Genomic DNA, 191,715 nt, shown 5'->3' with positions numbered 1-191,715 from the left:
CCTGGCTCGTGGGGGAAGCGCGTGAAGGCCCCCTTCCCTCGGCTCAGCCGAGGGAAGGGGGCCTTCACGCGCAGCCGTTGTGACCGGTGCTGCTGGTGAGGCTCGTGACGGCCTTCACGGCTCAGCCGCTGCCGGACCCACCGCGCGCCTAGGAGCTGCGGCACTCCGCGACCGGCGGAGTCCCGCCCTCGCCGTCGATGGTCGCGATGAAGCCGAAGGTGGTCGTCCCGCCGGCGGGCAGGACCGCGTTCCAGTCCAATTCGGACACTCGCACGCGATCGCCCTCCTGTGTCAGGGAACCGTTCCACAGATTGGCGATGCGGGTTCCGGGAGGCAGGGTCCAGCTGACCTCCCAGCCGGTGAGCCGGGTGTCCTTCGCGTTCCGCACGGAGACCCGGATCTCCGAACCGCCGGGCCAGCGATTGGTCACCTCGTAGTGCGCCTCGCACACCGGCCGCTCGACGGTGGTGCTCTGCCCCGGCACGGGCGGCGCCGCCGGGGTGTCTGGTGAGTCGCCGTCGAACAGCAGGATCCCGCCCAGTACGGCACTCGCCACCACCACACCGCCCGCGATGGCCAACGGCAGCCGTGACCGGCGGGCGGGCGCGGGAAGTCGTTTCGTACCCGACAGGATCGCCGGACGGCCGTCCGCGACCGCGCTGAGCAGGCGCTCGGCCTCGGCCATGTCCGGCCGCTCGCCGGGATCGCGCCGGAGCAGCCGCAGCAGGACGTCGGTGAGCGGACCGGAGTTCCGCGGCGCGGTGATCTCGCCGCGGGCGACCCGTTTGAGGAGCGCGATCTGGTTGCCGTCGGTGCCGAACGGCGGCGCGCCCTCCAGCGCGGTGTAGAGCGTGGAACCGAGGGAGAACACGTCCGACGGATAGCCGGGTTCCTCGCCGTCTGCGACCTCGGGGGAGAGGAACGCCGGAGTGCCGACGACGAGCCCGTCGCCGGTCATGGTCCCTTCGCCCGTGGCGTGGGAGAGCCCGAAGTCGGCGATCTTCGCGCCGCCGTCCTCGGCGATCAGGATGTTGTTGGGCGTGACGTCGCGGTGCAGGATCCCGTCCGCGTGGGCGGCGGCCAGCGCCGAGGCGACCTGCGCGCCGAGTTCCGCCACTCGCCCCGCCGGGAGCGGGCCGTCGTCCGCGAGGAGGTCCGTCAGCGGCCGCGACGGCAGGAACTCCATGACCAGGAACGGGGTTCCGTCCTGCTCGGCGACGTCGTACACGGTGACGGCGTGCGGATGCTTGAGCCGGGCGGCGACCCGCGCCTCCCGCATCGCGCGCACGATCGAGCGGAACGGCGCGTCGTCCGGCACGGTGCCCGGCAGCAGTTGCTTGACCGCGACCGTCCGGCCGAGCCGTTCGTCCCGCGCCTGCCACACCACGCCCATCGCGCCCCGGCCGACCTTGCGCTCCAGCCGGTACCGGCCGGCGACGAGCTCGCCTTCACGTGTCACGCCGCCCCCTGATCTCCTGTGAGCACACGGATCCGTTGGCGCTCCGGTTCACCCGGGGACAACTCTATCGGCTAGGGCCGCTGTACCTCCTCGATCGGAGCACCGGCCGTCGCCAGCCAGGCCTCGGCGAGCAGCCGGTGACCGAGCGGACTCGGGTGGACGCCGTCCGGCGCGAGGGTCGCCGCGCCGTGCTCTTCCGCCGCCCGCGGCATGAACAGGTCCGCGCGCACCAGCCGCGCGCCGAACTCGGTGGCGACCTCCAGCGCGACCTCGATCCGGGGAGCCAGATCGTCGAGCCACTCGTGCTGCTCCGGTTCGACCGGCAGCAGGAACGGCGTGATGACGTACAACTCCGCCGGGAGATTCCGCCGCGCACCGGCCAGCAGACGGCGGTAGGCGGCGCGGAACTCGTCGATCGGGCTCGGCAGGCCGCGGTCGAAGGTCCGCCACGTGTCGTTGATCCCGATCTTCACGGTCAGCACCGTGGGCCGCTCCGCGAGGACGTCGGTGGTCCACCGGGCTTCCAGGTCGTAGACGCGGTTTCCGTTGAGGCCCTTGTTGAGCACCACCGGCCCGCCTGGCAAGCGGTCCGCGATCTGCCGGACGTACCCCTTGCCCAGCGACGCGGGATCCTCGCGGTCGCGGCTGGAGTCGGTGATCGAGTCGCCCGCGAACAGCAGACGGTCGGCGTCGGTGAATCTCACGCGCCCGCCTCGATCAGCTTGCGGAGGGAGTCGGCCTCACCGGGGATCAGGGCCGGATCGTTGTCCGGAACGAACTCCAGCAGCGCGTCGAGCGGGCGTCCGGTCTTCGCGAGCAGCGCGAACGCCCGCGTCCACAACTCCGTCCTCGCGGTCAGCGGATGCCGTTCGTTGCTGGGCCACCACGAGAAGACGTGCACCGCGCGGACCCGGTCGAGGACGTGTTCGAGTCCTGCCAGCGCCGGTTCGTCCGGCAGGTCCTGAGGCGGTTGCCAGTAGGTGCCGAGGTTGTCGCGGCCGACCTCTTCCAGCAGCCGGACGGTCGATGCGGCGGTGTCGGTCAGTGTCCCGCCGTGGAACTCCAGCGCGACTTCGAGACCGTGCGCCTCCGCGACGTCGGCGGCCTCGCGGAGACCGGCGACCACCTGCTCCCGCTCCTCGGGGTCGACGTCCGCCGAGCCCGCTTTGCCCGCCCACACCCGGATCCTGGTGGCGCCGAGCCGGACCGCGGTCGCGGCGATGTCGCCGAACTTCCCGGTTTCCACCGGGGTGGCGCGGAAGTAGGAACCATAGGAGCCGCAGGTCAACCCGTGCCGTGCCATGGCTTCGAGCGCGCGGTCGGCCGCCCAGTCGTCACCTGGGCGCACGTGGACGTCGGCGCCCCACTCGATCACCCGCAGTCCCGCTTCCGCGGTACGGCGGGCGACCTCGTCGGCGTCCAGCCGCCGCAGCGTCACCGAACACAGTCCCGGGCGGATCATCGTTCCTCCAACAGTCGAGTACTTTCCCGCAGCACGACCTCGCCGGTGACCGGCCGGACGCGAGGGCTGGCCGCGCGGTCGGCGAGGACGAAGTCGAGTGCCTGTTCACCCATCGTCTCGATCGGGACGCGCACGGTGGACAGCGAAGGCCTGATGTCGCGCAAGGTGATGATGTCGTCGAACCCCGCGACCGCGATGGGCGACGGCACCTCCAGCCCGCGGTCACGGCACGCGGCCATCGCGCCGACGGCCATCACGTCGTTGACCGCGAAGACGCAGCCGCGGCGGAACCCGCCTTCGAGCGCCCGCACCATCGCCGCGTACCCGCCGTCGCGGGTGAACTCCGCGTGCAGGACGTGGTGCCCGGGCAGGGAGGCGCCGTGGCAGGCGAGCCCGTCGCGGAAGCCCAGCACGCGATCGCGCGAGGTCAGCAGTCCCGGCGGCCCGGCGAGCACGCGGAAGTCACGGTGCCCGAGCCCGGCGAGCCGCTCACCGAGTGCCGCCGCACCCGGCCGGTTCTCCAGCATGACGGTGTCGAACGGCAGTTTCCGCTGCCCGATCACCACGACCCGGCCGTCGGCGGCCTCGAAGGCCTTGAGTTCCTTGGTCAGATTCCGTTGCAGGGCGCTGTCCTCGTTGCGCGAACCGGCCAGGATGACCGCGCGTGCCCGTTGCCCGCGCAACGTCGTGACGTATTCGAGTTCCTTCTCCGGCCGGTTTTCCGTACTCGCGATGGTGACCGTCAGCCCGTGCCGGGCGGCCACGCGCATCACGCCGGACGCGATCGAGGAGAAGTACGGGTCGACGATGTCGTGCACCAGCAGTCCCACGACGTTGCCTCGGCCGCGGGCCATCGCCTGGGCAGGCACGTTCGTGGTGTACCGCAGCCGTTCCGCTGCCCGCAGCACCGATTCCCGCAGGCCCCCGCTGACCTGTCTGGTGCCACCGTTGAGCGCCCTCGACGCCGTCGCGAGCGACACTCCCGCCTCACGGGCGACATCGGCCAAGGTGACCGAACCCGCGGCGCGCTGCGGCATGGTTCCTCCTCGGTGGTGCGGTGGGCTCACGCCGGCGAGGACGGACGCCGGCGTGAGCCCGGCTCTGATGTTGACCGCCTGGCTACGGAGCGCCGGGTCCGACGTCCGCGGTGGTGAGCGGGCGGTTGGCGATGGCGGCCGTCGAGTACTCGTCCGCCCCGACGTCGCGCAGGCTGCCGCGGGCCTGACCGTCGAGGTCCAAAGTGGTCGGTGCGGTGGTCAGCGTGGCCGCGTCGATCGCCGGGCTGCCCGCGGCGAGCCGCGAGATCCCGTCGCTGCCCTGCACCAGCTTCGGGTCGATCCGGCGGAAGGTGCCCGCCGGGATGTTGCCGTCCCCGCCCGAACCCCACAGGATGTTGCCCGACCAGGTGAAGTTGCCCGTGGTGCTCATCGCGACCAGATCGCCGCTGCCGCCGACGAAGATGTTGTCCGAGATCGTGCAGTCGCGCGGTTCGATCGTCCGCTTGGTCTCGCCGGCGAGCGTGCCGCCGTTGTTCAGCAGCGTGTTGTGCGCGATGAGCACGCGGTCCGCCGCGTCGTTGCCGCGCCGGGATTCCTTGGACTCACCCGGGAAGTGGTCCCGGACGGAGCCGCTGCCCACGACCAGCGCGCTGCCGGACAGGCCGGCGACGTAGTTGTTGACGATCTTGTGGTCGTTCCCGTAGATCCGGATGCCTTCCTTGCCGCTGAGGATGAAGTTGGAGTCGACCAAGGTGTTGTTCCCGTGCCGCAGCACGATGCCGCCCTTGCTGTTCCGGATGGTGTTGTTGCGGATGAAGTTGCCCGACGACTTGATCGAGATCGCCTCCGGGTCGCCGTTCGCCCGTTCGAAGAGGTTGAACTCGACCTTGGCGCCGGCGGTGCTGAGCGCACGCGGGCTGAGGCCGAGCCGGATCGGCTCGCCGCCGTTGTCACCGGGGAAGGTGTGGTCGGAGAAGTAGTTCCGGAAGACTTCGACGTCCACGGCCATCTTGTCCTCGTCCGCACCCTCGATGCAGAGCATGACGCCGAGTGTCGTCTTGTGGTGGAAGTGGTTGCGGTCGATCTTGCTGTTGTCGGCGCGGACCATCACCCAGTCCAGGTCGGTGAGGTCGGCGAACTGGAGATCGTTGCGGGTCAGCCGGATCCGCGAGCAGTTCGGCGGGATCTCCAGCGTGGTGCTCTGGCGGAACTTGAACCCACTGATCGTGACACCGGTGGAGTCGTCGAAGACGAAGCTCTGCTCACCGTTGAGGGTTACCCCGCCCCGGGACTGCGCGACGATCGTGATCGGCTGATCCTTGGTGCCGCGCCTGCCCTTGACGCTGATCGGGCTGCCCGTCGGCACGGTGTAGGTGCCGTTGGTGACGGTGATGACCGTGCCGGGGCCCGCCTGGTCGATCGCGTTCTGCAGTTCGGTCAGCGAACCGACGCTCAGCGCGCACAACCCCTTCGGCTTGGCCGACGCCGTGCCCGCGGTGACCCAGGGGACGGTGATCAGCGCGGCGCCGAGGGTGGCGCCGCTGAGGAACCTTCTGCGATCCATGATGCCTCCGTGCTCAATCGGTGGGGAGGGTTTCGGCGGCGGGGCTTTCTGTGCTCAGGAACAGCTCGATCACCGGAACCGGGGTGTCCGGTTTCCGGATGGGGAGTTTGAGGGTGAGCGTGCCTTCCGGCTGCCCGCCCATCTGGGTGTTCTGCGCGGTCTGGCCGGGATCGGTGTGCACCTGCCGGATTTCCGAGGCGTCGTCGAGCAACTGGGCGTAGCGCACCCGCCCGGCCATCCCGGGCAGGTGGACGTGGTTCATCGGCCAGCTGAAGAGATGCAGATAGAGCCGGTCTCCCCGCTGGGTGTATCGGCAGTCCGCGGGCGCGGTGAACGCCGACGGGCCACAGCCGCGGATGGAGCGTTCGTGCCGGTCCATCCAGCGGCCGAGTTCCGCGAGCACTTCGAGCGCTCGTGGGTCGATCTCGCCCCGGCCGTTCGGCCCGACGTTGAGCAGCAGGTTGCCGTCCTTGGACACGCCGTCGACCAGCATCCGGATGAGCAGTTCGGGGCTCTTGTAGTCGAGGTTGTCGCGGTCGTAACCCCAGCTGCCGTTGAGGGTCTGGCAGGCTTCCCACACCACCGGGACGCCGTCGCGGGTCATCGGACCGGACGGCTGGTACTGCTCCGGGGTGATGAAGTCGCCGGGGATGCCGGTGCGGTCGTTGACGAGAATGCCGGGCTGCAGTTCGCGGACCAGCGCGAGCAGGCCGGGGGAGTCCCAGTCGTCCGGTCCCTTGCCGCCCCACCATTCCTTGCGGCCCTGGTACGAGAAGTCGAAGAACAGGTAGTCGATCGTGCCGAAGCGGGTGAGCAGCTCACGGACCTGGCCGTGCAGAAAGAGCTGGTATTCGGCGATGTCGGCGTACTGGTGCGCGGCGATGTACTCCGCGTCGTCACGGCGGGGATGGGTGCCGTCGACGGGGAAAGCCGGGTGGTGCCAGTCGATCAGCGAGTGATAGAAGCCGACCTTGAGGCCTTCCTCGCGGCAGGCGTCGACGAACGGACCGAGAAGATCCTTGCCGTAGGGGGTGTTCGTGACCTTGAAGTCGGTGAGATCGCTGTCCCACAGGCAGAAACCGTCGTGGTGCTTGGTGGTCAGCACGACGTAGGTCATGCCCGCGGCCTTCGCGGCCCGCGCCCAGGAACGCGGGTCGTACTTGTCCGGCTCGAAGTGGTCGAAGTAGACGCGGTACTGCTCGTCGGTCAGTTTTTCGCGGTTCTGCACCCATTCGTGCCGGGCGGCCAGCGAATACAGTCCCCAGTGGACGAACATCCCGAACCGGTCGTGGGTGAACCAGGCGGTGGAACTCACTACAGGATCGCTCCTTGATTGTCTCGGTCAGCCCTTGAGCGCGCCCGAGGCGAGCCCGCGGACGAACGAACGCTGGAAGAACAGGAACGCGGCGACCGAGGGGAGCAGCGCCAGCAGCGACGCGGCCATGATCACGCCCGGGGTGACGTTCGTGTCGATCCGCAGTGTCCGCAGGGCCAGCGGCAGGGTGTAGGTCGACGCGTCGGTCGACACCAGCAGCGGCAGCAGGTACTGGTCCCAGATCATGGTGAAGCCGAAGACGCCGATCACGCCGAGCGCGGGTTTGCACATCGGCAGGATGATCTGCGCGAAGATCCGCAGATCTCCGGCGCCGTCGATCCGGGCGGCCTCTTCGAGTTCGCGCGGGACGTCCTTCATGAACTCGGTCATCACCAGGATCGAGAAGGCCCACGCGCCCAGCGGCACGATCATCCCGGCGAGGCTGCCGATCAGGTTGAAGTGCACCACCGGAAGGTCCGACAGGATCAGCGACAGCGGGATCGCGAGGATCTCCTCCGGCAGCATCAGCGTCGCCAGGATCGCGACCAGCACGAAGGTCATGAACCGGAACTTCTTGCGCGCCAACGCGTATCCGGCCAGCACCGAGACGATGACCTGCAGCAGCAGGCCGAAGCCGACCACCAGGAACGAGTTGAGCAGGTACTTCCCGACACCGAGGTCGAAGGCGATGCCGAAGTTGCCCAGGGTGGGGCTCGACGGGACGACGCTCAGCGCCGTCGGATCGGAGACGTCGTTGAACGCGCTGACCAGCAGGGCCAGCAGCGGTCCGGCGAAGATCAGGAGCAGCAGGGCGTACAGGACGAACTTCAGGATCCGTCCGCCCGGCGACTTGACGGCGTCGAGGCCGAGTGCCGAATCGTTGGCCGCGGTCATGCGTCTCGCCTCCGTCGGAGCACCTGGACGAACAGGGTCAGCACGAGCGTCGCGAGGAACAGCAGGACCGCTCCCGCCGCGCCGACGCCCAGCCGGTTCTGTTCCAGGCCGAGTTTGTAGATCAGGGTCATCGCGACCTCCGTCGAGCCGTTCGGCCCGCCGTTGGTCAGCAGGAACACCTCGGTGAACACGCGCAGGCCGCGGATCGCCGCGAGGACGAACAGGATCGAGAACACCGACCGCAGACCCGGCAGTGTCACGTGGAGGATCTTGCGCCAGCGGGAGGCACCGTCCACAGTGGCCGCTTCGTAGAGACCGCGGTCGATCCCGGCAAGGCCCGCCAGGAAGATCATCATGTCGTACGGCGCACCGCGCCAGATGCCGGTGATGATGACCGAGATCATCGAGGTATCGGGATCGTTGATGAAGCCCGACGGTCCCAGCCCGACCAGGCCGAGGATGGAGTTCAGCATCCCGTCCTCGGTCGGGTGGTACATGATCCGCCAGAGTTCGGCGACCACCGCGATCGGCACCACCACCGGCAGGAACGCCGCCGAGCGCAGGAACTTCAGCCGCTTGCTCTGGCCCTCCATCAGCAGCGCGAGGGCGAGGCCGATGACCATCGACCCGGCCGTCTGCCCGACCGCGATGATCACGGTGTGCCAGATGGCGGAGTGGAACGCCTCGTCACCGAGGACGGTGCCGTAGTTCTGCCCGCCGACCCACTGGTTGCCCAGATACGGCTGGACGTCCTGGAAGGACATCGTCACCGCGGTGATCATCGGGATGAACTTGAAGTACACGAACAGGATCAGGGCGGGGGCCAGGAACAGCCACGGCGTCCACCACTTCCCGTCGCGGTCGCTGCGCCCGCGGGCCTTCGGCGCGGGCGCCCGCCGGGTGGCGGGACGGTCCGCGCCGACGGCCGCCGGCTTGGCGTGATCTACCGTCATGACGCGCTGATCCCCTGTTGCTGCAAGGTCGCGGTGAGCTTGGTGTCGAGTTTGGCCAGTTCCGCCTTGGTGTCGAGCTTGCAGTCGGCGACGAGCGCGCTGACCGTGTCGGCGGTGTCCTGGCGGACGGGCGTCCAGTTCGGGATGGACGGCGCGTAGTGGCCGGACTTGGCGTAGATCTCGGCGTAGGTCTTCCAGCGCGGGTCCGGGCGGACCTGGGTGATGTCGACGTTCTTGTTCACCGGGAGCTGGACGATGAAGGCGGTGTCGCCCTCCATGCCGATCTTCTGGCCGTCGGCCGAGATCGCGAAGTCACCGAAGGCGTCCTGCCCGGCCTGGTTCGGCGAACCGGCCATCATGTAGATCGACAGTCCTTCGGCGAGCACGTCCGCGTTCTTGGCGCCCTTCGGCATCGGGACGACCTCGTACTTGTCCTTGCCGAGCGCCTTGTCGAACCGCGGCAGCAGGTACGGGCCGACGACGTACATCCCGGCCTTGCCCGCTTCGAACGTCTCGTTGGTGGCGGGGGTCGGCATGGTGACCGAACCGGGCTGGATCACGTTGTCCTTGCAGCCGAGGTCGCGGAACCACTGCACCGCGGCCAGCGATTCGGGGGTGCTCATCGACGGCTTGTACTTGCCGCCTCCGGTCTCGGTGATGAAGTCGCCGCCCGCGGCCCACAGGAAGTTGGAGAAGTACCAGGAGGCGTAGCCACGCTTGGTCGACAGCGTCGCGTTCAGGCCCGCGGTGTCGTTCTTGCCGTTGCCGTCGGGGTCGCCGGTGGTGAAGGCCTTGGCGAGGTCGACCAGCTCGGGCCAGCTCTGCGGGACGCTCTTGCCGAGCTTCTCCCGCCAGTCCTTGCGGATCAGCAGCGCCGAAGCCTGCGCGCTGTAGGGCAGGCCGTACAGCTTGCCGTCCGGGGTCTGGTTGGACTTCAGCGCCTGCTCGGTCAGCTCCGAGGCGTGCTTGATCTTGCCCTGTTCGATCTCACGCACGAGACCCTGGCTCTTCAGGGTGCCGACCTGCGTGACGTCGTTCATCACGATGTCCGGCAGGTCGCGCTGGGCGGCGCGCTGGGCCAGCTTCGTCTCGAAGTCGTCGAAGATCGCGGTGACCTGCACCTTGAAGCCGGTGGCCTTCTCGAACGCTTCCGCGAGCCGCTTCGTGGCCTGCTCACCGGCGCCGCCGGGGGTCGTCCGGGTCCACAGTTCCAGTGGGGCCTTGGTGTCCTGCGCGACGTTCGTGCCTGCGGGGCCTGCCGAGCAGCCCGAAAGAACCAGCGCTGAGACAGTGAGTCCCACGCCGATCCACCGCGATTTCCGCATCGCTTCTCCTGTTCACTGTGGACCACGCCGTCTACTCCGCAGGGACGGTAAGCGCTTTCCCGGTCCGGGGTCAATGGTCCGATGATTACGAATTTCAATCGGCCGACCTTGCCTCCGGGTGGGGCTCACCGCCCTTGGGGCGGGTTAAGCATCCGATGTATGGTGCCCTCGGAGGTAGGGATGACGGAGCTGAAACACCGGCCGGCGGCGATCCTCGTGATGGAGGAACGCCGCCGTGACGACGTTTACCCCGAGGCCGTACGCGACGAAATCGGGGCGCTTGTGGACCTGCGTGAGCCGCTCACCCGCGAGCGGCTGGCGGAGCGTCCGGAGGCCCTCGACGGGATCGAGATCCTGCTCTCGGGCTGGGGGGCGCCGGTCCTCGACGCCACGCTGCTGCGGGCGGCACCGGACCTGCGCGCGGTGCTCGTCGCCGCCGGATCGGTCCGCCCGCTGACCACCCCCGAGTTCTGGGCGCGCGAGATCCCGATCGTGTCCGCGGCGGCCGCGAACGCCGTCCCGGTCGCCGAGTTCACCCTGGCCCAGATCCTCTTGGGACTGAAGCAGGTGCACCGGATCTCCCGCGAGATCCGGGAGCGGCGGGCCTACCCGGCCGACCCGAGGGTCGCCGGGGCCTACCGCTCCAAGGTCGGGCTGCTCGGCCTCGGCGAGATCGGTGCTCTCGTCGCGTCTCACCTGCGAAGCTTCGACGTCGAGGTGCTGGCGAGCGACCCCGTCGTCGACGCCGCGGCCGCCGCGGAACTCGGCGTGCGGCTGGTGGACCTCGACGAACTGTTCGGCACCTGTGCGGTCGTCAGCCTGCACGCCCCGCTGCTGCCGGAGACCGAAGGGCTTGTGAACGGGCGGCTCGTGGCCGGAATGGGCATCGGCGCGACCCTGATCAACACCGCCCGCGGCGCCGTGGTCGACGAGTCGTCGGTCGTCCCGGTGCTGAGCGAGCGGCCGGACCTCACGGCGATCCTCGACGTCACCTGGCCCGAACCGCCCGAACCGGACTCGCCGCTGTACGCGCTGCCGAACGTGGTCCTCACCCCGCATCTGGCCGGGGCACTGGGCGCCGAGCGCGCGCGGATGGGGGAACTCGTCGCGCGGGAACTGCGCCGGTTCGTCCTCGGGCAGCCGCTGCAGCACGCCGTCGCGCCGGAACGGGCCCACTTGCGGGCGTGAGGTCGTATAACGTCCTATACCGCGTGCCGGCTGGCGGCCAGCACTGCCGCGAGCCCCTCTTGTAGATCTTTGACGAAGTAGCCGGGCATCTCCAGTGACGGGAAATGACCCCCGGCTTCGGGTGCCCTCCATCGGACGATCTGCCGGTACCGCTGCTGCGCCCACGGGCGCGGATACTTCTCGATGTCGCGGGGATAGGTGGTGATCGCCGCCGGGACGTCGACCCGGAGGTCGGGATCGAGCGAGTTGTGGCTTTCGTAGTAGATGCGAGCAGACGACGCGCCTGTCCGGGTCAGCCAGTACAGGGTGACGTCGTCGAGGACGCGGTCTCGGGAGATCGTCTCGAACGGGCTGTCTTCGGTGTCGGACCACTCGGCGAACTTGTCGAGAATCCAGGCGAGAAGCCCGACCGGTGAGTCGACGAGCGAGTAGCCGATGGTCTGCGGCCGGGTCGCCTGTTGCTTCGCGTACGCCGCGCGGTGGTGCCAGAAATCGTGGGTTTCCTCGGTCCAAGCGCGTTCGGCCGCTGTAAGCCCGTCCGTGGTCAGCCCGGGTGGTCCCGCCGCGAACGTCGTGTGGATGCCGAGGACGTGCGCCGGGAACCGGCCGCCGAGAACCGTGGTGATATTGCCTCCCCAGTCGCCGCCGTGCGCGGTGAACCTGTCGTAGCCGAGCCTGCCCATCAGTTCCACCCACGCGGCCGCGATCTTTTCGGTGCCCCAGCCGGTGGTGGACGGCTTGTCGCTGTACCCGAAGCCCGGTAGCGAGGGGACCACGACGTGGAATGCCGGCGCGTCCGCGTCCTTCGGATCCGCCAGCTCGTCCACCACATCGACGAACTCGGCGACGCTGCCCGGCCAGCCGTGCGTCAAGACCAGGGGAACGGCATCCGCACGCGCGGACCGGCGGTGGAGGAAGTGGATTCCCAGGCCGTCGATGGTCGTGCGGAACTGGCCGATCCGGTCGAGGCGCTTCTCGAAGGACCGCCAGTCGTATCCGGTGCGCCAGTACTCCACGACATCGACGAGGTCGGCGAGAGGAACACCCTGGCCCCATCGGCGATCGACCGTCTCGGTTTCGGGTAGCCGCGCCGAGGCCAAGCGTGCACGCAGATCCTCGAGGTCGGCGTCGGATGCGTGGGCTTCGAAGGGGTGTACGTCGCTGGACATGAGACCTCCTGTCATCGAAGAACCGGCTAAGACGGTTCTAGCAGGACCGCATGTCGGGGTGCAACCGGCTAAGGTGGTTCCATGCCTGCTGGGTTCCCTGACTTCCGCCTCGGCAACGTGCTGGCGACCAGCTTCACCGCGACCCTGACGGAGCGTCGTGGTGACGCTGTGGAACGCATTCCCACGCCGCACCGGCTCGTCGACTGGCTGGCGGTGAGCGGTCTCGCCGTGGACTCGTGCACCACTGGCCAGCTCGAACTCGCTCGGGAACTGAGGGAGTCGATTCACGCCGCTGCGACCGCGGCCGCGCTCCGGGACGCGCTCCCCGCTTCCGCCGTCCAAGTCATCAACGAGCGCAGCACCCAGGGCCGGGCCGCGGCCGTTCTGACGTCCGAAGGCAAGCGACGATGGCAGCTCGGCCCGGCTTCCCGCGTGGAAGACGCCCTTAGCGTGATCGCCGCCGACGCGGTCAGCATCATCTCCGGCGAACGCGACGGAAAGCTGGCCTTGTGCGCTTCGCCGACCTGCCAAGCCGCCTTCTTCGACACCAGCCAAAGCCGCTCCCGTAAATGGTGCGACATGAACACGTGCGGGAACCGGCAGAAGAAGGCGCGGTTCAAGGCGAATCAGCGGAAGAAATCTCTCTGAGCGCAAGGGGGGGTGCGTACGGTTGCGACGGTTGTTGCCGTTGTGGGGTCGGCTTCGGGACGTGGGCACTGGGGTCGTTGCCGCGAAACGGCAACGTGGTGGTGCGATGCCGGTCTGGTGATGTGACCGCCGGGCCGTTGCCGTTGCCGTTGCCGTTGAACGGCGACGGGCTTGGGCAGCGGGGGCTTTTCGCGCTTTGCCGCTCTGGAACGTTGCCGAGGAATGGCGACGGGTTCGGGCGGTGGTGGTGTGCGGTTGGCTTTGTGCCGTGATCGGCTGGTTTGTCGCCGCGAAACGGTGACAAGTCGAGACGGTGCCGGCTTCGGGACCTTGCCGTTTCGGTCCATCGCCGCTATACGGCGACGGACTCGGGCAGGAGTGGTGGCTTTTCGTGCCTTGCCGCTCTGGGGCGTTGACGGGGATGGCGACGGGCCGGGGTTGTCGGGTTGCCGAAGAACGGCAACCGATCCGGACGGTTGTGTTGCCGAAGAACGGCAACCGATCCGGACGGTTGTGTTGCCGAGGAGCGGCAACCGGCCAGGGACGGCGCTGTTGCCGAAGAACAACAACCGATCCGGACGGCGGCGGTCACGTGAGCTGGCCGCGACGGGACCTACCCGATCACCAGTTCCGCACCACCGGCGCATACCCCACGGGCTTGTCCCCGACCTTCACCCCAGGACTGATCACCCAGTTCTGGTACTCGGGCGTGAACATCCGGTACACCGACTCCGGCGGCACGGCGCTGGCCTCATTGAGGATCGTCCGCAGCTCCGGTGGCAGTTCGAAGTCGAGCGCGGCCATGCTCGTGCGCAGCTGGGTGGCGCTGCTCGCCCCGACGATCGCGGACGCGACGCCCGGCTGGGTGGCGACCCAGTTGATCGCGACCTGCGCCATCGTGACGCCGAGTTGGGCCGCGACCTCCTCCAGTGGCTTGAGCAGTGCCCAATCGCGTTCGGTCCACGCCTTCCCGGCGTTGCCCGGATCGCTCAGCCTGCCCTCACCGGCGGGGGTCTCGGTGGTCTGGCGGTACTTTCCGGTGAGGAAGCCGCCTGCCAAAGGGCTCCACGCGGTGATGCCGAGTCCGAGGTGCTGTCCCATCGGGACGTGTTCGGTCTCGATCGTCCGCTCCACGAGCGAGTAGGGCAGCTGGAGGTTGACCGCCGGGGTCAGCGCGTGCGCGTCCGCGAAGGACTGGGCCCGCGCGGCGTACCAGGCGGGCACGTCCGAAAGTCCGGCGTAGCGGATCTTTCCCGCGCGCACCAGGTCGTCGAAGGTGCGCATCACCTCTTCCGGCGGGGTGATGCGATCCCAGGTGTGGAGCAGGAACAGGTCGAGGTGGTCGGTGCCGAGCCGTCGCAGTGACGCCTCCAGCGCCCTGATCAGGTGCTTGCGCCCGTTGCCGCCCGCGTTCGGGTCGCCGGGGTCGACGCTGTTGGTGTACTTGGTGGTGAGCACGACCCGGTCGCGCACCTTCGCCTCGGCGATGAGGCGGCCGAGGATGGTCTCGCTTTCGCCGGCGGTGTAGAAGTCGGCGGTGTCGATGAAGTTCCCGCCCGCGTCGAGGTATTCGCGGAAGACCGGGCGGACCTCGTCCTCGGTTTTCCCGTAGGCGGCGTGGAAACCGCCGGTGCCGAAGTTCATCGTGCCGAGGGCGATCCTGCTCACGCGCAGGCCGGACCGGCCGAGCGAATAGTACTGATCCAGTGGCATCGCGGTGGCTCCGGGGTTTCAGTGGTGTCCACTGTGGACAGGGATGACGAAGCTGACGGTCTTCTCGTCGAGGATCTTGTGCGTCGGGTCGGCGAGGCCGATCCACACCTTGTGCGGTCCCGCCGGCAGCGACTGGATGATGAGCGGCTCTCCGCTGCCGTCCGCCCAGTGCCACTGCGCGTCGTCGACCGTCACGTGGATGTGGCCGATCCGGGGCGAGACATCGAGCGCGGCCGGGCCGTAGACCGGGACGATCCGGAGGTTCTCCGCGCGGTACCGCAGGACGACCAGGCCCATCGCGAGCTGTTCGGGCAGTGGCTGGTCCACGACCAGCGAGGGTGGTGGCTGCGACGGCAGCGGCACGACGGGTGCGGGTGACCAGTCGGCGGCGGCGACGGCGGCAGGGGGAGCGGATGCCGTCGGCGGCGGTGAGGCGGCACTGCAGGCGGCGGTGGCGAGGACGAGGGCGGCGGCGAGGGCGAGCTTCCCAAGAACGGGCATGAGATCACGCTAGGACGGCCGCGAGCACCTCGGCGCCCGTCGGATGACGTCATCGGTGTAGGTCACCCGTGACACTTTCCGGTGATCACCAGGTAGCGGCACCCCAGGCGGGGAATACCGAGGACATCAGGCTGGGGGCGGAAAAGAAGGAGAGAACGATGAGGACTCGGATCGCCGCCTTGGCGGCCAGCGTGACGCTCATGATTTCCGCGGGTGCCTTCGCGGCCTCGCCCGCCTCCGCGGACCCGGTGCCCGGCAGCCCGAACCAGTTTTACGCGTCGTGCGCCGTCGACCTGCTGGGTGTCCCGGTGGGATGCCTCGAAACCGACGAAGTGCACGCGACGCACATCTGCCAGTACGTGCTCACGGCTTTCGGGCTCGGGCTGGACTGCATCCAGCGCTGATCACAGGTCGTCCTCGCCGATGATCGTGCGGAGTTTGTGCAGGGCGCGGTGCTGGGCGACCCGGACCAACCCGGGGCTCACCCGCAGGACGGCGCCGGTTTCGGGAGCCGACATACCGACGGTGACGCGCAGCCGGATGATCTCCCGCTGAATACCGGGCAGGGTGCTCATCAGACGGGTCAACCGGTCGTGCCCGTCGGCGGCGAGGGCCTGCCGTTCGGGTTCGTTGGGCTCGGGCGTCGCGCGATCGGGCAGATCGGCCGTGGGTTCGGACCTGTCGCGGGCCCGCCACCGGAAGGCAGCGGCGACCTTCCGGGAGGCGATCCCGAGAACGGCGGTGAGAAAGGAGCGGCCGGTGGTTCTGGCGGTGGGAAGGGCGGTGAGCACGGCGAGACAGGTCTCCTGTGCGACGTCCTCCGCGGCGATGATCCGCGTGTCGATCCCGTCCATCCGGCTGCGGCAATAGCTCGCGACGACCGGTTGCACGATCTCCATCAGTTCCTCGGTCGCGGTGGGATCACCGCCGCGGGCGCGAGGAACGAGGGATTCGAGATCCTCCGTCAACGCACCGTCGTCCGGAAAAGGAGCCGCCCCCGGCGAGGCGCGTTCGCCGGGGGCGGTCCAGGTCAGGCGAGTTCCCAAAGCGCGGGCACGTTCGGCGGTTCCCAGCCGGGCATGGAGGTGTGCGGCTGGATCACGCGGTAGTTGCTGCCGCCGTAGGTGGCGGTCGCACCGGAGCCGTAGTAGGTGTACGGCGCCCAGGTGCCGCCCGGCGGGTTCGAGGTCGTCGGGCCGGTCGGGGTGGTGGTCGGCGTCGTGGTGGTGCTGGACGGCGGGTTGCCGGTGACCATCAGTCGCAGGTTGTAGGCGCTCAGGATCTCCGTGACCGGCTGGAAGTAGATGGTGCCGCCGGAGGTGCAGTCGCCGGAGCCACCGGAGGTGACGCCCTGCGCCTGGTCACCGGTGATCCACGAACCGCCGGAGTCGCCGGGTTCGGCGCAGACGTTGGTCCTGGTCAGGCCGGTGATGGTTCCTTCGGGGTAGGTGACCGAGGTGTTCTTCTGCAGGATCGTGCCGCAGTGCCAGCCCGTCGTGGAGCCGGACCGGCAGACCGAGGAGTTGACCGCGGCCTCGGTCGAACCGGCCACCGGCACGGTGCCGGGGTAGCGGTTGACCAGTGCTCGCGGGGTGTTGCCCGCGTCGGCACGGACCCAGGCGTAGTCGTTGCCGGGGAAGCTGGAGCCCGCGACGGTCCCGCTCGGGTTCGAGGTGCGGGTGCCTGTGGTGCCGCAGTGCCCGGCGGTCACGAAGCCGCCCTCGACCGGGAAACCGATGGAACAGCGGCCCGAACCGAAGGTGTAGGCGTTGCCGCCGATGATGTCGATCAGCGCTCGCGGTTTCTCGGTGCTGGCCTCGACGCGGACCGAATCGGCCTGCACGCCGGCCTCGGCCGCCCACGACTTCGCGGCGGCCTCACCGCCGGCGTTGGCCAGTACGACGATCGAGTTGGTGACGACGTCGGTGTACCAGCCGGGCACGGTCTTCGGTGCCTTGGTGGACTTGGCGTCCAGCGCCAGCTTGGCGGCGTCGAGCTGGGTGGCGCTCCGGGCGACGGTCTTCGGGGTCGCGCCGGCGGCGCGCACCAGGTCGGCCTGCGCCGCGTCGGTGACGGCCACGGTCAGCGAAGTCCCGGTGGTGTCCAGCCAGGATCCGGCGTACGCCGTGCCGAGCTGCTTCTTCAGCGTGTTGTCGATGACCGCGGCCCGTTGCTCGCTCGCGAGCCGGAGCTTGGCCTGTTCGGGGCTGATCTTGAGGTCTCGCGACATGGCCGCGAGCATTTCCGACTGGGCCTGGTCGGCGGCCGTTGCCGGTTGCCCGGCACTCGCGCTCGGGGTGAGGGCGATGGCCGTGACCAAGCCCGCGCCGGTGATGGCCGCGGCTGTGGCGGCGAGGATCTTTCTGTTCATGTCGACGCTTTCCTCGAAACGGGCGGGGGAGGAGAGGGAACGTTCCCGACCGTACGAGGCGCATCACGGAATTGGTACATACCATTTGGGTCATACCCACGGGCTTGAGCGCCGGGTGATATGACACTCGAGCGGGCGGTTCCGCTCGGTGAATCCGTTGCCGGGCAAGAGCTTCCACTGCCCGGAGACCAGAGTGGACGCCGCCGCCGCTGTCGGCTCGTGGTGCCGTCCTTGTCGTCAATACCGTACTTTTGAGGGGTAAGGCAAAGGGAACGCCGGAACTTCTCACGGAGTGAGGATCGCAAGTGCAGCTTTTCGGGCGGGAAGCCGAACTGAAGGGCCTTGACGAGCTCGTCGACGGTCCTGCCGAGGGCTGTGGCGGTGTCCTCATCCAGGGCGAACCGGGTGTCGGCAAGTCCGCCGTCGTGGCGGAAGCGGTCGCCGCGGCGACGGTCGGCGGCCTGCGGGTACTGCGCACGACCGGCGTCGAGGCCGAACGGAACTTCGCCTACGCCGGTCTGCACCAGCTACTCTTCCCGGTTCGAGCGGGTGCGGACACCCTGCCCGCGCCGCAGCGTTCCGCGCTCTGGGCGGCGCTGGGCCTCGCCGAGGGGGCGGAGCCCAACGCGTACCTCGTCGGGCTCGCCGCGCTGACGCTGCTTTCGGAGGAGGCGGCGGCCAAACCGCTGCTGATCGTCGCCGAGGACGTCCACTGGCTGGACCGGGAGAGCGCCGACGTCCTTGCGTTCGTGGCCAGGCGGATCGAGTCGGAGCCGATCGTCCTGATCGCGACCCTGCGGGACGGGGAACCGTCGCCGTTGCGCGACGCGGGATTGCCCGCGATGGGCCTGGAGCGGCTGCCCGACGCGGTCGCGGCCGAACTGCTCGACTCAGTCGCCCCCCGGCTCACGACTCCCGTCCGGACCCGGCTGCTCGCCGAGGCCGCCGGGAACCCGCTGGCATTGACCGAGTTGCCGTCGGCCATGACCGAGGCGGCCGATCCCGTGCTGCCACTGACCGATCGGCTCGAGCGGACGTTCGGTGACCGGTTCGTCGCCCTGCCGGAACCCGTGCGCACGACCCTGCTGGTCGCGGCGCTCAACGAGACCGGGTCGATCACCGAGACGCTGGCGGCGGCCGGTGCGCTGCTGGGCGAAACCGTCGAGCCGGAAGCGCTGACGCCCGCCGCGGAGGCCCGGTTGATCGACCTCGAGCCACGGACGGTGTCGTTCCGGCATCCGCTGATGCGTTCGGCCATCCCGGCATCGGCGTCGGCCGAGGAACGGCGGCACGCCCACCTCGCCCTCGCCGACGTCCTGCGCGAGGAGCCGGATCGCCGGGCGTGGCATCGGGCCGCCGCGGCGATCGGTGCCGACGAAGCCGTGGCCGGCGAGCTGGAGAACGCCGCCGACCGTGCCCGGCACCGTGGTGGACCGGCGGCCGCGGTCGCGGCGCTGGAGCAGGCCGCCCGGTTGAGCGCCGATCCGGCTCGGCGGGCGGACCGGTTGCTGCGGGCGGCCGAGCTGGCCGTCGAATCCGGCGGACGCGAGAAGGCGGAACGGCTCGTCGAGGACGCCCGCGCCGGCGAGCTCACGCCAAGGCAACGAGCGACCGCGAGCTGGTTGCTCAGCGGGTTCGAGGACGGCGTGCGCGAGGACCTGTCCCGGGTCGCGGAACTGGCGCGGCTGGCCGAGGCGGTGGCGAAGGACGGGATGCCGGATCCGGCGATGCGCATCCTGTGGGGTGCCGCCATGCGCTGCTTCTGGACCGAGCCCGGCCCGGAGGCGCGGCGAACGCTGCTGGCCGTCGCGGACCGGCTCCCGGTCGAGAACTCCGACCCGCGCCTCGTCGCCGTCACCGCCTACGTCGCGCCGTTCGAACGGGCCGAAGCCGTACTCGGTGACCTGCGCGGACTCGCCGCCACCGGCGGAACCGATCCCGAGGTCGACCGCTTTCTCGGCAGTGCGTCCCTCCAGGTCGGCGCGGTCGATCTGGCCGCCCGGTTCTCGGCGGCCGCGGCCCCCGGGCTTCGTGCGCAGGGCAGGCTCGGCCTGCTGCCGAGGGCGTTGGCGGTCCAGGCGTGGAGCCAGGTCCGGCTCGGTGATCTCGCCGCGGCGGTCCCGGTCGCGGCGGAAGCGGCCAAATTCGCCAAGGAGACCGGTCAGCCGTTCATGTACGGGTTCGCCACCGCGGTCCAGGCCGAGATCGCCGCGTTGCGGGGCGAGCACAAACAGGCCAAGGCGCTGGCCGACGAGGCCGAACGGGTCGGGCTCGCCGCCGGTGCCCGGCCGGTCCTGGCGACCGTCCAGCTCGCCCGGGGTATCGCCGCCTCGAGTGAGGGCCGCTTCGACGACGCTTTCGACGATCTGCGGCGGCTGTTCGATCCCGCCGATCCCGCCTTCCAGCTGGCCCTGCGCGTCTACTTCGTCGCGGACCTGGCCGAGGTCGCGCTCCGGGCGGGGCAGGCCGAGGCCCTGCGGGAGATCGTCGCGGAAATGGAGCGGCTGGCCTTGTCGACGGCGGCACCGGCCCTGCACATCGGCCTGCGGTACGCCCGCGCCGTCCTCGATCCCGGCGACGACCTGTTCGAGACCGCGTTGCGGGCGGAGCTGGACGGATGGCCCGCCGAACGCGGGCGACTGCGGCTGGCCTACGGCGAATGGTTGCGGCGTCAGCGGCGTGCCGTCGATTCGCGCGCGCATCTGCGTGCCGCGCGGGAGACCTTCGACGCGCTCGGCATGACGGCGTGGGCCGAACGCGCGCGCCGTGAACTGCGGAGCGCGGGGGAGTCCAGCCCCAACCGCGGCCCGGACGCGCGGGAGAAGCTGACCCCGCACGAGCTGAGCATCGTGCAACTGGCCGCCGAAGGCCTGACCAACCGGGAGATCGGGCAGCGGCTCTATCTCTCGCACCGGACGGTCGGCACGCATCTGCACCGGATCTTCCCGAAACTGGGCGTGACTTCGCGGGCGGAACTCAAGAAATTCTCGTGACTGGTGCTGAGGGTTATTGGGGGTAAGGCAAACGTGTCGTGTCTCGGGCGAGGCGGCGGGCTGGGTGACGCGGCACCGCACTGGCCTTGCCGAAGTACATGAAGGCCCCCTTCCTTGCGTCTAGCGCCAATGTCAGGAACTTAGGCGGTTCAAGGGTGGGCTCCCCAGACTCGCCAACCATCCACAGTGGACACAAATCGAGGAGAAATGTCCTCTTGAATCCAGTTTGACCGTGTCCTTAAGTGCGTGAAGGCCTCCTTCACTGCGCTAGACGCAGTGAAGGAGGCCTTCACGCACTTCACGACCGGTCGCCGAGGTCACAGCCGCCCCACCGTCACCAGAGATCACATCTGACGGTAGCGAAAGCCTCCTTCACTACCGTCAGGGTAGGCAAGGAGGCCTTCACTACCAGAAGAACGCGTACACGGGAGCGACACCGGCCCCATGCCACGACACGTTTGCCTTTCCCCTCAAGAGAACGACCCAAATCACTCACGACGTCTCACGAGGCCGCGATCAAGTGCGCAGCCACACCGCCGTATCCGTCGGCAGTTCACCGTCGACCGGGCCACTGGTCAGGAGGACTTCGCGATGCGGAGGGAGCGGCACCGGCGTGTCCGAGAAGTTCAGCACGAAGGTGAACCCCGGCTCCCGCGTGAACGCGAGCACGCCGTCGCCTAGCGGCAGCCATTCCAGGCCCCCGGCCCCGAGTGCGGGAAGCTCGTCCCGCATCCGGAGCCCGGCGCGGTACAGCCGCAGCATCGACGCCGGATCGGCCGCCTGCTCTTCCGCCGTACCGGAGCGCCATTCCGCGGGCTGGGGCAGCCACGTCCCGCCGGTGCCGAAGCCGAACGGCGGCGCGTCACCGGACCAGGGGAGCGGGACGCGGCAGCCGTCGCGGCCGGGGTCGGCGCCGTTCGTCCTGGCATAGACCGGATCCTGCCGGAGCTCGTCCGGGACGTCCTCGACCTCCCACAAACCGAGCTCCTCCCCTTGGTAGACATACAGCCCACCGGGTAGCGCCAAGGTCAGCAGCGCCGCCGCGCGCGCCCGGCGGGTCCCGAGTCCGAGGTCGACCGGAGTGCCGTGCAACCGGTCGGCGAACGCGAACCCGGTGTCACCCTCGCGTCCGTACCGGGTCACGTGCCGGGTGACGTCGTGGTTCGACAGCACCCAGGCCGCGGGCGCGTCGACCTCTTGGTGCGCCAGCAGCGTCCGCTCGATGACGTCCCGGAACCTCGTGGAATCCCAGGGGCACACCAGGAAGTCGAAGTTGAACGCGGCGTGCAGTTCGTCGCGCCGGAGATACCGCGCGGCACGCGACATGTCCGGCAGCCACATCTCGCCGACGAGGACCCGGTCACCCGGATAGCTGTCGGCGATCTTGCGCCACGACCGGTAGATCTCGTGCAGTCCTTCCTGATCGGAGAACGGCGTCTCGTCACCAGGGTCGACGTCGGGCAGCCGCGGGTCCTTGACCAGCCCATCGGCGACGTCGATGCGGAAACCGTCGACCCCCCGGTCGAACCAGAACCGCAGGACATCCTCGAAATCCGCGCGGATGTCCTGGTTGTCCCAGTTGAAGTCCGGCTGCCGCGAGCTGTAGAGGTGCAGGTACCACTCGCCGTCGGGGACCCGCGTCCACGCGGAGCCGCCGAAGCGCGACTTCCAGTTGTTCGGCGGTTCCGAACCGTCCGGGCCCCGGCCAGGACGGAACCAGAACCGTTGCCGCTCGGGCGATCCGGGTGCCGCCGCGAGGGCGTCTTGGAACCAGCGGTGCTCGTCGGAGCAATGATTCGGCACGATGTCGATGATCACCCGGATCCCCTTGGCGTGTGCCGCGGCGATCAGGTCCTCCGCCTCGGCCAGGGTGCCGAAGAGCGGGTCGATCTCCCGGAAGTCGGCGACGTCGTAGCCGCCGTCGTCCATCGGCGAGGGATACCACGGGGTGAACCAGATCGCGTCGATCCCCAGCTCGGCCAGGTAGTCCAGCCGCGCGCGGACCCCGGCGAGGTCGCCGACGCCGTCGCCGTTCCCGTCGGCGAAACTGCGGATGTAGACCTGGTAGATCGCCGCGCTCCGCCACCATCCGGCGGCGGACTGCCCCAATGCGGTCACGGAAGTGTCCTCCTCGATAGTTTGTGGATACCCCGGATGCGGCGAAAATCAGCCTTTGACGCTGCCGGCGGTGAGCCCGGCGAGAATGTGCCGCTGGAACGCCAGGAACAGCGCCACCATCGGCACACTGGCCAGCACCATGCCCGCGACCAGCACGTTCAACGGCATGTCGATGGCCACCCGCTGCAACATCACCGACAGTGTCTGCTTCTCGGTGTCCGGGAACACCAGCAGCGGCCAGATGAAGTCCTTCCACGCGGCCACCACCGCGAGGATCGAGACCACGGCGAGAATCGGCCGCGAGATGGGCAGGATGATGCGCCACAGCGTGCGCACCGGTCCGGCGCCGTCGAGCAGCGCGGCTTCGAGCAGCTCGTCCGGGATCTGGTCGAAGAACCGTTTCAGCAGATAGATGTTGAAGGCGTTGGCGGCGGCGGGCAGCCAGATCGCCGCCGGTGAGTTGATCAGGTTGAGGTGCAGCAGCGGGAGATCGGTGATCGTCACGTACGTCGGCACCAGCAGCGCCGCCGCGGGCAGCATCAGCGTCGCGAGCATGAGTGCCAGCACGACATTGCCGAACTTCGGGCGCAGCTTCGACAACGCGAAGGCCGCCGGGACGTCGATGGCCAGCTGGACGAGCCAGGCGCCTCCGGCGACGATGATCGTGTTGAGGAAGTACTTGCCGAGGCTGAGCTGGTTCCAGGCGTCGGCGAAGGTCTCCGGATGCCACTCGTTCGGAATGAACGTCGCCGGCGTCTGGGCCAGTTCCTGCGGCGACTTCATCGCACCCGTCACCACCCAGTACAGCGGGAACAGGAACGCGAGAACGAACAGCAGCAGCGTGCAGGTGAAGACGACGGCGTAACCGATCTTGCCGCCGGGGCTGCGGAGCGTGCTGGGGGAGACGAGCGTCCTCATGATTGATCCGCCTTCCGGGTCAGGCGCACATACAGCGCGGAGAACACCCCGAGCGCGACGAACAGCAACAGGCTCAACGCGCTGGCCGAGCCGAAGTCGTTGTAGACGAAGGCATAGCGATACAGCAGCAGGAGCACGGTCACCGTCGAATCGTCCGGTCCGCCACCGGTCATCACGTACGGCTCGGTGAACACCTGCATGGTCGCGACGATCTGCAGCAGCAGGAGCACCAGCAGCACGAACCGGGTCTGCGGCAGGGTCACGTGGATCAGGCGTTTCCACAGTCCGGCGCCGTCGAGTTCCGCGGCTTCGTAGAGCTCGCCGGGGATCGTGCCGAGCGCGGCGAGGTAGATCAGCGTGGTGCTGCCCATGTTCGCCCACGTGGACACGAACACCAGCGACAGCATCGAAGTGTCGCTGGAGTCGAGCCATTGCCCGCTGGGCAGGCCGACTGCGCCGAGCGCGGAGTTGAACAGACCGGCACCCGGGTCGTAGAACCATTTCCACATCAGCGCGGTGACCACCGGCGGGAGCATCACCGGCAGGTAGACCGCCAGCCGGAAGAACGCCTTGGCGTGCCGCAGTTCGTTGAGCAGCACCGCGGTCAGGAACGGCACGAGGAACCCGAACACCAGGGCGAGCCCGGTGAACAGCAGGGTGTTGCGCCAGGCCACGCCGAACAGCGGGTCTTCGAACAGGCGGGTGAAGTTGTCGAAGCCGACCCACGTGGCCGGATTGACGAAGTCGACCTGCTGGAAGCTCATCAGTACCCCGCGCACGATCGGGTACCACGAGAACAGCGCGAACACCACGAGCGCGGCGCAGAGCAGGCCGTACGCGGTGAGGTTATTTGACCTGTGCGAGGACACCGTTGACCTTCGACTCGGCCGACGACAGCTGCTGATCGATATTCGCGTTGCGATCGGTGAGCACCGCCTGCATCACACTGTCGAGAATGGCGTAGACCTGCTGCGCGTTCGGCGGTTCGATGCGGCCCTTGACCCGGGAACCGGCGTCCACATAGGACTGGTAGTTCTCGGCGGGGACGTTGGCGTGCTTGGCTTTGATCGCGAGCTGCTGGTCACGCACGGCGCCTTGCCAGACGTCCGGGGTCGGCTCGGCGGGCAGCCCGACCGGCTGCTTGCCGTCGACGTACTGCTGGACGTGCTTCTCGAACCGCTCCGGGTTGAGGTACTTCCAGCGGACCCATTCCAGGCCCGCCTTGACCTTCTCCGGCGAGGCCTTGGGGTTGATCATGTAGCCCTCGCCGCCGAGCAGCGTGCCCTGCCCGCCCGGCATCCCGGCGACGCCGTAGTCCTCGTACTTGCCGTTGAACTGCTTCACCAGCACCGGGACGTTGTCCGGGGCGGCCATGTACATGCCGAGCCGGCCGGCGCCCATCATGCGCTGGACGTCCTGGGCTTCGAGCAACTGCTTGCCGCCCATGGTGTCGTCGTCCCAGCGCATGGCGCGCAGCTGGTTCAGCGCGGCCTTGGCCTTGTCGTTGTTGAAGGCGGCGACCCAGTTGTCGCCGTCCTTGCGGGCGACCTCGCTGCCCATGGAGTAGAGCCAGCCGGTCAGGTGCCAGCCACCCTGGTTGTTCTTGCTGTAGTCGGCGTATCCGACGGTTCCGTCGCCCAGCGCGGCGATCTTCTTCGCGGCTTCGCGGACCTCGTCCCAGGTTCGCGGCGGTTTGTTCGGGTCGAGCCCGGCCTTCTGGAACAGCGGGCGGCTGTAGAGCAGGCCCATGCTGTAGTTCATCGTCGGCAGGCCGTAGAGCTTGCCGCTGGAGTCGCGGAAGTTGTCCAGCAGCTCCGGCTTGATGTCGTTGATGTTCTTCAGGTCCTTCGCCGCTTCGGTGATGTCGGCGGCCTGACGGCGCGCGATGATCTGCGCCGGGTCGGTGAAGTAGACGTAGTAGACGTCTTCGAGCTGACCGCCGGCGAGTTTGGCGGAGAAGGTCTTCGGGTCCATGAACCCTTCGTGCGGCTCGATGTCGATGTCGGGGTGGCTCTCCTCGAACTCCTTGACGTCGGCGTCGAACACGCCGCGTTCGAACGGCTGGCTGGTCGGCGGCTGACCGGTGACGGTGATCTTGACCTTGCCCGCGGTTCCGGCGCCTTCACCGGAACCGGAACCGCAGGCGGCCGCCCCCAGGGCGAGCCCGCCCGCCAGGAGCAGGCAGAACATCCGGCGGCGCACTGTCGGGGACCAGGTGCTGCTCATCTCAAGCCTCATCTCGCCGATCGCGACGGCTGTCACGTGATTGCGGTCACTCTAAAGTGAAGAAGCAGATTTCCGCAATAACTGGATGAGAACTTGCAACTTATCGACAGTCGCGACCGAGGCTGCAAGCGCGTGAAGGCCCCCTTCACTCGGCTCAGCCGAGTGAAGGGGGCCTTCACGCGATGCGGTGCGGTTACCGGCGGGCGGTGGAGCCCCGGACGACGAGTTCGGGGGCGAACAACAGTTCCTCGGCGGCGACTTCTCCGCCGTTTATGCGTTTGACCAGCAGTTCGACCACAGCGCGGCCCATCGCCTCGATCGGCTGGCGGGTCGTGGTCAGTGGCGGATCGGTGCAGTTCATCAGCGCGGAATCGTCGTAGCCGACCACCGAGACGTCTTCGGGTACCGACAGTCCCTGCCGCCGGGCCGCGCGGATGGCGCCCAGTGCCAGCAGGTCGCTCGCGCACAGGACGGCGGTGGCGCCGCGTGGGTACAGCCGGGCCGCGGCCGCGTGGCCGCCTTCGATGGAGAACATGCCGTGCTCGACGAGTTCGTCCAGGACCGGAAGGCCGAGTTTCCCTGCGTAGGCGCGGAAAGCTTCGAGTTTGCGCTGGGACGGCACGTGGTCGGTGGGGCCGAGGACCAAGCCGATCTTCTCGTGCCCGAGCGAGCTCAGATGCCCGACGGCCTGCTCGACGGCGACCGCGTCGTCGCACGAGATCTGGGGCAGCCCGAGGTGCTCCACGGCGGCGTTGATCAGCACCGTCGGCAGGCGGCGTTCGGCGAGATGGTGGTAATGGGAGTGCACCGCGTCGGACTGGGCGTACAGCCCGCCGGCGAACACCACGCCGGAAACCTGCTGCTGCAGCAACAGGTCGACGTACTCCGCTTCGGACACCCCGCCCGCGGTGCGGGTGCACAGCACCGGGGTGAAACCCTGCTGGGCGAGGGCGTTGCCCATGATCTCGGCCAGCGCGGGGAAGATGGGGTTCTGGAGTTCGGGAAGGACCAGCCCGACCAGCCGGGCACGATCCCCGCGCAACTGGGTTGGCCGTTCGTAACCCATCACGTCCAGCGCGGTGAGGACGGCGGCCCGGGTGTTCGCGGAGACCCCGGACCGGCCGTTGAGCACCCGGCTGACCGTGGCTTCGCTGACCCCGACCTTGCGGGCTACTTCGGCAAGACGACGCGTCATGAGTGAAACTTTACCGCAAGTAAGCGCAAAAACTAGACATTCTTGATCGGTGCGGTGCTGGGTTCTTTCCCGACGCGGAAGTCACGCGAAGACGGGACGAACGCGGCGACCGCAGGCGCGGCGAAGCAGATGACGGCGCAGGCCGCCAGCACCGGCCCCGCGCCGAACTCATCGATCGCGGGCGCGATGAACGCCAGCCCGGCAGGCGCCAGGCCGTAGGAGAACAAGAAGTCCAAAGAGGACACGCGGGCGAGCTTGCCCGGCTCGACCTCCCGCTGGGTCGCGGTGAACCACGGGACGTTGAACAGTTCGATGCCCAGCCCGGCGACGGCGTACGCGGCGATGACGAAGGCCGGATGCACCGGGAACAGCAGGCTCAGCGGCGCGAAGCCGTAGCAGCCGAGTCCGATCAGCGCGGCCCAGCCTTGGCGTCGCGGCCGCCAGCGCGCGATGACGACGGCGCCCACGAGCGCGCCGAGGGTGTACGCGGTCAGTCCGCCCGCCAGGACGGCTTCGCTGTCGTAGCGGTCACGGCTGACCAAGGGCAGTACGACGCCGGTGGCGGAGTAGCCGGTGGCGATCACGGCGGTCAACGCGCCGAGTCCGGCGAGGAACCACGGGTGACGGCGAGCTTCGCGGAGCCCGTCGGCGAAATCGCCGAAGAAGCGGGTTTTGGTGGCGGCCGGGGCCGGGGTGAAGGTGCCGCGGGGCGGGATCAGTGCCACGCCCAGCCACAGCACGCCGGTGCCGATGACGAGGACCGGCGTCGAGGCGACGACGGCGAGCAGCGCGGTGAGGCCGGGCGCGACCAGCGTCGTGACCCGCACCGCCAGTGTCATCGCGGCGTTGGCCTGCTGACGCCGGTCCTCGGCGATCACTTCGGCGGTCAGCGCCTGGAACGCCGGACGGCACGCGCCCTGGCCGATCCCGACGAGGGCGGCCGCGACGGCCATCAGCGGGACGGACCTGCCCATGCCGATCGTGATCAGGGGAGTGGCGAGAGCCGCGAGGAGGCCCGCCCACAGGACGACCTGACGGCGGGAGTGCCGGTCGGCGAGGACGCCTGCCACCGGTACGGCCACGAGGAATCCCACGGTACGGGCGGCCAGCACGATGCCGAGGTCGACGGCGGAAAGCGAGCGTTCGAGCACCGCCAGCCCGAGGATGAACGGCAGTGCCCAGGTCGCCAGCCCGGATGCGGTGTTGCCGGTCCAGAGCCGGGCGAAGGACAGGGTGCGGAGCATGCCGGAAGAATGGCCCCGGCGTCTTCGATAGGCGACAGCGGGCCGGGTCACGCTCTACTCTCCCTTCCGTGCGCATGCTGACCCCGACCCCAGGCCCGGCACGGCGCCTCCGGGGCGGGGCCGTGGGCGTGCTGACCGGCACTCTCGCGACCGCTGCCCACCTGAGCGCCAACGGGCGCGTCCCCGACCTGGGCGTGGTCGTGCTGCTCGTCGCCCTGCTGAGCTGGGTGGCGTACGCGTTCGCGGGGCGGCGGCGCGGTCCGCTCGCCATCCTCTGCCTGGTGGCCGGCGGGCAACTGGCGATGCACGCCTCCCTCACCTTCCTGGCGTGGGAATCGCACTCCCGGCATACCGGAACCCCCGACAGCGGTCTTCTCATGACGGCCGGGCACGCCGTCGCGACCCTCGTGGTGGTCACGGTGCTGGCCGGTGCCGAGCGCGCGCTGTTCGCGCTCACCGCGCTGATCGCTTCGGTCCTTCCGCGCCGCTTGGCGCCGCGGCCCGCGACGGCGCCGCTGCGGCTCCACGTCCCGGTCGCGGTGCAATACCCCGCGACCGAGGCGCTCCTGCGAGACGTGCTTTCGCGGCGCGGCCCGCCGGTGTCGTTCGCCTGATCCCCGAAACCCTGCCGAGACCCGTGTCCCGGCAGGGCTCAGCACGCGCGCCGTGACCACTCCGGCGCGTGGTGCGGGCGCATGCCACCCCACCGACGCCTCAGGAGTTCCCCCATGGCAACACAGACCGAACCGACCACCAGTCCACCGCGCGTATCCGCCTGGCGCGGGCTGTTCCTCCGGCTCCACTTCTACGCCGGCGTCCTCGTCGGACCGTTCGTGCTCATCGCAGCGCTCACCGGTGTCCTGTACGCCGCGACTCCCCAGATGGAGTCCTGGATCTACGCCGACCAGCTGCGGGCACCCGTCGGGCTGAACCAGGCCTCGCTCGCCGACCAGGTCAAGGCGGCGCAGGCGGCCCACCCCGGCGGTGACCTGGTCGCCGTCCGTCCCGCGCCCGAGCCGGGCGACACGACCCGGGTGCTGTTCGCCGAGGAGGGGCTCGGCGAGTCCGAACGGCGAGCGGTCTTCGTCGACCCCGCCACCGCTCAGGTTCGCGGCGATCTCGTCGCATACGGCACGAGTGGCGCCCTGCCGTTCAGGACCGTCCTCGACCAGCTGCACCGCAACCTGCTGCTCGGCGAACCGGGACGGCTCTACAGCGAACTCGCGGCGTCTTGGCTGTGGGTGGTCGCCTTGGGCGGCCTCGTGTTGTGGGTGAGCCGTCGCCGCGCCCGCCGGAACGAGAAGGCGGAGAAGGCCGCGAAGACCGAGTCCGCCCGGGGGAAGTCGGTACGCAGGCACGGGACGATCGGACTGTGGGTTCTGCTGGGCGCGGTGTTCCTGTCCGCGACGGGCCTGACGTGGTCGGCGTACGCGGGCGAGAACGTCTCGGCCCTGCGTGAATCCCTCGGCTGGGCCACCCCCGCCTTGAAGGTGACGGGTACCGACGAGCACGCCGGGCACGCGGGTCACGGCGACGCTCCGGCCGCGCCGTCACCCGCCCGTCCCGAAAGCGTGGACGCGGTGCTGGCCTCGGCCCGGGCCGCCGGGATCGACGCGGCCTCCGTGGAGATCGGGCTGCCCGCCAAACCCGGATCTCCTTGGCAGGTGGCGGAAATCGAGCGCAGCTGGCCGACACAGGTCGACGCCGTCGCGGTCGACGGGACCACCGGGCAGGTCCTTGGCGAGGTCCGGTTCGACGACTACCCGCTGATGGCGAAGTTCGCCCGCTGGGGGATCGACGCGCATATGGGCGTGCTTTTCGGCTGGCCCAACCAGCTCGCGCTGCTCCTGCTCGGCGCCGGTCTGGTCACGCTGGTCGTGCTCGGCTACCGGATGTGGTGGCACCGCAGGCCGACCCGCGCCACCGGCCTGGCGTTCGGGCGCCCCATCCCGCGCGGGCAGTGGCGCAAGGCGCCGCCCGTCCTCGTGGTGGGACTCGTCGTCCTCGCCGCGGCGATCGGCTGGTTCGTGCCGCTGTTCGGGATCAGCCTGCTGGTGTTCCTGGTGGTCGATCTGCTGCTGGGCCTGCGATCCCGGGCGAAACCGGAGTCCGCCGACGTCACCGTGTGACCTCGGCGCCGGTGAGGCCGACGCTCGCCGCCCACAACCGGGCGGCGAGCTCGGTGTCGGCCAGCCGCCCGCGAACCGGTTCCCGCCGGGGCTCACCACGCAGGCCGAACACGCGGGGACCGAACATCTCGCCGCCGCGCACGTCCGGGTCGAGCACGGCGCGGACAGCAGGCCAAGCACCGGCTTCCTTACCCTGCAGGAGAAGCCCGGCGGGGAACTTCCGGCCGTCCGGCGTCGGGTGCACCGGCCTCGGCGGGGTCAGGGAGTCGAGCGCGCCGCCCGGGTGGTCGACGACGCTCAGCACCGTGCTCCCGGCCGCGCGCAGCCGCCGGTCGAGTTCGAAGGCGAACAGCATCTGCGCCTGTTTGGAGCGCGCGTAGGTGCGCTTGGGCTGGTAGTCCCGTTCGCTCTGGAGATCGTCCAGGTCGAGTTCCGCGGACTTGCCCACGAAGCTGCCCGTGGTGACGACGCGACCGGCCCGCGCCGCTTCGAGCAACGGCATCAGCCGGTGCACCAGCACGAAATGGCCGAGATGATTGGTCGCGAACGTCAGTTCGTGACCCTCGGCCGTCTCGTGCCTCGGCTGGTTCTCCAGCAGCACGCCCGCGTTGCAGACGACGGCGTCGAGCCGGTCGAGGCCCAGAGTGTCCACAGCGGACTCGATGGACGCGAGGTCGGAAAGATCGAGCCGCAGGTGCCCGAGCTTCGCGTCCGGGACGCGGGACCGGATCGACGCCATCGCGGCGTCGGCCTTGGCGGCGTCCCGGCTGCCGAGGAGCACGGTGGCGCCGGTCCCGGCCAGTTGTTCGGCGACGAAGTAGCCGATACCCGCGTTGCCGCCGGTGACCAGGAAGGTCTTGCCTTCGGCGCGAGGCGGGCGGTGGACGTCCCAGTGCTGCATGATGGCTCCCGGTTCAAAGTCGAAGTCACTTCGAATATACACACGTTCCGTTTTCGGAGTTACTTCGATGTCAGGTATCGTGATCACATGGGACGGACCGAGCCGGGCAGACGTGAGCGCAAGAAGGCGGCCACCCGCCAGGCCCTGTCGGGGGCGGCGCGCGAGCTGTTCCTGGAGCGGGGCTTCGACAACGTCACCGTCGCGGAGATCGCGGACGCCGCGGACACGGCGGTGTCCACGCTGTTCGCGCACTTTCCCGGTGGCAAGGAAGCGCTGATCCTCGGCCACGGGCAAGAACGCGAGGAGGCGCTGGCCGCCGCGGTGCGAAACCGCGCCGAGGGCGTGTCGATCCTGCAGGCGCTGCGGGACTTCCTCGCGACTCGAGGTCCCTTCGATCCGGCTCCCGATCCGCTGTCGCGCCGGGTCGCGGAGCTGGTGATCGCCACCCCGGCGCTGCGCGCCTACGCCAGGACGCTCTGGACGGGCTGCGAGGACGCGCTCACGAGAGTCATCGCCGAGCAGACCGGCGAGGACGACTTTTCCGTGCGGCTGCTGGCCCGCTATGTCCTGGAGATCCCGGATCTGGCGGGTACGGAACCCGATCCCGCCGCCGCGCTGGACGCCGCTTTCACCTTCCTGCGCCGGGGCTGGCCGGGGTTCTGAGCGGCTAGCCTGGGGAAATGAAGGGTCTGCTGCTGCGGTTGTCCGCGGTCGACGCCGACGCGGAAGCCGCGGTCCGGGTCATCGCCTATTTCGACGAACTCGTGGCGCGGCAGGCCCGCCTCACCGATCTGGTGCGCGCCACCGCGGCACTCGCGGACTGTGTGGCCGGGATGAGCCGGGACGGCCTGCCCGCACCGCTGCGGTTCACGCCGGACGGCGAGCCCTCACCCGACGAGGTGACCGAGTCGGCGACGGCCGATCTCGGTGAGCCGTCGGGAAAGGTCTGGCTGGAGCGAACTGGAGCGCCGGGACCGCTCGACGACCTCGTGCTGGAGCGGTTCGCGATGGCCGCCCGCGTCCTCGGTCGTGCCGAACCCGGTGGGACCACCCCGCATCTGGCGGATCCCGCGCTGGTCGAGTTGCTGTTGGGGGAGCGGGCCGGTGAAGAGGACCGCGCCCGAGCGCTGCGGCTGCTCGGCCTGTCCCCCGACCGGCCGGTGCGGGTGCTGGCCGTGGGAACCGAGGACGGCCGCGATCCCGGCGCGGCGGCGGTCGGTCTCCTGGCACGCGGCGGGTCGCTGCCGAGGTTGCCCGTCTCGACGGTGGGGGAGGTGGCCGCGGTGCTGCTGCAACCACGCGACGACTCGCTCGTCGGCTCACTGCGGTCCGCGCTCGCGGATCGGGCGAAGGAACGCGACACCACCGGCGGGGTGCGGGTCGGCGTCGGCGACGCCGTGCCGGGGCTCGAAGCGCGCCGCTCCTGGCTGCAGGCACGGCTGGCGGAACGGTTCGCCGTCCCCGCGGTGGAGCCGGTCGTGGTGCACGGCGAGCTGGGTTCGCTCACCCTGTTCGCCGAGGTGCCGCCGGCGCGGTTGCGGGCACAGGACGACGTCCTGGCGCTGGACGCGCTCGCCGCGACACCGACCGGGGCCGCCGACGTCGAGGCGCTGGAAGCCTTCTGCCGCACCGGATCGCTGCGGCAGGCGGCGGTCGCGCTGCACCGGCACCACAGTTCGGTGGCGGCGCGGCTCGCCCACGTCGAGGACGCGCTGGGCTGGCGGCTGGACGAACCGGGCGATCGCTTCCGCGCGCGTCTCGCCCTGCTCGCCCGCCGCCTCGCGCAGCGCGGCTAGACCTCTAGACCTCGAGAGCGCGACCGAGCACGGTGATCGCTTCGGTCACCTCGCGTTTGCTCACGGCGGCGTACTCCACCACCGACGAACCGTGGAAGGTGCCCGGGAACAGGTGGAGTTCGGTGGTGACACCGGAGGCGAGAAGGGCCTGGGCGTAGGCGATTCCTTCGTCGCGCAGCGGATCGAACTCCATCACCGAGACGTACGCGGGCGGAAGGCGGCTCAGGTCCACCGCCCTGGCGGGTGCCGCGTAAACGGGTACGTCCGGGCCGCCGCGCACCCCTTCGCCGAGGTAGGCGTCCCAGCTGAGCTCCGCCCTCGGCCGGTTCCACAGTGGAGTGTCGACGAACGCCCGCATACTCGGCGTCTCCAGCCGGTCGTCGATCTCCGGCACCCCGAGGTACTGGAACTTGATCGCCGGGCCGCCCCGGTCGCGGGCCAAGAGCGCGAGCGCCGCGCACAGTCCGCCGCCGGCGCTGATGCCGTGGATCGCGATCCGAGCGGGGTCGGCGCCGAGCTCCGCCGCGTTCTTCGCGACCCAGGTGAGCGCCGCGTAGCAGTCTTCGAGTGCCGCCGGGTACGGCGCTTCCGGAGCGAGCCGGTAGTCGACCGACACCACGATGACGCCGAGTTCGCGGGCGAAGCGGACGTTGCTCGCGTGGTCGATCTCGAGGTCACCGACGACGAACCCGCCACCGTGGACGTCGAAGATCGCGGCAGGGACGGTGATCCGGTCCGGCGTGTAGATCCGCACCTTGACCTCAGGCGCGCCTTCGGGGCCGGGCACCCATTCCTCGCGGACGGTGACACCGGTTTCGTCCACGTCGCCCTGTCGCTCCGCGAGCACGGCTTTCATCTGTTGGCGGGTGGCGGGCAGGTCGGTGAGGTCCAGGTGGGGCAACATCGGGACGGCCGGGGCGATCTCCGGGTCGTACGCGTAGGTCATCGGTGGCACTCCTGACGTGGCATGGCGGGACTGCCACCGATTGTGGCCAGCGTGCCCCGGCGGTTTCATCCGCCACGCGTCGCGGAGGCGGGTTCTTTCACCCGCCGAACGTGCGCCGCGCCGAGATCCTCCGTCGGGACGCCGTGGGTCTCTCGTGCGGTGAGCGCGGCCGTCGCGCTGAGCAGGCAGACCGCGGCGGTGAAGACGGCGACGCCGAGCCAGTCGTCTTTCCCGGAGCCGATCGCGGCCACCACACTCGGGGCGAATCCGGCGATGGCGAACCCGATCTGGGTGCCGATCGCCATTCCCGAAAGGCGGACCTTGGCGCTGAACATCTCGCCGTAGAACGACGGCCACACGCCGTTGACGGCACTGTAGGCCACCCCGAACAGCAGGACGCCGAGAGCGAAGATCACCGGATACGAACCACCCGAGATCGACCACAGATACGGGAAGATCAGGACGGCGCAGGCGAGACAGCCCGCGATGAACACCGGTTTGCGGCCGATCCGGTCGGAAAGCCCGGCGAGCAGAGGGATCGCGAGCAACGCGACGACGTTGGCCAGCACGCCGACCCAGAGGATCGGCCCGCGGGCCAGCCCGATCGTGTTGACCGCGTAGCTCAGCGCGTAGACGGTGAAGATCGTGCTGACGGAGGCGATCGTGGCCGCGGCGATGACGCGGAGCACGTCCTTCCAGTGTGTGCGGAACAGCACGGCGACCGGCAGTTTGACGACCTCGGCCCGGTTCTGCTCGAACACCGGGGTTTCGTCGATCTTGCGGCGGATCACGAAGCCGACGACCACCACGACGGCACTGCACCAGAAGGGGATCCGCCAGCCCCAGGTGAGCAACTGGTCCTGGGGGAGCGCGGCGATCGGCAGGAAGACGGCGGTGGCGAGGATCTGGCCCGCCTGCGTGCCGCTGAGGGTGAAGCTCGTGTAGTAGCCACGCCGGTGCGGCGGCGCGTGCTCCAACGACATCGAGTTGGCGCCCGCCTGCTCGCCCGCGGCCGAAAGTCCTTGCAGCAGACGGAGAACCACGAGCAGGATCGGTGCGAGCACGCCGATGGAGGCATACGTCGGCAGGCACCCGACGAGGAACGTCGTGGCGCCCATCAGCAACAGCGTGAAGACGAGAACCTTCTTGCGGCCGAGGCGGTCGCCGACGTGCCCGAGCACGAACGCGCCGACCGGGCGGGCGAGGTACCCGACGCCGAAGGTCGCCAATGCGAGCAGCGTTCCGGTGGCGGGGGAGGAGGCCGGGAAGAAGACCTTGTTGAACACCAGCGCCGCCGCTGTGCCGTAGATGAAGAAGTCGTAGTACTCCAGCGCGCTGCCGATCCAGGCGGCTGACGCTGCCTTGCGGGGCATGCCTTGCGTGACAGGGGAAGGAGGGGCCACGTCGACGCTCCAAGGTGCGATCCAGCAATGTACGATCTAGTTAGTTAATGCAGCCTGCGAGACAGTGCCCCGGTTGTCAAGAGCCGGTTTTTCAGGCCGTCAGGTACTCGATCACCAGGTCGCCCAGCATCAGGCGATAGTGGGCGCGGCGTTTCGGATCGAGCATGTCGCGGCCGAAGATCGCGGAGAAGGTGTGCCGGTTCGCGAGGCGGAAGACGCAGAACGAGCTGATCACCATGTGCACGTCGAGCGCGTCGACGTCGTCGCGGAACCGGCCTGCCTCACGGCCGCGGCCGAGGATGCGGGTGAGCACGTCGAGCGCGGGATTCGCCATGCCCGACAAGGCTTCCGACCGAGCGATGTGCTCGCCGTGGTGGATGTTCTCGATGCTCACGAGCCGGATGAAATCCGGGTTCGCCTCGTGGTGGTCGAAGGTGAGCTCGGCCAGCTGGCGGATCGCGTCCTCGGGTTCGAGATGCTCGACGTCCAGGTCCTGTTCGAGGGCGCGGATGGTGGCGTACGCCCGTTCGAGCGCGGCGACGTAGAGCTGCTCCTTGCCGCCGAAGTAGTAGTAGATCATCCGCTTCGTGGTGCTCGTGCGGGCGGCGATCTCGTCCACCCTCGCGCCGGCGTAACCCTTGTCGGCGAACTCCCTGGTGGCCACCGCGAGGATTTCGGCGCGGGTGCGTTCCTTGTCGCGCTGACGCTCGACCTCGGACGACGGTGCGGCCACCTGACTCCCTCCGAACCGCTGGTGGAGGCCTCACTCTAGCGCAGCCCTTCTCGTGCGGGCCGGTTCGAGCTACAGTGAACTCACTAGTTCGTACATTAATTTTCGGAGGTGGTGGTGACCGGTTACCTCATCGGCCTGGTCGGTACCGGCATCGGGCCGTCGCTGAGCCCGGCGCTGCACGAGCGGGAAGCCGACGAACTCGGGCTGCGTTATCTCTACCGGCGGCTCGACCTCGACGTGCTGGGAACGCCGATCGGCGAGGTGCTGGCCGCCGTGCGGACCGCGGGTTTCGACGGGCTCAACATCACGCATCCGGTGAAGCAGCGGGTGTTGCCGTATCTCGACGAAATCGCGCCCGACGCCGCCGCGCTCGGCGCGGTGAACACGGTGGTGTTCCGCGAAGGGCTGGCGACCGGGCACAACACCGACTCGACCGGCTTCGCCCGCAATCTCACCCGGGGCCTGCCCGACGCCGACCTGGACACGGTCGTCCTGCTGGGCGCGGGCGGGGCCGGAGCCGCCGTCGCCCACGCACTGCTTTCCCTCGGGACCGGACGGCTCATCGTCCACGACGTCGACGCCGGCCGAGCGGACATCCTCGTGGCCGGGCTGCGGAGGCGCTTCGGCGAGGACCGGGCCCGTACCGGTTCGCTGGACGACCTCCGGACGGCCGACGGGCTCGTCCACGCCACGCCGACCGGGATGGCCGCGTATCCGGGGTCGCCCGTTCCCGCCGAGTCGCTGCGGCAGGGGATGTGGGTGGCCGACATCGTGTACCGCCCGCTGGAGACCGCGCTGCTGAAGCAGGCGCGGGAGCGCGGCTGCCGGATCCTGCACGGCGGCGGGATGGTGGTCTTTCAAGCGGCCGATTCGTTCCGGTTGTTCACCGGCGCGGAGCCGGACGCCGACCGGATGCTCCGGCATTTCGAAGCGCTGGAAGGGGTGACCGCGCATGCCCGGTGACACCGCCATCGCGACCGTGTGCCTGTCCGGGACGCTCGAGGACAAGCTGGCGGCGGCCGCCGCGGCCGGGTTCGGCGGCGTCGAGATCTTCGAGAACGACCTGATCGCCTCACGGCGGTCACCGTCGGAGATCCGCCGGCTCTGCGCCGATCTCGGTCTCACGATCGACCTCTACCAGCCGTTCCGCGATTTCGAGGCCGTACCGCCGGACGTGCTCCAGTTGAATCTCCGCCGCGCGCGACGGAAGTTCGACCTCATGGCCGAACTCGGGACGGACACCGTCCTGGTCTGCTCGTCGGTCTCGCCGGACGCCGTCGACGACGACGACCTCGCCGCTGCGCAACTGCATGAGCTGGCGGCGATGGCCGGAGAACGCGGAATCCGGGTCGCCTACGAAGCCCTCGCCTGGGGCCGGTTCGTGAACACCTACGAGCACGCGTGGCGCGTCGTCCGGCGGGCCGATCATGCGGCTCTGGGTGTCTGCCTCGACAGTTTCCATATCCTGTCTCGGCGCAGTGATCCCCGGGCGATCCGGACGATCCCGGGGGAGAAGATCTTCTTCCTGCAGTTGGCCGACGCGCCGCTTCTGGACATGGACGTGCTGCACTGGAGCAGGCATCACCGGCTCTTCCCGGGGCAGGGTGCGTTCGACCTGACCGCGTTCACCGCTCACGTGCTGGCCGCGGGGTATCGGGGACCGCTGTCGCTGGAGGTCTTCAACGACGTCTTCCGCCAGGCGGACCCGCGTCCGGCCGCCGTCGACGCCATGCGCTCGCTGGTGGCGTTACGTGAATCCGTCGGCGCACTGGAGGTTCCTCCGGCACCGAGGCTCGACGGCCACGCTTTCGCGGAGCTCTCCGTGCCCGCCGATTCGGGGGAGGTGCTGGCGGCGCTCGGTTTCGTCCACGCCGGAACGCATCGCTCGAAGCCGGTCCAGCTGTGGCAGCAGGGTTCCGCGAGGGTGCTGGTGAACGAGACCACCGTGGACGGCGCGATCAGCGCTCTCGGGCTGACGAGCAGCGATCCCGCCGCCTCGGCGCGGCGTGCCGAGACGTTGCTCGCGCCCGTGCTGCCGCGGGAGCAAGGGCCGGACGAGGCGGACCTGTCCGCCGTCGCCGCGCCGGACGGGACCGAGATCTTCTTCTGTGGCAACAATGACTGGCTTCACGATTTCGTTCTTTCCGGAGCGACCTCGGCGGGGATGGGGATCACCGGCATCGACCACGTCGCCTTGACCCAACCCTTCGATCACTTCGACGAGGCGACGCTGTTCTACCGTTCGGTGCTGGGTTTGCGGCCCGAACCCGGCTCGGAGTTCGCGGCGCCGTTCGGACTGGTGCGCAGCCGTGCGGTCGGCGATCAAGACGTCCGCCTGACACTGGACAGTGCTTTGGTGCGGCGAGGAGAGTGGGCGCCGGGAGTACCTTCGCCGCAGCACATCGCCTTCGCGTGCGAAGACGCCTTCGCGGCCGCGCGTGCCATGCGCGAAGCCGGTGCGCCGCTGCTTTCGATTCCCGGGAACTACTACGACGATCTCGACGCGCGGTTCGAGCTGCCGTTCGCTTCGGAACTGCGGGAGAACTCGGTGCTGTACGACCGTGACGAGCACGGTGAGTACCTGCACTTCTTCACCGAACTCGTCGGGACCCGGGTGTTCTTCGAGGTGGCGCAACGGGTCGGCGGGTATCGGGGGTACGGCGTGGTGAACACGCCGGTGTACATGACCGCGCATCGGGAGCGACGGCTGAGCCTGGCCCGGTGAGCCATCGCCGTGTTCGCCGGGTTTCCGTTTTTGTCGGTGCTCGGTTGTAGCGTCTTTCACGTGCCTGATTTCAAAGCCGCCGTTGTCGCGGCAGTACGGGAAATGACCGATCCGAATCTTCTGGAGGAGATCAATACCGCGATAAGTTCCTTGGGCGACAAGGATTCCCTGCGTGTCGCGCAGGAGGTCGGTGTCGCGCTCGCACGTCTGGAAGCCGTGCGGTACCGGGCGCTGTCGCGATTGAGCGAGTTGCGTGGTGGCGCGCGGAGCGTCGTGCAGGAGGTGGCGCTGGAATTGTCCCTTGTGGACGGTTTCGCGGGATCGCTTGTCGCGACGGGGGTGGCGTTGACGTCACGGTTGCCGCGGACATTGTCGTTGATGGACCGCGGGAAAGTGAGCGGCTTCAATGCGCAGAAGGTCGCCGAAGCGACGGCCTGGCTGTCCGATGAGGACGCTTTGATCGCGGACGCGGTTCTGGAGAAACGGATACCGGACAAGGACAGTACGCAGGTCCGCAAAGCCGCGGGCTACGCGGCGACGAAGGCTGATCGATCCGGTGCCGACAGGCAGGCTGCCGCACGCCGCAAAGGACGTCGCCTGTCCGTGGCGCACGGTGAGGCCGGAGTCGCCTCGATCGAAGTCGTGCACGGCCCGGTGGAGAAGGTCACCGCCGCCTACCAGCGGATCAACCAGGAAGCCCGGGCGCTGCGGAAGCAGGGCGACACGAGGACGTTGGACCAGCTTCGCGCGGATGTCGCCCTGGATCTGCTCCTCGGCGGGAACGGCGGCGCCTCCGAGCGGACGGAAGTGTTCCTGTACATGGACCTCAACACGTATCTGGGTTTGAACAACGACCCGGTGAAGATGGCCGGGCACGGTTACCTTCCGGCCGAACTGGGTCGTCACATCGCCACCGGACCGAACACCGTGCTGCGGCGCATCATCACCGACCCGCTCAGCGGACAGGTCCAAGACCTCGGCCGGACCCGGTATCGCCCGGACGCGGCGACAGCGGAGTTCGTCCGGGTGCGGGATCGCGAATGCCGAAGACCCGGCTGCGATCGGGCCGCGCACACCTGCGAACTCGACCACGCGATCCCGTGGCAGTTCCAGGGCGAAACGAACGTGGCCGATCTGGTCACCTACTGTCGTCGGGATCACCGGCTCAAGGACGAACCCGGCTGGATCTACCAGCTCGAGCCCGACGGGACCTTGAAGATCACCACCCCGACCGGAGGGGTCCACGTCAGCGAACCGCCGCCGTTGCACGATCCACGGCCGGAGCCGCCGCCAGTTTGAGGTGCTGCCGGGGTGTTGCCGCTGAACGGCGACGGCGCGTGCATTCCAGTAACCCGAGCCGCTCAGAACCCGATGGGCAGCCCCGCGTAGTTCTCCGCCAGCCCCGCCCTGCCCGCCTCGCTCCGCGCGAGCCATCGCAACTGCGAAAGCTGCAGCTGCCGGTCGAACGGATCCCCTGACTGGTGCAGCATCGTCGTCATCCACCACGAGAAGTGCGTACACCGCCAAACCCGGCGCAGCGCGGTTTCGGAGTAGGCGTCGGCGAGCGCGGAATCCTTGTCCCGCACCAAAGCGGCAAGTGCGGGGGCGAGGAGGGCGACGTCGGCGACGGCGAGGTTGAGGCCCTTGGCGCCGGTCGGCGGCACGATATGGGCGGCGTCCCCGGCGAGGAAGAGCCTGCCGCGGCGCATCGGTTGCTGCACGAAACTGCGCATGGGCAGCACGCTCTTGTCGGTGATCGGCCCGGACGTGAGCGTCCAGCCGTGCTGGCCGTGGCCGAGCCGGGTCGCGAGCGCGTCCCAGATCCGGTCGTCGGACCAGGTGCCGATGTCGGTTCCGTTGGGCACCTGCAGATACAGCCGGCTGACGGTGGCCGAACGCATCGAATGCATGGCGAAACCGTCCGGATGCCAGGCGTAGATGAGCTCATCGGTCGAGGGGGCGACGTCGGCGAGGACGCCGAGCCACGAGTAGGGGTAGGTGCGTTCCCAGGTCTGCTTCGCGGCGTCGGGGATCGCGGCGCGGCAGGGGCCGAAGGAGCCGTCGCAGCCGACGACGACGTCGGCGTCCAGCCGCTGCGAAGTTCCGTCCGGGGCGGTGAAGGTGACGTAGGGGCTGTCGGTCTCGATGTCGTGTACGGCGGTGTCGCTGACCTCGTAGTGGATCCGCTGTCCGGCCGCCGCACGCGCCTTGCCGAGATCCTTGGTCACCTCGGTCTGCCCGTACACCGTCACGCTGCGCCCGACCAGGTCCACGAAGTCGAGGTGGTGCCGCTCTTCCGGCCATTGCAGGTAGATGCCGCGATGCTCGTCGCCTTCGCGGTCGAGCCGTTCGGCGAGCCCGGCCTGGCGAAGAAGATCCACCGTGGACTGTTCGAGGATGCCTGCCCGGATCCGCGCCTCGACGTACTCGCGCGAGCGGGTCTCCACGATCACCGATTCGACTCCCGCCAGATCGAGCAGATGCGACAGGAGGAGTCCGGCGGGGCCGGCGCCGACGATGGCGACTGGGATTCGCATGACAGGAGTTTGGTCGCACGGTGGGCGAAGTTCTAGTGATCAATTCCACTCAGTGAAAGGCTCCGGCCGATGCCGGCGGCCGCCACCTGGAGTGCGGAGATCAGCCGCGCCCGGCCACGGCTCAGATCCGGGACGACCAGGCCGAGCGCCGCGACGACCTCGCCCGTCGCGGAGGGCCGGATCGGGACGGCGACCGAACAGGCACCTTGGCTCATCTCTTCGACGGTTTGGGCGTAGCCCTCGCGACGGACGCGCCGTAACTGTTCGCGCAACCGGCCGGGCTGCGTGATGGTGGACGGCGTGACGCGGGTCAGTGCTTCGAGCACCTGGCGCTGGACGTCTTCCGGGGCCCAGGCCAGCAGCACTTTCCCGACGCCGGTGGCGTGCAGCGGCAAGCGGCCGCCGATCCGGCTGACCACCGGGACGGACGCGTTCCCGGAAAGCCGGTCGAGGTAGAGCACCTGGCCGCCGTCGCGTTCGGCGAGGTGCACGGTGGCGCCGGTCGCGCCGTAGAGATCCTGCAGGAACGGGGCGGCGACCTGCCGCAGTTCGAAGTGGACGGGGGCGAGCAGGCCGAGATCCCAGATCCGCCTGCCGACGGCGTAGCGGTCTTCGCGTCGCTCCAGCGCGCCCAAACCCACGAGTTCGCGGGCGAGGCGGTGTGCCGTGGGCAGTGGCAGGGCGGCGCGCCTCGCGAGTTCGGTCAGCGACAGCGCGCGATGGTCGACGTCGAAGGCGCCGAGCAGGGCGAACACCCGTGACGTGACGCTCGCTCCCGGCGAGGAAAGGTTCCCGGACACCTCGTCATCTTCTCACTGAGTGGAATCACGGCATCAGGATCAGCCCAGCCCAGAGCCCGGCGACGGCGAGCACGATGGACGCCGGAACGGTGAGCAGCCCGAGCCGGGTGAACTCGCCCAGTTGGGGCCGGGCGTCGTGCCGGTGCAGGATCCGCCGCCACAGCAACGTGGCCAGCGAGCCCACGTAGGTGAGGTTCGGCCCGAGGTTGACCCCGATCAGCACCGCGAGCACCACCGGTGTCCCGCCCGCCGCGGCGAGCGGGAGCAGCACGAGCACGGCGGGGAGATTGTTGATCAGGTTGGCGAGTACGGCCGCCACCGCGGCGGCGCCGAGCAGGGCGGGAAACGTGCCGGAAGTCGGCACGACGTGGCCGAGCGCCTCGGCCAGTCCGTTGTCGACGACGGCGCGGACCACGATCGCCAACGCGAGCACGAAAGCCAGGAACGGGATGTTCGCCGATCGCACGATCGCCGCCGGCGAGGTCCGCCGCTGAGCGAAAGCACGGCAGGCCAGCACGGCGGCACCGGCGAACGCGGCCCACGCGGGACTCACGTCCAGCAGCGACGTGACCACGAACCCGGCCAGCGTCAGGCCGAGGACCACCAGGACGAACACCGGGACCTTGCGAGCGGGGACGGCGTTCCCGCCACGCGGCCGGGCCGCCAGGTCGGCGGCGAAGAACCGGCGGAACACGAGGTATTCCGTGAGCACCGCCGCGAGCCAGGGCAAGGTCATCAGCGCGGTGAACCGGAGGAACGAGATCCCGGTCGCGGCGACGGCGAGCAGATTGGTCAAATTGGACACCGGCAGCAGCAACGAAGCAGAGTTCGCCAGATGCGTGCAGGCGTAGGCGTGCGGTTTGGCCCGCGCGCCCATCCGCGCGGCCGTGGCGAACACGACCGGGGTCAGCAGTACGACGGTGGCGTCCAGGCTGAGCACCACGGTGACCGCCGCGGCGACGGCGAACACCGCGGTCAGCAACCGGCGTGGCTGTCCGCGGCCGAACCGGGCCATCACCGTCCCGGCCGCCTGGAACAGTCCTTCGTCGTCACACAGCTTGGCCAGTACGAGCACCGCGGCGAGGAATCCGACGACGGGCGCCAGCCTGGCCACCTCGTCGACGGCGTCGGGGAACGAGATCACTCCGGCCAGCAGGACGATCCCCGCGGCGGGGACGGCGGCCACGGCCTCGGGCAGGCCACGAGGCCGGATCACCGCGAAGGCCAGGACGACCAGCAAGAGCACAATGGACACCGTCTCGCCGGTGATGCCGGTCAGGGCGAACCTCCTCCACGTGAAGCGCTACCCCGGCAATCTAGCCTGGGTAGGCTGGGCGTCCGGACGGCGTAAGGAAAAGGGGCTGGGTGCGCGAGACGAACTGGGCGGGGAATCAGACCTTCACCGCGGAACGGATCCTTCGCCCTCGGACCGTCGAACAGGTCCAGGAGGCGGTCGCCGCGGCGACCGCGGTCAAGGCACTGGGCAGCAGGCATTGCTTCAACGACATCGCGGACTCCCCGGGTGGCGTCCAGCTCGATCTGGCCGGGCTCGACCCGGTGACCGAACTCGACAGTGACGCGGCGACGATCACGGTTCCGGCGGCGGCGCGCTACGGCGACATCGCCGAACGGGTGCACGCGGCCGGATTCGCGCTGGCCAACCTCGCGTCACTGCCGCACTGCACGGTGGCCGGCACCGTCGCGACGGCGACGCACGGTTCGGGGTGGCGGAACCAGAGCCTCGCGTCGGCCGTGTCCGGTTTGGAGCTGGTCACCGCGGACGGCGAGGTGAAGACGTACTCCCACCACGACGGCGTGGTCGTCGGTCTCGGCGCGCTGGGCGTGGTGACCCGGCTGACCCTCGACCTGGTGCCTGCCTTCGAGCTGCGGCAGGACGTCTTCGACGGTTTGCCGTGGAAGTCCGCGTACGAGCACTTCGAGGAGATCCAGGCCGCGGGCTACAGCGTCAGCCTGTTCACGAACTGGGCCCGCGACACGATCGACCAGGTCTGGGTCAAGGGACCGGGGCAGCCGGGCGCGGACTTCTTCGGCGCGAAGGCGGCGGACGGGCCGCGGCATCCGGCGCACGCCGCCGGGATCCCGGCGGACAACTGCACACGGCAGCTCGGGGTGCCGGGACCGTGGCACGAACGGCTCCCGCATTTCCGCCTGGACTTCACGCCCAGCGTCGGCAACGAACTGCAGACCGAGTACTTCGTCCCCATCCGGCACGCGGTCCCCGCGATGGAGGCGATGCGCGGTCTCGGGCACCGGCTCGCGCCCCTGCTGCTCACCTCCGAGATCCGCACGGTCGCGGCGGACGAGCTGTGGCTCAGCCCCTTCCACGGCGGTGACCGGCTGGCGTTGCACTTCACCTGGCAGCCGGACCAGGACGCGGTCCGCGCGCTGCTTCCCGTCATGGAGGAACGCTTGGCGCCCTTCGATGTCCGGCCGCACTGGGGAAAGCTCTTCCATCAGGCGGCGGACTACCCGCGGCTGGCCGATTTCCGGGAGCTGGCCGTCGGACTGGACCCGGACGGCAAGTTCCGAAGCCCGTTCGTCCGACGGCACGTCTTCGGTGAGCGCTAATCCGATTGCGACCACGCGGCGACGGGCAGTGAAAGATACACGCCGACGTCGTCGATCCCGGTGGCGGATTCGATGCTCGTGCGCAGCAGATCCACCCGCTCTTGCCGGTTGTCGGCCCGGCTCGGGAACCACTTGGACCGGACCTCGACCAGGAGATCCAGCCCGAAGCGGTCGAACGGGCCTGGCTGCCGGAAGCGCAGCTCGACATCCCCGGGTTGGAGATCGCCGTCGTAGGGCTCCTCAGGGCATTCGACCGCCACGGAAACGAGATGCGGCAGAACCGAGCCCAGCTCACGCAACTTGGCTTCGGGAAGATGAGGCGCGTAGGTGATTTCCACGAGTGGCACGAGGTCGAGTTTAGCCCGGCCGGGCTGATATCCTGACGGGAGTTGCTTGCTCGCGCGGGAAGATCCCCGGCCGCTGCACTGGAGCCGCCCGTTTCTCCCGAGGAGCCTTCATGTCTCTTCCCCTCGCCCGTCGTATGGACGGCGTCACCAGTTCCCCCGTGCGCGATCTGCTCGCCCTCACCGCCCGCCCCGGCGTGATCTCCTTCGCCGGTGGCATTCCCGCCCCCGAACTGTTCGATGTGGACGGCCTTCGTGCTGCCTTCGACCGAGCACTCGCCGACGAGTCCGCCCGCCGAGCCCTGCAGTACTCGCCCACGGAAGGTAACCCGCGCCTGCGCGAACTTCTGGCCGGTCGGCTGGCCGAACGCGGGCTCCCGACCACTGTGGACGATCTGCTGGTCACCACCGGTTCGCAGCAGGGCCTGCAGTTGCTGAGCACCGCGTTGCTCGACCCCGGCGCCGTCGTGCTGGTGGAAGAGCCGGTGTACCTGTCGGCCCTGCAGTGCTTCCAGCTCGCCGAGGCCCGGATCGTTCCCGTTCCCGGCGACGAGGAGGGGATCGACCCGGCGGCGCTGGACGAGATCGCGGCCAGGGAACTGCCTTCGCTGCTGTACCTCGTCCCGACCTTCTCCAATCCGTCCGGCCGCACGGTCACCCCCGGCCGCCGCCGCGCGCTCGCGGAAGTGATCGCGCGTCACGGGTTGTGGCTCGTCGAGGACGATCCGTACCACGAACTCCGTTACCGCGGTGAACGCGAAGAACCGATGTCGGCGCGGCCGGAGCTCGCCGGCCGCTCGATCTATCTCGGCAGCTTCTCGAAGGTGATCGCGCCGGGTATGCGGCTGGGCTGGCTCCGGGCACCGCGGGAACTCCTGCGCCGGGTCGCGATCCTCAAGCAGGCGAGCGATCTGCACACCTCCACCGTCGATCAGGCGGCCGCGGCCGAATACCTGGCGGCCGCGGATCTCGACGCGCACGTGCGGCGGCTGTGCGAGACCTACCGCGTCCGCCGGGACGCCATGCTGGCCGAACTGCCCGCGATCACCCCGCCGGGGACCACGTGGACCGAACCCGACGGCGGGATGTTCCTGTGGGTCACCTTGCCCGACGGCAGCGACGCCGACCAGTTGCTTCCCGAGGCGCTGCGGTACGACGTCGCCTTCGTGCCCGGTTCTGCGTTCCAGGTGGGGGAGCCGGATCGGGCGGCGTTGCGGCTCTCGTTCGCCGCGCACGCGCCCGAGACGATCTCGGAAGGGCTGCGGAGGCTGGCCAAGGCGCTGTCGTCGCCGGACGCGCGCTAATCGCTCTGCGGATCCCAGCTCAGCAGCCGGACCTTGCTCACGGTCTGGACGTGCCGTCGCATCGCGTTCGCGGCCGCCTTCTGGTCGCCGGCCCGGATGGCGTCGGCGATCTTGTGGTGCTGGCTGAGCGATCGCGACGGCCTGCCGGGCTGACGCAGTGATTCGGTCCGGCTTTCCGCGATCTGCGCGTCGATCGAGCGCATGAACTCGGCGAGGAGGCTGTTGTTCGCGGCGGCGGTGATCGCTTCGTGGAACCGGCGATCGCCTTCGACACCGTGCCCGCCGCCCTCGATCTCGGTCGCCATATACGCCAGCGCCGCGTCGATCGCGGCGAGATCGGCGTCGGATCGCCGCAGCGCGGCCAGTTCCGCGAGCTTGGTCTCCATCGCCTCCCGGGCCTCGAGCACTTCCGGCAGGCGACGGCGGCGGGCCACGAGTTCGTCGACCGGTTCGACGTCGAGATGATCGTTGCGCAGGTAGGTGCCCCCACCGTGACGGGATTCGAGCAGGCCCTGTACCTCGAGCACGACGATCGCCTGCTTGATCGACGCGCGGCTGACCCCGAGCCGCTCGGCGAGGTCGCGTTCGCTCGGGAGCTTGTCGCCCGTGTGCAGGCCGGATTCCTCGACGTGCGCCTTGATCCGTTCGACGACCTGCTCGTAGAGCTTCGCCCGGTTCAACCGGCTCAACGCCTCCGGCACGGATCCCCCTCGGTCGGACTGCGGAAGTGGCTCAGCCAATTTACCACTCGCGCCTTGACAAGTGGCCGACGTCACAGCGAAAGTGGCTCAGCCACTAGTCCACTGAGTCAGGAGGACGGTCATGTCCGCCCAGCTGATCTCGATCCTCGTCCTCGTGGTGATCTTCGCCGTCGCCACGACCCGCTCGGTCAACATGGGGGCGCTCGCCTTCGCCGGCGCGTTCCTCGTCGGCACGCTCGCCGGCGGCCTGGACACTGACGGCATCTTCGCCGGTTTCCCCGGCGACATCTTCGTGGTGCTGGTGGGGGTCACCTACCTGTTCGCCATCGCCAGGGCCAACGGCACCACCGACTGGCTGGTCGCCGCGGCCGTCCGGCTCGTCGGCGGCCGGATCGCGCTCATCCCGTGGGTGATGTTCGTGGTCACCGGTGCGCTGACCGCGATCGGCGCGGTGAGCCCGGCGGCCTGCGCGATCGTCGCGCCGATCGCGCTCGGTTTCGCCGCCCGTTACAAGATCAGCCCGCTGCTCATGGGCGCGATGGTGGTGCACGGCGCGCAGGGCGGTGGATTCTCGCCGATCAGTGTCTACGGCTCGATCGTCAACGGGATCGTGGAGCGCAACCACCTCACGAGCAGCCCCGTGGTGCTGTTCCTGGCGAGTCTCTTCATGAACCTCGCCATCGCCGGTGTCCTCTTCGTCGTCCTCGGCGGGACCAAACTGCGGCGCCGTCAGGTCGTGACGGCCGGAGCGGCTTCCGGCACCGAGGAGGCCGACGAGGAACCGCTGCCGCACGAACAGCGCATTCCCTTGGACGGCCCCAAGATCGTGACGCTGATCGGGCTGATCGCGCTCGTGGTCGGCACCTTGGTCTTCGACCTCGACCCGGGCTTGACCGCCATCACCGTCGCCGTCCTGCTGAGTGTCGTCTGGCCCAAGACCAGCCGGTCCGCCGTCTCCGAGATCACCTGGCCGACCGTCCTGCTGATCTGCGGTGTGCTGACGTATGTCGCCGTGCTGAAGGAGATCGGCACCATCGACTACGTGGGCAACGCGGTCACCACCGTCGGGATCCCGCTGCTCGCCGCGCTTCTGCTGTGCTACATCGGCGGCGTGGTCTCGGCGTTCGCGTCGTCGGTCGGGCTGATGGGCGCGCTCATCCCGCTCGCCGTGCCGTTCCTGGCGCAGGGCACGATCGGGCCGGTCGGCATGATCGCCGCCCTCGCGGTCTCGGCGACGATGGTGGACGTCAGCCCCTTCTCCACCAACGGCGCGCTCGTCCTCGCCAACGCGAAGGACATCGACCGCGACAAGTTCTTCAAACAGCTGCTGGTGTACGGGGCGCTCGTGGTGGCCGTCGTGCCGCTGATCGCCTGGCTCGTGTTCGTCGTGCCCGACTGGGGCTGAGGAGGAGACTCATGCTGTTCGCCGGGAAGAAGGACCGCGTCGCCCTGCGGTTCGGTGCCGAATCCCTGACCTACGGCGAACTCGCGTCCGTCGCGGGATCGCTGGCCACCGGGTTGGCCGGCCGCACGCGGGTCGCGGTGTGGGCGGCACCGACCCTCCGGACGTGTGTCGCGATCGTCGCGGCGCTGACCGCCGGAGTCCCGGTGGTGCCGATCAACCCGAAGGCCGGATCGCGCGAACTGGCGCATATCGTCGCCGACAGCGCGCCGGATCTGGTGCTGGCCGAGCCGGACGCGGTGCTGCCCGCGGAACTCGGGGCGCTGCCGCGGATCGACGTCGACCTGGACGCCTCGGGTACGCCGTGGCGAGGAGCCGAGCCCGATCCGGAGACCCCGGCGTTCGTCATCTACACCTCCGGGACCACCGGCCCGCCGAAGGGTGTCCTGCTCCCGCGACGGGCGGTGGCCTCGAATCTCGACGCGCTCGCCGAGATCTGGGACTGGACCGACGCCGACGTCCTCGTGCACGCCCTCCCGCTTTTCCATGTGCACGGCCTGATCCTGGGCGTCGTCGGCCCGCTGCGGCGGGGAGGTTCGCTGCACCACCTCGGGCGCTTCAGCAGTGAAGCCGCGGCGAAGGAGCTCGCCGGTGACGGCACGATGCTCTTCGGCGTCCCGACGATGTACCACCGGCTGGCGGCCGACTGTGAAGCCGATCCCGCGCTCGCCGCCGGAGTGGGCGCGGCGCGGCTGCTGGTGTCGGGTTCCGCGGCCCTGCCCGCGACCGATCACGAGCGGATCGCCGCGGCGACCGGGCAGCGCGTGGTCGAGCGCTACGGCATGACCGAGACGCTGATGAACTGCGGTGTCCGCGTCTCGGGGGAGCGGCGGCCCGGCGCGGTCGGCCCGCCGGTGCCCGGTGTCGAACTGCGGCTGGTCGACGACTCCGGAGTCCCGTTCGACGCCGCCGACGGTGAGACGGTGGGGGAGATCGAGGTCCGGGGCCCGAATCTGTTCCTCGGCTACCTGAACCGGCCGGACGCCACGGAAGCCGCACTCCATGACGGCTGGTTCCGTACCGGCGACATGGCCGTGCGCGACGCGGACGGGTATGTGCGGATCGTCGGCCGCCGCGCCACCGACCTCATCAAGAGCGGCGGTTACAAGATCGGCGCGGGCGAGATCGAGAACGCGCTCCTGGACCATCCCGGAGTCGCCGAGGCGGCCGTCACCGGCGAGCCGGACGAGGATCTCGGCGAGCGCATCGTCGCCTGGATCGTCCCCGCCGACGTCAAGCCGACGGCCGACGAACTCGCCGACCACGTGGCCGGTCTGCTCTCGCCGCACAAGCGGCCGCGGGTGGTGCGCTACCTGGATGCGTTGCCCCGCAACGAGATGGGCAAGGTGCTCAAGCGGGCGCTCCATGGCGGTGTCATCGACGGCATCGCGGGATCGGAACCGGTCACCTTCACGAGATAAGGGGTTCGACATGGTCAAGCGGATATCCGCCGCGGTGGTCGCCGCGGTCGCGCTCGCTCTTCTGGCCACACCGACGGCCCAGGCCGGCGATGCCGCCCGTTACGTCGCCATGGGTAGTTCTTTCGCGGCTGGACCGGGAATCCCGCCGCAACAGCCCGGGACACCGGCCGCGTGCGGACGTTCGGCGAAGAACTACGCGAGCCTCGTCGCCGAGAAACGCGGGCTCGCCCTCACCGACGTCACGTGCAGCGGTGCCACCACCGCGAACATCCTCACCACCGGACAGGCCGGGCAGCCGCCGCAGATCGAGGCGGTCACCCCGGACACCCGGCTCGTGACGGTCACCATCGGCGGCAACGACGTCGGCTACGTCGGCAGCCTCTTCACCTACGGCTGCCAGAACACCGGCGGCGCGAACTGCGGTCAGGTCGACCAGAACGCCATGCGCGCGGCACTCACCACGGTCCACGAGAAGATCGGCGCCGTCATCGCGGCCGTCCACCGGCGCGCGCCGCGGGCGCGGGTGCTGGTCGTCGATTATCTGACGATCGTGCCGCGCACGCCGCCCGCCTGCGACGGGGTTCCGCTCACCCCGGAGCAAGTGGTCTTCGAACGCGAAGTCGCGGACCGGTTGGCGGCCGCGACCCGGCGGGCGGCCCGCACCGAGCGGGCGACCCTCATCCCGGCCGCCGCGGTGAGCGCGCACCACGACGCCTGTGCCGCGGTTCCGTGGATGGAGCGGTACGCGACCGCGCCGGGACGCGCTTCGTACCACCCGAACGAGGCCGGGATGGCGGCCGTCGCGGACCTGGTCACGGCACGGATCCACTAGCCGCCCGAGCGCGGAAGGTGCGCCGGTAGCTGTCCGGCGGCACCCCGACGGTCTGGTTGAAATGCCGCCGCAAGGTCGCGGCGGTGCCCATGCCGGTGGCCTCCGCGATGGCGTCGACGCTGTCGTCGGTGCGCTCCAGCAGTTCCTGCGCGCGGCGGATGCGCTGGGTCAGCAGCCAGCGCAGCGGAGTCGTCCCGGTCGCCGACCGGAAGTGCCGCGCCAGATTGCGTGAACTCATGTTGGCGCGGCGGGCGAGATCTTCGACGGTCAGCGGCCGGTCCAGCCGTTCGGTCACCCAGGGGAGCAGGTCGCCGAGCGGGTGACCGTCCTGCGCGGGCACCGGCGCGGTGACGAACTGGGCCTGCCCGCCCGCGCGATGCGGTGGGACGACCAGTCGGCGGGCGACGGTGTTCGCGACCGCCGAACCATGGTCGGAGCGGACCAGGTGCAGGCACAGGTCCATCGCCGCCGCCTTGCCCGCCGAGGTGAGCACGCTGCCGTTGTCCACGTAGAGCACGTCCGGATCGACCTCCACCAGGGGATACCGGGCGGCGAGCAGATCGGTGTGCGCCCAGTGCGTCGTCGCGCGGCGGCCGTCGAGGAGCCCGGCGGCGGCCAGCACGAACGCGCCCGTGCAGAGGGACGCCACCCGCGCGCCCGCTTCGTGGGCGGCGCGCACGGCGTCGACGAGGTCCGCGGGCGGGGCGACGTCGAGGTCGGCCCAGCCGGGGACGATGACCGTGTCGGCGCGCGCGAGCAGGCCGAGGTCGTGGTCCGGTTCGAGGAGGAACCGGCCGACCTTCACCGGCGCCGGGCCGCAGACGGTCAGTGCGTACCAGGAACCGGTGAACCCCGGCAGGCCCGTGCCGAAGACCTCCTGGGCGATGGCCAGCTCGAACTGCAGCATTCCGTCCGTGGCGGCGAGGGCGACCGTGGTCATGTCCGAAAGTGTACGCATGACGGCGTTCCAGACACTGTCAATGGGCGGTTCCCGTCGGCAGGATGGTCCACAGTGGATCAACGAGGGCAGGAGAACCCCATGGGTAAGGGATATGACGTCGCGGTGTTCGGGGCTTACGGGCACACCGGGCGGTTCGTGGTGGCGGAGTTGCGCGAGCGGGGAGTCGGCGTGCTGGCCGTGGGCCGGGACGAAGCCAAACTGCGTGCCCTGCCTTGGCCCGGCCTCGAGATCAGGCAGGCCTCGGTCGACGATCCGGCCTCGCTCGACCGCGCCTTCGAGGGTGCGGACGCGGTGATCAACGCCGCCGGGCCGTTCGCCGACACCGCCGCCCCGGTGATCGAAGCGGCGCTGCGGGCGGGCGTGCCGTATCTCGACGTGGCCGCGGAACTCGAAGCGAACATCGACACCTTCGCGCACTTCGGTGACAGGGCCGAGGGAGCGACGGTGATCCCGGCGATGGCGTTCTTCGGTGGTCTCGGCGACCTGATGGTCACCGCCGCGATGGGCGACTGGACCTCGGCCGACGAGGCGCACGTCGCCTACGCGCTGAGCAGCTGGCATCCGACCGAAGGGACCCGTGCGGCGGGCAAGGTTTCGCGGGAACGCCGGAACGGGCAACGGATCCGGTTCTCCGGCGGCCGGATCGAGCACCGCGACGACGCGCTGCCGGAGCTGGACTGGGACTTCCCGGCGCCGCTCGGGACCCGTGCCGTGTTCGGCGAGTTCACGATGGCCGACGTCATCACCGTCCCGAATCACCTCGACATTCCCGAAGTGACCACGTACATGACGGTGAACGCGGCCCGCGAGGTGGTGACCCCCGAGACGCCGTCACGCGCCACGGACGGCCCGTCCTCACAGACCTTCGTGGTCGACGTCGTCGTGCGGTCCGGCGGGGAGGAGCGGCGGATCGTCGCTCATGGCCAGGACATCTACGCGATCACGGCGCCGCTGGTGGTGGAGGCCGTCCAGCGGGTGCTTGACGGCCGGACCAAAGCGACCGGGGTCGTCTCGGCCGGGGAGGTTTTCGACGCGGCCGATTTCCTGGCGGCGCTGGCGCCGCGGATCACCTTCACCACATGAGGACGGCGGCGAGGGCCGCGTAGGCGCCACCGCCCACGAAGAGCCCGACGAGCGTTCCGACCGTGACTTCGGCCGTGGTGTGGTCCTTGAGTTCGACGCGGGACCAGCAGACCCAGCCCACGCCGAGTAGCAGAAGAGCGAGCCAGGGGCCGTAAACCTGGACGAGGATGGCGACGGCTCCGGCGGCGACGGCCGCGTGCATGCTCACCTTGAACTTGAGCCCGAAGGTGATGGCCACCGCGACGATCAAGGAGACGAGTTCGGCGGCCGCGAGCGCGATCAGTTCGCGGGGCGCGTCGCCGATGATGAGGATGGCGAAGCCGACGGCGAGAAAGCCGATGCAGGCGGCGAAGGGGACCACACGTCCGGCCCGGTCGGTGACGTGGTGGCTGTCCCACTGGCCCTTCCTGGCGCCGCGGACGATGACCGCCATCGGCAGGATCGAGCCGAAGACGCCGGTGATCAGGCCCCACAGCAGCGTTTCGCCGAGATGATGCGAGGTGACCCGCCAGGCGACGGCGAGCGGGAGCAGGAGTACCCAGACCCAGGGGGCGAGCACCTCGGTGGCGAGGCGGGCTGATCGCCGCCGGGTGCTCGCGGCGGTGGTTTCGGCGGGCACGGGCGACATGGGGTGGCTGCTCCTTCGTGGACGGTCCGGCTGATCGCGGGTAGGCGAGTCTGTCATCCGCCAGCAGGGATGCGGCAAGCGCACAGATACTCAGGCCGCGAGTGGTCTGAATCACCGGTGTCGGTCCCTCGCTTTGTCCGGATCACCCGACTAGCTTAGGCAAGGCTAAGCACACAGACGTGGGGTGGTTGTGGCGTGGAGGGGATCGAAGGCAAGGTCGCGCTCGTCACCGGAGGCGCGCGCGGGATCGGGGCGGCCGTCGTGGACGGGCTCGCCGGGGCGGGCGCGATCGTGGCGGCGGTGGACCTGGCGGAAGGGCCCTCCCGCGACGGCGTGACCTCGTTCGTCGCGGATGTCGGGGATTCGGCGGCCGTGGCGCGAGTGGTCGGCGAGGTCGAACGCGAACTCGGGCCGATCGGGATCGGGGCGTCCGTCGCGGGCGTGCTGAAACCGGGGTCGGTGTGCGAGACCAGTGACGAGGACTGGGCGGCGACCTTCGCCGTCAACTCCACCGGCGTGTTCACGGTGCTTCGCGAGATCTCCCGCCGCATGCTTCCCCGCCGGAGCGGGGTGCTGGTGACGGTCGGGTCGAACGCCGCGGGTGTCCCGAGGACCGGAATGGCGGCCTACGCCGCCTCAAAGGCCGCCGCGACGATGTTGACCCGCTGTCTCGGTCTCGAACTCGCCGGCTCCGGCATCCGCTGCAACATCGTCTCGCCCGGTTCGACCGACACCGAGATGCAACGTCTACTGTGGACGGACGAGAGCGGCGCGGATCGTGTCATAGCGGGAAATCCGGAGCAATACCGGGTCGGCATACCGCTGGGCCGGATGGCCGAACCCGCCGATATCGCCGACGCCGTTCTGTTTCTGGCCTCCGATCGCGCGCGGCACATCACGATGCAGAACCTCTACGTCGACGGCGGCGCCACGCTCCGCGGGTGATCTCGATGACGCAACGAAGACTTTTCGGATCCGTACGATTAGGTTAGGCTAACCAAAGTTAGGGTCGACTCGCTTACCTGGTCAGGCATATTTGCGAAAGGGAATACCGTCGTGTCCTCACCCGCACCACCCCGGCCGAGACCGGTCCACCAGGCGGCCGATCTGCTGGCGGCGTACCTGCCCGGCTCGTTCTATTACTCCTCGGCGCGAGGATCACTGCTCGCCGACGGGGTGTACTCGCCGGTCCACGCGGCGCCGGGCAGGCGTGCCCGCGCCGCCGCCGAAATCCTGGACGCCGCCCTCGTGGCGGGAGTGGCGGAGCCCGTCGTCGCCGGTGCGATCGGGTTCCGGCCCGACGCGCCGAGCAGTCTGGTGGTCCCCGCCGTGGTGCGCCGGGCAGGACCACCGAAGGCGGGTGGTCCGGTGGCCCCGCTCGGCGAGACGTGGTCGGTGGCCCCGCGACCCGCGCCAGAGGTCTACACCACCGCCGTCGCCAAGGCACTGGACGAGATCCGCGACGGTGACCTGCGCAAGATCGTGCTGGCCCGCTGTCTCGACGTCACCGGTGACGCCCCTGTCGCCGTGCCGCGGCTGCTGGCCCGCCTCGTGCACGCCGACCCGGCGGCGCACGCCTTCGCCGTCGACGTCAGCGCTCCCGGCGATCCCGCGACGCGCACCCTGCTCGGCGCGAGTCCCGAACTGCTGGTCTCCCGGCGCGGCCGGATCGTCACGGCCAACCCGCTGGCCGGTTCCCGGCCGCGTACCGGGGACGACGCCGAGAACGCCCGCCGGATCAGCGAGCTGCTGGCGTCCGAAAAGGACCGCGCCGAACACGCCCACGTCGCCGCGCAGGTGGCCGAGGTACTGGGCCGGTTCTGTGCCGACCTCCACGTACCCGCCGAACCCGAAGTGATCGGCACGCCCACGATGTGGCATCTGTCGACCCGGATCAGCGGACGGCTCGCCGACGCGGATGACGCCGGTTCGTCCGCGCTCGGGCTGGCCGAAGCCCTGCACCCCACGCCCGCCGTCTGCGGGGTGCCGACCGGGCTGGCCCGCGACACCATCGCGGCCCTCGAACCGGAGGACCGGGGCTACTACGCGGGGCTGGTCGGCTGGACCGATCCGAGCGGGGACGGCGAATGGGTGGTGACCATCCGCTGCGCCGAGGTGCGTGACCGGACCGTGCGGTTGTTCGCCGGGGCCGGGGTGGTGGCGGGTTCCGATCCCGAGGCCGAACTCGCCGAAACCGGCGCGAAGTTCGGCACGCTCCTGCGGGCGCTCGGGCTGGAGGGAGCGGCGTGAACCCCGACCATGTGCCCTGGCCGCCGGAAACCGCCGCGCGGTACCGGGCATCGGGATACTGGCGCGGCCAGACCTTCGGTGCGCTGCTCACCAGTCTCACCGAGGCCTACGCCGAACGTCCCGCCGTGATCGGCGAGACGGCGCGCTGGACCTTCGCCGAACTGGACGAGCGGGCACACCGGCTCGCCGCCGGATTCACCGGAGCCGGGATCCGGGCGGGCGACCGGGTCGTCGTGCAACTGCCGAACGTGCCGGAGTTCGCGTCGGTCGTCTTCGGACTGTGGCGGGCCGGCGCGCTGCCGGTGTTCGCGCTGCCCGCGCACCGGGCCAGCGAACTGCGGCACTTCGCGGAACAGAGCGAGGCCGCGGCGATCCTGACCGTCGGCGAGCACGAACGGTTCGGCCACGCGGCCATGGCGCACGCGGTCGCGGCCGAAGTCCCGTCGGTACGGGAGGTGTTCGTCGTCGGTACGGAAGAGTTCGCCGCGCTCGAAGCGGCCACTCCTCGCGCCCTGCCGGATCCGGATCCCGCCGGTGTCGCGTTCCTCCAGCTCTCCGGCGGGAGCACCGGCCTGCCCAAGCTGATCCCGCGCACCCACGACGACTACCTCTACAGCGTCCGGGAGAGCGCGCGGATCTGCGGACTGCGCCCGGAAAGCGTGTACCTGGCCGCGTTGCCGGTCGCGCACAACTTCCCGCTCAGCTCGCCGGGCCTGCTCGGCGCGCTGCACGCGGGCGCGGCCACGGTGTTCGCGCCGCGTCCCGACGCCGACACCGCGTTCCGGCTGATCGAGGCCGAGGGCGTGACCATCACCGGGCTCGTGCCGCCGCTGGCCGCCGCGTGGGCGCAGGCCGCCGCGAGGACCACCCGGGATCTGTCCTCTTTGGACGTCCTGCTGGTCGGTGGCGCCAAATGCGCCCGCGAGCTGGCCGAGAAGATCGGTCCGGCGCTGGGCTGCCGTCTGCAGCAGGTGTTCGGCATGGCCGAGGGCCTGGTCTGCTACACCCGGCTCGACGATCCGGACGAGTACGTCCTCGCCACGCAAGGTCGGCCGATCTCGCCGGACGACGAGATCCGTGTGGTGAACCCGGCCGATCCACTGTCCACTTCGGACGATGTCGTCGCGCCGGGTGAGGTCGGCGCGCTGCTGACCCGCGGCCCGTACACGATCCGCGGCTACTACCGCGCCGCCGAGCACAACAAAACCGCGTTCACCGAAGACGGCTTCTACCGCACGGGAGACCTGGTGCGGCAGCATCCGTCGGGGCATCTGGAAGTGGTCGGCCGGGCCAAGGAACAGATCAACCGCGGCGGCGAGAAGGTGGCCGCCGAAGAGGTCGAGAACCACCTGATGGCCCACCCCGGCGTACTCGACGCCGCCGTCGTCGCGGTGCCGGACCCGTACCTGGGCGAGCGCACCTGCGCCTACGTCGTACCCGCGGCCGGTGCCGAACCCGGCGCGGCGGAACTGCGCCGGTTCGTGCGCGAACGCGGGGTGGCGGCGTTCAAGGTGCCGGATCTGGTCCAGGTGGTGCCGCAGTTCCCGGTGACCGGCGTCGGAAAGACCAGCAAACGCGAGCTGCGGGCGGCACTGGCCGCCCTGGCGAAGGAGAAGTGAACGTGTCACTGCCTAAGATCCAGCCGTACCCCCTCCCGACGGAGGCCGAGCTGCCCGCCGGACGGGTCGGCTGGAAACCCGACCCCGCCCGCGCCGCGCTCCTGGTGCACGACGCGCAGCGGTACTTCCTCGCGCCCTACGAAGGTGCGCCGATCCCGGAAATGGTCGCGAACATCGCCGCACTGGCCGACGCCGCCCGCGCCGCGGGAGTGCCGGTGTTCTACACAGCGCAGCCCGGCTACCAGGCCGCCGAGGACCGCGGGCTGCTCACCGAGTTCTGGGGCGACGGCATCGGCGCGGTCATCGACGACGACCCCGCCGCCGCCGACGTCGTCGACGAACTCGCCCCGAAACCGGGCGACACGGTGCTGACCAAGTGGCGCTACAGCGCGTTCCAGCGCAGCACCTTCACCGAACAGCTCGCCGAGGCGGGCCGGGATCAGCTGCTGATCACCGGCGTCTACGCGCATATCGGCTGCCAGGCCACCGCCGTCGAGGCGTTCATGCGCGACATCCGGCCGTTCCTGGTCGGTGACGCGGTCGCGGACTTCTCCCGCGAACGCCACGACCAGGCCTGCGAGTACGTCGCTCAGCGTTGCGGCGCACTGACCACCACGGCCGCCGCGCTCGCCGCGCTGGCCCCGATCCACGCCGGAGCGCGGTAAATGAGTCTCACCCCAGACAAGATCCGGTCGGACATCGCGGAACTGCTCGGCTGCGATCCGGCCGAGCTGACGCCGGAAACCGAGCTGACCGACCTCGGCCTCGACTCGATGCGGATCATGGGCCTGGTCGAGCAGTGGCGCTCCGAAGGCGCGGACACCCTCGAGTACGCCGACCTCGCCGAGCAGCCGAATCTGGGCCACTGGACGAAGATCCTGTCCGGGAACACCCCGTGAGCCGCGCCGACCACCGGCACCGGCACCTCGAACGCATCGCCGAGGTCCGAGGCGGTCAGCACGCGGAGAAGGTGCCCTATCCGATCCGCGTCCGCCGGGCCGAAGTCGTGCGCACCGCGATGATCGGCTCCGGGCTGCTCCGCGTCACGCTCGGCGGGGACGGGACGGCCGGATTCGAGGCGCATTCCCCGGACGAGCACGTGAAGGTCCTGTTCCCCGAGCTGGATCCCGAGCCGAGGCTGCCGGTACCGGACGGCGACATGCTGCGGTGGCCGAAGCCGTCGCCGACGTCGCGCGAGTACACGGTCCGCCGGTACGACCCGGTTTCCGGGGAACTCGACCTCGACGTCGCGCTGCACGACGGCGGGCTCGGTTCCGGCTGGGCCCAGGCCGTCACGCCGGGTACGCCGGTGCACGTCGCCGGTCCGCCGGGCGGGCTGATCGTGCCGCACACCTACGACCGCTACCTGCTCGCCGGCGACCTCACCGCGCTGCCCGCGATCGCGCGCTGGCTCGAAGAACTGCCCCGCACCGCCGCGGGCTGGGCGTTCATCGAGGTCACCGGCGCGAGCGAGGAGATCGAGCTGTCCGCGCCCGAAGACGTCGAAGTGCACTGGCTGCACCGCGGCGACGTCCCGGCGGGGTCCTCCGACATGCTCGCCCGCGCGGTCCAGACGATCGAAGTCCCGGCGGGACAACGGCTCTACGCCTGGGTCGCCGGGGAAGCCGGGCAGATCAAACCCTTGCGCCGCTGGCTCAAGAACGAGCTCGGTCTCGGCAAGGACGACCACGACGTGACCGGCTACTGGAAACGCGGAGTCGCGGACTTCGACGACGACCACGACCACGACCACGACCACTCCCACTGACCCACCCCCCGAAGAACGAGGAAATCCATGCGCACCACCAGAACCCGCCGTCTCACCGGAGCGATAGCGCTCGCCCTCACCGTCGTCACCGCGGCGACCGCCTGCGGTTCCGGCGAAGACGGCAAGGCCGCCGACGGCGGCCAGACCCGCGTGTTCGCCGCCGACAACGGGCAGATCACCATCCCGGTCTCGCCGAAGCGGGTCATCGCCACCGGCTACGCCGTGCCCGCCCTGCTCGAGGCGGGGGCGCCGCTGGTCGGGGTGTCCAGCTGGAAGCGCGGGATCCCGCTGTTCAACGAGCAGGAGCGCAAGAAGTACGACGAGCTGGCGAAGGTCGCGGGTGAATCCGCGTCCGAGACCAACTACGAGGCGATCGCGCAGGCCGATCCGGACCTCATCGTCATCGGCGTGCCGAAGCCGGTGCTCGCCGACATCGACCTCAAGCGGCTCGAAGCCATCGCGCCGGTCGTGGCGATCGGCCCGTCGGTGCCGTCGATGTGGCGTGAGCTGTCCCGCAAGCAGGCCGACGCCGCCGGTGCGGCCGCCGGGTTCGACGCGATCAAGACCGCCTACGAGACCAAGGCCAAGGGACTGGCCGAGAAGTACAAGGCCGTGCTGCCGCAGCTGAAGCTCGGCCACGTCGGTGCCTACGGTGAGGTCGCCAAGGGCAACTTCCAGCGCGAGTTCAACGGTTCCTGGGGCACCAACGTCGCACAGGACATCGGCGCCACCTACTACGGCCAGGTCAAGGTCAAGGGCGGCGGCTCCAAGGACGTCAGCGAGTACCCGTCGATCGAAGAACTCTCGACCGCGTTCGCCCAGGCCGACGCGATCACCTACTCGGTCAGCGCCGACGGCGCGGTGCCCGCGCCGGTCAAGTACGTCCTCGACTCGCCGCTGTGGAAGGAACTCCCCGCGGTGAAGGCGGGCAAGGTCTACCCGTTCCGCTACACCGAGGCCGCCACCTACCGGGCCGCGACGTCCACTTTGGACGCCGTCGACCAGGCGTTCGCGCCGCTGCTCAAGCAGTGACCACCACCGGGCGGTCCGCGCTGCTCGGCGCTGCACTGCTCGGGCTCCTCGTGGTCGCCGTGCTGAGCGTCGGCATCGGCGCGCACGCCATCGCCCCCGGCGAGGTCGTGCGCGCCCTGCTGGGCGCCGGGAATCCGGGTGACCGGGCGGTGGTCCTGGACATCCGGGCGCCGAGGGCGGTGCTGGCGATCGGGGTCGGCGCGGCACTGGCGGTCGGGGGAGTGCTCGTGCAGGCCTTGTCCCGCAACGCTTTGGCCGAACCCGGAGTGCTCGGCGTGACCGCGGGCGCCGGGTTCGCCATCGCGGTGGGTTCGGCGTTCGGCGTCGCCGCCTCGGCACCCGCCGAACTGGGCCTGGCGGTGCTGGGCGCGGCCGGGGCTTCGGTGCTGGTGTACGCGGTCGGCCGCCGGTCGCCGCTGCGCCTGGTGCTCGCCGGGACCGCGTTGAGCGCCGTGCTGCTGGGACTCACCCTCGGCCTGCGGCTGCTGTTCCCGGAGACCTTCGACGTCTACCGGTTCTGGTCGGTGGGTTCGCTGGCCGGGCGCGAACAGGCCCCGACCACCGTGCCACTGGTCATCATCGGCCTGTCCCTGCTGGGCGCGTTCGCGGTGAGCCGTCAGCTGAACGCCATCGCGCTCGGCGAGACGGTCGCGCACACCCTCGGCGCGAACGTCGCCCGCGTCCGGGCGGTCACCCTGCTGCTGATCACGCTGATGGCGGGCGCGGCGACCGCGCTGGCCGGGCCGATCCTGTTCGTCGGGCTGATCGTGCCGCATCTGGCGCGGCGGGTGGCCGGTGCGTCGATCCCGTGGCTGATCGCGTTCGCCGCGCTGCTCGGCCCGGTCCTGATGCTGGCCGCGGACGTCGGTTCCCGGGTCCTGCTGCCGACCGGGGAGGTGCCGGTCGCCATCGTGACCGCGTTCCTCGGCGGCCCGGTGCTGATCTGGGCCGTCCGCAGATACGGGGCGGCGCCGCTGTGAACACCATGAACAAGGCGAGCGCCTTCGTCGTGCGGCGCGGGCGGTTCTCCGCCCGGCTGGAACGCCGCACCCTCTTCTTCCTCGTGGTGATGGTCGCGGTCATCGCCTGTCTGACGCTGCTCGGGCTCTGTTACGGCGCGGCGTGGGCGAGTCCCGCCCGCGTGTTCGCCGCGCTCACCGGATCCGGCGGCGGCCCCGGGGTGGTCATCCGGGAATGGCGGCTGCCCAGGGTGCTGGCCGGGCTGGTGTTCGGCGCCGCGCTCGGGCTGGCGGGCGCGATCTTCCAGAACGTCACCCGCAACCCGCTCGGCAGCCCGGACGTCATCGGCCTCGACGCCGGCGCCTACACCGGTGCCCTGTTCGCGATCACCGTGCTGTCGGGGACTTCGACGCAGCTGACCATCGGCTCGGTGGCGGGCGGCGTGGTCACGGCCGCGATCGTGTACGCGTTGTCGCTCGGTGGCGGCCTGTCCGGACTGCGGCTGATCGTCATCGGGATCGCGATCAACGCGATGCTGACCGCGTTCAACTCGTGGATCGTGCTGCGCGCCGAACTGGAGATCGCGATCGCCGCCGTCGGCTGGAACGCCGGTTCGCTCAACGGGGTCGGCTGGGACGACGTCGCCATCCCGTTCGGCGTGCTGGCGGTGCTGTTCGCCGTGCTGGCCACCCGGGCGCCGTCGCTGCACCAGGCCGCGCTCGGCGGCGCGCTCGCGGTCACCACCGGCGTCCGGTGGGACCGGCTGCGGCTGCAGCTGGTGCTGATCGGCGTCGGCTGCACGGCCACGGTCACCGCCGTCGCCGGGCCGATCGCGTTCATCGCGCTGGCGGCCCCGCAGATCGGGCGGCGGCTGGCCCGCACGCCCGGGATCGGCCTGCTGCCCGCCGCGCTCACCGGCGCCGTCCTGCTGACCGCCGCCGACCTGGCCGCCCAGATGCTGCTCGCGCCGGAAGCGCTGCCGGTCGGTGTGGTCAGCACCGTGATCGGCGGCGGCTACCTGATCTGGCTGCTCACCAAGGAGGTGCGGCGCACATGAGTGCCCGTTTGACCGCGCGGGAACTGACCCTGCGCTACGGCGACCGGATCGTGTCGACCCGGCTGAGCCTCGACGTGCCCGACCGCGCGTTCACCGCCGTCGTCGGACCGAACGCCTGCGGCAAGTCGACCTTGCTGCGCGCGTTCGTCCGGCTGCTGCGCCCCGCGGAGGGCGCGGTCCTGCTCGACGGCGAGGACGTCGGTTCCTTCCCCGGCAAGGGTTTGGCGCGGGAACTCGGTTTCCTGCCGCAGGACCCGGTGGCGCCCGAGGACGTCCGCGTCCGGCAGCTGGTCGCGCGCGGCCGGTTCCCGCACCAGTCGCTGTTCGCGTCGTGGTCCGAAGAGGACGAACGCGCGGTGCTCGACGCGATGACCGCGGCCGGGGTGGCGGGACTGGCCGACCGGCCGGTGCAGGAACTCTCGGGCGGCCAGCGTCAGCGCGTGTGGGTGGCGCTGGTGCTGGCGCAGAAGACGCCGTACCTGCTGCTCGACGAACCGACGTCGTTCCTCGACATCGCGCACCAGTACCAGCTGCTGAACCTGCTGGCACGGCTGCGCGACGAGGGCCGCACGGTGATCGCCGTCCTGCACGACATCAACCAGGCCTGCCGGTACGCCGATCACCTCGTCGCGTTGCGGGACGGCCGGATCGTCGCGGAAGGCGCGCCCGCCGACATCGTCGACGCGGAGCTGATGAAGGAGGTCTTCGATCTCCCCAGTGTCGTCGTACCCGACCCGGTGACCGGAACCCCGATGGTGGTGCCCTCATGCTGAACCTCACCGGAGCCCAACGGGGTATCTGGACCGCGCAGCGGCTCGAACCCGACTCGCCGTACTACGTCGTCGGCGACGTCATAGAGATCGCCGGTGACCGGCCGGTCGACCTCGGCGCCCTGACCGACGCGATCCGGGCCACCACCGAGGAGGCCGACAGCCTGCGGTTGCGCGTCTTCGACACGCCGGACGGGCCCCGCCAGCTGGTGTCGGACGACCCGGTGCCGCCGCCGAAGGTGGTGGATCTGCGCGGGGAGGCCGATCGGGTCGCGGCCGCACACGAGCGAGTGGACGCGGAGCGCCGCCGGGTCGCCGCAGCGTGCCGCGAAATGGTGGACCGGCCGCTGTTCGCCCATCTTGTCCTGCGGCTTTCGGAGTCGCACGTGTGGTTCACCCAGCTCGGGCACCACCTGGTGTTCGACGGTTACACCGCGGCGATGCTCGCGCGCCGCACCGCCGCCCGCTACACCGCTTCGGTACTGGGCAAGGAGACACCGCCTTCGACGTTCGCGCGCTTCGCCGATCTCGTCGAGGCCGATCGCTCCTATCGCGAAAGTGACCGGTTCGACCAGGACCGCGACTACTGGCGCGAGCGGTTCACGCCATTGCCGGATCTCGACGACGGCGGCAGCACCTCGGGCCCGCCCGAGCACACCGTCACCGCGAGGGCGGTCTTGCCCGCTTCGGACGTGGCCCGCTTGCGCGAACTGGGCAAACGCGCCGGAACGACCTGGGGCGACGCGCTGATCGCCTGTTACGCCGCCTTCCTGCACCGCGTGCTCGGCCGGTCCGACGTCGTGTTCGCGATGCCGTTGATGTGCCGCGAGGGCGCCGCGCTGCGGACCCCGGCGATGGCGGTCAACGTGCTGCCGCTGCGGGTCACGGTGCTGCCGGAGGACTCCGGCGCCGGACTGACCGCGCGGGTCGCGGGCGCGCTGAAGGAGATGCGCGCCCATCAGCGTTATCGCGGCGAGGACCTGCCGCAGGATCTGGCGGTCCCCGGGGCGGGCGCGTTGCTGCACGGCCGCGGCATCAATCTGAAGGCGTTCGACCTGAAGCTCGACTTCGCGGGCTCGCCCGGCACCATGCGCAACGTCGCGGGCGGCCCGCCCGAGGACATGGGCCTGTCCGTGCTCCCGACCTCGGACGGCGGGCTGCTGCTCGGTTTCGAGGTCGACGCGCGGGCCCACGACCAGGCCGCCGTCGACGCCAAGCTGACCGCGCTGCGCTGCCTGATCACCGCGCTGACCGAACCGGACGGTCCGGCGGTCGCCGGTGCCGATCTGGTCCCGGCGGGGGAGCGGGACGCGGTGCTGCGGTCGTGGTCCACGCCCGCCCCGGACGCCGAACTCCTTGACGTACCGGAACTTCTCGCTCGGCTCGATCCTGAACAGACCGCACTGGTCTTCGGTGACGAACGGCTGACCGGCGCCGAACTCGTCGAGCGTGTGCACCGGCTGGCGCGGGTGGTGCGGGCGCGCGGAATCGGGCCCGACGACGTCGTCGCTCTGGCGCTGCCGCGCTCGGCCGATCTGGTCGTCGCCCTGCTGGCGGTCCTCGACGCGGGTGCCGCGTTCCTGCCGCTGGATCTGTCCCATCCCGTCGAACGGCTGCGCGACCTCGCCGCCGAAGCCGGCGCGGTGCTCACGGTCACCCACGACCCGGAAGTCGTGCCGGGTCCGCATTTGCTGCTCGGCGAAATCGATCTGTCCACAGTGGATTCGTCGCCGCTTTCGGTGCCGCGTCACCCGGAACAGCTCGCGTACGTCATCTTCACCTCCGGCTCCACCGGACGTCCCAAGGGCGTCCTCGGCCGGTTCGGCGGGCTGGCGACACTGCTGCGACACCACCGCGCGACCACGGTCGCCGAGACGGAAAGTGCCGCGGGCAGGCGGCTCCGGGTCGCGCACACCTACTCGTTCGCCTTCGACTCCGCGCTCGACCAGCTGATGTGGCTGCTGTTCGGCCACGAACTCCACGTCTACGGCACCGAGGTCGCGCGGGACGCCGACGCACTGCTCGCGGCGTTCGCCCGCGACCGGATCGACGTCGTCGACACCACGCCGTCGATGGCCGCGCCCCTGATCGACGCCGGACTGCTCGACGGCCCGCATCCGCCGTCGCTGCTCGTCCTCGGCGGCGAGGCGACCCCGCCCGCGCTGTGGCGCCGCGTGGCGGAGTCCGCTGTCCGTGCCCGCAACATGTACGGGCCGACCGAGGCCACTGTGGACGGTGCCGGATCCTGGCTGGACGACGGGGAACCGACGATCGGGACCGCGGTACCGGGTACGGCGGTCCGGGTGCTGGACGCCGCGCTGCGTCCGGCGCCCGTGGGAACGCCGGGTGAGCTGTACCTCGCCGGACCGCATCTCGCGCGCGGCTATCTCGGACGGCCCGGCGCGACCGCCGAACGCTTCGTCGCCGATCCGTTCGGCGCGCCCGGCGACCGGATGTACCGCACCGGCGACCTCGCGCGCTGGGTGCCCGGCCGCGGACTGGAGTACCTGGGCCGCCGCGACGGCCAGGTGAAGGTGCGTGGCCACCGCGTCGAACTCGGCGAGGTCGAGGCCGCGCTGGCCGCCGTGCCCGGCGTCCGTGCGGCGGCCGCCGCCGTGCGCGGGCCGCGGCTCGTCGGCTACGTCGTCGGGGAGGTCGTCCCGGACACCGTCCGCGCGGACCTCGCCGGACGGGTACCCGAGCATCTCGTACCCGCCGCGGTGGTCGTGCTCGACATGCTTCCGTTGACCCCCAACGGGAAGATCGACCGGGCGGCGCTGCCCGCCCCGCGCGCGGCGGCCGGGCGGGTCGCCGCCACCGAACGCGAACGGCTGCTGTGCGCGACCATCGCCGAGGTGATCGGCGTCGAGGAGGTCGCCGTCGACGACGACTTCTTCGCGCTGGGCGGTGACAGCATCACCGCGATCAGCGTCAGCAGCAGGCTGCGCGCGCACGGCCTCGATCTGCGGCCGCGCGATCTGCTGGCCCGGCGCAGTTTCGAGGCGCTGGCGGCGGCGAGCGCGGAACTCGGCGGCCCGGCGGATCCGCCCGACGAGCCGATCGGCGAGGTGCCCGCCCCGCCGATCGTCCGCGCCCTGCTCGATCCGCATCCGGACGTCGCGGCCATCGCCGGGTACACCCAGTGGACCGCGCTCCGGCTCGACGAGGACCTTCCGCTCGACCGGCTCCTCACCGGCGTCCAGACGATCCTGGACCACCACGACGTCCTCCGGCTGCATTCAGAGGACGAAATGCGGGTGCGCGAGCGGGGTGCCGTGAAGGCGGCCGACGTCGTCATCGAAACGGCGGGCGATCCGGCGGAGGTCGCCGCGGGTCTCGCGGACTCGCTCGATCTCCGGACCGGCGTGCTCAAGGTCGCCCTGCTGCCGGACCACCTCGTCATCGTCGTGCACCACCTGGCGATCGACGGCGTTTCCTGGCGCGTCCTCCTCCCGGACCTCCACGCGGCTTGCGCCGGGGAACAGCTCGAACCGGTTACGACGTCGTGGCGGCGGCACGCGCTCCGCCTTGCCGGACAAGGGACTTCGGGTGCCCGGCGCGGCGAACTCGAGCACTGGCGTGGCGCGCTCGCCGGTCCGCGTCTCGGCGACAGGCCGCTCGACCGGGCCGTCGACACGGTCGCGACCGCGCGGCGCTCGGTCACCGTCGCCTCGCCGGAGCAGACCGAGGCGGTCCTCACCAGCCTGCCCGCGGCCTACCGCGCCGGACCGGACGACGTCCTGCTCGCCGCGCTCGTGCTCACCCTCCGAGCGTGGCGAGCCGCCCCGGTCGAGGCCGAAACCGTGTCCCTCGAAGGACATGGCCGGGACCAGGACGGCTTGGACCTGTCGCGCACCATCGGCTGGTTCACCGCCGAGCATCCGCTGCGCGTGCCGGCCACCGCGGTGGCCGCGGCCACGGACTTCGAGAGCGCGCTCGCGGGCGGCGACGCGGCCGGAAAGCTCTTGCGGGCCGCCAAAGAAGCCAAACGCGCCGTACCGGACAACGGCGTCGGCTTCGGTGTCCTCCGGTACCTCGACCCGCTCACTCGGGACGAACTCGCCGCCGTCCCGCCGCCGGACGTCGTCCTCAACTATCTCGGCCGGTTCGCGGCACTGCCCGGCACCGGCTGGCGGCTGCCCGAAGAAGACCCGTTCGCGGTGACCGAACCCGAGGACAAGTCACTGGAACAGGTCCTGGCCTTGAACTGCTTCGTCCGCGAGGACGGCCGTCCCCGGCTCGCCGTCGAGTGGACCGCGGCAGGCGAGGTCCTGCCGGAGGAAAGCGTCGCGGCACTTCAAGAAGCGTGGTCGCGAGCGCTGGACGCCATGGCCGCGCACGCGGCCCGGATCGGACCGGACGGCGGGGGACTCACGCCGTCGGATCTACCGCTGGTCGGTCTCGGCCAGGCCGACATCGACACGCTCGAACGCCAGGGCCTGGTCGAGGACGTCCTGCCCGCGACCCCGCTGCAGACCGGGCTCGCGTTCCACACCCTGGCGCGCGGCGACGACGACACCGACGTCTACGTGGTGCAGGCCGTCACGCTGCTCAATGGCGCGCTCGACGCCGGGCGCATGCGCGAGGCGGCGGCCGAAGTGCTGCGACGGCATCCCGCGTTGCGTGTCCACCTGCACACCACCGACGCGGGCGAAGTCGTCCAGGTGGTGCCCGCCGAGGTCACGCTCGACTGGCGGTTCTCGAACGTGTCACCCGAGCGGGTCGACGACGAATGCCGCGCTGAACTCGCGCGGCCGTTCGATCCGGCGACCCCGCCGCTGATCCGGTTCCTGCTGCTCACCCTCGGCCCGGACGAGCACCGCCTGGTGCTCACCAACCACCACGCGCTCCTCGACGGCTGGTCGATGCCACTCGTCGGCAGGACGCTCCTGGCCACCTACGCCGAACTCGCCGGCGGCCCGGCGGCGCCGGTCGCGCCCCCGCTTTCGGAGTACCACCGCGTGCTCGGCGAACGCGACCCGGACGCGGCGCTGCAGGTATGGCGTGAGGCGCTGGCCGGGCTCGACGAGGGCACCCGGCTCGCCCCGGCGAGCGTCGAGTCCACTGTGGAGCGTCCGGAGCGCGTCACCGTGGACCTGGGCGGGGAGTTCAGCGAACGGCTGCGTGCCTTCGCCCGCGAACGTGGCGTCACCCCGACGACGGTGTTCCAGACCGCCTGGGGTGTCCTGCTCGCCAGGCTGACCGGCCGCCGCGACGTCGTCTTCGGCTGCCCGGTCTCGGGCCGTCCGGCCGAGGTTCCCGGTGTCGAGCGGATGATCGGGCAGCTGGGCGGCACGATCCCGGTGCGGGTGCGCTTCGACGCCGCCGACACCGCGGTGACCGTGCTGGACCGCGTGCACACCGAAAGCGTCCGGCTCACCGAACACCACCACGCCGGGCTGCCGGACATCCAGCGCGCGATCGGTGTCGGCGATCTGTTCGACACGATGCTGGTGATGGAGAACTTCCCGCTCTCCAGCCGTGCCCGCACCACGCTGGCGCCGGGACTGGATCTCGTCGGCGTCGACATCACCGACGCCACGCACTATCCGCTCACGGTGATCGTGCTGCCCGGCGACGAGTTCACCGTCGGGCTCGGGTATCAGCCGCAAGCCTTCCGCCGCGACGAAGCCGAGTCCTTCGGCCGGTGGCTGCGTGCCCTGTTGCACGAGATCGTCACCGATCCGGCGCGGCCGGTGGCCCGGCTCCGTGCCCTCGACGCCGATGAGGAGCGGGCGATGCTGCGCCTCGGCGAAGGCCCGGAACCGAAACGGGAACGCGGCGGCATGCTGACGGAGTTCGGCCGCTGGGTCCGGGAGACCCCGGACGCCGAAGCGGTCGTCTGCCGGGACCGGAGCCTGACCTACGCCGAACTGGACCGGCGGGCCAACCGGCTCGCGAACACCCTGATCGACGCCGGCGTGAAGCCGCAGGATCCGGTCGCGGTCCTGCTGCGCCGCGACGTCGACCTCGTGGTCGCGCTGTTCGGCGTGATCAAGGCGGGCGCGGTGCACGTGCCGATGGATCCGGACTACCCGGCCGACCGGCTGGCCTACATGCTCGGCGACATCAAGCCCGCCGCCGTAGTGTCCACTTCGGACGTCGGCGGCCTTCCGGTGATCGACCCGGCGGAACTGTCCTCTGAGGACACTGATCCGGCCGTGCCCTCGGGTGAAGACGCGCTCGCGTACGTCATCTACACCTCCGGGACCACCGGCAAACCCAAGGGCGTGGCGGTGCCGCACCGCGGCGTCCCGAGCCTGATCGCGCTGCAGGAGGACATCGTCGGGATCGGCACCGCCGAACGGTACCTGCACTTCGCCTCGACCAGCTTCGATGTCGCCTTCTGGCAGTTCATGTTGCCGCTGCTGTCCGGCGGCACCTCGGTCATCGCGCCGGAGGAGGTGCGGGTCTCGGGCGACGATTTGCTGGCCTACGCCGCCGAACACCGCGTCACCGGGCTCAACCTGCTGCCGTCGTTCCTCTCCGCGATGCCCGACGACGCGACCGTCGATCCGGACGTGTTCTTCGTCGTCGGCGCCGAACGGCTCGACCCGGAACTGGCCCGGCGCTGGGGGAACCGGCGGGCGCTGTTCAACGCCTACGGCCCGACCGAGGTCACCATCAACTCGGTCACCTGGCATTACGACCCGGCCGATCCCGGTCCGCTGCCGATCGGCCGCCCGGACCCCGAGGTCCGCGCGTACGTGCTCGACGGCGGGCTGCTGCCGGTCGGCACGAACGTCACCGGTGAGCTGTACCTGGCCGGGCCGAAGCTGGCCCAAGGCTATGTCGGCCGGGCGGCCCTGACGGCCGAACGCTTCGTGGCCGACCCGTTCGGGCCGCCGGGGGAACGGATGTACCGGACCGGTGACCTGGTCCGCTGGCGCCCGGACGGCCAGATCGTGTTCCTCGGCCGAGCCGATCACCAGGTCAAACTGCGCGGGTTCCGGATCGAACTCGGCGAGATCGAGACCGCGCTGACCGCGCACGACGACGTCCGCGCCGCCGCGGTGATCGTCCGGGAGGAGCGGCTGGTCGCCTACGTCGTCCCCGTGGACGGGGCCGAGCCCGATCCGGCGGTGCTGCGCGAACACCTCGCCGCGGAACTGCCCGCGTACATGGTGCCCACCGCGTTCGTCGCGCTGGACCGGTTGCCGCTCGGCCCGAGCGGCAAGCTGGACCGGGCCGCGCTGCCCGCGCCGGAAGCCCGCTCCGGCGGCGGCCGGGAACCCGCCACCCCGTCGGAAGCCGTGCTGCTGCGGGTGGTCCGCGAGCTGCTCGGTCCCGACGTCGGGCTGGACGACGGTTTCCTGGATGCGGGCGGCGACAGCATCGCGTCGCTGCGGGTGGTCTCCCGCGCTCGCCGCGAAGGGCTGCACCTGACCGCGCGTGACGTGCTCGAAGGCGGCACGGTCGCCGGGATCGCCGCGCGCTGCGGCGAACCGGAACGGGCCGAGGAGGCCCACGCGGTCGGGGACGCCCCGCTGACGCCGATCATGCGCGATCTCCTGCGGCGCGCGGGAAAGGTGGCGGACGGGTTCTGCCAGTGGGTCGAGATCTGCGTGCCCTCGGCGGACGACGTGCCGCGGTGGCGGTCGGTGCTCGACGCCGTCCTCGCCCGTCACGACGTCCTGCGCGCACACCTGATCGAGGATGCGCTGCGCATCCCGGACATCGGCGCGGTGACCGGTGCCGACGTGCTCACCGCCGTCCGCGCGTCCGGTGATCCGCGCTCGGTGCTGGACGCGCAGGTCGAGCAGATCGTCGCGCGGATGGACCCGCGCACCGGACCGCTGCTGCGCGCGGTGCTGGTGGACGCGGGGGAGGACCGGCCGGGACGGTTGCTGCTGGTGGCACACCATCTGGTCGCCGACGCGGTGACCTGGCGGGTCCTGGTCGACGACCTCGAACAGGCCTTCCACGGCACCACCCTGCCCCGGCGCGGGCAGTCGTTCCTGGGCTGGGCGCGGTCGCTGCGTGCCGCAGCACCGCATCGAGAGGACGAAATGCCGTACTGGCGGGGCATCGCGGCGGCGCCGGTGACCCCGCTCGGCCGTGCCCCACTCGATCCGGCGCGCGACACCGTGGCGACCGCCCGGCACCACCGGATCGACGTCGGCGAGGACACCACCCACGCCGTGCTCACCGCGCTGCCCTCGGCCTACCGCACCGGGCCGGACACGGTGCTGCTGACCGCGCTCGCCCGCGCGGTCGCGGCCTGGCGCGGGACACCGGCCGATCTGCTCGTCGCCGTCGAGAGCCACGGGCGTCCGGGGCACACCCCGGACGTCGCGGGCAGGGTCGATCTGGCCCAGACCGCGGGCTGGTTCACCGCCGTACATCCGGCGCGGATCGCCCCGCCGCCCGGACCGCTGCCGGACGCGCTGCGGGCCGTGCGCGACCACCTGCGCGCCGCGGGCGACGGTCTCGGCCACGGAATCCTCGGCGCCGGCGGCCCTCGGCCCGAGGTCGCCTGGAACTACCTCGGCCGCTTCCCCTCGGCCCCGGTCACCGAAACCCCGTGGCAGCGACCGCCGGACGCCGATCCGCTCGGTTCGGGCGGCGGCGCGGAACTGCCGCTGCCGTACGCGCTCACGGTGAACGCGATGGTCCCGGACGGCGGCACCCTCGGCGTCCGCTTCACCTGGCCGTCCGCGTTGTTCACCGAGGACGAGATCGCCGTACTGGGCGAGCATTTCCGTCGTGAGCTGGACGCGCTCGCCGCCGACGTGCCGGGGCCGGGCGAGGTCCTGCCGCTGACGCCGCTCCAGGAGGTGATCCTGCGCGAGTCCCGGACCGCGGAAGAAGATCCGTACCCGGTGCAGGCCGCGTTCACGCTGTCCGGCGACCTCGACGTCGAGGCACTGCGGGCGGCGGCGGCAGCGCTGGTGCGACGGCATCCGAACCTGGGCGCGGTCTTCCCGCCGTCCCACGAGGTCCAGGTGCTCCCGGCGGAACCGGAGGCCGGATTCCGTGTCCGCGACGTGTCCGAAGTGGACACCGCGCTGGACGAAGAACTCGCGGAACCGTTCGACCTGGCGAACGGTCCACTGTGGCGGGTCACGGTGCTGCGCGGCGGGCCCGGCAGGCAGACCCTCGTGCTGACCAGTCACCACTTGCTCTTCGACGGCTGGTCCGCGCCCCGGATCCTCGGCGAGTTGTTCGCGCTGTACGCGGGGAAACCGTTACCCGATCCGGTTCCGCTGAGCCGGTACACCCGCCTGCTCGCCGCGGCCGATCACGCCGCGGACGTCAGGGCGTGGCGGGCGGAACTCGACGGCCTGCCCGAAGTCGACCACCTGCCGCGTACCGGCGGGAGCGCCGAACCCGCACTGTTCACTGTGGACGGTGCGCACGTCGCGGAACTGACCCGGCTGGGCACGTCACGCGGTCTCACCGTCAACACCCTGCTGCAGGGTGCCTGGGCGGCGGTGCTCGCGGCCCGCGCCGGGCGGCCGGACGTCTGCTTCGGGATCATGACCTCGAACCGGGCGTCCGATGTGGACGGTGTCGAGGAGATCATCGGCCTGCTGGCCAACAGCGTCCCGGTCCGCACGCGGTTCACCGGCACGGTCGCCGAGTCGCTGGCCGATTCGCAGGCCCGGCAGCAGGCGATGACCGGTCACCACCGGATCGGCCTGCCCGAACTCGCGTCGCTCGCCGGACGCGAGCGGCTGTTCGACAGCCTGCTCGTGTTCGAGAACTACCCGGTGGATCCGGCGAAGCTACGCGAACCCGCGCCCGGCCTGACCGTCACCGGCACGCGGTTCCGGGAACGGACGCACCATCCGGTGAGCGTCACCGTGATCCCCGGCGAACACGGCTGGGAAGGCGTTCTGTACGCGCGGGACACCGACGCCCGGGCCTTGGCCGACGAGCTCGTCCGGTTCCTCCGGGAGCTGCCGTCCTGGCTGGACGGCGACGCCGCCGGGTTCGTGGGCAAGCGGTGACCGCGCGCCCGGTCGACGCCGCGCTGTGGCGCACGGCGGCGGTGCTGGTACTCGGCACGTTCATGGCGACGCTGGACAGCACGATCGTCTCGGTCGGCGTCGACACGCTCGCCGAGGAGTTCGGCGCGCCCGTCACCGGCGTCCAGTGGGTGACCACGGCTTATCTGCTGGCCGTGGTCACCGCGGTGCCCGCGTCCGGCTGGCTCGCCGACCGGTTCGGCGGCCGCCGCGTCTGGCTCACCGCCGTCGTCGTGTTCCTGCTGGCGTCGCTGCTGTGCGCGCTGGCGCCGAGCCTGCCCGCGCTCATCGCCTTCCGTGTCCTGCAAGGACTCGCGGGCGGCCTGCTGCCGCCGACCGGACAGGCGTTGCTGGCGCGGGCGGCCGGACCGGACCGGATCGGCCGCGTGATCAGCGTCGTCGGTCTCTTGCCGCTGTTGTCCCCGGTACTCGGACCACTGGCGAGCGGCACGATCCTCGCGGTCGCCGACTGGCCGTGGCTGTTCTACGTCAACCTCCCGGTCGGCGTGGTGGCCGTACTCCTGGCGCGGCGCTGGGTCCCGGCAGGCGAACCGGGTGGCCGGGGTGACCGGTTCGATTTCCGGGGCGCGCTGTTGCTGTCCCCGGGACTCGCGGTCCTGGTGTTCGGGCTGACGTGGTTCGAGCAAGGGGCGCCGGTGGTCGCCGGGACGGCCGTCGCGGTGGGGGGCGTCATGCTCGCGGCGTTCGTCCGGCACGGTCTGCGGGCCGAAGCGCCGCTGCTCGACCCGCGGCTGTTCACCCAGCCGCCGTTCGGGGTGGCCGCACTCGCGCTGGTCCTGCTCGGCGCGTCGGTGTTCGGCACGATGTTCCTGCTCCCGCTCTACCTGCAGCGCGGCGCCGGACTGTCCACTGGGGACACCGGTTTGCTGCTGGTGCCACAGGGCATCGGCGCGGCGGCCGGATCGGTGCTGGTGAACCGGCTCGTCGACCGGATCTCGCCGCGCACCTTGGTACTGACCGGGATCGGACTGGTCGCCCTCGGCACCGCACCCTTCACGCAACTGGGCCTCGGTCTCCCGGACTGGGTGATCGTGGTTTCCCTGCTGCTGCGCGGTTTCGGCGCGGCGCTGATCGGTGCGCCGGTGATGACGATCGTCTACCGCCGCGTCGAACCCGCCCGGCTGCCCCGCGCGGCCGGGGCGCTGAACCTGCTCAACACACTCGGCGGTTCGATCGGTACCGCGGTGCTGGCCGTGGTGCTGCAGGCCCGCCTGGCCGCGCGCGGCCCGGACGTCGCCGCGGCCTTCGCCGACGCTTTCTGGTGTGTGCTCGGCCTCGCCGTCGTGGCGGTGGCCGGTGCGACGCGGCTGCCGCGGGCCGGGGCGGCCGCCCCCGACAAGAAGAGAGGTCACGCGGATGCCTGACCAGGACACCCTGCCCAGCCCGGCCGAGGTGGGCACGGACGACGTCGCCGCGGACGAGATCGCCCGGCATCGCGAAACCGTCGCGGACGTCCTCGCCCGGCGCGACTCCCGGCTGCTCGTCGTCGTCGGACCCTGTTCGGTGCACGACACCGACGGTGCGCTCGACTACGCGCACCGGCTCGCCGAGGCGTCGCGCCGGTTCGCCGACGATCTCGTCGTCGTCCTGCGCGCCTACCTGGAGAAACCGCGGACGATCGCGGGCTGGACCGGCCTGGTGCCCGACCCCACCCTGGACGGCAAGGGCGATCTCGCGGCCGGAATCCGGATCGGACGGCGATTCCTGGTCGACGCCGCCGCGACCGGTCTGCCGCTGGCGTACGAGTTCGTCGACCCGTTCCTGGCGCCCTACTTCGCCGACACCATCAGCTGGGGCGCGATCGGGGCGAGGACCGTGGCCAGCCAGCCGCACCGGCATCTGTCGTCGTGGCTGCCGATGCCGGTGGGTATGAAGAACTGCGTCTCCGGGCGGCTCGACACGGCGGTCGCCGCGGTCCGGGCGGCCGGGCTGCCCCACGTGTTCCCGGGCGCCGCGGCGGATGGCCGTCCGCGGATCCTGCGCAGCGCCGGGAACTCCGACGCCCACCTCGTCCTCCGCGGTGGCCCGAAACCGAACCATCACGCACACGCGGTCGCGGACGCCCTCGACGCGCTGACCGCCGCCGGCCTGCCGCACCGGCTCGTGGTCGACGCCTCGCACGGCAACAGCGGCAAGGACCACAACCGGCAGCCCGTGGTCGTCGCGGATCTGGCGGACCAGATCTCGGCGGGCAACTACGCGCTGGCCGGGGTGATGATCGAGTCGTACCTCTCCGACGGCAGGCAGGACGTCGGTTCCCTGCCGCCCCGGCCGGACCTCAGCATCACGGACGCTTGCCTGGGCTGGGCGCGGACGGTGCCGCTCCTGGAGACGCTGGCCTGCGCGAACTCGGTGCGGCGGATCAGCGCCCCTCGGCGCTCTTCGCATTCAGTCCTCTGAATGCGGAGAACTTAAGTGCGAAGGCCTTCCAGCACTTCGGTCATCGTCGGCACGAGGTCGTCGCCCATCTTCTCGAATTCCCGCTTGAGGAAGGGATCCGCGAGTTTCGCCAGCCCGTGGAACTTGATGGTGGCGTGGTAGCTGATGGTCGTGGTGCCGTCTTCCTCGGTCACCGTCAGATCGTCGGTGGAGGTGGCGGTCTTGTTGCTGCCGACGAACACGATCCGCCCCGGCTCCAGCGTGTCGAGGCGGTAGGTCAGCTCGGTCTTCTTGCCGCGGAACTCGGACACGTTGCGCCACTGCGCCCCGACGGCGATCGGGCCGGTGTCCGCCCGGGTGCAGGACACGGTGCCGGGGTCCCACTCCTCGGCGTGCGCGAAGTCGCGCAGGTACTCGACCACGGCCTGAACAGGGGTGCGGACGGTGATCGTCCGGTGCACGTCAACCACCTGCCCAACGGTACGCAGGCTTCCCCGTACCCGCAGTGTGGTGCGGAGCTGAAGGGCCCTTTCCCCGCATCTGACGCGGTGAAGGGCGCTTTCCCCGCATCGCATGCGGGGAAAGCGCCCTTCAGCTCCCTACTTCTTCCACACAATGGGCTTGTCCTTGTACCCGTCACCGTCGCTGTAAGTCGCGCCGCCGACCTCGCCGCCGTCACGCACGGCCTGGAGTTCGCAGGTGTCGTAGGTCGCGCCGACGGTCTTGAAGTCCTTCTTCGCCGTCTCGGTCTGGCAGTTCGGGGTCTCACCGGTGATGATCACCCCGGTGCTCTTGTCGTTCGGGCCGACCGCGCGCAGCCGCACCGTGCTGTAGGTGAGGTCGGTGCCGCCGACGTTCTCCACCGTCAGCCGGATGTACACCGGCGTCATGCCCTTGGCCTTCTCACCGTAGGCGGCGAGGTCCTCCTTGGCGCCCAGCTCGATCGACTTGACGGTGATCGCGACGGTGCCCGACTTGTCGGTGCCGTACTTGAACGGGACGACGGCGCGATCGCCGACCTTCAGCTCGCTGCCCGGCGCGGTCGTGTCCGCGTTCGAGACCGGGACGGTGCCGCTGGTCGCGGGCGAGGACGCGGGAGCCGACGTCGGCGCCGGAGCGGGCGCGGCCGCCGGGGAGCCGCCCTTTTCACCACCGCAGGCGGACAGCAGCAGCGCGGCGGCGCAGCCGGTGGCGGACAGGGCGATGCGGTCGAACTTCATGGATCTCCTCGGACTTCCCGCCGAATCCTGCTCCGGCGTTCTCGCCACGCACCGTAGTCGATGCGGGAGTACCGCGGTGTGGCCCGTTCGCACCACACCGGATCACAGATCGCTTACGCCGATCAGCCCATCCTGGATCGCCCGCGCGACGAGCGCGGCCTTGGTCGGGGCCTCCCTGCCGATCTGGGCGTACTTGACCCGGATCCGCTCGAGATGGGAGTTGACCGTGTTCGGCGAGATCCCCAGCCGGTGCGCGACGAAGTCCTTCGACTCCGACTGGAACCACTCGATGAGCACTTCGGTCTCCCGCGCCGAGAGCGCGGGACGCCGGTCCGAGCGGTCCCCGGCCAGCGCGCCCGCCAGTGACGGCGGGGTGTACGGCCGGTCGGCGGCCGCCGCACGCACGGCTTCGAGGAGGTGTTCCGCGCCTTCGGCCTTGGTGAGATAGCTGAGCGCGCCGAGTTCGAGGCACCGCAGCACGGTCTCGTCGTCGGCCCGCATCGAATAGACGACGACGCGGCGGCCTGCCTCGGTGAGCCTGCGCAGGTCGCCCATCGCGGGAGTGGTGCTGTTCAAGTGCAGGTCGAGGATGACCACGTCGGCCTGCGCCCCTTCGCCGATCCAGGCGGCACGCACGTCCTCGCCCTCGGCCACCACCTTGACCGGCGGAGTCCCCGAGGACAACCAGTGCACGACCCCGGCCCGTACGGCCGGATGATCGTCGACGACCACCGCGGTCAGTTCGGTCGCGAACGCCATTTCGCCTCCATCCACGATCGTTCTCCCAGCGCGTGCCATTCGACGTCGACGGCGCCCGATCCGTTCACCGCCGCGCCCGGTTCACCGTCGGTGATCGCCGCGACCCGGATCTCGTCGCCGGTCCGCAGCACGCTGACCCTCGCCCGCGACCGGGCGGCGACCAGCGCGGTCATCAGCGGACCGGTCAGCTCGCGGCGCACCGCCGTCGGTACCGGCGCCGGTGCGCCGCTGACCGCCAAGGCCACCGTCAACCCCCGTCTTTCGGCGAGGTCGACGCACGCCGACACCTCGTGCACCAGCGGATCGGGGACGTCGTCGTTCTCCGCGAACAGCCGTCGCAGCTGCGTGGCCGCGAGCGCGCACCGCCGCCGGACCGCCTCGTCGCGCGGATCCAGCGTGCGATCGGCCAGTCCGGCGAGCAGCGGCAGGGTGGCGCCGAGCTGACCGGCGAACCGGCTGCGCTGGTCGGCTTCCCGTTGCTCGGCGAGCGCCTTGCGGTGGAGCATCCGGTCACGTTCGGCCGAGGCCTCCGCGGCTTCGCCCGCCCGCCGGTGCACGACCCGCACCAGCGCCAACGTGGCGAGCTGGAAGGTGAGCACACTGAGCCCGACGATCACCAGCCCGCCGATCTCACCGCGATCGGTGGGCGCCGAACCGATCTGCCGGACGAAGGTGAGCGTCATCTGGAGGATCAGCCCGCCCATCGCGAGCGCGGGGCGGTCCAGCAGCAGCACCAGCAGATGCCAGCCCGCGAGCCCGGACGCCCAGTCGTCGCTGTCGAGCAGCCGATCCGGTGGCAGCGCCCAGCCGGCGATCGCCGACGCGGCGAGGACCACCACCGACCCCGCGAGCGCGACCGGCCAGGGGACCGCCTTCCAGCGCAGGACCCACCACGCCGCCACCACGAGCACCACGGCGAGCGCCGTGAACGCGATCAGGTCGGCGGTGTCGTCCAGCCGGGGCAGGCTGAGCCCGGCCTGGATCGCCGCCGTCGCGAGCAGGATCGCGATCCGGCAGCCACCGAGGACCCGGCCCGCCGTCTCATCCATCGGGCCACACCAGTTCCACCGTGGTGCCCGCGCCGGGCGCGGAGGTCACTTTCGCCCGGCCGCCCACCGCCGTCATGCGCTCCACGAGCGAGCCACGGACGCCTCGCCGCTGCGCCGGGGTCCCGGCGGGATCGAACCCGCGGCCCTCGTCCCGGACGGTCACGCGTACGCCGTCTTCGACCGTCAGCCGGGCTTCGCCGACGCCCGCGTGCCGGTCGACGTTCGCCAGGGCCTCGCGGACGGCCCGCACCAGCGCGAGCGCCGCGGCGGCCGGGATCGCCGGGAGCGGCGACCAGCGCGTCTCGACCTTCACCGGGCTTTCCGCGAGCACCCCGCGCAGCGAGGTTTCGAGGTCGACCACCCCACCGGGGCCGGATTCGCCGGTGAGGATCGCCAGATCCCGGCGGGCGTACTCGGCGACCTCGGCCGGAGCCGCGGTCTCCCCGCGCTGGGCCACGGTGAGGAAGGTGGCCGCCGCCGTGTCGTGCAGGACGGCGAGGTACTCCCGTTCCTGACGTCGTCGTTCCACGGCAAGGGATTCCTCGCGTGCCAGCCGGGCGCGCCGCTCACGCAGGTGGTCGATCCGGCGGGTCGTGCGCAGCAACAGGACGAAGGCGCCCCTGGCCAGCGCGGCTTCGAGCACCACCCGCAGCACCACGAACAGGCCGTCCTCGAAACCCAGCGGCACCACCTCGATCGCCAGCAGACCGGCGACGGCGGGCACGGTGACCTTCGGCGGCCATTCCCACTGCACGGTGATCGCGGTGATGGTGAGGACGTTCAACGCCCACTGATTCAGCTCGCCCGCTTCGGGCGCCGTCAGGAACTGGGTGCCGCAGATCGCCGCGGCGCGGACCAGCGTCAGCGCGAACGCCACCGGCCTGCCCCGGCCCGTCTTCCCCGCCAGCTGCTCGGCCACGGCGGTACCCAGTGCCAGCGCGAGCAGGCCGAAGCCGAGAGGGAGCGCGCCCGACGGCGTCGCGAGCACCCCGAAAACACTGACCACCAGCAGTCCGGCGCCCCGCGCGGGTCCGGCGAACCGGCCGACCACCGTCAAGAACTCCGCTTCGACGGAGGTCTCACGAGCGGACGGCACGGGCAGCAGTCAAGCAGACGCCTTGAGCGTGCGCAGGTCCAGCACCCGCCAGGTCAGCGCCTCGTTCCCGCCTGCCGACCACCACACGAACGGTCCCCGCGCCAGTACCGTGCCGAACTCCGCCGCCAGGTCGGCCATCCGCCCGGTGGCGGTGTCGTACAGGACGAGCGCGCCGCGGTCGTCGTCGACCACGACGGCGAACCGGTCGAGCACGACGACGTCGCCGAAGGCCGGCCGGACGCCCTTCCCGCCGACCCGCCTGCGTTCGGAACCGTCGGGTTTCATCAGGTCGAAGCGAGCGGTCCCGCTCTGGCGGAGCACCTGGACGCGGCACCACGACGGAGTGCAGTCGACCAGTTCGACGCTCTGCCCGTCGACCTTCGTGACCCGGCCGTCGCGGACGTCGACGAGTTCCGACGGTCCGGCCTGCTCGACCGCCGCCGACGTCGCGAACGGCCACGCGGTCAGCGCGTAGTCGCCGGGAAGTGGTGTGGTGGTCACCGTGCCGCCGGACAACGCCACCGTCCGCACCTCGGTGGTGTCGCCCCGCACGGCCATCCAGCTCGCCTGCCCGTCGTGCACGACCAGGTCGTATTGGGAGTCCAGGAGGACGACCCGGCCGGTGTCGGCGGTGACACGGACGGGGTCCTCGCCTCGCGGTCCGGCGCGCCACAGCGACCCGGTGCCGGTGACGTCGGACAGTTCGAGCCACACCAGTCCCTCCGGTGCGGCGGTGAGGACGAATCGGGGCGAGCCCGACGGCGATACTTCGCGGAGCACGCGATCTCCGAGCGTCAGCCGGATCGAGCCGCTCGCCTGAGTCACCCCGGCGGAAGTGCCGGAATCGAGGTACGCCAACGGTGTGTAGGGCGCTCCGGCGACGGCTTTCGCGGTGATCCGCGCGTCCGGCCAGACGTCGGTGAGCGAGGGAGCGGCGGAGCTCCCGGGACCGGGATCGGGTTCCGGCCCCGGCAAGATCACGACCGCGACGGCGGCCGCCACCACCAGTGCCAGGCCGAGCGGAGTGCAGTCGCGCGGGATCACCGCGCCACCGCCGGCGAGGAGGCCGCCGGGCGGACGAGCACGGGCACGCCGGTCCCGTCGGCGGGCACCGCGTAGATCGCCTTGTCCCGGCCGTAGGCGACGGTCTTGTCGTCCAGCCACTGCGGCTGGTCGTCGAGATGCGCGGGGTCGGCGAGCGGGACATCGCGATCATCGGAGAGCGTGAGCACGTGCAGCCGCCAGCGGTCGCCCTCGCGGAACTTGTAGGCGATCCGGGTGCCGTCGGGCGACAGCGACGGGCATTCGACGTTGCGTCGCACCGAGGTCAGCGTGCGGCCGCGCAGGTCGCCCCGCACCAGCCAGGTGCGGCCCGCCGAGGAGGCCGTGGCGTAGAACGTCTGATCGTCCCGCGCGAAGGTCACTCCCCAGTAGTTCAGATCTTTGGCCGGGTACGGCTTTCCGTCCACGATGAGCGCGAAATCCTCCAAGGAGCCGTAGTGGTTTCCGGTGGCGAGATCGAAGATCCCGGCCGTGGTGGAGAAGGTGCCCACCCCGCCCAGATAGGAGTCACCGGAGCGGAACACCGTCCACCCCACCAGCCGCCCGGACGGTGACATCCGGACCCGCGACGGCGTTCCCCATTCGGAGATCAGCCGCGGTTCGGCCCCCGGTGCGGTGACGACCAGTTCCGCCTGATCGGGCACCGCCGTCGCGCGCAGGCACGCCAGCACACCCGCGGCGACGTCGACCCGCTGACAGGACGGGCCGACGCGGTCGTCCTGCCGCACCCGGCCCGAGTCGTCCACGTACACCAAGCCGCCGTGGACGAGGTCCAGCCGTTGTCCGGCCGCCGCGTCACCGGTGCGCAGCCCGACGAAGACCGCCCCGGCCACCACCGTGAGCACGACCGCCGCGATACCCGCCCAGGTCCGCCGTGTGCTCATTTCACCCTCGTTCCGGCCAGCACCGACACCAGCAGCACGACGGCGAAGACCGCGAACGCCGGCCGCACCGCCGTCCCGGCCGCGAGCACGCCGAACAGCACCGCGCCCGCCGCCCTGGCCATGGACTGTCCTGTTTGGACGAACGCGAGGCCGGTGGCACGTAACGACTCCGGCACCAGCGGCGACGCGTGCGCCATCAGGACGCCGTCCGTGCACGCGTAGAACACCCCGTGCGCGACGAGGACGACCGCCGCGACGAGCCATCCGCTCACCGAAGCCGCCAAGACGACATACGCGGCGAGCAGTACGACGTGACCCGCGAGGAACACCTTCCAGCGTCCGACGCGGTCGGCCAGCCGTCCGATCGGGGAGGCCAGCGCCATGAACGCCAGCGCCGTCGCCAGTGGCAGCAAGGGAAGTGCGCCAGGCGGCAGGCCGGCGGACTGCTGGACGCCCACGAAAAGGAACATGTCGCCGACCGTGCAGAGGCCGAGGAGCGCGGCGGCGAGGCAGGTCCCGCGCAGGCCGGGCTGCCGCAGCAGGGCGAATCCCGCCCGCAGCCGCACCCGTGAGCGCTCGACGGTCCCGGCGGGCGCGCGGACGAACACCGCCAGCACGATCACCGCGAGCACGGCGAGGCAGAAGCTCACCCCGAACACCGCCGGGTAGTCGCCGACGAGCACGGTCAGCAACCCGAACGCGATGATCGGCCCGAGTAGCGCGCCGGCGGTGTCCATCGCGCGGTGCACACCGAACGCGCGGCCGAGACCGCCGGCGGGGGTGGCGAGAGTGATCATCGCGTCCCGCGGCGCGGTCCGGATGCCCTTGCCCGCCCGGTCGGCCCCGATCACCAGGCCGATCGCGCCGAGGGACGACCCGGCGAGAGGGAAGGCCAGTTTGGTCGCCGCGGACAGGCCGTAGCCCACCAGTGCGACGGCCTTCGGACGGCGGAGACGGTCGGCGAAGTAGCCGCCCGCCAGCCGCAGCAGCGCGGTCGCGCCGGTGTAGAGCCCGTCGATCGCACCCAGCTGCAGATAGCCGACGCCGAGACCGTAGACGAGGTAAAGGGGGAGCACGGCGGTGACCATCTCGGCGGACAGGTCGGTGATCAGGCTGACCACGCCGAGACCGATCACGGTGGCGGGCACCGACCCCGCCCGGCTCGCGGGCCGGGCGGGGTCGGTGGAACGGACGGTGGAGAGGTACATGTCAGGCCTTCCGGGCTAGCCGGTGACGCGGATGTCGTCGACCGCGGCTTCCCACAGCGACGCGGTGCTCAAATCGGCGGCTTCGACCAGCAGCCGGACAGCGCGTCCCGCGAACGAGGACAGATCCGCCGTCGCGGTCCGCCAGACGCCCGCGACCTCGGTCGCGGAACCGGGTTTCTCGAATACCGTCGTCGGCGTGGTGCCATCGAGCACACGGATCCGCAGATAGTCCGCGGACGTCGCGTTGTCCCCGTGCGCGAAGGTGTAGGAGAAGGTCAGCTTCCCGCCCGCGGGCACGGTGAACAGTGGTGAGGCCATCGACGAAACGCCGCCGTCGAGGTCGTTGGCGCCGTACTCCGCTCCGGCCAGCCGCCCGGTGACCAGGCAGTTCGCGCCGCTGGTCGTGTCGCCGCGCTGCTTGATCTGGTCGCTGTGGGTCGAAACGGTCTGCTCGGGATCACCCCGTTCCCACGTGCCGGTGGTCGCGGTGTCCGAACCGGACGCGTTGAGCCGCCAGCCCTTGTCGGTCTCGAAGTCGTCGGCGAAGGCGTCACCACCCGCCGATCCGACGCTCACCGAGACCTTCGCCGTCTGGGTCGCCGAGCCGGAAGAACCGGTGATCGTCGCGGTCGAAGAGCCGGTCGCGGCGTCCGACGCGGTCAGGGTCAGCGTCGCGGTCGCGGTGCCGTTGGCGGGCGGGGTGACCGACGACGGCGAGAGCGTCCCGGTCACCCCGGAGGGCAGGCCCGACACCGAAAGCGCGGTGGCCGCACTGAAACCGCCGGTGCTGCCGACGGTCACCGTGACCGACGCCGTCCCACCCGGCCGCACCGACACCGACGACGGGTCCGTGCCGACGGTGAAGCCCGGGGTGGTGGAGGCGGCCTTCTTGCACTTCCCGGTCGCCGTGTCGGTGAAGGTGCGGCCCGACACCGGCACGAAGTCGCTGCGGTAGTCGCTCGCGGTCAGCGTCAGCTTGCCGACGCCGAAGGTGTTGGTGTTGCCCGCTTCCTGCGCGGCGGCCGAAGACCGGTCGAAGTTGTAGTAACCCCGGCCGCCGGTGCCGATCAGCAGCTCGCGGACGCCGTTCACGTCGTCGCGCGTGCCGTCCGGCCGCGACGGCGCGTACCGCTGGTAGTTGTGGTCGTGACCGACGACGACCAGATCCGCCTTCGCGTCGTAAAGCGTCTGGAAGAACGGCGTCACCGACGAATCGTCACCGTGGGTGCCGCGGCTGAACCGCGGATGGTGGAAGAACGCGGCCGTACAGGGTTTGGTGCTCGCCGCGAGGTCGTTCTTCAGCCAGGTAACCTGCTCCGACCCGGCGCCGCGGGTGACGTTGGAGTTGAGCGCCACGAAATGCCAGTCACCGACGTCGAAGCTGTACCACCCCTTTCCCCGGGTACCGGCTCGCGTCCCGAAATAGTCGAAGTACCCGGAGGCGCCGGAAGTGTTGTACTCGTGGTTGCCCGGGGTCGGATAAGTGATCGACTTGAACTGCCCGTAGTAGGGCTCGTAGCTGTTCTTGTATTCGGACAAGGTGCCTGAACTGTAGGCGTTGTCCCCGGCGAGGATCAGCGCCTGCGGGGTCATGTTCTTGATCAGTGGCGCGGTCTGGTTGCACGAAGAACCGCAGACGTCACCGACCGCGGCGACGGTCGTGGTCGCCGCGGCGAGCGGCTGGTCGCCCGCCTGGTAGGCGTCGATGGCGAACCGGCTGGCGGGATCGGCCAGTGTGGCCGAGATCCGCACGCAGTCACCTTCGAACGCGCGGGTGTGGAACGCCTTACCTGGCCAGTGCCGGGCGGTGAGCGTGAACGAGCCGGCGGCGCTGCCGGTCAACGTCACGGAGTCGTTGCCGCGCAACGAAAGTTCCGTGAAGCGGACGCGCAGCCACCGCGCCCCGGCGGCGCAGACGGAGTGCGCGGACGCGGCCTGTGCGGACGTGCCGTCGCCGGAGACCGACGCGGGGCCACCGGTGACACCCGCTTCGGTGAGTTGCGGGACCTGATCGGCCACTTCGGGCACGGACGGGGCCGCCGCGGTACCGCCGGCCTGGGACTGGGCGGCGACCAGGAAGGTCCCGGCTGCCAGCGCGGAGGTCACGACGGCGAGCGTCCTGCGGCGCCATCGCCTGCGGTGTCTTGTCGCTGAGCGCATGAGGATCCTCTTCGGACTTTGAGGGGAGGACGTGCGATTCGGGAATCGGCGGGATTCGCGGGGATTCTTCCGACGATTCCGACCCTAATCGCGGCCGGAGCACCGTCAACGAAAGCCGCCGGGGAGGCTGGATAACTCTGAACGGGGCGGGCTTCACCCGACGAAAGTCGGGCGTTCCGGGCGGTACGCTGCGCTTTCATGACGAGTATCGCTCCGGCGGAATTCGGCGCCGCCCTGCGCACGGCGATCGAACGCAGCGGGCTGAGTCTCAACGAGATCAGCAGGCGGCTGCGCGCACAGGAGACGCCGGTCAGCATCAGCGCGCTGAGCTATTGGCAGAACGGGGAGAACCGGCCGGAACGCGCCAGTTCACTCGCCGCCGTGAGCGAACTGGAGACCATTCTCGGCCAGCCACCGGAAACCCTCAGCAGGCTGCTCGGCCCCCGCAGGCCCCGTGGCCGCTGGAACGTGCGCGCCGACCGCCTCGTGGCGTACGAACAGGTGTGGAACCGGCCGGAGACGGTGACCCGCGCACTGGCCAAAGTGGACGCGACGCACGAAGGACTCGACACCCCGCACCGGCTTTCGCAGTACGTGTCCTTTCGTATCGACGGCGACGGCCACGAGGAATCGATGCGGGTCCGGCGGCTGATCCGCGCCGACCACGACGACACCTCCCGGTTCCTGTTCGTGACCCGCTATTCCAGCCTCACCAGGCCGCCGGCGGTGCTGTACGCCGAAGGGTGCCGCCCGGCCCGGTTCCGCGCGGACGTCCCGTCGTCCACCTGTGTCTTCGAATTCGCGCTCGACCGGACACTGGCGGCGGGCGAACTGGCCACCGTCGAGTTCGGGATCCGGTTCCCACCGGGACAGTCCGGTGAGCACGCGCAGATCGCGATCTACCGGCCCGCGCGGGAGATCGCTTTGCAGATCACGTTCGATCCCGGATATCCGCCGCGGCGGTGCGGCGCCTATTTCCAGCCGCGCAGCGCGGTCCCGCCGGAGGACCGTGGCGAGGCGACGTTCGACGGGAACACGAGCACGTTCCAGTTCATCACGCTCGACCCGCTGCCCGGCCAGTACGGGATCCGGTGGAGCTGGACCTAGCGGTTCACCGGGGTGCTGATCCACATGGGGACCACGCGCGAGGACCGTCGCCACTCACGACCCCGCTATTCGTAAGGGCGTTCGGGCGCGGCGACCGGCGTGACGGTTTCCACCTTCAGGAACGGGATGCGTTCGCCGTTGACGGCGTCCACCACGGAACCCGTCCGGAACGTGCCGGTGACCTCGATCCAGGTGTCGGGTTCGGCCGGGACGCGGCCGTCCAGGCCGATCTTGACCGGACGCCCGTCCGCGGCGCAGCAGGTCAGGATCATCCGGACCAGCAGCGATCCGCCGTCCGGGCCGGTGGCGGTGAAACCCGTGAGCGTCACCCGTCTCGATCCGAGGGAACGGCCCTCGTCGTACACCGCGCGCGAGGCGTAGTCGAGGACGGTCACCCGTACCGGGTCGCCGTCGGGCAATGGCGGGTATTCGTCGGAGCGGGTCAGCGCCGTGCCCGCGTTGCCCGCGGCGTAGCTGCCGAGCGGTTGCGGCGAGACCAGCAGCAGCGCCAGGACAGGCAGCGGGAGCAGCCACGCCACCTTCGGGTGGCGATGGCGGTTCGTGACCGCCAGGACCAGCACGACGACACCGGACGCGAGCAGGAACGGCCACAGCCCTTCCTTGACGTAACGCAGGTATTGGCCGGTCAGGCACACCTTGACCACGGCCACGCCCAGCAGGAGCAGCACGACGGTCGCCGCGGTGCGGTTCACCAGAGCACCGCGGCGGTCACGGCCGCGCAGCCGAGCGCGACGACGAACGTGGCTGGGGCGAACCGGACGGCGAACCGCCTGCCGAAGGTTCCGGCCTGCATGGCGAACAGCTTCAGGTCCACCATCGGCCCGACCACCAGGAACGCCAGGCGGGCGGTGAAGGAGAACTGGGTCAGCGACGCGGCGACGAAGGCGTCCGCCTCGGAGCAGATCGACAACAGGACCGCCAGCAGGGAGAGCGCGAGCACGCTGAGGACCGGGTCGTCCGCGACGGCCTGGAGCCAGCGGCCGGGGATCAGCACGTTGAGCGTCGCGGCCGCCAGCGCGCCGACGACCAGGAAACCGCCCGCGTGCACCAGGTCGTGTCCCGCCGCTCCGGCGAACGCCCGCCACCGCGTGGCACCGTGGGAGTGTTCGGGCAGTTTGATCCATTCTGTCCGGCCGAGGCCGAGCCACAGCCAGCCCATGAGGACCGAGGCGGCGAGGCTCGCCGCCGCCCTGGCCAAGACCATCGACGGCCGATCCGGGAACGCGATCGCCGTGGCGGCCAGCACGACCGGGTTCAACGCCGGGGCGGCGAGCAGGAACGCCAGTGCCGCCGCGGGCGTGATCCCCTTGCGTACCAGCGCGCCCGCGACCGGGACCGAACCGCATTCGCACCCCGGCAACACCATTCCGGTCGCCGCGGCCGCCGGAACCGCGAGCGCCGGATGTTTCGGGAGGGCTTTCACGAAGAACTCGCGCGGGACGAAGACCGCGATCGCGGCGGAAAGGGTCACGCCGAAGACGAGGAACGGCACGGCCTGGAGCACGACCGAAACGAAGACCGTCGCCCAGGTCTGCACGGCAGGCGTTCCGAGGAGGTCGTCGAGCGGACCGCGGACGAGCAGAACGAGAACGAGCAGGCCCGCGAGTACCTCCACCGAGCCGGTGCGTCTGTCCACTTCGGCGTCCACCGGCGTGACTCTAGGGTTTTCGCGTCCCACCAGGAATTTCGTCCTCTGGACAACACTGGACGAACACGAATGGGGGTGGGTTACCCGCCTCGCCCGGTCGGGGGTATTTCCGCATTTCGATTGTGTTCACCCGGTCGGCGGGCACAAGAATCGGCCCCATGCGTGCAAGGCGGTTCGCCTCGATTTCTGCCGGTGCCGCCGCGGCGGTGTGCGTGGCGGCCCTTGTCGTCACCGATGGGGCGGTCGCCGCCCCGTTGCCGGGCGGGCTGGGACCGTGCGTCGGACCCGCCTGTCCCGGCACGTACCCTCCGGTGAACAACAAGGACTACGCCGGGCGGGACAACGGGATCAACGTTTACGTCGGCGGCGAATTCCAGGTTCGCGAAGCGGCGGCGGAAGCCGAAGGCCGGGTCGTCGTCCTCGGTGATTTCGACATGGCGAAACGAGCGGGCGCGTCCGCCGCGTACAACGTCGGCATCGCCGGTGTCGGCTCACGGGTCCCGCCACCGGACGGGGCGGATTTCCTGACGACCGGCGGGGACGTGAGCATCGCGGCGGGACAGCGGTTGCTCGCCGATGGCGGTGTGGTCCGGCACGCGGGAACGGTCACCGGGACGGTGACCGGCAAACTCGAAAAGGACCCTGACGCGGCGAAACCGTATTCGGGGCTGCGCGAGGATCTTCGCGTGGCGAGCAAGTGCTACGCACGCGAGAACTCCACACCCCGCCCTGCCACGGGCACCGCGCGCAACGAGGGCTACCGCACTTTGTTCACCGGGGACGGGAAATCCGCCTTGCAGGTGTTCACCGTGGACTTCGACCTGGTCGGCCGTACCGGCGGCATGCAGGGCATCGAGTTCACCGGAATTCCGGCCGGGGCGACGATCCTGGTCAACATGGTGGGGCCGGAACGGACGATCAACACCTACACCGGCGACCTCGACGACCGGGACCCGCTGAACAAACTGCGCGAGCGGCTCCTGTGGAACTTCCCGGACGCCACCAAGGTGAAGATCGCGGGCGGCGCCCAGTTCCAGGGAAGCGTGCTGATCGGCGAACCGGGAAGCACCGCGACGGTCACCGCCTCCGGGATGAACGGCCGCTTCTTCACCACGGGGACGCTGGTCCACACCTCGGAGGCGACCGGTGGTGGCGGGCAGGAGTTCCACGCCTACCCGTTCACCGGCGACCTGCCCGACTGCGGCACCGCGCCGACCACGACGCCGAGCAGCTCGACGTCTTCGTCCTCCAGCACGACGACAACCAGCCCGACGACGACCAGCCCGACGACGACCAGCAGCTCGACGACCACCAGCTCGGCGACGACAAGCAGTTCGACCAGTGCCACCACCACGTCGTCGAACCCGACGAGCACCTCCAGCGGCACCACCACGACGTCGAGCAGTGTGCCCACGAGCAGCACGTCGTCCAGCAGCACGTCACGGACCACCACGACCGGCAACAGCAGTACTTCGCCGACCACCAGCAGTACTTCGAGCACGACCCCGGGTCCCGGCGTGACGACCAGTACCACCCCGGGACAGCCGATCGCGACCACGCCGGGTGGCGGGCCGTCCGACAGCGGCCCGCTGGCCTCGACCGGCGGCGAACTCCGTGGCCTGCTCGTCTCCGGCGTGTTCCTGCTGCTTCTCGGTGGCGCGCTGGTGGTGCTCGCGATCCGGTCGAGGCGCCACGAGTCCTAGGAGAGCTTGGCGAGCGCGGTGTCGATGACTTCGCGGCGGTCCGTCAGCAGGGCCTCCGCGGCAGTGCGGCCGGTCGCGGCCAGGTAGGCGTCGACGAGCCGGTTACCCACGGCGTAACCGGCACCGGTGGGGAGACCGACCGGTGTGCCGCCGTAGCGGGCGGCGGTCTCGTCGCCGTGTACCCAGGCCGTGAAGTTCTGCATGCCGGTGATCTCCAGCCCGGAGACGACCTTCGCGAACACCGCGTCGTCGTGCAGATGCGGCACGCCGATGCGGGCATAGCCGAGTTCGTCGCCGTACAACTGGCGAGCGAAGGCATCGGCCAGCCCTTCGGACACGATCTGCTCGCCGACGGTGACCGTCGCCGGATCCCAGATCACCCCGCCGGGGCTGTAGCGGAGATTGTGGTTCAGCTCGTGCACCGCCGTCGCCTCCAACCGCGCCAAGTTCTCCGGGTACGGCCAGAAGGTGAGATAGATGTAGCCGGACACGCTGCCGTTGGCCGACATCCCCAGGTTCGGCCCCATGAAATGCGTGTCGCCGGGATCACCGAGCACGGTGAGGACGGTGATGTCCGGTACCGCGAGCTCCGGGGTCGCCGCGAGCTGTGCGGTGACGGCGTCGTCGAGTGCTCGCTGGACGCGGTTCCAGGCGTCGGCTTCGTGCAGGGCGTCGAGGGCTTCGAGGCAGCGCCCTTCGTCACGGTCGAGCGGGAAGCCGGAACTCATCGCGTGCATCGCGACGAGGTCCACCTCGCCGGGGAAGTAGCGATACATGCCAGCGGCGGGTTCGACCATGGCCTTGAGCAGCGCGGGGCGGTCGGCCCGCGGCGCGCGCAGGATCTCGTGCATCGCCGGGTAGGTGTCCAGAACGGTGATCGTCATGGCAGCGACGGTAAAGGCTCCAGTGGGGGGAGACTCAAGCCTTCCCTCGGGAGAACCAGGGAGAATCCCGGATGTCGGCGGCGGTGCCCGCTCCTAACGTCGTGATCATGATCCGACGGATTCTCCTTGCCCTCCTCGCGGGGGCGGCGGTCTGCCTCGTGCCCTGGACCGTCTACCTCGCGCATACGCTGCCCGACCGGTACGACACCGGCCAATGGCGCGCGGCCTGGGTCGGATTCGACGTCGCCCTCCTGCTCTGCTTCGCGGCCGGTGCCTGGCTCGGGCTGCGCCGCCGCCGGGCGGCCGTCCCGCTGCTGTCGGCCACGGCCGCGCTGTTGTGCTGCGACGCGTGGTTCGACGTCATGCTCGGCTGGACGTCGGACGAGCGATGGGCCAGTGTCGCGCTCGCGGCTTTCGTCGAGATCCCGGTCGCCGTCGTCCTGGCCCTCGCCGCCCGGCGGCTGTTGAGCACGGCGATGCCTCAGCGGACGGTGACCTTGCGCGACATCGAGATACGGGAAGACCCGCGATACCAGCTGGTGACGCGCGAACTTCCCGCCACCGCCGACCAGGTGGCGCGGAACGCCGGACTCAAGCGAGCGGAAGTCGCCGAATGTCTGAAAACCTTGCAGGACAACGGTTTCGTGCGTCGTGACCGGAAAGGGCAGTGGGTCTCGCTCCCGCAGGACCTCCGCGAGCCGAAGCCGGAGGACTACCACGGCGAGGACCGGGAGCGGGTCACCGCGTTCCTCGACGCGAAGTACGAGAACGAGGTCGCACTGCTGTCCTGGGCCGCGTCGCATCGCGACGAGTTCGGCCCGTGGGCGACGGCTCAGCGGACTTCGACGCGGCTGACCGAAGAGGAATTCCGTGAACTGGACGCCGAATACCGCGAGCTGATCAACCGGTACTGCCAACGCCGTCGCCGCCCGGCGGCGGGTGAGCAGGAACTTTCCGTGCGCTTCTACGCCTTCCCGCCGCCGGAGGCCGTTCCGTCCTAGGCGGGTCGTGAGTGGCGATTCGGGTTCTGGCCAAGGGTGTTTCAGGTACCTGCGGCGGGTGGGTCTGGTGACGGCCGGGCCGTGAAGGACTCCTTGAGGGACCCAGAGTCCCTCAAAGTTCCCCTCACCCGTCGCGGACGACCATCACGAGCCTCAGCAGCACCACCAGTCACAACAGCTGCGCGTGAAGGACCCCTTCCCTCGGCTCAGCCGAGGAAACTCGACCTTCACACCTTCCCCAGTACATGATGGCCCCCTTCCTTGCGCCTAGCGCAAGGAAGGGGGCCATCATGTACCTCACGCCAGCAAGGCCACAGGCCACCAGTAGGTACCTAAGAGAGGGTTCGCTCTAACCGTCATTACCACTCACGACCCGGTGGCTCACGTTCCGCTGGGGATCGCCGAACGGTCCAGTTCCGTGCGGTCCGGAAGATCCGGTGACGCGCTCCCCGTCCGCAACAGCTTGCGCCACTGCCCGGAGTCGTAACTCGCCGGCTCGGTCGCGGTGAGGAACTCCCGCAGCTCGGCCAGAAAGCGCACGGGGTCCGTCAAGTACGGGAAGTGACCCGCCCCCTCGAAGATCACCAGCTTGCTGCCCGGCATGGCCGAATGCGCGACGGCGGCGTGCTCGCTCGGCACGACATGGTCTTCGGTGCCCCAGACGAGCATCACCGGGATGCCCGCGGTGAGGTAGCACCGGTCGAGCAGGTTGACCACCTGGCCACGCCAGTCGACGACCGACCGGAGCGTGCGCAGGAACGCCTGCCGCGTGGTCGCCTCCACCAACCGCACGTACTTGCCGAGCACGTAGTCGAGATCCTCGCCCAGTCCGAAGCCGCCCGCCTGCCGCAGCAGCCCGCGAAAGGCGCGAAGGCCGAGCCGGACCGGCGCGGAACCGACCACCGGGAGCAGGAAACCCGCGCCCGGCGCGGCCGCCAGCCTCAGCAGAGGATGGACTCCCGGACCGATCCCGCCGGAGCCGACCAGCACCAGCCGTTCGCACCGCTCCGGAAACTGGTAGGCGAATTGCATCGCGACCCCGCCGCCGAGCGAATGCCCGACGACGGTGACTTTGTCGACGCCGAGCACGGAAAGCAGGTCGCGCATTCCGCACGCGTACGCGGCGACCGAATAGTCCGCCCTCGGTTTGGCCGATTCCCCGTGCCCGAGGAGATCCGGGGCGATGACGGTGAATTCCCCGGACAGCGTGGCCAGCACATCGAGCCAGGTCGAAGAATCGTCGCCGATCCCGTGGACGAACAACACGGCGGGCCCGCGTCCGGCCATTCGGTAAGCGCGTTCGTAGCCGTGGACGACCTTTTTGCGCGGGGCGAGGTCGTCCCCCTCCATACCGGTCAGCACGGTCACCCGGCCAGTGGAACACCGCGATATGCGGGCCAGGTTTCCGGCCGGTTCGATTCTCGTTACACGCACCGGTTCGAGAATCGGGTGGAGGCGCCCCCGACGGTCGCCTCCACCCGGGCCACCTAGCGTGTCGGCTGGGTGGAGTTCGACGGCGGCACGGCCGAAGACGGCGGCATCGGCGCGCCCTTCGGGATCGCCGCGCTGAACGGGACGTCGGTCTTCTCCTGGCAATAGCCGCGATAACCGTTGTAGCCGTTGAGGTTTCCCTCGTCGTCCTGGACACCCCGTTCGACCCGGGGACGCGGATAGCGGTTGTCGTCGCCGACCTTCCGCTTCTCGCCCGTGCTCTTCTCGCAGGCGTACCGGGTGGTGCTGAGCGGGCGGCCCTCCTCGTCGTAGAGGTAGATTTCGGCCAGCGGCTTGCCCTCGCCGTCGAACGCGTAGATGTTCTCCACGCTCTGGCTGCCGTACATCAGCTGCGGATTGCCGTACGTGTCGTTGTAGTTCGGCGTGTAGCCGCCATACGCCGAACCGCTGCCGTAAGACCGTTTCGCGATCAGGTCGACCGCGGCGCCCGCGCCGCCGAGCATGCTGCCGATGACGAACGCCGAGACCGGCACGACCAACCACAGCAGCCGCCGGTCGCCCTTCACCTTCGGCCCCGCCCATACCGCCGCGGCCGCGGCGACGACGAGCAGCGGCAGCAACAGCACGGCCTCGGTGTCACGCAGCACGAGCAGCAGGCCGAACACGACCAGCACGGCCGCGCACAGCACCCACCACGCCGGCTTGAGCGAGCGCAGGAAGGACAGCGTCTTACCGTCGCGAGCGGACTGGAACGACGTCCCGAACTCGCGGAGCTTGCCGACCTCGGGCAGTTCCGCGATCGGACCGACCCCCTTACGCACCACGTAGGCGACGCTGATCGCGAACACGGGTGCCACGAAAAGCAGGCCCAGCAACGGTTCCACCCGGACCCACACCGCGGCCGCGAAACCGAAAAGCGCGAATCCGCCGACCGAGAACACCAGGCCCCAGAACGCGAAACGCGCTCCGCCGATCCCGGTCTTCGCTGTCAGCATGGTGGTCTTGTCGCCCGCTTCGGCGGGACGCGGCGGGTAGCCACCGGACGCCCGCAGTTCGGCGGCGTAGCTCTCGGGGCTGCCCAGCCGCTCGATCAGGGCCTCGACTCGGGCGTTGTCCCCCAGTTCCGCCTCCATCTCCGCGAGATGGGGGCGGACGTCTTCGAGGATCTCCTCGACTTCGCTCTCGGGCAGGTCGGCGAGCGCGCTCCTGACCCTCGCCAGATACACCCGCACGGCGGTCGGATTCTGCTCGCTCATGCTGCCTCTCCCAACAGGCTGTTCATTGTCGTGGCGAAACTCCGCCAGGTCTGCCCCGACTCTTCGAGCCGTTGGCGACCCGGTTCGTTGAGGCTGTAGTACTTGCGGTGCGGGCCTTCTTCACTCGGCACCACGTACGACGTCAGCAGGCCTGCCTTGTACAGCCGCCGGAGCGTCCCGTACACCGAAGCGTCGCCGACTTCCTGCAACCCCGCGACGCGAAGTCTTCGGAGCACGTCATAGCCGTAGCCGTCCTCTCCGCGAAGTACCGCGAGAACGGCGAGGTCCAGCACGCCTTTAAGTAGCTGACTGATCTCCACAGTCGCGTCCCTCCCAGTCTTACGCAACAGAAGGTACCACGCAGTGCACAGTAGTGCGCACGGCAGAAACGACTTGCGCCCATCGGGTGGTTCATGGGTTACTTAGTCCAGTAATGAACCACCGCACCCGGCACCGGGTGCACGACTCTGGGGACGGAGGTGTCGTGCTCGACGAAGGAACACCCCTGTTCGTGCAGATCGCCGAACAGATCGCCGACGACATCGCCGAGGGAAGCCTGGCCGAGGGGGAACGCGTGCCGTCAACCAATGAACTCGCCGCCTTCTACCGGATCAATCCGGCGACGGCGGCCAAGGGAATCAACGTGCTCGCCGATGACGGCCTGCTCGAAAAACGGCGTGGCATCGGGATGTTCGTCGCCGCCGGAGCACGGGAGAAGCTGCTCACCGACCGGCGGAAACGATTCGCCGAGCAGTATCTCGACCCGATGCTCGTCGAGGCGAGGCGCCTCGGCATCGACGACGAAACCCTGATCTCGCTCATCCGCGGGAACGGACACCGGAACGGAGGACCCGCCGCATGACGCCGACCATTTCCACGAGCGGCCTGACCCGGCGTTACGGCGATCACCTCGCACTCGGCGACGTGACGGTCGACATCGAAGAAGGCAAGATCACCGGACTGCTCGGCCGTAACGGCGCGGGCAAGAGCACGTTCCTGCGCATCGTCACCGCGCAGGAGTTCGCCAGCGCGGGCACCGTCCGCGTGTTCGGCGAAAGCCCGGTGGAGAACGAACGGGTGCTCCAGCGCCTGGTGCTCGTCCGCGAGGACCAGCAGTTCCCGGACTTCAAGGTGCGCCACGCCCTCGCGGCGGCGTCGTGGTTCTACCCGAACTGGGACGCCGAACTGGCCGACACCCTGCTCCGCGACTTCGATCTGCCGACGAAGCGGCCGATCAAGAAGCTCTCGCGGGGTATGCGCTCGGCACTGTCGATCACCATCGGGCTGGCGGCACGCGCGGAACTCACGCTGCTCGACGAGCCGTACGCGGGCCTCGACGCCGTCGCGCGGCAGTTGTTCTACGACCGCTTGCTCGACGACTATTCGACTCATCCGCGCACGGTGCTGCTCTCCACGCATCTGATCGACGAGGTGGCCGATCTGCTGGAGCACGTCGTGATGATCGACAAGGGCCGCGTCGTGCTCGACGCGCCCGCCGACGACCTGCGCGGTACCGCCGCCACGGTCAGCGGCCCGGCGACGGCGGTGGAGGACTTCGTCGCCGGACGCCGGGTACTGCACCGCCGCAAGATCGGTTCGCGGGCTTCGGTCACCGTCGCCGACGCGCTCGACGCCGCGGCGAAGGCACGGGCACAGGCCTTGCATCTGAAGCTGGAACCGTTGTCACTGCAGCAATTGATGGTGCACACCTCCAACGGGCAGATCGCCGAGGAGGCGTCCGCATGAACATCCTGATCAAGGTCGCGCGTTATCACCTGGTGGACCGGCTCCAGTTCGTGGTCCTCCCGGTCGGCGTCACGTTGTTCGCCTTCGGGGTCAACCTCGCCATTTTCGGGCTGCTGCCCGATACTCCCGAAGCGAACTACTCGGGCGGCCTGGCGACGCTGTATGTGTTCATGCTCGTCTGCGGTGCGTTGAGCATGACGAAATCGCTGCCGTTCGGGCTGGCGCTGGGCGTATCGAGGCGGTCGTACTACCTGGGCACCATCCTGCTGATCATCGGGTTGTCCGCGCTGTACTCGGTGGGGATCGCCGTGTTCCAGGCGATCGAGGAGGGCACCGGCGGCTGGGGGCTCGGCCTCCACTACTTCCGGGTCCCCTGGCTGCTCAACGGCTCCTGGTACCTCACGCTGCTCACGTCGTTCGTGTTGCTGACGCTGATGTTCGTCTACGGCATGTGGTACGGCCTGATCTACCGCCGTGCGGCGGTCTTGGGCGTCGTCCTGTTCTCCGCCGCGCAGGTACTGGTGCTGCTGGGCGGGGTGCTGGTGCTCAGCTGGACCGATTCCTGGTCGAAGATCGGCACGTTCTTCAGCACGCTGACCGTGGGTGGGATGACCGGGGTGCTCGCACTGCTGGTCGGTGTCGCGGCCGTCGGCGGATTCGCCACCATGCGCCGCGTCACCGTCTGACCAGGCCAGGAAAGCCCTTCCACACCAAGGAGTTCTGTCATGGCCGTGGCTTCCGTGGTGCTTTCGACGATGCTGGCGGCGCTCTTCGCCGTGCTGGGGGTGGCGAAGGTCCTGCGTCAGCCGTCGGTGGTCGCCCGGACCAAGAGGCTCGGCTTCTCCGTCCGGGCGATCCAGGGGATCGGGGCGCTGGAGGTCGCCGCCGCGGCGGGGCTGGTGGCCGGGCTGTTCTGGCCGCCCGCCGGGATCGCCGCCGCGATCGGGCTGGCCGGGTTGCTGATCGGGGCGGCGATCTCGCATCTGCGGGCGGGCGACGGGATCAAGGACGTCGCCCCGCCGCTCTGGCTCGCGCTGATCTCGGCGGCGGCAGCCGTCCTCTCGATCGTGGCCTAGGCCGCGGTCTCCCGCGCCCGTTCGCGGATCCGTCCGACCACAGTGGACCGTCGCCAGGCGTGCGTGACCTCGACCAGCCAGGCAGCTTCGGTGGCGATGTCGGGCTCGTCGAGATAGGTCGCCGGAACGTCGTCGGGGGCGTACCGGCGGCCTGTCTCAGCGGCGACGAGCGCGGCGGCCAACGCCGCGGCCTCGATCGTCGCGGGGACACGGGCTTCGGGGATCTTCGCCTTGCGAGCCTCGGCTTCCGCGACCGGTGGCACGTCCGGATCGAAGTACGGGCGCAACGCGAGGTGGCCGTCCCGGATCTCGATGACCCTGCGGTACAAGGCGAATTCGACGCCGCCCGGCATACCGGGACCAGGGTCCAGCGCGATTCCCGGGACGGCTTCCCGCATCGCCGTCCACAGTGGCTCGATCCGGCGGTAGGTCCGGTACGTGCCGAGCAGGCGGAACGGCGTCGCCAGCGCCGGCCCCCACACGCTGAGCGTCGCGCCCGCCCCGGCGAGCCCGACGCTCAGCGCCGCCAGGATCGACGAAACCGTTTCCTCACCGGCGTTCACCTCACCGGTGGTGGCGAGGATGTAGATGTCGTCGACGTCCCAGAAGGTCCAGCCCAGCGCGGCGACCCCGCCACCGACGAGCAACCACAGCCCGACGCGAAGCGGCCCAGGATCGGCGTGGCGGGCGAAACGGGCGAAGACGATCGAGAAGGTCAGCAGGCTGATCAGTCCGTAAAGGAGAAAGAGCACGTTGTACGCGACGAACCAGCCGAGCCTGCCCGGCCCGGCGGCGGTGTGCTCGCCGACGCGATAGCTGTCGGACAAGAAGAAGAGCGCGGTCTCCGCGACGACCACGACCCAGGAGAGCACCGCGTGCCAGCCGATCCGCTTGCCCTCCCCCAGTTTCAGCGAATGCGCGAACGCGACCGCGAAGCCCATCGCGCCGATCTTGAGCAGGTCGGCCGCGAGGTTGAGCAGGCTGCCGATGGGCTCCTCGATACCGACGGCGTTCTCCATGGCCGGGGTGAGCAGCATGATCCCGCCCGCGATGCACATCCCGAAGCCGCTGAGGAACCACATCCGCCGCAGCGGCTGGGTATGGCGAGCCTGGATCAGCTTGTAACCGAAGCCCGCGAAGGCCACCACGCAACAGAAGTACGCGATGGTCTCGGTCACGGCAGGCGTCGCTTCCGGCTGCCGAAGAGGTTGTCGACCCTGGCCATCCCGCCGGCGAGGTCGCTTCCGCTCTCGTCGATAGGCGCCGTACCGCGCACCGCCGTCCTGGCGACCCGTTGTGCCAGCAGGCTGGCGAGCAGTTCGGCCTCTTGTTCCTCGACGGCGCTGTAGCTCGTGCGGCCGAGGACACGGCGGACGAGTTCGGGCGACAGGTTCGGCATGAGGGCCTTGCTGGCGGCGGCGTCGAGCGCGATGCCGTCGGTGCCGGAGTCGGAGCCGACGTGGCCGCACAGCAGATGGCCGACCTCGTGCAGCAGGATATGCCGCCGGTGCAGGGCGGTGGTGTTGGTCGGGTAGAGGATGTAGTCCGCGCGCTCGGTGCTCATCAAGAGCCCGCACGGGCCGCTGGAGGGGACGTTGACCTGCATCAACTCGATCGGCCGTCCGCGTTCGGCGGCGAGTTCGGCGATGAAGGCCTCGGCGTCGAAGGGTTCGGGAAGGGAGACGCCGTCGGCGAGACTCCGGCAGCGGCGCCACAACTCCTTACGGCGGCGGTCCACTTCACGCCTCCCTCTTCGTGCCGCCCCGTCCGGATTCCCTGCGGGCGATCGCGTCGATCATGTCGCTGATGGTGTCGAGTCCATCGGGGGAAAGTGTTACGGCGCGCAGCGCGACGTCGCGGACGCCGGCGTCACGCAGGGCGCCGAGAAGCGCGAGTTCCTCGGCGATCTTGGCGCTCTGCTCGTCGTCAAAGAAATACGCCGGAGAGACACCGAAGAACTGGGCCAGCGCCTCGAGATGGCGTTTCGTGGGGTTGTCGCGGCGTCCGGTGCGCAACTGCCACAGGTAGGTCGTCGAAAAGCTCTCGCCGGTGGCCTCTCGGCAGGCCTTGGCGACCTCTTCGTGACTGTACGGCTCGCGATCGGGTCTCAGCACGATCTGGAACAGCTTGTCGATCTTTTCGGCGAGCGTCGTCTTGCCGGGCTCGGTCGCGGCCACCATCCCACTCCCTACATGTCGTGCCCGTTCATGCTAGTTGACGCGGCACCCGCGCCGTACACGACAGTTTTCACCTCAAGCGCGGACGCGGCTGGCATCGCGGGCACGAAAAGGACGAACGGTTCATGAAGGGATCGCGCCGGATCGGCGTCCCGCATCGGCCGCAGGGCAGGCCTTCTTGGCCGTAGGCGTCGAGAGAACGGTCGAAGTACCCGGACTGGCCGTTGATGTTGACGTACAGCGCGTCGAACGACGTCCCGCCCGCGACGAGCGCGGCGGCCATCACCTCGCTGGCGGCGGTGAGGACCGTCCGGCCCTGTGCAGCGGTGAGCCTGTCGGTCGGGCGGGCCCAATGAAGCTTCGACCGCCAGAGGGCTTCGTCCGCGTAGATGTTGCCGATACCGGAGACGAGGGTCTGGTCGAGCAGGGCGCGTTTGATCTCGGTCCGCCGCGACCGCAGCGCGCGGACGGCCTGGTCGAGGTCGAACCGCGGGTCCATCGGGTCGCGGGCGATATGCGCGATGGTGCTCGGCAGCGCGGTCCCGTCGACCTCGGTGAGTTCCGCGAGGGCGAGACCGCCGAAGGTCCGCTGGTCGACGAAGCGCAGCTCCGGACCGTTGTCGGCGAAGCGAAAACGCACGCGAAGGTGCTTCTCGTCGGGCGCGTCATCGGGTTGGACGAGCATCTGGCCGCTCATCCCGAGGTGGGCGAGCATGGCCTGGCCGTCCGAAAGATCGAGCCAAAGGTATTTGCCGCGACGGCGCGCGGCGACGATCTTGGTACCGGAAAGCCGTCCGGTGAAGTCCTCGGCGCCGAGTTCGTGACGGCGGATCGCACGGGCGTGCAGGACTTCGACCTCGGTGATCGTCCGACCGGAGACATGCGCCTCCAGTCCGGCGCGGACCACCTCGACCTCGGGGAGTTCGGGCATGACGTCGATTCTCCCACCGGCCCTCGTGAGTGGTAATGGTGGTGGGAACCGTCATTACCACTCACGAGGGAGGGCGGATTCAGGTCGTTTTCGGCGGCTGCTCGATGTCGAGTTCGGCCGAAAGCTCACGCCAGGCCGTCTCGGCGGCCTTCTGCTCGGCTTCCTTTTTCGTCGTCCCCGAGCCGTAGCCGAGTTCACGCCCGCCGACGAGCACGGTGGCGCTGAACTCCTTGCGGTGATCGGGACCGGTGTCCTCGACCTTGTACTCGGGTACACCGAGCCCGGCCGACGCCGTCAGCTCCTGGAGACTGGTCTTCCAGTCCAGACCGGCACCACGCAGCGGTGCTTCGGCGAGCAGGCCGTCGAACAGGTGGTGCACGAGCTGGCGTGCGGTGTCGATGCCGTGCTGCTGGTACGCGGCGCCGATGACGGCTTCGAGACCGTCGGCGAGGATGCTCGCCTTGTCCCGGCCGCCGGTGAGCTCTTCGCCCTTGCCCAGCAACAGGTGCTTACCCAGCCCGCCTTCACCGAGGCCGCGCGCGACCCGGGCCAGTGCGTGCATGTTGACCACGCTGGCACGGAGCTTCGCGAGCTGCCCCTCGGCCAAGTCGGGATGGGTGTTGTAGAGATGGTCGGTGACGACCATCCCCAGCACCGCGTCGCCGAGGAATTCCAGACGCTCGTTCGGCGGTAACCCACCGTTCTCATAGGCATAAGAACGGTGGGTCAGCGACAGCTTCAACAGCTCGGGTTCGATGGTGATCCCGAGCGCTTCGAGCAACGGTGCGGGGTCGGCGGGCGGTCCACCGGCCGACTTGCCCCCCATGTCGTCAGCCGCCGATCAGGCGGGCTCGACGACCTGGCGACCGTTGTGCTGGCCGCAGGCCGGGCACGCGATGTGCTGGAGCTTCGGCTGCTTGCAGGCGCGGTTGGAGCAGGGCACCAGCTGCACCGGAGCCGCCTTCCACTGGCTGCGGCGCGCGCGGGTGTTGGATCGCGACATCTTCCGCTTCGGGACGGCCACGAGTAGATCTCCTTCAGACGGTCTGCCCGCGGTCGCGAGCGAACTTGCTTCTCCGGAACGAGCTGGTGCTCGTCAGGCTTGCTTTCCGGGGCCATCAGCCTGGTCATCGCCCGTTTCGTCCTCGAAACGATCGACCAGCGCGGCCCACCGAGGGTCTATCTTCTCATGCCCGTGACCGGGCTCGAGATCGGCCCACTTGACGCCGCATTCGATGCACAGACCCTGGCAGTCCTCGGTGCACAACGGGGCCAGCGGCAGCGCGAGCACCACCGCGTCGCGCACCGTCGGCTCGAGGTCGATCCGGTCGTCCACCAGGCGAGGGATCTCGTCCTCGTCGGTGGTCTCCTCGGTCGCGGAGCCGGGGTAGGCGAAGAGCTCGGTCAGGTCGACCTCGACGTCCTCGGTGATCGGGTCGAGGCACCGCGAGCAGTGCCCCGTCGCGACGGCGGACGCCGTGCCGCTGACGAGCACACCCTCGACGACGGACTCGAGAATCAGGTCGAGTTCCAGGTTGGAGCCGGCGTCGATGGTGATGACGTCGGGCACCCCGAGTGCGGTCTCGACGGGGATGGCGCGGTGGACGGCCTTGCTCAGGCCGGCGTGACGGCCGAGTTCACGGGTGTCGAGCACCCAAGGGTTCCGGCCGTCCAGCTGCGCAGGCCTGGCCTGCGGCGACTTGTTCTCAGACATCGGTGACCAGGGTACGCAGGTGCCGCCACCGGTTTACGGGCACGGTCCGTGAAGGCCTGCGGCGTAGGGGACGCGGTGGGTCTCGCTTATGTGCGGGAGGAGGAGCGCGTGAAGGCCCCCTTCCCACGGCTGAGCCGAGGGAAGGGGGCCTTCACGCGCTTCCCCCACGAGCCAGGGCCCGCAGGTGACGAGTAGGTACCTAAGAGAGGGTTCTCTTGAGAGGTAACTCAAAGGTGGCGTGTCGACGCTGGGGCAGCGGTGTTCGCGACACCGGCAGCGGGCGCCGACCGCGCCATATTTGCCTTACCCCTCAATAGAACCCGAATCGCCACTCACGACCCACCGCACCTGACGGCCGGTGGATTCCCGTGCGTTCAACCGCACGGGCACCTCGATCCGACGCGGCTCGCCGCCCAGGGCGGCGCCCTCGACGAGATCCATCAGCGCCGTGGCCGCCCGGCCGCCCGCCTCACGCGGGTGCACGAACATCCCGGTCACCTGCGGTGAAGTGAGGCGGAGCGACCCGCTGTCGACCGCGCTGCAGATCCCGAGTTCGGCGGGCACCGCGAGCTGTCGGCGGCGGGCCTCGTGGAGGACGCCGAGGGCGAGGTTCTCCGACGTCGTGAAGACGGCGTCCGGGCACACCGGCCGGCCGAGCAGCCTGCCCAACGCTTCAGCGGTGCCTTCGGTGGTCGGCGGTTCGTCGATCTCGACGACCACCGGCTCCAGTCCCCGGTCCCGCGCCCAGCCGGTGTAGCCCGCGACGAGATCCGCGGCGTAGGAGCGGCCGGTGTCGGTGGTGATCATCGCCGGTCGCTCGTATCCGTTGTGCGCCAAGTGATCCAGCATCAGCCGGGCCGCCGCGACGAGGTCGTTGTCGACGACGACCGGCACCGGGCACGGCGCGGCCAGCGGGCGCCCGATGGTCACCAGCGGCCGGTCACGGCACCAGCCACTGGCGAAGAACGGTTCGTCCCCGCGCGGGTCCACGAGGATCGCGCCGTCGACGGCGAAGGCGTTCAGCCGGTCGAGGTCGGCGTCCAGCGGGGTCAGCAACAGGCCGTACGACCGTTTCGACGCGGCTTCGGCCGCCCCGTTGAGCACTTCGAGGAAGTAGTCGGAGTTGGGCACGAGCGCGCAGGCGCTGCTCGCGTCCACCGAGTTCGCGAGCTGGATCGCCAGGGTGCGGCTGCGCCGTGTGACCAGTTGCCGCGCGTGGACGCTGGCCTGGTAGCCGAGTTCGGCCGCCGCCCGCGCGACGCGCTGTCGCGTGTCCTCGGAGATCCGTCCCTGCCCGCTGAGCACATGGGACACGGTCGTGATCGAGACCCCCGCGGCGGCGGCGACGTCACGGATGGTCGGCGACACTCAGGCCTCCACGGGCGGTCCCCAGACGCGGTTCGGCCGGTCGGTGTCCAGCCGATAGTCGGTGACATGGGCGTCGCCCAGCCTACGTCCGAGATCCGCCGCCGCCTCCAGTGGCCGGGCGGGATCGCGTTCCACCTCGCCCCGGCTGTTGCCGACGCCGACCACGATCCCGGCCAGGTCCTGACGCAGGTACCGGGTGAGTTCCTGGAACTGGGCTTCGAGGCCGAGCGTCGCGCCGCGGTAGCTCTCCTCGCAGGAGATCAGCACCGCGGCGCGTTTGGTCATCAATCCCGGCACGACCCGCGCGGTGTGCGGCGAACTGCCCGAGGTGTAGCAGAAAAGCCGGTCGAAGAAGGACTTCAGCCGCCCGGTCATGCCGTACCAGTGCAGCGGGGTCGCGTACACGATCGCGTCCGCCGGGAGCACGTGGTCGAACAACAACCGCTCATAGCCGTCCCCGATGCCGCACGAACGATCATTCAGACGGCAGCTGCGGCAATCCCCCAGCGGCGCTTCGACGAAGTCGTCGAGGCGGACGAAGTCGATCGCGTGTCCCGCCTCCTCCGCGCCTTTGGCCAGCGCTTGGGCGAGAGCCCAGGAATTGCCTTCACGACGAGGGCTCGAATCGAGCACCAGGACCTTCACGTGCTTCTCCCCGGAGAGACTGCAAAAACGTTTTTGCAGTCTCTCCGGGGGAGGATTCCCCTGTCAAGCGACCTAGGTCAGGCGACCTTGGCGGCCGCCGCGAGGATGACCTCGGCGACAACGTCCGGGCGCGAAACCGAAACGGCGTGCGAGGCGTCGACCCTGGTGACCTCCGAACCGGCGCGTTCGCTCATGAACTCCTGCGCGGCGGCGGGGATCGCGTGGTCCTGCTCGGCGATCAGCGCCCAGGACGGCAGGGTCTTCCACGCCGGCTCGCCGTCGAACGGCGTGGCCAGCGCCCGCTCGGTGACCGGACGCTGGGTGACCGCCATGACGTCGGCGGTCTCGGCGGGGACGTCGGCCGCGAACACGTCCGAGAAGTTCTCGGGCTTGATCGACAGCTCACCCTGGGCCGCGAGGACGTTCGTGGTGTCCGGGCCGAGCTTGCTTCCCTCGAAACGGCCGGAAAGCTCGAACACGCTCTCCCCCGCCTCCGGCTGGAAGGCGGCGATGTAGACGAGCGCCTTGACGTTCGCCGCGGTTGCCGCCGCACGGCTGATCACCACGCCGCCGTAGGAATGCCCGGCCAGCACCACCGGACCGGAGACCCCGTTGACGAAATCGGCGACGTAATCCGCGTCGGACTCGATCCCGCGCAGCGGGTTCGGCGCCGCGAGCACCTGATAGCCCTGCTCGCGCAGCTTCGGGACCACGCCGTTCCAGCTGGACGAGTCGGCGAAAGCACCGTGGACCAGGACGATGGTGGGCTTCTGGACGCTCATGGTTGCTCCTTCAGAGCTAGGGAGAACGATCGGTCTTTCTCCCTGAACAATGCTCGACGGTGACACCTTCCGCAAGGTGACGCAGCCGACATGGCGGAATGACCGTTCTTTCTCTAAGGTCGGGGAATGCCGACTGTCGACCGGGAAGTGCACCCGAAGATCCGGCTGCTCGAGACCGCGTCACGGCTGTTCTACGCCGAAGGAATCCACGCCGTCGGGGTGGAGCGCCTGGTCTCGGAGGCGGCCGTCACCAGGGCGACGTTCTACCGCCACTACCCCACCAAGGACGATCTCGTCGCCGCCTACCTGCGCACCACGAGCGAACGGATCCGCGAGGGTATCGGCGAGGCGGCCCGAGGGAAGCCCGCGCGTGAAGCGCTGCTCGCCGCGCTGGGCATCATCGGCGACCGGACCCTCGACGACGACTTCCGCGGCTGCCCCTTCCTCAACGCCGCCGCCGAATACCCCGACCCCGGACACCAGGTCCGCCAAGTCATCGACGACCACCGCGAGTGGTTCCTGGGCGCTCTTCGCGACCTCGCGCGCGAGGCGGGCCATGCCGACCCCGAACACGCCGCCCGCACCCTCGTCCTCCTTCGCGACGGAGCACTTCACGGCGGGAACCTCGACGACGCCGAGACCGTCCGCGACACCCTGCGCCGCGCCGTGACCGACGTCGTCGCCTGACGACCTCCGCCCGGTGCCCGGCCCGGACTTTCGCGTGAACCGGGTCCCTCAGCGGATACCGCGCCGCCGGTTCGCCACCACCAGCGCGGCGATGCTGAGCGAAGCGGTCAGCAAGAGGTAGTACCCGGGCGAGACCGGCGAACCGGTGGCCGCGATCATCGCGGTCGCGATCGTCGGGGTGAACCCGCCGAAGACGCCGACCGTCGCGTTGTAGGCGAACGAAAGGCCCGTCGCCCGGGTGTGCGCCGGGAAGGCGTCCGCCATCACCGAGGGAAGCGCCCCGAAATAGACCGCCTTCGCCAGCCCCAAGACCGCCATCGTGGCGGTCAGGGTCAGGAACGACGGCGACTCGGTGACCCAGATGTACAGCGGCACCACCCCGATCCCGATGGCCGCCGCGGCGCCGATCATGATCTTGATCCGGCCGAGCCGGTCGGTGAGCAGGCCGGCCACCGGGGTCACGAAGGTGAGGATCGCCGCGGTGATCATCAGCGCGACGAACGACAGCGAGTCGTCCAAGCCCAGGTTCTTGATCGCGAACGTCGGCAGGGACTGCAGGATGAAGTTCAGCGAGGTGGAGACGACCAGTACACCGCCGGCGATCAGCAACCCGCCCCATTCGAACCGGAACAGCGTGCGGATGGCCGACGTCTTCGGCGCGTCCGGATCCTTGCGCACCGCGGGAGGTTCGTCGACGTGGCGCCGGATGTAGTACCCGACCGGGCCGACCAGCAACCCGAAGACGAACGGGACGCGCCAGCCCCACGACGTCATCGCGTCGGTGCTCAGGACCGCGGTCAGCCCGGCGGCGAACCCCGCGGACAGCAGCGTCGCCAAACCTTGGCTGGCGAACTGGAAACTGCCGAGGAAACCCTTGCGGCGATCGTCCTGTTCGATCAGGAAGGACGTGGCCGCCCCGAATTCGCCACCCGCGGCGAAACCCTGGATCAACCGGGCGACGATCACGCCGACCGGCGCCAGGAAGCCGATCGTCGCGTAGCCCGGCATCACCGCCAGCAGGAACGTGCCGATCACCATCAGCCAGATGGTGACGACGAGTGCCTTCTTGCGGCCGAACCGATCGGCGTACGCGCCGAGGATCAGACCGCCGAGCGGGCGGATGAGGAACGTGATCCCGAAGACCGCGTACGCCTGGACGAGCTGGACAGCCGCGTTGCCGCCGGGGAAGAAGGTCTTGCCGATGTAGGCCGCCATGAGCGCGTACACGGCGAGGTCGAACCATTCGAGCGCGTTGCCGATGGTCGCCGCGGCGATCGCGCGTTTGGTGGACGACGGCGTACGAGGCTTCGTCGTCGTCTGATCGCTTTCGAGCATCAGCCCTCCTTTCCGCGCCGCCCGAGCGCGTGGAACAGCGCCATGGCCAGGACCACGCCTTCGCGGGCGATCGGGGCGAGGAGATGCTCGTCGGGCGCGTGCTGCAGGCAGCCGGGATAGGAGTGCGGCACCCACAAGGTCGGCAAGCCGAGCAGGTCGGTGAACACGTGATTCGGCAGCCCGCCACCGAAACTGGGCAGGATCGCCACCGGCCGGTCGGAGACCTCCTCCAGCACGCCCTTCGCCCAGCCCACCCAGGGATCGTCGACAGGGGTGCGGCTGGCGCTGAAACTGCTTTCCGTGGTGACGTCGACCATCGAGAACCCGTGCGCGGCAAGGTGTTCCGTGACCGCGTCCGCCACTCCCCCGACGTCGGTGCCCGCGACATAACGGAGTTGCAGCATCGCGCGGGCGCGGCCGGGGATGGCGTTGACGGGCCGCTCGATGTCCGCGGCCCCCAGGGAGAGGACTTCGAGCGTGTTCCAGCCGTACAACCGCTCGGCCACGGTCAGCTCGGTGTCGCCCCAGCCTTCGTCGGGCACCGGATCCCCTGGTGCTCCCGCGATCTCGAGGCCGGCGAGCGCTTCGCGGACGCTGCCGGGGAAGCCGGGCGGCAGGAGCTCCGGCACCCGGATGCGGCCGTGCCCGTCGACCAGGCACGAGATCGCCCCGGCGAGTGTGGTGGCGGGGTTGCGCAGCACCCCTCCCCAGTTCCCCGAGTGGTAGGCGTCGGGGCGCAGATCGACGTCGAGCGCGATCCGGACGCTGCCGCGCGCGCCGAGGAACACCGTCGGCGTCGCCGCGTCCAGCCGGGGCCCGTCGGAGGCGATGAGGACGTCGGCGCGCAGCGCGTCGCGGTGCGCAGCGACGAACTCGTCCAACCCGGGTGAGCCGATCTCCTCACCGGTCTCGAACAGGAACTTGAGATTGAAACCGAGGGAACCCCGGTCGGCCAGCAGGAGCCTCAACGCCGTCAGGTTGACCAGGTGCTGCCCCTTGTTGTCCGCCGAGCCGCGGCCGTACCAGCGTTCGCCGTCGGCGGTCAGCGTCCACGGGTCCCGGTCCTCGCTCCACTGACCCTCGTGCCCGTCGACGACGTCGGCGTGCCCGTAGCACAGGAGCGTCGGGAGCTCCGGGGACTCGGTCCGGGTGCCGATCAGGAACGGACCGCCTGCCGGATCGGGATTGGGATGAGTCGTCACCGAGCAGCCGAGCGCGGTCAGCGCCGGGGTCAGCGCGTCGTCCAGGTATGCCTTGATGGCAACACGCCCGTCCGGTCGGTCGCTCACGGTCGGGTACCGGACCAGCTCGGCCAGCTCGGCGAAGAAGGCCCCTGAGTCGACGTGTTCCCGGGCTTTCGAAACCAGTTCTGCGGGGACTGCCACGTGCTCTCCCGATTCACTCGCCGTGTGTTGCCGAGGAGCGTAAGCCGGTTTCCCTACACTGACCATTGCCGTTTACGGCGGTCCGCGTTCTGATTGAGGCAAACCGACCTTCGAGAGGGAGACCGATGCGGCTGCTTCCCATCGCGCTGACGTACTTCCTCGAAGTCGCCCGCACCGGCTCGGTCTCCGAAGCCGCGGCCGAACTGACCGTGGCGCCCTCGGCGATCAGCCGTCAGATCGCCAAACTCGAAGCCGGCCTCGGCGTTCCGCTGTTCGTCCGGCATCCGCGCGGCATGGTGCCGACCGAGGCCGGGAACCGTCTGCTCGACCACGTCCGCCGCAGTGAGGCCGAATCGGCCGTCCTCGTCGACGAACTCCGTACCGGCCGCGGTCTGCACGCCCGTTCGCTCACCGTCGCCTGTTCCGAGGGGTTCGCGCGGCGCGTCGTCCCGCAGGCGATCGCCGCGTACCGCCGCGACCACGACGTCGTGTTCCACATCGACGTCGTCAACCGTGAGGAAGCCACCCGGCGCGTCCTCGACGGCGGGGCCGACATCGCCGTCACCTACGCGACCGGCCCCCAGCACGGCGTGCGCGTCGAAAGCGCCGTGGTCGTCCCGGTCTACGCGATCGTTCCGGTGGATCATCCGCTGGCGGATCGCGACTCCGTCGGCCTCGCCGAACTGTGCGACCACCCGCTCGCGTTGCCCACTCCCGGCCAGAGCCTGCGCGACCTGTTCGACATCGCCACCCGGATCGAGAACCTCACGGCGGAGCCGGTGCTGGCGTGCAACGAACTGAGCTCGCAGTACGAGTTCGTCCGCCGCGGCGGCGGGATCGCGCTCGTCGGCGGGCTGGGCGACATCGGGCAGGACGCGGCCACCGAAGGCGTCGCCTACGTACTCCTCGACAACGCGGTGTTCCGCAGGCGCGAGGCGCAGGTGCAGACCATGGCCGGGCGGACCTTGTCGTTGGCCGCCACGCGGTTCACCGCGCTGCTGACCTCGCTGGTCCGGGCGCCGGTCAGTGGATCAGCACCCCGGGGTTGAGGATGCCCGCCGGGTCGAGCGCGGTCTTCGCCGCGGTGAGCGCGGCGGCGAACGGGCCGGGGCGCTGCCGGTCGTACCAGGGCCGATGGTCACGGCCGACGGCGTGGTGATGGGTGATCGTGCCACCGTGGCCCTCGATCGCCTCGGACACCTCGGCCTTGATCTCGTCCCACTGCGCGACCGTGCTTCCCCAGCGCCCGGCGGCATAGATGCCGTAGTACGGCGCGGCCCCATCCGGATAGACGTGCGTGAACCGGCAGGTCACGACGCCCGCGCCGCCGCACACCCGGTCGATCGCGGCCCGTGCCGCCGAGGTGATCGCGTCGTGGAACTCCTCGAAGCGGTCCCAGGTGCACGCGGTTTCGAAGGTCTCGACGATCAGCGACCGGCGGGCGAGCGCGTCACGCTGGTACGGCATCCGCAGGAACGACGACCGCCACGCCGAAGCGCTGTCCTGACGAGCGGAATCCTTGCCACGCCTGGTCTTCACCACCCCACCGTGACCGATGGCCAGTTCCAGCGCGCGATCCAGCCCGCCCTCGACCGGATGGTCCGCGGACTCGAACGCGACCAGCAGCAGTCCGCCACCCACGCTCGCGCCCGCGTTGATGAACGCTTCGGCGGGATCGAGCAGGCGGCAATTCGACGGGTACAGGCCGGACTGCGCGATCGCGCGGGTGGCGGCGACAGCGTCTTCCTGTCGTTCGAAGGTGACCGACGCGGTGACCTGCCAGACGGGCCTGTCCTGCAGGCGCATCCACGCTTCGGTGATCACACCGAGCGTGCCCTCGGAGCCGAGGAACATCCGGTCGGGCGACGGACCGGCGCCCGATCCGGGCAGCCGCCGCGATTCACTGATCCCGGCCGGGGTGACCACGCGAAGGGACTCGGTGAGATCGTCGATATGGGTGGCGAGCGTGGCGAAATGCCCGCCGGCGCGGGTCGCGAGCCAGCCGCCGAGGGTGGAATGGGCGAACGACTGCGGGAAATGCCTCAGCGTCAGCCCCAGCGGACGAAGCCGGTCTTCCAAGGCCGGCCCGAAGATCCCGGCCTGGATCCGGGCCGCGCGGCTGACCGTGTCCACTTCGAGCACGGTGTCGAGCCCCGACAGATCCATCGAGACCGCGGGCCCGTCGAAGCGCGGTTCGACCCCGCCGACCACGGAACTGCCGCCACCGTAAGGAATCAGCGGCGTGCCCGACGTCGAGCACCAGTCGAGCAGGTCGACGACGTCCTGTTCCGAACGTGGCCGGGCGACCAGATCCGGGACGTGGTCGAGCTGTCCGAGCAGGTTGCGGACGACGTCGCGGAAGGCCTTGCCCCGGGCGTGGGACAACCGGTCGGCGGGGTCGTCGCTGCACAGCGCCGCCAGCGCCGGGGGCGGGCCGAGCCGCGACGGCGGGACAACGAGATCCGCCGGTTCGGGCGGGGCGTGGTCGGTGAAGTCGTGGCCGGGAAGGACCGCGGCCGTGCGGGCGACGAGCGCGTCGGATTCCTCCGTGGTCAAGGCTTCGGCGACGTGTCCCCAGCCCCACCACGACCGTTCTCCGGCAGGCATCGGCGCCTCCGTTCCAGCTGACTTGCCAGTAAGTTACCCATCGGTCAATTCCCGTGTCAACGCAGTCCAGGAGCAATTCGGCGGGCCCCCTCACCCCTCCCGCGAGTGGCGATTCGAGCCATTCGACGCTTTACAACGTTGTATCAACGATGTAAACAGTTCCTGACGACACGCCGTGGCCTGCCTCACACCGGTCCCCCCGGCCACGGGGTCGTGGTTTCACGCCTGCACAGGTCCAGCGGGAGGCGCACCTCCGCCGAGGTGGCCCGTCCCCGGAGAAGGGTGTCGAGCAGATGTTGTCAACGTTGTCACCGCACCGCCCCAGCGGTAAGCCCCGAAGTTCCAGCCGGTTCCGCAAGACCCTGACCGTCGTCGTGGCCGCCATCGCGGCCCTGTCTCTGACGTCAGGTTCCGCGACGGGCGCGGAGAGCGGCTGGAAGCTGGGCAAGCCACGCCTGACCACGCCGTGGACCAACCAGGTGTCGCCTTCCAACGCGCTGCCCGAATACCCCCGGCCGCAACTGGTGCGCGAGAACTGGCAGAACCTCAACGGGCTCTGGGAGTTCGCCGGTGCCGCTCCCGGCGAGGTCCCGCCGTTCGGCGAGCGGCTCGCCGAGAAGATCCTGGTCCCCTACCCCGCCGAATCGGCGCTCTCCGGTATCCAGCGGCACGAGGACTACATGTGGTACCGCCGCACGTTCACGGTGCCGAGAAACTGGAACGTCGGCAAGGACAACACCCTCCGGATCAACTTCGGCGCCGTCGACTACAAGGCGAAGGTGTACGTCAACGGCAAAGAGGTGGCCTCGCACCAGGGCGGCTACGGCGCGTTCTCCGCGGACGTCACCGCGGCGCTGAAGCCCAAGGGAGAGCAGGAGATCATCGTCGGCGTCGAGGATCGCGCCGACGCCACCTGGCAGCCCGTCGGCAAGCAGCGCCTGGTCCCCGACCGCGGCATCTTCTACGAGGGTGCCTCGGGCATCTGGCAGACGGTGTGGATGGAGCCGGTCGCGGCCCAGCACATCGGCACGCTCGGCATGGTTCCCGATCTTGAATCCTCCACGCTCAAGCTCACCGTCGACACCGGCGGGAACCCGGGCCTGACCGTCGAAGCCGTGGTTCGCGACGGCCACAAGGTGGTCAGCCGCAGCAAGGCGCCCGCCTCCGGGACGATCTCGCTGCCGGTGCCCAAGGCGAAGCTCTGGACGCCGGACTCGCCCTTCCTCTACGACCTCGACGTCGAGCTGAAGAACGGGCGCCGGACCGTCGACAAGGTGTCGTCCTACTTCGGCATGCGGGAATTCGGCACCACGAAGGGTGCCGACGGCAAACTCCGGTTCACCCTCAACGGCAAGATCCTCTTCCTGCAGTCCACTTTGGACCAGGGCTACTGGCCGGACGGCATCTACACCGCGCCGACCGACCAGGCGCTGCGCTTCGATCTCGAACAGCACAAGGTCCTCGGGTTCAACACGGTCCGCAAGCACATCAAGACCGAACCCGACCGCTGGTACCACCACGCCGACAAGCTCGGCCTGCTCGTCTGGCAGGACATGCCGTCGATGCGCACCGGCGGCCGCCCACCCGTCGACGCCCAGCGGCAGTTCAAGGCCGAGCTGAAGGAATTGGTGGAACAGAAGAAGAACTGGACCTCGATCGTCGGCTATGTGCCGTTCAACGAGGGCTGGGCCGAGTGGTCGCGCGAGGAAACCGGGAAGATCGCCGACAGTGTCAAGGCACAGGACCCGACCCGGCTGGTCAACGCGCACAGCGGTGTCAACTGCTGCGACTCCCTCGGCGACTCCGGCAGGGGTGACGTCCTCGACTGGCACTCCTACCCAGGGCCCGCGAAGCCGATGCCCGACGGCGAGCGGATCTCGATCGACGGCGAACACGGCGGCTACGGTCTCGAGGTCAAGGACCACATGTGGTTCGGCGAAGGCCACGCCTACGAGATGGTGAAGGACCAGGCGACCCTGAACAGCCGCTACGTCCAGAACCAGCGTGACGTACTCGCGTCGGCACAGAGCTGTGGCATCAGCGGCTCGATCTACACGCAGATCACCGACGTCGAGCACGAGGTCAACGGCTTCTTCACCTACGACAGGCAGGTGAAGAAGATGGACTTCGCGCAGGTACGCGCGGTCAACCAGGCGATCATCCGCAACGCCGACGGCAGCGGCTCCGGCGCACCCGACCCAGGCCCTGGCACACCTGGGCTCACCGGCGTGCACGCCTACAAGTTCGATGAAGGCACCGGTTCCCGGGCCGCGGACTCGGTCGGCACCGCGCACGCCACGCTGACCAACGCGCGGTGGGCAGGCGGAGTCGAGGGCGGCGCGCTGGCCTTCGCGGGCAACGGACAGGCCGACACCGGCGCCAACCTCGTCGACACGGCGGGCAGCTACTCGGTCTCGGCGTGGGCGAAACTGGACGAGGCGAGCGGCGCGTTCCAGACCGTCGTCAGCCAGGACACCGGCCGCGACAGCGCGTTCTTCCTTCAGTACTCCGGGCAGGACCAGCGGTGGGCGATGAGCTTCGTCGGTCTCCGCGCCCTGTCGCCGGAGAAGCCGGAAATCGGTCGCTGGTACCACCTGACCGGGGTCCGCAACGCCAAAGCGGGCACGTTGTCGCTCTACGTCGACGGCAAGAAGGTCGCCTCACAGAACGCCTGTTCCGCCGCACAGAGCACCGGTCACACGGTGATCGGCCGCGGCCAGTACGGCGGTCAGCAGGTCGACTTCCTGCGCGGCGCGGTCGACGACGTCCGGCTCTACGACCGGCCGCTGTCCGACGCCGAGGTCGCGACGCTCGCGAAGCGGGACTGAGCGGTGAGCGCGGCGCCGGGGCTTCCCCGGCGCCGCGTGCGACGAGGAAGGCCCCCACGAGCGGCTACGCGACGTTCCCGCCGCCTCAGTGCGTGCTCGCGGTACCCGGGGCCGACCGGATCATCTTCTCGCCTGCCCAGGCCCGCACGATGTCGCCGAGTACGGGCAACGGCACCTGCCCGTGCCCCAGCACGACGTCGTGGAAGTCCCGGAGGTCGAAGGCTTCACCCAGCCGCTTCTCGGCGAAGGCGCGCAGCCGCTGGATCTCCAGCCTGCCCGTCATGTACGAGAGCGCCTGCCCGGGGCGTTCGATGTACCGATCGGTCTCCGACTGCACCTCGACGTCGCTGAGCACGCAATGCTCGCTGAGGTAGTCGACGCACTGCTGCCGGGTCCAGCCCAGCGCGTGCAGGCCGGTGTCGACGACGAGCCGGGCCGCGCGCACGGAGTCTTCGGCGACCATGCCCAGGCGCATCAGGTCGTCGGAGTACAGGCCCATCTCGTCGGCGAGCCGTTCGGTGTACAACGCCCAGCCCTCGTCGTAGGCGGACAGCGGCATCGCGGTCCGCAGCCGCGGCAGGCCGGTGAGTGCCTGCGAGAGGCCGCACTGGAAATGGTGTCCCGGGACGGCTTCGTGGAAGGCGGTGGATTCCGCGATGAACCGGAACCGGTCGGCCGCCCGGTAGGTATTGGTGAAGTACCTGCCGGGACGGCTGCCGTCCGCGGCGGGCGGCAGGTAGTACGCGGGTGAGGCGACCGGGCCTTCCGATTCCGGCACGGCGAGCACGGCGCATTCGGCGGACGGCGTCCGGCGGAACCACCCGGGTGCGGCGGCGGTGGCCCGCGCGACCGCGGCCTCGGCGGCCGTGAGCATCTCGTCCGCGTCCCGCCAGCGCAGCGACGGATCGGTGCGCAGCCGGTGCCGGACCGCCGCAGGGTCGCCTTCGCCGAATACGGCCGTGCCGAGCCGTCGGTACTCCTCGTCCAGGGCCCGGCCGAGGTCATGGCCGATCCGATGCAGTTCTTCCGGTGAGAGCTCGGTGGTGGTGTGCATGCGGACCAGTCGCGCGTAGCTCGTTTCGCCCCCCTCGACCCAGCAAAGCCCTGGCCGCTCGTCAGGACGTCCGCGCCCGGCGATGTCGCGCGCCAGGGTCTCGCGATAGGTGACGAGCGCCGGCCGGACCCGCTCGACGAGAAGCCGCTCCCGCCGTGCCACCCGGTCCCCGGTCAGCCGCGGGGCCAGCAGCGCGTTGGGCTCGGCGGCCAGGAAACGGTCGACGTGGGCGATGGCGCCGCGCACGGCACGTTCCACCGGTGTCCGGCCCGCCTCGATCCCGCCGCGGAACCGGGCCGCCAGTGCGCCGAAGAATTCCGGGCACGCCGCCAGCCTGGCCAGGTAGTCCTCCTCGGCCTTCACGCCGCTGGTGGACAGCTGGGGAAGCCAGGACAGCGCCGCCGCGCCCTCTGCCGACATGGGCTCGGCCATGGTGAATTCGATCAGCCGGGAGTCCAGCCTGGTCAGGAGCGCTTCCGCGTGGTGGGAGATCACGCGGAGGGTCACCCAGTCGGGATCGGTGGAGCGGGCGGCGAGTTCCGCGGCCCGCGTGGCACGCTCCCGCAACCGGGTGTCACCCGCTTCCGAGACGTCACGCAATTCGCCGTCGTGCCCGGGAATGCCCTCCAGGGTCGCCTCCAGCGGCGTCTCGGTGGCGAGCGCGTCGAGGAGGTCGTCGGCCAGTTCCGCCGCGGTCGGCTGATCTTCCATGCCCGACATCTACCAGATCGGGCCCTGGTCACGCTGACATTTTCGCCGCGGTCGGACCGCCGGGACTTAGTCGGACGTCCTACCTTTAGGATGTCCACGGGAGGCTTCATGAACGACGTCCTGTTCTTCGTCCACAGTGGAATCGGCCGGATCACCCTGAACCGGCCGCGCGCGCTCAACTCGCTGAACCACGGCATGGTCCGCGCGATCGCCGGACAGCTCGAGGCCTGGCGTTCCGATCCGGCGGTCCACGCCGTGCTGATCGACGGCGCCGGGGAACGCGGGCTTTGCGCGGGCGGCGACATCCGCGCCATCTACGAGGACGCCCGCGGCGGCGGTTCCGCGTCGCTGCGGTTCTGGGCCGACGAATACCGCTTGAACGCGCTGATCTCGCACTACCCCAAGCCGTACCTGGCGCTCATGGACGGTCTCGTGATGGGCGGTGGCGTCGGCGTCTCCGCGCACGGCAGCCACCGGATCGTCACCGAACGCTCCCGCGTCGCCATGCCCGAGGTCGGCATCGGTTTCGTCCCCGATGTCGGCGGCACCTACCTGCTGTCCCGTACGCCAGGACAGCTCGGCACGCATATCGCCCTCACCGCGGGGTCGATCAGCGGGCCCGACGCGATCCACTGTGGACTCGCCGACCACTTCCTGCGCAGTGAACGGATTCCCGACCTGCTCGACGCGCTCGCGTCGCACACACCGGACGCCGCGCTGGAGAAGATCGCCGAACCCGCGCCGCCGAGCGAACTGGCCGCCGACGCGGAATGGATCGACCACTGCTACGCGGCGGACACGGTCGAAGAGATCCTCTCCCGGCTCCACGCCGGAGGCGACGCGGCGGCCACCACCGCCAAGGAGATCGAAGCGAAGTCACCCACCTCCGTGAAGGTGACCTTGCGCGCGCTCCGCGCCGCAGCCGCTCTCCCCGATCTGGAATCCGTGCTGGCACAGGAATACCGCGTCTCGTACCACGCGTTCTCCTCGGCCGAGTTCGCCGAGGGGATCCGCGCGCAGATCATCGACAAGGACCGCTCCCCTCGCTGGTCCCCGGCGACGCTGTCCGAGGTGGACGACGCTGTGGTCGATTCCTACTTCGCCGATCTCGGCGACGCCGAACTGAGGTTCTTTCACTCCTGACCGGTGAGCGCCCGGTACAGCGGCCGGAGCAGTTCGGTGACCGAGGTTCCGTCCACCGTGGCGGCGAGCGGCGGCACCTCGCCGAGCAGGCCCAGTGCGGCCCCGGCCGGTGCCTGCCGCTTGGCCGGCCTCGTGACGTCGCCCGCCGGGCCCCAGCCGAAGAAGTCGTCCATGACTTCGGCGAGGGCAGGTGTCGCCGTGTCGGTGGGCGGCGCAGTGATCCTGGCGCCCGCCTGCCGTCCGATCTCTTCGAGCAGGGTGGTCCGGTCACGCCCGCGGAGGGCGAACATCGCGAACGGGTCGCCGTCGGTCTCGTCCACCAAGGCGATCAGGCCCGCGACGAGATGATCGCACGGGACCTTCGTACCGGGGCACGTGCAGTCCAGCGACAACTCCCTGGTTTCCGGGAAAAGTGGCACATCCTCCGCGAGGAAGAAGCATTCGATGTCGTCCGGAACCCGCCCGTCGAGCAGCGCCGCCGTCGTGACCTCGTCCTCGACGACGGCAGCGGTCACCGCCGTCCACACCTGTTTGCCGAACGTCGGAAGTCCGATGCGGACCTCGTAGAACCGTTGCCGCGTCACGCGCACCTGGGCGACCGCGGCGCCGGGTCCGACCACGAGGGTGTCGACCCGGCAAGGCGGTACGAGTCCTTTGTGGACGCCGAGTTCGTCGAGGGTGCGCCGGAACCGGTCAGTCATCGGCCGCCTCCCGTCCCAACGCGAAGACTTCCCGCAGTGAGTCGGTGGACAGTCCGGTGAGCCAGTCCTCGCCATCGGTGACGACCATTCCGGCCAGCGACTCCTTCTTGGTGATGACGGCGTCGATCCGTTCCTCGATGGTGCCGGGGCAGACGAACTTCCGCACCTGCACACTCCGCCGCTGACCGATGCGGAAGGCACGATCGGTGGCCTGCTCCTCGACCGCGGGATTCCACCAGCGGTCCAGATGCAGGACGTGGGTGGCGGCGGTGAGGGTCAGCCCCGCTCCCCCGGTCTTCAGCGACGCCAGCAGGATCGGCGGTCCGGCGCCGGATTGGAAATGCTCGACGATCGAATCCCGGCGCTGCTGGGACAACCCACCGTGCAGGAACGCGATCTTCGCGTTCAACCTGCCCGACAGATGCGGCACGAGCAGATGCCCGAACTCGGCGTACTGCGTGAAGCACAGCGCGCGGTCGCCCGAGTCCAGGATCTCGGCGAGGAGTTCTTCGAGCCGGTTGACCTTTCCAGAGCGGTTTTCCAGCGGAGAGCCATCGTGCAGCAGATGCGCTGGATGGTTGCAGATCTGTTTGAGCTTGGTGATCGCGGCGAGGATGTTGCCGCGTCGTTTGACCCCGGCACTGTCGGTGATCTTGGTCATCATCTCGTCCACGGTCGCGCGGTAGAGCGTCACCTGTTCGCGGGTGAGGCGGTATTCCTGGACGATCTCGATCTTCTCCGGCAGATCCACCAGCACGGTGGGGTCGCTTTTGAGACGGCGCAACAGGAAAGGCCGGGTGAGCCGGCGCAGTTCGGTGGCGGCGGCCAGGTCGCCCCGGCGTTCGATCGCTATCTCGAACCGCTCGCGGAATTCTTGCCTGCCACCGAGAACGCCGGGATTGAGCAGATCGGAAAGCGACCAGAGATCGGCCAGCCGGTTCTCCACCGGCGTGCCGGTCAGTGCGACCCGGTGGCCCGCCGGGATCCGCCGCAGCGCCTGCGCCGGACCGGTGTTCTGGTTCTTGACCGCCTGCGCCTCGTCGAGCACCAGCCGGTGCCACCGGGTGCCCGCGAGTTCGTCGGCGTCGCGGGCGGCGGTCGAATAGGTGGTGACGACGAGATCGGCGGCCGCGACGCGCGCGGCCAGCCGGGCGCCGTGCTCCCGCGCGGCCCCGTGATGGATGGTCACCCGGAGATCAGGGGCGAACTTCGCCGCTTCCCGCTGCCACGTCCCGAGCAAGGACATCGGGCAGACCAGCAGCGTCGGACCGCATTCGGCCCGTGCCCGCTCGATCGCTTCGAGCGCGAGAAGCTGGACGGTCTTGCCGAGCCCCATGTCGTCGGCGAGACAGGCACCGAGCCCGATCGACGCCATGAACGAAAGCCAGGCGACGCCTCGTTCCTGGTAGGGCCGCAGAGTCGCCAGGAAGGCCGGCGGCGGCTCGACCGGTTCGATGACGCGGTGGACCCGCCCGGCGAGGAAGTCGTCGATCCAGCCGTCGGTGGTCACCTCGGTCACCGGCAATGGCGTGTCGTCGAATCCGTGGAGCAGGGCGAGCAGCTCCGCCGGGGTGGGCAGCGGCGGCTTCTCGCGGTCCGGGTCGCGGCGCAGGTATTCGAGACCGGCGCGCAGCAGTTCCGGATCGACGCTCACCCACCGGCCGCGCAGCCGCACCAGCGACGATTTCGCGGCGGCGAGACCGGCCAGTTCCTCGTCCGTCAGCGCGTCCTCCCCGACGGCGAGCGACCAGCGGTACGAGGCGAGCTGGTGACGGCCGAGCCGGTACACGGCGGCCTGATCGACGGGCGCGCCGCGGACGGACAGTTTGAGCGCGAGCTTGCGCCTGCCGCCCCAGCTCGCCGGGAGCTGGACGTCGAAACCCGCCGCGACCAGTTTTTCGGCACCACCGTCGAGGAATTCCACGGTTTCGGCGACGGTGAGGTCGTAGAGGCCCGGCTTCTCGGCTTGGACCGCCGGGACGAGCATCGGCAGCACCGCCGCCGCCCGGTCCAGCTCGGCGGCGAAAAGGCCTTCCGGATCGGTGAACTTCGCGCCCGCCTTGCCGGACCAGACGTCTTCGGCCGGGAGCAGGAGACTGGGATCGGCCGTGGAGCGCAACAAGAATCTCAGCTGCCACTTGGTACCGTCACCGGTCTGGTCATCGGGGTCGTCGACCGGTCCGTACAGCGTGGGGACCTCGTCGAGCCGGAGGCAGACAGTGCCCTCGGTGAGGTCGGTGTCGCCGACCGCGTCCCAGGCCGCGATCCCCTCGGCGACGATCCCCATCCGGCCCGGCGCCTGGCTGACCCGGTCGTCCGCGCTGGTCAGCGCGTGGAGCCACGATCCGAACGGCCCCTCGCGGCCGTCGCTTTCCGTGGCGTGGCCCGCGGCGGCCAGCCGCTCGCGGACGGCGGCGTCGACCAGGGTGCCGAGCGCGTCGGTGACGAGCGCCGCCGGATCCGCTCCGGGATGTTCGGCCCGGCCGACCGGCGGGGTGGCCGCGATCAGCGCCCGGAGCGCGACCGCGTCGCCGCCCCTGGCCACCGGCCGCCAGCGTGCTCGGGCCACGATCTCGGTGCGCGTGAGGGTGGGCAGCACCCGGCCTCGGCGCACGAGGTCGTCCGCCAGCCGGACGACGGCACGGAGATGACGGACCGAGGTGCCGTAGCCGACCGTCTCGGCCAGGTCTTCCAGCTCCGAGGGGTCGATCAGGAGCGCGGGCACCGACCAGGGCTCCAGTGTCAGTTCCCGCTGCGGGCGGCCGCGGACGCCCAGTTCGGGTGAGGCGACCGGCCCGCCGGGCCGCGACGGCAGCAGCAGGACGGCCGACGCGGGCTTGCCGGGGTGCAGGGCGGTCAGATCCGCGACCGACGCGGCGAAGGGATGCGGCCGGGCCGCGCTCGACGGCCGCATCGACGTCGTCGCCGGGCGGTCGCCGTGCTCGCCCCAGAGCACGATCCCGCGGCCCCGGGACCACAGGCCGTGCACGACGAGTGGCGACATGGTCCTCCTTCCGCAGTCTGGTCCCTTCAGCATGCCCGGGACCGATCAGCGTCCGGTCAGCGAGGCGCTTTAGGGTTCGCGGGTGACCGTTCTGAACGCGATCGAGCCGCGCGACAGCCTGATCGTCCTCGGCCCCTCGAAGGCCAAGATCCGCGGCGGCGACGCCCTCGCGGAGTCTGGCGCGCGTTGGCCCGAGCCGATGCTTCGCGCGCGCGCCGAGGTCCTGGCGCGGTCCAAGGTCGACAGCGGCGGGCTGCGGCCCGCATGGCTCCGCTACACCGGGAACTTCTACCGGAGCGTCGGCGGCGCTCTCGGCGAGGCCGCCGCGTCCGGGCGGTTGCTGATCCTCAGCGGTGGCTACGGAATCCTGCGCGCCGACGAACCGATCGCCTACTACGACCGGAAACTCAAGCTCGGCGACTGGCCGCCGGGAGTGCTCGAAGACGCCGTGCTCGGGGAGGCCCGCCGGCTCGGGGCCTCGAACGTGGTCACGTTCGTGTCCGCCAGCGCCGACTACGCGAAACTGATTCGCCGGATCCCTTGGCACACCTCGGAAATCGGCGGCGTACTGGTCACGATCGACTTCCACGGCGGCGGCGCGCAGGTCGAGGTGCCCCGGCGGCTGGCTCGGTCCTTCGGCGCATGGTGGCGCCGCTCGCCGTCGGACTACCCGCCGGGCATGGTCACCGAAGTACTCGGGTGAACCCCGTCACGGCCACTCGGCTTCGGACAACGAGCGCGCCGCACGGAGGAACGCCGCACGGTCGCCACCGGGCAGCCGTCCGAGCAAGCGTTCTTCCTGCTCCTGGATCTTCGACTGGGCCGACCTTCGCGCGGCGCGGCCGGCGTCGGTGATCCCCAGCAGCCGTACGCGGCGGTCCTTCGGATCCGGCTCGCGGGTGATCAGGCCGCCGTCCTGGAGCGTGTCGAGCGTGCCGATGATCCGGGTCTTGTCCGCGCCGATCGCCTTGGCGAGCGCGGCCTGCGTGCGGACCGGCCCGTCGTCGAGCGCGCTCAGCACCACGTAACCCCACATCGTCAGCCCGTGCTCGGCCAGCACCGGCTGCTCGGCGTTCATCAGCCGTCGCATCAGCCCGCCGAGCATCGCCGCGAGATCCGGCCTCCTCTGCTCCGCCATGCGCAGACCATACCGACCGGACTCGCGGAACCGGTTGACGAACTCGTACGCGTATGTAGATGATATGCGTATGCCTATCGATGAACTCCGCATCCTCGACGCCATCGTGACCCGGACCAGCCTGGACCTCGTCTCGAAGATCACCCCCGCCGACCTGACGAAGCCGACCCCGTGCAGCGCCTGGACCCTGCACGGCCTCCTGGCGCATATGGCGACGCAGCACCACGGTTTCGCGGCCGCGGCCGAGGGCGAAGGCAGCCTCGACCACTGGCGCCTGATCCCGCTCGGCGACGACCCCATCGCCACCTACCGCGCCTCGGTCAAGCGAGTGCTGAACGCCTTCGTCCCCCACGACCTCGCCGACCGGAGGTTCCCGCTTCCCGAGTTCTCGACCGAGGTCACCTTCACCGCGGAGCAGGCGCTGGGCTTCCATTTCGTGGACTACCTGGTGCATTCCTGGGACGTGGCGAAGACCCTGGGCGTACCGGTCAAGTTCCAGCAGGAGGTGCTCGACGCCGGACTGGGATTCGCGAAGTCGATCCCGGACGGGAAGAACCGCAAGGCGCCGGGCGCCGCCTTCGGCCCGGCCGTCGCGGCGACCGGACCGTCCGATTTGGACACGATCGTCGCGCTGCTCGGCCGTTCGCCGTCATGGCCGGATCAGGTGGCCGCGGCGTGACGCACAGCCTCGAGGATCCGGGTGGTGACCAACTCCGGTTTCTCGAGGGACAACCCATGCGTGGTCTTGGGAACGACCTCGGCTTCGAGGTGCGGATTCAGCGAGCCGAGCCGGGCCGCCACCTCGCGGGCCCGGTGGATGACACTGCGCTCGGCGAGGACGATCCGGGTGGGCACGTCGATCGCCGACAACTCCTCGTCGCTGAACAGGGGCATCTCGGGTAGCCGCTGTTTGTACTTGAGCGCGGCGAACAGCAGGGGCCGCACAGTGTGCCGCACGTCCGGATCGCCGGACGCCACCAGCCGGAGAAGCCACCTGGGCAGGAACCAGAGGAAGATCTCGCGGAAGCTCCACCAGATGAAGCTCCGGCCGATCGTGCCGAATCCCGCGGCTTCGATGGCGACGACACCGGCGATCCGGCCGGTCGCCCGGGAAGCCAGGTTCAGCGCCAGCCAGCCACCTCGCGAAACGCCTGCCAGGTGGACCTTTTCGTGACCGGTTCCCGCAAGGACCCCCTCGACGACCTCGGCGAGCCAGTCCGCGCAGTCCTCTGTGGACTCGATGGGCGCGGTCTGGATCGACCGCCCCGGCTCGCCGATCGAGTCGACGGCGTGGATCCGGTGCCGGGCGGCGAGTTCGGCGATATGCGGATACCAGGACAGCGACGTGCCCATTCCCCCGGAAAGCAGCACGATCGGCGGACCGTCTTCCGGCCCGCAGCTCCGGACCCGGGTCGGGCCGAATCTCGTCTCGATGTCCCGTTCCTCGGCGGGAACCGGCCACTTCCGCAAGATCGCGTCATAGGTCGCGAAGAAGCGCTCCTCGGCCTTCTTGTCGGTGAACTCCCCCAGCATCGGACCTCCTCGAAGTTTTTATAGTGCACCTGCACCATAACAATGGGTGGCCATTCCCGCCAGTCCTCGCCGGCATGGCAGAGTGATCGCGTGCCGAAACGTGTCGACCACCAAGAGCGCAGGCGCGAAATCGCGGAGGCCCTCTTCCGGATCGCCGCCACCCAAGGCCTCCAGGCGGTCACCCTGCGTGCGGTGGCCGCGGAGGCGGGCATCTCGATGAACCTGGTCCAGTACTACTTCCCGACCAAGGAAGCGATGCTGCGGTTCGCCTGGCAGCGCGTCGTCGAACTGACCGGCGAGATCGCCGGGAAGACCATCGGCGAGGCGATGAAGACGGGGGACGAACGCACCGTCGTGCGCGCCTATCTGACCGCAGTCCTGCCGGATGGCGAGCGACGCCGCATGCTGGCCGCGGTCCAGATCGCGTACTTCGCCGTCGACGTCACACGCGGGAGCCAGGCTCCCGATCAGGAACCACTTCTGCCCCACCTGGTCCACGCGATCGCCGGCCTGCTCAGGGCGGCACAGGAGAAGGGTGCCGTCCCGGCCCGCCTCGATCCCCTGCTCGAGGCGGACGCGCTCGCGACGATGTCCGCCGGCCTGGTCACGGGGATCATGGTCGACGCCTACACGGCCGAGCGCGCGTCGGAGATCGTCGACTACCGGCTCGACGGAGTGTTCACCGGCGTTCGATGAGCGCCTCGATGCCGTCCAGGATGCGACCGAGGCCGAACTCGACGTCGGCTTCCTCCATACCCTCCTCGCCGTACGCCTCACCGGAGATCACGGCGGCGACGCGCGCATATCCTCGCCCTTCGAGGCGCGGGCCGAGGAACGCGCTCAGCGCCCGGACCTGATCAGGCGGACTCGCGTTCACGTCGCGGAGCAAGGAAGCCGTACTGCGGACCCAACCGTCGACCAGTACGGCGCAGCCGGTCACGTCCTGGGCACTCAGCCCCGAGTCCGCCATCCCCGCGAGGAAGTTCTCCAGCCATCCGAGCAGATTCGGCGTACTCGGCGCCCTCCGCACCGGCAGGTCGATCAGCCAGGGATGGCGGCGGCAGCGTTCGAGGAGCGTGCGTGCCCAGGCGGTGACCGCGGCACGCCAGTCGCCGGACACCGGCTCCGGTGGCGGCCCCCAGGCCGCCTCGGCCACCAGGACGAGCAATTCCTCCTTGGAGCTCAGATACCGGTAGAGCGCGTTCGCGGTGATCCCGAGTCGTTTGGCGATCGACGGCATGGACAGTGCGGCGTAGCCCTCCGCGTCCGCTTGAGCGATGGCCGCGTCGACGATCTGTTCGAGGCTGTATCCCGGCTTCGGCCCGCGCCGGGGCGCCGGGGTGCGACCCCACGCCAGCGCGGTGCCCGGCGGCAGCAACTCGATCTCCACGTCGTCCATGGCCGCATTGTTGCACCCAAAACTGGTAAAGGCATACACTGTTCATGGGATACACAATTACTTCACGAGTTGGGGGATCGACCATGACCGAACCGACCAGGCGGAACGTGCTCCGCGGGGCGGCCGCGCTGGCCATCGGCGGAGTCGCCGCGACGGCCGGCAGCAGTGGAACCGCGTTCGCCACACCGGCACCGGTAACGCCGCGGTACCCGTTCGTCGAAGGTGCTTTCGCTCCGGTGAAGGAGGAGGTGACCGCCTTCGGCCTGCCCGTCACGGGCCGCATCCCGAAGGACCTCTGCGGCCGATATCTGCGCACCGGGCCGAACGTGCTCGGCCTCGAAGATCCGCGCGCGCACCACTGGATGCTGGGTGAGGGGATGGTGCACGGCGTCCGGCTGCGCGACGGGAAGGCCGAGTGGTACCGCAACCGGTGGGTGCGTTCGTCCGGTGTCGCGGCGAAACTCGGCGAACGATACCCGTGGCCGGTGCCCGCCGAGGACTTCGCGCCGAACACGCATGTGATCAGCCACCACGGCCGCATCCTCACCCTGCAGGAGTCCGGCGCACCGCCGTACGAGCTCGACGGCGAGCTGAACACGTTGGGGCCGTTCGACTTCGGTGGTTCGCTGGAGGGCTCCTACACCGCGCACACCAAGTTCGACGCCCGCGCCGACGAGCTGCACGCGGTGACCTATCACCCGACGTGGGATCACGTACGGCACCTGATGGTCGACCGGACCGGCCGCGTCGTGCGGACCACCCGGATCCCGGTCACCGACAGTCCGATGATGCACGACTTCGGGCTCACCGAGAACTACGTGGTCGTCTTCGACGTGCCGGTCACGTTCGACCCGCAGCCGGGCAAAGTCGTTCCCTACAAGTGGAACACGGCCCACCCCGCCAGGGTGGGGGTGATGAAACGCGACGGCGGCCCGGTCCGCTGGTTCGCCGTCGACCCGGTGTTCTACTCGCACACTCTCAACGCCTACGAGCAGGGTTCGACGGTGGTGATCGACCTGACCACGATGCCTGCTCCGTTCGAGGTGGCGGGCAAGCTGGGCTTCGGCGGCCCGTCGGCGTCCGGTCCGCCGGTACTGGAGCGCTGGACGATCGACCTGGCGCACGGCCGGGTGCGACGCCGTGTCCTCGACGACCGGCCGCAGGAGTTCCCGCGCGTCAACGAAAGCCTGGTGTCGCGACGGCACCGGTACGGCTACTCGGCTTCGCCCGGTGAACTCTTCGACGTCTATCTGGACAAGCCCGCCGGATCCTTCGGCAACGCCCTGATCAAGCACGACCTGTACAACGGGCGCTCGGAGGTGCACCGCTTCGGCAAGGGCGCCGACGCGAGCGAAGCGGTCTTCGTGCCGTCGTCACACAGCCGGGCCGAGGACGACGGTTACGCCCTCGCCTACGTGAACAACCCCGACCGCGACGCTTCGGATCTGGTGATCCTCTCGGCCCACGATTTCACCGCGAAACCGCTGGCACGCATCCACCTGCCGAGGCCTGTGCCCCTGGGCTTCCACGGCAGCTGGGTGGCCGACTGACGACCGGCGTGGTCACCGGCATCCGCACGCCGGTGACCACGCCGTCGCGTCACACCCCGGTCAGCACCTCCTCCAGCGCGGCGGCGGAGTCCGGGTACCGCTCGATCAGGTCCAAGCCTCCGGACGCGGTACTCCCCCACGGTTCGTCACAGCCCAGCAGCCTCGCGACGGCGTCGCAGGCCGCCGGATGCGCGGCCAGCAACGCCAACCCGGTCCCGGTGCTCTTCCTCTCCATGGCAACGGGTTCCGATGGGGTCTTCCACGGCGGAACCCATTCGTCGAGCGCCGCGAGACGGCCGGGGAAGAGCCGTCCGGCCTCGCGGACGAGCAGCGGCACGAGTTCCGCGCCACGCGACCGCAGTGTGGTGATCAAGGTCGGCAACCACGGCAGCAGCAATCTGTCCGGAAGCTCGGCGAAGGCGTTCGACACCGCCTCGACGACGAAGTCGGCCAGCCCCGGCGCCGGTTCCAGCGCGTGGACGAACCCGCTGAGATAGCGCGGATAAGCGGGCAGTACCAACGGATTCGCCAGCAACCCGGCGCACCGCTCGCGCAACTCCGCACGCGACAGACGACCGAGCTGGACTTGGGCCGCCCACAGCAGCGCCACCTTCGACGGCTCCTGCGGATGCGACCCGGCGATCGCCAGTTCCAGCTGGGTCCGGTCACATCCCAGCGACAGGGCGAGCGACTCCATGCTGAACAGGAAGCCCAGCATCGCGGCGACCTGCTCGACACCGGCCTCCTCGTCGGCGAAGGCCGCCGGCAGCAGGGTGCAGTAGTGCGCGTACCCCGTCCGGACGAACTCCTCGATCCACCGGGGCAAGACCGGCTCGCTGGTCCGGTAATGCGCCAGCAGCCGTCGCACCCGTCGCAGCACCTCCGGAGCACCGTCGACGGTGCGTTCGGTGGCCAGCACCTCCAGCGCGCGGGTGCCCAGTTCCCCCGCCAACCGGGCACTGCGCAGATAGAGCGTCGCGTCCTCGACGGCTCCGAGCACCTTCGCCGCGGTGGACTGCGGATGATAGGCGGCGCGCCGAAGCCGTTGCTCCAGCACCTGTTCGATGCTGACGCCTTCGTAGCCCAGTTCGATGAGGGCTCGCTGGTGAGTGCCCAGCGCCAGATCCCACGACTCCTGGATCGGCCGTTCGCCGAGCCTTCGCTCCCCCATGATCGGCCGGGCCGCGCCATGGGGCATCAGGTACCGCAGCATCCACAGCAGATCGGAGCAGGGCTCCAGCTCCGGCCGCGACGCGATGTCGAGCAGCGCCCGCTGCACCCCTCGTTGCTGCAGCTTGAGGTTCAGCGGTTCGAGCCTGTCGTGCACGTCGCGCGCCAGCGGCGGAAGCGCGTCGTAGCCGACCTGGCCGATCCGGTCGCCGCCCATCATGATCTCGACCAGGCGGCGCACGTCACGCCTGCCGGGTACGACGTCCTTCTCGATGCAGGTGACCGCCGCGTCCTGGAAGTCGTACGGCGTCGGCTTCGCCCGGTCGCGCAGACCCGCCAGCAGGATCGACGTCTCGAACACCGCGATGGCGTCGGCGGTCGAGGACAGATACCCGTTGCGGCGCGCGGCTCGCACGATCTCGACCGACCAGCCCAGCAGCTCGGCCTCGTCCAGTTCGTCCAGGACCGGCGGCCGCCGCACGAATCCGGTCAGCTGATCCGAGGAGACCGGATCGGCGGTGGGCTCGGGCAGCCCGGCGGCTTTCTTCCGCTTCGGCCCGCCCACCTGCCCGTCCAGCTGGAACTGCTTCACCCGGGTGCGCTTGAGGTTCTTCGCCCATTCGGTCGCCGCGATCGAAACCGATCCCCCCGCCAGGCCGAACTGCGCCTCGATCGACGCGTGGCTCGACGGGATCAGCCCGTACTGCCAAGTGCTCGCGCTGCGCGGGCTGATCACGAACCCGTCCGTGCCCTCGACGCCGAACTCCGCGACCCGGCTGGCGGCGTGGAACGCGCCGCAGACGTAGAGGCAGTCCGCGGGGTCGGCGCCCGAAGCGGCGAGGTGCTCGCGCATCCGGGTCCACATGTAGCGCTCGCGGTCCTCGTCCACCCGGACGCGGCGGGTGTCTCCCGGAGCGAGCCGCCGGAACAGGCTGCCGATCAGGAACATGACCTGCCGATAGGTGTCGTGGTCGCTGTCGCCGAGCGGCAGCTCGACGTACTGGTGCCACCACTCCGACCAGTGCCGCACCCGCCCGTGCCGCAGCAGGTGTTCCTCGAGTTCGGCGAACCGGGGCCGCAGGTCGCCGATCTCGACCCCGACCGCGTCACCGTGCAACGCGGCTTCCTCCTCGGCGGGTGGCGCGTCCGGATCAGCGGGCTGCTCACGCTCGTCCCACTGGAAGACGTGGTCGGCGGACCGGTCGACGAGGACGAGTTCGACCCCCGGGGTGTCCAGCGCGTAGGCGATCGCCTGGTACTCGGCCGAAGCCTCGGTGATCGGCGCGACCACCGACAGCGGCGCCCACTCGGCGGGGAACCCCTTCACGTCCGTCGCGAAAGCCTGTACCGCCACGGGAAGACGGCAGTTGCGCAGCTCGGTCAGCAGCGGGGCCATGTCCTCGCACAGTTCGAGGTAGACGACCTTCGGCTGCTTCTCCCGCAGCCGCCGTGCCATCGCCACGGCCGAAGCCGGGGAATGGTGGCAGACCGGGAAGATCTCCAACGGTTCCCGCACCGCGCGATCGACGTCGTCGACGAGCCCGAGCAGGATGCCCTCCAGCGCGCCGGGCCCGTCGGCGAAGGCGGCCGCGGCCTCCCGTAACTGGCCGCGCAACGCCTCGAAGGCGCCGCTCACGACAGGGTGGCGATCGCGTCGCGGCCGCCGTCGAGGAATTCCGGCCAGTCCCCGCCCTCGTCCTTGCTGCGTGGTTCGACGACGCCGTGCAGGTACTTGTTGAGGATCGCCAGATCCTCCGGCTCACGACGGGCGAGGGAGCCGACGAGGGAAGACGCGAGGGTGCGGGCGGTCAGAGCGCGTTCTCCGAAGAAGTTGCTGTGCAGTACCGCGTCTTCGAGGACGCCGATCTGTTCGGCGGTGGACAAGGCGGACTCCAGCTTCTCGTCGTCGCTGCCCGCCGACGCCGCCGCGGCACGCAGGTCGCCGAAGCTGCGCAGCAGCACGTCGAGCAGCGTCGGCGGCACGTCCAGCTCGATCTGGTGGCGGCGCAGGAGTTCCTCGGTGCGGAAGCGGACGATCTCCGCCTCGCTCTTCTTGTTCGTCACCACCGGGATGCGGACGAAGTTGAACCGGCGCTTGAGCGCGGAGGACAGGTCGTTGACACCCCTGTCGCGGCTGTTGGCGGTGGCGATCACGGAGAACCCGGGCTTGGCGAAGACGATGCCGTCGCTGTCCAGTTCCGGCACCGAGATGTACTTCTCGGACAGGATCGAGATCAGCGCGTCCTGCACGTCGCTGGTGGACCGGGTCAGTTCCTCGAAGCGGCCGATCGATCCGGCCTCCATCGCGGTCATGATCGGCGACGGGATCATCGACTCGCGCGACTGCCCCTTGGCGATGACCATCGACACGTTCCACGAGTACTTGATGTGGTCCTCGGTGGTCCCCGCCGTGCCCTGCACCACGAGCGTGGAATTGCGGGAGATCGCGGCGGCCAGCAGCTCGGCGAGCCAGCTCTTGCCGGTGCCGGGATCGCCGATCAGCAGCAGACCTCGGTCGGAGGCGAGGGTGACGATGGCCCGCTCGACGATGCTGCGGTCCCCGAACCACTTCTGCGAGATCTCGCGATCGAGGCCGTCGGCGCGCTCGGCGCCGAGGACGAACAGCCGCACCATCTTCGGGGACAGGCGCCAGGCGAACGGCTTGGGGCTGTCGTCGATCGACTCCAGCCAGTCCAGCTCTTCGGCGTACTTGAGTTCGGCGGGGGCGCGCAGGACGTCGGACATGTCGTGCCTTTCGGGAAGTTCAGGAAGTCAGGAGGTGAGGAAGGTCTTGAGTTCGTGGACGAGCTTGGTGATGTGGCCGGAGATCACCGGCGTGCCGAGGTCCTTGAAGCGCTCACGGAACCACGGGTTGACGCTGCCGCGGCCGGCGCTGGTGACCGAGCCGACCGGGATGAACTTCGCCCCGGACCGGTGGATCGCGGCCATGCTCTCGAAGAGCTGTTCGACGCGGGTCTCGTAGAAGTCGGAGATCCACACCACCACGGTGTTGGCGGGCTCGGCGATCTTCGGCTGGGTCAGCGCCATCGCGACCATGCCGTCGTTGCCGCCGCCGAGATTGGTGCGCAGCAGGGTTTCGAACGGATCGTGCACCCACGGGGTGAGGTCGAGTGCCTGGGTGTCGTAGGCGATCAGGTGAACGTCCACTTTGGGCAGTCCGGCGAAGATCGAGGCCAGCACCGCGCAGTTGACCATCGAGTCGACCATGGAGCCGGACTGGTCGACGACCGCGATGAGCCGCTGAGGCGTCGTCTTCTTCGCGGTCTGCTTGTAGTAGAGGCGATCGACGTAGAGCCGTTCCTCTTCCGGGCTCCAGTTGGTGAGGTTCTTCCAGATCGTCCGATCGAGGTCGAGGTTGCGGAACACGCGCTTCGGCGGGACCGAACGATCCACCTTGCCCGTCGAGGCCTTCTCGACCTGGGTGCGCAGGACTTCCGCGATCTCGTCGACGTAGCGGCGGATCAGCGATTTGGCGTTGGCCAGCGCCACTCCGGACAGATTGTCCTTGTCCCGCAACAGCTGTTCGATGAGCGACATACTCGGGCTGAGCTTCGCCGCGAGCGCGGGATCGGCGAGCACCTCACGCAGATGCATCCGCTTGACGAGGTCGGCCTCGATGGCGCCGAGCTCCGGCCCGATCGCCGGGAGCAGCGTGCTCAGATCGGGTGTCCCGCCTCCGCCGGTGCCACCGAGCCCGGTCGGCACTCCCCCGGGCCGGCCGCCCCGCAGCTCACCCGGACGGCATCCCAGCGCGCGCTCGAACCAGCCCGCGTCGGCCTGCCAGGACGACAGCTGCCCGGCTGTCACCGTGCTGGGTGCCTGAGCGAAGACGTTGAGCAGCACCTTCGACACCAGCGCCGCGCGCCGCACTTCCGCGGCCTTGTCCCGGCCGTCCTCGGCTTCGGGGACCATCAGCCCGTCGAATTCGGCGGCCAGCTCCGGATGACGCTGGACGATCGAGTCGACGGCGACGTTCGGGTCCAGCACCGCCGACGGGAGGCCGATGTCTTCGACCACGGCCACGCTCGCCGATTCGAGCGCGGCCTGTTCGTCGGTGTCGAAAAGGCGGGCGAGCAAACGCCAGTACAGGACCTGGCGGCGGTTGTCTTCAGGGTCGGTCATTTCCGCAGCAGCCTTCCGGCGCGTTCGCGCAGCACGGCCGCGGCGTCGGTGGCCGCCTTCTCGGCTTTCAACCCGGCCTTGTCCGTGGTGCCCCCGGCCCACGCCCCGGCGTGCACGGCGGCGGTCTTCTTGCGCACGGTGGTTTCGACGGCGAGCGGCTGGAGCCGGAAACCACCGTCGTCCCACCGGATCAGGCCGAGACACGTGCCTGAGGTCGCGACCGCCTTCGGGGTGAGCGGACCGGCGGCGGGGATGCGATCGGTGTCGACGGCGAGGTGATTCCCGGCGAAGGTGAACGTGAGCGCGTCTTCGTCACCTTCGATGCCGTAACCCTCCAGGAAGACGGGGACGGCGATCCGCGCCGGATGCCGGTCCAGTGGCACGACCGCCGGAGTGGTGGCGGTGGCCAGGGCGACTCTCGCGGTGGCGAAGGCGTCCGCCGGCTCACCGATGCGAGCCTGCTCGTCCTGCCAGAGAAGGTCGCCCTCCGCGGTGACCGGCATGTCGACGAGGTCCATCGAGCGGCCTTCGCTGACCGCCGCGAGCAGCGACAGCCGCGGGCGCAGCAGCTGCCAGACACCGGCGCCGATGATCGTGTCCGGCTTCGGCGCCGTCACACTGGCGCGCACAAGCCGCGGCGCGCCGCCGTCCTCCGGTTCGAACACCGCGTGGACCTGCGCCTGCGCCGCCGTCGCGTGTTCGAGGAGGTCGACGCCGAGTGGCAGAAGGCGGCCCGTGACCGTGCCGATCGCGGGCGTCGCCGCCACTCCGGGCACGGTCAGCAGCATCCCGCGCGACCAGAGATCAGCCCAGCGCCGGACCGGGACCCGCTCCAGCGCCGCGCCGGGACAGGACGCGGCGAGTTCCGCCGCGAAACCGTCGAGCAGGACCGCCAACCGGCGCAGGCCCGGTTCCGCGAGCAGCGCGGAGATCACCGGCGCCGAGGCCGAAACGAGGTCGTGGTCGATCCCCTGCCAGCCTGCCCGTGCCAGGTCGGAAAGCCACGATCGGGCAGCGGCCAGCAGATTCGGCGACTCGGCCGACGCGGCATCCGGTGCGGACTCCTCGCCGGGCGGCCGCCCGGTCGCCTCGGCCAGCCGGTGCACGAGTGCGTCGTGCACCGAACCGAACACCGCGATCCTCGCGGCGGCAAGGGAAACGAAGTGCTCCTCCCCAGCCGCCCCTGCCGCTGTCTTCTCGGCCGCCTCGGCGACGCGCACGGTCAGCGGTGACCCCGCGACGGCGTCGGCCAGATCGGAGAGCCCGGCGGCCTTCTGTGGCCGGGACAAGCCACCCACGAGCACGTGATCGAAGGCGTCGGCCGCCGCCAAAGCCTCGTCGAGCCCGGCGATCGGGTCGGTGAGCAGGTCGATCCGCATCACACCACCGCCCTGGTCTGCGGGAACCAGTGCAGCTCCGGCACGGGCGCTGTCGACGGCTCGAATTCCAGATACGCCAGATGCCGCAGGAACTGGCTGAACACCGACGCCGCGGCACTGTCGCCCTGAGACGGTCTGGTGGCGCTCATGGCCTGTGCGATGGCCTGCCCTGTCAGCTCTTCGGCCGCGACCTCCACCCGCAGATACCGCGCGACCCGCTCGGCGCCGTATTGGAGAGCGGATTCGGTGAGCAAGGCGAGGATGTGGTTGCAGAACATCCCCCTCGCCCCGCCACAGGGACGATTGTTGTTGGTGCTGCAGGCGAATTCATACGTGCCCGCCGCGACCGACGAGACGTACACGCGCCCGATGTCCGAACCGCTGGACACCACGCCCTGCACCCGTCCGTCGGCCAGTTCGACGAACGGGACCTTCGCGAGCTTGCGCGGGCGGGCGGGTGGCAACACCCTGGCCGTACTCGCTCTTTCCCAGTCTGACAACGCATCTTCTCCTCGCGGGGGTGCCTCGGTGGGGACTGGGAAGAACCTAGCGGGAGGCACCGACAATTCCGATCAGGTCCCCGCGAGCCCTCTTGAGGTGCGCGCTCGCGCCCGGCGGCGGGCGCAGCTGCGGGAGGTAGCGGGGGTGGCGGGGGCTGAAGGGGCCCTTCACCGCGTCGCATGCGGTGAAAGCGCCCTTCACCGCGTCGCATGCGGTGAAGGGCCCCTTCGGCCCCCCGGCAGGACCGCCGCTGCTGGTTGGCCTGGCTCGGTCAGGACCACAGGGCCCACGTCACGGGATCACGGGGTCCGGTGCGCCGCGATGTGGTCGCGATACCAGTGGTAGCTGGCCCGCGGGGTGCGCCGCTGGGTCGCATAGTCGACGTGTACCAGCCCGAACCGGTGCTTGTACCCGTGCGCCCACTCGAAGTTGTCCAGCAGGGACCAGCAGAAGTACCCGCGCAGGTCGACCCCCGCCGCCACGGCCGCCCGCGCCGCCTCGACATGCTCGCGCAGGAAGGCGATGCGCTGGTCGTCGGCCACCATGCCCCGCTCGTCGGCGAGGTCCGGGTACACGCAGCCGTTCTCGGTGACGTACATCGGCGGCAGCCCGGGATACTCGTCGTGCAGGCCGACCAGGGCGTCGGTCAGGCCATCGGGCTCGACGGGCCAGCCCATCCCCGTCCGCGGCACGTCCGGCAGACGGGTCGTGTCCACCCCGATGTCGGCCGCCGTGCGCCGCGCCGGGTCCGGCTCGCGGTGCGGCGCGTCGGCGACGTGGAGCCGGTAGTAGTAGTTGACCCCCAGGTAGTCGAGCGGCTGCCCGATCGTCTCCAGATCTCCGTCGCGGCGGAAGGAGAAGTCCGAGACGCCGTCGAACATCGTGGTGAGCCCTGGCGCGTACCGGCCGCCGAACAGCGGGTCCGTGAACTGGCGGCGCAGCAGCGTGTCCTGCCGGGCGGCCGCGGCGATGTCCGCGGCCGACGGGGACACCGGAACCGCGGGCGACTGGTTGAGCACGATGCCGAACCGGTGCCCGGCCCTCGCCTGCGCCCGCATCACCCGCGTCGCCAGGCCGTGGCCGAGCAGCAGGTGGTGGGCGGCGGCGAGGGCGCCGTGCCCCTCCCGCGCACCCGGCGCGTGCCGTCCTTCGCCGTAGCCCGCGATCGCGCACGGGTACGGCTCGTTCAGTGTCGTCCACTGGTCGACGACGTCGCCGAGTTCGTCGTGCACCAGCGCGGCGTACTCGGCGAACCGCTCGGCGGTGTCGCGCGCACGCCAGCCGCCTTCGTCCTCCAAAGCCTGTGGCAGGTCCCAGTGGTACAGCGTCAGGAACGGCTCGATCCCCCGCGCCCGCAACGCTTCCACGACACGCCGGTAGAAGTCGATCCCCCGCCGTTCGACGCGGCCGCGCCCGGACGGCTGGATCCGGGGCCAGGACACCGAGAACCGGTAGGAGTCGACGCCGAGGCCGGTGAGCAGGTCGAGATCGCGCGGCCAGTGGTGGTAGTGGTCCGCCGCCGGTTCGCCGGTGTCGCCGCCCGCCACCGCGCCGGGTACGGTCGCGAAAGTGTCCCAAATGGACGGTCCGCGTCCATTGGATCGGGTGGCGCCCTCGATCTGGAACGCCGAGGTGGCGACGCCCCAGCGGAAGCCGGGCGGGAAGGTGGATGTCACGGTCAACTCCGGGAGGGTCAGCCCTTGAGCGCGCCCTGCATGATGCCGCCGACGATCTGGCGGCCGAACAGCAGGAACACGACGAGGACGGGGACGGTGCCGATGGTCGCGGCGGTGAGCACGAGGGTGTAGTCGGTGGTGTAGCCACTGGCCAAAGTGGACAGTGCGGTTTGGACGGTCGGGTTCTCCGGCACCAGCACCACCAGTGGCCAGAAGAAGTCGTTCCACGCCTGCATGAAGGTGAACAGGCCGAGTACCGCGGCGGCCGGGCGGGCGGTGGGCAGGGCCACGTGCCAGAACAGCCGCAACGACCCGCAGCCGTCCATCCGCCCGGCCTCCAGCAGCTCCAGCGGTAGCGCCCGTTCGAAGTACTGGCGCATGAAGAACACGCCGAACGCGGTGACCAGGCCGGGTACGATCACCGCTTCCAGCCGCCCGGCCCAGCCGAAATCGGCCATCATCATGTAGAGCGGGACGACGCCCAGTTCGGTCGGGATCGCCTGGGTGGCGACCACGAGCAGCAGCAGCGCGGTCCGTCCCCGGAAGCGCATCTTGGCGAAGGCGAACCCGGCGAGCGTCGAGAACAGCACCACCGAAACGGTGATGGTGCCCGCGACGATCAGCGAGTTCCCCAGTGCCAGCGCGAAATCCGTCTCGTCGAAGACACGGGCGATGTTCTCGAACAGATGCCCGCCGGGTACCAGGACCGGTGGCACGCTGCCGACGGCCTCCGGGGTCTGCGACGAGACGACCAGCGACCAGTACACCGGGAAGGCGGAACCGGCCAGGATCGCGATCAGCGCGGCGTAGGTCCACGGGCTCGCGACCCGCCGCACGAGCCGCCGGGCCCGCCCTGGCGAGACCGGCGGCGCGGGCGCGGCGGGGGTCAGCACGGAGGTCATGTCGCTCCTCAGTCCGTTTGGATGCGCCGGGTCACCAGGTACGACACGCCCGCGACGAGCATCGTCGCGACCGCCAGCACGAGCGCGATCGCCGAGCTGTAGCCGAAGTCGTACTTGGTGAAACCCTGCTCGTAGAGGTAGAGCGCGGCGGTCTGGAACTGCCGGTCGGAGCCACCGGTCGCGGCGGCGGTGCCGGGGTTGAACAGCAGCGGCTCGGCGAGCAGCCGCATGTTCCCGGTCGTCGCGATCACCGTCGAGAAGATGATCTGCGGCCGCAGCAACGGCACGGTGATCCGCCAGAACTGCTGCCACCCGCGGGCGCCGTCGAGGGTGGCGGCCTCGTACAGGGCCGACGGGATCGCCTGCATCGACGCGAGGAAGATCAGCGCGTGGTAGCCGGTCCAGCGCCACACCACCATCGCCGCGATGGCGGTATGCGAGCTGGCGGTGCCCGCCTGCCAGTCGATCTGGCCGGCCCCGAACCAGCTCAGCACCCAGTTGACGAGGCCGAAGTCCCGGCCGAACAGCTGCGCGAAGATGATCGTCACCGCCGCCACCGAGGTGATGTTCGGCAGGATCATCCCCATCCGGAACAGCGTCCGCCCGCGCAGCCTTCGGTTGAGCAGGTGTGCGATGCCGAGCGCGAACAGGATCTGCGGGATCGTGGTCAGCAGCCACAGGCTGACCGTGTTCCCCATCGCGTTCCAGAAGTACGGGTCGTGGAACAGCAACTGTTCGTAGTTCCCGAGCCCGATGAACGTGGCACCCTCGGCGTCGAGCAGGTTGCGCTGCTGCAGCGAAACGAACGCCGTGTAGAGCAGCGGGAACAACCCGAAGACCCCGAAGATCAGGAAGTACGGGCTGATGAAGCCGAACGGCGACAGCTTGACGTCCCAGTTGTGCCGCCGGTCGGCGAAGCTCAGCGTCTTTCCCGCCATCACTTGATCTTCGCGACGTCACCGACCAGCTGCTGCCACGCCGCCGCGCCGTCCTGCTTGCCCTGCTCGACGCGCTGCATCGCGCTGCCGAACTCCGTCTGCACGTCACCGGCCTTCGGGCCCTGGTACTGCGGCTTCAGCTTCTTCGCCGCGTCGGTGAAGAGCTTGCCGACCGGCGCGTCCGAGAAGAACGGGTTCGTGTAGCCGGTGATCTTCGGGTCGTCGTAGAGCGACGGCGTCGAGGGCAGCAGTCCCTGGCTGGTGAAGACCTTCGCCTGCTGTTCGGGCGCGGTCAGCCACGCGGCGAGCTCGGCGGCCTCCTTGGTGTGCTTGCCCTGCTTGGGGACCGTCAGGTACGAGCCGCCCCAGTTGCCGCCCCCGCCGGGCACGGTCGCGACGTCCCACTTGCCCGCCGTGTCCGGCGCCTGGTCCTTGATCTTGGTCATCATCCAGGCGGGGCAGGTGACGGTGGCGAACTGGCCCTGGGTGAAGCCGGTGTTCCAGGTCGGCGTGCTGTAGAGCAGCCCGGCGCTCAGGTTCGCCTTGACGGCGTCGACGACGAGGTCCCAGCCCTGCCGCAGTGCCTGGTTGCCCTCCAAGACGATCTTGTCGCTCTGGTCGTAGTACCCGACCGGCGCCTGTCCGACGATCGCGTTGAGCACGGTCGGGCCGCCGTCCATCCACTTGACCCCGTTCGGCGCCTTGGCCTGGAACCGCTTCCCGGCGTCGAAGAACGCCTGCCAGGTCGGCCAGAGCGCGGAGACGGCGTCGCGGTCGGCGGGCAGCCCGGCGTTCTGGAGCAGGTCGCGGCGGTAACAGATGGCCAGGCCGCCGACGTCGGTGCCGTAGCCGATCTGCTGTCCGCCCTTGGCCAGCGACGCCGACCATTTCCAGTCCAGCCAGCGATCCTTGAGCTTGTCGCCGCCGACGGTGTTGAGGTCGACGAACTTGTCCGGCGTGGCCTTGAACTGCGCGACGTACCCGGTGTCGACCGCCTCGATGTCCGCGGCTCCCCCGCCGGTGGCCAGATGCGCGGCGATGTTCTTGTGGTGGTCGGAATAGGCCGCGGTCCGCTCGGTGATCTCGATGTCCGGATGGGCCGCCTGGTACTCCTTGATCAGGTCGCTGTAGCCGAAGTTGCCGAACAGGCCGAGGCTGAGCTTGATCTTGCCGCCGCCGGCGCCGCCGTCACCGCAGGCGCTCAGCGCGGTGACCGCGGCCAGGGTGACGCACACCCCGGCGAGCAGGCGGGTACGGCGGTTCCTCGTTTTCGGGCGCATGAGATCTCCGTTGTTCTGCGGGGCGCACGGGGACACCGCGGCCGGGGACCGGCCGGGGCGGGAAACGTGGCACCTATGAGAGCGCTCCCAACACTGATCAGTCAAGTAACGAACTAGTAACGCCATTGGGAGTTTTCGCAGCAAGAGATCATGTGCTAGAGATGTAACCGGTTACAAACAGGAGGTCAGCATGGTCACCGCCCGCGAGGTCGCCCAGCTCTGCGGGGTCTCCGTCGCCACCGTTTCGCGGGTGTTCAACCGCCCCGCCACGGTCAGCGCGCCGACCCGGGAACGCGTCGAACGCGTCGCCCGTGAGCTCGATTTCTCGCCGAACGAATCGGCGCGGGCGCTGTCGCGGCAGCGGTCCGCGATGATCGGGCTGGTCTGGGACACCGACCACCGCCGCCCCGGCTGGCGGCATCCGTTCCTGCAGGATCTGTTGCTGGGTCTCAAATCCGCGTTGAGCTCGCACGGATACCACCTGCTGCTGCTCGCCACGAGCGACGACGCCCGCAACCGCACCGCCGGCGCCTCCCTCGCCGACCCGGTCGCCTACGTCGGCATGACGCGCCGCCACCATCTGGCGGGGCTGGTGCTGATCGACAGCGGCTCGGACGCCGAGGCGTTCAGCGCTTTCGCCCAGTCCGGGCTGCCGTGCGTCGCGCTCGATGTGGCCGTTTCGGGGCCGAAGGCCACGTACGTGACTTCGGACAACGCCGCGGGTGCCGCCGACGCAGTCCGTCATCTCGCGGCGCTCGGGCACGAGCGGATCGCCACGCTCACCGGGCCGCGCGGCAACGCGCCCGCCACCGCCCGCACCGAGGGCTACTTGCGCGGGCTGGCCGACGCGGGACTGCCGGTGCGCGACGACTACGTGGTCACCGGGGACTTCTACCGCGGAAGCGGCTTCGTCGGGATGCGGCGGCTGCTCACCCGCGAGAACCCGCCGACGGCGTTGTTCGCCGCCAGTGACGAAATGGCGATCGGCGCCCTGCTCGCCGCCCGCGCGGCCGGGCTGCGGGTGCCTGCCGACCTCGCCATCGTCGGCTTCGACGACATCGAGGTCGCGGCGCTGGTCGACCCCGCGCTCACCACGGTCGCCCAGGACAAGGCGGAGTTCGGCACCGCGGCGGCCGGCGCGTTACTCGGCATGATCGAGAACTCGGCGGCGCCGGAGCCGGTGTTGCTGCCGACCCGCCTGATCGTCCGCGATTCCTGTGGCACGTCCCGGCTCTGATCAAATCCCGCGTTCGCCGAGCTGAGCGGCCAGATCGAGAAGGTTCTCGGCGTGGAAGTCGAAATCATCGGCCGGTGAGGGAGGGTCGCCGACAGGCCTGGCGACGTAAGCGGTACGCAGCCCGACGCGCTGCGCTCCCCGCAGGTCCCACGCGTGGGCGGCGACCATCAGCAGTCGCTCCGGCGGGGCACCGGACACCTTGACGGCCAGTTCGTAGACGGCCGGATCCGGCTTGTAGGTCCGTGCCTCTTCGGCGGAGAGGGCCTGATGCCAGCGGAGTCCCGCGTTGGCGTTGATCCGGAGCAGCGTTGACCGGCTGGCATTGGACAGGCCGATCAAGGGATGGTGTTCAGCGAGCCGGGCCAGCCCATCCACGGTGTCCGGCCAAGGCGGCAGCCGTTGTCCCGCCGTCGCGAGCGCCTCTGTGCTTTCTCGGGACAGGTCGTTTTGGCATGCTTCGGCGACCAGCCGGGCCGCTTCGCGGTCGAGGACGTCGCTGGCGGCGTAGGGCCGGTCGCCGACGACGATGTGCCGCTGTTCGGTCTCGATATGGCCTTGCCACAGCGCGACCAGCTCGTCCGGGTCGGCCCGCGGGGCCACTTTCCCGATGGCGGCGCGGATCCCCGCCGGTTCGTCCACGAGTGTGCCGAGCACGTCGAACACCAAAGCGTCGATACCCATGGACGTCACGATAGTGAGGTCCATGGGTACTCCCGCCATGTGAGCGCCCGGCCCCGTCCTACGGCTGGTCGAGGAGATCCTCGATCTGGATGGGGATGTGCCGGACCCGGATGCCCGTGGCGTTGTGGACGGCGTTGGCGATCGCCGCCGCCATCCCGACGACGCCGATCTCGCCGAGTCCCTTCGCCCCCACCGGATTGTGCAGGGTGTCCGGGTACTCGACGAAGTGGACGTCGACCTCGGGGATGTCCGCGTTCACCGGGATCAGATAGCTCGCGAAATCGCCGTTGGCGAAGCGCCCGTCGGCCTCGATCTCCAGCCCCTCGTGCAGAGCGGCCGACACACCCCAGATCATGCCCCCGATGATCTGGCTGCGAGCCGCCGTCGGGTTGATGATCCGGCCGGCGTCGAATACGCCGAGCAGGCGGGACACCCGGATCTCGCGTGTCCACTGGTGCACGCGGACTTCGCAGAACTGGGCGCCGAAGGAGCTGAACGAATGCTTCGTCAGCTCTTCACCGGGAGCCGACGAGCCGGTCACGGAGATCGACGAGCGGTTCGTCGCCCGCAACAGCTCGCCGAAGGTCATCGTCCGGTCTCCGGCCAGCACCCGACCGTCCGCATAGGACACGTCCATGCCGTCGAAGGGCGCCCCCGGGGCCGACGCCAGTGCCACCAGATCGTCGATCGCCTTGGCGGCGGCGATCATGATAGCCGATCCCGCGCTCGCGGTGGCGGTCGAACCCCCGGACAGGCCGCCGGACGGCAGCGCCGAATCGCCGAGCCTCGGCACGATCCGGTCCGGGGAGATGTCCAGCGATTCCGCGCCCACCAGGGAAAGCACGGTCAGCAGGCCGGTACCCGGATCCGCACCGCTGGTCGCGACGACGGCCGTGTCGTCGGGCCGCAGGGTGATCTCGATCGTGGCCGGGAACCGCAGGGCGGGGAACATGGCGGTGGCCGTGCCGAGGCCCACGAGCCAGTCGCCGTCGACCCGGCCCTGTGGAGCGCGATCCGCCCAGCCGAACCGGGCCGCGCCGACGCGGAAGCATTCGTCGAGGTGTTTGCTCGACCATTGCAGATCGTTGCCGGGTGGTGCGGTCGAGTTGTTCCGCCGGCGCAGCTCGATCGGGTCCATTCCCAGCGCGATCGCGAGCTCGTCGATCGCGCTCTCCAGCGCGAACGAGCCGGGCGCCTCGCCCGGCGCCCGCATGAAGGTGGTCGGCGGGATGTTCAGCGGCACCATTTTCTGGCTGATGGCCAGGTTCCGGGTCGAGTACCACTCCCGCGAGGTGCCGTGTGACGTCGGCTCGACGAACGACCGGTCCATCGCGGTGCTGGACCAGGAATCGTGGCGCAGCGCGTTGAGCGTGCCGTCGTGCTCCGCGCCGAGGGCGATCTTCTGCACGGTCGCGGCCCGGCCCGCCGTCGCGGTGAAGACCTGTTCCCGGCTGAGCACGGCCTTGACCGGCCTGTCGAGGACCCTGGCCGCCGCCGCGGCCAGGAACGCCGGCGTGGAGGTGCGGCCCTTCCCGCCGAACGCGCCGCCCACGTACGGATTGACCGCGTGCACCTCGGACGGCTCGGTGCCCAGCGCGCCGGCCAGCTCCGCCGCCTGCAGATCCGATCCCTGGTTTCCGCTGTAGACCGTCAACCCGTCGGGACCCCAGACCGCGACCGCGGAATGCGGTTCCATCGCGGCGTGATGCTGGGGCGCGGTGGAGTAGGTGGCTTCCACGACCACCGGGCTCGCGGCCAGCGCGTCCTCGATGGACTCCACGCCGGGAGCGAGGATTTCGAGGGTCGGTGGCTCGCCGTTCCGGGCGGCAGGGGCGTCTTCGGCCGAGGCCAGTCCGTCCTGAAACGACGTCAGCGCGGGTAGCGGCCGGTAGGAGACCTCCACGAGCATCGCCGCGTCGCGAGCCTGTTCGTAGGTCTCGGCCACCACGAAGCCGATCGGCTGGCCCCGGTAGACGACTTCCTTGTCCTGCAACGGAACCCAGGTCTCACCGAAGAACGGCGTGACCGGAGCGCGCAGCTCCAGCGGATCGAAAGGCGTGTAGACGCCGACCACGCCCGGAGCGCCCTTCGCCTGCGTGACGTCCATCGCCTCGATCTCGCCGTGGGCGATCGAACTGGTCACGACGAATCCGTGGAGCAGCCCCGGGAAGGTGTGGTCCGCCCCGTATTTGGCCTGACCGGTGACCTTCAGCGGCCCGTCCACCCTGCTGGTCATCAGTGGCTCCCCTCGGTCAGCTCGAGCAGTGCGCGGACGATGGTCCTTCGCAGCAACGACATCTTGAATCCGTTCCCGGACAACGGACGCGCGCCCTCGGCGGCCAGCGCCGCGGCCTCCTCGAAGGCGGCGACCGTCACGGGTGCGCCGCGCAAGGCCGCCTCGACCTCGGGCAGCCGCCACGGCACGGTCGCCACGCCGCCGGCCGCGACCCTCGCGTCGACGATGCGCGAGTCCCGCACGTCCAGCGCGACCGCTGCGGAGCACAGCGCGAACTCGTAGGACGACCTGTCCCGCACCTTGACGTACGTGGAGTTCGACGCCCACTCCAGCGGGGGGACCACGACTTCGGCGATCAGTTCACCGGGGCGCAGCTCGTTCTCCACCTCGGGGGTGTCGCCTGGCAAGCGGTAGAACGAGCCCAGCCCGACGGTGCGCGTCCCGGAGGCGCTGACCAGACGAAGCTCCGCGTCGAGGGCGACCAGGGCGACGGCCACGTCACTGGCATGGGTCGCCACGCACGAATCGCTCGTGCCCAGCACGGCGTGCATCCGGTTGGCACCCGAGATCGCCGGACAACCGCTACCGGGATCCCGGCGGTTGCACGGCATGGCGACGTCACGGAAGTACGAGCAGCGGGTGCGCTGCATCAGGTTCCCGCCGATACTGGCCATGTTCCGGATCTGCTGGGAGGCACTGAGCAACAGCGCCCGGGAGATCGCCGGGTACACGCCGGGGTGTCCGGCGATGTCGCTCATCCGCTCCAGCGCGCCGATCCGCAGCCCGTCGGCGGTGTCGATGCCACGCAACGGCACCTCGTTGATGTCCAGGACCTGACTCGGCGTGAGGACGTTGAGTTTCATCAGATCGACGAGGGTCGTCCCGCCCGCCAGGAAGGTGCCCGGCGAGGTGACCGCGGCTTCGACGGTCGTGGGCGCGGTCAGGTCAAAGGGACGCATCGGCTCGCCTCGCCTGTTCGACCGCCGCGATGATGTTCGGGTAGGCCGCGCACCGGCAGAGGTTGCCGGACATGAACTCCCGGACGTCCTGGACGTCCTGTTCGACGGCGGCGACCGCCGACATGATCTGCCCGGAGGTGCAGAACCCGCACTGCAGGGCGTCCTGATCGACGAACGCCTGCTGGACCGGATGCAGTGCGTCCCCTGTGGACAGTGCTTCGACCGTGGTCACCGGCTGTTTCACCGTGGCGGCCAAAGTGAGACAGGAGAGCACCGGCCGTCCGGCGACGTGCACCGTGCAGGCGCCGCACTGCCCTCGGTCGCAGCCCTTCTTCGGGCCGGTGACCGCGAGCCGCTCCCGCAGCGCGTCCAGCAGCGTCACACCCGGCTCGACATCCAGGTGTTCCGTGTGGCCGTTGACTTCGAGTGAGATGTCCACTGAATCCCTTCCGCGGATCGTCACGGCCGGATGGCCTGACGGCGTAGGTTGTGGGTGGTGGGGTTCACGGAGTGAACCGGATATTCATCCGCTTCGTTTTTCACGCTAGCGGATTACAATCCCCTGCGCAACGCCCCTATTTCCTGGAGTCGCTCCAGGTCCAGCGGACTCCTCGGCTACATTCACGGAGAACCGGAGCGGCGGACGGGAGGGTCATGACGACGGGTTCGGTCAGCCCGCGGCGTGCGGACACCCGGCGCAACCACGAACGCATCCTCACCGCGGCGGCGAAATCACTGGCCCGCTCGGGCGAGGTCTCGTTCAACGCCATCGCGAAACAGGCCGAGGTCGGCGTCGGTACCGTTTACCGGCACTTCCCGACCCCGGAAGCCCTCATCCTGGCCGTCTACCGCCGCGAGGTCCGTCAGCTCGTCGACATCGTGCCGAGCCTGCTCGAGAAACACGCCCCGGAGCAGGCCTTCCGGAAGTGGACGATCGACCATCTGGCGCATTACATGATGACCAAACGCGGCCTGGCCGACGCGTTGCGCGCCGCGACGGCCTCTCACGGCGAACTCCCCGCGAACGCCTACGAGGCCATGATCGGCGCGGTTTCCACGTTGCTGAAGGCCAATGTCGACGCCGGCACCGTCCGCGCGGATCTAAACCCCGAGACGGTCCTTCGCGGCCTGGGCGGGCTGCTGTACCTCGATCCGAACGGCGACTGGGAGCGCGACGTCGCGGACCTTCTCGATCTGCTGTGGCAAGGGATGGGCACCGGCCGGACCTGATCGTCGACCGGTCAGGAGTCCGAATAGGACACGAGGCCGGATCGGTCCGCGGCCGTGGCGGCGCAGGTGGTGGCCCGCACTCTCCCTGTCACGCCGCGGTCCAGCGTTTCCGCAGCCAGAGGCTGACGTAGACCAGCGCCACCAGCACCGGCACCTCGATCAGCGGGCCGACGACACCGGCGAGCGCCTGCCCGGAGGTCACCCCGAAGACACCGATCGCGACGGCGATCGCGAGTTCGAAGTTGTTGCCCGCGGCGGTGAACGCCAGCGTCGTGGTCCGCTCGTAGGACAGCCCGGAGGCCTTGCCCAGCAGATAGCCGCCGGTCCACATCACCGCGAAGTACACCAACAGCGGCAACGCGATCCGGGCGACGTCGAGCGGACGAGAGGTGATGTTGTCGCCCTGCAGTGCGAACAGGATCACGATGGTGAACAACAGGCCGTACAGCGCCACCGGGCCGATCTTCGGCAGGAACTTCCCCTCGTACCAGTCACGCCCCTTGCTCCGCTCCCCCACGCGGCGGGACAGATATCCGGCGGCGAGCGGGATGCCGAGGAAGACGAGCACACTCAGCGCGATCTCCCACGGCGAGAAGTCCAAGGCCGTCGTGCCCAAGCCCAGCCAGCCGGGAAGCAGATCGAGGTAGAACCAGCCGAGTACGCCGAACATGACCACCTGGAAGACCGAGTTCAGCGCGACCAGCACCGCCGCGGCCTCACGATCACCGCACGCGAGGTCGTTCCAGATGATCACCATCGCGATGCAGCGGGCGAGCCCCACGATGATCAGCCCGGTCCGGTACTCGGGCAGATCCGGCAGCAGCAGCCAGGCGAGGGCGAACATCAGCGCCGGACCCAGTATCCAGTTGAGCACCAGGGAAAGCACCATCGTGCGCTTGTCCTTGGTCACGGTGCCGAGCTTGTCGTAGCGGACCTTCGCCAGCACCGGGTACATCATCAGCAACAGCCCGAGCGCGATCGGGAGCGACACCTGCCCGATCTTCACCGCGTCCAGCACCTCCCGCAGACCGGGCACGACGCTGCCGAGCAGCAGACCGGCCACCATCGCGGTGACGATCCAGACCGGGAGGAAGCGGTCCAAAAAGGACAATTTGTGCAGGACGTCGGCGTCGGCCGGGTCCGCGGTTCGGGTCACAGTGCTGGTCTCCTGGAACTGGAAGAGGAAGGTCAGGCGTCGAGGATTTCGGCGACGAGGCCGCGGACGCGCCGGTCGATCTCGTCCCGGATCGGGCGCACGGCCGCCACGCCCTGGCCCGCCGGATCCTCCAGCGGCCAATCGAGGTACCGCTTGCCGGGGAACACCGGGCAGGTGTCACCGCACCCCATGGTGATCACCACGTCAGAGGCCTCGACATCCTCGGTGGCCAGCTTGGTCGGCACCTCGTCGGTGATGTCCAGCCCCCACTCCGCGAGCGCGGCCGCGGCGGCCGGGTTCACCTTCTCCGCGGGCTCCGAACCGGCGGACCGGACGGCGATGCGGCCGAGCGAGTAGTGCCGCAGCAACGCGGCGGCCAGCTGCGAACGGCCCGCGTTGTGCACGCAGACGAACAGCACTTCAGGCGTGCGGGTCATACCCGTTCTCCTTGGTCGGCCGGGGGCGAAACGAGCAGCGACCAAGGCCTGGTGCCACTGAATCGAAGTATGCCGATGCAATTGAAGAGACTGGATCGAGTTTTGTCAATCCAGCGGGTAGGGTGGGATCGACGGCCACCACGAGCGAAGGAGGGCCCATGGCGAGCGCGCACAGCCGCACCCGGAAGCCGACCGCGGTGACCCTCCTGATGGCCGAACCCGCCGCCGTCGTCGATCCCGGCGACGCCGAGGCGGCTGCGAAGCTGTTCAAAGCGCTCTCGGATCCGGTGCGGATCCGTCTGCTGTCGCTCGTGCGGTACTCCCCCGGCGGTGAGGCGTGTTTTTGCGACCTGGCCGAAGAATTCGACATGCCCCAGCCGTCACTCAGCCATCATCTCCGGGTACTGGTCTCCGCCGGCGTCCTCGAACGAGAACGACGCGGCACCTGGAGCTGGTATCGCGTCGTCCCCGAACCGCTGGAAACCCTGGCTTCCCTCCTTCGCGCGGGTGGCCCGCTCGCCGATCGGCAGGCCCGCCTCTCCGGCGCGGAGCGCGACGCGAGGTGCTGAGCGCCACCTCGGCAAAGACGTAAGGCGGGCCGACTCCGTTCGCCTCCGGGGTTCCGCTTCACGCACCCGCGCTCCATGAGCGGAGAGAATCTTGACCCCCGATGTGAGCGATGCCATAGTTATCGAAGCGCTTCGATATCCCCTGCCGCCCGTCCGCGCAAAGTCGCTCGGAAGGAACTCCTTATGCGCGCATACGTTCGCGCTCTGCCCTGCGGAAGTCTTTCCGGCAAGTCTCCTGCGCCAAAAAATTGAGACAGTCCGGATATCGTGCGACCACACCCCTCACCGAAAGTGAGTAAACGACCTATGGGTTCACAAGCACGGAAACTCAGGGTGATCCTCCTTTCCGCGGTCTTGGCGGCCGCCGGTTCCCTGACCGGCCTGGCGAATCAGGCATCGGCCGAGACGTCGGTGCAGCTGAATGCCTCGCAGATCGTCGCCGACATGGGCGCGGGCTGGAATCTCGGCAACCAGCTCGAAGCCAACTCCAACGGATATCCCAGCGAAACGGCATGGGGCCAGCCGACCGTGACGCAAGCTCTCATCGACAAGGTCAAAGCGGCCGGGTTCAAAACGATTCGCATCCCGGTCTCGTATTTGAACAACATCGGCCCAGGACCGAACTACACGGTGAATTCCGGCTGGCTGAACCGGATCCAAGAGGTCGTGAACTACGCCTACAACCGCGGCCTTCATGTGCTGATCAACATGCACGGCGACGGCTACAAGACCGTCAACGGCTCCTGGCTGATCTGCGATTCGTCCGCCCAGACGACCATCAAGGCAAAGTATCAGAAGGTCTGGCAGCAGGTCGCGACCAGGTTCCAGTCCTACGACCAGCGCCTGATCCTGGAGTCCATGAACGAGAATTTCGACGGGCAATTCGGCCGCCCGACTCAACCGTGCTACTCGAACATCAACGCCTATAACCAGATCTTCGTGGACACCGTGCGCAAAGCGGGCGGGAACAACACTTCGAGGTGGCTGCTCGTTCCCGGCTGGAACACGAACATCGATTACACCGCGGGGAACTACGGCTTCGTGCTGCCGACCGACCAGTACCGGTCCCCCTCCATCCCCGCCAGCGAACATCGGATCATGATCTCCGTTCACTACTACGCCCCGTGGGACTTCGCCGGGGAAGAAAACAGCACCATCACGCAGTGGGGACGCGCGGCGACCAACCCGGCGAGGAAGTCCACCTGGGGACAGGAGGACTACCTGGATTCACAGCTGAAGCTGATGTACGACAAGTTCGTCGTGAAGGGATATCCGGTAGTCGTCGGCGAATTCGGCTCGATCGACAAGACATCGTTCGATTCGTCCAACAACAGGTATCGTGCCGACTTCGCGCGTGCCATCGTGGCCACTTCCAAGAAGTACGGGGCAGCTCCCGTCTACTGGGACAACGGCGCGAACGGCAGGTACGGCTTCGGACTGTTCAACCGAAGCTCTCGGACCGTGACTCAGCAGGGCATCATCGATGCCATCATGGCGGGCCTTCGGTAGCCGGCCAAGTCCGTGAAGGCCTCCTTGAGGGAATCTGATTCCCTCAAGGAGGCCTTCACGTCCAGAGCGGTAAGGCAAACGCGACGCGAGCAGCGGCGTGATCCGGACCGCCAATCCGGGACGCCACGCTGGCCGCGGCCGGGCCCCGGACACGCCGCCCGATAACCGTCATCGCCGCTCAGCGGAAACATGTCCCTTGTGGACAGTGAGGGCGGCGCCGGTTCTCCTCGGCGAACACCATTTCCCCACTCAGCAGCACCCCCTCGAGCGGAAAGTCCGTGAAGGCCTCCTTCCCTACCTTGAGAGTAGGGAAGGAGGCCTTCACGGACTTTGGCCTACGCCTGACCTGGACGAGGGTGGTTCCGCGGGCATCGTCGCCCGGTCTCGCATCAAGCTTGTGCTCGCTCACGACCGGTGGACCGGCGACCCGCACAAGCCCCACACCAGTGGGTAAGCGAAGGCGAGCCCCTCAAGGAGGCCTTCACGGACTTCAAGCGGGCGAAAGGCGGCTAGCCGGAAACCTTGACGAGAGACAGACCGTCGACGAACAGGTATCCGTTGCCGCTCGCCGCGCGCACCGTGACGGTGGCGGCACCGGCGGACAACGGGATGTCGGCGAGTTCGCGGCCAGTCCAGCCACTCGACGCCGGGATGGTGAGCGTGCGGGCTTTACCGGCGGCGTCGGTGACCGTCACCTGCGCGGCACTGAGCTGTCCTGAGGTCTTCGCGGAAAGGGCCAGCTTGTAGGTGCCCGCCGGTACGGTGACCGATTGGCGCACCCCACCCGCGTAGGACTGCGCGGCGCCGATCCGCAGTCCGAAGCGACTTCCGTTCGCACCGCCGTTGACGTTGGTCACGAGCGAGCTCGGGCCCGACTCCCTGAAGTTCGTCCAGCCGGTCAGCTGCGGCACGATGACGCGATCAGCTTGGAAATCGGGATTGAGGACGTAGTTGTTCCGCGGTCCGACCCGCCACTCGCCTGTCGTGGCGTTGAACTGCCACTGGCTCACCGAGTGGAACTGGGGCCTCGCGCCCGTCTTGGTGATCGGCACCCATTGGTTGTATCCGATACCGTTCCAGGCGAAGTCGGCCCAGCGATCGCCGGCGTAGATCACCGTGTTCTGCTTGGTGCCCTTGACCGTCACGAAGAACCCGGTCTGGGTCACGTGGCTGTAGTCCATCTCAGTACCGGCGAGCGTGTACTCGCCCGAGTAGCCACTCTGGACGCTGGTGGACTCCATGACATGGTTGACCGACGTGTTCCAGCCGTGCAGATCCGACGCCGCGTGGTAGTACTTGCCGTCGAGCTTGAACATGGCGTTGCCTTCACGGCCGGAGGAGTTGCGGCCGATCTCCACGCCGGGCTCGATCCGGAGCGAGTCGGATTCCCGGAACTTGGCCACGAAGGCGCGAGAACGTCCTTCGCGGTTGGAGAAGATCAGATAGTCCTTCCCGTTGTCGTCGGTGAAGACGGTCTGGTCCCCGGTGCCGGTCGTGGGCGAGTTGGTGATCTGGGTCTGGAAGTAGCCGTAGTCGAAGGTGTCGGTGGGAGAGTCACCCTGCAGCAACAGGACGCCGTGCCCGCCCCTGCCCGTATGCCACATCTGCACGGCGAGCACGTACTTCCCGGTGTTCTCGTTGTATGTCACGCCGAGCCGCCCGACCCAGCCCGCACCACCCAGGTTGGCGCCGCTGCCGACGCCGGTGGAACGCGTCGCGACCCGGTTCTCGAACTTCCAGTTCACCAGGTCCTTCGACGAATACACCGGGATGGAGACGAAACTGACGTTTCCGTCGTACTTCTTCGTCGGATCGGCCCGGTAGAGCTCGGCGCCGGTGTAGTGCACGCCGTACCAGTAGTAGGTGTCGCCGAACTTGAAGACACCGCCGCCCTGCGAATAGATGGGGTTGCCGCTCGTGTCGTTCCAGAAGGTGTTGTTCGTGATCGTCTGGAACGTTCCCTCGTCGGCCGCCTTGAGATCGGCGGCGGCGTTCATCAACGCCGTCTTGGCGCCCGCGACCTCCGAAGCGGTGGCCGACGCACGACCGGCGACGGCGTTCGCGGTGGTCAACGCCTTGGCGAAGGGTTTCCAGGAATCTGGCGTGTACTTGGCCGGGACGCGGGTCTCGTAGTCGGCGACCAGTGTCTTGAGCCCTCTGTCGGTCGACGGCCCGGCCGTGGCGACGGACGCCGAAAGCGGTACGGCTGCCGCCACGAGCAGCGCTGCCGCGGCCAGCACTCTCCAACGTCGCGAAACCACTCGTACTGTTCGCTTCATGGTGTCACCCTTTCCTCATTCATCCGGGAAAGCGATACGGACTGCTCGAAGGCACCGAGATCAGGAGCCTTCCCTTGGAAGGGAAGGCCGACATCGGTGCCTTTGTCGATCAACGCGCTGTTCGCGGCGAGACGGAGATGGGGCAGCACCGGCAGATCGCCGCCTGCTTGACGAGACGCGTCCCAGCCCGACGTCGACACGCTCCGGAACTGCGCGTCCGACAAGGGAACCCCGGCGTCCCAGGAGTTGTGTGAGGCTGTCGTGCCGTTCATGTTCGCCAGCAGCGTGCCGGTATAGGCGATGTTGTTGCGCAGGTTGCCCCTGCCGACCGAGGCGCCGCTCGAGTCGATCCCCCTCATGTCGAAGTCGGGGCGATTGCCGTAGCTGGTGTTGCCGAAGTAGTCGTTGGCCACCGGATGGTGGTTGGCGTAGAAACCCGCGGCCTTGTTGAGGAACGCGACCGAGAACCGGACGGTGTGCTTGACCGCCCTGGCGTCGTAGTCGCCGCCGAAGCCGCCCATCTTGAAACCTGCCCCGTTGCCGGCGCCCGTCGTCGTCCCCGGCACGTAACCGTTGCGCCAGGACCACGAGTTCTCGATGAGCACGGGCGAGTAAGTGGAGATGAGGTCGAACCCGTCGTCGGAGTTCCACCACGCGCGGCACCCCCGGAAGACGTTCGCCGCCCGGCCGGCCGGGGTGTAGTGCGAGCCGAATCCGTCGCCGCTTTCCCCCGCCCCGTTGGAGCTGCGCCGGTCGTAGTTCTCGTGCGAGTCGGAGTTCAGCACGAGGTTGCCGCTCCCGCCACTGATGAACAGTCCGGCGCCCATGTGGTGATGGGTGTTGATCAGCTCGAAGACGTTGTCGCTGCCTGAGATCCAGAGACCCCACGACTCGTGATTACGGTTGTTGTTCTGCGGCACGCCGACGACTTCCAGCCCCTTGAGATGGAGATGACTGCCGGAGACGTTGAAGCCCTTGATCCGGCAGTCTTCCTTCATCCCGGAGAAGGTGAAGACCGGCTTCTCGCCCTGGTAGGCCCAGTACCGGATCGGGCTTCCCGCACTGCCGCTCTTGTTCAGGCTGATCGCGTTGACTTGGGCCGTCTGGCTCGAGCAACCGCTTTCCGCACGGGTATAGGCGTAGGTTCCGCCACGGAAATAGACCGTGTCCCCCGGCCGAGCGGCCTGTTGCGCACGGGCGATCGACGCCCACGGAGCAGCCTGCGTCCCGGCCGCGGCATCGCTGCCGTTCGGTGCTACGTAATAGGTCGCCGCGGCCGCCGCGCTGCTCGTCGGAACGGCGACGACCGCGCTGGAGACCACCGTGGCCAAGGCGACCAGGAAGGCGCGGGTTACCGTCGTGACAGTTCTCATCGTTCACTCCAGATGATTCGGACTACGGTGTCGCTGTTCCGGGTCCCCAGGGACGGATCGGTGGCCGCACGACGGCACGGACCTCACCGGCGGGCACCTGGACACGGGTGGTGACGCTTTCCCCGGTGAGCAACTCAAGAACAGGTATCGGCAGGCCGCGGTCGGGAAGCAGGGACCAGGTGAAGATCCCGACGCTGACCGTGGTCAGCCACCGCGCCGCCATCCGCGCCCCCCAATTGCTGTGATCGTGCACAGATTGGTGTTGTCGAGTTCCTCAAGGTAACCGCAGAGACCCTGCTCTTGACAAGTAGTGACCTCGAAACCGTACTGTGCACGTTCACAGGACGCACCCATCTTGCTGCGGGCATTGCGCTCGGTCATCCCCCTGATCGCCCTGTTCCCGAGCCTCCAGCGCCACTGGCACGTCGATCCGCTGTCCGGAGCCGTAAAGTCGTGACCAGGAGTCGCGACAGATGAGGGGCCGATGACGGACACAACGCCGCACAGGCGTGCGCGGGGAAGGGCCAAGCGCCCGCCCACCATCCACGACGTCGCCGCGGAGGCCGGGGTCTCCCGCGGCACCGTCTCCCGCGTGCTGCAGGGCGGGCACAACGTCAGCCCCGCCGCCCAGGAGGCGGTCAACACCGCCATCCGCAAGCTCGGCTACGTGGTGAACCGCGCGGCACGGAGCCTGGTCACCCAGCGCGCGGGCTCGGTGGCGTTCCTGCTGTCGGAGACACAGGACAAGTTCTTCGAGGACCCCAATTTCACCACCCTGCTGCGCGGCTGCACCCAGGCATTGGCCGAGCACGACGTCCCGCTCGTCCTGATCACGGCGGGGACCGACGCCGAACGGCGTCGCGTCTCCCGCTACCTCTCGGCGAGCCCTGTCGACGGCGTCCTGCTGGTGTCCTCCCACCGCGGCAGCCCCATGATCGACCATCTGCGGCGCGTCGACCTCCCGCTCGTGTGCTGCGGCAAGCCACTCGGCCAGCGCGGCGCGTTGTCCTACGTGGCCGTCGACGACCGCGAGGGCGCCAAGGACATGGTGCGCCACCTGCTCGACTCCGGCCGCGAACATGTCGCGACCATCGCGGGCCCCGAGGACACTCCGGGTGGGGTGGAACGGCTGGCGGGCTATCGCGAGGTGCTCGCCGAATACGATCTCGCCTACGACGAGCGGCTGGTGGAGGTCGGTGACTACAGCCAGGCGAGCGGCGAGACGTGCATGCAGCGGCTGCTCGCTCGCGCGCCGGAGCTCGACGCGGTCTTCGTCGCCTCGGATCTCATGGCCATCGGCGCCTTGACGGCCATCGAGCGGGCAGGCCGACGGGTACCCGAAGACATCGCCGTCGGCGGCTTCGACGACGCGCCGATCGCGCTCGGCACCCGTCCGCCACTGACCACGATCAGGCAACCGTGGGACCGCATCAGCGAGGTGATGGTGCGCCAGCTGCTGGCCCAGATCAACGGGGACGGGCAGGCCACGGTGATCCTGCCGACCGAACTCGTCGTCCGCGAATCGACCGTGAAACAGCGGTAGCCGCCTTCACCGCCGGGCGCCGGCCCCCGCTGCCCTGGGCCGACTGTGCACGTTCACAGAAATTTCAGTGGGAGTCTTGAAACGAGCTCGCATATGCGGTTCTATCTTCACAGAACCGTGCGTGGTCGAGTGTGTACGTTCACAGACCTAGCCCCGTGTAGGCGGTTCGTCACGTCGTCGATCATAGGAGATCGAATGACCACTGGAGTTCTCGACCACGCCTGTTTCCCCCTTCCCCTTCTTCGCCATCCCCGCTGAAGCACGGGGCGTCGTGTCATGCCCCGAAGCCCCCGCCGAACACGAGGATGCCGTTCACCGCGTCTTGAGAAAGCGCTTTCACGACAAGGAGCTCGCCATGACCGACACGACGAATACCGGCGGCGTTTCCCGGCGCGGTCTGCTGATCGGCGCCGCCGCCGGTGCCGGTGCACTCGCACTGGGCGCGGGCAGCCTGGGGCCGGCGGCAGCCACCCCGGCCGCGCAGAGCGAGGCCGCGGCGACGTTCGTCAAGGGCGCCGACATCAGCTGGATGCCGCAAATGGAGGCCAACGGCTATTACTGGCTCAACAAATCCGGTCAGCGGCAGGATCTGTTCACCATCCTCAAGAGCTACGGCATCACCGCGATCAGCCTGCGCACCTGGGTGAACCCCTCCAACAGCCCCACCGACGGGCACTGCGGCATCCAGGAGACCGTCAAGATGGCGCAGCGCTGCCGGGACGCGGGCATGCAGGTGTTGCTCGGCTTCCACTTCGGCGACACCTGGAACTCCGTCGGTGTACAGAAACCGCCCAAGGCCTGGGCGAACATGAACTACACGCAGATGCGCGACGCACTGCGCAAATACGTCGACGACTCGTTGAAACTGCTCAAGGCGGGCGGTGTGACACCGGGCTGGGTGAAGATCGGCAACGAGCAGAACAGCGGCATCTGCTCCCCCGTCGGCAGTGTCAGCAAACCGGCCCAGATGACCGGCCTGCTCAACGGCGCCTATGACGTGTCCAAACAGGTCTTCCCGGCCACCCCGGTCATGGTGCATCTCGCCCAGCCGCAGAAGATGGACAGCATCCAGCGGTTCTTCAACGCCTACCGCGGCAACGGCGGGAAGTGGGACATCACCGCGCTGTCCTCCTACGCCCAGGCAGGCAACGTGTCCCCGATCCTGGGCAGTATGCGGACGATCCAGTCCACCTACGGCAAGCCGGTGATGCAGGTCGAGTACGGCGGTCCCATCGACAAGGCCGGTCAGGTCCGCGACTCCCTGCGCCAGTTCATCACCGGCATCAAGGGCTTCGGCGGTCTCGGGTCCTTCTTCTGGGAGCCCGAGGGCTATTCACCGTTCACCGGATACAACATGACCGCCTGGGGCCGGGACCGGCGCCCGACCGTGGCCATGGATGGCTTTCTCAACGTGTGAAAGGAAAAACCGTGATCCTCAAACGTCTCGCGGTCCTCACCGCCGGTGCGGCCGCGGCCGCTCTGGTGCCCATCCCGGCCGTGGCGGCCACGGCGGCCTTGCCACCGCAATGCTCCGGTACCGCGCCGATCAAATGCAGCTTCCCCGTGGCGCCGGGAAACTACGACGTCTCGGTGGAAATCGGCAGCACCGCCAAGGCGGCCAACACCTCGATGTCGGTCGAGGCGCGCAGAGAGGTCCTGGCCGCCGTCTCCACCACCGCCGGTCAGGTGGTCCGCACCACCGCGACGGTCAACGTCCGCAACCCCGAGGGCCAGCCGACCGGCCAGGGCGGCAACGGCACACCAGGTCTGCAGATCACCTTCAGCGGTAGCGCTCCCGCGATCGGTTCGCTGACCGTGACCCCGGCCAAAGCGCCGCTGGTGACCTACCTCGCGGGCGATTCGACCGTCTGCGACCAGCCGACCGCGCCCTACGCCGGCTGGGGTCAGCATCTGCCCGCCCGCGTGCGCGACGGGGCGGTGGTCGCGAACTACGGTGACTCCGGCGAGAGTTCCGGCAGTTTCCTGGCCAACCGCGCGCTCTTCCCGACGATGAAACCCCTCATCAAGAGCAAGGACCTGGTGCTCATCCAGTTCGGGCACAACGACAAGACGACGAGCGCGACGGCCTTCCGCGACAACCTCACCAAGCTGGTCAACGGGGTTCGCGAACGCGGCGGCGTTCCGGTGCTGGTGACGCCGCCGGTGCGGAGGCAGTTCAACGGCACCAAGCTGACGCCCACCGCCTTGCACGTCAACGGCGTGGGCGTGGACCTGCCGTCGGTGATGCGGGCGCTCGGCCGGAGCGCCAACGTGCCGGTGATCGACCTGACCGCCAAGAGCAAGGCGCTGGTCGAGTCGTTGGGCCCGACGGCGTCCCAGCGGATCTACCTCACCAGGGAAACCGGCGACAACACCCACTTCTCCGCGCAAGGCGGGACGGAGATGGCGAACCTCGTCGTGCAGGGGATTCGTGAGCTGAACCTGCCCCTGACCGGATTCCTGCGCTGACCACACCGTTCCGATGTCCACAAGGGAGGTACCCGTGCACCGGTTGGACGCGGCCAAAGAACACGTCATCGGGCTCCACCGCATCGTCGTGGGATTCCTGTTCGCCTGCCACGGCGTGAAGACGCTGTTCGGCTTGTTCGGCGCCAAGGCCCCGCTGCCGGTCGGCACCTGGCCCGGCTGGTGGGCGGCGGTGATCCAGCTGGTCTGCGGCGTACTGGTCGGTCTGGGCGTCTGCGTCCGGCCCGCCGCCGTTCTCGGGGCGGGCTCGATGGCCTACGCCTATTTCGTCGTGCACCAGCCGTCGGCGTTCTGGCCCATCCAGAACGGCGGCGAGGCGGCCGCGTTGTTCTGCTGGGCGCTGCTCGTCATCGCGGCGATCGGGCCCGGGCGGTTCGCGCTCGTCCGGAGCACCGCGCGGCGCCGGGGTGCCGCACGGGTGTCTTCCCCGGTCTGACCGGCGTTTCCGTGTGACCAGGCACCACCTTCACTCATCCCCACCCAAGGAGTCGTCCATGACCATGCAGCGACGGAAATTCCTCAGTGTGACCGCGGCCGGAGCGGCGGGCGTCGGCCTGACCCTGCTCGGCGCGGGACAGGCACTGGCCGCCATCGGACCGCTGGGCACGGCGCCGACCACCCCGTTCGCGGTCGGCGTGCGGCGGTACAACTGGACCCGCGGCAGCCGGCCGTGCACCACCTACGTCTACTACCCCGCCACCGGTACCGCCGGCGGCAGCCCGGTGACGAACGCCCCTGTCGCCACCGGTGTCTTCCCCGTCTACAACTTCACCCACGGCTTCGGAAGCAGCCCGCAGAACTCCCTGTTCATCATCCGGGCGCTGGCCTCGGCGGGCTTCGTCGTCCCCGCCCCGCATTTCAACCACAATTTCAGCGACGTCAACAACGGCAACTCCGCCAAGGACGTCTCGCAGATCCTCACCAACACCCTCGCGCTCAACACGAGCGGACCGCTGGCCGGGCACATCAACACCACCATCGGAGTGGGCGTCTCGGGGCATTCGCTGGGCGGCATGATCACCCATGGCCTGCTGACCTCCTGGCCCGACCGCCGGATCATCTCCGCCAACCCGCAGTCCTGTGTCGACATGGGCAATCCGTCCAGTTCGGTTTCCGCCAAGGTCCTGTTCGTCCACGGCGACCGGGACTCGACCACGTCGTACAACTCGGCCCGCCAGGCCTACAACGAAATGAACTGGCCGAAGGCGTTCCTCACCTTCGTCGGCGGCAGCCACACCAGCTTCTGGAGCGACCAGCGCTTCCCCAGGACCGTGGTCGACTGGGCCCGCTGGACCATGTACGGCGACACCGCCGCACGAGACCGCCTCCCGGCCGACGCCGCCGGATCCAACACCAGGTGGGAAGCGAAGCTGGGCTAGCCGCGCCATCCGACGGGGCACCACTCGGCCACCGCGCCGGGCGGTGCCCCGCAGCTCCTTCGCGACCACACTGGACGGCTTCCATGACACCACGTTTCCGTACCGCGATCGTCCTCGTCGCCGCGCTGATCGCGAGTGGCGTCGCGGCGCCGGCCGCGGCGAGCGACCGGGCGGCCTACGCCGGCTACCTGTTCAGCTACTTCACCGGCGAGAACTCCGCCACCGGTGAGCAGGTCCACTTCGCGCTCAGCCAAGGCAACGATCCGACGCGATGGCGCCGGCTCAACGGCGGACGGCCGGTGCTGACCTCGGCCATCGGGACCCGCGGCGTCCGCGACCCGTTCCTTCTCCGGTCGCCGCGCGGCGACAAGTTCTACCAGATCGCCACCGACCTGCGGATGTACGGCAACGGCGACTGGGACCAGGTGCAGCGGACCGGGAGCAAGTCCATCGTGGTGTGGGAATCGGCCGACTTGGTGAACTGGAGCGCGCCGCGCCTGGCACGCGTCTCACCGGGCACCGCCGGCAACACCTGGGCGCCGGAGGCCTATTACGACGAGAGCCTCGGGCAGTTCGTCGTGTTCTGGGCGTCGAAGCTGTACTCCGCCAACGATCCGAACCACACCGGCACCACCTACCACCGGATGATGTACGCGACGACATCAGATTTCCGGACCTTCAGCGCCGCGCAGGTGTGGGTCGACAAGGGATACTCGACGATCGACTCGACGCTCGCCAAGCACAACGGCACCTACTACCGGTTCACGAAGGACGAGCGAAGCTCCTCTCAATCCGCCTGCGGGAAGTTCGTCCTCGCGGAGAAGTCGGCGACGGTCCTCGACCGCAACTACTCGTTCGTCGCCGAATGCCTCGGGAACAACAAGATCAGCCACGGCGAGGGTCCGCTGGTCTTCAAGTCGAACACCGAGGAACGCTGGTACCTGTTCATCGACGAGTACGGCGGCCGCGGATACGTTCCGTTCACCACCACGGAGCTGAACTCCCGGCAGTGGACGCCCGTGTCGAGCTACACCCTGCCCGGCCGTCCGCGGCACGGCACCGTCCTGCCGGTCACCCAGGCCGAGTACGACCGGCTGCTGCGACGCTGGGGTTGAGCCCGGCCGGGGGGTGGGGAGCGGAGCCCTCCTCGAGCACACCGGGGAGGGCTCCGGCTCCGCCACGGGTCAGACTCCGGCCACCTGCTGGATCCACGACCGGTACCGGGTGATGTTCGTGTACGCGGTGGTGGTCTGCCGGTCGCTGGTCGAAGCGACGCCGACCTGACGGCCGGAAGCGAACATCGGGCCACCCGAGTCCCCGCCGGCGGTAATGCCGTCCCCACGGCTGGCGCACACCGCGACGCCGCCGTTGTAGTCACTGCAAGCGACCGACGTGACCCGGACGTTGGCGACCTTCAGGTACCGGGACTGGCAGTTGATCTCCGAACCGCACTGGCTGGTCGCGCCCCAACCGTAGACCTGCACGGTCTGCCCGGTCGCGACGTCGCTGGTGGTGCCCAGCGGCGAGTAGGTGGCGGTCACCGGCGCGGTCAGCCGCACGATCGCGAGGTCCGCGCTGGCGTGCCGGGTTACCGTGGAGCCGGTGGCCATGGTGCCGCCACTGGTCTGGTCCAGGCTGCCGATCCGGAAGGTGAACGTGCCGCCGCCGGCCACACAGTGTTTGGCGGTCAGGATGTACTGCGGCGCGATGATCGTCGAGGTACAGGTCTGACGGCCGTTGGCGAAGAGCCTGGCGGCCCACGGCCCGCTCTGGGCGTACTGCCCGCCGATGATCATCGGCTGGACGCCGGACGGGTCCGTGGCCGGTTCCGCGGCGGACGCCACGGGGGCGGTCGCGCCGAGCAGCGCCAGGAAGGCGGTGCCGGCGATCAGGGCGAAGGAGCGCAGTCGCATGGTTCCGACTCATTTCTGCGGCCAGGGTCCGGCCGCGCGATGGGGACGGGATGTGCTGATTCTGGGACGCGGCGAGAGAAACCGGACACCGACGAAAGTCGTGCGGCAGGTACCTATCTCTTCACCGCGGTGACCGTTGAGGATCCCTCTAAGTATCGGAACGCCGGCGTCGCTGCTCCGTCCGACGTCCGTCCACTGGGGACAGATGGCGGCATAACCCCAGGGGCATAACCTGATATCGGGGCTTTCCGAAAACCACGCCCGACACCACAATCGGGATCATGACCGCAGCACACTGGACCCCGACCTACGGCGACCCCTTCGAGCCGGTGCCCTACCGGCCCACCCGGCTGTCCGCGGCGGAATCGCTGGCCGCCGCCGCCGATCTGCGCCGTCGCATGGACACCCGGCGCACCGTGCGGATGTTCTCCACCGACCCGGTACCCGAACAGGTGCTGGTGGACGCCATCGCGGTGGCGGCCACCGCGCCCAGCGGCGCGCATCAGCAGCCGTGGACCTTCGTGCTCATCGAAGACGCCGAAACCAAACGACGCATCCGCGAAGCCGCCGAAGAGGAGGAGCGGATCTCCTACGAGGGCAGGCTCGGCGAAGAGTGGCTGTCGGCGCTGCGCCCGCTGGGCACCGACGCCGTCAAGACCCACCTCACCGACGCCCCGTACCTCATCGTGGTCTTCCAGCAGCGGTACTTCCTCGACGAGGACGGCACCAAGCACAAGCATTACTACGTCGACGAATCGGTGGGAATCGCGGTCGGCATGCTGATCACGGCGCTGCACCTGTCCGGGCTCGCCGCGTTGACGCATACGCCGTCGCCGATGCGCTTCCTCGGCGAACTGCTCGAACGGCCGCAGAACGAGAAGGCGTTCGCCGTCATCCCGGTCGGCTATCCGGCGGACGACTGCGTGGTGCCGAACCTCGTGCGCAAGTCCATCGATCAGGTGCTGATCCGCCGCTGATCACCCGCGCGGCCCGGGTGTCCGAACACCCGGGTTGCGCGAATCATCCGGTTTCACACAGTCAAACTGCGCATTAGTGCAGTTTATTGCTCACTTTGACGCATCTCTTGACATATCTGGCGGCGATTGGACACAGTCGGGGCATCGAAGGCGACACGAAGGAGTGTTCTTCATGGCCGACCTGCCCTCTGTCTCCCGGCGGACCTTGTTCGGTGGCGCCCTCGCCGCCGGGGCGCTCGCCGCGATCCCGACGAGCGCCACCGCCGCGGAAGAGGCCGTCGATGCGGAAAGCGCGCCCCGCCGTCCGGGTCAGCGCAGCATGATCGGGGTGCCGTTCGAGCGGCACCAGACCGTCCGAATAGGACTCATCGGGCTCGGAAACCGTGGTATGTCCATGATCGGCGGGTGGAGCGCCGTGCCGGGCGCGGTGGTCACCGCGGTCTGCGACATCCGCGCCGAACGCGCGAAGGCCGCCGCGGACAAGCTCGCCGCCGACGGACGGCAACGCCCGGCCGAATACGGTGGATCGGCCGACGCCTACAAGAAGATGCTCTCCCTCGCCGACATCGACCTGGTCTACATCGCCACCCCCTGGGAGTTCCACTACCCGCAAGGCAAAGCCGCGCTACTGGCCGGCAAACACGTCGGCGTCGAATTGCCCATCGCCACCGAACTCGACCAGCTGTGGGACCTCGTCGACACCAGCGAGCAGACCCGCAAACACCTGTTCCTCGCCGAGAACTGCAGCTACGGCCGCAACGAACTGGCCATCCTCAAGATGGCGCACGAGGGCGTCTTCGGCGAGGTCACCAACGGGCACGGCGGCTACCTGCACGACCTGCGCGAACTGTTGTTCTCCGACACCTATTACACCGACGCGTGGCGCCGCAAATGGCACACCCGCAGCACCGCGAGTTTCTATCCGATGCACGGTCTCGCCCCGATCGCCGCCTGCATGGACGTCAACCGCGGCGACCGGTTCGCCACCTTGCGCGCCACGGCGACCGAGCCGAAGGGCCTCGCCGACTACCGGAAGCGGCACATGCCGCCGGGCCACCCGTCGTGGCAAGAGACCTACATCAACGGCGACCTGGTGACCTGCCTGATCGAGACCGCGCAGGGCCGGATCATCCGCGCCGAACACGACGTCAGCTCGCCGCGCCCGTACAGCCGCATCAACAGCCTCGCGGGCAGTCGCGGCATCGTCGAGGACTACCCCGCCCGCATCTACGTGGAACCCGACCACAGCGGTCACGCGTGGAAGGACTTCGGGCCATACCGTGACCGCCACGACCACTGGCTGTGGAAGAAGCTCAAGGACGACCCGAACCTCGGCGGCCACGGCGGAATGGACTACGTGCTGCAGTGGCGGATCGTGCAGCAGATGCGCGCGGGGCTGGTGCCGGACATCGACGTCTACGACTCCGCGGCCTGGTGCTCCCCCGTGCCGTTGAGCGTGGTCTCACTGGCAAAGGGCGGGAAGCCGGTCGCGGTGCCGGACTTCACCCGCGGTGGCTGGTCGAAGCCCCGGCCGGGACTGGACTCGCAGCCTTCGGAGATGCCCGGCTAGGCGGAGCACCGGCCTCGCGAGTGATGATGGCGGTTCGCGACCTTCGTGAGTGGCAATGAGGGTTCTCTTGAGGGGCAAGGCAAACATGGCGTGCCCCAGCGCGAGACCGGGCTGACCGACGGAAGCCGAGCCGCGCCCCAGCGTCCACAAAGGACACTTTTCTGAAGAAGGCTGTCCGACTTGGGCTGTTTGTGCGGTTTTGGACGGGGGTCGTGAGTGGCAATGAGGGTTCTAACCCGAATCGCCACTCACGACCCCCACGCGGAACCGTACATAAAGGCATCAACCAGGCCGCATAGTGAAGGCCTCCTTCCCCACCTTGATCGTCAGGAGTCCGGCAAAGTCGCATAAGTGCTGGTCGGCTCTACGGCCAGAGCAGGACAAGGCGGACGCGTCGTGATGGCCCCTTTGCGGAAGCAGGCTCACGCACAGGTACCACACTCCGGCCCTTGACTGTCCATAAGGGACACTTCACGAGACAGATGTGCCCGATTTGGTCGACTTGCACGGTTTCGGGAGGGGTCGTGAGTGGCAATGAGGGTTCTAACCCGAATCGCCACTCACGACCCCGCAAAAAACCGCACATAGCGACATCAATCGGACATTCAATCACTCGGCGATGTCCTTTGTGGACACGGAACTCTTCCGTTGATCAAACTCCGCCGCCGACACAGACGACCCTGCCACGGCCAGGGAAGGAGGCCTCACGAGTAGCGAGGGACGACGCGGTACACGCGCAGATCCTTCGGGGTCCCCTTCGCGCGGAAGTTCCGGCGCGGCCGCACGGTGACCGTGTCCGCGTCGAGTTCTTCGACGACGCTTTCGCTGGCCAGCACCTCGTCGCCGTCCGCGGCCGCCATGATCCGGGCGGCGATGTTGACGTCGACGCCGAGGTAGTCGTCGCCGACCCGCTGCGGGTTCCCGCGATGCAGTCCCGCACGCAGGTGGGGCAGGTAGCCTTCGGCCTTGATGACGCTCACGGCGGAGCACGTTTCGTAGGCGGCGTTCACCGCTTCGCCCGGGTCGGCGAACACGGCCATCACACCGTCGCCGAGCCCTTTGACGATGCTGCCGCGATGCCCGGTGACGATCGACTCGGTGACGTCGGAGACCTCGCGGAGCAGTTCGAGGACGCGGTCGTCGCCGGCGTGCAGTGCCCAGGTCGAGAAACCGACGAGGTCGGTGAACAGCACCGTGACGCCGTTCGCGGCCCTCGGCTGCGTTCCGGTCCGCCGGAGGGCCTTCCACGCCTGCACGGCGGCCAGCCCCAGCTCGCGGGTCGCGCTGGGCCGGTCCGCGCCCGCCTCGGCGAGCAGCCGGGCGAGCCGGTCGGACGAGCGGCCCGTCGACGGCGCGAGCGGGTCTTCGCCGGGGACGAGCCGCCGCAGGAACCGCGCACCGCGCACCAGCTCGCCCCGCTGGTCCGTCGCGCGCAGGAAGCGGCGGGTCCGGAGGTGCCACGGCTCGGGTCGATCGGTCACGATCAAGACAGTAGCCGCTCGCCGCCCGGGACGAGCACCTGTCACCGCCGTGACAAGAATCCCACCCACGCTTCCCCTTTAAGTCTTCGCGTGACAATTCACGATAAGGCTATTCCGTATACGCGTGACAAGATCGACGCGTAAAGAAAACACGAGAGATCTTTTCCTTTCCTCGTTGGTGACTTTCCACCTACATTCGGCTCCGAGCCCATTCAACGACGAAAGGACCTGGAAATGACGGAAACCCTCGTACGGAAGGGCGTTCGCCGGTTCTGCGCGGCCGGGATCGCCGCCGCGGTGGCGGGCACCGTAATGCTTTCCGCCGCCGGGACCGCGGCCGCCGTCGAAAAGAACCTCACGTACAAGGGCGGCTTCCCCATCATCGGCGACCAGCAGGTCGCGGTGGTCGTGAAGGCCGAAATCCCGGCGACCGCGAAGGCCGGGGAACCGATTTCGGTGCCGTTCACCCTCGACGTCGATTCGGGACAGGCCGCGGGTGACGGGCTCCGGCTGGTCGGCGCGAAGAAGCTCTCCGGCACGATCAGCTCGAAGGTCAACGTCGCGCTCGGCGAGCAGAAGGTGGCGATCCCCATCGAGCTGCCGATCCCCGACACCGAGGTGCCGGCCGAGGGTTCGCTGAAGTTCACCGCGACGGGCAAGGTCGACTTCACCATCCCCGCGGGCACGCCGGCCGGTGACGCGACCAGCAGCGTGGACGCCGCGGCGACCTCGCATATCAAGACCGACAGCTCGCTCGGCGAATTCGACGTCAACCTCACCCTCGACCCGCCCGACCAGGACGCCGTCCTCGGCAAGACGACCGTCAGCTGAGCACCCGTCTTCCCCCGGCTCGACGAGCCGGGGGAAGACGCGTCTTGACCTCCAGCGCACTGGAGGTCGCAAGCTGTCGATCATGTGGATTTGCGACAGGTGCGGTATCGAACATCCAGCCACCCCGGAGCCGCCCCGGTGCGTGCTCGACCGAGGCGAGGTCGGCATCGAAGAAGCCGGAGACCTCGGCCCGCACACCGGGCGATGGTGGACACACGAGGAACTGATCTCCGCGCCGCACAAGACCTTGCACCGTGAGCACGGCCGCGGCCTGCACAGCATCAAACGGGAACCTCAGTTCGCGATCGGACATTGGTCGTTCCTCGCGGTGACCCCGGCGGGCACCCTGCTCTGGGACCCGCCGTCCTGGTTGGACACCGAAGTACTCGACGTCGTGCGCGGCCTCGGCGACGTCGCCGCGATCGCCACCAGCCACCCGCATATGTTCGGTGCCCAGCTCAGCTGGAGCCGCGCGCTGGGCGGGGTCCCGGTGCTGGTCAACGAGCGCAATCGGGAATGGCTCCCCGCGCCCGACCCGGCCTTCGAATTCTGGGACGAGCACAGCGAACCCCTGCCGGGCCTCGAACTCGTCCGGCTCGGCGGGCATATGCGCGGCAGCGCCGTGGCCCGCACGCCGGACGGCAGCATCCTGGCAGGCGACACGATCTCCGGCGGACTCGCGCCGAACTGGGTGTCGTTCCAGCGCAGCTTCCCCAAGCACATCCCGATGTCCGCCGCCGTGGTCCGGCGCATCGTCGACCGGCTCGACGACTTCCCCTACGACCGGCTCTACACCCTCGGCGGCGACACCATCGATCAGGACGCCCGTGCCGTCGTGCGCCGCAGCGCCGAAACCCATATCCGGTGGGTGAACGGCGACTTCGACCACCTCACTTGATCGCGCGTTTGTCCTTGTTCCGGAAGGACAGCGCGATGAATCCCGCCATCGCCATGAAGAACGCGACGGCCCACATCCCCGCGCGGAAGCTGCCGGTCAGCCCCTGCAGCCACCCGGTGAGGTAAGGCCCGACGAAGCCCGACAGGTTACCGAAGGAGTTGATCAAGCCGATCCCCGCGGCGGCGCCGACACCGGTGAGGAAGGCGTTGGGCAGCTGCCAGAACACCGGGATGGCGGTGAACACGCCGACCGCGCAGATGGTCACCGCGATCATCACCCACAGCGGCGAGCCGAGGTACAGCGCACCGGCGATCGCGACCGCGCCGACGAACGCGGGGATGGCGACGTGCCCGGCCCGTTCGCCGGTGCGGTCGGAATGCCGTGCCCACACCACCATGGCCACGGCGGCCACCGCGTAGGGGATCGCCGTGATCAGCCCGATCTCCACGATGCTGTAGTCGGTCTGGAACTGTTGCTGGAAGCCCTTGATCACCTGCGGGAGGAAGAACGCGAGCACGTAGAGGCCGAAGATGATCCCGAAGTAGACGGCGCTCAGCGCGAGCACGCGCGGATCGGTCAGCGCCGATCGCGTGCTCACCTCCTCGCCGACCTCACGGGTGTCTTCCGCGTCGATGGCCGACTGCAACGCCGTGCGCTCCCCCGAGGTCAGCCACTTCGCGTCCTTCGGTTTGCTCGGCAGCAGGAAGAACACCGCCACACCGAGCAGGATCGACGGCACCCCTTCGGCGAAGAACATGAACCGCCAGCCGGCGTCGAAGCCCAAGACGCCGTCACCGTGTTTGATGAGCAGGGAGGAGACCGGGCTGCCGATGACCGACGAGAGCGGGACCGCGAGGAAGAACAGCGCGACGATCTTCGCTCGCTGCTTACGCGGGAACCAGTAGGTCAGGTACAGGATGATGCCGGGGAAGAAGCCGGCTTCGGCGATACCGAGCAGCACCCGGACGATGTAGAAGCCGACCTCGCCCTGGATGAACGCGGTCGCCGAGGCGACGAGGCCCCAGGTGACCATGATCCGCGCGATCCAGATCCGGGCACCGACCTTGTGCAGGATCACGTTGCTGGGCACTTCGAAGAAGAAGTAGCCGACGAAGAACAGGCCCGCGCCGAGCCCGTAGGCCGCCGAGCTGATGCCGAGGTCGGCGTTCATGGTGAGCGCCGCGAACCCGACGTTGACCCGGTCGAGATAGTTGAGCAGATAGAGCAGCCCGAGCAACGGGACAAGCCGGATCATCGCCTTGCGCACCGCTGACGCGGTGGACACCTCTGCCGTCTGTTCGTCCATCGCGCGAGTGTAGGGGGCGGTCAGAACAGCGGGGGAAGAAAGGCACCGAAATTTCCGCCCGCTGCCCGATCAGCCGGATCCGGGTCCACTTGGACCGTGTCGGGGTCGCGCGGGTCGTAGGTGACCTTCACCGTCGAACCCCGGGACGGGGCCTGCAACGGCGGGGAGATCATCGTCGTGATCACCGTCCGCTCCCCGGCGTCCGTGGGGAACCGGACCTGCACGGTGAAGCGAGGGTTCCCCATCACCCAGACGTTCGTGAACTCGACGCCGACGACGTGGCCGATCACCTGACGGCCGGTCTGTGCCAGCGCCTGCGCCCGGTCGTCCGCCTCCGCCCTGGTGACGAACGCCCGCCCCAGCACCATGAGCATCACCAGCGCCGTCACCCCGGCCACCCCCGGCACGAGATACGGCTCGTAGTAGACGACCCAGTCGACTTCGGTCCAGGGTTCGGCCGCGCCACGGCCGACCGGCAGCCGCTGCCCCACCGCCTCGGGCGGCGTCCATGAGGGAATCGCGGCGCCGCTGCCCAGCGTCACCCCGAGCGACGCCGCGAGTGAGCCGGCCCGGAAGCCGATCCCCATTCCCCGCAACGACATCCCGCCGCCCCACAGCATCGCGAAGCCGAGCGACGAGGCGACCGTGATCGAGATGCTGAACAACAGGACGAGCGAAACCGCCGGACCCGTTTCGTCGCCCCACGCGTCGACGCGGTTGAGCGACATCAGCCGGAAGCCGTCCAGCAGCCCGAGCGCGCCGGACCAGCCCACGACCGCCCACGCGAGCGTCGTCGGCACGCCGAGCAGCCACAGGCGCGGCCCGGGACGGCGGGCCTGCCGGGGGTCACCCGGCAGGCCGAACTCGAAAGACCCGAACATCGTTTCCGCCCCTTTACGCGATCGGGCCGAAAACAGCGACCTTGGCCGGGTCGGCGGGATCGACCCGGGCCTCGTGCCGGGTGCCCGGCGCGTACTGCTGGACCGTCGCCAGCGGCGCGATCAGCGGGGTCACCGTCTCGTAGGTGGTGCCGTCGGCGCGGGTGACCTCGAGGGTCGCGGTGTACTGCGCCTGCCCGGCGATCTTCCGGCCGGTCGGCTCCAGTGCGCGGATCACCAGGGTCGCGGGCTCGCAGGTGTCGTAGAGCCGCCGCAGTTCGGTGCCGTAGGCCTGCAGTTCCTGCTGCTGGCGCAGCTGCTCCTCCATCGGCAGCGCCAGGAACTCCGCCATGTCCGGGTCCGCGTTCAGGTTCCGGAACGCCTGCGCGGCCAGCTGCGGCGTCGGCAGCTGCGGGGTGATGTCGTGGCCCTGCGCGGCGGCCGCCTGCCGGAACTGCTCGGCGTGCCGCTGGAAGTCCTGCGCACCCCGCGCCATGCCCTGCTGCGTCGCGTCGTTGATCTTGTCGCGGATCTTCTTGAACATCGGGTGCCGCCTTTCGCCATGTCGTTCTCGCTGGACACAGCTTCGGCGGGGCGGCACGCTACCGAACCCAGGTTTTCCCGTCGTCGGTGGCGTCGAGGCAGGTCAGGGGCGCCCAGAAGACCGGCGAGCCCGCCGGTTCCGGCTTTTCGCGCCAGCGGGTGAGCCTCGCTCGCTGCCAGGCGTTCAGCTCGGTGACCGGATCCTCACCGGCGAGGGCGGTGTCGACGGCGATGACCAGATCGGACATCGGGTCCGCGCCGGGGACCGCGGCCGAGGTCGGCAGCGCCCAGACCGTGGCCGCGACCAGTCCCGCTCCGGCCGCGACGGCGGCGAGCAGCACGCCGAACGGCTCTGCCAGGCCGAAGTCGCTCGCGCTGGCGCAGCCGATCAGCGCCACCCGTGCGGGCATGGTGTCCACTTCGGACAGTGCGAGGTCGGCGGCGGTGAACGGCCGGTGCGCCCCGATCGGCGCCGCCGTGCCGGGCAGATCGGCCGTACAGGACAGGTGCAGCGCGGTCTGCGCGCCGTACTCGTCGCGGACGCGGCTGACGTGCCCCACGAACACCAGCCGTGAACAGGGCCGGGCCAGGAGGTCGGCGAGCAGACGGCGGTCGGTGTCGGTGCGGCGGACCAGCTCGAGCCCGCACGTGGCGGCGGGAAGGACCGGGCCGTCGGCCAGCCGCGCGTCCAGATGCCGGATCAGCGGGGACGTCGCGTCCTGCTTGCCGAGCACGGAACCCAGCTCGCCGAAGGCACTCTGGCCGGGGATACGCGGATCGAGCAGGTAGACGGGCGGGCCGTCGGCGGCGGGCGGACGGCGCGGGATCCCGGCCGGGGCGAGCAGTGAGACGTCGGCGATGTCGAGAACGCGCTCGTCGCTGTCGAAGCACGAGCCGATTTCGCCGATGTCCAGCACGTGATCGGCCCGCCGGTCGGGCAGGGCGAGCAGTCCCCACGGGACTCCGGCGAGGCTCGGCGACGGCTGGATCCGCAGCAGCGGACGGTTTCCTCCGGCGGCGGACCGCCGGAGCCGTCCGACCAGGTCGGCAGGCAGGAGATTGAGAGCGAGGACCCTGGCCAGGCGTTGTTCACCGGCGTGGCTGCCGAAGGCCTCTTCGCTCAGCGATCGCCGGACGGCGTCGGTGACGCTCTCGCCTTCGTGCGGTGTCGGCGAGGCGGCGTCCAGGTATTCGCGGGCGGTTCCGACCAGGGCGGCGTCGATCGGATGCGTGTGGACGCTGTCGAGGTCCTCGGTGGTCCGCCAGGTGAGGAAGGTGTGGCCGGCGTCGGCGAACCGCAGGAGGAACGTCTCACGTCCGGGCCGCGCGGCGGGCCAGGTCTCGACGGTTTCCGTGGCGGGCCGCGGCAGGCGGTACCGCTCGGCGGCGAGGCGGAGCCACGGCTCCAGCTCCATGGGCGAGGACGGCGACCAGCGCAGGGCGGGCGGTGGGGCGAGCCGGAGCGGCAGCGCCGACGTGACGGAACCCAGTGCCGCCAAGGGAAGCCGATCGTCCTCAGCGGACGGGAGGACGTCGAGGGTGGGCAGCGTTCCGGTGAGGCCGAGCGACGGCCCCTCGACCCCGGTGTACGCCCCGACCGCGCAGGTGCGCTCGATCAGTTCGGCCGCCAGCCTCGGCTCCTTCAGCCGGTCCAGCAACGCCAGTGTCAGAGCCATCGTCGGAGCCGCGATGTCGCGTGCCCAGGCCGTGCGCGCCGGTGGTGAGACGAACTCGAACCGGTACTCCGCCGCCGCGAGGGTCAGCGGGAGCGCCAGATCCAGCACCGCCCGCAGGTCTTCCCCTCGCGCGAACCCGATGGTGGCCGCCACGAAATCCGTGTGCACGTGGTCCGACCAGTCCCCCGACACCCGCGCCGATTCCCTTGCGCGGGTCGCGAGGTCCTCCGCCGTCGCCCAGTCGCCTTCCGCGGCGGCGCACCGGGCCAGTGCCGTGTCGACGAGGCGCAGGCCCGGAACGTCGCCGTTGGCCGTCCGGATCGCCTTCGCGTGCTCGAACTGGGCCTTGGCCTGCGCGACGTCGCCCGCGTACAGCAGCAATGTGCCCAGCGCGTGGCTCGCCTCCGCGACGTCGCCGGTCAGGCCCGCCGCCGCGAGTTCGTCGCGGGCGGCGACGATCGCGGCGACCGCGCCGGGGAAGTCACCCGCCAGGGCACGGGCCTCCGCCAGCCCGATGTCGGCCTTCGCGGCCACGGGGGCGCCCGTGTGCTGGGCGCTCAGCCTCAGCAGATCGGCCCGCGCGTCCGCGTCCTCGCCGCCCGCATGGAGGATCCGGGCCCGTTCGGCCCTGGCCATGGCTTGCTGCTGGACGGCCCGCTCGCGGACCTCGTCGATCTCCGCGAGGACGTCCAGCGTCGCCAGGATCTCCTCGAGCGCGGCCCGCGCCCCCGCCAGCTCCCCGGCGGCGATCTGGACGCGCACGTCGAAGATCCGCAGTTCCAGCTCGTCGGCACCGTGGACGTCGAGCAACTCGGGCGGATACTGTTCCGGCCCCGCTTCCTTGCGGAACGCCGCCCGGCGGCGCTGCCCGGCGATCAGCTCACGCGCCTTGGCGACGTCACCTTCCTCCGTGGCCAGCGAGATGAGCACGCGCTCGGCGACCTCCCGGGAGCCCTCGATCATCCGCGCCTCGGCGTACTGTCCGAAGTGGACGATAGCGGCGGCGCTCACCGCGAAGACCTCGAGCACGGCCTCGGCACATTGCCTCGCGTTGCGCAGATCACCCGCGGAGTAGCAGACGTGGGCCAGATCGCTGACGGCGGCGAGTTCGAGGTCGGTCCGGTCCAGTTCCCGCGCGATCTCCCGCATCCGCGCGTACTTCCGGTGCGCGCCGGCGACGTTCCGCACCGCGGCGAGTTGCTTGGCCTGATCCTGGACCTTGGCGGCTTCCTTGAGCAGCTTGCGGTATTTGCCCTCCGAAAGCGAGCACGCGGGCACTTCGCCGTACGACGCCGGGTCGAGACCGAAATGCCTTGCGACACAACGGCAGTTGTAGCCGTGTGAGATCGCGGGACTCAGTTCGGGCGGGAGCGGACGGTCCGGCGGGGTCCGGGGCGGCGGCATGCCGACGAGCACGTCAGAACTCCTCTTCGGCGGAAGCGGCCGCCGCCCGTTCGGCGAGTGTCCGGTCTTCCGGCGGACGAGCCCGCACGAGTGCGACCACTTCCGCCCGGTCTTCCGCCGTGGTCCCGATGACCCCCTCGCCCGCCACGCCGACGACGAGCGCCATCCGTCCACTCTGGACACTCTGGGTGCTCGCCGCGAGCCGGGTCGAGGCCTCGTCGAGGTCGGCTGTCCCGGTGAACCGCCCGGCGCCGAGTGAAAGCGGGACCTCCGCGAACGGCTCGCCGTCGTGCCACGCTGTCGCGGTGAGGGCCGCGTCGGCGAACGCGCCCGCGACGTCGACTTCGAGCCGGGCGGTGGCCGCACCCATGACGATCCGCCAGGTCACCGTGTCCTCGGCGGCGTCCAGGATCCCCGGCGGTACCCGTGCCCAGTCGACGCTCGCCCGCCCCGAAACCAGTACGCCTTCACCGGACGCGACAGGTTCGGTTCCGGCGGCCAGCGCGTACGCGCGCCGGCTCGGAGCCGCGGTTTCCAGGCGTGCCACAATTTCCGCCGCGGCGTCGGCACGCACGACGTCGTCCTGCTCGTCGAACCAGGTCGCGAGGCGGCCGCACAGGCCACGGACCTCGTCGGCGACCGGAGACGAGGCGGCCACCAAGGCGTCGTCCGCGATCGCCGTGTCGAACAGCTCCGCCGGGGAGGCTTCGAAACCGTCGAAGAGGCCTTCGGCCAGGTCCTCGACCGCGGCCGTGGCGACCGCCGATTCGAGGTCCAGCAACGCCGGGTCGAGCGACGGCACGCCGAGCGACGGGCCGGCGGGCCACCAGCGACGGATCCACAGCAGCAGAGCGAGCCTGGCCAGTTCCGGCCGGGCGGGGACGTCGGCATGCCCTTTACCGAGCGCGTCCAGGCTCGCCTCAGCCCCGATGAGCCGGGTGAGCCACGGTTCGGCGGCGCCCGCGTCGCTGAGTTCGATCCGCATCGAGGAAGCCCTGCCGGAAAGGAGATCGGCGAGCGCGAAGCGGATGAGAGCGCCGTCCGCCGCGACGACGGGAGTGTGCACCGGATGCGTCACGACACGGCCTCCAGCTCCGGCGCACGGGCCACGAGCGCGCGCCGCACCTTCGTCCGCAGGTCCATCGAGGTCGACCGCACCACGCCGGTGACGAGGTCACGGACGTCGGCGGCGTCGGCGGGCAGGTCACCGCGGACGTCGAAACCGTGCAGGCGGATCCAAAGCCTGCTGAGGAACTGCTTGGCGAACTCACGAAGATCACGCAGGAGTCCGGCGTCGGGTCGCGGGGTCAGCGGCGTGGCCCCGGCCAGTGCGCGGCGGGCGTGCAGTACGTAGCCCTCGCGGGCCACCTGGGCGTTGAGCCGCCGTGCGAACTCGGGGACCCCGGCGGGCGCGGCACCGTCGAGCGGCCGGAGCGCGGGCGCGAGCACGACACCGGCCGCGAAACAGGCGGCCAGCGCGGGCAGACCGAGCCCGAACCCGGCGGCGACCCGGGTGAGTTCGTCGTCGACGAGGTCGGCGACGGGAGCCCGCTCGTCCGCCGGGAGACGGCGCAGGGTGGCCCGCACCCGCCGTTCGACACTGCGTTCGAGCAGTTCCGCACCGGTTTCGTCCTGCCGGTTCAAGGGCGGGACCTCGGTGCGCTCCCCGCGTTGCAGGCCGAGATCCGGCACAGGCAGACCGGAGATCTCTTGGACGGCCTTACTCAAGGCGCGCGCCCCGTCCGGACCGCGAAGGGCCAGCCCGAGAGCGTGCCCGGCGGCCGAAGCGGCGAGAGCCCGCCACGAGGAGTCGGTCAGCTCTTCGACGAACGTTCGGAGCACCGGGATGTCTTGCGGCGCCACGGACTCAGCGTGCCAGCGGCGATGAAGCTCCGCGGTCAGATCCGCCGAAACCCGCGGATCCGCGAGGTACCGGGTGAGCTGATCGACACCGGCCGCGCCGCCCTCACCGTGCAGATCACGCAACGCCGCCGTGGCCGTCGCGGGTGCTTCCGGACCTGGCGCGCCGAACCCCGTGGCCAGCTCGTACGCCAGCGGGAAGCACACGTCCTGGACGTTGCCCGCCGTGATGCGCAACGCGCGGCGCCGGCGCTTCAAATGCGTGAACCACGCGGCCGTGGCACGCAGCCTGTCCGCGTCGGCCAGCAGCAGTTCCGTCAGCTCCGCGGCCGCGACCGCGTCCAGCACCGGACGGCCGAGCCGGGGACGCGCCGCCGTCCGGATCACCAGCGGGTCGATGATCTTCTTGATCGTCCTGGTCAGCGGGCCGCCGTCGGCCGAGGACAGGATCTCGACGCCGTCGATGCGTTCCCAGGCTTGAGTGAGGACGGCCGACCGCAGCCGGGAGTCACTCGAACCCGTCGTCATCGCCCTCCCCCTCGCGCTGCTTGCACTCTAACCGAGCAGACGACGTGAACGGTTTTCTCTCGGCCGATCACAGCACCGGTCCGTGCCAGGGGAAACCGTCGGGCGCGGCGGCGACACGGGCACGCAACTCGGCGTCGTCGTGGCCGTGGACTTCGTGAAGGAAAGGGAAGTCGTCCGGGTGGACGGTGAACTTGGCGACCGGCCGCACCGGCACCGGGCTGGCGACCTGCGCCGACCGGATCTCCCCTGTCGCGGGTTCCCGATCGAACGTGGCGGAAGGCAGCAGGTACACGGTGCCGGTCCGCCACGGTCGTCGCTCCAGCACCGTCGCGGTGATCGAGAAGTGATACCGCGCCTCGCCCCCGGCACGCACACACGCGTTGCACATGGACACCGGCATGCTGTCGCGATCCAGGATCGCGTAGAACATCGGCCAGATCCCGTCCGCCGCGGCGAACACCGCGCGCCGGCTGCCGAAATCCGTCAGGTCCGGTGGTCGGCGTGGCCGGAATTCGGCGATACCGGGGTCACCCGAGCCATGCAACACGAAGGCCGAGTGCTCGGCGGCATGGCAGAGAAACTGCCATTTCGGCGCGTCGGACCGGTAGTCGAACGGCCGGTCGGGGCCGGCGGCGAGTGCTTCGTCGAGTAGCTCGTCGAACTGCTCGCGCAGTCTCGCCGACGTGGAGACGACCGGCCGGCGCAGCCAATAGTCAGGCAGAGTCACCGTCCGGATCCTAGCCCTCCCCGACGAACCGGGCTGCAGACTATCCACTGTGGACACTCGTCCGGCGCAGGTAGCGACCCCGCGCGGCCGTTCGGACTAACTTTCGTCCGAATTGTACATACTTTCGTTGACTCTTGACGAAAGTCCTCTTAGGTTCAGCGGCGTCACAGCGTGTTCGGCTGTCCGACCTTGAGGAGCAACGATGCTTCCGTCTGTCCACAAACGCTTCAACCGGTCCATCGTCGCCTCATTGGCGCTGGTCACAGCCCTGTCAGGACTCGTGACCGCACCGGCCGAAGCGGCCGTCCCGCCCCAGCAACCCGGGGTCACGCTCCGCACGTACGACCTCCAGCGCGAGATCGACAAGCTCTGCGTGATCAAGACCGGTCAGACCCCCAACGTCGACAAACTGATGCCGACGATCAACTGGACGAGCACCGCCGATTTCGGGCTCGGCGAGCAATTCGTGTCCGAAGTGACCGGCAACCTCGACATCGCCACCGCCGGCCGGTACGAGTTCCGCCTCACCAGCGACGACGGCTCCCGGCTGCTCATCGATGGCCGGCGGGTGATCAACCACGACGGCCTGCACGGCGCGACCCCGGCGACCGGCTCCGTCGAGCTGGCCACAGGATACCGCGCGCTGCGGATCGACCATTTCGACAATCTTTACGACCAGCAGATCACCCTCGAATGGCGGCCACCGGGCGCCGCGGATTTCACGGTCGTGCCGAATTCGGTACTCAGCACCGACGCCGACGTCGTCCGGGTGACCTCGCCGGGCCGCAAGGAGTGCGAGGGCGTCGCGGACTCACCCGGTGACGGCTTGCCGCTGAACGGCGTCCACCCCGGTTTCACGCTGACGAACCTTCGGCCCGACGGTTTCCAGCCGCAGGTCACCGGAATGGATTGGCTACCGGACGGACGCCTCGCCATCGCCACGTGGGGCGGTTCCGACAAAGTGCTCGGTGAGGTCCACCTGCTGAGCAACGTCACCGGGAACACCGACCCCGCCAAGGTCCAGACCAAGCGGATCGCCAGCGGGTTGAAGGAACCGATGGGCGTCAAGTACGTCGACGGCAAGCTGTACGTGTCGGAGAAGACGCGGCTCGTCGAACTGAACGACACCAACGGCGACGGCGTGACCGACGACTACCGCACGGTCGCCACCTGGCCGTTCGGCGGCAACTTCCACGAGTTCGCGTTCGGGCTGCTGTACAAGGAAGGCTTCTTCTACGCCAACCTTTCCGTGTCCATCAACTACGGCGGCGCCACCACCGATCCACAGCCCGCGCCGAACCGCGGCACCACGATCAAGATCAACAAGAAGACCGGTGCGGTCTCCTACGTCGCCGGCGGGTTGCGTACCCCGCACGGCATCGGCTGGGGTCCGGAGGGCGACATCTTCGTCACCGACAACCAGGGCGGCTGGCTGCCCGCGAACAAGCTCGTGCGGATCAAACAGGACCGCTTCTTCAATCACTACACCAATCCGCCCGGACCCTTCGACTCGAAGCCGGTGACCGCGCCGGTGTTGTGGTTGCCGCACAACGAGATCGCGAACTCGCCGAGCAACATGGTCACCTTGTCGCAAGGTCCTTTCGCCGGGCAGATGGTGTACGGCGACGTGACCTACGGCGGTCTTCAGCGCGCGTTCCTGGAGAAGGTCAACGGCGAGTACCAGGGCGCCGTGTTCCGGATGACGCAAGGGCTCGAGTCGGGTGTCAGCCGGATCAGCCTCGGCCCCGACGGCGCGATCTACACCGGCGGCATCGACGGCGGCGGTAACTGGGGCCAGCCCGGCAAGCTCGCTTACGGGCTGCAGAAGGTGACGCCGAACGGGACGAACGCCTTCGACATCCTCAAGATGCGCGCCGTCGCGGGCGGCTTCGAACTCGAGTACACCCAGCCGCTGTCGGCCGAGACCACGCAGAACCTCGCGGCGAAGTACCAGGCGCAGCAGTGGCGCTACCAACCCACTCCCGCGTACGGCGGCCCGAAGATCGACGAGCAGACCTTGTCCGTCACCTCCGCGAGCCTTTCGGCCGACCGCAAGAAGGTCACGCTGCAGATGGCGGGCCTCAAGGCCGGGCACGTGGTGCACGTCCGCTCCCCGCGGCCGTTCGCTTCGGAGTCCGGTGCGGCGTTGTGGAGCACCGAGGCGTGGTACACGCTGAACTCCCTGGTCGGTGGCCCGGCGGCGAGTACGACCTACGAAGCGGAACGCGCCGCCCTTAGTGGTGGCGCCGCGGCCAACACCAACCACGCGGGCTACACCGGCACCGGCTTCGTCGACGGCTACTGGAACCAGGGCGCCGCGACGACGTTCACGGTGAACGTCCCCAAGGCCGGGACCTACAACGCGGCCTTGCGCTACGCGAACGGCCCGGATCCGGCGCCCGGGACCAAATCCGTGAGCGTCTACGTCAACGGCACCAAGGTCAAACAAGTCAGGCTCGCCAGTACTGGCAACTGGGACACCTGGAACTCCCAACCGGAAACACTCACCCTCGCCGCCGGAGCGAACTCGATCTCCTATCGCTACGACAGCGGAGACGGGGGCAACGTCAACCTCGACAGCCTTACGGTCACCGCGACCCAGCGCATCCAGTTGTTCGACGGCAAGAACCTCGACGCCTGGGAGAAACGCGCGGGCGGTGCCGCGACCTGGCCGGTGGCGGGCGGGGCGATGGAGTCGAACGGCGGTGACATCCGCACGAAGCAGCAGTTCGGCGACTTCCGGCTGCACGTCGAGTGGAACGAGCCGAACTATCCGCCCGAGGTGACCGGACAGGCCAGGGGCAACAGCGGCGTCTACCTTCAGGAACGTTACGAGCTTCAGGTGCTGGAGTCGTTCGGCGACACCACCCTCGCCAGCAACGAAGCCGGTGCGATCTACCTGAAGAAGGCGCCCGACCGGAACATGGCGGCGGCGCCGGGAACGTGGCAGACCTACGACGTCACCTTCCGCGCCGCGCGGTTCGACGGCGCCGGGAACAAGACCGACAACGCCCGGGTGACCGTGGTGTGGAACGGCGTCGTGGTCCACGACAACGTGGAGATCGACGGCGGCACGGGTGACAGCAACCCGGAGAACGCCGGGCCGGGCGCGATCCGGCTCCAGGACCACGGCGACCCCGGGGAGAACCCGCGGTTCCGCAACATCTGGATCGAACCCGTCGCCTGACAACGGAAGAGCGACCGGCAGGCCCGCGACAGTGGCCTGCCGGTCGTTCAACGCTTCTGGGCCACAGGATCGGCCGCGAGGACTTCACGGGCGACGAGCACACCGCCGACGAAGCCCACCGGCATCACGATCAGGACGGCGAACGGGATCAGGCTCAGCAGGGAGGCGGGAAGCCCGAGCCCGAGTGCGAGCGAACGGCGTTTGCGCAGCAGCAGCCGTCGCTGCTTGAGGTTCATCCCGCGCCGGTAGAACGGCACGGCGATCAGTTCCAGCGCCAGGAACCACGCCGTGACCAAGGCCAGCAGGACCGGCACGACGGTCTGGCCGACCACAGGGATGAAACCCGCGATCAACAGCGGGATGGTGAACATCAGCGAGCGCAGCACGAGCGACAGCCCGTCCTTCAGGCCCATCCCCAGCAACCGCCAGAACGACAGGTCCACGGCGCCGGGAACGCCGCCGAGATCGTCTTCGACCTTCTCCGCGATGTGCTCGTAGAACGGCCCGCCCACGGCGAGCGTGATCGCCGTGAACCCGATCAGGCAGAGGGCCAGCACCACGCCGAACACCGCGACGCCGACCGCCACCCGGATCGTCGTCCGCCAGCCCGGATCCCAGTCGTCCGCGAACGGGGTGACCAGCAGGGAGAGATCGTCGATCCAGAACGCCAGCGCCACGACACCGCCGAGCAGCAGCAGTGTGGTCAGCACCGCGGGCAGCGCGCCGATCAGCAGCAGTTTCGGCGATCGCAGCAGAATGCCCAGGCCTTGCCCGAACATCTTGAAACCCTTGAAGAAATCCCGCATCGGACAGTTCTATCAGCCGCCCGACGGGAGCGAGCCACTCCCGTCGGGGCCGGTCACGACGACGCGGAGGCTGACGTCTCCCCCGAACGGGACGGCGGTGACCTGCCAGGTCCGCGGCGAACCGACGTCGATCGTGGTCCGCGCCCGTTCGACCAGTGCCGGGACGCGGTCGACGGCCAGTGCGCGCAGGTCGAACCGCGGCACCTGCGCGTCGGTCGGCGCGAAGACCACGGTCAGCCGCCGCTCTTCGACCACCGCGGTGATCACCTGCGAGACGTCCGTCGCCCGCGCCAGGGAGTCGATCGCCCGGCGCAATTCCCCCTCGCCCAGCAGCGACCGCTCGACGGTGACCGTCGCGGAGCCTGACGAGGACGTGGTCGTGCCGGACTGCGTCTCTTCCGTCCGGGCAGGCGTTTCCGGCGCGGACAGTTCCGCGCGGAACAGGAACAGCACGAGCGCCGCGCCGAGCAGCAGCCCGAGGAACGCCAGCGCGGCGAACGCGCAGCCCTCCGGCGGCTCCTGCACCAGGCTGGACTCCGGAGCGGATTCGATCACGGCGTCGGCCACGCGGCGCTCCCACTCCGGCGACAGCCGCTCCACGATCTTCGCCTTCCACGGCCGGTCCGGCGGGTACTGGACGACGAGGACGTTGCCCGGGCGGTGGTCCGGGATGTCGACCAGATTGACGCCGTGCGTGATCTTCACGCGGTGCGACGGCGCGCCGTCGGGTGCGACGGTGAGGACGAAGTCGACCGGGATGTCTCCGGTTTCCGTGCCGCTCGCCCGCAGGCTCTCGATCTTGGCGAGTGCCACCACCGGGACGATCGCCGCCTCGCGAGCGCGTCGTGGTGCCCCGGCGGCGTAGAGCAGAAGGCCGTAGACGAGAGGAAGCCCCAGGCCGGCGATGATCAGGGGGACGTATTCGATGATGATGCCGACGACGAAGGCGCACAGTGTCGTCCCGATGACGATCCCGGCCAGGAAGCCACGGACGAGGGCGAGCGGACCGGGCCGGGCGGGTGCGGGGACAACCGACATGGACGTACTCCAGACTTTCGGGCGGCGGTCAGGCCGCGGGCAGCCAGTCGCTGAGGGCGGGACAGCGCCGGAGCGCCACGAAGATCTTCTTGTCGTCGTCCGGTGACGCCGGATCGAACAGCACTTCGGCGGTCGCGATCGTGGTGTCCCGGGTGCGGCGGGTCACCCAGTGCCGGACGCCCGCGAGATCGGTGAAGCACAGCGTGACGGTCGCGCCGACGGCCCGCTTCCCCGCTTCGTCCCCGCCGAGGTGGACCTTCACCTCGGCGATCCGGGCGGGCACACGACGGCCGTAGGTCAGGAGCCGGTCCCGCGTCCGGACCATTTCGGCGTACCGGCGGGAGACCCGAACGACGTACCACAGCACGAGAAGCGTCAAGACGAGCATGAGCAGGGGCACCCACCGGTCCGCGTAGTACATCAGCCACGCCCAGGACCCCCACTTTTCGTCCTCGTGGAAGACGGGGTCGACCGCGGTGCCGACGGCGAGCGGCGGAAGCCACTCTCGAGCGGAGTCACCGGTGCCGAGGGTGACGGCCGCGAAGACCAGCACGACCGGGAACGCCGGTCCCGACGGCCGTCCCTGGTAGCGCCGCACAGCGCCTCCCGCGAGCGTCGCCGCGAAGAGACAGCCGACGAAGGCGAAGGTCCCCCACATCAAGCCGTACGGCGGATCGCTGTCGCCACGGTCGTCGAAGACGCTGTCGATCGCCATGGTCCGGAACATCTCGACCAGCGTGCCGAATCCGTGCCCGGCCAGGAAACCGCAGGCCAGGGTGACGGCCGAAGCCACGATCGCGACGGCGAGCAGGCGCCGGTCTCCCCGCCTGCGCTCGATGCGGTCGTGCCGGGCCCGCGCCGGGTCCACTGTGTTCATCGCCTTCACCTCCGTTCGGCTCGCGTCCAGCCTGCGCCGGACCGGGTGCTACCGAACCCAGGTTTGGCCCCTAAACCCATTAGGCAAATCCAGAATGGACTATGGTAACGTGGCGGACATGGCAAGGGCGGGACTGACCACGGAGCGCGTGGTGCGGGCAGGGGCGGAGATGGCCGACGAGATCGGCTTCGAGCAGGTGACCCCGACGGAGCTCGCGAAGCGGTGCGGCGTCAAGACGGCGAGCCTGTACTCGCACGTGAAGAACGCCCACGAACTGAAGACCGAGATCGCCTTGCTGGCCTTGGCGGAACTCGCCGACCTGGCGTCGGCGGCGGTGGCAGGCCTGGCGGGCAAGGACGCGCTGATCGCACTGGCGAACGTCCACCGTGACTACGCCCTCGAACATCCCGGCCGGTTCGCCGCCGCGAGATTCCGGCTCGCGCCGGAGACGGCCGCCGCCAGCGCGGGTATCCGGCACGCCCAGCTGATGCGGGCGATCCTGCGCGGCTATGACCTGGCCGAACCGCACCAGACGCACGCGGTGCGGCTGCTGGGCAGTGTCTTCAGTGGTTACGTCGGCCTGGAGTCCTCCGGAAGCTTCAGCCACAGCAGTCCCGGCTCACAAGAGAGCTGGACCGAAATCCTCGACGCGCTCGATGTCCTCTTGCGCGCTTGGCCCCGAAAGAAATGACGAAGGAAATGCTCACGACCCCGATCACCGCCGCACTCGTCCGCGGCGCGCTGGACCTGGAGTACACCGAACGCGGCGTGCTCCCCCACCGGCTGACCGCGCACGCCCGGCAGCAGATCCCCGACGCCTTGCTGGCCATGGCGGAATCGCAGCCGTCCGGTGTGCGGCTGGTGTTCCACACCGCGGCCACGATCGTCGAGCTGGACGTCATCGCCACCAAGCGGGTCTACATCGGCGCGCCGCCCAGGCCCGACGGCGTCTACGAACTCCTCGTCGACGGACAGCCCAGCGGCAAGGCAAGCGTGGACGACGGCGACACGCTCACCATCGACATGGCAGCGGGCACCGCCCAGGCCGAGCCCGGCCCCGTACGAACCCTGCGCTTCTCCGGCCTGCCTGGCCACGAGAAGGACGTCGAGATCTGGCTGCCGCATGACGAAGCCACCCGGCTGGTCGCTTTGCGGACCGACGCGGAAGTCCACAATGTACAGCCGGTCGGCCGCAAGGTCTGGCTGCATCACGGGAGTTCGATCAGTCACGGCTCCAACGCGGCGACCCCGACCGGCACCTGGCCCGCGCTGGCCGCGAGGCTGGCCGGGATGGACCTGGTCAACCTCGGGTTCAGTGGCAGCGCGCTGCTCGACCCGTTCACCGCCCGTGCCATGCGGGACACGCCTGCCGACCTGATCAGCGTCAAGATCGGGATCAACCTCGTCAACTCCGATGTGCTGCGGCTGCGCGCGTTCGGCCCGGCCGTGCACGGTTTCCTCGACACCATCAGGGAAGGACACCCCACCACGCCGCTGCTGGTCATTTCGCCGATCTACTGCGCCATTCACGAGCACACGCCGGGACCCAGCGCCATGGATCCCAGCGCGCTGGGCGAAGGAAGGCTGCGGTTCGTCGCCACGGGCGATCCGGCGGAGACCGCGGCGGGCAAGCTGACCCTCACCACGATCCGCGGAGAACTCGCGCGCATCGTCAAGGAGCGCGCCGCCACCGACCCGAACCTGCGGTACCTCGACGGCCTCGAACTGTACGGCGAGGCCGACAACGCCGAACTGCCCTTGCCCGACGAGCTCCATCCGGACGCGGCCACGCACCGGCTCATCGGGGAACGCTTCGCACGGCTCGGTCTCGGCGGCTGAAAACCTCGTGGCACGCCTTAACGAAGTACATGAAGGCCCCCTTCCTTGCGCCTAGCGCAAGCAAGGGGGCCTTCATGTACTTCACGACCGGCCGCCGTCGCCACCGCTCACGAGGTTTAGGTAGGGCACCGGGCGCGGTACCTATTTTTCTTCCTGTCCAACGAAAGTCGGTACCGGGGTCCGGTGTCGCGGGATCACCCTGAGCGACACCGGATCACCGGTGCCGGGCCACCTTGGTCGCGCCCGGCTACCCACTGTGTCCAGTGCGGCCACCTCTCGCGCTGGATCTTCCCTCGCGAAAGTGAGTCACCGGTATGCGCCCAACCCCCTTAGCCCGTACCGCCACCACGCTGGCGGCCGCGGCCGCGGTCATCGGCTTCCTCGCCCCGTCCACGGCCACCGCCACCACCATCGAGGGCTACTCCCCCACCGTGCAGCGCGAGGCGGTCACCTCGCTGGCCGCCCAGGCGCGGATCAGCGAAGCCGCCGCCACCGCGTTGCTGCGGAAGCAGACCGGCAGTGTCGAGGCGCTGCGGAAGGCCACCGCCGCCTTGGGTTCCCGTGCCGCCGACGGCTATCTCGACGACGCCGCCGAACCGGTGGTGAACGTGCTCGACCAGGCCGCCGCGGACCAGGTGGCCGCGACCGGCGCGCGGGCCCGCGTGGTCAAACACTCCAGCGCCGCGCTGGCGGGAGCGCAGAACGCCCTGCAGGCGCTGCCCACGGTCGCGCACACGTCGATCGGCCTCGACCCGAAGAGCAACCAGGTGGTGCTGACCGTGTCCGACGCGGCCAAGGGCGCCGAAGCCCTCGTGAAGGCCGCCGAAGCACTCGGCGACCGGGTCCGCGTGGAGCGGACCACCGGCGAGATGCACACCGCGATCTACAACGGTGAGGCCATCACCGGCGGCGGCACCCGCTGCTCGGTCGGCTTCAACACCAACCGCGGCGGCCAGAACTACATCCTCGACGCCGGCCACTGCACCCGCGCGGTGTCACAGTGGAACGTCGGCCCGTCGCAGGGCTCGAGTTTCCCGAACAACGACTACGGCCTGATCCGCAACACCACCGGCAGCGCGCCCGGCGCGGTCACCCTGTGGAACGGATCCACCCAGCGGATCGCCTCCGCCGGATCCGCGACGGTCGGGCAGCGGATCAGCAAGAGCGGCAGCACCACCCATCTCACCTCGGGTTCGGTGCAGCGGCTGAACGTCACGGTGAACTACGCCGAAGGCTCGGTGTACCAGCTGATCCAGACCAACGCGCTGGTCAACCCGGGTGACTCGGGCGGCTGCCTCTTCTCCGGCAGCGTCGGACTGGGCATCACCTCCGGCAAGGGCAGCGGCACCTCGTACTTCCAGCCGCTCGGCGAGGCCATGAGCGCCTACAGCGTCACGCTCAACCCGTAACGGTTCCCGAGGCCGGGTCCTGGTCAGCGCGACCGGGCCCGGCCTCGGCCCGCGCGTGGAAATGGTCCACGGTGTGGTCGCGGAACCGCCGGGCGGCGGCGGAAAGGTAGGTGTCCTCGCGCCACGCGACGCTGAGCACGCGGCGGCAGTCGGGATCGTCGACGTCGAGCCAGACCACCGAAGTCCTGATCTCGGCCCGCAACCCGAGCGAGGGGACGAACGCGATGCCGAGACCCGCGTCGATGAGCTGGAAGAGTACGGCCGCTTCGTCACCTTCACAGACGATGTGGAGGTCTAGACCGGCCTTCGCGAAAAGATGGTCGGCGAGCTCGCGTTGCCAGTAACCGGGCCGTGTGGTCAGGAACGGCTCTCCGGCGAGGTCCGCGAGGCCGACGCGGCCGCGTCCGGCGAGCCGATGGCCGGACGGCACACACAGCATCACGCGTTCGTCCAGAAGCACGCGGCTTCGGATGTCGTTTCCGGACAACGGCTGCGACGTGACGCACAGGTCGACGTCGCCGGACCGCAGTTTCTCCGCCATCCCCTCCGCCGATGCCTGCGAAAGCCGCACGTCCACCAGCGGATGCCCGGGAATGAAGGTACGGAGCGGTTCGGTGAGGGCCAGCAGGCTTTCCGCCGCGACCGTGACGGTGCCGCGTTCCAGCCCGGCGGCGTCGTCGAGTTCTTGGCGGGCGTCCTCGAGTTCGGCGAGAACCCGGTCGACGCGGCGGAGGAACGCGGCGCCGAACCGGTTGAGCCGGATCCGGCGGCCGTGCCGGTCGAACAGGGGGACGCCGAGGTCGTTTTCCAGCCTGGCCAACGTCCGGCTGAGCGAGGGCTGCGCGACGCGCAGTTTCTCGGCGGCACGGCCGACGTGTTCGAGCCGGGCGACCGTCTGGAAGTACCGGAGCGCCAGAAGATCCATCGCTGATACCCAGTCTGCTATGAATAGATAACCGATCTCGTCTTGGACAGCATAAGGCCTCGGCTCTTACGTTCGGTCACGTGAGTGAAACCGTGACTACCCCAAGCCGGAAGGCGAACGGGACGCTGATGGTGAACCGGGTGCTCGTGAGCGCCCACGCCGTCGCGATCATCGGCCAGCCGGTCTTCGCCGGCGGCTATCTCGGCGGCGACTACGACATGCTCTCGCTGCACCGGGTGGGTGCCGACGCCGTGTCGTTCCTGGCGTACGCCCAGATCCTGGCGGCGCTCGTCCTGTGGCTGGTCCGCGGACCGCGCTGGGTGTTCTGGGTCAGCCTGCTGCTCGCGGCGGGCGAGACCGCGCAGTACTTCGCCGGCATGGACGGCGCGCTCGACCTGCACATCCCCCTCGGCGTCGCCCTTGTCGCCGGGATGGTGCTCACGACCGTCGCGCTCTGGCGTCCGCAAGTCCCGCGGACCGCCCGATGAGCCGCCGTCTTCCCCGGCGGACGTTCCTCGGGCTGACGGGCGGAGCCGGTGTCCTCCTCGCCGCCGGGCTCACCGCACCCCGGCTGCTCGCGCAGGGTTCGCCGGGCACCGGCGAGTTGCTGCGCAGCGGGCTCCCCCTGCCCGGACCGTTCCGGGTACCGCTGCCGATCCCGCCGGTGCTCCGTCCACACAGGACGGACGACGCGGATCACTACCGGATCACCCAGCGGGCGGCGACGGCCGAGATCCTCCCCGGTGTCCGGACACCGATCTGGGGCTATGACGGGATCTTCCCGGGGCCCACGATCGAATCGCGGCGGAACCGGACGACGGTGGTGCGCCACCGCAACGAACTTCCCGTCCCCACCGTGGTCCACCTGCACGGTGGGCACACACCCGCCGACTCCGACGGCTACCCGACCGACCTCGTCCTGCCGCTGTCCGGCTGGGACGCCGGACACGGCGGGCACGGCATGGTCGACGCCCGCGCCCGGATCGCGAACGGCGAACGCGACTATGTCTTCCCGTTCCGGCAGCGGGCCGCGACCCTGTGGTACCACGACCATCGCATGGATTTCACCGGTCCCGCCGTCTATCGCGGCCTCGCCGGTTTCCATCTGGTGCGCGACGACGAGGAAGAGGCGCTGGGGCTCCCGTCCGGGGATCGCGAGCTGCCCCTGATGATCGCCGACCGGTCCTTCGACGAGCACGGTGCCTTCGCGTACCCGTCGCTCGACCGGACCTTGCGGACCACGCCGGGAGTGGAAAGTGCTTTCGTGGAGGGCGTTTTCGGGGACGTCATCCTCGTCAACGGCGCGCCGTGGCCGGTACACGAGGTCTCGGCCGTGCGGTACCGGCTCCGTGTCCTGAACGGCTCCAACGCCCGCCGCTACGACCTCGCGCTCGACCCTCCGCCGCCCGGCGGAGGTGGCTTCGTCCAGATCGGTGGCGACCAAGGCCTCCTCGACGCGCCGCGCGCGCACGACCACCTTCCCATCGGACCGGCGGAGCGGTACGACCTCGTCGTCGACTTCGGCCGGTACCCGGTGGGTACCGAAGTCACCCTGGTGAACCGGCTCGGCACCGGCTCGACCGCGCAGGTCATGCGGTTCGTCGTCGCCCGCCGCGCACCGGACGAGAGCCGGGTCCCGGCGAAGCTCGGCGAAATCGAGCCGCTCGCGCGTGAGCAGGCCACGACCACACGGGAGTTCTCATTCCGCGCCGGGACCGTCCACGGCCGCGCGGGCTGGGTGATCGGCGGCGAACCGTTCTCACCGGATCTGATGTCGGCGAGCCCGCGCCTTGGTGACGTCGAGATCTGGCGATTCGTCGCCGACATCCACCACCCCGTGCATCTGCACCTGGTGGGCTTCCGGATCCTCTCGCGCGGCGGGCGTCCGCCGGGACCGTTCGACGGCGGCATCAAGGACACCGTCGATCTGAAGCCGGGCGAGTCGGTCGAGGTCATCGCCCGCTTCGACGGCTACCGCGGCCGCTACGTCTTCCACTGCCACAACGCCGAACACGAGGACATGGCGATGATGGCGAACTTCGAGGTGGTGTGACCCGGCTCAGCCCCGGACCGGGTTGGTCAGTTCGCCGACCCCCTCGATGGCCACGGTGACCTCGTCCCCCGGCTTCATGGGGCCGACCCCCGCCGGGCTGCCGGTGAGCACGACGTCGCCGGGACGCAGCGTGAACCAGCGGGTGACCCAGGCGAGGATCGCGGGCACACTGAAGATCATCTCCGCGGTGGTGGACCGCTGCACGGTGAGATCGTTGATCCGGGTGGTCACCTGCAGGTCTCCGTTCTCGATGTCGGTGGTGATCCAGGGCCCCAGCGGCAGGAACGTGTCGGCGCTCTTGGCGCGGGCCCACTGACCGTCCGCCCGCCAGTCGTGCGCGGTGACGTCGTTGGCGCAGGTGTAGCCGAGGATGTGCTCGGTGGCGTTGTCGATGGTCAGGTTCCGCGCGGTCCTGCCGATGACGACGGCCAGTTCGCCCTCGTACTCCAGGCGTTCGACCTCCGGTGGACGCACAATCGGCTTCCCCGGACCGGTGACGGCGTTGGGCGCTTTGAGGAACAGGGCGGGCCGCTCCGGCCACGGACGGCCCTTTTCCTCGAGCTGACAGGCGTAGTTGCCGCCGACGCAGACGATCGTGCGCGGGTCGCACGGGGCCAGCAGCCGGACGCCGGACAGCGGGCCGACGACCTCGCCGGGGCCGGTGGCCGGGTCGTAGGCGCGGACGAGGTCACCCTCGACGCATCCCGTCCGGCAGGTTCCGTCGATGGCGAAGCGAATCAGGCGCATTCCGCACCACCGAGCGCTTCGCGGAGCAGTTCGAGCGGATGCCACGCCGTCCGGCCGGCGCCGTGGAAGATCTGCTGGCGGCAGGAAACTCCCGTGGCGGCGACCAGCGTTCCCGCCGGTTCCTTGTCCAGCGCGGGGAAAAGACGGTCCCGGCCGACGGCCATCGAGGTCTCGTAGTGCTCGGCCTCGAAGCCGAACGAGCCCGCCATCCCGCAACAGCCCGAGTCGATCTCGGCGACCTCCAGCCCCGGGATTCGGCGCAGGAGTGCCATGGTGGCGGCGGTGCCGACCTCCGCCTTCTGGTGACAGTGGCCGTGGAAGACCACGCGCCGTCCGCTGAGCCACGACCGTTCGGGCAGTTTCAGCCTGCCGTCGTCGATGGCCTCGACGAGCAGTTCCTCGACCTGCCGCACCCGTTCTTTGACCTGTCGTGCTTCGGGAAGGTCCGGCAGCAACGCCAAAGTCTCGTCGCGCAGGGTGAACACGCACGAGGGTTCACAGCCGACGATCGGCGATCCCGGTTCGGTGTCGCGGGCCAGCGAGGTGACCAGTCCGGCGGCCTTCTTCTTGGCGTCGTCGAGCAGCCCCTTGGACAGGCTTGACCGTCCGCAGCAGCCACCGGAAGCGAGCTCCACCGCCCAGCCCGCGCTTTCGAGCAGCTCGATCGCAGCCTTGCCGATCTGCGGTTCGGTGAAGGTCGTGAAAGAGTCCGCCAGCCAGTTCACCGTGCCCGCCGTACCCGAAGCCTTCCCTGATCCGGCTGTGCGGCGGCGATTCCAGCGCACGAGGTTGTCCCGCACGAATTTCGGCAGCGGGCGTTCGGCCTTGATGCCGACGGTCCGTTCCATGATCCGCCGGAGCACGCCGATCCGGCCGGGCACATTGGACAGTGGCGCGGTGGCCGAGCCGAGCCGGTTGAGGAACCGGATGGAGCCGAAGATCCGCGAACGCAGCGGGGTGCCGTGCTCCTCGTGGTGCTGGTACAGCGTCTCGGCCTTGAGCGAGGCCATGTCGACGCTCATCGGGCATTCGCTCTTGCAGGCCTTGCACATCAGGCACAGGTCGAGGATCTCGTGCAGGCGTTCCCCACCGAGCGCGGCCTTCGGATCCGGCTCGGAGAGCGCCTTGACCAAGGCGTTGGCACGACCGCGCGTGGAATGCTCTTCCTGCAGGGTGACCTGATAGGACGGACACATCACGCCACCGGTGGTCTTGCGGCACAACCCGATGTTCATACAGCGGTCGGCGGCGTCGCGCATCCCACCCCCGCCGACGACCTCGAACGACAACATGGTCCGCAAGGGCGGCGCGGGCGGCAAGGCGTCACGGTCACGCAGGTTCTCCGTCATGGGGGGCGCGTCGACGATCTTGCCGGGATTCATCGTGCCCGCGGGGTCGAACAGCTTTTTGACCTGGCGCATGGCTTCGTAGAGTTCGTCGCCGAAGATCTCGCGGTTGAACTCGGAGCGTGCCAGGCCGTCGCCGTGTTCGGAGGAGTTCACGCCACCGTATTCGGCCACGAGGTCCTTGATCTTCGCCGCGACCACGCGCATCGTGTCGACCTGCGCGGGATCGGTGAGGTCGACGAACGGCCTGATGTGCAGGCAGCCGACCGAACAATGGCCGTAGAACCCGGCTTCGAGCCGGTGCTCGTCGAGGATTTCCTTGAACCGCGCGGTGTATTCCGCGAGATGTGCCGGGTCGACGGCGGTGTCCTCGATGAACGCGAGCGGCCGTTTGGTGCCTTCGCCCGCCGCCATCAGCAGCCCGAGGCTGGACTTGCGCACCTTCAGCAGGGCCGCCTGCTCGGCGGCGGTGACGAGCTTGAGCGTGTGGTAGCCGTGCCCGTCGCGCTCCCAGAGCGAGGCGACTTCGTCGAGTTTCGCCGCCAGGGCCGCCTCGTCGTCACCGGAGAACGACACGAACAGCAGCGCCGCCGGGTCGCCGACGAGGTGGTCGCCGAGGTCGGCGTACTCGATCTTTTCCCTGGACAGATCGAGGATGGTCTTGTCCATCAGTTCGACCTGGTGCGGCTCACAGCTGAGCGCGTCGAGCGTGGCCGAGATCGCGCCCTGTGTCGTATCGAAATGCCCGACCGCGTAGACGGTCTTCTTCGGCTTGGGCACCAGGTCGACTTCGATCCGGGTGGCCAGTACGAGCGTGCCTTCGGCGCCGACGACGAATTTCGCCAGGTCGAAGGGATTCTCGTCGCCGTATCCAGAGAGGCGGTCGAGCCGGTAGCCGCAGGCGCGACGCCAGAACAACGGCATGCCCTTCGCGATGGCGTCCTCGTGCGCGGTGACCAGTTCGGGCAGGTCGCGGTAGATGCGGCCTTCGAGGGTGTCCGCTTCGGCACGCCGCAGGCGTTCGGCCTCGTTCACCGGTTCCAGCCGGGCGGTGGAACCGTCGGCGAGGACGACGTCCAGCGCGCGGATGTGGTCGATGGTCATCCCGAAGGTCAGCGATCCGGAACCGGCGGAGTTGTTGCCGACCATGCCGCCGATGGTGGCGCGGTTGCTGGTGGAGGTGTCGGGCCCGAACATCAGCCCGTGCGCGGCCGCCGCCTTGTTCAGCTGGTCCTGGACGACTCCGGGTTCGACGACGGCGGTGCGCGCGACAGGGTCGAGGTCGACGATCCGGTTCATATGCCGTGACAGGTCGAGCACCAGGCCGGGACCGACGGTCTGCCCGGCGAGGCTGGTGCCCGCCCCGCGGGGGACGACGGGCACGCCGAATTCCGTCGCCGTGGCCACAGCCGCGGCGACGTCGTCGTGATCGAGCGGGAACACGACTCCGCGCGGCATGATCGAATACATGCTGGCGTCACGGGAAAACAGGTGGCGCGTGTAGTCGTCGAAGGCGACTTCCCCCTTGATCCGCGCGTGCAGCGCGTCTTCGAGCGGGCTGATGCGGGTCAGTTCGGCGGTCATCGGCGGGCCTCAGTCGTTCTGCAGGTGGTCGAGCGCGTCCTGCAGGCCGCGCGGATCGGCCGGGGCACCGGCGAGCGTGAGTCCCATTTGGACTCCGGCCAGGGTGCCGGCGAGGGTGAGATCGTTGAACGCGCCGAGATGGCCGATCCGGAAGATCTTCCCGGCGAGTTTGCCCAGTCCCGCGCCCAAGGACATGTCGAACCGGTCGAGGATGATCGCCCTGACCTTGTCCGCGTCGACACCTTCGGGCATCAGGACCGCTGTCAGCGAACCGGAATGCTCGCGCTCGTCCTGGCAGAGGACCTCCAGCCCCCAGCCGCGCACGGCGGCTCGCGTGGCGGCGGCGTGCCGGGCATGGCGCGCGAAGACGTTCTCCAGGCCCTCGTCGTAAAGCAGGCGCAAGGCCTCTCGCAGGCCGTACATGAGGTTGGTATTGGGGGTATAGGGGAAGAATCCGCGCTCGTTCGCGGCGAGCATCGGGCCCCAGTCCCAGAAGATCTTCGGCAGGGCCGCGGTCTTGGCGGCTTCGAGTGCCTTGTCGCTGATCGCGTTGAAACTCATGCCCGGCGGGAGCATGAGGCCCTTCTGCGAGCCCGCGACGGTGACGTCGACACCCCATTCGTCGTGCCGGTAGTCGATCGAACCCAGTGACGAGATCGTGTCGACCAGCAGCAGCGCGGGATGTCCGGCGGCGTCGATCGCGGCCCGGATCTCCGCGATCCGGCTGGCGACACCGGTGGAGGTCTCGTTGTGGACCACGCAGACCGCCTTGATCCGGTGGGCGGTGTCGGCGGCGAGCTTGTCGGCGACCACCTCGGGGTCGGCGCCGTGCCGCCAGTCCCCCGGCACGAAGTCGACGTGCAGCCCCAGCCCCCTCGCCATCTCCTGCCACAGCGTGGCGAAGTGACCGGTCTCGAACGCGAGGACGGTGTCACCCGGACTCAACGTGTTGGTCAGGGCCGCCTCCCACGCACCGGTCCCGGTGGCGGGATAGATGACCACGGGGTTCGTCGTGCCGAAGACGGGCTTGATGTCGCGCAGCAGCTGCGTGCTCAGCTCCTGGAATTCGGGACCGCGGTGGTCGATGGTGGCCGCCGACATCGCACGGCGCACTACGTCCGGGACGTTCGTCGGGCCCGGGATCTGCAGGAAGTGACGTCCGGCCGCGTATGTCATGTGCGCCTCCACGCTCGGGCTTCGGAATGTTCCACAGAGCGAAACCTTGGTCTCGCTGCCTGAAAGGTATACCGTGTACCGAACTCCGTCGAGGGGGTACCCGAAACAAGTTCGACCCGATTCCCTGACCGTGTCAGCGCCGACCGCAGAGGATTCCCATGTCCATACAACTCGTCACGATCGTGGCGCTCGCCCTCGTCTTCCTGATCGCGACCGTGCTCCCCGTCCACATGGGAGCGCTGGCGTTCGTCGCCGCCTTCGTGATCGGCACGGCGTTCGCCGGGGAGAGCACCGACGACATCGTCTCCGGCTTTCCCGGCGATCTCTTCGTCATCCTGGTAGGGGTGACGTTGCTGTTCGCGATAGCCAAAGGCAACGGCACCGTCGACCGGCTCGTACATCTGGTGGTGCGCGCCGTCGGCGGACGGATCGCGCTGATCCCCTGGGTGATGTTCGTGGTCACCGCGGCGTTGACCGCGGTCGGTGCCGTGGTGCCGGCGGCGGTGGCGATCATCGCGCCGATCGGGATGGGCTTCGCCCGCCGTTACCGGATCAACCCGATGTTGATGGGCCTGCTGATCATCAACGGCGCCAGCGCGGGCGGCTTCTCCCCCATCAGCATCTTCGGCAGCATCGTCAACGGCGTCGTCGCCCGTGACAACCTGCCCAGCAATCCCGGGCTGCTGTTCGTGTCTTCCTTCGTTTTCAATCTGTTGCTGTGCGTCGTGGTGTTCTTCCTCTTCGGTGGCCGCGAACTGATCCGCCGGTCTTCGGCCGCCGTGGCGCAGGTCGTCGCCGTGACGGCTCAGCCCGCGACCGCCCTCGCGCTCAGCGGTTCACCGGCAGGCGCGACCAGGAGCGGCGGCGCCGAAGACCCGGCGCCCACGCCTCCCAGCAGCGGAACCGGCGAACCCGAAGAGCGGCTTCCACTCACCCGCGACCACGTGTTCACCCTGATCGGCCTGGCCGCGCTCGCGGTGGGCGCGCTGGTGTTCAAACTCGACGTCGGGTTCACCGCACTGACCGTGGCGACGGTGCTGTCGCTGGTCTCGCCGGGATCGGCCAAGGCGGCCATCGGTGAGGTGGCCTGGCCGACGGTGCTGTTGATCTGCGGGATCGTCACCTTCGTCTCGCTGATGGAGCGGGTCGGCACGATCGACTGGCTGGGCCAGCTGGTGACCCGGATCGGTTCGCCCCTGCTGGCCGCGATCCTGATCTGCGCGATCGGCGCGGTGGTTTCGGCGTTCGCGTCGACGACGGGGATCCTCGGCGCGCTCATCCCGCTCGCGGTGCCGTTCCTGCTGGCAGGCGAGGTCGGCGCGGTCAGCATGATCATCGCGCTGGCGATCTCGTCGTCGGTCGTCGACTCGTCGCCGTTCTCGACCAGCGGCGCACTGGTCGTGGCCAACGCGCCCGCCGGACAGAACGACCGGGTGTTCCGGGGCCTGATGATCTGGGGCTTCAGTATGTGCGCGGTCGCGCCCATCACGACGTGGCTGCTGTTCGTCCTGCCCGGCTGGGGCTGAGCCTCGGTCCACATCGGACGGTCAAGCCAGGTGTCGGTACAGCTGGTCGTGAGTGGCGATTCGGGGTGTAAAACCAATAGCCACACAACACCCCCCCGCGCCGATCGGGGTAGGGGGTGGGGGCGGCAGCCCAACGGGTGGGGGGT

The 191,715-nt window shown here is 69.5% G+C and carries 165 protein-coding genes; 66 read left to right on the top strand and 99 right to left on the bottom strand.

All coding sequences use genetic code 11. The features are described 5' to 3' along the window. Window positions 1-148: 148 nt before the first annotated feature. The 9 genes from ACZ5ZX_RS30170 to ACZ5ZX_RS30130 all read right to left on the bottom strand — a co-directional run bounded on the left by ACZ5ZX_RS30170 (window position 149) and on the right by ACZ5ZX_RS30130 (window position 9,970). Window positions 149-1,459 (bottom strand): protein kinase domain-containing protein, encoded by a 1,311-nt coding sequence (locus ACZ5ZX_RS30170; protein ID WP_465505362.1) that lies wholly within the window; start codon window positions 1,457-1,459, stop codon window positions 149-151. Window positions 1,460-1,530: 71 nt separating this feature from the next. Beyond that, complete coding sequence (locus ACZ5ZX_RS30165) at window positions 1,531-2,163, bottom strand: SGNH/GDSL hydrolase family protein (protein ID WP_465505361.1); 633 nt, start codon at window positions 2,161-2,163, stop codon at window positions 1,531-1,533. Continuing rightward, the gene (locus tag ACZ5ZX_RS30160; RefSeq protein WP_465505360.1) at window positions 2,160-2,921 is read right to left on the bottom strand and encodes a sugar phosphate isomerase/epimerase family protein; all 762 of its coding nucleotides are present in this window, start codon (window positions 2,919-2,921) and stop codon (window positions 2,160-2,162) included. The genes ACZ5ZX_RS30165 and ACZ5ZX_RS30160 overlap by 4 nt, the downstream gene beginning before the upstream one ends. Then, window positions 2,918-3,958 carry a LacI family DNA-binding transcriptional regulator gene (locus tag ACZ5ZX_RS30155; RefSeq protein ID WP_465505359.1) on the bottom strand — a complete coding sequence of 347 codons (1,041 nt, stop codon included), beginning with the start codon at window positions 3,956-3,958 and terminating at the stop codon, window positions 2,918-2,920. Before ACZ5ZX_RS30155 ends, ACZ5ZX_RS30160 begins: the two co-directional genes overlap by 4 nt. Before the next feature lie 82 nt (window positions 3,959-4,040). Further along, a complete protein-coding gene (locus ACZ5ZX_RS30150) occupies window positions 4,041-5,483 on the bottom strand; it encodes a polysaccharide lyase 6 family protein (RefSeq protein ID WP_465505358.1) in 1,443 nt (480 codons plus the stop codon). Between the two features lie 13 nt (window positions 5,484-5,496). Beyond that, window positions 5,497-6,798, bottom strand: coding sequence for an alpha-L-fucosidase (locus ACZ5ZX_RS30145; protein ID WP_465505357.1), 1,302 nt, complete (start codon window positions 6,796-6,798; stop codon window positions 5,497-5,499). A 27-nt stretch (window positions 6,799-6,825) separates the two neighbouring features. Beyond that, a complete protein-coding gene (locus ACZ5ZX_RS30140; RefSeq protein WP_465505356.1) occupies window positions 6,826-7,692 on the bottom strand; it encodes a carbohydrate ABC transporter permease in 867 nt (288 codons plus the stop codon). Next, a complete protein-coding gene (locus ACZ5ZX_RS30135) occupies window positions 7,689-8,645 on the bottom strand; it encodes a carbohydrate ABC transporter permease (protein WP_465505355.1) in 957 nt (318 codons plus the stop codon). Before ACZ5ZX_RS30135 ends, ACZ5ZX_RS30140 begins: the two co-directional genes overlap by 4 nt. After that, a complete protein-coding gene (locus ACZ5ZX_RS30130) occupies window positions 8,642-9,970 on the bottom strand; it encodes a sugar ABC transporter substrate-binding protein (protein ID WP_465505354.1) in 1,329 nt (442 codons plus the stop codon). Before ACZ5ZX_RS30130 ends, ACZ5ZX_RS30135 begins: the two co-directional genes overlap by 4 nt. Before the next feature lie 180 nt (window positions 9,971-10,150). Between ACZ5ZX_RS30130 and ACZ5ZX_RS30125 the strand changes: the two genes are divergently transcribed. After that, complete coding sequence (locus ACZ5ZX_RS30125) at window positions 10,151-11,158, top strand: hydroxyacid dehydrogenase (RefSeq protein WP_465505353.1); 1,008 nt, start codon at window positions 10,151-10,153, stop codon at window positions 11,156-11,158. 14 nt (window positions 11,159-11,172) lie between these two features. On the opposite strand, the gene ACZ5ZX_RS30120 is transcribed toward ACZ5ZX_RS30125, so the two are convergent. Then, the gene (locus tag ACZ5ZX_RS30120) at window positions 11,173-12,327 is read right to left on the bottom strand and encodes an epoxide hydrolase family protein (protein WP_465505352.1); all 1,155 of its coding nucleotides are present in this window, start codon (window positions 12,325-12,327) and stop codon (window positions 11,173-11,175) included. A gap of 81 nt (window positions 12,328-12,408) precedes the next feature. On the opposite strand from ACZ5ZX_RS30120, the gene ACZ5ZX_RS30115 reads away from it, so the two are divergent. Further along, window positions 12,409-12,975, top strand: a complete 567-nt coding sequence (locus tag ACZ5ZX_RS30115) for a CGNR zinc finger domain-containing protein (RefSeq protein ID WP_465505351.1) — start codon at window positions 12,409-12,411, stop codon at window positions 12,973-12,975. A gap of 621 nt (window positions 12,976-13,596) precedes the next feature. On the opposite strand, the gene ACZ5ZX_RS30110 is transcribed toward ACZ5ZX_RS30115, so the two are convergent. Next, a complete protein-coding gene (locus tag ACZ5ZX_RS30110) occupies window positions 13,597-14,688 on the bottom strand; it encodes an aldo/keto reductase (RefSeq protein WP_465505350.1) in 1,092 nt (363 codons plus the stop codon). Window positions 14,689-14,706: 18 nt separating this feature from the next. Continuing rightward, window positions 14,707-15,189, bottom strand: a complete 483-nt coding sequence (locus ACZ5ZX_RS30105) for a DUF6130 family protein (RefSeq protein WP_465505349.1) — start codon at window positions 15,187-15,189, stop codon at window positions 14,707-14,709. A gap of 158 nt (window positions 15,190-15,347) precedes the next feature. Here ACZ5ZX_RS30105 and ACZ5ZX_RS30100 point away from each other — a divergent pair, with 158 nt between their 5' ends. Further along, entirely contained in the window at window positions 15,348-15,593 is a 246-nt protein-coding gene (locus ACZ5ZX_RS30100; protein WP_465505348.1) for a hypothetical protein, read from the top strand. Here the strand turns inward: ACZ5ZX_RS30100 and ACZ5ZX_RS30095 are convergent, their stop codons facing one another. Both ACZ5ZX_RS30095 and ACZ5ZX_RS30090 read right to left on the bottom strand, forming a co-directional pair. Further along, window positions 15,594-16,235 carry a sigma-70 family RNA polymerase sigma factor gene (locus tag ACZ5ZX_RS30095; RefSeq protein WP_465505347.1) on the bottom strand — a complete coding sequence of 214 codons (642 nt, stop codon included), beginning with the start codon at window positions 16,233-16,235 and terminating at the stop codon, window positions 15,594-15,596. Then, window positions 16,220-17,560, bottom strand: coding sequence for an alpha-lytic protease prodomain-containing protein (locus tag ACZ5ZX_RS30090; RefSeq protein WP_465505346.1), 1,341 nt, complete (start codon window positions 17,558-17,560; stop codon window positions 16,220-16,222). The genes ACZ5ZX_RS30095 and ACZ5ZX_RS30090 overlap by 16 nt, the downstream gene beginning before the upstream one ends. Window positions 17,561-17,865: 305 nt before the next feature. Here ACZ5ZX_RS30090 and ACZ5ZX_RS30085 point away from each other — a divergent pair, with 305 nt between their 5' ends. Next, window positions 17,866-20,553, top strand: coding sequence for a helix-turn-helix transcriptional regulator (locus tag ACZ5ZX_RS30085; RefSeq protein WP_465505345.1), 2,688 nt, complete (start codon window positions 17,866-17,868; stop codon window positions 20,551-20,553). 516 nt (window positions 20,554-21,069) lie between these two features. Here the strand turns inward: ACZ5ZX_RS30085 and ACZ5ZX_RS30080 are convergent. The 6 genes from ACZ5ZX_RS30080 to ACZ5ZX_RS30055 all read right to left on the bottom strand — a co-directional run bounded on the left by ACZ5ZX_RS30080 (window position 21,070) and on the right by ACZ5ZX_RS30055 (window position 28,254). Next, entirely contained in the window at window positions 21,070-22,671 is a 1,602-nt protein-coding gene (locus ACZ5ZX_RS30080) for a glycoside hydrolase family 13 protein (protein WP_465505344.1), read from the bottom strand. Between the two features lie 48 nt (window positions 22,672-22,719). Beyond that, entirely contained in the window at window positions 22,720-23,589 is an 870-nt protein-coding gene (locus tag ACZ5ZX_RS30075; RefSeq protein ID WP_465505343.1) for a carbohydrate ABC transporter permease, read from the bottom strand. Then, a complete protein-coding gene (locus ACZ5ZX_RS30070) occupies window positions 23,586-24,458 on the bottom strand; it encodes a carbohydrate ABC transporter permease (RefSeq protein ID WP_465505342.1) in 873 nt (290 codons plus the stop codon). The genes ACZ5ZX_RS30075 and ACZ5ZX_RS30070 overlap by 4 nt, the downstream gene beginning before the upstream one ends. Beyond that, the gene (locus ACZ5ZX_RS30065) at window positions 24,436-25,815 is read right to left on the bottom strand and encodes an ABC transporter substrate-binding protein (protein WP_465505341.1); all 1,380 of its coding nucleotides are present in this window, start codon (window positions 25,813-25,815) and stop codon (window positions 24,436-24,438) included. Before ACZ5ZX_RS30065 ends, ACZ5ZX_RS30070 begins: the two co-directional genes overlap by 23 nt. Window positions 25,816-26,008: 193 nt before the next feature. Further along, on the bottom strand, window positions 26,009-27,010 hold the full coding sequence (locus ACZ5ZX_RS30060; protein ID WP_465505340.1) for a LacI family DNA-binding transcriptional regulator: 1,002 nt from the start codon (window positions 27,008-27,010) through the stop codon (window positions 26,009-26,011). A gap of 32 nt (window positions 27,011-27,042) precedes the next feature. Continuing rightward, the gene (locus tag ACZ5ZX_RS30055; RefSeq protein ID WP_465505339.1) at window positions 27,043-28,254 is read right to left on the bottom strand and encodes an MFS transporter; all 1,212 of its coding nucleotides are present in this window, start codon (window positions 28,252-28,254) and stop codon (window positions 27,043-27,045) included. A 74-nt stretch (window positions 28,255-28,328) separates the two neighbouring features. Here ACZ5ZX_RS30055 and ACZ5ZX_RS30050 point away from each other — a divergent pair, with 74 nt between their 5' ends. Both ACZ5ZX_RS30050 and ACZ5ZX_RS30045 read left to right on the top strand, forming a co-directional pair. Next, the gene (locus tag ACZ5ZX_RS30050) at window positions 28,329-28,868 is read left to right on the top strand and encodes a hypothetical protein (protein ID WP_465505372.1); all 540 of its coding nucleotides are present in this window, start codon (window positions 28,329-28,331) and stop codon (window positions 28,866-28,868) included. Window positions 28,869-28,982: 114 nt separating this feature from the next. Further along, entirely contained in the window at window positions 28,983-30,383 is a 1,401-nt protein-coding gene (locus tag ACZ5ZX_RS30045) for a PepSY-associated TM helix domain-containing protein (RefSeq protein WP_465505338.1), read from the top strand. Here the strand turns inward: ACZ5ZX_RS30045 and ACZ5ZX_RS30040 are convergent. Continuing rightward, the gene (locus tag ACZ5ZX_RS30040; RefSeq protein ID WP_465505337.1) at window positions 30,373-31,284 is read right to left on the bottom strand and encodes an SDR family NAD(P)-dependent oxidoreductase; all 912 of its coding nucleotides are present in this window, start codon (window positions 31,282-31,284) and stop codon (window positions 30,373-30,375) included. The two genes, ACZ5ZX_RS30045 and ACZ5ZX_RS30040, sit on opposite strands and share 11 nt — an antisense overlap. A gap of 87 nt (window positions 31,285-31,371) precedes the next feature. Between ACZ5ZX_RS30040 and ACZ5ZX_RS30035 the strand changes: the two genes are divergently transcribed. Both ACZ5ZX_RS30035 and ACZ5ZX_RS30030 read left to right on the top strand, forming a co-directional pair. Continuing rightward, window positions 31,372-31,947, top strand: a complete 576-nt coding sequence (locus ACZ5ZX_RS30035; RefSeq protein ID WP_465505336.1) for a TetR/AcrR family transcriptional regulator — start codon at window positions 31,372-31,374, stop codon at window positions 31,945-31,947. 17 nt (window positions 31,948-31,964) lie between these two features. Beyond that, window positions 31,965-33,080, top strand: coding sequence for a PucR family transcriptional regulator (locus ACZ5ZX_RS30030; protein WP_465505335.1), 1,116 nt, complete (start codon window positions 31,965-31,967; stop codon window positions 33,078-33,080). 4 nt (window positions 33,081-33,084) lie between these two features. Here the strand turns inward: ACZ5ZX_RS30030 and ACZ5ZX_RS30025 are convergent, their stop codons facing one another. The 3 genes from ACZ5ZX_RS30025 to ACZ5ZX_RS30015 form a co-directional block, all read right to left on the bottom strand. Next, window positions 33,085-34,026, bottom strand: coding sequence for an alpha/beta hydrolase (locus ACZ5ZX_RS30025; protein WP_465505334.1), 942 nt, complete (start codon window positions 34,024-34,026; stop codon window positions 33,085-33,087). Between the two features lie 65 nt (window positions 34,027-34,091). Continuing rightward, on the bottom strand, window positions 34,092-35,399 hold the full coding sequence (locus tag ACZ5ZX_RS30020) for an MFS transporter (protein ID WP_465505333.1): 1,308 nt from the start codon (window positions 35,397-35,399) through the stop codon (window positions 34,092-34,094). Window positions 35,400-35,520: 121 nt separating this feature from the next. Continuing rightward, window positions 35,521-36,162, bottom strand: a complete 642-nt coding sequence (locus ACZ5ZX_RS30015) for a TetR/AcrR family transcriptional regulator (RefSeq protein ID WP_465505332.1) — start codon at window positions 36,160-36,162, stop codon at window positions 35,521-35,523. 114 nt (window positions 36,163-36,276) lie between these two features. Here ACZ5ZX_RS30015 and ACZ5ZX_RS30010 point away from each other — a divergent pair, with 114 nt between their 5' ends. From ACZ5ZX_RS30010 to ACZ5ZX_RS30000, 3 genes are all read left to right on the top strand, one after another. Then, window positions 36,277-37,125 (top strand): shikimate dehydrogenase, encoded by an 849-nt coding sequence (locus ACZ5ZX_RS30010; protein WP_465505331.1) that lies wholly within the window; start codon window positions 36,277-36,279, stop codon window positions 37,123-37,125. Beyond that, window positions 37,115-38,887 carry a bifunctional sugar phosphate isomerase/epimerase/4-hydroxyphenylpyruvate dioxygenase family protein gene (locus ACZ5ZX_RS30005; protein ID WP_465505330.1) on the top strand — a complete coding sequence of 591 codons (1,773 nt, stop codon included), beginning with the start codon at window positions 37,115-37,117 and terminating at the stop codon, window positions 38,885-38,887. The genes ACZ5ZX_RS30010 and ACZ5ZX_RS30005 overlap by 11 nt, the downstream gene beginning before the upstream one ends. A 102-nt stretch (window positions 38,888-38,989) precedes the next feature. Beyond that, window positions 38,990-40,186, top strand: coding sequence for an HNH endonuclease signature motif containing protein (locus ACZ5ZX_RS30000; protein ID WP_465505371.1), 1,197 nt, complete (start codon window positions 38,990-38,992; stop codon window positions 40,184-40,186). A 62-nt stretch (window positions 40,187-40,248) separates the two neighbouring features. On the opposite strand, the gene ACZ5ZX_RS29995 is transcribed toward ACZ5ZX_RS30000, so the two are convergent. Genes ACZ5ZX_RS29995 through ACZ5ZX_RS29985 form a run of 3 tightly spaced genes read right to left on the bottom strand, consistent with a single transcriptional unit; the run spans window position 40,249 to window position 43,479 of the window. Then, window positions 40,249-41,424 (bottom strand): 4-hydroxybenzoate 3-monooxygenase, encoded by a 1,176-nt coding sequence (locus ACZ5ZX_RS29995; protein ID WP_465505329.1) that lies wholly within the window; start codon window positions 41,422-41,424, stop codon window positions 40,249-40,251. Between the two features lie 32 nt (window positions 41,425-41,456). Further along, window positions 41,457-42,224 carry an IclR family transcriptional regulator gene (locus ACZ5ZX_RS29990; RefSeq protein WP_465505328.1) on the bottom strand — a complete coding sequence of 256 codons (768 nt, stop codon included), beginning with the start codon at window positions 42,222-42,224 and terminating at the stop codon, window positions 41,457-41,459. 25 nt (window positions 42,225-42,249) lie between these two features. Continuing rightward, window positions 42,250-43,479, bottom strand: coding sequence for an SLC13 family permease (locus ACZ5ZX_RS29985; RefSeq protein WP_465505327.1), 1,230 nt, complete (start codon window positions 43,477-43,479; stop codon window positions 42,250-42,252). A gap of 110 nt (window positions 43,480-43,589) precedes the next feature. Here ACZ5ZX_RS29985 and ACZ5ZX_RS29980 point away from each other — a divergent pair, with 110 nt between their 5' ends. Further along, window positions 43,590-44,813 (top strand): FAD-binding protein, encoded by a 1,224-nt coding sequence (locus ACZ5ZX_RS29980; RefSeq protein WP_465505326.1) that lies wholly within the window; start codon window positions 43,590-43,592, stop codon window positions 44,811-44,813. Here ACZ5ZX_RS29980 and ACZ5ZX_RS29975 read toward each other — a convergent pair. After that, window positions 44,810-45,160 carry a hypothetical protein gene (locus ACZ5ZX_RS29975; RefSeq protein WP_465505325.1) on the bottom strand — a complete coding sequence of 117 codons (351 nt, stop codon included), beginning with the start codon at window positions 45,158-45,160 and terminating at the stop codon, window positions 44,810-44,812. The two genes, ACZ5ZX_RS29980 and ACZ5ZX_RS29975, sit on opposite strands and share 4 nt — an antisense overlap. A 110-nt stretch (window positions 45,161-45,270) precedes the next feature. Between ACZ5ZX_RS29975 and ACZ5ZX_RS29970 the strand changes: the two genes are divergently transcribed. Continuing rightward, entirely contained in the window at window positions 45,271-46,461 is a 1,191-nt protein-coding gene (locus ACZ5ZX_RS29970) for an aminotransferase-like domain-containing protein (protein WP_465505324.1), read from the top strand. Here the strand turns inward: ACZ5ZX_RS29970 and ACZ5ZX_RS29965 are convergent. Next, a complete protein-coding gene (locus ACZ5ZX_RS29965) occupies window positions 46,458-47,162 on the bottom strand; it encodes a FadR/GntR family transcriptional regulator (protein WP_465505323.1) in 705 nt (234 codons plus the stop codon). The two genes, ACZ5ZX_RS29970 and ACZ5ZX_RS29965, sit on opposite strands and share 4 nt — an antisense overlap. Window positions 47,163-47,283: 121 nt before the next feature. Here ACZ5ZX_RS29965 and ACZ5ZX_RS29960 point away from each other — a divergent pair, with 121 nt between their 5' ends. Genes ACZ5ZX_RS29960 through ACZ5ZX_RS29950 form a run of 3 tightly spaced genes read left to right on the top strand, consistent with a single transcriptional unit; the run spans window position 47,284 to window position 50,877 of the window. Continuing rightward, entirely contained in the window at window positions 47,284-48,567 is a 1,284-nt protein-coding gene (locus tag ACZ5ZX_RS29960; protein WP_465505322.1) for an SLC13 family permease, read from the top strand. An 11-nt stretch (window positions 48,568-48,578) separates the two neighbouring features. After that, window positions 48,579-50,045 (top strand): acyl-CoA synthetase, encoded by a 1,467-nt coding sequence (locus tag ACZ5ZX_RS29955; RefSeq protein ID WP_465505321.1) that lies wholly within the window; start codon window positions 48,579-48,581, stop codon window positions 50,043-50,045. 10 nt (window positions 50,046-50,055) lie between these two features. Continuing rightward, a complete protein-coding gene (locus ACZ5ZX_RS29950) occupies window positions 50,056-50,877 on the top strand; it encodes an SGNH/GDSL hydrolase family protein (protein WP_465505320.1) in 822 nt (273 codons plus the stop codon). Here the strand turns inward: ACZ5ZX_RS29950 and ACZ5ZX_RS29945 are convergent. Next, window positions 50,858-51,817 (bottom strand): helix-turn-helix domain-containing protein, encoded by a 960-nt coding sequence (locus ACZ5ZX_RS29945; protein WP_465505319.1) that lies wholly within the window; start codon window positions 51,815-51,817, stop codon window positions 50,858-50,860. The two genes, ACZ5ZX_RS29950 and ACZ5ZX_RS29945, sit on opposite strands and share 20 nt — an antisense overlap. 99 nt (window positions 51,818-51,916) lie before the next feature. On the opposite strand from ACZ5ZX_RS29945, the gene ACZ5ZX_RS29940 reads away from it, so the two are divergent. After that, entirely contained in the window at window positions 51,917-52,921 is a 1,005-nt protein-coding gene (locus tag ACZ5ZX_RS29940) for a saccharopine dehydrogenase family protein (RefSeq protein WP_465505318.1), read from the top strand. Here the strand turns inward: ACZ5ZX_RS29940 and ACZ5ZX_RS29935 are convergent. Beyond that, window positions 52,911-53,549: a hypothetical protein gene (locus ACZ5ZX_RS29935; RefSeq protein ID WP_465505317.1), complete on the bottom strand. Its 639-nt coding sequence runs from the start codon at window positions 53,547-53,549 to the stop codon at window positions 52,911-52,913. The two genes, ACZ5ZX_RS29940 and ACZ5ZX_RS29935, sit on opposite strands and share 11 nt — an antisense overlap. 195 nt (window positions 53,550-53,744) lie before the next feature. On the opposite strand from ACZ5ZX_RS29935, the gene dhbA reads away from it, so the two are divergent. The 13 genes from dhbA to ACZ5ZX_RS29870 all read left to right on the top strand — a co-directional run bounded on the left by dhbA (window position 53,745) and on the right by ACZ5ZX_RS29870 (window position 75,397). Continuing rightward, window positions 53,745-54,494: a 2,3-dihydro-2,3-dihydroxybenzoate dehydrogenase gene (gene dhbA, locus ACZ5ZX_RS29930; protein ID WP_465505316.1), complete on the top strand. Its 750-nt coding sequence runs from the start codon at window positions 53,745-53,747 to the stop codon at window positions 54,492-54,494. A 111-nt stretch (window positions 54,495-54,605) separates the two neighbouring features. After that, complete coding sequence (locus ACZ5ZX_RS29925) at window positions 54,606-55,799, top strand: isochorismate synthase (RefSeq protein ID WP_465505315.1); 1,194 nt, start codon at window positions 54,606-54,608, stop codon at window positions 55,797-55,799. After that, a complete protein-coding gene (locus tag ACZ5ZX_RS29920; RefSeq protein ID WP_465505314.1) occupies window positions 55,796-57,418 on the top strand; it encodes a (2,3-dihydroxybenzoyl)adenylate synthase in 1,623 nt (540 codons plus the stop codon). Before ACZ5ZX_RS29925 ends, ACZ5ZX_RS29920 begins: the two co-directional genes overlap by 4 nt. Beyond that, the gene (locus ACZ5ZX_RS29915) at window positions 57,415-58,083 is read left to right on the top strand and encodes an isochorismatase family protein (RefSeq protein ID WP_465505313.1); all 669 of its coding nucleotides are present in this window, start codon (window positions 57,415-57,417) and stop codon (window positions 58,081-58,083) included. The genes ACZ5ZX_RS29920 and ACZ5ZX_RS29915 overlap by 4 nt, the downstream gene beginning before the upstream one ends. Next, window positions 58,084-58,317 carry a phosphopantetheine-binding protein gene (locus ACZ5ZX_RS29910; protein ID WP_465505312.1) on the top strand — a complete coding sequence of 78 codons (234 nt, stop codon included), beginning with the start codon at window positions 58,084-58,086 and terminating at the stop codon, window positions 58,315-58,317. Further along, complete coding sequence (locus ACZ5ZX_RS29905; RefSeq protein ID WP_465505311.1) at window positions 58,314-59,186, top strand: siderophore-interacting protein; 873 nt, start codon at window positions 58,314-58,316, stop codon at window positions 59,184-59,186. The genes ACZ5ZX_RS29910 and ACZ5ZX_RS29905 overlap by 4 nt, the downstream gene beginning before the upstream one ends. Before the next feature lie 27 nt (window positions 59,187-59,213). Beyond that, entirely contained in the window at window positions 59,214-60,218 is a 1,005-nt protein-coding gene (locus tag ACZ5ZX_RS29900; RefSeq protein WP_037305337.1) for an ABC transporter substrate-binding protein, read from the top strand. After that, entirely contained in the window at window positions 60,215-61,198 is a 984-nt protein-coding gene (locus ACZ5ZX_RS29895; RefSeq protein WP_465329346.1) for a FecCD family ABC transporter permease, read from the top strand. Before ACZ5ZX_RS29900 ends, ACZ5ZX_RS29895 begins: the two co-directional genes overlap by 4 nt. A gap of 5 nt (window positions 61,199-61,203) precedes the next feature. Beyond that, complete coding sequence (locus tag ACZ5ZX_RS29890; protein ID WP_465505310.1) at window positions 61,204-62,235, top strand: FecCD family ABC transporter permease; 1,032 nt, start codon at window positions 61,204-61,206, stop codon at window positions 62,233-62,235. Next, on the top strand, window positions 62,232-63,008 hold the full coding sequence (locus ACZ5ZX_RS29885) for an ABC transporter ATP-binding protein (protein ID WP_465329348.1): 777 nt from the start codon (window positions 62,232-62,234) through the stop codon (window positions 63,006-63,008). The genes ACZ5ZX_RS29890 and ACZ5ZX_RS29885 overlap by 4 nt, the downstream gene beginning before the upstream one ends. Further along, a complete protein-coding gene (locus ACZ5ZX_RS29880; RefSeq protein WP_465505309.1) occupies window positions 63,002-72,958 on the top strand; it encodes an amino acid adenylation domain-containing protein in 9,957 nt (3,318 codons plus the stop codon). Before ACZ5ZX_RS29885 ends, ACZ5ZX_RS29880 begins: the two co-directional genes overlap by 7 nt. After that, window positions 72,955-74,361, top strand: coding sequence for a DHA2 family efflux MFS transporter permease subunit (locus tag ACZ5ZX_RS29875; protein WP_465505308.1), 1,407 nt, complete (start codon window positions 72,955-72,957; stop codon window positions 74,359-74,361). Before ACZ5ZX_RS29880 ends, ACZ5ZX_RS29875 begins: the two co-directional genes overlap by 4 nt. Next, a complete protein-coding gene (locus ACZ5ZX_RS29870) occupies window positions 74,354-75,397 on the top strand; it encodes a 3-deoxy-7-phosphoheptulonate synthase (RefSeq protein ID WP_465505307.1) in 1,044 nt (347 codons plus the stop codon). Before ACZ5ZX_RS29875 ends, ACZ5ZX_RS29870 begins: the two co-directional genes overlap by 8 nt. An 11-nt stretch (window positions 75,398-75,408) precedes the next feature. Here ACZ5ZX_RS29870 and ACZ5ZX_RS29865 read toward each other — a convergent pair whose 3' ends face one another. The 9 genes from ACZ5ZX_RS29865 to ACZ5ZX_RS29825 all read right to left on the bottom strand — a co-directional run bounded on the left by ACZ5ZX_RS29865 (window position 75,409) and on the right by ACZ5ZX_RS29825 (window position 84,760). Then, window positions 75,409-75,846, bottom strand: a complete 438-nt coding sequence (locus ACZ5ZX_RS29865) for an SRPBCC family protein (protein WP_465505306.1) — start codon at window positions 75,844-75,846, stop codon at window positions 75,409-75,411. Window positions 75,847-75,975: 129 nt separating this feature from the next. Beyond that, complete coding sequence (locus tag ACZ5ZX_RS29860) at window positions 75,976-76,596, bottom strand: hypothetical protein (protein ID WP_465505305.1); 621 nt, start codon at window positions 76,594-76,596, stop codon at window positions 75,976-75,978. Window positions 76,597-76,698: 102 nt separating this feature from the next. After that, entirely contained in the window at window positions 76,699-77,355 is a 657-nt protein-coding gene (locus ACZ5ZX_RS29855; RefSeq protein ID WP_465505304.1) for a response regulator, read from the bottom strand. Continuing rightward, a complete protein-coding gene (locus tag ACZ5ZX_RS29850; RefSeq protein ID WP_465505303.1) occupies window positions 77,334-78,404 on the bottom strand; it encodes a histidine kinase in 1,071 nt (356 codons plus the stop codon). The genes ACZ5ZX_RS29855 and ACZ5ZX_RS29850 overlap by 22 nt, the downstream gene beginning before the upstream one ends. Continuing rightward, window positions 78,397-79,500, bottom strand: coding sequence for a sensor histidine kinase (locus tag ACZ5ZX_RS29845; RefSeq protein ID WP_465505302.1), 1,104 nt, complete (start codon window positions 79,498-79,500; stop codon window positions 78,397-78,399). The genes ACZ5ZX_RS29850 and ACZ5ZX_RS29845 overlap by 8 nt, the downstream gene beginning before the upstream one ends. Before the next feature lie 9 nt (window positions 79,501-79,509). Further along, the gene (locus ACZ5ZX_RS29840; protein WP_465505301.1) at window positions 79,510-80,544 is read right to left on the bottom strand and encodes a hypothetical protein; all 1,035 of its coding nucleotides are present in this window, start codon (window positions 80,542-80,544) and stop codon (window positions 79,510-79,512) included. Continuing rightward, on the bottom strand, window positions 80,541-81,446 hold the full coding sequence (locus tag ACZ5ZX_RS29835) for a hypothetical protein (RefSeq protein WP_465505300.1): 906 nt from the start codon (window positions 81,444-81,446) through the stop codon (window positions 80,541-80,543). The genes ACZ5ZX_RS29840 and ACZ5ZX_RS29835 overlap by 4 nt, the downstream gene beginning before the upstream one ends. Continuing rightward, window positions 81,443-82,654, bottom strand: a complete 1,212-nt coding sequence (locus ACZ5ZX_RS29830) for an MFS transporter (protein WP_465505299.1) — start codon at window positions 82,652-82,654, stop codon at window positions 81,443-81,445. Before ACZ5ZX_RS29830 ends, ACZ5ZX_RS29835 begins: the two co-directional genes overlap by 4 nt. 15 nt (window positions 82,655-82,669) lie before the next feature. Next, window positions 82,670-84,760 carry a metallophosphoesterase gene (locus ACZ5ZX_RS29825; protein WP_465505298.1) on the bottom strand — a complete coding sequence of 697 codons (2,091 nt, stop codon included), beginning with the start codon at window positions 84,758-84,760 and terminating at the stop codon, window positions 82,670-82,672. A gap of 252 nt (window positions 84,761-85,012) precedes the next feature. Here ACZ5ZX_RS29825 and ACZ5ZX_RS29820 point away from each other — a divergent pair, with 252 nt between their 5' ends. Beyond that, complete coding sequence (locus ACZ5ZX_RS29820; RefSeq protein WP_465505297.1) at window positions 85,013-85,921, top strand: helix-turn-helix domain-containing protein; 909 nt, start codon at window positions 85,013-85,015, stop codon at window positions 85,919-85,921. Between the two features lie 65 nt (window positions 85,922-85,986). On the opposite strand, the gene ACZ5ZX_RS29815 is transcribed toward ACZ5ZX_RS29820, so the two are convergent. Both ACZ5ZX_RS29815 and ACZ5ZX_RS29810 read right to left on the bottom strand, forming a co-directional pair. Further along, a complete protein-coding gene (locus tag ACZ5ZX_RS29815; RefSeq protein ID WP_465505296.1) occupies window positions 85,987-86,634 on the bottom strand; it encodes a TIGR03943 family putative permease subunit in 648 nt (215 codons plus the stop codon). Beyond that, window positions 86,631-87,590 (bottom strand): permease, encoded by a 960-nt coding sequence (locus ACZ5ZX_RS29810; RefSeq protein ID WP_465505295.1) that lies wholly within the window; start codon window positions 87,588-87,590, stop codon window positions 86,631-86,633. Before ACZ5ZX_RS29810 ends, ACZ5ZX_RS29815 begins: the two co-directional genes overlap by 4 nt. Before the next feature lie 158 nt (window positions 87,591-87,748). Between ACZ5ZX_RS29810 and ACZ5ZX_RS29805 the strand changes: the two genes are divergently transcribed. Next, window positions 87,749-89,293 (top strand): choice-of-anchor A family protein, encoded by a 1,545-nt coding sequence (locus ACZ5ZX_RS29805; protein ID WP_465505294.1) that lies wholly within the window; start codon window positions 87,749-87,751, stop codon window positions 89,291-89,293. Here the strand turns inward: ACZ5ZX_RS29805 and ACZ5ZX_RS29800 are convergent. Further along, window positions 89,290-90,177 carry a DUF2268 domain-containing putative Zn-dependent protease gene (locus tag ACZ5ZX_RS29800; protein WP_465505293.1) on the bottom strand — a complete coding sequence of 296 codons (888 nt, stop codon included), beginning with the start codon at window positions 90,175-90,177 and terminating at the stop codon, window positions 89,290-89,292. The genes ACZ5ZX_RS29805 and ACZ5ZX_RS29800 overlap by 4 nt on opposite strands. A 107-nt stretch (window positions 90,178-90,284) precedes the next feature. Here ACZ5ZX_RS29800 and ACZ5ZX_RS29795 point away from each other — a divergent pair, with 107 nt between their 5' ends. After that, complete coding sequence (locus tag ACZ5ZX_RS29795) at window positions 90,285-91,178, top strand: helix-turn-helix domain-containing protein (RefSeq protein WP_465505292.1); 894 nt, start codon at window positions 90,285-90,287, stop codon at window positions 91,176-91,178. A gap of 381 nt (window positions 91,179-91,559) precedes the next feature. On the opposite strand, the gene ACZ5ZX_RS29790 is transcribed toward ACZ5ZX_RS29795, so the two are convergent. The 3 genes from ACZ5ZX_RS29790 to ACZ5ZX_RS29780 all read right to left on the bottom strand — a co-directional run bounded on the left by ACZ5ZX_RS29790 (window position 91,560) and on the right by ACZ5ZX_RS29780 (window position 94,206). After that, complete coding sequence (locus tag ACZ5ZX_RS29790; RefSeq protein WP_465505370.1) at window positions 91,560-92,528, bottom strand: alpha/beta fold hydrolase; 969 nt, start codon at window positions 92,526-92,528, stop codon at window positions 91,560-91,562. A gap of 137 nt (window positions 92,529-92,665) precedes the next feature. Further along, window positions 92,666-93,886 (bottom strand): DUF1700 domain-containing protein, encoded by a 1,221-nt coding sequence (locus tag ACZ5ZX_RS29785; protein WP_465505291.1) that lies wholly within the window; start codon window positions 93,884-93,886, stop codon window positions 92,666-92,668. After that, window positions 93,883-94,206, bottom strand: coding sequence for a PadR family transcriptional regulator (locus ACZ5ZX_RS29780; RefSeq protein WP_465460982.1), 324 nt, complete (start codon window positions 94,204-94,206; stop codon window positions 93,883-93,885). The genes ACZ5ZX_RS29785 and ACZ5ZX_RS29780 overlap by 4 nt, the downstream gene beginning before the upstream one ends. A gap of 164 nt (window positions 94,207-94,370) precedes the next feature. On the opposite strand from ACZ5ZX_RS29780, the gene ACZ5ZX_RS29775 reads away from it, so the two are divergent. The 4 genes from ACZ5ZX_RS29775 to ACZ5ZX_RS29760 are packed head-to-tail and all read left to right on the top strand — an operon-like array spanning window position 94,371 to window position 96,708. Next, a complete protein-coding gene (locus ACZ5ZX_RS29775) occupies window positions 94,371-94,748 on the top strand; it encodes a GntR family transcriptional regulator (protein ID WP_465505290.1) in 378 nt (125 codons plus the stop codon). Beyond that, window positions 94,745-95,632, top strand: a complete 888-nt coding sequence (locus ACZ5ZX_RS29770) for an ABC transporter ATP-binding protein (RefSeq protein ID WP_465505289.1) — start codon at window positions 94,745-94,747, stop codon at window positions 95,630-95,632. Before ACZ5ZX_RS29775 ends, ACZ5ZX_RS29770 begins: the two co-directional genes overlap by 4 nt. Next, window positions 95,629-96,318, top strand: a complete 690-nt coding sequence (locus ACZ5ZX_RS29765; RefSeq protein WP_465505288.1) for an ABC transporter permease — start codon at window positions 95,629-95,631, stop codon at window positions 96,316-96,318. The genes ACZ5ZX_RS29770 and ACZ5ZX_RS29765 overlap by 4 nt, the downstream gene beginning before the upstream one ends. A gap of 39 nt (window positions 96,319-96,357) precedes the next feature. Then, entirely contained in the window at window positions 96,358-96,708 is a 351-nt protein-coding gene (locus ACZ5ZX_RS29760) for a DoxX family protein (RefSeq protein ID WP_465505287.1), read from the top strand. On the opposite strand, the gene ACZ5ZX_RS29755 is transcribed toward ACZ5ZX_RS29760, so the two are convergent. From ACZ5ZX_RS29755 to ACZ5ZX_RS29710, 10 genes are all read right to left on the bottom strand, one after another. Then, on the bottom strand, window positions 96,705-97,886 hold the full coding sequence (locus ACZ5ZX_RS29755; RefSeq protein WP_465505286.1) for an MAB_1171c family putative transporter: 1,182 nt from the start codon (window positions 97,884-97,886) through the stop codon (window positions 96,705-96,707). The genes ACZ5ZX_RS29760 and ACZ5ZX_RS29755 overlap by 4 nt on opposite strands. Beyond that, window positions 97,883-98,446 (bottom strand): hypothetical protein, encoded by a 564-nt coding sequence (locus ACZ5ZX_RS29750; RefSeq protein ID WP_465505285.1) that lies wholly within the window; start codon window positions 98,444-98,446, stop codon window positions 97,883-97,885. Before ACZ5ZX_RS29750 ends, ACZ5ZX_RS29755 begins: the two co-directional genes overlap by 4 nt. Before the next feature lies 1 nt (window position 98,447). Next, complete coding sequence (locus ACZ5ZX_RS29745; RefSeq protein WP_037311474.1) at window positions 98,448-98,888, bottom strand: helix-turn-helix domain-containing protein; 441 nt, start codon at window positions 98,886-98,888, stop codon at window positions 98,448-98,450. Between the two features lie 67 nt (window positions 98,889-98,955). Further along, on the bottom strand, window positions 98,956-99,816 hold the full coding sequence (mutM, locus tag ACZ5ZX_RS29740) for a bifunctional DNA-formamidopyrimidine glycosylase/DNA-(apurinic or apyrimidinic site) lyase (RefSeq protein ID WP_465505284.1): 861 nt from the start codon (window positions 99,814-99,816) through the stop codon (window positions 98,956-98,958). Between the two features lie 79 nt (window positions 99,817-99,895). After that, complete coding sequence (gene rnc / locus ACZ5ZX_RS29735; RefSeq protein ID WP_465505283.1) at window positions 99,896-100,642, bottom strand: ribonuclease III; 747 nt, start codon at window positions 100,640-100,642, stop codon at window positions 99,896-99,898. A gap of 15 nt (window positions 100,643-100,657) precedes the next feature. After that, complete coding sequence (rpmF, locus tag ACZ5ZX_RS29730) at window positions 100,658-100,840, bottom strand: 50S ribosomal protein L32 (protein WP_005160412.1); 183 nt, start codon at window positions 100,838-100,840, stop codon at window positions 100,658-100,660. Between the two features lie 72 nt (window positions 100,841-100,912). Beyond that, window positions 100,913-101,530: a YceD family protein gene (locus ACZ5ZX_RS29725; protein ID WP_465505282.1), complete on the bottom strand. Its 618-nt coding sequence runs from the start codon at window positions 101,528-101,530 to the stop codon at window positions 100,913-100,915. A 303-nt stretch (window positions 101,531-101,833) separates the two neighbouring features. Further along, the gene (locus tag ACZ5ZX_RS29720) at window positions 101,834-102,898 is read right to left on the bottom strand and encodes a LacI family DNA-binding transcriptional regulator (protein WP_465505281.1); all 1,065 of its coding nucleotides are present in this window, start codon (window positions 102,896-102,898) and stop codon (window positions 101,834-101,836) included. Next, window positions 102,899-103,543, bottom strand: coding sequence for a flavodoxin family protein (locus tag ACZ5ZX_RS29715; protein WP_465505280.1), 645 nt, complete (start codon window positions 103,541-103,543; stop codon window positions 102,899-102,901). Between the two features lie 77 nt (window positions 103,544-103,620). Continuing rightward, window positions 103,621-104,325: an alpha/beta fold hydrolase gene (locus tag ACZ5ZX_RS29710; RefSeq protein ID WP_465505279.1), complete on the bottom strand. Its 705-nt coding sequence runs from the start codon at window positions 104,323-104,325 to the stop codon at window positions 103,621-103,623. 126 nt (window positions 104,326-104,451) lie between these two features. On the opposite strand from ACZ5ZX_RS29710, the gene ACZ5ZX_RS29705 reads away from it, so the two are divergent. Beyond that, window positions 104,452-105,012: a TetR/AcrR family transcriptional regulator gene (locus tag ACZ5ZX_RS29705; RefSeq protein ID WP_465505278.1), complete on the top strand. Its 561-nt coding sequence runs from the start codon at window positions 104,452-104,454 to the stop codon at window positions 105,010-105,012. Between the two features lie 48 nt (window positions 105,013-105,060). Here the strand turns inward: ACZ5ZX_RS29705 and ACZ5ZX_RS29700 are convergent, their stop codons facing one another. Next, the gene (locus tag ACZ5ZX_RS29700) at window positions 105,061-106,347 is read right to left on the bottom strand and encodes an MFS transporter (protein WP_465505277.1); all 1,287 of its coding nucleotides are present in this window, start codon (window positions 106,345-106,347) and stop codon (window positions 105,061-105,063) included. Continuing rightward, the gene (locus ACZ5ZX_RS29695; protein ID WP_465505276.1) at window positions 106,347-107,732 is read right to left on the bottom strand and encodes a M20 family metallopeptidase; all 1,386 of its coding nucleotides are present in this window, start codon (window positions 107,730-107,732) and stop codon (window positions 106,347-106,349) included. The genes ACZ5ZX_RS29700 and ACZ5ZX_RS29695 overlap by 1 nt, the downstream gene beginning before the upstream one ends. A 125-nt stretch (window positions 107,733-107,857) precedes the next feature. On the opposite strand from ACZ5ZX_RS29695, the gene ACZ5ZX_RS29690 reads away from it, so the two are divergent. Further along, complete coding sequence (locus ACZ5ZX_RS29690) at window positions 107,858-108,781, top strand: LysR family transcriptional regulator (protein WP_465505275.1); 924 nt, start codon at window positions 107,858-107,860, stop codon at window positions 108,779-108,781. Here the strand turns inward: ACZ5ZX_RS29690 and ACZ5ZX_RS29685 are convergent. Further along, entirely contained in the window at window positions 108,756-110,339 is a 1,584-nt protein-coding gene (locus ACZ5ZX_RS29685) for an FAD-binding oxidoreductase (protein ID WP_465505274.1), read from the bottom strand. The genes ACZ5ZX_RS29690 and ACZ5ZX_RS29685 overlap by 26 nt on opposite strands. 374 nt (window positions 110,340-110,713) lie before the next feature. Between ACZ5ZX_RS29685 and ACZ5ZX_RS29680 the strand changes: the two genes are divergently transcribed. Continuing rightward, window positions 110,714-113,167 (top strand): LamG-like jellyroll fold domain-containing protein, encoded by a 2,454-nt coding sequence (locus tag ACZ5ZX_RS29680; RefSeq protein WP_465505369.1) that lies wholly within the window; start codon window positions 110,714-110,716, stop codon window positions 113,165-113,167. 85 nt (window positions 113,168-113,252) lie between these two features. On the opposite strand, the gene ACZ5ZX_RS29675 is transcribed toward ACZ5ZX_RS29680, so the two are convergent. Continuing rightward, window positions 113,253-114,932 (bottom strand): DUF885 domain-containing protein, encoded by a 1,680-nt coding sequence (locus tag ACZ5ZX_RS29675; RefSeq protein WP_465505273.1) that lies wholly within the window; start codon window positions 114,930-114,932, stop codon window positions 113,253-113,255. A 108-nt stretch (window positions 114,933-115,040) separates the two neighbouring features. Here ACZ5ZX_RS29675 and ACZ5ZX_RS29670 point away from each other — a divergent pair, with 108 nt between their 5' ends. Then, complete coding sequence (locus ACZ5ZX_RS29670; RefSeq protein ID WP_465505272.1) at window positions 115,041-116,075, top strand: enoyl-CoA hydratase/isomerase family protein; 1,035 nt, start codon at window positions 115,041-115,043, stop codon at window positions 116,073-116,075. Here the strand turns inward: ACZ5ZX_RS29670 and ACZ5ZX_RS29665 are convergent. Together ACZ5ZX_RS29665 and ACZ5ZX_RS29660 are read right to left on the bottom strand one after the other, a co-directional pair. Further along, window positions 116,066-116,776, bottom strand: a complete 711-nt coding sequence (locus ACZ5ZX_RS29665) for an SWIM zinc finger family protein (RefSeq protein WP_465505271.1) — start codon at window positions 116,774-116,776, stop codon at window positions 116,066-116,068. The genes ACZ5ZX_RS29670 and ACZ5ZX_RS29665 overlap by 10 nt on opposite strands. Next, complete coding sequence (locus tag ACZ5ZX_RS29660; RefSeq protein ID WP_465505270.1) at window positions 116,769-119,780, bottom strand: SNF2-related protein; 3,012 nt, start codon at window positions 119,778-119,780, stop codon at window positions 116,769-116,771. The genes ACZ5ZX_RS29665 and ACZ5ZX_RS29660 overlap by 8 nt, the downstream gene beginning before the upstream one ends. Window positions 119,781-119,862: 82 nt before the next feature. Between ACZ5ZX_RS29660 and ACZ5ZX_RS29655 the strand changes: the two genes are divergently transcribed. After that, a complete protein-coding gene (locus tag ACZ5ZX_RS29655; RefSeq protein ID WP_465505269.1) occupies window positions 119,863-120,483 on the top strand; it encodes a YaaA family protein in 621 nt (206 codons plus the stop codon). Window positions 120,484-120,489: 6 nt separating this feature from the next. Here ACZ5ZX_RS29655 and ACZ5ZX_RS29650 read toward each other — a convergent pair whose 3' ends face one another. Beyond that, entirely contained in the window at window positions 120,490-120,918 is a 429-nt protein-coding gene (locus tag ACZ5ZX_RS29650) for a MarR family winged helix-turn-helix transcriptional regulator (RefSeq protein WP_465505268.1), read from the bottom strand. 70 nt (window positions 120,919-120,988) lie between these two features. Between ACZ5ZX_RS29650 and ACZ5ZX_RS29645 the strand changes: the two genes are divergently transcribed. Next, on the top strand, window positions 120,989-121,597 hold the full coding sequence (locus ACZ5ZX_RS29645; RefSeq protein ID WP_465505267.1) for a TIGR03086 family metal-binding protein: 609 nt from the start codon (window positions 120,989-120,991) through the stop codon (window positions 121,595-121,597). Here ACZ5ZX_RS29645 and ACZ5ZX_RS29640 read toward each other — a convergent pair. Beyond that, window positions 121,579-122,451: an alpha/beta fold hydrolase gene (locus ACZ5ZX_RS29640; protein ID WP_465505266.1), complete on the bottom strand. Its 873-nt coding sequence runs from the start codon at window positions 122,449-122,451 to the stop codon at window positions 121,579-121,581. The two genes, ACZ5ZX_RS29645 and ACZ5ZX_RS29640, sit on opposite strands and share 19 nt — an antisense overlap. A 90-nt stretch (window positions 122,452-122,541) precedes the next feature. Here ACZ5ZX_RS29640 and ACZ5ZX_RS29635 point away from each other — a divergent pair, with 90 nt between their 5' ends. Beyond that, window positions 122,542-123,147, top strand: coding sequence for a TetR/AcrR family transcriptional regulator (locus ACZ5ZX_RS29635; protein ID WP_465505265.1), 606 nt, complete (start codon window positions 122,542-122,544; stop codon window positions 123,145-123,147). Here ACZ5ZX_RS29635 and ACZ5ZX_RS29630 read toward each other — a convergent pair. Next, complete coding sequence (locus tag ACZ5ZX_RS29630) at window positions 123,131-123,850, bottom strand: TetR/AcrR family transcriptional regulator (protein ID WP_465505264.1); 720 nt, start codon at window positions 123,848-123,850, stop codon at window positions 123,131-123,133. The two genes, ACZ5ZX_RS29635 and ACZ5ZX_RS29630, sit on opposite strands and share 17 nt — an antisense overlap. 83 nt (window positions 123,851-123,933) lie before the next feature. Here ACZ5ZX_RS29630 and ACZ5ZX_RS29625 point away from each other — a divergent pair, with 83 nt between their 5' ends. Further along, a complete protein-coding gene (locus ACZ5ZX_RS29625) occupies window positions 123,934-125,400 on the top strand; it encodes a carotenoid oxygenase family protein (protein WP_465505263.1) in 1,467 nt (488 codons plus the stop codon). A gap of 49 nt (window positions 125,401-125,449) precedes the next feature. On the opposite strand, the gene ACZ5ZX_RS29620 is transcribed toward ACZ5ZX_RS29625, so the two are convergent. The 9 genes from ACZ5ZX_RS29620 to ACZ5ZX_RS29580 form a co-directional block, all read right to left on the bottom strand. Next, the gene (locus ACZ5ZX_RS29620; RefSeq protein ID WP_465505262.1) at window positions 125,450-128,206 is read right to left on the bottom strand and encodes a DUF5682 family protein; all 2,757 of its coding nucleotides are present in this window, start codon (window positions 128,204-128,206) and stop codon (window positions 125,450-125,452) included. Next, window positions 128,203-129,315 (bottom strand): ATP-binding protein, encoded by a 1,113-nt coding sequence (locus ACZ5ZX_RS29615; RefSeq protein ID WP_037305392.1) that lies wholly within the window; start codon window positions 129,313-129,315, stop codon window positions 128,203-128,205. Before ACZ5ZX_RS29615 ends, ACZ5ZX_RS29620 begins: the two co-directional genes overlap by 4 nt. 27 nt (window positions 129,316-129,342) lie before the next feature. Continuing rightward, window positions 129,343-130,713, bottom strand: a complete 1,371-nt coding sequence (locus tag ACZ5ZX_RS29610; RefSeq protein ID WP_465505261.1) for a VWA domain-containing protein — start codon at window positions 130,711-130,713, stop codon at window positions 129,343-129,345. Then, window positions 130,710-132,092 (bottom strand): hypothetical protein, encoded by a 1,383-nt coding sequence (locus ACZ5ZX_RS29605; RefSeq protein WP_465505260.1) that lies wholly within the window; start codon window positions 132,090-132,092, stop codon window positions 130,710-130,712. Before ACZ5ZX_RS29605 ends, ACZ5ZX_RS29610 begins: the two co-directional genes overlap by 4 nt. After that, complete coding sequence (locus ACZ5ZX_RS29600) at window positions 132,092-132,592, bottom strand: hypothetical protein (RefSeq protein ID WP_465505259.1); 501 nt, start codon at window positions 132,590-132,592, stop codon at window positions 132,092-132,094. Before ACZ5ZX_RS29600 ends, ACZ5ZX_RS29605 begins: the two co-directional genes overlap by 1 nt. Window positions 132,593-132,892: 300 nt before the next feature. Further along, window positions 132,893-134,269, bottom strand: coding sequence for a GH1 family beta-glucosidase (locus ACZ5ZX_RS29595; RefSeq protein WP_465505258.1), 1,377 nt, complete (start codon window positions 134,267-134,269; stop codon window positions 132,893-132,895). Between the two features lie 17 nt (window positions 134,270-134,286). Continuing rightward, window positions 134,287-135,171, bottom strand: coding sequence for a carbohydrate ABC transporter permease (locus ACZ5ZX_RS29590; protein ID WP_465505257.1), 885 nt, complete (start codon window positions 135,169-135,171; stop codon window positions 134,287-134,289). 8 nt (window positions 135,172-135,179) lie between these two features. Next, window positions 135,180-136,109 carry a carbohydrate ABC transporter permease gene (locus tag ACZ5ZX_RS29585; RefSeq protein ID WP_465505256.1) on the bottom strand — a complete coding sequence of 310 codons (930 nt, stop codon included), beginning with the start codon at window positions 136,107-136,109 and terminating at the stop codon, window positions 135,180-135,182. Continuing rightward, window positions 136,109-137,389, bottom strand: coding sequence for an ABC transporter substrate-binding protein (locus tag ACZ5ZX_RS29580; protein ID WP_465505255.1), 1,281 nt, complete (start codon window positions 137,387-137,389; stop codon window positions 136,109-136,111). Before ACZ5ZX_RS29580 ends, ACZ5ZX_RS29585 begins: the two co-directional genes overlap by 1 nt. A 190-nt stretch (window positions 137,390-137,579) precedes the next feature. Here ACZ5ZX_RS29580 and ACZ5ZX_RS29575 point away from each other — a divergent pair, with 190 nt between their 5' ends. Further along, complete coding sequence (locus ACZ5ZX_RS29575; protein ID WP_465505254.1) at window positions 137,580-138,626, top strand: LacI family DNA-binding transcriptional regulator; 1,047 nt, start codon at window positions 137,580-137,582, stop codon at window positions 138,624-138,626. Here ACZ5ZX_RS29575 and ACZ5ZX_RS29570 read toward each other — a convergent pair whose 3' ends face one another. Genes ACZ5ZX_RS29570 through ACZ5ZX_RS29555 form a run of 4 tightly spaced genes read right to left on the bottom strand, consistent with a single transcriptional unit; the run spans window position 138,627 to window position 142,941 of the window. Beyond that, complete coding sequence (locus ACZ5ZX_RS29570; protein WP_465505368.1) at window positions 138,627-139,307, bottom strand: haloacid dehalogenase type II; 681 nt, start codon at window positions 139,305-139,307, stop codon at window positions 138,627-138,629. Window positions 139,308-139,365: 58 nt separating this feature from the next. Beyond that, window positions 139,366-141,543 (bottom strand): xanthine dehydrogenase family protein molybdopterin-binding subunit, encoded by a 2,178-nt coding sequence (locus ACZ5ZX_RS29565; protein ID WP_465505253.1) that lies wholly within the window; start codon window positions 141,541-141,543, stop codon window positions 139,366-139,368. Then, window positions 141,543-142,502 carry an FAD binding domain-containing protein gene (locus tag ACZ5ZX_RS29560; RefSeq protein WP_465505252.1) on the bottom strand — a complete coding sequence of 320 codons (960 nt, stop codon included), beginning with the start codon at window positions 142,500-142,502 and terminating at the stop codon, window positions 141,543-141,545. The genes ACZ5ZX_RS29565 and ACZ5ZX_RS29560 overlap by 1 nt, the downstream gene beginning before the upstream one ends. Continuing rightward, complete coding sequence (locus tag ACZ5ZX_RS29555) at window positions 142,489-142,941, bottom strand: (2Fe-2S)-binding protein (protein ID WP_465505367.1); 453 nt, start codon at window positions 142,939-142,941, stop codon at window positions 142,489-142,491. The genes ACZ5ZX_RS29560 and ACZ5ZX_RS29555 overlap by 14 nt, the downstream gene beginning before the upstream one ends. A gap of 215 nt (window positions 142,942-143,156) precedes the next feature. Here ACZ5ZX_RS29555 and ACZ5ZX_RS29550 point away from each other — a divergent pair, with 215 nt between their 5' ends. Next, a complete protein-coding gene (locus tag ACZ5ZX_RS29550) occupies window positions 143,157-143,732 on the top strand; it encodes a TetR/AcrR family transcriptional regulator (RefSeq protein WP_465505251.1) in 576 nt (191 codons plus the stop codon). A gap of 88 nt (window positions 143,733-143,820) precedes the next feature. On the opposite strand, the gene arsB is transcribed toward ACZ5ZX_RS29550, so the two are convergent. Together arsB and ACZ5ZX_RS29540 are read right to left on the bottom strand one after the other, a co-directional pair. Continuing rightward, window positions 143,821-144,888, bottom strand: coding sequence for an ACR3 family arsenite efflux transporter (gene arsB / locus ACZ5ZX_RS29545; RefSeq protein WP_465505250.1), 1,068 nt, complete (start codon window positions 144,886-144,888; stop codon window positions 143,821-143,823). A gap of 32 nt (window positions 144,889-144,920) precedes the next feature. Then, window positions 144,921-145,325 (bottom strand): arsenate reductase ArsC, encoded by a 405-nt coding sequence (locus ACZ5ZX_RS29540; RefSeq protein ID WP_465505249.1) that lies wholly within the window; start codon window positions 145,323-145,325, stop codon window positions 144,921-144,923. Window positions 145,326-145,483: 158 nt separating this feature from the next. On the opposite strand from ACZ5ZX_RS29540, the gene ACZ5ZX_RS29535 reads away from it, so the two are divergent. Both ACZ5ZX_RS29535 and ACZ5ZX_RS29530 read left to right on the top strand, forming a co-directional pair. Then, window positions 145,484-145,894, top strand: a complete 411-nt coding sequence (locus ACZ5ZX_RS29535) for an ArsR/SmtB family transcription factor (protein WP_465505248.1) — start codon at window positions 145,484-145,486, stop codon at window positions 145,892-145,894. Between the two features lie 333 nt (window positions 145,895-146,227). Beyond that, the gene (locus ACZ5ZX_RS29530) at window positions 146,228-147,403 is read left to right on the top strand and encodes a glycoside hydrolase family 5 protein (RefSeq protein ID WP_465505247.1); all 1,176 of its coding nucleotides are present in this window, start codon (window positions 146,228-146,230) and stop codon (window positions 147,401-147,403) included. Window positions 147,404-147,912: 509 nt separating this feature from the next. On the opposite strand, the gene ACZ5ZX_RS29525 is transcribed toward ACZ5ZX_RS29530, so the two are convergent. From ACZ5ZX_RS29525 to ACZ5ZX_RS29515, 3 genes are read right to left on the bottom strand one after another with little or no spacing between them, the layout of a single operon-like run. Then, the gene (locus ACZ5ZX_RS29525) at window positions 147,913-149,682 is read right to left on the bottom strand and encodes a family 43 glycosylhydrolase (protein WP_465505246.1); all 1,770 of its coding nucleotides are present in this window, start codon (window positions 149,680-149,682) and stop codon (window positions 147,913-147,915) included. Continuing rightward, window positions 149,679-151,055, bottom strand: a complete 1,377-nt coding sequence (locus ACZ5ZX_RS29520) for a right-handed parallel beta-helix repeat-containing protein (protein WP_465505245.1) — start codon at window positions 151,053-151,055, stop codon at window positions 149,679-149,681. Before ACZ5ZX_RS29520 ends, ACZ5ZX_RS29525 begins: the two co-directional genes overlap by 4 nt. 22 nt (window positions 151,056-151,077) lie before the next feature. Continuing rightward, the gene (locus ACZ5ZX_RS29515) at window positions 151,078-151,278 is read right to left on the bottom strand and encodes a hypothetical protein (RefSeq protein ID WP_465505244.1); all 201 of its coding nucleotides are present in this window, start codon (window positions 151,276-151,278) and stop codon (window positions 151,078-151,080) included. Window positions 151,279-151,539: 261 nt separating this feature from the next. On the opposite strand from ACZ5ZX_RS29515, the gene ACZ5ZX_RS29510 reads away from it, so the two are divergent. From ACZ5ZX_RS29510 to ACZ5ZX_RS29485, 6 genes are all read left to right on the top strand, one after another. Further along, on the top strand, window positions 151,540-152,598 hold the full coding sequence (locus ACZ5ZX_RS29510; RefSeq protein ID WP_465505243.1) for a LacI family DNA-binding transcriptional regulator: 1,059 nt from the start codon (window positions 151,540-151,542) through the stop codon (window positions 152,596-152,598). A gap of 355 nt (window positions 152,599-152,953) precedes the next feature. Continuing rightward, the gene (locus ACZ5ZX_RS29505) at window positions 152,954-154,015 is read left to right on the top strand and encodes a glycosyl hydrolase 53 family protein (protein ID WP_465505242.1); all 1,062 of its coding nucleotides are present in this window, start codon (window positions 152,954-152,956) and stop codon (window positions 154,013-154,015) included. An 11-nt stretch (window positions 154,016-154,026) separates the two neighbouring features. Next, window positions 154,027-155,067 (top strand): rhamnogalacturonan acetylesterase, encoded by a 1,041-nt coding sequence (locus ACZ5ZX_RS29500; protein WP_465505241.1) that lies wholly within the window; start codon window positions 154,027-154,029, stop codon window positions 155,065-155,067. Window positions 155,068-155,101: 34 nt separating this feature from the next. Continuing rightward, window positions 155,102-155,521 (top strand): DoxX family protein, encoded by a 420-nt coding sequence (locus ACZ5ZX_RS29495; RefSeq protein WP_465505240.1) that lies wholly within the window; start codon window positions 155,102-155,104, stop codon window positions 155,519-155,521. 58 nt (window positions 155,522-155,579) lie between these two features. Continuing rightward, window positions 155,580-156,464: an alpha/beta hydrolase family protein gene (locus ACZ5ZX_RS29490; RefSeq protein ID WP_465505239.1), complete on the top strand. Its 885-nt coding sequence runs from the start codon at window positions 155,580-155,582 to the stop codon at window positions 156,462-156,464. An 83-nt stretch (window positions 156,465-156,547) separates the two neighbouring features. Continuing rightward, window positions 156,548-157,579 (top strand): glycoside hydrolase family 43 protein, encoded by a 1,032-nt coding sequence (locus tag ACZ5ZX_RS29485; protein ID WP_465505238.1) that lies wholly within the window; start codon window positions 156,548-156,550, stop codon window positions 157,577-157,579. A gap of 69 nt (window positions 157,580-157,648) precedes the next feature. On the opposite strand, the gene ACZ5ZX_RS29480 is transcribed toward ACZ5ZX_RS29485, so the two are convergent. Further along, entirely contained in the window at window positions 157,649-158,377 is a 729-nt protein-coding gene (locus ACZ5ZX_RS29480) for a S1 family peptidase (protein WP_465505237.1), read from the bottom strand. A gap of 281 nt (window positions 158,378-158,658) precedes the next feature. On the opposite strand from ACZ5ZX_RS29480, the gene ACZ5ZX_RS29475 reads away from it, so the two are divergent. After that, on the top strand, window positions 158,659-159,354 hold the full coding sequence (locus tag ACZ5ZX_RS29475) for a nitroreductase family protein (protein ID WP_465505236.1): 696 nt from the start codon (window positions 158,659-158,661) through the stop codon (window positions 159,352-159,354). A gap of 172 nt (window positions 159,355-159,526) precedes the next feature. Continuing rightward, a complete protein-coding gene (locus ACZ5ZX_RS29470) occupies window positions 159,527-160,924 on the top strand; it encodes a Gfo/Idh/MocA family protein (RefSeq protein ID WP_465505235.1) in 1,398 nt (465 codons plus the stop codon). Between the two features lie 704 nt (window positions 160,925-161,628). Here the strand turns inward: ACZ5ZX_RS29470 and ACZ5ZX_RS29465 are convergent. Next, window positions 161,629-162,411 carry an adenylate/guanylate cyclase domain-containing protein gene (locus ACZ5ZX_RS29465; RefSeq protein WP_465505234.1) on the bottom strand — a complete coding sequence of 261 codons (783 nt, stop codon included), beginning with the start codon at window positions 162,409-162,411 and terminating at the stop codon, window positions 161,629-161,631. A gap of 228 nt (window positions 162,412-162,639) precedes the next feature. Between ACZ5ZX_RS29465 and ACZ5ZX_RS29460 the strand changes: the two genes are divergently transcribed. Next, a complete protein-coding gene (locus tag ACZ5ZX_RS29460) occupies window positions 162,640-163,236 on the top strand; it encodes a DUF6801 domain-containing protein (RefSeq protein WP_465505233.1) in 597 nt (198 codons plus the stop codon). A gap of 142 nt (window positions 163,237-163,378) precedes the next feature. Continuing rightward, the gene (locus ACZ5ZX_RS29455) at window positions 163,379-164,134 is read left to right on the top strand and encodes an MBL fold metallo-hydrolase (RefSeq protein ID WP_465505232.1); all 756 of its coding nucleotides are present in this window, start codon (window positions 163,379-163,381) and stop codon (window positions 164,132-164,134) included. Here ACZ5ZX_RS29455 and ACZ5ZX_RS29450 read toward each other — a convergent pair. The 7 genes from ACZ5ZX_RS29450 to ACZ5ZX_RS29420 form a co-directional block, all read right to left on the bottom strand. Then, window positions 164,127-165,440: an MFS transporter gene (locus tag ACZ5ZX_RS29450; RefSeq protein ID WP_465505231.1), complete on the bottom strand. Its 1,314-nt coding sequence runs from the start codon at window positions 165,438-165,440 to the stop codon at window positions 164,127-164,129. The genes ACZ5ZX_RS29455 and ACZ5ZX_RS29450 overlap by 8 nt on opposite strands. Window positions 165,441-165,460: 20 nt before the next feature. Next, the gene (locus ACZ5ZX_RS29445) at window positions 165,461-166,321 is read right to left on the bottom strand and encodes a DUF3592 domain-containing protein (protein WP_465505230.1); all 861 of its coding nucleotides are present in this window, start codon (window positions 166,319-166,321) and stop codon (window positions 165,461-165,463) included. 13 nt (window positions 166,322-166,334) lie between these two features. Beyond that, window positions 166,335-166,862, bottom strand: coding sequence for a hypothetical protein (locus ACZ5ZX_RS29440; RefSeq protein ID WP_465505229.1), 528 nt, complete (start codon window positions 166,860-166,862; stop codon window positions 166,335-166,337). 58 nt (window positions 166,863-166,920) lie between these two features. Then, window positions 166,921-169,953 (bottom strand): hypothetical protein, encoded by a 3,033-nt coding sequence (locus ACZ5ZX_RS29435; protein WP_465505228.1) that lies wholly within the window; start codon window positions 169,951-169,953, stop codon window positions 166,921-166,923. A gap of 1 nt (window position 169,954) precedes the next feature. After that, window positions 169,955-171,019 carry a hypothetical protein gene (locus ACZ5ZX_RS29430; protein ID WP_465505227.1) on the bottom strand — a complete coding sequence of 355 codons (1,065 nt, stop codon included), beginning with the start codon at window positions 171,017-171,019 and terminating at the stop codon, window positions 169,955-169,957. Continuing rightward, window positions 171,016-172,329 carry a hypothetical protein gene (locus tag ACZ5ZX_RS29425; protein ID WP_465505226.1) on the bottom strand — a complete coding sequence of 438 codons (1,314 nt, stop codon included), beginning with the start codon at window positions 172,327-172,329 and terminating at the stop codon, window positions 171,016-171,018. The genes ACZ5ZX_RS29430 and ACZ5ZX_RS29425 overlap by 4 nt, the downstream gene beginning before the upstream one ends. A gap of 67 nt (window positions 172,330-172,396) precedes the next feature. Further along, window positions 172,397-173,056 carry a hypothetical protein gene (locus ACZ5ZX_RS29420; RefSeq protein WP_465505225.1) on the bottom strand — a complete coding sequence of 220 codons (660 nt, stop codon included), beginning with the start codon at window positions 173,054-173,056 and terminating at the stop codon, window positions 172,397-172,399. A 202-nt stretch (window positions 173,057-173,258) separates the two neighbouring features. On the opposite strand from ACZ5ZX_RS29420, the gene ACZ5ZX_RS29415 reads away from it, so the two are divergent. Further along, window positions 173,259-176,243 carry a 3-keto-alpha-glucoside-1,2-lyase-like domain-containing protein gene (locus tag ACZ5ZX_RS29415; RefSeq protein WP_465505224.1) on the top strand — a complete coding sequence of 995 codons (2,985 nt, stop codon included), beginning with the start codon at window positions 173,259-173,261 and terminating at the stop codon, window positions 176,241-176,243. A 47-nt stretch (window positions 176,244-176,290) separates the two neighbouring features. On the opposite strand, the gene ACZ5ZX_RS29410 is transcribed toward ACZ5ZX_RS29415, so the two are convergent. Genes ACZ5ZX_RS29410 through ACZ5ZX_RS29400 form a run of 3 tightly spaced genes read right to left on the bottom strand, consistent with a single transcriptional unit; the run spans window position 176,291 to window position 178,964 of the window. Next, entirely contained in the window at window positions 176,291-177,049 is a 759-nt protein-coding gene (locus ACZ5ZX_RS29410; protein WP_465505223.1) for an EI24 domain-containing protein, read from the bottom strand. 12 nt (window positions 177,050-177,061) lie between these two features. Then, complete coding sequence (locus tag ACZ5ZX_RS29405) at window positions 177,062-178,087, bottom strand: hypothetical protein (RefSeq protein ID WP_465505222.1); 1,026 nt, start codon at window positions 178,085-178,087, stop codon at window positions 177,062-177,064. 28 nt (window positions 178,088-178,115) lie between these two features. Then, window positions 178,116-178,964, bottom strand: a complete 849-nt coding sequence (locus ACZ5ZX_RS29400; protein ID WP_465505221.1) for a hypothetical protein — start codon at window positions 178,962-178,964, stop codon at window positions 178,116-178,118. A 118-nt stretch (window positions 178,965-179,082) separates the two neighbouring features. On the opposite strand from ACZ5ZX_RS29400, the gene ACZ5ZX_RS29395 reads away from it, so the two are divergent. From ACZ5ZX_RS29395 to ACZ5ZX_RS29385, 3 genes are all read left to right on the top strand, one after another. Next, window positions 179,083-179,655 (top strand): TetR/AcrR family transcriptional regulator, encoded by a 573-nt coding sequence (locus tag ACZ5ZX_RS29395; RefSeq protein WP_465505220.1) that lies wholly within the window; start codon window positions 179,083-179,085, stop codon window positions 179,653-179,655. An 8-nt stretch (window positions 179,656-179,663) separates the two neighbouring features. Then, complete coding sequence (locus ACZ5ZX_RS29390) at window positions 179,664-180,803, top strand: SGNH/GDSL hydrolase family protein (RefSeq protein ID WP_465505219.1); 1,140 nt, start codon at window positions 179,664-179,666, stop codon at window positions 180,801-180,803. A 314-nt stretch (window positions 180,804-181,117) separates the two neighbouring features. Continuing rightward, entirely contained in the window at window positions 181,118-182,212 is a 1,095-nt protein-coding gene (locus ACZ5ZX_RS29385; protein ID WP_465505218.1) for a S1 family peptidase, read from the top strand. Here ACZ5ZX_RS29385 and ACZ5ZX_RS29380 read toward each other — a convergent pair. Beyond that, entirely contained in the window at window positions 182,202-183,137 is a 936-nt protein-coding gene (locus ACZ5ZX_RS29380) for a LysR family transcriptional regulator (RefSeq protein WP_465505217.1), read from the bottom strand. The two genes, ACZ5ZX_RS29385 and ACZ5ZX_RS29380, sit on opposite strands and share 11 nt — an antisense overlap. An 80-nt stretch (window positions 183,138-183,217) precedes the next feature. On the opposite strand from ACZ5ZX_RS29380, the gene ACZ5ZX_RS29375 reads away from it, so the two are divergent. Beyond that, on the top strand, window positions 183,218-183,625 hold the full coding sequence (locus ACZ5ZX_RS29375; RefSeq protein WP_465505216.1) for a hypothetical protein: 408 nt from the start codon (window positions 183,218-183,220) through the stop codon (window positions 183,623-183,625). Beyond that, entirely contained in the window at window positions 183,622-185,190 is a 1,569-nt protein-coding gene (locus tag ACZ5ZX_RS29370; RefSeq protein ID WP_465505215.1) for a multicopper oxidase family protein, read from the top strand. Before ACZ5ZX_RS29375 ends, ACZ5ZX_RS29370 begins: the two co-directional genes overlap by 4 nt. 6 nt (window positions 185,191-185,196) lie before the next feature. Here ACZ5ZX_RS29370 and ACZ5ZX_RS29365 read toward each other — a convergent pair whose 3' ends face one another. From ACZ5ZX_RS29365 to ACZ5ZX_RS29355, 3 genes are read right to left on the bottom strand one after another with little or no spacing between them, the layout of a single operon-like run. Next, a complete protein-coding gene (locus tag ACZ5ZX_RS29365; RefSeq protein WP_465505214.1) occupies window positions 185,197-185,937 on the bottom strand; it encodes a fumarylacetoacetate hydrolase family protein in 741 nt (246 codons plus the stop codon). Then, a complete protein-coding gene (locus tag ACZ5ZX_RS29360; RefSeq protein WP_465505213.1) occupies window positions 185,928-188,867 on the bottom strand; it encodes an FAD-binding and (Fe-S)-binding domain-containing protein in 2,940 nt (979 codons plus the stop codon). The genes ACZ5ZX_RS29365 and ACZ5ZX_RS29360 overlap by 10 nt, the downstream gene beginning before the upstream one ends. Window positions 188,868-188,876: 9 nt before the next feature. Further along, window positions 188,877-190,043 (bottom strand): pyridoxal-phosphate-dependent aminotransferase family protein, encoded by a 1,167-nt coding sequence (locus ACZ5ZX_RS29355; RefSeq protein ID WP_465505212.1) that lies wholly within the window; start codon window positions 190,041-190,043, stop codon window positions 188,877-188,879. Window positions 190,044-190,201: 158 nt separating this feature from the next. Between ACZ5ZX_RS29355 and ACZ5ZX_RS29350 the strand changes: the two genes are divergently transcribed. Further along, window positions 190,202-191,569 carry an SLC13 family permease gene (locus tag ACZ5ZX_RS29350; RefSeq protein WP_465505211.1) on the top strand — a complete coding sequence of 456 codons (1,368 nt, stop codon included), beginning with the start codon at window positions 190,202-190,204 and terminating at the stop codon, window positions 191,567-191,569. The last annotated feature ends 146 nt before the right edge of the window (window positions 191,570-191,715 follow it).

This window comes from Amycolatopsis sp. NPDC033938, from assembly GCF_055575975.1.
Note: the sequence above shows the minus strand (reverse complement) of the source record. Positions and strands in the feature narration are given on the sequence as shown.

Coding starts and splice junctions, on each gene's coding strand:
- ACZ5ZX_RS29470 (WP_465505235.1), top strand. CDS start 159,527: ATGGCCGACCTGCCCTCTGTCTCCCGGCGGACCTTGTTCGGTGGCGCC.
- ACZ5ZX_RS29935 (WP_465505317.1), bottom strand. CDS start 53,549: ATGTCGCCCGTGCCCGCCGAAACCACCGCCGCGAGCACCCGGCGGCGA.
- ACZ5ZX_RS30135 (WP_465505355.1), bottom strand. CDS start 8,645: ATGACGGTAGATCACGCCAAGCCGGCGGCCGTCGGCGCGGACCGTCCC.
- ACZ5ZX_RS29770 (WP_465505289.1), top strand. CDS start 94,745: ATGACGCCGACCATTTCCACGAGCGGCCTGACCCGGCGTTACGGCGAT.
- ACZ5ZX_RS29440 (WP_465505229.1), bottom strand. CDS start 166,862: ATGTTCAAGAAGATCCGCGACAAGATCAACGACGCGACGCAGCAGGGC.
- ACZ5ZX_RS30100 (WP_465505348.1), top strand. CDS start 15,348: ATGAGGACTCGGATCGCCGCCTTGGCGGCCAGCGTGACGCTCATGATT.
- ACZ5ZX_RS29890 (WP_465505310.1), top strand. CDS start 61,204: ATGAACAAGGCGAGCGCCTTCGTCGTGCGGCGCGGGCGGTTCTCCGCC.
- ACZ5ZX_RS29870 (WP_465505307.1), top strand. CDS start 74,354: ATGCCTGACCAGGACACCCTGCCCAGCCCGGCCGAGGTGGGCACGGAC.
- ACZ5ZX_RS29900 (WP_037305337.1), top strand. CDS start 59,214: ATGCGCACCACCAGAACCCGCCGTCTCACCGGAGCGATAGCGCTCGCC.
- ACZ5ZX_RS29645 (WP_465505267.1), top strand. CDS start 120,989: ATGCCTATCGATGAACTCCGCATCCTCGACGCCATCGTGACCCGGACC.
- ACZ5ZX_RS29855 (WP_465505304.1), bottom strand. CDS start 77,355: ATGGCGTTCGCGACCGAACTGACCGCGGTGGTCGTCGACGATCATCCG.
- ACZ5ZX_RS29585 (WP_465505256.1), bottom strand. CDS start 136,109: ATGGCGGGAAAGACGCTGAGCTTCGCCGACCGGCGGCACAACTGGGAC.
- rnc (WP_465505283.1), bottom strand. CDS start 100,642: ATGGGGGGCAAGTCGGCCGGTGGACCGCCCGCCGACCCCGCACCGTTG.
- ACZ5ZX_RS29705 (WP_465505278.1), top strand. CDS start 104,452: ATGCCGACTGTCGACCGGGAAGTGCACCCGAAGATCCGGCTGCTCGAG.
- ACZ5ZX_RS29355 (WP_465505212.1), bottom strand. CDS start 190,043: ATGACATACGCGGCCGGACGTCACTTCCTGCAGATCCCGGGCCCGACG.
- ACZ5ZX_RS29675 (WP_465505273.1), bottom strand. CDS start 114,932: ATGGAAGATCAGCCGACCGCGGCGGAACTGGCCGACGACCTCCTCGAC.
- ACZ5ZX_RS29950 (WP_465505320.1), top strand. CDS start 50,056: ATGGTCAAGCGGATATCCGCCGCGGTGGTCGCCGCGGTCGCGCTCGCT.
- ACZ5ZX_RS29380 (WP_465505217.1), bottom strand. CDS start 183,137: ATGGATCTTCTGGCGCTCCGGTACTTCCAGACGGTCGCCCGGCTCGAA.
- ACZ5ZX_RS29385 (WP_465505218.1), top strand. CDS start 181,118: ATGCGCCCAACCCCCTTAGCCCGTACCGCCACCACGCTGGCGGCCGCG.
- ACZ5ZX_RS29785 (WP_465505291.1), bottom strand. CDS start 93,886: ATGAGCGAGCAGAATCCGACCGCCGTGCGGGTGTATCTGGCGAGGGTC.
- ACZ5ZX_RS30160 (WP_465505360.1), bottom strand. CDS start 2,921: ATGATCCGCCCGGGACTGTGTTCGGTGACGCTGCGGCGGCTGGACGCC.
- ACZ5ZX_RS29665 (WP_465505271.1), bottom strand. CDS start 116,776: ATGACTGACCGGTTCCGGCGCACCCTCGACGAACTCGGCGTCCACAAA.
- ACZ5ZX_RS29850 (WP_465505303.1), bottom strand. CDS start 78,404: ATGGATGAGACGGCGGGCCGGGTCCTCGGTGGCTGCCGGATCGCGATC.
- ACZ5ZX_RS29910 (WP_465505312.1), top strand. CDS start 58,084: ATGAGTCTCACCCCAGACAAGATCCGGTCGGACATCGCGGAACTGCTC.
- ACZ5ZX_RS29360 (WP_465505213.1), bottom strand. CDS start 188,867: ATGACCGCCGAACTGACCCGCATCAGCCCGCTCGAAGACGCGCTGCAC.
- ACZ5ZX_RS30020 (WP_465505333.1), bottom strand. CDS start 35,399: ATGCCCCGCAAGGCAGCGTCAGCCGCCTGGATCGGCAGCGCGCTGGAG.
- ACZ5ZX_RS29565 (WP_465505253.1), bottom strand. CDS start 141,543: ATGACCAGCAGGGTGGACGGGCCGCTGAAGGTCACCGGTCAGGCCAAA.
- ACZ5ZX_RS30065 (WP_465505341.1), bottom strand. CDS start 25,815: ATGAGCAGCACCTGGTCCCCGACAGTGCGCCGCCGGATGTTCTGCCTG.
- ACZ5ZX_RS29570 (WP_465505368.1), bottom strand. CDS start 139,307: ATGGGTATCGACGCTTTGGTGTTCGACGTGCTCGGCACACTCGTGGAC.
- ACZ5ZX_RS29410 (WP_465505223.1), bottom strand. CDS start 177,049: ATGCGGGATTTCTTCAAGGGTTTCAAGATGTTCGGGCAAGGCCTGGGC.
- ACZ5ZX_RS29805 (WP_465505294.1), top strand. CDS start 87,749: ATGCGTGCAAGGCGGTTCGCCTCGATTTCTGCCGGTGCCGCCGCGGCG.
- ACZ5ZX_RS29760 (WP_465505287.1), top strand. CDS start 96,358: ATGGCCGTGGCTTCCGTGGTGCTTTCGACGATGCTGGCGGCGCTCTTC.
- ACZ5ZX_RS30045 (WP_465505338.1), top strand. CDS start 28,983: ATGGCAACACAGACCGAACCGACCACCAGTCCACCGCGCGTATCCGCC.
- ACZ5ZX_RS29605 (WP_465505260.1), bottom strand. CDS start 132,092: ATGCGGATCGACCTGCTCACCGACCCGATCGCCGGGCTCGACGAGGCT.
- ACZ5ZX_RS29630 (WP_465505264.1), bottom strand. CDS start 123,850: ATGGACGACGTGGAGATCGAGTTGCTGCCGCCGGGCACCGCGCTGGCG.
- ACZ5ZX_RS29490 (WP_465505239.1), top strand. CDS start 155,580: ATGACCATGCAGCGACGGAAATTCCTCAGTGTGACCGCGGCCGGAGCG.
- ACZ5ZX_RS29970 (WP_465505324.1), top strand. CDS start 45,271: ATGTCTCTTCCCCTCGCCCGTCGTATGGACGGCGTCACCAGTTCCCCC.
- ACZ5ZX_RS29450 (WP_465505231.1), bottom strand. CDS start 165,440: ATGGACGAACAGACGGCAGAGGTGTCCACCGCGTCAGCGGTGCGCAAG.
- ACZ5ZX_RS29610 (WP_465505261.1), bottom strand. CDS start 130,713: ATGACCGACCCTGAAGACAACCGCCGCCAGGTCCTGTACTGGCGTTTG.
- ACZ5ZX_RS30060 (WP_465505340.1), bottom strand. CDS start 27,010: ATGACGCGTCGTCTTGCCGAAGTAGCCCGCAAGGTCGGGGTCAGCGAA.
- ACZ5ZX_RS29725 (WP_465505282.1), bottom strand. CDS start 101,530: ATGTCTGAGAACAAGTCGCCGCAGGCCAGGCCTGCGCAGCTGGACGGC.
- ACZ5ZX_RS30055 (WP_465505339.1), bottom strand. CDS start 28,254: ATGCTCCGCACCCTGTCCTTCGCCCGGCTCTGGACCGGCAACACCGCA.
- ACZ5ZX_RS29525 (WP_465505246.1), bottom strand. CDS start 149,682: ATGAAGCGAACAGTACGAGTGGTTTCGCGACGTTGGAGAGTGCTGGCC.
- ACZ5ZX_RS29860 (WP_465505305.1), bottom strand. CDS start 76,596: ATGAAGTTCGACCGCATCGCCCTGTCCGCCACCGGCTGCGCCGCCGCG.
- ACZ5ZX_RS29945 (WP_465505319.1), bottom strand. CDS start 51,817: ATGACCACGGTCGCCCTCGCCGCCACGGACGGAATGCTGCAGTTCGAG.
- ACZ5ZX_RS29480 (WP_465505237.1), bottom strand. CDS start 158,377: ATGCGACTGCGCTCCTTCGCCCTGATCGCCGGCACCGCCTTCCTGGCG.
- ACZ5ZX_RS29955 (WP_465505321.1), top strand. CDS start 48,579: ATGCTGTTCGCCGGGAAGAAGGACCGCGTCGCCCTGCGGTTCGGTGCC.
- ACZ5ZX_RS30030 (WP_465505335.1), top strand. CDS start 31,965: ATGAAGGGTCTGCTGCTGCGGTTGTCCGCGGTCGACGCCGACGCGGAA.
- ACZ5ZX_RS30035 (WP_465505336.1), top strand. CDS start 31,372: ATGGGACGGACCGAGCCGGGCAGACGTGAGCGCAAGAAGGCGGCCACC.
- ACZ5ZX_RS29405 (WP_465505222.1), bottom strand. CDS start 178,087: ATGTCGGTTGTCCCCGCACCCGCCCGGCCCGGTCCGCTCGCCCTCGTC.
- ACZ5ZX_RS29700 (WP_465505277.1), bottom strand. CDS start 106,347: ATGCTCGAAAGCGATCAGACGACGACGAAGCCTCGTACGCCGTCGTCC.
- ACZ5ZX_RS29370 (WP_465505215.1), top strand. CDS start 183,622: ATGAGCCGCCGTCTTCCCCGGCGGACGTTCCTCGGGCTGACGGGCGGA.
- ACZ5ZX_RS29795 (WP_465505292.1), top strand. CDS start 90,285: ATGATCCGACGGATTCTCCTTGCCCTCCTCGCGGGGGCGGCGGTCTGC.
- ACZ5ZX_RS29460 (WP_465505233.1), top strand. CDS start 162,640: ATGACGGAAACCCTCGTACGGAAGGGCGTTCGCCGGTTCTGCGCGGCC.
- ACZ5ZX_RS29690 (WP_465505275.1), top strand. CDS start 107,858: ATGCGGCTGCTTCCCATCGCGCTGACGTACTTCCTCGAAGTCGCCCGC.
- ACZ5ZX_RS29710 (WP_465505279.1), bottom strand. CDS start 104,325: ATGAGCGTCCAGAAGCCCACCATCGTCCTGGTCCACGGTGCTTTCGCC.
- ACZ5ZX_RS29885 (WP_465329348.1), top strand. CDS start 62,232: ATGAGTGCCCGTTTGACCGCGCGGGAACTGACCCTGCGCTACGGCGAC.
- ACZ5ZX_RS29350 (WP_465505211.1), top strand. CDS start 190,202: ATGTCCATACAACTCGTCACGATCGTGGCGCTCGCCCTCGTCTTCCTG.
- ACZ5ZX_RS30000 (WP_465505371.1), top strand. CDS start 38,990: ATGACCGATCCGAATCTTCTGGAGGAGATCAATACCGCGATAAGTTCC.
- ACZ5ZX_RS29580 (WP_465505255.1), bottom strand. CDS start 137,389: ATGCGCCCGAAAACGAGGAACCGCCGTACCCGCCTGCTCGCCGGGGTG.
- ACZ5ZX_RS29560 (WP_465505252.1), bottom strand. CDS start 142,502: ATGCGTCCCTTTGACCTGACCGCGCCCACGACCGTCGAAGCCGCGGTC.
- ACZ5ZX_RS30150 (WP_465505358.1), bottom strand. CDS start 5,483: ATGGATCGCAGAAGGTTCCTCAGCGGCGCCACCCTCGGCGCCGCGCTG.
- ACZ5ZX_RS29615 (WP_037305392.1), bottom strand. CDS start 129,315: ATGTCCGACGTCCTGCGCGCCCCCGCCGAACTCAAGTACGCCGAAGAG.
- ACZ5ZX_RS29995 (WP_465505329.1), bottom strand. CDS start 41,424: ATGCGAATCCCAGTCGCCATCGTCGGCGCCGGCCCCGCCGGACTCCTC.
- ACZ5ZX_RS29745 (WP_037311474.1), bottom strand. CDS start 98,888: ATGGTGGCCGCGACCGAGCCCGGCAAGACGACGCTCGCCGAAAAGATC.
- ACZ5ZX_RS30120 (WP_465505352.1), bottom strand. CDS start 12,327: ATGTCCAGCGACGTACACCCCTTCGAAGCCCACGCATCCGACGCCGAC.
- ACZ5ZX_RS30040 (WP_465505337.1), bottom strand. CDS start 31,284: ATGCAGCACTGGGACGTCCACCGCCCGCCTCGCGCCGAAGGCAAGACC.
- ACZ5ZX_RS29445 (WP_465505230.1), bottom strand. CDS start 166,321: ATGTTCGGGTCTTTCGAGTTCGGCCTGCCGGGTGACCCCCGGCAGGCC.
- ACZ5ZX_RS29790 (WP_465505370.1), bottom strand. CDS start 92,528: ATGGAGGGGGACGACCTCGCCCCGCGCAAAAAGGTCGTCCACGGCTAC.
- ACZ5ZX_RS29800 (WP_465505293.1), bottom strand. CDS start 90,177: ATGACGATCACCGTTCTGGACACCTACCCGGCGATGCACGAGATCCTG.
- ACZ5ZX_RS29510 (WP_465505243.1), top strand. CDS start 151,540: ATGACGGACACAACGCCGCACAGGCGTGCGCGGGGAAGGGCCAAGCGC.
- ACZ5ZX_RS30125 (WP_465505353.1), top strand. CDS start 10,151: ATGACGGAGCTGAAACACCGGCCGGCGGCGATCCTCGTGATGGAGGAA.
- ACZ5ZX_RS30005 (WP_465505330.1), top strand. CDS start 37,115: ATGCCCGGTGACACCGCCATCGCGACCGTGTGCCTGTCCGGGACGCTC.
- ACZ5ZX_RS29540 (WP_465505249.1), bottom strand. CDS start 145,325: ATGACCCGCACGCCTGAAGTGCTGTTCGTCTGCGTGCACAACGCGGGC.
- ACZ5ZX_RS29830 (WP_465505299.1), bottom strand. CDS start 82,654: ATGTACCTCTCCACCGTCCGTTCCACCGACCCCGCCCGGCCCGCGAGC.
- ACZ5ZX_RS29650 (WP_465505268.1), bottom strand. CDS start 120,918: ATGGCGGAGCAGAGGAGGCCGGATCTCGCGGCGATGCTCGGCGGGCTG.
- ACZ5ZX_RS29400 (WP_465505221.1), bottom strand. CDS start 178,964: ATGAACACAGTGGACCCGGCGCGGGCCCGGCACGACCGCATCGAGCGC.
- ACZ5ZX_RS29395 (WP_465505220.1), top strand. CDS start 179,083: ATGGCAAGGGCGGGACTGACCACGGAGCGCGTGGTGCGGGCAGGGGCG.
- ACZ5ZX_RS29475 (WP_465505236.1), top strand. CDS start 158,659: ATGACCGCAGCACACTGGACCCCGACCTACGGCGACCCCTTCGAGCCG.
- ACZ5ZX_RS29505 (WP_465505242.1), top strand. CDS start 152,954: ATGACCGACACGACGAATACCGGCGGCGTTTCCCGGCGCGGTCTGCTG.
- ACZ5ZX_RS29835 (WP_465505300.1), bottom strand. CDS start 81,446: ATGAGCACACGGCGGACCTGGGCGGGTATCGCGGCGGTCGTGCTCACG.
- ACZ5ZX_RS29515 (WP_465505244.1), bottom strand. CDS start 151,278: ATGGCGGCGCGGTGGCTGACCACGGTCAGCGTCGGGATCTTCACCTGG.
- ACZ5ZX_RS29485 (WP_465505238.1), top strand. CDS start 156,548: ATGACACCACGTTTCCGTACCGCGATCGTCCTCGTCGCCGCGCTGATC.
- ACZ5ZX_RS30025 (WP_465505334.1), bottom strand. CDS start 34,026: ATGACCTACGCGTACGACCCGGAGATCGCCCCGGCCGTCCCGATGTTG.
- ACZ5ZX_RS29520 (WP_465505245.1), bottom strand. CDS start 151,055: ATGAGAACTGTCACGACGGTAACCCGCGCCTTCCTGGTCGCCTTGGCC.
- ACZ5ZX_RS30130 (WP_465505354.1), bottom strand. CDS start 9,970: ATGCGGAAATCGCGGTGGATCGGCGTGGGACTCACTGTCTCAGCGCTG.
- ACZ5ZX_RS29550 (WP_465505251.1), top strand. CDS start 143,157: ATGACGACGGGTTCGGTCAGCCCGCGGCGTGCGGACACCCGGCGCAAC.
- ACZ5ZX_RS29640 (WP_465505266.1), bottom strand. CDS start 122,451: ATGCTGGGGGAGTTCACCGACAAGAAGGCCGAGGAGCGCTTCTTCGCG.
- ACZ5ZX_RS29960 (WP_465505322.1), top strand. CDS start 47,284: ATGTCCGCCCAGCTGATCTCGATCCTCGTCCTCGTGGTGATCTTCGCC.
- ACZ5ZX_RS29685 (WP_465505274.1), bottom strand. CDS start 110,339: ATGCCTGCCGGAGAACGGTCGTGGTGGGGCTGGGGACACGTCGCCGAA.
- ACZ5ZX_RS29415 (WP_465505224.1), top strand. CDS start 173,259: ATGCTTCCGTCTGTCCACAAACGCTTCAACCGGTCCATCGTCGCCTCA.
- ACZ5ZX_RS29625 (WP_465505263.1), top strand. CDS start 123,934: ATGACCGAACCGACCAGGCGGAACGTGCTCCGCGGGGCGGCCGCGCTG.
- ACZ5ZX_RS30050 (WP_465505372.1), top strand. CDS start 28,329: ATGCTGACCCCGACCCCAGGCCCGGCACGGCGCCTCCGGGGCGGGGCC.
- ACZ5ZX_RS29425 (WP_465505226.1), bottom strand. CDS start 172,329: ATGACGACGGGTTCGAGTGACTCCCGGCTGCGGTCGGCCGTCCTCACT.
- ACZ5ZX_RS30075 (WP_465505343.1), bottom strand. CDS start 23,589: ATGAGGACGCTCGTCTCCCCCAGCACGCTCCGCAGCCCCGGCGGCAAG.
- ACZ5ZX_RS30140 (WP_465505356.1), bottom strand. CDS start 7,692: ATGACCGCGGCCAACGATTCGGCACTCGGCCTCGACGCCGTCAAGTCG.
- ACZ5ZX_RS29670 (WP_465505272.1), top strand. CDS start 115,041: ATGAACGACGTCCTGTTCTTCGTCCACAGTGGAATCGGCCGGATCACC.
- ACZ5ZX_RS29390 (WP_465505219.1), top strand. CDS start 179,664: ATGCTCACGACCCCGATCACCGCCGCACTCGTCCGCGGCGCGCTGGAC.
- ACZ5ZX_RS29820 (WP_465505297.1), top strand. CDS start 85,013: ATGACGAGTATCGCTCCGGCGGAATTCGGCGCCGCCCTGCGCACGGCG.
- ACZ5ZX_RS29575 (WP_465505254.1), top strand. CDS start 137,580: ATGGTCACCGCCCGCGAGGTCGCCCAGCTCTGCGGGGTCTCCGTCGCC.
- ACZ5ZX_RS29365 (WP_465505214.1), bottom strand. CDS start 185,937: ATGCGCCTGATTCGCTTCGCCATCGACGGAACCTGCCGGACGGGATGC.
- ACZ5ZX_RS30105 (WP_465505349.1), bottom strand. CDS start 15,189: ATGCCCGTTCTTGGGAAGCTCGCCCTCGCCGCCGCCCTCGTCCTCGCC.
- ACZ5ZX_RS29940 (WP_465505318.1), top strand. CDS start 51,917: ATGGGTAAGGGATATGACGTCGCGGTGTTCGGGGCTTACGGGCACACC.
- ACZ5ZX_RS29660 (WP_465505270.1), bottom strand. CDS start 119,780: ATGTCGCCACTCGTCGTGCACGGCCTGTGGTCCCGGGGCCGCGGGATC.
- ACZ5ZX_RS30115 (WP_465505351.1), top strand. CDS start 12,409: ATGCCTGCTGGGTTCCCTGACTTCCGCCTCGGCAACGTGCTGGCGACC.
- mutM (WP_465505284.1), bottom strand. CDS start 99,816: ATGCCCGAACTCCCCGAGGTCGAGGTGGTCCGCGCCGGACTGGAGGCG.
- ACZ5ZX_RS30090 (WP_465505346.1), bottom strand. CDS start 17,560: ATGAACAGAAAGATCCTCGCCGCCACAGCCGCGGCCATCACCGGCGCG.
- ACZ5ZX_RS30155 (WP_465505359.1), bottom strand. CDS start 3,958: ATGCCGCAGCGCGCCGCGGGTTCGGTCACCTTGGCCGATGTCGCCCGT.
- ACZ5ZX_RS29765 (WP_465505288.1), top strand. CDS start 95,629: ATGAACATCCTGATCAAGGTCGCGCGTTATCACCTGGTGGACCGGCTC.
- ACZ5ZX_RS29590 (WP_465505257.1), bottom strand. CDS start 135,171: ATGACCTCCGTGCTGACCCCCGCCGCGCCCGCGCCGCCGGTCTCGCCA.
- ACZ5ZX_RS29535 (WP_465505248.1), top strand. CDS start 145,484: ATGGCGAGCGCGCACAGCCGCACCCGGAAGCCGACCGCGGTGACCCTC.
- ACZ5ZX_RS30110 (WP_465505350.1), bottom strand. CDS start 14,688: ATGCCACTGGATCAGTACTATTCGCTCGGCCGGTCCGGCCTGCGCGTG.
- ACZ5ZX_RS29880 (WP_465505309.1), top strand. CDS start 63,002: ATGCTGAACCTCACCGGAGCCCAACGGGGTATCTGGACCGCGCAGCGG.